Consider the following 230686-nt stretch of genomic DNA (forward strand, 5'->3'; position numbering starts at 1 on the left):
CAGCCGACCCGGGATTTCACACCAGGGAAGAAAAACCTGGAAAAACCCTGTGAGCCCCAGGTGGGCAAACCCCACCCATCAGCAACCCACCACCAGCACCCACCGCCTACTAGACTTGCCCCTTATGAGTGAGTACGTCCTACACGGCCTATGGACCCGCGAACAACAACTAGCGCTATGGGTCGAACAAATCGACGGCCACCGCGTGCTCAAACTCCACGACCTTCCCCCCGGCGCCCTGCCCCCAGCCATCGACACCCTGCTTTCGCCGATCACTGCCAAAGGGCGCGAAAAAGTGGTCCTCCGCAGCCCCAAAGGCCGCCTACCGGTGCTCACCGTGCCCACCACACCACTGCTGCCGGATATGGCCATCAAACTCCTCGCCGCTATCGCCGAAGGCGCACCCCACGCCCAACCCGAGGACACCCCCACCATCACCGCGCTGGGAACCAGCACCCAATGGGACACCATCGGCCCCGAACTGCGCTACCTCGCCCACCTGTCCACCGCGCTTGAAACCTTCGCCCGCACCGGGCGCATCACCATCGGCATGCACGCCGTCGGCAACGAGTGGTACCCCATCTTCCAACTCGCCGCCGGCCCGGAAACCACCCAGTTTTTCGCCGCCATGGAAGCCGCCGCCCCCGAAGTACTCACCCGCAACTTCGGTGCTCAACTCGCAGACTCCTTCGCCGCCACCCTGTTCCACCACGTGGTGCTGAACCTGATTGCCCCCAACCAGGCCATCTACGCCGCCCACAGCCTGCACCCCTTCACCAAAGCACTACTTACCACCACCCCGCTAGCCAAAGGCGGGCCCCAAATGGTCAGCAAACTCAACGCCTGGCGCAGCTCCGTATCCACCGTGCCACTATCCATCGTCATCCTCGTCGACGATGACGAAGGCGACGAGTTCGGCAAACCCGGGCGCACCCGCCTGGAAAGCTACCTGGCCACCGCCGGCGCCCATGCCGACGAGCCCCTTTTCGACATCAAACTCCGGCTCCGCGTCGGCGCCGGGGCGCCCACCACCCGCACCGACATCACCATCCCCGGCATCACCGACGCGGAACTGAACAAACTCCACACCAGCGTGCTGGCCACCGCGCCCACCTTGAACGCCGGACGCCCCGCCCACACCGTCTTCGAGCCCCTCACAGACGACTTCGGCGAACCCATCGACGACAGCTGGGACGTAGTCCTCACCGTCGAAGAACTCGAACAATTCCTCGCCCACGATGTCCCCGCACTCCACAAAGCCGGCATCCACGTCATGCTGCCCAAAAACTGGTCCGCCGCCATGGCCTCACTAAGCATCGACACCCGCAGCCACGACGCCGCAGCCACCGCCACCGCCCCCCAGCTTGGACTCGACCACATGGTCGAATACGCCCTCAACATCGACCTCGACGGCATGGGACTCAGCCCCCAAGAAGTCGAACAACTGCTCACCAGCCACAGCAACCTCGTCAAAGTCCGCAACAACTGGGTCATCGCAGACTCCGCCGCCATGCGACGCGTCCGCGACTTCGTCGCACAACTCAAAGACACCTCCCAACGCACCATCACCACCCGCATCGAGGAAATCAACGCCCGCCTCGCACTGCTCGACACCCTCGAACCCAGCCCAGAAAACACCCAAGAACACGCCAACCTCACCCGCGAACTCGCCGAACTGACCAAGGCTCAAAACGCCCCCACGGCCGACACCATCGCCGCCGCCGACCTACACCGCATGCTGCTCGAAGCCGACAAAGACATCCCTGTCGCCTTCGCCGGCGACGGCTACCACGACTCCCTGATCGCCAGCATCCACGGCACACCCCCCGACGGCATCGACCTACCTGAGACCATCCACGCCGAACTCCGCCACTACCAACAGCGCGGCGTCGCCTGGCTGTCCTGGATGTCCAGCCACAACATCGGCGCCATCCTCGCCGACGACATGGGGCTAGGAAAAACACTACAAATACTGAGCCTGCTCGCCTACGAACGCCACCACAACCCCACCGCCCCCGCCACCCTGATCATCGTGCCCACCAGCGTGGTCGGAAACTGGGAAAAAGAAATCGCCCGCTTCACCCCCAGCCTGCGCACCTACACCCACTACGGCCCCCAGTGCGCCCAACAACACGAGCTAGACGAAGCACTAACCAACCACCACATCGTCCTCACCACCTACGGGCTCGCCACCCGCGACATCACCCAACTGGCCGCCCACACCTTCGACCACGTCATCCTCGACGAAGCCCAAGCCATTAAAAACCCCACCACCCGCACCGCCAAAGCCGTGCGCGCCATCCCCGCCCGCCAACGCATCGCCCTGACCGGCACCCCGGTCGAAAACAAACTCTCCGAACTGCGCGCCCTACTCGACTGGGCCAACCCCGGCATGCTCGGCAGCCCCAACTTCTTCCGCAACCACTTCGCCACCGCCATCGAGAAATACCAAGACCCCACCCAAACCCAAAAACTCGCCTCCCTCACCCGGCCCTTCATCCTCCGCCGCGTCAAAACCGACCCTGCCATCATCGACGACCTCCCCGAAAAAAACGAAGAAAACATCCTCGTCGACCTCACCCCGGAACAAGCCTCCCTCTACAAAACCGTCACCGAAGACCTCCTGGCCAAAATCGCCGACGCCAAAAAACACCACACCGGGCCCGTCCGCGGCGCAGTGTTCTACCTCATCACCGCCATCAAACAAATCTGCAACCACCCCGCCCACTACGCCGGCGACAACAGCCCCATCATGGACAACGGCCGCCACCGCTCCGGCAAACTCAAAGCCCTCGACCACATCGTCGAAAAAGCACTAGCCAAAGACGAAAAAATCATCGTCTTCACCCAATACGCAAAATTCGGCGCCATGCTCGCCCGCCACCTCAACGACACCACCGGCGGCGACATCCCCTTCCTCCACGGCGCCGTCAGCCGCACCCAACGCGACACCATGGTCAACGCCTTCCAACAACCCGACGGCCCCAAAATCATGGTGCTCTCCCTCAAAGCCGGCGGCACCGGACTCAACCTCACAGCCGCCAACCACGTCATCCACATGGACCGCTGGTGGAACCCCGCCGTCGAAAACCAAGCCACCGACCGCGCCTTCCGCATCGGCCAAAACAAAAACGTCCACGTCCACAAAATGATCACCCGCGGCACCCTCGAAGAACGCATCAACGACATCATCACCGGCAAAATCCACCTCGCCAACTCCATCATCGGCCACGGCGAAGGCTGGATCACCCAACTCGCCCCCGAACAACTCGCCAAACTCGTCGCCTTCCGCGAAGAAGCCGACGACCACTACATCGCCCTCGCCCACGCCCCACGCCCCGGCGAAAACCCCCAGTGGGACAGCCCAGAAGCCCTCGACACCGACGCGGCAGGCAAATGGAAACCCAGCCGCGTGCAACTCCCCGACACCGATGAACCAACCAACCGACTCGACCCACTAGGCGACGCCGCCTTAAGGCCCGACAGCGCCGTCGACGACGCCGAACGCGGCCACATCATCGACATCAACACCAGAAAAAACCACTAGATGACCCCCGGCACCCACCACCTTCGGCAAGGACCCACCCATGGCTAAAAAAGACAACGTCATCTACGTCAACTTCGGCGCCCCCACCCCAGGAACCCCCGAACCAACCCCCGCCAGCCCCCACTACACCAGCGACAACGCCACCAGCCTCGCCGGGGCCATGATCTACGACGCCGTCGTCGCCAACGCTGATGCCGGAAGAATCAGCCGCGGCAAAGCCTACGCCGCCAACGGCGCAGTCGTCCGGCTGTCCCTAACCCCCGGACTCATCCGCGGTGTCATCGCCGGCAGCCAACCCGAACCCTTCCACGCCAGCATCGAACTATCCCACCCCACCGCCGCCCACATGCAAGAAATCGTCGACGCCCTCGCCACCACCCCCGGCGGAAAAATCGGCCTCATGCGGGCAGTACACAGCCCCACCGGCCTCAACATGCTGCTGCTCGGGCAACGCCCCACCCAACAAGACTCCACCCCACCGTATAGTCGCGTCCCCGTCACCCTCAATTGCAGCTGCCCCGACTACGCCCGCGGCAACACCTGCAAACACCTCGTCGCCCTGGCACTAGCCACCAACGACAGACTCAACACCAACCCCGAAACCATCTTCGACCTATTCCACCTCACCGCCGACACCCTCATCAACGCCCAACTCGCCCACCACAACACCCCCAAAACCACCGGCCACACCACCGGCGAAACCACCACAGACTCCCAGCCCGACACCCCCACCGCCGAACACTTCTGGCAAGGCCACCCACTCCCAGACATCCCAGAACTTGGCGTGCGAGACTCACTCGAACACGGCGACATCAGACACCTTCGCGCCGCCCTGCGCGTCATCACCTACAGCCGCTTCGAAGAAATGCGCATCATCGACGAACTCCGCGACATCTTCGACGACATCATCGACACCGGAAGCTTCGACGACCACGACATCGACCTCACCCAAGCCCCCACCGGAGACGGCTGGGACAACTACCGCACCCTCGGCGACCACAACCAACCCCTGCCCCGACTCAAAGACCACACCCCACACTTCGACGACGACACCCCACCAACCCCCTAAACCCAACCACCGGCACAACACCACCACCGCAATTGCGGGCCACATGGTAGAGAAGAACACATGAACGTGCGTTTTCTTCACACCTCCGACTGGCAAATCGGAGCCACCTACTGGATGCTCGACGCCGACGGCCAAGCCCGACTCGACCAAGCCCGACTCGACGCCATCCGCACCATGGGAACCATCGCCCACGACACCAACTGCGCCTTCATGCTCGTCGCAGGCGACATCTTCGACAAAAACAGCCTGAAGAAAACCACCCTCAACCGGGCCCTAGAAACCATCAAATCCATCCCCGTGCCCGTCTACCTCCTCCCCGGCAACCACGACCCCCTCACCGCCGACAGCGTCTTCTACCAAGCCACCCAACTCGACAACGTCACCGTCCTCGACCACACCGGGCCCTTCACCGTCACCGACCACGTCGAACTCGTCGCCGCACCACTGCTCACCCGCCACACCTACGAAGACCCCGTCGCACGCATGCTCAGCACCCTCGACACCCCCGCCCCCGGCACCATCCGCATCGCCTGCGGCCACGGCGCAGTCGACAGCCACACCAGCATCGCACAACCCAACACCATCGACCTGGCCACCGTCACCGAAGCACTCGACAACCACCTCATCGACTACCTCGCACTCGGCGACACCCACTCCACCCGCCAACTCGACGAACACAACCGCATCTACTACTCCGGCGCCCCAGAAGTCACCGACTTCCACGACTTCGACGGCCACCCCATCGGAGCCACCACCGGCAGCAACGAAACCAACTCCGGCAACTGCCTCGTCGTCGACATCACCAAAGACACCACCGGCCCCGCGGCCATCACCGTCACCCCCCACACCACCGGCACCTGGACCTTCCAAGCCCACACCCGCGACTGCAACAGCCAACACGACGCCGAAGAATTCATCACCTTCCTAAAAAGCTTCACCGACAAACCACGCACCGTCATCAAATACGCCCTCATCGGCACCGTCGACGTCGCCACCAAACAATTCCTCGAACACCAACTCAACGAACTCGAACCCACCTTCGCCGCCCTCTACCCCCGCACCAGACTCCACCACCTCACCCTCAACCCCAGCGACGACGACCTCGACAACCTCAACCTCAACGGCTACGCCAACCAAGCCCTCAAAGAACTCATCGACAACGACGAAACAGACGCCCTCAGCCTGATGTTCCGACTCACCCAGGACCAGCAATGATCATCCACAGCATCGAACTCCACCACGTCAAAGGCATCGAACACCTCCACCTCGACAACCTCAACCCCACCGGCGTCACCGTCATCCACGGGCCCAACGAAAAAGGAAAATCCACCATCCTTTACGCCCTCCAACAGGCCCTCACCCTCAAACACGGATCCACCGCAGCCCCCGCCAAAAACATGACCCCCAAAGGCACCTCCGAAGGATCCACCATCATCCTCGACGCCACCATCGGCACCGAAAAAATCCACCTCGAAAAAACCTACAACTACAAGAAAAAATGCCTGCTGAAAACCTCCCGCGGCACCCTCACCGGAAACCAAGCAGAAGACGCCCTGGCACAACTACTCAACAACAGCGTTGACAACGACCTCAAAGACATCCTCTTCGTCGAACAAGGAAACCTCGACAACGCCCTCCAAGCCCTCGGCCTGCCCTCCCTCCAACGCAGCCTCGACACCTTCACCAACGACCACCACCACACCCACCACACCGACGACCACCTCATCGAAGCCGCCGCCGCAGAATACAAGCGCTACTACACCGAAAAAACCGCCAAAACCGCCGGCGAACTCAAAGACGCCACCACCACCCTCACCGCCGCAGAAGACACCTGCAAACAACTACGCGAAAAAGCCCAAGCACTCCGCGAACACGTAGAAAACGTCGCCCGACTCACCGAACAACGCGACACCGCCACCGCAGACATCGACACCCGCAAACAACACGTCGCCGAAGCACAACTCGCCGCCGAACAAGCCCAACAAGTGCAACAACACTACGACGCCACCATCGCCACCCGCGCACAAGCCATCGCCGACTACACCCACACCGAACAACTCCACCAACGCCGCGAAGAACTCGCCAAAGACCTCACCCGAGCACAACAAGCCGCAACAGACGCCGCACAAACCCACCAAGAACTCGCCGACAAAGTCGCACAACACCGCGACAAACTCGACGCCGCCGAAAAAGACATCAAAGACCACGAACAACACGCCCAACAAGCGCGCACCCAACGCCGACGCGTCACCGCACAACGCGACCTCGTCCAAGTATTCTCCGACGCCACCGCAGCCAAAAACCTCTACGACAAAGCCCAACGCGCCAGCAACGAACTCGATCACGCACACAAACAACGCGACACCCGCCCCATTAGCGCCGCAGACGTTGAACGCATCGCCACCATCGACGTCGACCTGCGCACCGCCCGCAGCGTCCTACAAGCAACCAGCACCCAAGTAGAACTCGTCGCCGAAAATACCCAAGAAATCACCTACGGCGACGACACCATCCAACTCACAGCACACACCCCACTAACCCGCGCCCTCACCGAACCCATCGCCATCACCATCGGCGAAGTGCGCGCCACCATCACCCCCGGGCGCAGCGAAAACCAAGCCCGAGACGACGTCGAAAAACTCCAGGAAAAACTACACACCGCACTCGTTGACCTCGGGGTAGAGAACCTTGACGAAGCCCGCGACAAAGCCGAAGCCGCAGCAGTCGCCCAACACAACTACGAACGCGCCCACCAAGCCCTCGACGCCCTCCTCGGCGAAGAAACCCTCGACGAACTCAAACGACGCGCCGAAGAACTCGACACCCGAATGCTTCGACTCAGCCAAGACATCGAAGACGGACAAACCTTCCTGAGCACCCTCACCCCAGACACAACCGAACACACCCTGGCAGAACTGTCCGCACAAGTCCACCAATCCACCACAGCAGAAGACACCGCCGACCAACACCTCGCCGACGCCCGCACCAACCGCGACCTCCTGCTCAACTCACCCCTGCTGCAACAATTCGCCCAAGCCGAAACCCTCCACCAAGCCACCAAAGAAGCCCAAAACCGCGCAGAAGACAAACTGCGCACCTTCGACGAAGAACACGACCCAGAAGAACTCGCAGCCCTGGCCCACACCCAGCAAGCCGCAGTCGCCGAAGCCGGACGCGCAGTCGAACAAGCCCGAGCCCAGCTCGAACAAGCACAACCCGAAATGGCAGCCAGCATCGCCGAAGGCGCAGTCGCAGCCCTCGAACGCACCCTGGAAACCGTCCGCCAAGCCGACATGGACATCAACAAACACCTCAGCTACATCGACGCAGCCCAAGGCATAGAAGAACAACTAGCCCACGCAGAAGCACACCTCACAGACGCCCGCCGGCGCTTCGAGGCAGTGTCGCGCCGGGCGCATGCGGCGAAGGTGTTGTTCGAGACACTGGTGCGTTGTCGTGATGCAGCCCGTGCCGCCTACGCGCAGCCCTATACGGATTTGCTGGATCAGTTGATGACGAGCGTGTTTGGTCATCCTTCGGCTACCGACCTCAACGACAAGTTGGAGGTATCTGGCCGCCGGCAGGATGGGGAGATTGTGGAGCTGACGCAGTTGTCGGGTGGTGCGCAAGAACAATTGTCGATCTTGCAGCGTTTGGCGATTGTCCAGTTGGTGGGGGAGGACGAGGGAGTGCCGCTGATCATTGATGACCCTTTGGGCAATACTGATTCTTTGCGGTTGCGGGCGATGTCTGCGTTGATTGCGCAGGCCGCGAAGAAGCATCAGGTGATCATTTTGACGTGCGCGCCGGAGCGTTTCGATTATGTGGCGGGCGCGGATGTGCGGTCGATGTCGCAGCTTTTGGGGGCTGCCGCTTAGCCGGGCTGCTATTAGGCAGAAGAAAAGTCCTGCACAAGCGGGTGCTTGTGCAGGACTTGGTGGTGCCCCCGACACGATTCGAACGTGCGACCTTTGGTACCGGAAACCAGTGCTCTATCCCCTGAGCTACGGAGGCGTGGTTGCTGTGATGGCAACTCTGCATATGTTAGCACCCCGCCCAATCCTGGCAGAAATACCCAGGGGAGGCGGGGTGTTCGCGTCTTATCCGCGGGGTGTGGTTGTCGGGTTAGTCGACGATGACCACGATGAGGGTGCGGGGGCCGTGGACGCCTTCGACGCGGTTGAGTTCGATGTCGGAGGTGGCCGACGGGCCGGACACCATGGTGATGGGGCGAACTCGGTCGAGGCGTTCAACCATTTCCGGCACGCCGTAGACCACGGAGTCCATGCGGACGATGCAGACGTGGCAGTCGGGGACCAGGGTCAGTGCGCGACGGCCACACAGCGGCCCGGATTCCAGGCAGATGGTGCCGGTTTGGGCGCTGGTGACGTGACTGTCGGTGACGACGGCGTCGACGGAGTTGAGGTCGCGCGGGTCGTTGTCGGCGGAGTCGGGTAGGGCGTTTCCGCTGAAGGAGGCGAACAGTGCCTTGTCTAGGCCCGGTGCGTAGACCACATCTTTGGCGTTGCGGTCGGCCAGGATGCCCGCGATGACGTCCGGCAGGGAGGCTGCGTCGGTCTGCTTGACGATGGCTTTGTAGTCCACGAGGCGGTCGACGAGAACGTCTTTGAGTTCTTCTCGGGAGAAGGAATAGGTGACGTTGTAGTCGCGCGGGACTTCGTGGCGGCCGGCGGGGGTGTTGGCGAGCTTGTGGGCGTTGCGAATGCGGCTGAGGATTTCCTTTTTAGCTGCTTCGTTGCGCACGCTGTCGAAGTCGTTCACGTTAGCTCTCCTTCTTAATGGAGTCTTCGCCGTTGGCGCGGCTGGGGAGGCCTTCTTCGCGCATCTTCGACAGAAGTTGCTGGCCTTCGTCGGAGGCGAACCACTGGCGGAAGGACTTCTTTGGCGGCACGGCGGTGTCGCGCACGTCGGTCCAGCCGGCCAGGAAGCTCGGCAGGTGGGTGATTTTGCCGTTGAAGCCGCCCAGGATGCGGCCGGCGGCGACCATGTGGGTGGCGGTGTTCCACAGCTTTTGGTTGCCGAAGACCAGGCCCATGGCGCCCATGATGGTGCCTTCGATCTTGGGCTTGTGGTGTTCGATCTTTTGGTGGCGCAGCTCCAGCAGTGCGCTGGGGATGTCGATCATCACCGGGCAGGCCTCGAAGCAGGCGCCACACAGGGAGGAAGCGTAGGGCAGGGAGGCGTTGGGGTCATGGGAGGAGTCCATGCCGGTGAGCTGCGGGGTGAGGATCGCTCCGATGGGGCCGGGGTAGGTGGAGCCGTAGGCGTGGCCACCGGCGCGTTCGTAGACGGGGCACACGTTCAGGCAGGCGGAGCAGCGGATGCACTTGAGTGCTTCGCGGCCGATTTCGTCGGCGAGGGCTGCGGTGCGGCCGTTGTCGACCAGCACGATGTGGAAGTTCTTCGGGCCGTCGCCTTCGGTGACACCAGACCACAGGGAGGTGTAGGGGTTCATGCGCTCACCGGTGGAGGAGCGGGGGAGAAGCTGCAGGAACACTTCGAAGTCTTTGAAGGTCGGCAGGAGTTTCTCGATGCCCATCACGGAGATGAGGGTTTCCGGGAGGGTGAGGCACATGCGGCCGTTGCCTTCGGATTCCACGATGGCGACGGTGCCGGTTTCGGCGACGCCGAAGTTGGCGCCGGAGATCGCCACTTTGGCTTCCATGAACTGTTGGCGCAGGAACGTGCGGCTGGCTTCGGCGAGTTCTGCGGGTTCGGTGGATAGGGAGTCGTCGGTGTGCGGCATTTCGCGGACGAAGATGTCGCGAATTTCGGCGCGGTTGCGGTGGATGGCCGGCACCAGGATGTGGGAGGGGGTGTCGTGGCCGAGCTGGACGATGAGCTCTGCGAGGTCGGTCTCACGGGCGGAGATGCCGGCTTCTTTGAGCTGGTCGTTTAGGCCGATTTCCATGGTGGCCATGGACTTGATCTTTACGACGTGGTCTTCGCCGGTTTCTTTGACCAGGCGGGTGACGATTTCGCCGGCCTCTTTGGCGTCGCGGGCCCAGTGCACGTGTCCGCCACGGGCGGTGACGGAGGCTTCGAACTGTTCGAGCAGTTCGGGCATGCGGGCCATGACGTCGCGTTTGATGTTGGAGCCGGCTTCGCGCAGTGCTTGCCAGTCGTCGATTTCGTTGATCACGGCGGCGCGCTTGTCGCGGATCGTGTGGGTGGCCTTGTGGAGGTTGCGACGCTGGGTGGCGTTGTAGAGCTCGTGGTGGGCGGCCTTTTGGAAGGTTTCGGTGCCGCGGAGGTGACCCACGCCTTCGGGGGCGCGGGGCGGCATGGTCGGGTTGCCGAGGAACGTGGTCACAGCATGACCTCCTTGGAGTACACAGCAGAGGTGGGCGACCAGGGGTGTTCCTTGGTCGAGGCGAGGATTTCCGCCATGTGCAGGGCGCGAGTGCCTGCGTGCTGGCGGGAGAGGGCGCCACCGATGTTCATCAGGCAGGAGGCGTCGCCGGCGGTGACGTATTCCGCTTCGGTGGTCTTGATGTTGCGCACCTTGTCTCCGACCATGGAGGCGGAGGTTTCGGCGTTTTTCACGGAGAAGGTGCCGCCGAAGCCGCAGCATTCGTCAGCGTGGGGCAGCTCGACCAGGTCGATGCCTTCGACGTTGCGTAGCAGGCGCAGCGGGCGGTCGCCGACTTTCAAAAAGCGCAGGCTGTGGCAGGTGGAGTGGTAGGTGACGCGGTGGGGGAAGAAGGCCCCGACGTTGTCGACGCCTGCGACATCGATGAGGAATTCGGACAGGTCGTAGGTTTTTGCGGCGGTGGTACGTGCCGCGTCGACCAGGGCTTTGTTGCCGTAGCGGGATGCGACGTGCTCGTGTTGTTCGCGGACGGCGCCGGTGCAGGAGCCGGAGGGGGCGACGACGCAGTCGATGGAGGGATCGGAGAAGGCGTCCACGTAGTTTTTGATCTGCGGGATGGCTTCGCGCTGGTATCCGGTGTTGACGTGCATCTGCCCGCAGCAGGACTGCTCGGGCGGGAAGACTACTTCATGACCCAGTCGGCTGAGAATGACCGCGGTGGCTTTGACCACGTCGGGAAACATTGCATCGCCGATGCAGGTGGAGAAGAGAGCTACGCGCATGGGGTGCTCCTTAGGAAATTTTATGAGGGTATTGGTTCACAAAAGCCGTCCGAAAGAAAGAATTTTCTTCCCACAAAGGAAAGGGAGTTTATTCTCATTTTTCCTGTTCAACATTTATTTCTCCCGGGGGTATCCGGCCCTTTTCGCAAAGCGGCGACTGGAGGTCGGGATGTGTTGGTGCTAACTGTCGAACGGGCAGTGTGGCGTGCCGTTAATATTACCCTCTTTTGGGGGCGAGGGCGAAACGATTAGGGCTACCTACCTGCGGTTATTCCGCAACATGGATGTGTTAAAAAATGGGTGGCGCATTCCTGGCGGCAGTGTTGTGGTGGTTGAGAAGTTGGTGTTGGCAGGGGCTTGGTGGGGGAGGGGGAAAGCCGATGCGGGTTAAGGGGTGATAAGTCGAGGGCCCTTTTGAGGTGGGGAAAAGAAATCATTTTGTGAACCTTTTTGCATCAAGATTTGCCTGTGTTTTCTTGGTGGGTTTTGGGCGTTAAAAAACGCCCCGCACGGTGATGCGGGGCGTTGACATGCCGGGCGCTGTGTAAGCGCCGAAGCGATGGGGGATTAGACGGTGTGAACCAGGAAGCTCAAGACGTTGGTCTGGAGGAAGACCAGGGTGCACACGACGAAGAGCATACCCAGCGACCAGGGCAGCACAGCCTTGAAGATGGAGGATTCCTTGCCTTCGAGGTTGACGGCAGTTGCCGCAATTGCCAGGGACTGCGGGGAGACCATCTTGCCGACCACGCCACCGGTGGTGTTGGCGGCCAGCATGAGGTCGGGGTTGATGCCGGCGTGCTTGGCGGCGGTGACCTGCATGTTGCCGAACAGGGCGTTGGCGGAGGTGTCGGAACCGGTCACGGCGGTGCCGATCCAGCCCAGGGTGGGGGCGAGGAAGGCGTAGAGGGCGCCGAGGGAGGCGACGTATTCGCCGATGGCCACGGTCTGGCCGGAGTAGTTCATCACGTAGGCCAGTGCCAGCACGGAAGCGATGGTCAGGGCGGCTAGGCGCATGCGGACCATGCAGTGCCCGATCTCGGCGATCGACTGGCCCATGGTGATCTTGTAGCGGCCGCCGTCGTTGAAGATGGAGTACACCACGGTGACGATGAGGCCAGAGATCAGCAGCAGGGTGCCGGGGTTGGACAGCCAGGACAGGGAGTAGGCGGAGTTGACGGGGGAGCCGTCACCCTTGACGAGGTATTCGCTCAGCAGCGGCCAGTCGAACTTGATCTTCAGCCCGTCGAGGGCCTTCTTCCAGGGCTCGATGAGGTTGGCCAGGCCGAAGACCACGGTGACTACGGCGTAGGGCATGAGTGCCATCCACACGCGATGTGCGGGCAGTTCTTCCTGGATGGAGGCTTCTCCAATGCCCATGCGCTCACGCATTTCCGGCACGCCACGTGGCGTCCAGAAGCGCAGGAAGACCACGGCGGTGCCCAGGGAGACGATGCAGGCCACGACGTCGGTCAGTTCGTAGGCGAAGTAGTTCGAGGTGGCCCACTGGGCAACGCCGAAGGAGAAGCCGATGATGACGGCGGGAACCCAGCCGTCGCGCACGCCACGCATACCGTCGAGGATCCACAGCAGGATCAAGGGAACGAAGAACGCCAGGAAGGGGGCCTGGTGGCCGACGATGGCGGCGATGTTTTCGGTCTGCTCGGTGGTGCGGCCAGCAACGCTACCGGCGGTGGTGATCGGGATGGCGACCGCGCCGAAGGCGACGGGTGCGGTGTTGGCCAGCAGCACCACCACGGCGGCGCGCAGCGGCTTGATGCCCAGCGCCAGGATCATGGTGGCGGTGATGGCGACCGGGGCGCCGAAGCCGGCGAGGGCTTCGAGGAGGCCACCGAAGCAGAAGGCGATCAGGATGGCCTGGATGCGCACGTCGCCGCCGCCGAGGCGGTCGAAGGTGCGGCGCAAGTCCTCGAAGCGTCCGGAGACCACGGTGACCTGGTAGAACCAGATGGCCATCACGATCACCCAGACGATGGGCAGCAGGCCAAACAGGCCGCCGCGTCCGGCGGCGGCGATGGCGAGCAGCCAGGGCATCTTAAAGCCGATGATGGCCACCACGATGGAGACCGCCAGGGCCACCAGGGCGGAAATGTGGGCGCGGGCTTTGAAACCCACGAGCATGACGAAGAAGGTCAGAAGTGGGATCGTCGCGACGAGGGCGGAAAGCCCGAGGCTGCCGCCAACTGCCGTAGTGACGGCGGTATAGGTCTGCACAATCAACTCCTTTGGGTGAAGAGGGGTTGGACTTGGGTCACACAGTGCTGTGCGGTGAACATAAAGACGTTTTTTCAGGAATCGATTCTGGGGTGCTCTCAACGCGTGAAGAAGGGGGGACTTTCCAAACACCTAACGGCAATTGTGTGACCTAAATCATCACACGCAATTACGCAATCGAGATGTTTCGAAAATGGGCCTTAAATTCCAAAAAGTATCGCCATGAAAAATACCTGGGATATATCCGGAAAAGGGGCCCACGCCTCTAGGTAATGGACTTGCTAGCGGGGAGCGAGAAAGGGTTCCGAAAAAGCCTGTATGAGATTATGAAAGGGGTGAACACTAACGTTTATGCGCAAAAACACCTTGGCCACGCGGTAGGAGGGTGATGAAACCCTGGGGGGTATACCTGTACTGACCGGCGGGGATTGGTGGGGGTGTCCACTGGCCACCTGTTGCGGTGTGGAGAAGAAGAGAAGGGGGGTAATGCTTTTAGGGTCCCTAATTGCATCTGCGAAGGGTATTTATTTCATTCGCAAATTAATTAGGTGCATAAAGTCATGTGGGTCACTTTGCGCAATTATGTGAGCAGTCAGTCACTATGCTAATCCATGTGAGAGTAGCCACAAAAACGTAGTGCATACGCATAAAAAATCAGCAGTGATTCTGGGGCTTTTAAATAGCCTTTTCTCCCGCCCTTAATGAGCGTTTTCCTCGCGCATCCCACCCCTGCTGAGGCGCCAAAAATTTTAGGAAGCCGGCAGCGAAGCGTTTACGCCAGGCTCCGCATGGTGCAGCTGGGCCGGTGCGGGGAAGAAAACTCACCGCGCCACTTCCAGCGCAGCGCGCATGGGGTGGGGTAGGAGCACACTAAAGTGCCTGATAAACTACCCCACCATGACTCCCGCAGATCTCGCAGCAAAGGTGTACGACACGGCCACCCGTGTTTTGAATGACAAAGGCCTTGACGTGGCCGCTCTCCCGGCCCCGGACAAGGTCGTCGTTGAACGTCCCCGCAACCCCGAACATGGTGATTACGCCACCAACCTCGCTTTGCAGACCGCCAAGAAGGTTGGCATGAATCCCCGTGAGTTGGCAGAGCTGCTCGCCGACGCATTGGCCGAGGATCCCGGTATCGAGGTCTGTGAGATTGCTGGCCCGGGCTTTATTAACATCCGGCTGGCTGCTGCCGCGCAGGGCGAACTCGTCAACACCATTTTGGCTGCGGGCTCGTCTTACGGCACCTCTGACTTCTATGCCGACCAACGTGTGAACCTGGAGTTCGTCTCCGCCAACCCCACCGGCCCCATCCACCTTGGCGGTACCCGCTGGGCTGCTGTTGGCGACGTGCTGGGCCGCGTGCTGCAGGCATCCGGCGCCGAGGTGACCCGCGAATACTACTTCAACGACCACGGCACCCAGATCGACCGTTTTGCCCGCTCCCTGGTCGCCGCAGCCAAGTCTGAGCCCACCCCGGAAGATGGCTACGGCGGCGACTACATCCGCGAGATCGCAGAACAGGTCAAGGCCGCCCACCCCGAGGTCATGGAGCAGTCCCCGGAGCAGATGCAGGAAACCTTCCGCGCCGAGGGCGTGGAGCTGATGTTTGCCCACATCAAGCGAACCCTGCACGAGTTCGGCACCGACTTCGATGTGTTCTTCCACGAGAACTCCCTGTTTGAATCCGGCGCCGTTGACAAGGCCATCCAAACCCTCAAAGACAATGGCAACCTGTACCAGGCCGATGGGGCCTGGTGGCTGAAATCCACCGACTTCGGCGATGACAAGGACCGCGTGGTCATTAAGTCTGACGGCAATGCCGCCTACATCGCCGGCGATATCGCATATGTGGCCGACAAGATGGATCGCGGGCACAACCTGTGCATCTACATGCTGGGCGCCGACCACCACGGCTACATCGCCCGCCTGAAGGCTGCTGCGGCCGCCCTCGGCTACGACGCCAACCAAGTGGAGGTCATGATTGGCCAGATGGTGAACCTGGTCGCCGGTGGCGAGGTCAAGAAAATGTCCAAGCGCGCCGGCACCGTCATCACCCTTGATGACCTCGTGGAGGCCATTGGCGTCGATGCCGCCCGCTACGCGCTGGTGCGCTCCTCGGTGGACTCCAGCCTGGATATCGACATGGACCTGTGGACCTCCCAGTCCTCCGATAACCCGGTGTTCTATGTCCAGTACGGTCACGCCCGCCTGTGCTCTATTCAGCGCAAGGCCGACGAGTTGGGCGTGTCCGCGGCCAACCCGGACGTATCCCTGTTGACCCATGAGCGCGAAGGTGACTTGATCCGCACCCTCGGCGAATACCCCGCCGTTATCAAGGCCGCCGCGGAGCTGCGTGAGCCGCACCGCATCGCCCGCTACGCGGAAGAACTCGCCGGCACCTTCCACCGCTTCTACGACTCCTGCCAGATTTTGCCGAAGCAGGACGAGGCCGCCGCCCCGATTCACACCGCACGCCTCGCCCTGGCGCAGGCCACCCGACAGGTTCTCGCAAACGCACTGGGCCTGTTGGGCGTGACCGCACCGGAGAAGATGTAAATGACTGCAGTTGTACACCAGCCCGCCGACTTCAACGAGCTGCCCGCCCACGTGTGGCCGCGAACCGCTCGTCGCGAAGAAGATGGCATGGTCACCATCGGGTGCGTCTCACTGTCGAGCCTGGCCACCGAATACGGCACGCCGCTGTTCGTCGTCGACGAGGAGGACTTCCGCTCCCGCTGCCGCGACATGGCCCAAGCCTTTGGCGGCGGGGAGTTCGTGCACTACGCCTCCAAAGCCTTCCTCACGACCACCATCGCCCGCTGGGTCGACGAAGAAGGGCTGAACCTTGATGTCGCCAGCCTCGGCGAATTACAGGTCGCCCTGGCTGCCGGCTTCCCGGCCGAACGCATCACCTGCCACGGCAACAACAAAAGCCCAGAGTTTTTGCGAACCATCCTCACCGAAGGGGTGGGCCATGTTGTCATCGACTGCCACCAAGAACTCGAACTGCTCGACCTGATGGCAGCACGCGAAAACGTCGTGCAAGAAGTCATGGTGCGAGTCACCCCCGGTATTGAGGCCCACACCCACGAATTCATCGCCACCAGCCACGAGGACCAAAAATTCGGGTTCTCCCTGGCCACCGGCAGCGCCCACCAGGCGGCCCTCGCCGCCGTGCGCGCCGAAAACCTCAAACTGGTGGGACTGCACTGCCACGTCGGCTCCCAGGTCTTCGACGCCGACGGCTTCTCCCTCGCCGCCGAACGCGTGCTGGGGCTGTGGGGAAAGCTGCGCGAAGAGATCCTGGACATCAACCCCGCGGCCGTCGAGGATCTGCAGATTCTCGACCTCGGTGGCGGGTTTGGAATCGCCTACACCGAAGACGAAAAACCCCTCGACGTCGCATCGGTCGCCACCGACATGATCAGTCGCGTCCAGGCCTACGCCTCCTCGCTGGGGTTGCACCCGCCGAAGGTCATGGTGGAACCAGGGCGCGCCATCGCCGGTCCCTCCACCGTCACCGTCTACGAGGTCGGCAACACCAAGGACGTGACCATCAGCGACAAAGCTGCGCGCCGCTACATTTCCGTCGACGGCGGTATCAGCGACAATATTCGCCCCAGCTTGTACCAGGCGGAATACGATGTACGACTGGTCAACCGCACCAGCGAGCAGCCCCTGCTGCAATCCCGCGTGGTCGGCAGCCACTGCGAATCCGGCGACATCCTCATCCACGACCGGCTCATGCCCGGCGATATCGGGGCCGGCGACCTGGTGGCCCTGCCCGCCACCGGCGCCTACTGCTACGGCATGTCCAGCCGCTACAACCACATGATGCGCCCCGCCATCGTTTCCGTGCGCGGAGGCCAATCCCGGCTGATGGTGCGCCGCGAAACTATCGCGGACGTGCTTGCCCTCGAAGTCGGTAACGACTGACGAAGTATCGACAGCACAAACAAGGCGCCGCCCCACTAGAACAGTGGGGCGGCGCCTTGCTTATAGTGCTTATCTTGCTTACATGGTGCGACGTTTTTTAGCTATCGCACTCGAGGAAGACGTAGCAATCTGGGCGCTTTAGCGCGGCAGCGGCAGCGGCTGGATCAGGTGCTGGTCAACAGCCCAGTTGTAGGCGCCGACGATGACGGCAACCAGAACGCCGTAGTAGACGACGGAGTATGCGGCGGAGCCGACGGTAGCGGAGCCGACGGTGGCGGAAGCCAGGGCGCCCTGGCCGAGCTCGTCGGCGTTAGCGACGGTGGCGGAGCCGGTAGCCAGGGAAACGGCAGCGGCGGTAGCGATCAGGCCCTTGGTGAAACGGGTCATGTGAAAACTCCTTGAAGTGAAGTGGGGGAGGGGGATGGGAAAAATTTAGGCGGTGCGCAGCGGCTGAATCAGGCCCTGCTGAACCAGGAAGTTGTATAGGCCAACCAGGATGGCGGCGGAGATGCCCAGGCCGATAACGCGGCTCAGGGCGGAGGAGCCGGCATCCGCGGTGGACTTGACGGCGGTGCTGCCGAGCTGTGCAGACACGGCAGCTTCATTCAGGCCGGTGTCGGCTGCAGTGGCGGTGCCCATGCCCAGGGACAGGGCGGTGGCGGCTGCAACGATGCTGGTGGCGATACGACGGGTGCTCACTATTGAAGCTCCTCACATGTGTTGGGTGTAGGTTGCTGCGCCTGACAGCGGTGCCCGTCGACGCTGTGGGAAAAATTCCATGCGCCGGTGGCTGCTGCGGGTTACGGTCCGGATCCCAACCAAACTAAAACTGTGTGATAGCTCATGTTGGTTTCTCGGTGTGACCTAGGCGTTGCTCCGGAGTTTAGCGTTTAGCTGTGAGCTGCCTGGCAGCGTACAGCCCTAGGGGCTGGGGCTAATGTTGCGCTCGCATGGGTTTCCTGCCGTATGGCCTGGGCAAATGGCGGCCTGCGCAAAGATTTTCAAGCACCCCCGGATGGGGGCAAGGTGGGGGTGAGGTATCACCGTCGGACGAATGAGAGGTTTTGTTTCACTTCCATAGTTTTTGTTGGATTGGCGTGCTGGGGGTGGATGTGAGGGGGTGTAGTCTGCCGAACTGAACTGCTCGGTCTATGATGCATGGAGAAACTTTCACAGCCCCGAAAACCTTCTTGTTTGGAGCAACATGTCCACTGCAGTCCCGACCAGTCCCAAGGCCGGCAAAGGAGCAGGTGCCGAAGTCGGCATCGCGCTGCTCGGCTACGGCACCGTTGGCCAGGCGGTCTACCGCCTGCTGACCGAAAACACCGAGGACTTCACCCACCGCATTGGGGGCCCCGTTGCAGTGCGCGGCGTAGCCGTCAGCGACGCCTCCAAGCCGCGTGAAGGCGTTGATCCCTCTCTGCTGACCGAGGACGCGCACGCGCTGATCGCCCGCGACGATGTCGACGTCGTCGTCGAGGTCATCGGTGGGATTGACTACCCGCGCGAATTGGTGCTCGCCGCGCTGAATAATGGCAAGTCCGTGGTGACCGCCAACAAGGCTTTGGTGGCCGCGCACTCCGCCGAGCTGGCTGAGGCCGCCGACGCCGCCGGCGTCGACCTGTACTTCGAAGCGGCGGTCGCCGCCGCTATCCCCGTGGTCGGCCCGCTGCGCCGCTCCCTGGCTGGCGACAAGGTGAAGTCCGTGATGGGCATCGTCAACGGCACCACCAACTTCATCCTGGACGCCATGGACTCCACCGGCGCCTCCTACGACGACATGCTGGCTGAGGCAACCCGCCTGGGATACGCCGAGGCTGATCCCACCGCCGACGTTGAGGGGCATGACGCCGCCAGCAAGGCCGCCATCCTGGCATCCCTGGCCTTCCACACCCGCGTGTCCTACGACGACGTCTACTGCGAGGGCATTTCCTCGATCACCGCCGAAGACATCGAGGCCGCCCGCACCGCCGGCTACGTCATCAAGCTGCTGGCCGTGTGCGAACGCTTCACCGACGACGCCGGAGTCGAGAAGGTCTCCGCCCGCGTGCACCCCACCCTCGTTCCGCGCGATCACCCCCTGGCCAGCGTGTCGAAGTCCTTCAACGCGGTCTTCGTCGAAGCAGAAGCCGCCGGCCGGCTCATGTTCTACGGCAACGGCGCCGGTGGTAACCCCACCGCCTCCGCTGTCCTCGGCGACCTGGTGGGCGCCGCCCGCAATAAGGTCCACGGCGGCCGCGCCCCCGGCGAGTCCACCTACGCAAACCTGCCGATCGCCGAATTCGGCGATGTGCGCACCCGCTACCACGTCGATCTGCACGTGGAAGACCGCGTCGGAGTGCTTTCCGAAATTGCCTCCAAGTTCGCCCTGAACCAAATCTCCCTGTCCGCCGTGCGGCAGGAAGAATTCAACGAAGGTGCCCGCCTGGTCGTCGTCACCCACGAAGCCAGCGAAAACGACCTCGCTGCCACCGTAGATGCAGTCAAACAACTGCCCGCAGTAAAGTCCGTAAACAGTGTCATCCGACTGGAAGGTGAATAAACCAACATGACCACCCCCATCTACCGCCGCTGGCCGGGCCTTATTGCCGCCTACCGCGACCGCATGCCCTTCGCCCAGGACTGGGAACCCGTCACCCTGCACGAAGGCAACACCCCGCTGGTGCGCGCCAATTACCTGTCTGAGCTCACCGGCTGCGACGTGTACCTGAAGGTGGAAGGCGCAAACCCCACCGGCTCCTTCAAAGACCGCGGCATGACCGTCGCCGTCACCGACGCCGTGCACAACGGCAAAAAGGTGCTGATGTGCGCCTCGACCGGTAACACCTCCGCCTCCGCCGCAGCCTATGCAGCACGCGCCGGCATCAAGTCCTGCGTTCTGATCCCCGAAGGCAAAATCGCCCAGGGCAAGCTCGCCCAGGCCGTCATGCACGGCGCAGAAATCATCCAGGTGCGCGGCAACTTTGACGACTGCCTCGAACTGGTGCAGAAAACCACCACCGAGTACCCCGAGATCGCCCTGGTGAACTCCGTCAACCCGATGCGCATCGAAGGCCAAAAAACCGCTGCCTTCGAAATCGCCGACGGCCTCGGCGACGCCCCCGACATTCACGCCCTGCCCGTCGGTAACGCTGGCAATATCACCGCCTACTGGAAGGGCTACAGCGAGTACTTCGCCGATGGTGTCACCACCAAGCGCCCCATGATGCTCGGCGTGCAGGCCGCCGGCGCGGCCCCCCTGGTCAACGGTGCCCCCGTCACCGACCCGGAAACCATCGCCACCGCAATTCGCATCGGTAACCCCGCCTCCTGGCACGGCGCCGTTGCTGCCCAGGAGGAATCCGGCGGCAAGTTCGTTGCCGCCACGGACGAGAAAATCCTCGAGGCCTACCGGATGATCGCCTCCAAGGAAGGCGTGTTCGTCGAACCTGCATCCGCCTCCTCCTACGCCGGCGTGCTGGCCGCCCACCGCGAAGGCTCCCTCGAGCCGGGCAAAACCATCGTGTGCACGGTCACCGGCCACGGTCTCAAGGACCCGACCACCGCGCTGCTGTCCATGCCGGAACCGACCCCGATCGACGTCGACCCGGCGGCCGTGGTCGATGCTCTCGGCCTGAAATAGCCACACCTTAAGCACCAGCCGCACCCGCGGCTGGTACACCCAACGGCACCCGCGGGACAGCTCCCGACGGGTGCCGTTTGCTACCCGTCACCAACCCCACCTCCGGCGGTGGGGGCAGTCGGGGGAGCCAAAACACTCCCACGCCCGCCGGGTGGAATAAGCTACACACAGAAACCCGCACACCCCACCCGTGGTGGGGGACGTGTCACACCACTCGAGAGGACATCATCCATGGCGCTTGAGCTGCCCGTAGGAACCACCGCCACCGTCAAGGTTCCCGCCTCCTCAGCCAACCTCGGCCCCGGCTTCGACACGCTGGGACTGGCGCTGAGCCTGTACGACACCGTCGAGGTCACCGTCATCGATTCCGGCCTCGACGTCGAAGTACACGGCGAAGGTGAAGGCAGCCTGCCCCTCGACGCCCGCCACCTGGTGGTGCGCGCACTCAACGCCACCCTGCAGGAAATCGGGGTCACCGCACCGGGACTAAAAGTGGTGTGCCACAACAACATCCCGCAATCCCGCGGGCTGGGATCTTCCGCGGCTGCTGCCGTCGCCGGTGTCGCCGCCGCCAACGGACTGGCCGGCCTGCCCCTGAACGACGAGCAGATGGTGCAGCTGTCCAGCGCCTTCGAAGGCCACCCCGACAACGCCGCCGCCAGTGTGCTTGGCAACGCAGTAGTGTCCTGGACGGATATTCCCGTCGATGGGGAAACCCGACCCCAGTACAAGGCGGTCACCGTTCCGGTGCACCCCACCATCAAGGCCACCGCCCTGATCCCGGACTTCAAGGCCTCCACCGAAGCTGTCCGCCGCGTCCTGCCCAGCGACGTTACCCACCTGGACGCCCGCTTCAACGTGTCCCGCTGCGCGGTGATGACCGTTGCGCTCCAGCACCACCCCGAACTGTTGTGGGAAGGCACCCGCGACCGCCTGCACCAGCCCTACCGCGCCGACGTTTTGCCGGTCACCGCGGAATGGGTCAACCGCCTGCGCAACCGCGGCTTTGCCGCCTACCTGTCTGGTGCCGGCCCCACCGCCATGGTGCTATCCACCGAAAAACTGCCCGACACCATCGCCAAGGAAGCCAGCGAGGCAGGCCTGCGAGTGCTGGAACTTGAGGTCGCCGGCGCCGTCGAAATCACCACCTCCTAGTCTCTAGGGTTTCTCAGCCACCAACCAGCCGCCATGAACGCCACCGCAGAATCTCCCCGCACGCTATCTTCGCTGCTTGCCTCCATCAAGCAGGATCTCTTCTCGCGGGCAAACCTGACACTCGCATCGGGTGCGGCTGCTGTTGCCGCCTTGGGGCTTGCTGGTGGCTTCGATGCCGCGCCCCCCGAAATTACCGAGATGGTGGTCGACTCCCAGCAGACCTACCAGGTCGCGCCCTTTGAGTTCGAAGTCGAAAAGGTCTCACCCACCAAGCAGGGAGTAGAGATCAACGTTGTGGCGACAAATTCGACGAAATCGCCAATCGATTCCTTGACCATCTCCCGGATGTTCACCCCACCAACTGACGGCGACAGCAGCGCTGACAGCGCAGACGGTCAAGTCAGCACCTTAGACACCATGGCCTTGGATCCCGATGATGCCCATCCGATGGCCCTGGTGACCCGCGACGGGGGCTTTTTCGGAGGCTACCTCAATCCCGGTGTTCCCAGCCGGCTGACCATCACCCTGCCCTGGTCTGTGGTCAAGCCTGCTGGGAAAGACCACGACGGCAGTCTCCCCGGCGTTGGCGTGTATTCGCTGACCCAGCGGAAAAGCTCCCTAGACTCATCCACCGGATATTTTGATCCGCAGCTCAAGGGTTTTATCCCGGTGGATGCCGAAAAATCGCCGGCGGATCCGGCCCCGCTTGCCGCCACTGAGCAGCCAGGGCCAGCAGGAGAGCAGTCATGAGCGAGAATCCACACAACAGCCCACAGATGGGTGATGATCGCCCCGCTGGTCGCTTCCGGGGCCGCGCGGGTCGCAAGGATTCGGCGCGTCGCGTTGTCTCCGCAGCTACCCACCAGGCCCGCCAACGCGCCCACAATTTGGGCAACGAAGTGCGCGAGGTCGTGGATGCCCAGCCGGAGACCACCGGCCGCGGTGGGGTGCTGGCTTTGGTGTACGTGCTCGCGGCCATGGCCGTAGGTTCCATTGCTCTGGGGGCGTTGCCGAGCCCTGCCGAGATCGCCACCCGCCCATTCGTGTCCCAGGACAGCTCAGCGCAGCTTGGAAGCTTTTCCATCGACAAAGCCAGCTTGACTCCGACCAGCGACGAACGCGTCGCAGTGCTGCTGGTTCAGGCCACCATGACCAGCGCGCGGGAACCGTTTGGGCCCCAGCTGCTTTTGCATAGTGGCGATTCCACCTTTGCGCCCGAACAATACGGTTGCCCGCTGGCGCAGCCGGGTATCCCCACCCCGTGCGAATCACGGTTCCTGGTGCCTGCCGATGTGGAGTTGCCCGCAACGCTGGAGATCTATCGGGGTACCCGCCAGGGTTCATCGGTCATTGAAGTGACGCTTGAATCGGTGGAAAAAACCACCCCCGTAACCCAGTCACCGACACCGCAGCCACCTGTACCGGCACTGCAGCCCCCTGCACCGCCGCTTGAGCTTGGCGATGATCTGGAACCCACCCAGGATGATCTTCTGGCACCACCAGATCCCGCACCCCCAATTGACGGGGAGCAGCCAAACGAACAGCACCAGGTGAGCGTGGAAGGAGATGACCGTGGGTAAACATAGCGCCGACGAGGCGGCTGTGCCCGTCGAGACTCCGGTGGTTGTTGAGCAGCCTTCACGACGTCCCCGCGCTAGCGCCCGCTGGTGGCTTGCTAGTTTGCCTGCGGTGGCACTTGCTGTTGTGGCATCGAGTTACACCTATTTTGAGATCGCCCGCCCGCAGACTTTTTCTTCACCAATTTCTGTGGCCGTCGGCCAGTCGGGTCACTTACACGAGACGACAACTATCGATGACCCGTCGATGCGGGGCAGCAGCACGCGCGATGTTGTTGCCCGGGTTGATGCCTCGGGCCCCATTGACAGGGAAGCTGTGCCGTTTTTCCATCCGCCGGAAGCGAGCAGGTTGTGGGGGGTGCGATTCACCGTGGATGCCGACCCCGACGATGATCTGTTGAACTGCACGGCGCAGCTCGTAGACGATAAGGGGAATGTCTATGGGTATTCGGAGCAGCTGCTCAACATGGATGCTGGCACGGACCTTCCCATCAGTCAGGTTTATGCCTGTGTGCCCGGCAAAACGCCGGGGAATGTGGCGGGCCTACCGCCGCGGCCGGCGCATTACAGCGCGATGTTGATTTTCGTGCTTCCGGAGGGGGTGACTCCGCAGGTGTTCCGGATGGGGTTTCAGCCGCCGAAGATTTTGGAATTTCAGTTGCCGGAGTCCTCGGATGTGCTTTCTAGCAGCAGCTGATCGACGCCTGCGACGACGAGCGGAATGACCACCAGGAAGTAGGCCATCCGGCCCGCGAGAACCGTCCAGGATGCTTGGGCGTCCACCATGAGACCAAACTGGGGGCCGAGCATTTCGTGGACACCCCACGCGATGGCGGATTCCGCGACGCGTGCGCACATGATGGCCAGGCAGAGCGTGGTCATGGGGATGATGCCGGCGGCGGCGATCTTTTTCAGTCCCGTCCAGGTTGATGTGATTGGCCCGGTAATCGGTTTGGTGGCGTTGGCGAGGTATCGCTGTGCTTCGCCGGTGGCACGCGCGCGCACGCTGCGGGCCCACTGCGTGCGGGCATCGGTTTGTGATGCTGCTTCAGTGGTGCTGTCCGCGGGTTGTGCGGTGGCCTGGCTGGTCTTCTTGGCAGCCAGGGTGGAACCGAAGACTACGGCGCCGAGGGCGAGCCAGGCGACGGGAACGACGATGACATCGTCCAGTTTGCCCAAGAGCGCTCCAGCCGCATTGATGCCACCGGTGGCTTTGCTTTCTGCGTTACTTAACCCGGAAAAGGTTTCCGCGATGCTGTTGAGCACCGGCGCAATCACCGCGCGGGTAGACGTCCATTCTTTAATGGCCGAGGTGTTGGCAGCGACGATGACGCTGATGGCGGAAATCCACAGCACCTCGACGTAGGCTGCCACCCCACTGATGCCCAGCTTGGAGGTTCCAAGTGCGAAAAAGCCAATGATTTTGCGGGCGATGATGGTGATCACAACCAGGGCCGCGACCTGGAAGGTGCTGCCCAGGGCCACGCGGGAAAAATCGGTGGAGGCGAAGGTGGTGACCTGTTCGTGGAGTACCGCCTGGCCGATGAAGGTGTGGACGTCTTCTTTGAGGAAGCCGTTGGAGGCGTAGACGGCAAGAAACGGGATCAGCAAGCCACCAATTGTTAACAGGTGGGTGCGGGCGATCGTGGCGCGGGGGGATTTCGGGGAGTGGGGGTCAAGCTCCGCAACGGGCTTGGACTTCAGGAAGCGGGTTCCCGGCTTGAGAACCCACATTGCGATGACCAAGGCGGTCAATAGGGACATGGGGGCAAGGGGGACCAGCAGCCCGCCGAATAGCGGCGAATAGTCGGAGACCGCCGAGGCAGTCCAGAGCACTGCGCCACGGGCTGCTAGGCCGAGGGCGATGCAGGTGAGCAGGGCGGGGAAAAAGCGCACAAACAGGCTGCCGCCTTCGCGCACCACTGAGGTGGCGGTGGACAGTGGGCGGTAAGTGTTTTGATGCGCAGTCACGCCCAAAAGTATAGTGGGCGCACCCTGGGCCTACCCCCGCTATCGGGGCTGGAGTGTGCGGAGGGTGGGATGAGAAAAACCGCCGCGAACAAAACGCTGGCCACTGAGGGGCTTGCTTGTCGCGGCGGTGAGGTTGTGGGGCCGGGGGAGTGGTTGGCTTCGCTATTGGCTCAGTGCCGCGTCGATGTCGACGTCCGGGCCCGGGTAAGACGACTGGGCGCCATGGCGGGTGACGCTGAGGGCTGCGACTTTGACGGCGTGTTTGGCTGCCGCAACGAGATGATCCCCGGCGGCCAGGCGCGCGGCCAAGGCGCCGGCGAATGCGTCGCCCGCGCCGGTGGTATCCACGGCGCTGACACCCGGGGAGGAGACGTGGGTCATGCCGTGCCTATCGGCGACAATGGCGCCCTTTTTGCCGATGGTGATGACCACGGACTCAAAGCCCGCCTCGACAAGGGCTTGGGCCAGGTCTTCCTGGGACACCGTATTGTCCTGGCCACCGAGCTGGGCCAGGGTGGCCGCGCCTTCGTGCTCGTTGACGATCAACGGATTGGCTTTGAGCAGCACGTCCTTTTCGAGGGCGATCACCGGGCCCATGTTGATGACGAAACGGCCGGTGCAGTTCTTCTGGGCGGCCGTGACGGCTTCTGCGGGCAGCTCGCCTTGGACCAGGATGATGCCGCATTGGCGCAGCCGTTGCGCGTGCTTGGTGACCATGTCGGCATCCACCAGGGCATTGGCGCCGGGTACGACGACAATCGAATTTTCTCCGGATTGGTCAACGGTGATGACCGCAAGGCCGGTGGGGGAGTCCACCTCGGCGACCCCGGCGAGATCCACCCCGCTGGCGGTCATGATGGACAGCGCTTCGCTGGCGTTCGCATCGTTTCCGACCGCGCCGACGAAGAACACCTCGGCGCCCTGCAGGCGGGCAGCGACCGCCTGGTTTGCTCCCTTGCCGCCGGGGAGGACGCGGCCGCCGGAGCCGAGCAGGGTTTCGCCGGGCTTGGGGTGGCGATCGACGGTGACGGACAGGTCAGCGTTGATGGAGCCGACGACGGCAATGGAGTTCGAGGGGGTGCTCAACGGAGAAAACCAGCCTTTCAGGCGCTAATGATCGGTAGGGCGCCGCGGCTATTCCTACAGCTCACCGCAGCGTTCATCAGTTCTTGACGCCAGCATACCCCCGATAGGGGGTAAGTGCTTCGCAAGGAAATTTTCGCCACACGCGGATGCGTGGTCGGTGCACGCCGTTGCGGTTTACTGCCCCTGCAAAGCGGGCGTTCGCAGCCGTTCACACCGCAGTTTTCGTGAGGCAAGTCATATAGCGTGATGGCAATCAGTGACGGTCGCCACATTGACCCGTGGGGTGGCCGCAATCCGCAACATATCCCTCCGCAAAGGTGGTGCCCATGACTTCCGCACAGGACCTCAACGGCCAAGTCCTCGACTTCTTCAGCGCGCTTCAACAAGCACTCGATGCCGACGATGCCGCAGCCGCGGCGGAACTGTTCGAACAAGACGGCTACTGGCGTGACCTGACCTCCTTTACTTGGAACCTCACCACGGCAGAAGGACAAGACGCCATCAAAGACATGCTGGAAAACACCCTTCCTGCCTGCCGCATCTCTCACGTCGAACTAGCCGACGGTGCCGGCGCCCCCGTGGAAGAATCCCCCGGGGTCATTCGCGCCTTCGTCACCCTGGACACCCAACACTTCCACTGCCGCGCCGTGGTCCGGCTCCGCAACGGCAAAGCCTGGACACTGCTGACCAGCGCCCGCGAATTGATTGCACACCCCGAACCGGCCGGGCGACGCCGGCCCATGGGGGCAGAACACGGCCGCCGCGAAGACAAACGCAACTGGGCCGATAGGAAAGCCCAGCGCCAAGCCGAACTCGGTGTGAGCACCCAGCCCTACGTGCTCATCATCGGCGGTGGCCAAGGCGGCATCGCCCTAGGCGCCCGACTAAAGCGCCTCGGCGTGCCCGCCATCATCGTCGACAAACACGACCGCTCCGGCGACCAATGGCGCGGCCGCTACCACTCCCTGTGCCTCCACGACCCCGTCTGGTACGACCACCTGCCCTACCTACCATTCCCCGACGACTGGCCAGTATTTACCCCCAAAGACAAAATGGGTGATTGGCTCGAACACTACGTCGGCATCATGGACCTCGACTACTGGTCGCAAACCGAAGCACTGTCCGCCACCTTCGACGATGAGCGCGGACTGTGGGATGTCGTCGTATCCAGAAACGGTGCCGAACACACCCTACACCCCACCCAGCTGGTCTTCGCCACCGGCATGTCCGGGGTGCCCAACATGCCCACCCTGGCCGGGCAAGAACACTTCGCCGGCGAAATCCGCCACTCCAGCCAGCACCCCGGCGGGGCCGCCGACCGCGGCAAACACGTCATCGTCGTCGGCTCCAACAACTCCGCCCACGACATCTGCGCCGACCTCGTCGACAACGGTGCCCACCCCGTCATGCTGCAACGCTCATCCACCCACATCGTCCGCAGCGACACCCTCATGCGCGAAGTCTTCGGCCCGCTGTACTCAGAAGACGCCCTCGAGCAGGGCATCGACACCGACACCGCAGACCTCCTGTTCGCCTCCTGGCCCTACGCACTTCTGGCCGACGTCCACAAACCTGTCTACGACACCATCGCCCAAGACGACGCCGAATTCTATGACGCCCTCGAACGCGCCGGCTTCATGCACGACTTCGGCGACGACGGATCGGGTCTATTCCTGAAATACCTGCGCCGCGGCTCCGGATACTACATCGACGTCGGCGCCTGCGAACTCATCATCGACGGCAGCATCGAACTGCACTCAGGCGTCGAAATCGACCACCTCACCGAAAACACCGCAGTACTGACCGACGGCACACAACTGCCCGCAGACGTCATCGTGCTCGCCACCGGATTCGGATCCATGAACGGCTGGGTCGCCCAACTCATCTCCCCCGAAGCCGCCGACACCGTCGGCAAATGCTGGGGACTCGGATCCGACACGACCAAAGACCCCGGCCCATGGGAAGGGGAGTTGCGCAACATGTGGAAACCCACCCGCCTGAAAAACTTCTGGTTCCACGGCGGAAACCTCCACCAATCCCGCCACTACTCCCGCTACCTCTCCCTGCAACTCAAAGCCCGCTACGAAGGCATGAACACCCCGGTCTACAACCTCCCCGAGGTACACCACACCAGCTAAGACCGCCCCACACCCACATCCCACACCCCACCCACAGCACCACCGGGGGTGTGGGATTCTGTGTACTTGCCACACATCAGCAACACCGCAAACCTGTTTTTGCACGCCAAAGACTTTTCGCACCGAAGAAAACCCACAGAAACAAACACGCACGCCCCAGAGCAAAAGCCACAACCCCAAAAAACCACGGCCTAAGCCCCGATATCCAGCACAGCTAGCGCACACAGTCACAATGATGGTGAGATGTGGTGTATGACAAGCACAAACACATCCGAGGCCCACGTGCTGCCCACCAGCAAAGCCGCCCCCTTGCTGCTGGCACTCCTCGTCGCCGTCTTCGCATTCCAGCTCAACGCCTCCATGCTCAGCCCCGCGCTCGCCACCATGCAGCGCGAACTGAACACCACCGACGCCCAGATCGGCATGAGCCAAACCGCGTTCTTCACCGCCGCAGCCCTGTTCTCCCTCTTCCTGCCCCGCTGGGGAGACCTGGCAGGACGCAAAAAAATCCTCATGGGCATGCTCGCCATCACCGCACTCGGCTGCATCATCAGCGCACTAGCCCAAGGCGTCGGCATGCTCTTCGCCGGCCGCATCATCCAAGGCGTCGCCGGCCCCGTCGTGCCCCTATGCCTGATCATGCTGCGCGCCCACGTCCCCAACGACAAGCAATACGCCTTCCTCATGGGCATCCTGACCTCCATCAACGGCGGCATCGCCGGCGTCGACGCCCTGGCCGGCGGCTGGCTAGCCGACCACCTCGGCTTCCGCTCCATCTTCTGGACCATGGCCATCATCTGCGGACTCGCCGTCATCGCCATCGGCACCCAAGTCCACGAAACCTACGCCGAAGTCCGCCAACCCATGGACTGGGCCGGCACCGTACCACTGGTCATCGGCCTCGGCGGCATCCTGCTCGCCTTCAACGAAGCCGGCAAACTCGCCGACGCCAACTGGATCGCCGTCACCATCATGATCCTCATCGGCCTGGCAGCCCTCGTCGCCTTCTGGAAGATCGAAACCACCTCCACCCACCCCCTCGTCAGCACCCACTACCTCAAACAACGCCGCACCTGGGCACTGCTGCTGACCACCACCCTCACCATGACCGGCGTCTTCGCAGTCATGAACGGCCTCGTACCCAACCTCGCCCAAGCAGATAACGGCGCCGCCATGAGCGCCGACATCGTCTCCTGGTACACCCTCACCCCCTACGCCCTCGCCGGACTCGTCATGGGCCCCATCGCCGGCAAAATGGCCGGCGGCATCGGCTACCTCCGCGTCCTCCAAATCGGCCTGGCCGGAACCATCGCCGGACTCATCGCCCTCGCCTTCGTCGTCGACCACATCAACGGCCCCCTCCTGCTCGCCCTGTCCATCTTCATCGGCATCACCTACGCCGGCATCACCAACATCATGCTCAACGGCCTCGGCATCGTGCTCTCCCCAGCCGACAACCAGGGCTACCTACCCGGCATGAACGCAGGAGCCTTCAACATGGGCGCAGGCCTAAGCTTCGCCATCCTCTTCGCGGTACTCACCGCCAGCGACTACCGCATCGCCACCTTCACCGGCGTCGGCATCCTCATTGCCGCCTTCGCCACCAGCCTCATGATCCCCCGCCCCGAACGACTCACCGACTAACCCAAAAACCGGGAAAGGACACCCCATGACCCACAACATCATCCTCGACTGCGACCCCGGCCACGACGACGCCGTCGCCATCATCCTCGCCGCCGGCAACCCCGCCATCAACCTGCTAGGCATCACCACCGTCGGCGGCAACCAAACCCTGCCCAAAGTCACCCACAACGCCCTCAGCGTCTGCCGCGTCGCCCGCATCGACACCGAGGTCTACCCCGGCTGCGGCCGCCCACTAGTCCGCGCCGTCGAAGTCGCCGAAGACATCCACGGCGACAGCGGACTCGACGGCGTCGAACTGCCCGAACCCCTCAAACCCGCACACACCACCCACGCCGTCGACTTCATCATCGACACCGTCATGAACAGCGAACCCGGCACCATCACCCTCGTACCCACCGGGCCACTGACCAACATCGCGCTGGCCGCCCGCAAAGAACCCCGCATCGTCGAACGCGTCAAAGAAGTCGTCCTCATGGGCGGCGGCTACCACGAAGGAAACTGGTCCGCCGTCGCAGAATTCAACATCAAAGTCGACCCCGAAGCCGCCCACATCGTCTTCAACGAACCATGGCCCGTCACCATGGTCGGCCTCGACCTCACCCACCAAGCCCTGTGCACCCCCGACGTAGAAAAAACCATCCACGAACTCGGCACCGAATGCTCCGACTTCGTCGTCGGACTCATGGGCTTTTTCCGCAAGGCCTACCAAGCCAACCAAGACTTCATCGACCCGCCCGTCCACGACCCCTGCACCATCGCCTACCTCATCGACCCCACCGTCGTCACCACCAAAAAAGTCCCCATCGACGTCGAACTACGCGGCGACATCACCTGCGGAATGACCGTCGCAGACTTCCGCGGACCCGCACCCGAAAACTGCCACACCCAAGCCGCAGTCACCCTCGACCACGCGCGCTTCTGGCAACTCGTCACCGACGCCATCGCCAGCGTCGAGACCCGCCCCAAACTCTAAACACCCCACCACAGCAACAGGCGCCCCGTTTTCACCAACAAAAACGGGGCGCCTTCGCCGTCCCACCACTACTTCTCGCCAGGACCCTTCAGCTTAATCACCGTGTACTCACCATCACGCAAATGCTGACGCAAATCCTTCTTATCGAACTTATCCACACTCGTCTTATCGATGTGATCCACAAACGTCCAATACTCCGGCAACATCCACGACGGCAACGACGCCCGCAAATGATCACGCAACCGCTCAGCAGTCTGACGATCCTCCCGCTCACCACGAGGAACAAAACTCTGCAACACCGTCACCGCCAACGGACGCTCACCCCACTTCTCATCCGGATTACCAATCACAGCAGCCTCAACCACCTCCTCAGCCTCCATCACCAAATTCTCCAACTGCACCGAATAAATCCACTCACCACCAGAACGAATCACATCGCGGGCACGATCCTCAATCGTCAAATACCCATCCTTGGACACACTGCCCACATCCCCCGTACGCAACCACCCATCAGCAGTAAACTTCTCCCGCGCATCAGACACCGCCTCACCACGGAAAACACTCGCCGAACCGCCCTCATCAGTCGCCGAAGAGTGATAGTACGAACCAGTCACCCAATTACCCCGCACCTGAATCTCACCCTGGTTACGATCCGTACCCGTCACATTCTCGCCATCACTAACCACCCGATACTCCAACGACGCCGGAAAACGCCCCTGCGAAATCCGATAACCCCACCGAGCCTCACCATTAGCACCACTCGGAGGACGCGCAACAGTACCAATCGGCGACGTCTCCGTCATACCCCACACGTGCACCACATCCACGCCATACTGCTCCTCCCACATCTTGATCAAAATCGGCGGAGCAGGAGAACCACCCACAAAAATCTCCGTCAAACTCATCCGCTCCGGAGGATTCTTCATGTAATGCACCATCAAAGAAATCCACAACGTCGGAACACCATGAGCCATACGCGGATGCGTCGCCGCAATAATCCGCGCCAACGCCGGCGCCGACACATCCTTACCCGGAAACACCAAAGGAGCCCCACACGCAAACGCCGCCACCGGCACACCCCACGACAACACGTGATAAATCGGCACACAACACAAAAACGGATTACCATGCGACACCGCAAAAGAATCCGTCGTTCGCAAACTCATCGAATGCAAATAAATCGACCGATGAGAATACACAACCCCCTTCGGAGCACCCGTCGTACCCGTCGAATAACAAATCGCCGCCGCAGTACGCTCATCCAACACTGGCCAATCAAAAGACGCCGAACGACCATCCAACAACGCCTCATAGGAATAACACGCCACCGAATCCCCAAACAGCGCCGCCAACTCACCCAACGGCTCCACCCCAATAAACACCACCGCCCGCACCCGCGGACACTCAAACTCCTCCATAATCGCAGCCAACTGACCAGCCAAACGAGGATCACACACAATTACCTCATCACCAGCGTGATTAATAATGTGCGCAATCTGATCATTCATCAGCTGCTTATTCAACGGATTAAACACCGCCCCCATGCATGCCACCGCAAAAAACGTCTCCACATGCTCGGCACAGTTATACATAAACGTCCCCACCCGCTGATCCCCACAAACCCCCAACTCATCCTGCAAAGCATGCGCCAACGCCGCAGCACGCGCCCCCACCGACGCAAACGTCGCCACATCATGGCCATCACCATCCAACGTCGAAATCGTCGTCGAACCGTGAATCTTCGACCCATAATCCAAAATACGAGAAATGTTCAAAGGAACATCCATCATGGTGCTCAGCATGCCCACCACTCTAGCGGGACACCCCCACACACAAAGGCCACACCACCGAAACAGCAGCACCCCCAGGCGGCGCGCCGGGCACTAATTGGGAAAAACCTAGCGGCGGTGCGGTACACTAAGACGCGATAATCCAGGAGCATGTCGCGCGCCCGACGGAAGCAACCGCCGAGCAGTGGCCCGTGGCGCAGGATTACTGAGGGGTAAACGTCAATCGACACGACATCGATAACACCCCACACCAATCATTCCCGTCGCGGTGTTGGCCCACAGCCAACAATGCGTAACTCTCATGGCATGTTCATCACGGCTCCGGCACACCCAAAGGTGAAAGCTCGAAGCCGCATCGCCGAGACTCCGGCCGTTAGCACCGGCACGATCCGACAGAGATGAACAGCGCCGTTTCTCTCAGAAGAAGCACCCACTTAGTGGTGTCACTCAGCATCGAGCCGTGAGAGGGATTTCTGCGGTTATTGCACACCACTCGCCTCTTATGTCTTCAGAGTCGGGTTCACGCTTAAGAAAACACCTAGCCAGCCCCTGCGCGCTTCATGTCGTCACAGGATGATGCCACAGGCAGTGCACCCAGTGTTTTCCTTGGAGCCCCATGGCGCCAACGCAGCGGAAAAAATTTTTACGAGCCTCAACACAAATCATCGTGTCGCGAGCTTGTAGCAAAAAACTCACGTTTTTATGACGAACCAGGGCGCCACAGGGGCGCTAAACGTCACACAACACAGAATGCAGTACACCGGGCGCCACCAGCTCAACGCGAGCTAGGGCAGCGTGCCACACCAGGCTTACTGCAATGAAAGGAACTCTGTGACCGAGCACGACACTCAGAGCGGTGCAGGCAAAGACCTTGCATCACTGCGTCTCCCGGAGCTGAAGAAAATGGCTCAGGAGATGGGGATTCGGGGGATCTCCGGAAAGCGCAAGTCGGATCTGATTGCCATGATCCAGTCTGGCGGCGCTGCTGCTGCAACGGAGGCCGCAGCGCCGGCCCGCCGTCGCCGCCGCGCGGAAAATACCGAAGACACCCAGGCCACGGTGGCTGAGAACACCCAGGACCAGCCTGCTGAGGAACAAGCCCAGCAGCCCAAGCCGCGCACCCGCACCCGTCGCCGCGCCCAGAATGAGGCGAACGACGACGCTCCCGCACAAGAGTCGCCCAAGTCGTCCGAAGATTCCGACGACGATCGTGATCGCGACCGCGATCGTGGCCGACGCAACAACCGTCGTCGCAACGACGACCGCGACAACGAGCAACGCCACCAAACCGAGGACTCCTCCGGAAAAGAAGATTCCGAAGAGACCGATGAAAACGGTCAGCCCGTCCGTTACGAATCGCGCTCCGCTGCTCGCCGCGCACGACGCAACCGCGCACGCCAAAACCAAAAAGACCGCCGTCGTGGACGTGACCGCGACGACCGCGATCAAGAACGCGACGATCACTCCGATCGCGACAACCGCGACCGTGATCGTGATAACCGGGATAACCGTGACCGCGATCGTCGTGGAGACCGCAACGATCGCGACGACGATCGTCGCCGGGGCCGCAACCGCCGCGACCGTGGTCGTGGACGTGACCGCGATAACCGCGATCGTGATAACCGGGATCGGGACAACCGCCAGGATGACCACGATGACTCCAACCTGCAGTATGTTGGCGGCATTTTGGACATCGTCGACAACAACGTCGCATTCCTGCGCACCACCGGCTACAACTCATCGCCGGCCGATGTCTTCGTTAATCCCCAGATGATTCGCCGCTTCGGTTTGCGCCGCGGCGACGCCATCACCGGAGCTATCAAGCCGGGCCGCGAAACCACCCATGGTTCCGGTCGCAACCGCGCCAAGTACAACCCGTTGGCACGCGTCGACACGGTCAACGGAATGAGCGTCGAGGAAGCCCGTCAGCGTCCCGACTTTGCCAAGCTGACCCCGCTGTACCCCAACAAGCGTTTGCGTCTGGAAACCGACCCGAAGGTCTTGACCACCCGTGTCATCGACCTCATCATGCCGATCGGTAAGGGACAGCGCGCGCTGATCGTGTCGCCTCCGAAGGCCGGTAAGACCACCATTTTGCAAAACATTGCAAACGCGATCGCGACCAACAACCCCGAGTGCTACTTGATGGTCGTTCTGGTCGACGAGCGCCCCGAAGAGGTCACCGACATGCAGCGCAGCGTGAAGGGCGAAGTGATTGCTTCGACCTTCGACCGCCCGCCGAGCGAGCACACCACCGTCGCTGAGCTGGCCATCGAGCGCGCAAAGCGTTTGGTGGAGCAAGGCCAGGACGTCGTTGTCCTGTTGGACTCCATCACGCGACTGGGCCGTGCCTACAACAACAGCTCGCCCGCCTCCGGCCGAATCCTGTCCGGTGGTGTCGACTCCAACGCCCTGTACCCGCCTAAGCGCTTCCTGGGTGCTGCCCGCAACATCGAAAATGGTGGCTCCCTCACCATCATCGCTACGGCAATGGTGGAGACCGGTTCCGCCGGCGACACCGTGATCTTCGAGGAATTCAAGGGCACCGGTAACGCTGAGCTCAAGCTGGATCGCAAGATTTCCGAACGCCGCGTTTTCCCCGCGGTCGACGTCAATCCTTCCGGCACCCGTAAGGACGAGCTGCTGCTCGGCCCGGAGGAAGCTCGCGTCATGCACAAGCTCCGCCGAATCCTGTCCGCGCTCGATAACCAGCAGGCTATCGACCTGCTGATCAAGCAGCTGAAGAAGACGAAGAACAACGGCGAGTTCTTGATGCAGGTCATGAGCTCCGAGCACATGGCGATCGACGACGGCGAGGAGGATTACTCCTAATGGCGAACCAAGTTTCCGCTGTTGACGACATCCTGGCCGAATACCAGGGTCTGGAGGCGCAGCTTGCGGATCCGGAGCTGCACAACGATCCCGCAGCCGCCCGCAAGGTCGGTAAGCGCTACTCCCAGCTGCAGCCCATCATCAAAGTGCACAACGAGCTCAGCCAGGTTCGAGAAGATCTCGAAGCTGCAAAAGAGATGGCCTACGAGGACTCCGAGTTTGCGGCTGAAGCTGAGCGTTTGGCCGGCGAGGAAGTCGAGCTGGAAGAAAAACTGGCCGACCTTCTTGCGCCCCGTGACCCGCACGATCCGGACGATATCGTCATGGAAATCAAGTCGGGTGCCGGCGGAGAAGAAGCTGCCTTGTTTGCTGGCGAGCTTGCCCGTATGTACCAGCGTTACGCTGAAAAGCACGGCTTTACCACTGAAGTTCTGGGCGTGAACGAATCCGATCTTGGTGGTGTCAAAGACATGACCATGACGATTCGCTCCAAGCAACCCAGCGCTGACGGCGCATGGTCTGTGTTCAAATTTGAGGGCGGCGTGCACCGTGTGCAGCGCGTTCCGGTGACCGAATCCCAGGGTCGCATCCAGACTTCGGCTGCTGGTGTGTTGGTCTACCCCGAACCCGACGAGGTTGGCGAAGTCGAAATCGACGACAAGGATTTGCGCATCGACGTCTACCGCTCATCCGGTAAGGGTGGCCAGGGCGTGAACACCACCGACTCCGCTGTGCGAATCACGCACTTGCCGACCGGCATCGTGGTGACCTGCCAGAAGGAACGTTCCCAGATCCAGAACAAGGCGCGAGCCATGCAGGTTTTGGCAGCACGATTGCAGCAGCTGGCGGAAGAAGCCGCCGATGCTGAAGCTGCGGAAGGCCGCGCCGCGCAGATTCGTACGATGGACCGTTCGGAACGTATCCGCACCTATAACTGGCCGGAAAACCGCATCAGCGATCACCGCATCGGCTACAAAGCCAACAACCTCGACACCGTCCTCAATGGCGGTATGGAGGATCTGTTTGAAGCTTTGCAGGCCGCCGACCGTGCTGCCCGCCTAGAAGCGGAACAATAAGCACACTCGTGGTGATGGCGCTGTGAGAAATATCGTGGCGAAAGCTGCAGCCACCCTCGCTGAGGCGGGGGTGGCATCGCCATCGGTTGATGCTGGAATTCTTGCTGAGCAGGCTTTTGGGATCGACCGTTTAGCGCTGTCTTTTGCTGATGCTCCCCAAGAGCCTGCCCAGCTTCGGCGTTTTGAGCAGATGGTCGCTCGTCGCGCGCAGCGCGAGCCTTTGCAGCATATTTTGGGTTATGCCCCGTTTTATGGCCTGGAGTTTTCCGTCGGTCCTGGGGTTTTTATTCCTCGTCCGGAAACCGAGTCTTTAGTTGAGATGGCGGTGCAGGCAGCACGACGGGCGATTGCTGCTGGGGTTGCGCATCCCGTCATTGTTGATGCGTGTGCCGGGAGTGGGGCAGTAGGGGTCACTCTTGCTCACCAGGTGCCGGAGGCTCGGGTGGTGTGCATTGAACTCCACGATGAGGCGTTGGTTTTCTTAGAACGCAATGCCAGTCGCCTAGCGCCGGTAGAGATTGTGCAGGCTGATGCCACCGATGTTGGGGTGCTTGATGCTGTGCTGCCGCAACGGGAGTGCGTGGATGTTTTTGTGTCTAATCCTCCCTATGTGCCAGTAGGCCAGGCTACGGACGTGGAGACTGCTACGGATCCTGCCACGGCGGTGTTTGCCAGTGATGGTGGCATGGCGATCATTGATCCGTTGGTGCAGGTTGCCGCTACGTGGTTGAAGCCTGGTGGGTTTTTTGCGGTGGAGCATGATGATTCCACGCAGTCGCGTGTTGTTGAAGCCGTGCGCTCCGGTGGTTGTTTTGTTGATGTGCGTGGGTGTAGCGATTTGGCGGGCAGGCCCCGTTTTGTGGCTGCGAGTAAAATCGTTTAACACCGTTGCACATTGAGTTGTTGGTTGCGCCGGTCAAGGTTTAGACCACACAACTTAATCGTCTAGTGACGTTTTACTGGTGGGCTGTTGGCTCATCGGTGCTTTATTTTTATTGCTGATTTTTTATACCTAGAAGAGGTCTTCATCCATGAGCCGTATCTATGATTGCTCCGACGCGGAGTCTCGCGAGCTGGGTTTGCGTGCTGCACACAATGCTGTGGAGGCGGGCCGTTTGGTGGTTTTGCCGACGGATACCTTGTATGGCATTGGGTGTAATGCTTTTGATAATGACGCGGTGGCAAAGCTCTTGGAGACCAAGCATCGTGGTCCGGATATGCCGGTTCCGGTATTGGTGGGTTCTTGGGATACGGCTAAGGGGTTGGTGCGTGAGTTCACGCACCATGCTGATGTGCTGATTAAGGCTTTTTGGCCGGGTGGTTTGTCGTTGGTGGTTCCGCAGGCTCCGAGTTTGCCCTGGAACTTGGGTGATACGCGGGGCACGGTGATGTTGCGTATGCCTTTGCATCCGGTGGCTATTGAGTTGTTGCGCAAGACGGGGCCGATGGCGGTGTCTTCTGCCAATATTTCTGGCCAGCCGCCGGCGACGACGGCGCAGGATGCGAAGGCCCAGTTGGGTGCTGCGGTGAGCTGCTATTTGGATGGTGGTTCGTGTCCGCAGGCGGTGCCGTCGACGATTGTGGATCTTACGGCGCGGACGCCTCGTATTTTGCGTCAGGGCGCGATTAGCGTTGAGGCGATTGCGGCGGCGTTGGACCTGGATCCGTCTGTTTTGGTGTAGCTGATGGGTGCTGGTGGAGCGGGTGTCCCGCTGCGTGAACTTGGCCTGGTTTTTTTGGTCGCTTGCGTTGTCACGTATTTGGCGACGGGGTTGATTCGCTATGTGATGGTTCGTTCGGGTCGGATGATGGAGATCCGGGATCGCGATGTGCATGATATGCCGAAGCCCCGTTTGGGTGGTGTGGCCATGTTTAGCGGTTTTGTTGCGGCGGTGTTGCTTGCTGACCAGTTGCCGGCCTTGACTCGTGGCTTTAAGCCGGTGACGCCTGAGATGGATGCGGTGATTTGGGGGGCGTTCATCATTGTGGCGGTGGGGGTGTTTGACGATCTTTTTGATCTGGATGCGTGGACGAAGTTGGTGGGGCAGATCGCTGGGGGCTTGACGATGAGTTTGATGGGCTTGTCGTGGTCGTTTATTTATTTGCCGTTTGGGGATACCACGGTGGTGTTGGATCAGTACCAGTCGGTATTTTTGACGACGTTTTTTGCTGTGGTGGTGATGAATGCGATCAATTTTGTTGACGGTTTGGATGGTTTGGCTGCTGGGCTTGGGGGCATTTCGGGGATGGCGTTGTTGGCGTTCTCGTTGATCATTTTGTATGACCAGGGTGGGACGGTTGCTGCGTATCCGCCGGCGATTATTGGGGCTGCGTTGTTGGGGATTTGTGCGGGATTTTTGCCGCACAATTTTGAGCCTTCTCGTATTTTTATGGGGGATTCGGGTGCGATGTTGTTGGGGTTGTTGTTAGCGGCTGCGTCGACGAGTGCTAGTGGCAAGATCAATATGTCGTTGTATGGGGGCGCGGATACTGTGGGTTTGATGGTGCCGTTGATGGTGGTTTTTGGTGCTTTTAGTATTCCGGTGATCGATTTGGTGATGGCTGTGGTGCGTAGGACCCGTGATGGTCGTAGTCCGTTTGCTGCGGACAAGATGCATTTGCATCACCGGTTGTTGGATTTGGGTCATACGCATCGTCGGGTGGTGTTGGTGTTGTATGCGTGGATGTTTGCGTTGGCGTTGGGGACGGTGTCTTTTGCGGCGTTTCCAGCGGTGGTTGCTGCGGTGGTGATGTTGGCGGGGATTGTGTTTGCAGCGGTGTTTACTGCGGTGCCGGTGTTGCAGGAGCGAAAGACTGCGGATGTGCCTGGGGAGGCTGTGCATCCGGTAGGATAAGCGCTCATGACTTCTTCGGCTACGAGCACTGTTGAGTATTCTGACGACCAAACTGCGCCGATTCGTGCGGGTATCAAGGTTGGCGCCTTGTCCGTTGCGGTGATTACTGTGGTTGCTTTGGTGTTGTTTGGGGTGTTGTTTGGTTTGCCGGGGGTGTGGGGTGCGTTGATTGGTGCTGCTATCGGGGGTGGGTTTGTGGCGTTGACGGCGGTGAGTGTGTTGGTTACGGCGCGGACGTCGCCGTCGACGACGGGTGCTGTGGTGTTGGGTGGGTGGTTGTTGAAGATCGTGATTTTGTTGATTGTGTTGTTCGCGATTCGGGATTTGTATTTTTATAACCACGTGGCGTTGTTTGTGACTGCTGTGGCGGCGTTGTTGGCGATGCTGGGTAGTGAGGTTTTTGGTGTGATGAAGTCTCGGACGACGTATATCGGTGGTTAGTTTTTAGCCTGTGTGGCTCGTGGCTGGCCTGGCCACGAGCTTTTTGTGTGTGTGGGTTGTGGTTGGGGGTGGGGGATAACGTTGGGTGGGGGTGTTTGTGGGGGTGAGTTGGGGCGGTGTGGTTGGTGTGTGGTTACCCACGGAAACAACATTTTTGGTATTGAAAATGAGCGTTTATAGGGTGCGTTGATGTCCGTTCCTTTGGGGGTGGCTGGCGTCTGGGGTGTGTAGTGCTTAGGGGTGGGGTTGGCGCTGGAGGTGTCGTGGTAGTCGGTTGTGGGGTTGTTGTGTTGGGACGTGGTGTGATGGCTGAGAAAATGGGCCGGCTGGGGCGGGTGTGACTCTAGAGGTGGGTGTGTTTTATTGGTGGTCTTGCGGGGTCTTGATATGTGCAGGCAGGGGGCATTGTGTGGTGTTTTTGAGCAGGGGAGAAGGGCTGCTTGTTGGGGCGGTGGAAACGTGAGGAAAAACGCAAAATTCGCGGGGGTAGATTAAGACTGTTACGGGGGTATGTGACAGACCTTACAGAGGGGTAGAAATGGTGTACTACCTGCACGCATTCCTGCGGAACTTTTCTGTGTTCAGCTACCCCCGACCATACTTACCTAAAACCCCAAGGGTGCTGCTAGTGTTTTGTGCGGGTCTTGAACTGGCCACTTCTACGCCTGCGTAAAAAACTTGTTTGTTTCCCGGTGCATCGCACTGGGGGATGAGGGGTGCGGGCGCACACGTCACCAACCACCACGGTTGGGATGGGAACTGGTTATAGGCGAGACACCCAGTGATCGCCGCGCTGATGTGCGACGGAATCCGTGGCGATCCAGACTCACTTTCAGACGTCCATCGCACCGCTTTCACCGCCACGCTTTCGGTGGAATGCGGCCCGAACACGGGAGAGAACCCTGAGCGTTTCAGTCTTGTCCATGAAGGGGTCGTTCCACGCCCCCACTTTGGACCATGAATTTTTCCCGGGGCACGTCGAGGGCACGAGCAACAAAGGTGAGACCGGTCACGTCGTCAATATGTGGCTGACCGATTTCGCTGGTGGCGCCTTTGCCCTTGACCGTCTGATGCTCGTCCGTCTGCTGATGACGGCAATTGTCGCGATTTTCTTCCTGATCGCTATGCGAAACCCCAAGCTGGTTCCGTCTGGCCTTCAGAACGTCGCTGAGGTGTTCCTGGACTTCGTCCGGATCCACATCGCTGAGGAGATTCTGGGCAAGAAGGAGGGACGTCGCTTCCTTCCTCTGCTGGCAACGATGTTCTTCGTCGTCTTCGCCACGAACCTGCCCTCCGTGATCCCTGGTTTGAACGTCTCTCCGAACGCCCGTATCGGTATGCCCCTGGTGTTGGCCATCTTTGGTTACATCGCCTTCGTGTGGGCCGGTGCGAAGCGTTACGGCTTCTTCAAGTACGTCAAGAGCTCGGTGGTTATTCCTAACCTGCCGTTCCTTCTGCACTTCCTTGTGGTGCCGATTGAGGCCTTCTCCACCTTCATCATGCGACCGGCCACTTTGACTCTGCGTCTTATGGCCAACATGCTCGCCGGCCACATCATCCTGGTCCTGCTGTTTTCTGCTACGAACTTCTTCCTCTGGCAGGCAAACGCATGGTCCGTTGTTTCCGGCGTCACCATCCTCGCGTCTATTGCATTCACGATGTTCGAGCTGCTGGTTATCTTCCTGCAGGCTTACATCTTTGCTCTGTTGTCCGCTGTGTACATCGAGCTGTCGTTGCACGCCGACGAACACTGACCCTAAAAACTGCCCCGACATGACAATCACTTCCTCGCCATCACACGCCGCGAAAACCGGTGTGGCGGGGACGGGACATCAAGGTCATCTGAAAACCTCACACACTTGTTCAGCCCAGCGCCGAAACTATGGCCTGGGCACCTAGAAAGGGAACGGAAACCCACATGAACGACATCCTCCTCCTCGCTGCTGACGAAGCCACCAAGTTCAACGGTCTCGGCACCATCGGCTACGGCCTGGCCACCATCGGCCCGGGCCTCGGCATCGGCATCCTCGTGGGCAAGGCCCTCGAGGGTATGGCACGTCAGCCCGAGATGGCTGGCCAGCTTCGTACCACCATGTTCCTGGGTATCGCCTTCGTTGAGGCCCTCGCCCTGATCGGCCTCGTTGCCGGCTTCCTGTTCTAAGACGCTTTTTTCTAAAAAGTCCTAGACCAAGAAAGACACTGCACTATGACCGACGTCATTACATACTTGGCTGAAGAAGCCGAGGGTGGAGTCGTACTCCCGCTGGAGCACGGCAACAACCCTCTGCTTCCGATGCCGTACGACATGGTCTGGTCCGTAATCCCGCTTATCGTCGTCCTCCTGTTGTTCGCGAAGTTTGTGCTTCCGAAGTTCCAGGAAGTGCTCGCTGAGCGTGAGGACAAGATCCAGGGCGGCATCCAGCGCGCCGAGGCCGCACAGGCCGAAGCCAAGGCAGCCCTTGAGAAGTACAACGCACAGCTCGCCGAAGCCCGCGCCGAGGCCGCACAGATCCGCGAAGAAGCCCGCGATAAGGGCAAGCAGATCGTTGCGGACATGAAGGCACAGGCAACGGAAGAGAGCAACCGCATCATCGAGTCCGGTGAAAAGCAGCTCCTGGCCCAGCGTGAGCAGGTCGTCAGCGAACTGCGTCGCGAGATGGGTCAGACCTCTATCGACCTGGCCGAGCGTCTGCTCGGGGAGCAGCTTTCCGATTCCGTGAAGCGCTCCGGCACCATCGATAGCTTCCTGTCCACCCTCGACACCGTGGCACCGGCAGGAAAGTAGGCGACTATGCACGCAGCAAGCCGCGAAGCACTGGCAGCACTCGACAAGCACCTCGACACCGCACTGTTCGGTATCGACAACGGTGTTGCCGTGGCCGCACAAGCCGGCGCGGAAATCTTCGACGTGGTGGAAGTCCTCGACGCTGATCGCGCACTGCGCGTCGCCGTCGCTGATTCCTCCGCGGAAGCTTCCCAGCGTTCCGGCCTGATGTCGGCAGTCTTTGGTGGCAAGGTGTCGGACTTTACTGCCGGCATCCTCACCTTTGCTGCGGCCCAGACCTGGTCCACCCCGCGCGAAATGCGCGCCGGTCTCGTGGCCTGTGGGCGACGTGCGATGCTCCGCTCTGCTGAGCACCAGGGACAACTCGGACAGGTGGAGAGCGAACTCTTCCAGCTGAGCCGAATCCTGGACAAGCAACCGCAGCTGACTCAGCTGCTGAGCGACCGCACCGCAACCCCGGCCGCCAAGCGCGACCTGCTCGCCAAGGTCCTCTACGGCAAAGTAACCGCCGTCACCGAGGCTCTGGCACTGCAGGCAATTGGGCGCCCCGAGCGAAACCCCATCGACGACATGGCCTCCCTGGCCGACACTGTGGCAGCGCTGCAGGGTCGACAGGTCGCCTCCGTTGTTGCGGCATCCGCTCTTAACGCCGGGCAGGTACAGGCACTGGAAGAAAAACTGGGCCGAATTTACGGTCGTGCGATGTCCATCCACACTGAGGTTGATCCCAGCCTCCTCGGTGGAATGGTCATCCGCGTTGGCGATGAAGTTATCGACGGCTCTACCTCGGGCAAGCTCGAGCGTATGCGCACCGTTATGGCGTAACTCATCCAACCGACACACGACACAAACACATTTCACATGCTGGAAGAAACAACCGAGAGCAGGAAGAACATGGCGGAGCTGACGATCTCCTCCGACGAGATCCGTAGCGCGATTGCGAACTACACCTCGAGCTACTCCCCGGAGGCCTCCCGTGAGGAGGTCGGCGTGGTCATTTCGGCAGCTGACGGTATCGCCCAGGTTTCGGGCCTCCCGTCAGTTATGGCGAATGAGCTGCTCGAGTTCCCGGGCGGCGTCATTGGCGTCGCACAGAACCTCGACACCGACAAGATCGGTGTGGTGGTCCTGGGTAACTACGAGACTCTTAAAGAGGGCGACGAAGTAAAGCGGACCGGTGAGGTCCTCTCCATCCCGGTCGGGGACGCGTTCCTTGGCCGCGTTATCAACCCCCTGGGCCAGCCCATCGACGGCCTGGGCGAAATCCAGGCTGAAGAAGACCGCGTCCTGGAGCTGCAGGCACCCTCCGTGCTGCAGCGCCAGCCCGTCGAAGAGCCGCTTCAGACCGGTATCAAGGCTATTGACGCCATGACCCCGATCGGTCGCGGCCAGCGTCAGCTGATCATCGGCGACCGCAAGACCGGTAAGACCGCAGTCTGCCTGGACACCATCCTTAACCAGAAGGCTAACTGGGAATCCGGCGACAAGAACAAGCAGGTTCGCTGCATCTACGTCGCAATCGGTCAGAAGGGCTCCACCATCGCAGCGGTCCGCAAGACCCTCGAAGAGCACGGCGCCCTCGAATACACCACCATCGTTGCCGCCCCGGCATCCGACTCCGCCGGCTTCAAGTGGCTGGCACCCTTCGCAGGTGCCGCACTGGGCCAGCACTGGATGTACAACGGCAACCACGTCCTGGTGATCTACGATGATCTGACCAAGCAGGCCGAGGCCTACCGTGCGATCTCCCTTCTGCTGCGCCGCCCGCCGGGCCGCGAAGCATACCCGGGCGACGTCTTCTACCTGCACTCCCGCCTCCTGGAGCGTGCCGCGAAGCTGTCCGACGACATGGGCGCAGGTTCCATGACCGCACTGCCGATCATCGAAACCAAGGCCAATGACGTCTCCGCCTTCATCCCGACCAACGTGATCTCTATCACCGACGGTCAGGTGTTCCTGGAGTCCGACCTGTTCAACCAGGGTGTGCGCCCGGCTATCAACGTCGGTGTGTCCGTCTCCCGTGTCGGTGGCGCCGCACAGACCAAGGGCATGAAGAAGGTCTCCGGTTCCTTGCGTCTGGACCTGGCCGCATACCGCGACCTGGAAGCCTTCGCCGCCTTCGCATCTGACCTGGATCCCGCTTCCAAGGCCCAGCTGCAGCGCGGTCAGCGCCTGGTCGAGCTGCTCAAGCAGCCCGAAAACTCCCCGATGTCCGTCGAAGACCAGATGGTCTCCATCTACCTCGCCGGCGAAGGCGAAATGGACACCGTCCCGGTCGAGGATGTTCGCCGCTTCGAAGCTGAACTGCACGAGTACCTGCACGCCAACGCTGCAGGCATCTACGAGCAGATCAACGGTGGCGCCGCATTCTCCGACGACTCCAAGGCGGAGCTCATCGCAGCGACGAACGCTTTCAAGCGCACCTTCGTCACCACCGATGGCACCCCGGTCATCAACGACCCCGAGGTCGAGGCTCTCAGCGAAGAAGAGCTGAAGAAGAACCAGATCACGGTGTCCCGCAAAGCTGCCAAGAAGTAAAGGCAGCGTTGCACACATGACCAACCAAGGAAAAGAAGGGAGGCGATGAGCCATGGCTAATCTTCGCGAACTACGTAACCGCATCAAGTCGGTGAACTCCACGAAGAAAATCACCAAGGCCCAGGAACTCATCGCAACCTCGCGAATCACCAAGGCCCAGGCACGGGTTGAGGCATCGCTGCCTTACGCGCAGGAGATCCGACACGTGATCGATCGCCTCGCCAGCGCCAGCTCCCTGGACCACCCCATGCTCCGCGAGCGTGAGGGCGGCAACCGTGCCGCCATCCTGGTGGTTTCGAGTGACCGCGGTATGGCAGGTGGCTACAACTACAACGTCTTCAAGAAGACCGCAGAACTGCGGTCCATGCTTGAAGCCAAAGGCTACGAGGTTGTCCTCTACGTCTCCGGCAACAAAGGCCTCGGCTACTACAAGTTCCGTGGCGAAGCGATTGCCGGTGCGTGGACCGGGTTCTCCCAAGACCCCGGCTACAAGGAAACCCACGACATGCGTCGCCACCTCATCGACGCCTTCGAAGCAGGATCCGCCGGAACCGCCAAATGGCGCGACGGCCTGTTCGGCCCCGAAGGCGAGCCCGTCCAGGGCTTCGATCAGCTGCACGTGGTGTACACCGAGTTTGAGTCCATGCTGACCCAAACCGCCCGTGCACACCAGCTGCTCCCGATCGAACCGGTGGTCGAGGTCGACGAAATCGACTTGGACGAAGACATCCTGCACCGCTCCGAAGGCGAAGTCGCACCCGACTACGAATTCGAACCGGACGCAGACACCCTCTTCGCAGCCCTGCTGCCGAAGTACGTCTCTCGTGGCCTGTTCGCCATGCTGCTCGAAGCAGCAGCATCCGAGTCCGCCTCGCGCCGAAACGCCATGAAGTCCGCAACCGACAACGCAACCGCGCTTGTCAAGGACTTGAGCCGCGTTGCCAACCAGGCCCGCCAGGCACAAATTACCCAGGAAATCACAGAGATCGTCGGTGGCGCGGGAGCGCTCGCCGAAAGCGGAGAAAGTGACTAGCAAATGACTACAGCTCTCAGCGAGCACAACGCACAGCAGGCAGCAACTGCCGGCCGTGTCGTGCGCGTCATCGGCCCAGTCGTCGACGTGGAATTCCCGCGCGGCGAACTGCCGACCCTGTTCAACGCACTGACTGTCGAGGTCACCCTCGAAGCCGTTGCGAAAACCATCACCCTCGAGGTTGCACAGCACCTCGGCGACAACCTGGTTCGTGCCGTCTCCATGGCACCGACCGACGGCCTCGTCCGTGGCGCAGAGGTGACCGATACCGGCAAGCCGATTTCCGTTCCCGTCGGCGACGTCGTTAAGGGTCACGTCTTCAACGCACTCGGCGACTGCCTCGATGAGCCCGGCCTCGGCCGCGACGGCGAGCAGTGGGGCATCCACCGCGACCCGCCGCCGTTCGACCAGCTCGAAGGCAAGACCGAAATCCTCGAAACCGGCATCAAGGTCATCGACCTGCTGACCCCCTACGTTAAGGGCGGCAAGATCGGCCTGTTCGGTGGCGCCGGTGTGGGCAAGACCGTGCTCATCCAGGAGATGATCACCCGTATCGCCCGCGAGTTCTCCGGTACCTCCGTGTTCGCCGGCGTCGGCGAGCGTACCCGTGAGGGCACCGACCTCTTCCTCGAAATGGAAGAGATGGGCGTGCTCCAGGACACCGCCCTCGTGTTCGGCCAGATGGACGAGCCGCCGGGAGTCCGTATGCGCGTGGCCCTGTCCGGCCTGACCATGGCGGAGTACTTCCGCGATGTGCAGCACCAGGACGTGCTTCTGTTCATCGACAACATCTTCCGTTTCACCCAGGCCGGTTCTGAGGTGTCCACGCTGCTGGGCCGTATGCCCTCCGCCGTGGGTTACCAGCCGACCCTGGCCGACGAGATGGGTGTCCTCCAGGAGCGCATTACCTCCACCAAGGGCAAGTCGATTACGTCTCTGCAGGCCGTCTACGTGCCCGCCGACGACTACACCGACCCGGCTCCGGCCACCACCTTCGCCCACCTGGACGCCACCACCGAGCTCGACCGTGGTATTGCCTCCAAGGGTATTTACCCCGCAGTGAACCCGCTGACCTCTACCTCTCGAATCCTCGAGCCGGGTATCGTCGGCGAGCGCCACTACAACGTTGCTCAGCGCGTGATCAACATCCTTCAGAAGAACAAGGAACTCCAGGACATCATCGCCATCCTCGGTATGGACGAGCTGTCTGAAGAGGACAAGATCACCGTTCAGCGCGCCCGTCGCCTCGAGCGCTTCCTGGGTCAGAACTTCTTCGTCGCAGAGAAGTTCACCGGTATCCCCGGTTCCTACGTCCCGCTCGAGCACACCATCGACGCCTTCGAGCGCATCTGCAACGGCGACTTCGACCACTACCCGGAGCAGGCCTTCAACGGCCTGGGTGGCCTGGACGACGTCGAAGCTGCGTACAAGAAGATGACCGGAAAGTAAAGGGGCAAAACACATGGCTGAGATTGCCGCTGAACTGGTCTCCGTCGAGCGCATGCTCTGGTCGGGAAAGGCCAGCATCGTTACGGCCCAGACCACCGAAGGTGAGATCGGCGTGTTGCCCGGCCACGAGCCGATGCTTGGTCAGCTCGTGGAAAACGGTGTGGTCACCATCCGACCCGTGGAAGGTGGCAAACTCACCGCCGCCGTCCAGGGTGGATTCCTGTCCATCTCCTCCGACAAAGTCACCGTCCTCGCTGATTATGCAGTGTGGGCCGACGAAGTCGACGAGTCTGCTGCCCAAGCTGATCTGAACTCTGACGACGAAGATCACAAGGCTCGCGCCGAAGCTGAACTGCGTGCCGTGCGCCGCAGCAAAGAGGACTAGTCCTCGAAGCTTCGAGCAAGACCGCCCCCACCGCCTTTCGCGGTAGGGGCGGGCAGGGTGCACAAACCGCACCGTGGCCCCGCGCCACAACATCACACAACGCGCCTACCGCAGGTTCCCCCGGGAGCCAGCGGTAGGCGCGTTGCTGTTGCATCGGGGCCCTAAAAAAGCTGTGATCTCCCTCCAGCGAGGTCACCCATTAGTTGCAGGCCATGCACCATATTCCTTTCCCCGTCGTTGCCGGGTATTATGTCCCATAAGGTGCATGACGGCTAAACGTCAGACAACTTCCAGGCTTCGGGCGTAGGCAGCCAGAATCCCTGGTCGTGGACGAAAAGCTCCCTTTTTCACCGGACCGCCACAGCGCGGCCCGGGCCCTCACACCCACCACACAACCTCACTACAGGTGCAGCCGGCAGCCCCCGGATGGCACCACAGCAATACCGGATGAGGCGTGGTTCGATGTGAAGGGGCACAAAAGGGAAGAAGCGTTTCGTACTCGGAGAACCTTAGAGATCTGCAACGAACAGGAAGGCTCTCGTGGTTTATTTCTGGCTTATTTGGGGCTTTGTGGCGCTCATCCTGTGCGCCCAGGCGGCCTATCGATACTTTTATCTTCGCCCCCACGGCACCTCAATCGTTATGCGCGCACTGCCCGCCGACGGCGGACATGGCTGGCGGCACGGAGTGATCCGCTACAACGATGGGGTGCTTGAGTTTTTTCAGCTGCGCTCGCTGAGCCGCCGCCCCGACATCACCCTGCAGCGCATGGACACCCACCTTATGTCCCGCAGAAAACCCCGCGAGGACGAAACCCACACCCTGGAATCCTTCCTCAAGGTGCTTGTCGTCGAATCCGGTGGCAAAGAATACGAACTCGCCCTGGATTTGCGCGGGGAAACCGCCTTCACCGCGTGGCTTGAATCGGCCCCGACCCAACGACTAGAACGCTCCAACGCCGCCAAAGCGCTGCGTCAGGTCGAGCGCTACCACAAAAAGCACAAAGCCTAACCAGCCCTCTTTTGCCCGACGGGCTGGCTGCACCCCACCACCTTCTTGCTTATTGGCGATCTTGCCTCAGCAAAGAACGTGGTGGTTTTTTCATGCCTTAAAGGGCAACGCGGCTTCGTGGATGCCGGTTCGCTATTGTGTATCACTATGCGTCTCGTGATTGCCCGCTGCTCTGTCGACTACATCGGTCGCCTGGAAGCCCACCTGCCCATGGCCGATCGTCTACTCATGGTCAAAGCCGATGGGTCGGTGTCCATCCACGCCGACGATAGGGCGTATAAGCCCTTGAACTGGATGACTCCACCAGTAACCCTCACCGAGCAGGAAATCACCGACGAAGACGGCGAAGGCATCGGAGTGCAGCTGTGGATTGTGGAGAACTCCAAAAAGGAACAACTCCGCATCACCATCGAAGCAATCCACTCGGAAATGTCTTATGACCTCGGGGTGGATCCGGGATTGGTCAAAGACGGCGTGGAGGCACACCTACAGCAGCTGCTCGCCGAACACATCGACACTCTCGGGGAAGGCTACAGCCTGGTACGCCGCGAATACCCCACCGCTATCGGACCGGTGGATATCTTGTGCCGCAACGCCGACGGGGAGCATGTTGCCGTCGAAATTAAGCGTCGCGGCGGCATTGATGGCGTCGAACAGCTCACCCGCTACTTAGATTTGCTCAACCGCGACGAACTGCTCGCACCGGTGCATGGAGTGTTCGCCGCCCAGGAAATCAAGCCGCAGGCCCGCACCCTCGCGGAAGACCGCGGCATACGCTGCGTCGTCCTCGACTACGACGACTTGCGTGGAATCGAATCCAATGAACTGCGCCTGTTCTAACGCGCAGCTGACATCTCGCGGCACAAGGGCGGGGGAGAAGTAGTGGCGCGACGCAACAACAAGTGGGCCCGAGGCGCCTCCAGGCCCTTGCCCACCCACGGTGCCGCCTTCTTCGGCGCCCAAGTCCAAGAAGGTCCTAGTTGGGACTTCGGGCAGGAATACCTGGTGCGCCGCATTAGCAGCGATAGGGCCCAAAAGTTTTATGTGTGCCCGGGATGCAACCAAGACATTCCGCCAGGCATTGCCCACATCGTTGCCTGGCCCCGCGATGGGTTGCGTGGCGCCGAAGATCGCCGTCACTGGCACAACGCCTGCTGGCAGCGCCGCTAAACAAACGCCGAGAAAAAGAACAAGGCCTCAGCCGCCCCCGGTGGGGACTGCTGAGGCCTTGCTAGGTGAGATTGAAGCTGGCGCTTAGGAAGCAGGCTCGGTGATCTCGAGGAGAACACCACCGGCATCCTTCGGGTGCACGAAGTTGATGCGCGCGCCGCCGGTGCCGATCTTCGGGGTGTCGTACAGCAGGCGAGTGCCCTGGGCACGCAGGTGCTCGCACAGGGCATCCATGTTGTTGGTGCGGACACACATCTGCTGCAGGCCGGGGCCCTTCTTATCGATGAACTTCGCGATGGTGGAGTTCTCGTTCAGCGGGGCCAGCAGCTGGACCATGCCACCGCGCTCGGTGAGGTCCTTCGGGCCGATCATGGCTTCGACAACGCCCTGCTCTTCATTGGTCTCCTGGTGGTGGTTAACCCAACCCATATTGGAGCGGTACCACTCGACGGCGGCGTCCAAATCAGGAACTGCGATGCCGACGTGGTCGAGGCAGGTGACGTACTCGTGGGGAATCTCGATGGCGAGGAAATCGTTACTCATGTAGTCCACGATACGCCCAAAGCAGCGTTTCTGTTCGGGCACAGTCGGGCAAAAAATGTGGTTTTCCTAACGTTGGGGTGCACTCACATTCACGAGGATTCACTTACACCAGCTCCCCGCTATCGGCGGGGTGCACCACCCGGACCGCCAAGGCAGGAAGGTACCCTGGAACGCATGCTTGTAGCGTTTTCTGTAGCCCCCACCGAAACCCCTGGCGCCAAGGCCGACATGGCCGATGCCGTTGCCGAAGCGATACGCGTTGTCCGCGCCAGCGGCCTGCCCTACGAGACCAATGCGATGTTTACCAACATCGAGGGCGAGTGGGATGAGGTCATGGACGTCGTCAAAAGGGCCACCGAGGCAGTTGTTGCGGTAAGCCCGCGAGTGTCTCTGGTGCTCAAAGCCGATATCCGACCGGGCGTCACTGGGGCAATCACCGCCAAGGTTGACGCCATCAACAAGCGGCTTGGTAGCCCAGATAACAGCTAGCTGAAGTGCTGGCAAAAAAATTTTTCCACACCTTAAAGACAAGGAAAGGGGCTGTGTAGCCTTATGTCTACCCCGTTTACTGGCGGCGCCATCGATTTGGGAGAAGTAAAGGCCCGGGCGGAGGCCCGCGCCCAGGCTGCGAAAACCCCGGCCGGTGCGATCCCGCCGGTGGTGATGGCCACGGCTGACAACATTGAAGCTGAAGTGTTGCGTCGCAGCCAGCAGGTACCGGTCATTGTTCAGGTCGGTACTGCCCGCAGCCCCCAAAGCGAGCAACTCAAAGAGGATTTGAGCACGCTGGCGCAGCAGGCCAATCTGGCCTGGATTTTCGCCTACATTGATGCCGATGCTTCCCCGGATTTGGCAGGCATGCTGGGAGTACAGGCGTTGCCGACGGTGGTGGCTTTGGCTGATGCCCGCCCGCTGGCGGATTTCCAGGGCGCGCAACCGATGGAGGCCTTGCAGCAGTGGACCGCGGCGGTAGTGCAGGCCTGCGCGGGCAAGCTACCGGGCTTGGGCGCACCGGAAGATCAGCAGCCGGTGGAAGACCCCCGTTTTGCTCCCGCTACTGAGGCGCTAAACAACGGTGATTTCGATGCCGCCATCGCCGTCTACGACGATATTTTGGCGCATGAGCCCCAAAACAAGGAAGCCGCTGCGGCGCGAGATTCCGCGAAATTGTTGTCTCGCCTGTCGCAGAACAAGGGTCGGGATGTCCTCGCAGAAGCTGCAGCCCACCCGGAGGATATCGACGCTCAGTTGGCGGCGGCTGATAAGGAGATCGTCAACGGCCAGACCGAAGCCGGCTACCAGCGTCTGCTGGATGTGATGGCGCGAACCAGTGGCAAGGATAAAGACACCGTGAAGCAGCGTTTGCTGGAGCTGCTTGCGTTGGCGGAGCCGGATGATCCAGTGGTGCTGGCGGCGCGGGCGCGTCTGGCCAGTGTGCTGTTCTAGCGGGGTGGGTCTGCTTGTGGGCGGGCATGGTGGCGCTGTGTCGCTGTTGTGCCCGCCCCGCGTATTTTTGCGGATATTGCTCAGGTGAGCCAGTGCTCACCCCATTGGGGGTAAAGAATTGACTAAGGCTGTGGTGAGGGGAAGTCTTTAGTCGACAACTAACCGCGCTGTGATCGGTGCGGTGGTGATTTTTCTGTCTTTATTTGCAGCGGGTTTTGTGTCTCAAAGGAGCATGAAATCCCAGGGGAAAGGCCTTTTATGACGCAGCCACCTACGAGTCCACACGTTGAGAACACCACGGACTTCCAGCTCGCCCCCGGCGAGGTCGGTGTCTATGGCGATCGCTTCATGATCAGCCCGGTTTTGCCGTATATCAAGGGCCAGATGATGTGCTCGTCGACCCGTTTCGTCTACAAGATTCCGGCGACCGTGCTGGCGTTGATTCCTGTCGGCGGTGACGAGATGACGATCCCGATCAGCGCAATTTCCGGGGTGTCCACGACCTCTCGTTTGCGGGTGGGACGCATGATTGCCGGCATCCTTGCCCTGATGATTGCGATCAGCGTGATTTCCAATTCTGTGCTGGCGGGCTTGGTGCTGTTCCTTTTGGGCGCGCTGTGGCTGGTGACCTGCTACCCGGTGGCGCTGGTGGTGCAAAACCACGCTGGCATGTCCACCAACCTGGTGGTTTCCCTGTTTGACAAGGCTCGCCTGGAGCGCTTCAAAGCGGAATTGCAGGCGCGAGTCTTTACCGACCAGAGCGCAATCCAGCACAGCGAGGCTCAGGATCTGCGTCAGCAGGCCTTAACGATGCAGCAGATGCAGCTGCACCAGATGCAGATGCAGCAGATGCAGCAGGAAAATCACTTCCGGCAGCAGCAGACCCAGGGCCAGCCGGGCTTCCCGCAGGCGCAGCAGCAGGTCCCGCCCCGGGAGCAACAAAGCATCGGCCAGCAGCCGGGCTACCAGCAGGCCCCGCAGGGTTATCCGCAGGGTGGTTACCAGCAGGGCTTCCCGCAGCAGGGTTACCCCCAGCAGGGCTTCCAGCAGGCCCCGCAGGGTTATCCGCAGGGTGGCTATCAGCAGGGCTTCCCGCAGCAGGGTTACCCCCAGCAGGGCGGCTACCAGCAGGCCCCGCAGGGTTATCCGCAAGGTGGTTACCAGCAGGGCTACCCGCAGCAAATGCCGCCGACCCAGTACCCGACTGGTTTCGCGCCGCAGGATCCTTCCCAGCACGGCGGTCCCGCCTGGGGTGCTGCAGCAGCCGGTGCGGCCGGTGCCGCTATGGGCGCAGCCGCTGCCGCTGAGCAGCACACCGCGCCCCACGACACCGCGGATGCCCCTGCCTCCACCCACGATGCCTCCCAGGATCTCCCGGAGGTCAGCGAGGATCAGGCCACCGCAACGTTTGAAAACATCGCAGAGCACACCAACGACTCTGAGGCTGAGGTGCCCGGCACCGTCGCTGCCGCTGAGCACGTGGAAACCCTGACGATGCCCGCCGAAACCAATGACACTTTCGGCTTCCCCGCGCCCGTTGCGGACACCGCAACCGAGCCGAGCGCACAGGCTTTCCCGGCGACCACCGAGATCCCGACCACGGAGTCGGATCAGGTGCAGGCCCAAGCCTCAGCAGAAATCGAGCAGGCCCCGGCCACTGGGGCTGAGGCGGCAGCGGATGTTTTCCGTGCCGCCGAGACCGCTGAGGACGAGCCAGCAGAAAACAACCCCGAGGACACCGACTCCAAGTAGGAGCTTCCCCTCACAGGCAGCAGGCCCCGCATTCCACCGTGCAGTGGAAGTCGGGGCCTGTCGTGTTTTTCTGGGTGTGCTCGCCTAGTGGGCCGGCCAAGTAGACGTTGCTCCAGCGATCATCAGCTGCACGCCGATCGCCAGAATCAAAAAGCCCATGATCCGGGATAGCGCGCCCAGGCCGGTGGGGCCCATCTTGTCCACCAACGGGGTAGCAAAACGCAGCAAGACACCGATCAGCGCTGCCATGGCCACAATTCCTGCCACGATGCCCAGCGTGGATTCCATACCGGTGTGTTTTGCACCCAACGCGATGACCACACCGATGGCGCCGGGCCCGGCGATCATGGGCAACGCCATGGGGGAGAAGGCGATATCAAGGCCAGCTGTCGCCCGCTGGCTGGCGTGGTCGTGCTCCGCATCGGAAAGCTTCGGGGCGGTGTTCAGCATCTTGTAGCCGGCGTGGGCGACCACCAATCCGCCCGCGAGCTGCAGCGCCGGGATCGTCAGACCTAGACCCTTGAGCAAAACCGGTCCCGCCACGGCAAACACCGCCAGGATGGCGCACACGTAGATCGCCGTCATCACTGCCTGCTTTTTGCGCTGCGATTCGCTCAATGGGGTGCTCATGCTGGCGTAGACTGCGACGGCGCCAATCGGGTTGGTGATGGGAAACAACGCGGCGAGCGTTGTGATGAACATACTGATCACGGAAGGCTCCTTCACGGGTGCTGGCCAAAAGGTCCAAGAATGCACGCCGATTCGGCGCCCATCCCGGCATGACCACCATACTGGTGATCCCTGCCAACTGCGGGCTCTGCCCCCACCCAAGCTTCGCATTCACCCCCGAGTGCAAAGCCTTGAAATGATTGGGCCTTGTGAAAGCTACACAAAAAAGGGGCGCGCACAGATCACGAGGATCTCTGCGCGCCCACCTGCAGGTGGTTGGCCAACTAATCGAAACGCGTCACGCCGAAGTTCGTTTCGGAGACCCGATTAAGCAGGTAAGACACCGGGCCGAAAACCTCTGAGAGGTAGGAGCTGATCCGGGCTGCGACGGTGCGATCATCGTCGATGAGGCGGCAGTCCATCATTTTGTCCTCGACGGCGTGCATCAGTTTCACTTCCTGATTCACCGTCAGGTTCAGCCCCTGGGAAGGAAAGCCCTCGCGGTGCATAAAATCCCTAAAGGATCGCAGATTACGCGGCGCGCCAGCATAGGTTTTTGCTACGTCCTGGCAGGTGGACGCCTGGGTGGAGTTGACTAACTCCTCCAGCTGGGATGCGCTCACCGAGGCGCGCACCACCACCGGGGTCGCCGGCGGCTCATCGGCCCTAGTGGCGGGGTTGATGGTTACGGGGATCGTCGCCAGGCAGACGACGAGAAGCGCAGACATGCGACGCATGGCGACCTCCTAGAAAATAATCGACGTGCCACCGACACGACCCTTTTTGCACACGCCGCGCAACGGTTGTGCGCTTTAGGCAGCATCAAGGTCAGATGTGGTGGGCGAAAATGGGGCAATCGCGGTTAGGGAAAATGAAAAGTTCCCCAAAGCTACGGCTTGATAGTACCCCAGTGGTGTGGTGTTTGAGCCAAAAAGTAACCGGGGGCATAAACAAAGATCCCTGCAGGCCAGGACACACATCGGTCGACTATGTGGGGTCAGTGCGAACTGCTGTGGCTGGTGGGGCACATGGGGCGGCGGCTGTGTGGGAAACCTCCATTTTTGGGCTTCCCACACAGCCGCCGCGACGTGGTGAAAGGAACTATCGTCCCTCAAACACGTACCACTGCGCGCTCATCGCGGGGATGTGCAGGGTCAACGAGTTGTCGTAACCATCGTGCGGGAAGGAAATAGCTTCCACCGTCTCCGGTAGCGCATTGTTGGCGCCCGCGAATTCGCCGGAATCGGAGTTGAGCACCAGACGCCACTGGCCCGGTTCTGCCACGCCCAGGGTGTATTCCGGCTGGCTGGTGCCACCGAAGTTAAAGACACACAGCACTTTTTCGCCCTGGGTGCCGTAGCGGGTGAACGCCAAGATGTTGTTGTTGGCATCGTCGGCCTTATTCCACCCGAAGCCGTGTCCGCTGAAGTCCTGGGTGTACAACGCCGGCAGGGCCTTGTACTGGCCGTTGAGGCTGCGCACCAGCTCCATCACGCCGCGGTGGTATTCGCCTTCCCACCCGTCCTGATCGTGCCAGTCCAGGCTGCGGGCTTCGCTCCACTCGGCGCGCTGCGCGAAGTCCTGGCCCTGGAACAGCAGTTGTTTGCCGGGGTGGGCCCACATGTAGGCCAGCAGCATGCGCACACCGGCGGCCTTGTTCCACACATCACCCGGCATGCGGGTAAACAGGGTGCCTTTGCCGTGCACCACCTCGTCGTGAGAAATCGGCAGCACAAACTTCTCGCTGAAGGCGTAGACCAGGGAGAAGGTGATTTCGTTGTGGTGGTAGCGGCGGTTGACCGGGTCCTCGGAGAAGTATTCGAGGGTGTCGTTCATCCAGCCCATGTTCCACTTCATGGAAAAACCCAGCCCGCCGTGCTCAGTAGAGGCGGTCACGCCCGGCCAGGAGGTGGATTCCTCCGCGATGGTCAGCACACCCGGGTGGGCGCGGTGCACGGTGGCGTTGACTTCCTGCAGGAACTGCACGGCCTCCAAGTGCTCGCGGCCACCGTACTGGTTGGGAGCCCACTGGCCGTCTTCGCGGGAGTAATCCAGGTACAGCATGGATGCGACCGCGTCGACGCGCAGACCATCGATGTGGAACTCCTCCGCCCAGTACAGGGCGTTGGCGACGAGGAAGTTACGCACCTCCGGGCGGCCAAAGTCGAACACGTAGGTGCCCCAGTCCTGTTGCTCACCGCGGCGCGGGTCCGGGTGCTCGTAGAGGGGGCGGCCATCGTAGCGGCCCAGTGCGAAATCATCCTTGGGGAAGTGGGCGGGCACCCAGTCGACGATGACGCCGATGCCGCGCTGGTGGAAGCTATCGATGAGGAAGCGCAAATCATCCGGGGAACCCCACCGGGAGGTCGGGGCGTAATAGCCGGAGACCTGGTAGCCCCAGGAGCCACCGAAGGGGTGCTCGGCGACGGGCAGGAACTCCACGTGGGTGTAGCCCATATCGGCCACATAGTCGACCAGGGTGGACGCCAACTGGCGATAGTCCTGGCCCTGGTTCCAGGAACCCAGGTGCACCTCGTAGACGCTCATCGGTTCCACATCATGGTTTGTGGTGCGGCGCTTTTCCAGCCACTGCTCATCGCCCCAGCTGTAGTCGGAGGCGGCCACCACGCTGCCGGTGGCCGGCGCCGTTTCGGCGAGCTTAGCCAACGGGTCAGCCTTGTCGCGGCGGTAGCCTTCCTGGGTGTAAATGGCGAACTTGTAGACCGCGCCGGGCTGCACGCCGGGTAGGAACACCTCCCACACGCCACAGCTGCCAAGCGAGCGCATGGGGAACTGGGCGCCATTCCACCCGTTGAAGTCGCCGACCACGGCGACACCGACCGCGTTGGGGGCCCACACCGCAAACGCGGTGCCGGAGACCTCACCGATGGCGGTGGTGTAGGTTTTCACGTTCGCGCCCAGCACCTCCCACAGGCGTTCGTGCCGGCCCTCGGAGATGAGATAAATGTCAGTCTCGCCGACGGTGGGCAGGAAGTAGTAGGGGTCGGCCTGGGTGGCGGTGAAACCGCCCGGCCAGGTCACCTCCAGCCGGTAGTCGCAGGCCTCGGTGCGATCCAGGTGCGCGCCGAAGAAGTCATCACCCAACGCATTAAGCTCCACGCGGCTGCCGTCCTGCAAGACCGCGGCCACGGACTCGGCCCCCATCTGGCGGGTGCGCAGCACACTGCCACCATCGACGGCGTGCCAGCCGAGAACCGCGTGCGGATCGTGGTGGGTGCAGGCCCGCAGTCGCTGCCGATCGTGGTCGGGGAGCTGTGCGTAGTTGGGCTGGGTCATAACGTGTCCTTTTGTCAGGGCCATTCAAGTCATTCGCGTTGCGACAACGCGGACTACATGCCTGGTCACAACAACACCGCGCAAAGCGGCATTTTCTCTCCGGGGACGCCACGTACAAGCGCCAGGGTGGGCATGCAGTTGTACCCTTACGACGCTACCCCCATGAGGCCCTTTAGGTGTGGGAAGTTCAGCGGAAAACCGCTGTCATTTCCCCGCCCCAGTTCACAGGCTTGTAGGACATGCGCTGTGACCAATGCCATGCATTCCCCCGCTACTACCCCCACCACCAACCGAGGTGTTGTGCACCGCGCAACACTCGAACCTGGGGTGGGTGCAGAACGCGAGAACCCGCGCCATCCATGTCGCGGAAGGCGCGGGTCGAAAAAACGGGGGAGGAGACAAGCAGGAGTGATGCGGCTTTAGGCGCGGTACTCGCTGACTTCACGCCACGCCAACTGCTCCCGGCGCGAGGCGTCCACATCGGGCAGCTTGAAGATGTGGGCGACGTTGTTCCAGGGCTCTAGGCGAATGTAGTTCGCCCCGGTGAAGGTGTAGCCGGCGCCGGTAATCAGATCGGTGACCTCGAAGTGGTCGTATCCGCCCAATCCCACGGCGTGCAGGTCAAGGTGGAGGGTGCCTTCCTGGGCGTTGTAGGGATCGAGGTTGACGACGACGAGAACGCTGTTGCCGGTTAGGGCATCCACCTTGGAGTAGGCGATCAGGTTGTCGTTGTCGATGTGGTGGAAGTGCAGCTGGCGGAGCTGCTGCAGGGCGGGTTGGCTGCGGCGAATCTCGTTGAGCGTGGTGATAAACGGCTCTAGTGAGTTGCCTTCGGCCAGGGCGCGTTCGAAGTCGCGGGGTTTGAGTTCGTACTTCTCCGAATCCAGGTATTCTTCGCTGCCGGGGGCGACGGCTTCGTGTTCGAATAGTTCGTAGCCGGAGTACACGCCCCATAGCGGTGACATGGTGGCGGCCAGGGCTGCGCGCAGCGCGAACATGCCGCGGCCGCCGTGCTGCAGGGTGGCGTGCAAAATGTCGGGGGTGTTGACGAAGAGGTTGGGGCGGGATACGTCCGCCATGGCAGAGATTTCGCGGGCGAATTGCTCCAGCTCCCACTTGGAGACCTGCCAGGTGAAGTAGGTGTAGTTCTGGGAGAACCCGGCCTTAGCCAAACCGTAGAGGCGTGGGCGGCGCGTGAATGCTTCCGCCAGGAAGATCACTTCTGGGTGGTCGCGGTGCACCTTGGCGATTAGCCACTGCCAGAAATCGGCCGGCTTGGTGTGCGGGTTATCTACTCGGAAGGTGGTTACACCGCGGGTGACCCAGAACAGTACGACGCGCAGGATCTCGTTGTAGATGCCTTTTGGATCGTTGTCGAAGTTCAGCGGGTAGATGTCCTGGTACTTCTTTGGCGGGTTTTCCGCGTAGGCGATGGTGCCGTCGGGCAGCACGGTGAACCATTCGGGGTGGGCTTTTGCCCAGGGGTGATCGGGGGCGCATTGCAGTGCCAGGTCGAGGGCGATTTCTACCCCCAACTCCTGGGCGCGTGCGAGCATCGCGTCAAAATCTTCCAGGGTGCCCAGCTCGGGGTGCACCGCATCGTGGCCGCCGGCGACCGAACCGATCGCCCAGGGGGAGCCCACGTCCGTTGGCTCCGGGGTCAGGGTGTTGTTGCGGCCCTTGCGGTTGATCTCACCGATGGGGTGAATCGGCGGGAAGTACACCGTGTCAAAGCCCATCCGGGCAGCACGCTCAATTTCCGTCACGGCGGTAGCAAAGGTGCCGTGCACCGGGTTGCCCTCCGCATCCCATCCGCCGGTGGAGCGCGGGAAGAACTCGTACCACGAGTTCACCAGCGCCTCCCGGCGCTCCACCTGCACCTCATAGGTGTCGGAGGCGGTCACCAGCTCGCGCAGCGGGTGCAGCGTCAACAACGCCAGCACCTCCCGCGACAAGCCCGGGGCCACCCGGGCCCGCAAATCGCCCTTGCCGCGCAGCGATGCGGCAACATCCAACAACAACTTGCGGTTTTCCCGCGCCACCTGGGCCGCGGCCTTTTCAAACAGGCGGGCACCGTGCTCCAAATCGTTGGCCAGCTCCGCCTCGCCCTGACCGGCCTCAATCTTCGCGGTCACCGCGTGACGCCAGGTTGCCATCGGATCCGACCAGGCTTCGATGGTGACTTCCCAGGTGCCGGGAACGTCAGCCACCATGATGGCGTTGACGTGATCCGGGTCGTGCGGGCTGCGCTGCATCGGAATATGCAGCGCGTCCTTGCCAGCCACCTCAGAGCCATCGGGCCCCTTGACCACCGCGGTGGCGTTCATCGCGTCATGGCCCTCACGCCAAATAACAGCAAAAAGGGGAATCACCTCACCAACGACTGCCTTAGCGGGAACCGCCCCGCCGGAGACCTGGGGGCGAACATCATCAATTCCGAGGCGACCAACCATGGTTATCTTTTCGTCTTCTCTGTGAGTCGTAGGGGGCGGAAACAACACCGCCGGGCACCAAGTGCGCGGCCACAACACTTCCGCACGTTGTCCTCCTACAACCCTAGCTGGCAACCCACCCCCGCGACCACGAATCCGCACACCCACACCCCAACCCCACATACCCCCGCCACCCACCAGCACCACCCCGGCAAGTGTCACTGCCCACACGGCGAAACAAAATAAGACAAGATAGTCACCGTGAGCGAAAACTTGAGCCAGCGAAACGTACTACAATCCACCCCCGCAACCGCCCCCGTTGACGAGGCGGACCTGGTGGTCAACTTCCGCGACGTCACCTTCGTCCGCGACGGAAAAACCCTGCTTGGGCCCGTCACCTGGCAGGTCGAACTCGACGAACGATGGGTCATCATGGGCCCCAACGGGGCCGGCAAAACCACGCTCATCCGACTCGCCGGCGCCGAAGAATTCCCCTCCGGTGGCGTCGCAAAAATCATGGACGAAACCGTCGGCAAAACCGACATGCGCGACCTGCGCACCATGATCGGCATGAGCTCCGCCGCGCTGGCACACCGCATCCCCGACCACGAAGTCGTCGCCGACCTGGTCATCTCCGCCGGCTACGCCATCCTCGGTCGCTGGCGCGAAGAATACGACGGCATCGACTTCGACCAAGCGCTAGACACCCTCGAAAAAGTCGGCGCACTCCACCTCCGCGACCGCACCTGGGGCACCCTAAGCGAAGGCGAACGCAAACGCGTCCTCGTCGCCCGGGCACTGATGACCAACCCCGAACTACTCCTGCTCGACGAACCCGCCGCCGGCCTCGACCTTGGCGGACGCGAAGACCTCGTCGGCCACCTCGGAGAACTCGCCATGGACCCCGACGCGCCCGCCACCGTCATGATCACCCACCACGTCGAAGAAATCCCCGCAGGCTTCACCCACGCCATGCTCCTCGACGAAGGCACCGTCGTCGCCCAAGGCCTCATCGACGACGTCCTGACCAGCGACAACCTCACCCGCGCCTTCCACCAGCCCATCGAACTGACAGAAATCGACGGCCGCTACTTCGCCCGCCGCGGCACCGGCGGCACCAAACACCGCCGCTAACCCACCCAGAAGCCCCACCCAGTAGCCCCACCCAGACCCCAGCCGGCCCCTACACAAACCCCACCTAAAACCACACCTAAAACCACACCTAGCCCCTAGCTAGACCCCCAAAACCACCCCAGACCCCCAAGCACACGTAGTAGAAAAGAAGAAACACCACCCCGCACCGCACCCACCCCGCACGTGCGACCACACCAGCCACAAGGAGGTGACGAAAGCACATGGAAGGCCACCAAGGACGAAAACTCTCCGCCACCGTCCTCCTCGTCCGCGACAGCGACAACGGCATCGAAGTCTACGCCCAAGAACGCACCCACACCATGCCCTCTTTCCCCTCCACCACCGTCTTCCCCGGCGGGGGAGTAGACGCCCGCGACTTCGACATCTCCCGCCCCCACCTGTGGGCCGGACCCGACTCCCGCCACTTCTCCCAACTCCTCGGCGTCGACCGCGCCAAAGCCCGCGCACTCACCTTCGCCGCCGTCCGCGAAGTCTTCGAAGAAGCCGGCCTCCTCCTCGCCGTCGACACCACCGGCACCGTCCTCAAAGACGCCACCAGCTACCACCACCAACGACTGGCCATGGAAGCCCACATGCTGCCCCTGCACCAGTTCCTCGACAACGAACACCTCCGCATCGACTCCTCCCTCCTCACCCCCTTCGCCCACTGGATCGGCCCACCCAACCTCCCCATCGAAAGACAATTCGACACCTTCAGCTTCCTGGCACACTGCCCCGAAGGACAAGAACCCGACGACATCCACACCCGCGAAACCACCTCCGCCGGCTGGTTCCAACCCCACCTCCTGCTCGAAGGCTTCAAAGCCGGACTCCTCCACCTCGTCCTCCCCACCTGGTCCCAACTCCAACGCCTCGCCGCCGCCAGCACCGTCGCCGACCTGTTCGCCAACCCACCCGCATACCCCCTCGTCGTCGAAACCGAAGCCCAACCCGACGACCCCCGCTACCGCGAATACTTTGCCATCCGCGCCACCAGACCCCCACGCCGCTTCTAACAAAGCACCAACAGGCCCACCAGACCCCCACGCCGCTTCTAACTAAGCACCAACAGGCCCACCGGAACCCCACCGGCACACCCCCACACCGCATGAGCTACACCACCGCCGAAGTCAGCTTCCTCGTCGACAACGCCAACACCATCGACGCCATCGCCCCCACCATCTCCCTGGCCAAAAAAGACGCCATCCACACCGCCAGCACCCTCAAACAGCACTTCGGTGACCACGCCCGCGCCGTCCACGAACTCCTCACCGCCCGCGCCAGCGCCCACCACCACAACAAACTGCCCTCACACTGGCTCATGTGCACCGACAGCTCCCAACAAGCCACCCCCATGGCCGTCGCTGCACTCCGCGCCCACCGCATCCACACCACCATGGGCACAGGCACCACAGCCCACGACGTCACCTGCTCCATCGGCACCGAAATCGCCGCCCTCACCCACGCCGGAATCCCCACCATCGGCAGCGACCTCGACCCGGCACGCATCGCCATGGCGCACTACAACCTCAACCACACCCCCCAGCAAACACCCCACCAGGCACCCCACCAACTCGCCATCGCCGACGCCCTCACCACCACCAGCACCGCCGACATCATCATCGCCGACCCCGCCCGCCGCAACGGCGGACGCCGCATCACCAGCCCCACCGACCTCATCCCACCCCTCCCCGAACTCATCAACCGCCACCACAACCGGGCACTCGCCATCAAATGCGCCCCCGGACTCGACTTCAACGACTGGGAAGGCCTCGTCAGCATCACCAGCGTCGACGGTGGCGTCAAAGAAGCCTGCCTCTACACCCCACACCTCAGCGACAACCTCACCCGCGAAGCCAACATCATCAAACCCTGGGGACAAGACACCTTCACCGACCGTGACCCAGACGACTGCGGCGTGAGCGCGCCGGGACGCTACCTCATCGACCCCGATGGGGCAGTAGTGCGCGCCGGACTGGTGCGCGCCTTCGCCCACCGCTACGGCCTGAGCCAACTCGACGAACGCATCGCCTACCTGACCGGGCAAGAAATCCCCGCCGGCTACTCGGGCTTTGAAATCCTCGACGTGGCCAATCCCAAAAAGGTCAAAGCAGCACTTGCAGCTCACAACATCGGCTCGGTGGAAATTCTGCTGCGCGGCATCGACGGTGATCCCGATGAGCTGCGCAAAAAATACAAGCCCAAGGGTAAAAACCCAGGTGCGGTGGTGCTCACCCGCATCGGCTCCCAGGGAGTTGCGTTGATTTGTGGCCCCAGACAGCATCGTGAACGCACCTCGGCGTAGTCGCGGACAAGATCCCGACCGAGGATCTGCGGCTTGTATACAGGCCCTCGGCAGCCACCATCGGGCAAAATAGGCTAGGCTAACTCCGGAAAACGCATGGTCTTCTACAAGCGCTGATTGCTAGCATGGAAGACTTGAGCCTCGCCTGCGCGCCAACAGCCGTCAAAGCTTGATCCGCGCAGGCAGACAAATAAAAGACAAAACTTGTAGGAAGTGAGAGACGAATGCCCACCATCGTGGTGTGCGTCAAGCACGTCCCCGACACCTGGTCGGAACGCACCCTGAACCCCGATTTCACCCTCCACCGCGAGGGCGTAGACGAGGTCATCGACGAGATCAACGAGTACGCCGTCGAGCAGGCACTGCAGCTCAAGGAAGCCAACCCCGACTACCGGGTCGTGGCCCTCACCATGGGCACCCCGCGTGCTGAAGAAGCACTCCGCAAGGCACTGGCAATGGGCTGCGATGACGCAGCCATCCTCACCGACGACGCGCTCGCCGGCTCCGACGTGCTCGGCACCTCCTGGGCGCTCAACAGCGCGATTAACGCCCTCGGCGAAGACGTCGCACTGGTGGTCACCGGCAACGCCTCCTCCGACGGATCCATGGGGGCTGTGCCCGGCATCCTGGCCGAATACCGTGCTGTGCCCGCGCTGACCAACCTCACCAAGGTCGCCATCGAGGGCACCACCATCACCGGCACCCGCGAAGACACCCACGGCGAATACGAGCTGTCCGCCCAGCTGCCCGCCGTGGTCTCCGTGACTGAAAAGTCCGGCAAGCCGCGCTTCCCCAACTTCAAAGGCATCATGGCCGCCAAGAAGAAGGAGATCCGCACCTTGAGCCTCGCCGAGACCGGCGCCACCGCCGAGCAGGTCGGGCTCGCGCACGCCGCAACTGCCGTGCGCAGCGCCGACACCCGACCCGAGCGCACCCAAGGCACCATCACCCGTGGCGCCAGCGCCCCCACCGAACTCGTCGACTTCCTCGCCGAGCGCGGCCTGATCTAACCCGCCGGATCGCTACCTTTTCACGGCAGCGACCACAGCAGTACACACGATCTCCACGCCCACCCCTCTAGTGGGCTGCACAGACATAAGGAAACCCACCACCATGGTTTACGTTCTCGTGGAACACGCCGGCGGCTCGCTCGACGCAGTCACCGGTGAACTGATCACCGCGGCCCGCCCCCTGGGCGCCGTCACCGCCGTGGTCGTCGGAACCCCCGGCACCGCCAACCAGCTGGCTGAACAGCTGCGCACCCTCGGCGCCGACACCATCGTCGCCGCCGAAGCCGACCACGTCGCCCAGCGCCTGATCATCCCCGCCACGGACGCCTTGAGCATCCTGGCGGCCGCCAACCCCGCCCCGATCCTCATCGCGCACGGCCCCAGCGGTAACGAAATTGCCGGCAGGCTCGCCGCCCGCCTGGCCAGTGGCGTGCTGTGCGACGTCGTCGCCATCAACCCGGATCTCACCGCCACCCAATCCATCTTCGGCGACACCATCACCATCGGCGCAGCCGTCGGCGGGGCAAGCCCCATCTTCACCCTGCGCCCCGGCGCGGTCGACGCTGAGCCGCAGGCCGCCCCCGGCACCCTGGTTGAGCAGCCCCTGCCGGAAGCGACCACCAAGGACGTCACCGTTACCGGTTTCACCCCGGCAGTCAAGGGCGATCGCCCCGAACTGACCCAGGCCAAGGTGGTTGTTGCTGGTGGTCGCGGTGTCGGCGATGAGGGCTTCGCCACCTATGTGGAGCCCCTGGCGGATGCGCTGGGCGGTGCTGTGGGCGCTACCCGCGATGCGGTGGATGCCGGCGCCTATGACGGTGCTGCACAGATCGGCCAGACCGGTGTGACTGTGTCCCCGGATCTTTACATTGGCCTGGGTATTTCCGGCGCTATCCAGCACAAGTCCGGTATGCAGACCTCCGGCACCATTGTGGCGATCAATAACGATGAGGACGCGCACCTGTTTGAGATCGCTGATTTCGGTATCGTTGGCGATGTTGAAAAGGTCGTTCCTGAAGTCATTGAGCTGATTAAGGCGCGACGCGGCTAAGCCAGGTCTTCTAGCGCGCACTGTTCTCCTGTCGTGGTTTAGCGATGCGAGAATGGTGCGCGTTTGTGTGTACTCCCACCCAATGAGCATTGGGTGTTTTTCGAATTTTTTACCTTTAAGGTTTTCATGCCATCTGCGGACAATCGCATTTATCTCGACCATGCCGCCACCACCCCGATGCGGCAGGTCGCCATCGACGCTTTTGTTGAGCATGCGCACCTGTTGAACCCGGGCGGGCAATACGCCTCTGGTCGGGCTGCCCGGCGGGTGTTGGAGACTGCTCGCGAAACCGTGGCGCAGCTGTTGGGGTGCGAACCCATCGAGGTGATTTTTTGCGCCTCTGGTACGGAAGCTGACAATTTGGCCATGACCGGTCTGGCCCGGGCAGGGCTGGCCGCCGGACGTGACACCATCGTGAGTTCCGGGTTGGAGCATCCGGCGGTTGCGAAAACCGTTGAGGATCTCACCGGCCGGGGCATGCGTTCCCATGCGCTTGATGTAGTCGGCGCTGTCGCCGATGTCGCCGGCTTTGCTTCCAGTGAGCGCGACCGGGATTTTGCGACACTGCGGCATACCGCGGTGGCCACCTTGCAGTGGGCAAACAACGAAACCGGGGCGAAACAACCCGTCGGTGAGCTCATCCAGCTGGCCGCCGACTGCGGGCAAGCTACCGGGATCACCGTGCCCGTCCACGTCGACGCGGTGCAGGCGGTTGGCCACGAGCACGTCAATTTCCACCAGCTTGGCTGCACCACCCTGGCTGCCAGTGGCCACAAGTTTGGCGGTCCGCGCGCCATGGGGTTGCTGCTGGCTCGCCGCAGCCCGGCACCCCAACCGGTGCTGTTGGGCGGGGGACAGGAGCGCGGGATCCGTCCCGGCACCGTCAACGTTGCAGGCGCTGCGGCGCTGGCGGCGGCGCTGACCGAAGCTCGCCAGGATATTGATGCCGAAAACCAGCGACTGAGTGCCCTGCGTGGCCGGCTGATTGCCGCCATCCAAGCAGATATTCCGGACGTTGTCGTGCACACCCCAGAAAATGCGCTTGCCGGCCACGTTCATGTCAGCATTCCCGGCGCGGAAGGCGATAGCCTGATCATGCTGCTTGATATGGCTGGCTTTGAGGCTTCTACTGGATCTGCTTGTGCAAGTGGTGTTAATCGGGCCTCCGAGGTTTTGCTCTCGATGGGGGTGCCCACCGACATTGCCCGAGGTGCCATCCGTTTCACCCTTGGGCGTACCACCTGTGCAGACGACGTCGAGGCTCTCATCCGGGCGTTGCCCGGTATTGCTGCGCAAGCCCGCAGCGCCGGAATGGCTTAAAGTCCACCGTGGCTTCCAAGCGAGACCTAGGTGGCACCAGTGGGCATGCGCGCGGTAGTCTGGCCGCTGCCCAGTAACCACCAGGCAACACACAATCAGGGAAAGAGATGGTGAATTCGTGCGCGTCATCGCCGCAATGAGCGGGGGAGTGGATTCCTCAGTCGCCGCAGCTCGACTGGTCGAGCAAGGCCACGATGTGGTTGGCGTCCACCTGGCGTTGTCCCGGGATCCGCAATCCGTGCGTGAATCCGCCCGGGGCTGCTGTTCCCTGGAGGATTCTGCTGACGCGCGTCGCGTCTGCGATCACCTCGGGATCCCGTTTTATGTGTGGGATTTTTCTGATCGCTTTGCCGAAGAAGTTATCGACGACTTCGTCACCTCTTATGAGCGCGGTGAAACCCCCAACCCCTGCCTGCGCTGTAACGAAAAAATCAAGTTCCGCGCCTTGCTTCAGCGGGCTCGTTCTCTCGGGTTCGATGCTGTCGCCACGGGTCACTACGCTCGTATTTCCCACGATGACAATGGGACGGCCACCCTCAAGCGCGCCATTGACCCCAATAAGGATCAGTCTTATGTGCTTGGGGTGCTCACCCAAGACGAACTTGATCATTGTCTTTTCCCCGTGGGGGATACCCACAAGCCGCAGATCCGCAAGGAGGCCGCAGCCCACGGCTTTTCCGTGGCCAGCAAGCCGGACTCCTACGACATCTGTTTCATTCCCGACGGCAATACCCAAGCTTTTCTCGGCAAGCGGATCGGCATGCGTCCTGGCATGATCGTCGACCAAGACGGCAAGGATCTTCGCCCCCACGACGGTGTTTACGGCTATACCATTGGCCAGCGCAAAGGCCTTGACATCAAGCAGCCTGCCGAAGATGGCAAGCCCCGCTATGTCACCGGCATTGACGCGCAGACCGCCACCGTCACAGTCGGCAGTCGTGAAGATCTTAAAATCGGCACGATCTACGCTGACCGGTTGAAAAAACTTCACCCCGATTTCGACGGCACGGTGGAGGCGATCATCCAAGTCCGCGCCCACGGGGGCATTGTCGATGCCACCGTGCACATTGACCTGGACGCCGACAGCCTGCGCTGCGAGTTGAAAACCCCTCTCGAGGGAGTAGCCCCCGGGCAGGCCGTCGTGGTGTATCTGCCCGATGAGGACGGCGACATCGTCATGGGATCCGGCACCATCACCGCAACTGCCCCCATGGCCCACAATGGCTGAAGGCCCAAGCACCACCGCTAGCGCTGCGGTTCGGCGCTCCCGCGCGGCAAACTTCGGCCCGCTTCCCGGGCACGATTTTGCGATCGCCACGGACATCATTGCCGGAGAACTCACTCACCGCACTCTGCCGTATCTTCCGGAGGCAGAAAACGGTCGCGGCGCGCGTCATGCCGACAGTGCCACTGCTGGCGCGCACAGCCTGGTCGCGCGCACCGCGGCCATGCTCGAGGGATTTGGGGTGCAACCAGGTCCCCGCGGACTCGTCCTGACCGCCGGCACCACCCGTTTTAGCGAGCGCATCCAACGGGCACTTGCGCGCCAGCTCGACGAGGTTTTTGCTAGCTGGGGCGCCACGAGCGAGCACATCCTGGTGCCGCTGCTCGGGCCAGCGACCCTGTCTTATCAACTGGAAATGCCCAACGGTTATCCCGCCATCACCGATGCTGGGGCGCGAAGGGATATCGGTGCTGCGTTGGTGGAATTGTCGGGGCGTATCGTCGGAGAGATTCAGCGACGCTGCGCTGCCTCGACTAGCGTGCTCATTGTTGATCCGGCTGCGGTGGCCGCAGTGCAGGGAACGCTGCCGGGGGTTACTGATTTTGACACCATAGCTGCGTTGGGGGCTGATGGGATGGCCAGTGCTTGGCAGAGAATGCACCAGGCTGCGGCCGCTGCGAGCTGCTCGGATGCACAGGGGCTAAGTGGGGCGATTGTGACTGGGGTGGCAGACCCTGTGGGGTGGGAGTTGGCGTTGCGCAGCGGGGTGCGTGGCCTGTGGGTTTCCCGGGACGCGATCAACGATTCACGCAGCCTTGACACCATCGCTGCGGTCGCCGATGCGGGGCTGCGGGTCGGCGTGGGAATCATCGAGGACGGCGATTATATCGATGAAGACCAAGCTATTCCTCGGCAGCGGGCCATTGAGGTGGCGAAGCTGGTCGACGACATGCAGTTGGGCCGCGAGTGGTTATCGACGTCGGTGGACGTCTTACCTAACAAACCTTTGTCTTCAGGCCAGGCGGTTGCGGCTTCGAAGCAGTTGGCATGTGCCCGGCGAACAGCGGAGATGCTGGTGCGGGACGCCGGCGATTTGTGACCTGATTTCAAGCCCCAGCGCCCACCTGGTGTGGTGTTCGCTGGGGCTGGTTTTTTTAGCGCGGGGCGAATTGTTGGGCGAAGGAGGCGATCGCGCCGAGCAGGCTGAGGATGGTGGCGATGGCCCCCAAGATGGTGATGAGGTTGCCGCTTGAACCAGGGATGGTCGTGCCGCCGGTGATGGGGGCGGGGCGCACGATTTTCGGGGTGCCTTCGCGCAGTCCGGTCACGCTTTCACCCTGGCCGCCGATGGTTTTGGGCGCCCGGTACATCCAAACCACCTGTTTGCCGGTGTCGGGTGTTTCCGGCAGGACGATGTCTTGTTGCCGCGATGCGAGGCCGGCGAAGCGTTTACCTTTGTAGGTTTTGCCGTCGCGTCCGAACACTTCGACGGCGCCGAAGCCGTAGTAGGTGTTTCTGGGGTCGATCATTTGGATGAGGTGCCCGGTGTTGTGGGCCCATCGTCCACCGTTGGCGTTGAGTGCTTTGAGTTCACCTTTGCCCCACCCGATGGTGATGGCGCTGTGGAGGTCGTTGTGCCCTGCGGCTAGGGATTCTCCGTAGTGGATGGGGGTGCCGAAGTGGGCGGTGGTGTAGCTCGAGCCATCTGGTCGGACGTGGTCGTAATGTGCGGAGGCTTCGAAGGCGCGTTGGATGGCGATGCGGTTGAGTGCTTCGCTGGTGTGCACGTCGAGGTATTGCTCCAGGGTGGTGATGCCGGCTGCGGCGGCGGCATCTCGCAGGCGGGTGCCGGCGGGGTAATGATCGTAGGCGTTGCCCTGGAATTTGGGGTTGGCTTGCCACATGGTGCGCCGCAGTTCTTTCAGGGAAGCCAGTCCGATGGTGTTGGCTTCGGCGGGGTTGTATTCGACGGCTTCGCCGACCATGTTGTGGGTGCCGACGTTGAGTTCGATGCCCGTGGTGGGGGAGGGATCTGCGGCGGCGATGTGGGTGGGCAGGAGCAGGGAGGTGGTGAGCAGGGCGGCAATAAGGCCTGTGCGCTTCATGGAGGTGTCCTTGGGGCGTGGGGGACTGTGAGTGGGGAGGTGGTGTGAAAAAGTCGGTTCCGAGCGGAGATTCTAGCCAGTAGCACCTGGGCTATAGGCGTGATTGGTGAAGAACTTATATGCCCCGGCACCCACGGAATGCATAGGAGCTGCATGGCACAGGTGTTTGTGCTCATGCAGCGCCTTTTAAGTGCGGGGTGAAATAGCCGCGGTGTTGTTTAGGTGTTGGCGGAGCGCATCGGCCAGGAGGTGGAGACGTCGGAGGCGTCGCGGTCGCGGCTTTCCAAATACTTTTTCAGGCTGGTTTGGGAGTCGTGATGCCACACCGCTTGTTTTTCCATCAATTCTTCGCCGCTGAGTCCTTGGAGTTTGTCGGCGAATTTTTTGTTCAGCACCCATGCAACCCGGGCTGCGGCAAGCGCGTCGGCGGTGGCTTCGTGGGCGTTGTCGAGGGTGATGTTGTAGTTTTCGCACACGGCCCCCAGGGTGCGTTTGCCTTTGCGGTAGGGGTCCATGGCTTTGTCGACGACGTAGGGGTCAAAGACGGTGCCGTCGACGGTGAAGTCCTCAAAAAGCTGCCCGAGCACGGTCAGGTCGTAGGCGGCGTTGTACACCACCAGGCTGACGCCTTCGGACCAGGCTTGGCGGATTGCGTCCACCGTTTTTTGCAGGACTTCCTCGTGGGGCCGGCCGTGTTCGCGCGCGTATTCGGTGGTGATGCCGTGAACCTCGGATGCTTCCTGGGGGATCTCGACGCCGGGATCCGCGAGCAGTTCCTCTTTTTTCACCTCGCGTCCCTTAATGCGCACCAAAGCGGAGGTCACGATGCGGGCCTCAAGGGGATTCGCGGAGGTGGTTTCCAGGTCGAAGGAGAGCATATTGGTGGGGTCGAAAGGCAACATGTGTTTAACACTAGGCGAGTAGGTTGGGGCGCGGGAAGCCTTTGGTGTCGATGGGGGAGAACGAGCCACGCACCTTATAGCTCGCGGCGAGGTTGTGGCGCGGTCGCATCCACGGCAGGCAACCGGCACCCGGCGCCTGCTGACAACGCGTGCTGCTGGGGGGATGTGCGGCCGTGCGGCTACACTTAGCGGCTGTGTCGAATCAAAGCGTGACCCCCGAAAACCCCCAGCCGGCCGACAACGAAGTGCGCCGCCGGTGGGAGCAGCTGGCCGCCGAAGTCTCAGAACACCGCGAGCGGTACTACAACTCCACTCCGACGATTCCAGATGCGGACTTTGACGCGCTGTTCCAGCAATTGCTGCGCTTGGAGGCCGAATATCCGGAACTGGCGGTACCTGATTCACCGACGATGCGGGTCGGTGCGGCCCCGACGGAGTCAAGCTTTGAAAACGTCGAACACTTGGAACGCATGCTGTCGCTGGACAACGTCTTCGACGAAGCAGAACTGCGGGACTGGTTGGCACGGACGCCGGCGGAAGCCTACCTCACCGAGCTGAAAATCGATGGCCTGTCACTGGACATCATCTATCGAAACGGTCGCCTTGAGCGCGCAGCCACCCGCGGCGACGGCCGCGTCGGCGAAGACGTCACCGTCAACGCGCTCCGCATCGGCGGTATCCCCAAGAGCTTGGACGACTCCGAAGTCGAAGTGCCGGCGGTCCTCGAAATCCGCGGCGAAGTATTTATCGCCCTGGAGGATTTCGCCGCGGTCAATGAAGACCGCATCGCCCAAACCCGCACCAGTCGCAACCCTCAAGGGCGCCCCTTCGCCAATCCCCGCAACGCGGCCGCCGGCTCCCTGCGCCAAAAAGACGCCGACGCGGTCGAACGCCGCAAACTCCAATTCATCGCCCACGGGGTGGGCTACGCGGAAGGCTTCGACCCGAAAACCCTCCACGAAGCCTACGAAGCTTTGGCGAAATGGGGACTACCCGTCAGCCCCCACACCAAACGCGTCACCACCGCGGATGCGGTGGTCAAACAAATGAAGCACTGGGCCAAGCACCGCCACGACCCCACCCACGAAATGGACGGCCTGGTCGTCAAAGTCGACGACCGCAGCGCACAGCGCGCCCTGGGCGCGACCAGCCGCGCCCCCCGGTGGGCAATCGCCTACAAATACCCGCCGGAAGAAGTCACCACCGAACTCAAAGACATCGAATGCGGAGTCGGCCGCACCGGTCGCGTCACCCCCTTCGCCATATTGGAACCCGTCTTCGTCGCAGGATCCACCGTATCCATGGCAACCCTGCACAACCAATACGAAGTCACACGCAAAGGCGTACTCATCGGCGACCACGTGGTGGTCCGCAAAGCCGGAGACGTGATCCCCGAAATCCTCGGCCCAGTCGTCGAACGCCGCACCGGGCAGGAACGCGCCTTCGAGTTCCCCGAAAAATGCCCCTCCTGCGGCACCACCCTGGTGCAACAAAAAGATGACGACAAAGACTGGCGCTGCCCCAACCATAAATCCTGCCCCGAACAACTCATCTCCCGACTGACCTACCTGGCAAGCCGCGCCGTCTTCGACATCGAAGCCCTCGGTGAAGACTCCATCCGCCTGCTGGTCGACCGCGGCATCATCACCAACGAAGCACACATCTTCGCCCTCACAGAAGACGACCTGCTAGCCACCGCACCCACCGGCCCCTACCCGGAACAAACCCGCTTTGAAGCAGGACAGCTGCCGCCCTACCGCGAACTCGATGCAGTAGCCACCAGCCCCTTCGTCAAAGAGACCAAAACCTCCTCCTCCCGACGAAACCGCAAAAACTACGCCGGCCAGCCCCGCGAATACGAACTCGGCGCCAACGGCACAAAACTGCTGAAAAACCTGCAGGCCCTCACCGATGGTTCGCGCGAGGTTGAACTGTGGCGCGTGCTCGTCGCACTATCCATCCGCCACGTCGGCCCCACCGCCGCCCGCGCACTCGCCGCCCGCTTCCACAGCCTGGACGCGCTCACACAAGCACCCCAAGCTGAACTCGCCGCCACCGACGGCGTCGGCGACATCATCGCAGAAAGCTTCCTCGACTGGTTCACCGTCGACTGGCACCGCACAATCGTCGACACCTGGCGCGCCGCCGGACTACCCATGGAAGACGAAGTCAGCGACCTACCACCACAAACCCTCGAAGGGCTCACCATCGTCGTCACCGGCTCCCTCGACAACTTCACCCGCGACGGCGCCAAAGAAGCCATCCTCAGCCGCGGCGGCAAAGCCAGCGGCTCAGTATCCAAAAAAACCCACTTCGTCGTCGTCGGCGAAAACGCCGGCTCCAAAGAAACCAAAGCCCGCGACCTCGGACTGACCATCCTCGACGAAAACGGCTTCATCACCCTCCTCGAACACGGCCCCAGCGCACTGACCACAGAGGCCGAATAAACAACACAACGCGGCCAAGTGCTGCCAGGGGCGCGCCGGGCGTGTGTGAGGACACATGCCCGGCTTTTGTCATGCTGGTGAGCGAACAAACACCCCTTTTTCAACAAATTTCAACAAAAAGGTGCGTTTTCAATAAGTTTTCAGTAAGGTGAGGGGTGACAGCGAAACATCGCCACCGGCGCACGTTTTTCGCACCAGGAAAACCACCAGTTTTCCACCAGGACACAAACCACCACCAGGAGACGTACCGACATGTGCAACATCCACGACAACCACGACCACACCCACGGCGAGGGCTGCGGCCACGTTGCCATCCCCCACGGTGACCACGTCGACTACCTGCACGACGGCCACCTCCACCACGCCCACGACGGCCACTGGGACGACTGCGGCCACACCGATTGCGCCACCACCGAGCACGCAATCCACGAGGCACACGAGCACACCCACGGTGAAGGCTGCGGCCACGTCGCCATCCCCCACGGCGACCACGTCGACTACCTGCACGACGGCCACCTCCACCACGCCCACGAGGGCCACTGGGACGAGTGCCGCGACGCCTGCGCCTAACCCACACGCATAAAAAACCTCCTTGCCAGACCACAATCACTGTGGCGGCAAGGAGGTTTTTTCAAACCGGGGAGAGCCTAGCCCAAAATCGCGCCCACAATATCACCCAAATTGCCCAGGTGCTCCACCTCGGAGGCCAAAAAGTCCGGGCCACCCGGGCGGCCAACCACCAGGACAATGCCCGTGGAACCGATCGGGGTAGCGGCCAACGCAGCATCCAACAGCGCCCACGACTCCGGAATCCACGTCTCAGTCTCCGGATCCAGCACGCGAGCAGACTCCACGCCACGAATCTGCGGATTGGAACTATCGTCCTCCGGGGCAGCACCGCTAGCGGCGACGCGGGTCGCAGCCTTGGAGACATCCAAAGCAATCGCCCAACCGGCCGTCATTGACTGCGGCAAGGCGTTGACGAGTTCTTCCATCGCCCGGGCAGTGTTGCGACGATTCGCGGCCACCAGCGCCAGCACATTAATCTGCCCCCGGCGATCCACCGTCCCGCTAAAGGGGCGAATAGAATCAACCTGCACACCCTCGATCGACTCCGCCGCCGAAATCAAAGAATCCGGCAAACAATGGGGCGGCAAGGTGACCACGATGTCATCCATAGCGGTGCCAGCGTCCGGCCCAGACTCAAACACGTGAACCACGTCCACAGACTGGATATTGCCCTCAACAGAACCCAATGCGTCGGCCAACTTGCCGAGGCTTCCGGGAGTGTCAGGCAACACGACGCGGAGCAAATATGACATAGGAAAACTACAACCTTTCCGCTACCTCTTCGACGAAATAATGCACAAGAAAACGATGTGGCCTGCGAAAATCGCACCCAATAAATAAGCCGATTCTTGTGTATGAAGTGGTAGCGGAGCCATTGTACGTGGAAAAGCGCGCTCCCGGGACAAAACCCACAGCACCCTCAAGCTGCACACCCACTACGGGGCGCCAACAACAGACTCGCCAAAATCAGGCGCCACGTACCCGCGCAGCACAGGAAAGCACACCAGCCCCACCACAACCCTTCGGCACGACCAACCCTGGAGGCGAGCCTCGGCAGGGGACAGGCCGGTTTCGGCGCGGAGATCACCTAATGCGACCTCGCCGGGTGAAGGTGCGATAAACTTTGGAAAACCACAAGGCTCCCGGGCACCAAACTCCACCAGCGGTGGCACAGCACGGTGCCCAAAAGCCCCTGAATACATTCGACAGGTTAGGAAGTCCACTTACAGTGTCTGAGATTTCGCGCGACGAGGTCGCACACCTCGCTACTCTCGCCCGCCTCGCCCTGAGCGAGGAAGAGCTGGAGACTTTCGCCAGCCAGATCGACGGGATTATCGACAACGTGTCGGCGGTTCGCAGCGTGGATGCCGACGGCGTCGAGCCCATGAGCCACCCCCACTCCATCCGCACCACCATGCGCGCCGATGAAGTAGAGGAAACGCTGACCGCCGAGCAAGCCCTCGACCAGGCCCCCGCAGCCCAAGATGGCCGCTTCGAAGTACCGCAGATCCTGGGAGAGAGCTAAACCACCATGTCGAACAACAACTTCCTGGTAGACAACTCCAGCAACGAGCTCACCCGCAAAACCGCGGCGGAACTCGCAGCAGCCATCCACTCCGGCGAGGTCTCCTCCCGCGAAGTCACCCAGGCCCACCTGGACCGCATCGCAGAGGTTGACGACACCATCCACGCCTTCCTGCACGTCGGCGCCGACGAGGCACTGGCTACAGCGGACGCCGTCGACAAGTCCATCGCCGCCGGCGACAAGCCCGCCTCCGCGCTGGCTGGCGTCCCGTTGGCGCTCAAGGACGTGTTCACCACCACCGACGCGCCGACCACCTGTGCATCCAAGATGCTCGAGGGCTACATGTCGCCCTACGACGCCACCGTGACCGCCAAGATTCGCGCCGCTGGTATCCCGATTCTGGGCAAGACCAACATGGACGAGTTCGCCATGGGCTCCTCCACCGAAAACTCCGCCTACGGCCCCACCCACAACCCCTGGGACATCGAGCGCACCGCCGGCGGTTCCGGTGGCGGTTCTTCCGCAGCCCTGGCCTCCGGCGAAGCCCCGCTGGCCATCGGCACCGACACCGGTGGATCCATCCGCCAGCCCGCCGCACTAACCAACACCGTCGGCGTCAAGCCCACCTACGGCACCGTCTCCCGCTACGGCCTGGTCGCCTGTGCATCCTCCCTGGACCAGGGTGGCCCGACCGCACGCACCGTGCTGGACACCGCGCTGCTGCACGAGGTCATCGCCGGTCACGACCGCTTCGACGCCACCAGCGTTGATCGTCCTGTTGCTCCCGTCGTCGCAGCTGCCCGCGAAGGCGCAAACGGCGACCTGAAGGGCGTCAAAGTTGGTGTCGTTAAGCAGTTCGACCGTGAGGGCTACCAGCCCGGCGTGCTCGAGCAGTTCCACGCCGCCGTCGAACAGCTCACCGCCCAAGGTGCCGAGGTCGTTGAGGTCGATTGCCCCCACTTCGACGACGCACTTGCCGCGTATTACCTGATTCTCCCCTGCGAAGTGTCCTCCAACCTCGCTCGCTTCGACGGCATGCGCTACGGCATGCGCGTCGGCGACGACGGCACCCGCTCCGCCGAAGAAGTCATGGCATTGACCCGTGCCGAAGGCTTCGGCCCTGAGGTCAAGCGCCGCATCATCCTGGGCACCTACGCGCTGTCCGTCGGCTACTACGACGCCTACTACCTTCAGGCACAGCGCGTCCGAACCTTGATCGCCCAGGACTTCGCCAAGGCCTACGAAAAGTGCGATGTGCTCGTCTCCCCGACGACGCCCACCACCGCCTTCAAGCTGGGCGAAAAGGTCTCCGATCCGCTGGCAATGTACAACTTCGACTTGTGCACCCTGCCGCTGAACCTCGCCGGCCTGTGCGGCATGTCCGTGCCCGCAGGACTAGCCAGCGACACCGGCCTCCCGGTCGGCCTGCAAATCATGGCCCCCGCCTTCGCCGATGATCGCCTCTACCGCGTCGGCGCAGCCTTCGAAGCCGGTCGCCGCTAAACGCGAACGCAAACCCACATGAAGCCTCCTCGGATCACCGGGGAGGCTTCACTCATGTACGCAAAGTATAAACCAAACCCTAAAAGCACCACTGCAGCACAGCAGCGACGCTACACTGCGCACAACTCCACCGAACAAGGAAAGGGTTGACACATGCGCAACACCACCATCCACAAACGTGCAGGACTAGCCATTGCCTGTGCCCTAGGCATGAGCATCACCGGAAGTGCAGCAGCCACCGCACAACAAGCCCACGACCTTGTCACGCCAGATTTCATGCGTGGATCCACCATCGCCCAGGTCGCCGCGACCGGCAGCTGTGAGCAACTCCGGCAAGCCGCCGATCAAGCCAACGTCCACACAGAAGCAGAACTGCGAACCGTGGTGCGGGAATTCAACTACCGCAATGCCTTCCACAACCCCTTCGGCCCCCGCATCCCCAACCCCCTCGAAAGGCTCGGCTTCGTCTGGGTCGAAAACAGCTGGGCACAACGCAACGTCGCCTGCGGGGCCGTCACCCCGGATCCCCTCTCTATCGGGATCACCCTCGGCGGAATCTTCACCTCATCCTAACCGGACACAAAACCCCTGTGGCACCCACAACGGGGACGCCACAGGGGTCTTCATGCAGCAAAAATGCTTGCCAAAAATTAGTCGTTGATGTCGTTGAGCACGCAGGCCGCACCAGAAGCAACAGTGGTCACAGCCAACACGGCCGGCCACGCACCAATCTTCTTAGCCAACGGGTGCGACAAGCCAAAGGCACCAATGTAGGTGCCCAACAAACCAATAGCGGGAACCGGGCCAGACTTCTTCCACCACGAACGGGTTGCATAGCCGCCAGCCAACGCCAACACCACACCACCCAAGGGGCGAATACCGGTCTCACGGGCAGTCAGCCAACCACCGATCAACCCGGTGACAACCAAGGAGGCAGTGCTGACATCTTCAGCTTTCTTCAACTTCATATCCATAGCCACCAGCCTACCGCCGAACGCAGTTTTACTCCCCGGAAAAAGACAGCCCTCCTAACCGCCCCGGGGATCCGCCCACGACATCGGCACTAACCATGACAACAATCACGCCCAGCGCACATCTTTATCGGCTGTGTACTGCACAGACAGGTGCGCCAAACCCGCCATCGCCGCGCTAATGAAACCAACTGGGTATGGTGGGGCAACATGACAGCCGTAACAGTCCTGCAGAAAACCTCCGTCGACGCGCCCTTCACCCAAGCGGTCATCAACCGCCGCGAACTGCGCGACGACGACATCTTTATCGACATCCAAGCCGCCGGAATCTGCCACAGCGACATTCACACCATCCGCAACGAATGGGGCGAGGCCCACTTCCCGCTGACCGTCGGCCACGAAATCGCCGGCATCGTCACCCAGGTCGGAGACAAGGTCACCAAATACCGCGTCGGCGACCGAGTAGGGGTTGGCTGCCTGGTGAATTCCTGCCGTGAATGTCAACCCTGCCGCGAGGACGAGGAACAAAACTGTGAACGCCACAAAGTTGGCACCTACAACTCCCGCGACATCGACGACACCATCACCCAAGGTGGCTACGCCACCGGCATCGTCGTGCCTGAGCACTTCGCCTGCCGCATCCCCGACTCCTTGAGCTTCGAACACGCCGCACCACTGCTGTGCGCCGGCATTACCACCTATCAGCCACTGAAACGCTGGGTGAAAGCAGGGGACAAGGTAGCTGTCCTGGGCTTGGGCGGACTCGGCCACATGGGCGTGCAAATCGCAGCCGCCCTCGGCGCGGATGTCACCGTGTTGTCCCGCACCACCGCCAAAGCAGACCTGGCACAAGAACTCGGCGCGCGCCAACTTCTAGCCACCAGCGAAGAAGACTTCTTTGACCGCCACCGTGGCGAATTCGACGTCATCCTCAACACAATCTCCGCCGATATCGACGTCGACCGCTACCTTTCCCTGCTGACCCGTCACGGTGTCATGGCCGTTGTGGGCCTGCCCCCAGAAGCACAACCTTTGCACTTCGGCGCATTGATCGGTGGGGCCAAGGTGCTCACCGGATCCAACATCGGCGGCATCAAACAAACCCAAGAAATGCTCGACTTCTGCGCCGAGCACGGCATCTACGCGCGCACCGAACTGATCAACCCCGACCAAGTCGACGAGACCTACGACCGGGTTGTTGCCGGTGACGTCCACTTCCGCGCCGTCATTGACACCACCAAGCTGCCCCGACCGGAATAACCACACCCGCGACCTGACCTTTCAGGCTGCAAACAGACAATGGCGAAAACGCCCAGGGCGTCGCTATCCGGCTCGGCGTTAAGAAAGCAAAGGGTCTAGTATGGCGCGGTGACGAAAAATCCTGCACCGGAAACTCCAGACCTTAAAGATGCATGGCGCGCACTGATCGCGCTGTGCATCGGCTTTTTCATGATCCTGCTGGATCAAACCATCGTGGCCGTGGCAACCCCAGATTTCCAGCGGGAACTGGGGGCGGACTTATCTCAGGTGGTGTGGGTGACCAGTATCTACCTGCTGACCTTCGCAGTGCCGCTGTTGGTGACGGGGCGCCTGGGCGATCGCTTCGGGCAGCGCCGCGTTTATATGGCCGGCATGGCTTTGTTCACGCTGAGTTCGCTCGCGTGCGGCATCGCCCCAAACATTGAAACCCTCATCATTGCCCGCGCGGTACAAGGGTTTGGTGCCTCGCTGCTCACCCCCCAAACCATGGCCGTGATCAACCGCATCTTTCCCCGTAACAAGCGCGGCGCGGCGATGGGTGTGTGGGGCGCAGTTGCCGGCCTTGCGACTCTAGCCGGCCCGCTTTTGGGTGGCGTCATTGTCGCCCATATCGGCTGGCAATGGATCTTTTTCATCAACGTCCCCATCGGAGTACTGTCCCTGATCCTGGTCTACAAGTGGGTTCCGCACCTCGACACCATGGCCCGAAAACTGGACTTCTTCAGCGTGGTGTTGTCCATCCTGGGCGTGTTTGCGATTGTGTTTTCCGTGCAGGAAGGCCCGAACTTGGGATGGCCGTTGTGGCTGTTCGGGGTGCTCGCAGTGGGAATCGTGCTCATCGCCGTGTTCCTGCGCTTGCAAGCGCGTGCCACCGCGCGTGGAACCGAAGCCCTGCTTCCTCTTGAGGTCTTCCACAACCATAATTTCTCCATGGGTGCTTTCAGTATCGCGATGATGGGCTTCGCGGTCGCCGGAACCATGCTGCCCATCATGCTGTTCTTGCAGGACTCCGCCGGGCTGGGTGCTGAAAAAGCCGGGCTGATGCTCGCGCCAATGGCACTGATCTCTGGCGGTCTGGCCCCCATGGTGGGCAGGCTCTCGGACGTCAAACACCCGCGTACTTTGTCGATGATTGGTTTCGGCATGATGACCGGCGCCATGGTCGCGTTGGTCATCGTCATGCGTGACGGGGTGCCCTACCTGTTCATGCTGATCCCGATCATCATGATGGGTTTCGGCAACGCCTTTGTGTGGTCGCCGAATTCTGCAACCAGCATGCGAGACGTGCCCATGCACATTGTGGGTGCGGCTTCCGGCGTGTACAACACCTCCCGACAGGTCGGTTCCGTGGTCGGCTCGGCAGCAATCGGTGCAGCAATGCAAGTTGGTGTTCGCCACACTTCCTACGGCACCGCCATGGGTTTGTCCATGATTTTGCCTGCTCTGGCTCTCCTCCTCGGCTTGATTGCAGTGAGTCGCTTTACCGAACGGGCATAAACGGAAGCAAGGTGGCTAGGATAGAAGGCATGCGTATTGCCACACTCACCTCGGGCGGCGACTGCCCGGGACTTAACGCCGTCATCCGCGGCATCGTCCGTACCGCGACTTCTTATGGTTCGACGGTGGTGGGCTACCAGGACGGCTGGGTCGGCCTCATGGAAGACCGCCGCGTCCAGCTCTATGACGATGAAAATATCGACCGCATCCTCTTGCGTGGCGGCACCATCCTCGGCACCGGCCGACTCCACCCCGACGCCTTCAAGCAAGGCCTTAACCAAATCAAGGAAAACCTCGCGGACGCGGGCGTTGACGCCTTGATCCCCATCGGCGGTGAAGGCACCCTCAAGGGTGCGAAGTGGTTGTCTGATAACGGTATTCCCGTCGTCGGCGTCCCGAAGACCATCGACAACGACGTCAACGGCACTGACTACACCTTCGGTTTCGACACCGCGGTCTCCGTAGCCACTGACGCGATTGACCGCCTGCACACCACCGCAGAATCCCACAACCGAGTCATGATCGTGGAGGTCATGGGGCGTCACGTGGGCTGGATTGCACTGCACGCCGGTATGGCCGGCGGTGCCCACTACATCGTGGTCCCCGAGGAGCCCTTCGACATCGAAGAGATCTGCAAGGCCATGGAGCGTCGCTTCCAGATGGGCGAGAAGTACGGCATCATCGTCGTCGCCGAGGGCGCCCTGCCCAAGCCCGGCACCATGGACTTCAACGAGGGCGGTGTCGACCAGTTCGGCCACCAGACCTTCAACGGCATCGGCCAGGTCATCGGTGATGAGATCAAACGCCGCCTGGGCCACGACGTGCGCACCACGGTGCTCGGCCACATTCAGCGTGGTGGTACCCCCACCTCCTACGACCGTGTGCTGGCAACCCGCTACGGCGTGCACGCTGCCCGGGCCTGCCACACCGGAGATTTCGGTACCTGCGTTGCCCTGCACGGTGAACACATCGACCTGATTCCGTTGGAAGAGGCGGTTGGCACCCTCAAGCGTGTTCCCGCTGGACGTATCGCAACCGCCCGCGCTTTGTTCGGCTAAAGCTTTTCCCGGATCTACCGGTGTGAACCACAAACCCCGTCGCTGTTTTCCCACAACAGTGATGGGGTTTGCTGCGTTGTGGCAGCAGCGGGTGGCGGTGGGGGAGAAAAGGGCGGGCTGAGGCACAAACGGTACGGGCCCCTCGGGTAGAATGTCCGCCATGACTGATCTGATGGATTTTGACGACGTCGTCGCCCAGTTCGACCCGGTGATGGGTCTTGAGGTGCACGTCGAGCTCGCAACCGAGACCAAGATGTTCTCCGCCAGCTCCGCGCACTTTGGCGCAGCCCCGAACTCCCACATTGACCCGGTGTCCCTGGGCCTGCCCGGCGCACTGCCCGTGGTCAACGCCAAGGGCGTGGAGTGGGCAATCAAGATTGGTTTGGCGCTGAACTGCTCCATCGCAGAATCCTCCCGTTTCGCGCGGAAGAACTACTTCTACCCGGATCAGCCGAAGAACTACCAGATCTCCCAGTACGACGAGCCGATCGCATATGACGGCTACCTCGATGTGGTGCTCGACGACGGTACCGAGTGGCGCGTTGAGATCGAGCGCGCCCACATGGAGGAAGACACCGGCAAGCTGACCCACCTCGGTGGCGCGGACGGCCGTATTCACGGTGCTACCAGCTCCCTGGTGGACTGCAACCGTGCCGGCGTTCCGCTGATTGAGATCGTGACCAAGCCCATCGAGGGCGCCGGCGAGCGTGCACCCGAGGTCGCTCGCGCTTATGTGTCCGCGCTGCGTGAGCTGGTTGCGGCTCTTGGCGTGTCCGATGCCCGCATGGATCAGGGCTCCATGCGTGTGGACTCCAACGTGTCTCTGAAGCCCAAGGGCCAGGACGAGTTCGGTACCCGCACCGAGACCAAGAACATTAACTCCTTGAAGTCTGTTGAGCAGGCCGTGCGCTTCGAGATGATGCGCCAGGCTCAGGTCATCGTCGATGGTGGCGAAATTATTCAGGAGACCCGCCACTACCAGGAGTCCGACGGCTCGACGACCTCTGGTCGTGTCAAGGAAACCGCTGAGGATTACCGCTACTTCAATGACCCGGATCTTCCTCCGGTGATTGCTCCGCGTGAGTGGGTTGAGGAGATCCGCGCCACCCTGCCGGAGCTTCCGTGGGTGCGCAAGGCCCGCATCCAGAAGGAGTGGGGCCTGAAGGACGCTGAAATGCGTGACTTGGTCAACGCTGGCGCACTTGATCTCATTATCGAGACCGTGGAGGCTGGTACCACCCCGGATGAGGCTCGTTCCTGGTGGGTGTCCTACCTGACCCAGAAGGCTAATGCTGCAGGCGTTGAACTGAGCGAGTTGGCAATTACCCCCGCCCAGGTGGCTGAGGTCGTTGGTCTGATTAAGGAAGGCAAGCTCACCAACAAGCTTGCCCGTCAGGCTGTTGACGGCGTGCTCGAGGGCGAAGGCTCTGTCTCTGAGGTCGTGGCTGCCCGTGGTCTGGAAGTTGTCCGTGACGATGGGGCCATCGAGAAGGCCGTGGATGAGGCTTTGGCTGCCAACCCCGACATCGTTGAGAAGATCCGTGGCGGTAATGCCAAGGCTGGCGGCGCCATCGTGGGCGCTGTCATGAAGGCCACCCGTGGCAAGGCTGACCCGGCTTTGGTTAACAAGCTGATTGCCGAGAAGTGCAAGTAGGCCACTGACCTCGTATCACGAAGAGACGTCCGCCCCACCAGCGTGTGAGTTGCTGGTGGGGCGGAGGTGTGTCTAAGGGACGCTTGGGGATAGGTTATCGGTTGACAACCTTGGCGACGGCGTTGGGGGCTTCGAGCGGGTCGATGGGTTCGGTGTGCTCGTGGATTTCGGGCACCGAGTTGTCGTCGGCCATCCTGCGGTAGCCTTCGATTTCTCGACGCAGCGGCCCGGCCAGGAGGTAGAGGCCGAGCAGGTTGGGGATGGCGACCAGGAAGAACATGGCGTCGGAGAAACGCACCACCATGTCCAGGGAAACGGCCGCACCAACGACGATCATGATGAGGTAGACGATGTCGTAGACGGTTTCTGCGATCTTGTTGCCCTTGAACAGGTAGCCTGCTGCTTTCTTGCCATAGAAGGAGTAACTCAGGATGGTGGAGAAGGCGAACAAGACGATACAGATAGACAGAATGACGGGGAAGAAGGAGTGCACGGTGGCGAAGGCGTTGGTGGCCATGACCACTCCGTCGCCGTCTGCGTTTTGGTACTGATCGGTGACGATGATGGCGAGAGCGGTCATGGTGCACAGGATGACGGAGTCGAGGAAGGGCTCCCATGCTGCGACAAGGCCTTCTTCGGTGGCATTGCGGTTCTTGGTGACCGAGTGTGCCAAGCCTGCGGTGCCGACGCCGGCGACGTTGGAGAACAGTGCTCGTTGGATGCCGATGATGGCGACACCGATGGCTCCGCCGGCGACTCCGGTCGGGTTGAAAGCACCTTCAATGATGAGCTGTACTGCGTGGGGAATATCGCCGATGTGTAGTGCCAGCACGATGACGATGGAGACTGCGTAGAGCAGGGACATCAGCGGGACCAGTTTGGAGGTCCAGCGGGCGATGGCGGTAATGCCGCCGAGGATCACGAGTGCTGCGGCGATCGCGAGTGCGAGTCCCAGGATCCATGCGCGTCCGTAGAAGAAGGAGGACTCGCCGCCTGTTGCGTCGATAACGTGTGCGGCCAGCTGGTTGGACTGGAAGATGTTACCGGCACCCATGGCGGCGAACATGAATCCGAATGCGTAGATGAAGGCCATGATGGAGCCGAGGATGGGTTTCCCGTTCGCGGTGAGGCCGTCTTTGAGGTAGTACATGGGGCCACCGCTGATGCTGCCGTCGGGGTGGACGCGACGGTACATCTGGGACAGTGTTGCCTCGGCGAGTTTGAGGGCCATGCCGAACAGTCCGGCGATGATGATCCATAGGGTGGCGCCGGGACCACCGATGGAGATGGCGACGGCCACGCCGGCGATGTTTCCTAGCCCGGTGGTGCCGGAGAGCTCAATGGCCATTGCTTGAGCGGAGGTGATGTCACCGGGGTCGTTTTTGTGGGCGAGTCGGCCTTTGACGACTTTCCAGGTTTGTTGGGCGTCCTTGATGGGGCGGACGCGGAGGAAAAATGTGCAGAAGATGCCGGCGGCTGCGAGCCAGACGACAACGAGGGGGACGTCTGCTCCGCCGATGCTGACGGAGTAGAAGACGATTTTTTCGAGCCAGTCAACGATGCCGCCGAAAACGCCGGCGATGGATTCGTCGATTGATCCCGCGGCGAGAAGCGTCGCGGACATAAGCAACCTCCTTAGGTGAGACGTAGGTCTCATAATATGTTATATATAACCGAGAACGGGGGTGTTTTTCGAAAATATTTTTTGAATATGGGTCTTTAGCTGGAAAAATAAAGGAATGCGAGGGGTTTGTTAAGGAAAGGTTCGCAGGATAGGCAATCTTTTTCCCCGCAAATTTTCGAGGAAGTGAGTGGTGATATGGCCGACTGGATGAGTGCTCTCGACACGTTTGAGCGGCCGACGTTAAAGGGGTCTGCCGAGGCCCTCATTAGAAAAGCGCTGCTAGACGGCTCAATGAGGCCCGGTGAAATCTACAGTGCCAACGCGCTATCTAGCTCGCTGAAAATCTCGAACTCGCCGGTGCGTGAGGCGATGATGTCGCTGGCCGATCGGGGTCTACTGGAGCCGGTGCGAAACCGGGGTTTTCGCGTGGTGGAGATGAGCCCTAAGGATCGGCAAGAGGTCTACGACCTGCGGCGATTGATTGAAGTTGAAGCTGTGCAGCGAGTGGCCATGGCGGGGGTGTCCGAGGCTGTGGGGGATAGGCTGCAGCAGCTCGCCCAGCGCACGGTGGATATCCTTGAACAGGTGAGTGAGGGGGATATCTTCGACTATTTGGAAGCGGACCATGACTTCCATATGTATCTCATCTCCCAGGTGGGAAACGCTCGCTGGACGCGCCTGGTGGGGCAGTTGCGCGATCAGTCGCGCATCAACGGCGCCTATATTCACCTGCGGGAAAAGGGCTTGTTGATGCAAAGTGCGCGAGAGCATCTGGAGCTGGTTGATGCCATTATTGGCCGCGATGGGCAGCGTGCGGCGGACGTTATGGTGCGCCATCTGGAGTATGCGCGCCCTTAAAAAATCTGCGCTGAGCAGGTGATCTAGAAAAAGTTTTCACTTTTTAGTGCGCTCCCTCACATCTAGTGTTAGGTTATCGATAACCGCTAAGCACAGTGAGAGGAGGCAAGGTGAAAGACCTCGCAGTACCCCTAGAACTCAGTTACACCGACCGCCAGCCCAAAGCCGCCGACGTCGTTATCATCGGCGGAGGCGTCATGGGCATGTCCGCCGCTTGGCACCTGGCAGAGCGCGGCGTTCGACGCATTGTGGTCGTCGAACAATCCGAGCTCGGCAGCGGTTCATCCGCCAAACCCCTCGGCGGCGTTCGGGCCAATTTCTCCGACGAAGCAAACATCATCCTGGGCAAACGTTCCCTCGACTTCTACGGCACGTTCCAAGAAAACTTCGGTGTCGACATTTCGCTCAACCGCGTGGGATATCTCTTCCTGGCACACAGCGATTGCGAAGCCGAATGCTTAGCCCAATCCACCCAGACCCAAAACGCCCTCGGCGTGAACTCCGTTCTCGTCACCCCCGACGAAGCCGCGCTCATCAACCCCTACCTGGATCCCGCATCGCTGACCGCGGCATCTTTTTCGCCCCAGGACGGACACGCATCACCTGCCGCAGTCGTCGCCGGTCTCACCCGCGCCTGCCTCGCCAAAGGGGTCACCATCGTCAACCGCACCCAGGTGCTCGACATTGATCGCCAAGGCGACCGCATCACCGGGGTCGTCACCAACCGCGGACACATCGCCACCGACCGCATCGTCTGTGCAGCCGGCGCCTGGTCCGGCGCCATCGGCGACATGGCCGGGGTGTGGATGCCCGTCGAACCCGTCCGCCGCATGATTGGGCTGACCCGACAGCTGGAAAACCCGCACCCGACAATTCCCTTCACCCTGGACCTATCGACCACCTTCTACTTCCACAACTACGGAAACGGATTGCTGCTTGGCATCTCCCACATGCAGGAGCCCGGTTTCTGTCGGGAATTCAGCTACGACTGGCTGGCAGAATTTAACGACGCGGCCTCCGTCTATGCGCCCCGGTTGGAAAACCCCGACCTGGTCGGCGGGTGGGCCGGCTACTACGAAAACACCCCAGATCACAACGCACTGATCGGTGCCGCGGACCTAGACGGCTTCTACTACATCACCGGCTTTTCCGGACACGGATTCCTCCAAGCGCCAGCCGCCGGCGAACTACTCGCCGACATCATGCTCGACAGGGAATCCTTCATCGACAAAGAAGTCTTCTCCGCGAAACGCTTTGGCGCAAAAGACCGCATGTTCAACGAAGTCAACATCATCTAGCGCTCAGAAGTCGCACCACCCACACCGCACCCACGAACCAACCACACTCTAAGGAGCGAGATCAGATATGACAGTGGCCACCTGGGAACTGCGCGCACGCTTCGCCGCCGCCCTTTCTGAACTCTACGGCCGGGAAGTCCCCGCATACACCACGCTCGTCGAAGTCTCCGAAGCCGTCAACCGCGACTACATCCGGGCCCACGGCGAGGAAGCCACCCGACTCGGTTCCGTCGAACGCGTCACCGCCGAACGCCACGGCGCCATCCGCGTCGGATCCCCAAAAGAACTCTCCCAAGCAGCCCGCGTCTTCGCCGCATTCGGAATGTACCCGGTCGGCTTCTACGACCTGCGCGATGCCGCCAAGGCCAGCGTGCCGGTGGTCTCCACCGCCTTTCGCCCCATCGACGAAGACGAGCTCGCGAAAAACCCCTTCCGAGTGTTCACCTCGATGCTCGCCACCGACGACCCGCGCTTTTTCAGCCCAGAAATCCAGCAGCGACTCGACGAATTCATCGGCGCGAGAACCCTGTTTCCCGAAGACCTACTGGAACTGGCCGACCGGGCGGCCGCCGCCGGAGGACTGGAAGAAAACGAAGCCGACCAGCTCGTCGAGAAAGCCACCAAGGCCTTCCAACTCTCCGACGATCCAGTCGACCACGAGTGGTACCGCACACTGGAAAACATCTCCGCCGTCGCCGCCGACATCGGAGGGGTCACCACCACACACATCAACCACCTCACCCCGCGAGTACTCGACATCGACGACCTCTACAACCGCATGGAAGCCCGCGGCATCACCATGATCGACGAAGTCCAAGGCCCACCCAAATGGAAAGGCCCCGACGTCCTGCTCCGCCAAACCTCCTTTAGGGCACTCGACGAAGAACGCATCTTCTCCTTCGAAGACGGCACCATCGGCCCCGGCACCCTGCGCGTGCGCTTCGGCGAAGTCGAACAACGCGGCATCGCGCTCACCCCAAAGGGGCGAGACCTCTACGACCAGCTCATCCACGAGGCCTACCGCGAACCCGACCGCTGGGCAGAAGTCATGCCCACCACCGAAGAAGGACTCAGGCAGCAACAACTGGCGTACTTCACCTACGAAAAAGTCGGCGAAGTGCCTGCAGGGACCAGCCTGGACGACGCCATCGCTCAAGGGCTTGTCGTCGCCACCCCCATCGTCTACGAAGACTTCCTCCCGCGCTCCGCGGCAGGAATCTTCCAATCCAACCTCAAAGACGAAGGCACCCGCGACGACGGACAGCACGGCACCGACTACGACATCGACGTGCTGTCGAAGATCATCGGCAAACCCATCCACGACCCCTTCGACCTGTACGCCGCGCAACAACAGCGCTCCCTGGACGCCCTCGGCATCTAGCTAAACCACAACCAACTGTTCCCACCATCCGAAAGGACAAACCACCATGGCAAACCTCAACGACTCCGTCCGCGCAGCCCTCGACGCCTGCGGAGCCAGCGGATACGAAGGCCCCCACGCCACCCGCACCCCGCTGACCGGTGAAGAACTCATCGGCACCGTCGAACACACCGCGAACGACGTCGACCAGGCCATCGCCAAGGCGCAGGCAGCCTTCCGCGAGTGGCGAAACATCCCCGCACCAGTGCGCGGCAACGTCGTCAAGCGCTGGGGTGAACTGCTCACCGAGCACAAGCGCGACCTTGCAGTCCTCGTCCAGGCCGAGGCCGGAAAATCCATGAGCGAAGCCATGGGTGAGGTGCAGGAAATGATCGACATCTGCGACTTCGCACTCGGCCAATCCCGCATGCTGTGGGGTAAAACCATGCCCTCCGAGCGTCCCGGACACCGCCTCATGGAAACCTGGCACCCGCTCGGCGTCGTCGGCATCATCTCCGCCTTCAACTTCCCGGTTGCCGTGTACTCCTGGAACACCGCACTCGCACTGGTCTGCGGCGACACCGTCGTGTGGAAGCCCTCGGAAATCTGCAAGCTCAGCGCCATCGGCGCCGACGCACTGCTAGCCCGCGCGGTGAAAGACTGCGACGCGCCAGCCGACATCCACCAGCTCATCCTCGCCGACCGCGCAGCCGGCGAACAGCTCGTCAACGATCCCCGCGTCGCCCTGGTCTCCGCTACCGGCTCCACCCGCATGGGACGCGAAGTCGGCCCCAAAGTCGCCGCCCGCTTCGGACGCTTCCTGCTGGAACTCGGCGGCAACAACGCCGCCATCGTCGCCCCCAGCGCCGACCTCGACCTCGCGCTTCGCGGTGTCGTCTTCGCTGCCGCCGGCACCGCCGGCCAGCGCTGCACCACCATGCGACGCCTGCTGGTACACGAGTCCATCGCCGATCAATTCGTTGACAAGCTCGTCGCCGCCTACAAGACCCTGACCATCGGTGATCCCCGCGACGAATCTGTTCTCGTCGGCCCCCTGGTCAACAAGGCCTCCTTCGATAAGATGCAAAACTCCATCGCCGCCGCACAGGAACAAGGCGGCACCCTGCTGGTCGGCGGCAAACGCGTCCTCGAAGACCAGTTCGCTGACGCCTACTACGTCGAACCGGCCATCGTGAAGATGCCCTCCCAGACCGACATCGTGCGCGAAGAAACCTTCGCCCCAATCCTGTACGTGATGACCTACACGGATCTGGACGACGCGATCGAGGTTCACAACGAAGTGCCCCAAGGCCTGTCCTCGGCCATCTTCACCTCCGACCAGGCGGAATCCGAAAAGTTCCTGTCCGCCTCCGGCTCAGACTGCGGAATCGCCAACGTCAACATCGGCACCTCCGGCGCTGAGATCGGTGGTGCCTTTGGTGGCGAGAAGGAAACTGGTGGTGGACGCGAGTCCGGCAGCGACTCTTGGCAGGCCTACATGCGCCGCGCCACCAACACCATCAACTACTCCGGCGAATTGCCGCTGGCGCAGGGCGTGAAGTTCCTGTAACCCCTCCAGGCCAACCGGTCTTAAAACCCCTGAAGCGTCATCGCTTCCACATCACAACCACCCACCAGCCGGTGGGGTGCAGCCCACGCATCCCACCGGCTGTTTGCGACCAGCACCAATCCCTTGACTACGCAAAGGACTTCCATGTTTGACCTCATCGACGACTGGGGACCCGAAAAAATCGTTGTCGTGGCCGACGAAAAGACACAGATGAAAGGTGTTCTCGTCATCGATAACACCGCGCGCGGAATGGGTAAAGGCGGAACCCGCATGCAACCCACCGTCAGTGTGGAAGAAATCGCGCGCCTAGCACGAGTAATGACCTGGAAGTGGGCAGCAGTAGACCTGTTCTACGGCGGAGCAAAAGCAGGTATCCAAGCCGATCCCAACAGCCCATACAAGGAGGAAATCCTGCGCTCCTTCGTGCGGAAGCTCTCCAATGAGGTGCCGGAGGAATACGTCTTTGGGCTTGACATGGGGCTGACGGAAAACGACGCTGCCATCATCATCGATGAGCTGGGGCGCGGAACCGCGGTCGGCACCCCTGCCAGCCTCGGCGGGGTGCCCTATGACGCGCTCGGGGTCACAGGTTTTGGCGTTGCCGAAGTGACGGACGAAATCGCAAAGAGCAAGGGACTCGCTGGAGCACGGGTCGCCATTCAAGGTTTTGGGGCTGTTGGCCGGGCGACCGCCCGGCGCATGCACGAGTTGGGCTACACGGTCTGCGCCATCTCCACCGCCAAAGGGGCGCTCGCCGATTCCCAAGGACTTGATATCCCTACGCTGGACAACCTCTACGCCAGCCATGGTGATGCCGTCGTCGAGGAATTCCCATCGCAGCGCATCGAACTTGGGCAGGAACTGTTCACCGACGCCGAGATCCTCATCCCTGCAGCACTTCAAGACGTCATCGGTGTCGAAGACGTGTCGAACCTGAAGTCTCGCCTCATCGTCGAAGGTGCGAACCTGCCGACCAGCCCCGAAGCCCAAGCTGAACTGCACGCTCGAGGCGTAACAGTCGTACCTGACTTCATCGCCAACGCAGGTGGAGTGGTGAGTGCGGCTTTCGCGATGGAGGCACGGCAGTCTGCCTTCCGCGTCGAACCGGACAACATTTTTGCCACCATTTCCTCAAAATTGCGAGGAAATGCTGCGAGCATCATTGGTGTCGCCGATGACACAAACCGGCTTCCCCACGTCGTCGCACGCGATATCGCCCAACAACGCGTCAGAGATGCCATGGACCTGCGTGGCCGCCGCCTGCCCCGCTGATACTGGGCGCGCATCGGCACTACCCCGTTTCTGATGTGCGCCACGCGTGACAAAGAGTTGATTCGGTTTTGAGCAATTGGAGGAGCCCCTGTGAACACCACCACGGAGCAGCGTTTCGACCTGTCGAACAAGCTTGGTGTACGCCAAGACATGGCCACGCGCGCAGCCTACGTGTCCGACGCGTCGATTTATCGGCGCGTCCCGCAAGCAGTGGTGGAGCCTCGCACGCGTGAAGACATCCAAGATTGTCTGCAGCTGGCCCAGGCACGCGGTTGGGACATCATCGCCCGTGGCGGTGGAACCTCCGTGGCCGGAAACTCCATAGGTCAAGGCCTGATCATTGATACGTCACGCCATTTCTGCAAAGTGCTAGAGATCGACTCCAACAACCGCATTGCACGGGTGGAACCCGGCATCATCTGCGATCGGCTGCGGGAAGCTGCCGCTGAGCATGGGCTGACCTATGGACCCGATCCCTCCACCCACTCCCGGTGCAGTGTAGGGGGCATGGTCGCCAACAATGCCTGCGGATCTCATTCGGTCGCCTACGGCACGGCTGCCGATAACTTGCATGCAGTATCGATGCTGCTGGCCGACGGCCGAGAGGTCAGGTTCTTCCGGGGCGGATGCACCGACGTGGAGCTCACCGAAAAACTGCGAGACTTCGTAGCACGCCACGAGGATCTCATCCGCTCAGAGCTTGGCCGGTTTCCACGCCAAGTCTCCGGATATGGATTGCACTATCTGCTTCCGGAACGCGGTTTCGACGTCGCCAAGGCACTTGCCGGGTCGGAAGGAACCTTGGGAATCTTCACTGAGCTGGAAGTGAACCTGGTGAAGGTGCCGCGCTTTAAAGCGTTGGTGGTCTGCGCCTATACGACCGTGTTCGACGCCGCCGCCGATGCACCGCGCCTCATCCTCGATGGGGTGGGAACCGTCGAAGGTATGGGTGGTGATCTCCTGGCCGCCCTGCGGAGCAAGAATGGACAATCCAGGGCAGGTGCGAATCTTCCCGGCGAACGCAAAAACATGGAATGCGGAGGGTGGTTGTACTGCGAGGTCGGCGCGGATTCGGAGGAAGAACTTCACGACCGTGTGAGCATGGTCGTATCCACAGCCGACTGTATTGATCACGTTGTGGTCACTGACCCCGTGGAGGCGAAGTCGTTGTGGCATATTCGCGAGGCATCGGCCGGAACCGTCACGCGTCTACCCGATGGGGGAGAAGCCTGGCCCAGCTGGGAAGACTCAGCGGTTCCGGCGACAGAACTCGCCGACTATCTGCGCGGACTCTATACGCTGATGGACAAATATCAGCTGCAAGGCATTCCTTTCGGTCACTTCGGCGAAGGTTGCGTGCATGTCCGCATCTCCTTTGACTTTGATTCGGAGCATGGCCGAACCACCTTCCATCAGTTCATGACTGAAGCCGCAGACTTGGTGGCGTCGCATGGGGGAAGCCTGAGCGGCGAGCATGGCGATGGTCGAGCGCGTTCTGCACTGCTGGGGCACATGTACTCCGACGAGATGCTGGCAGCATTCGCTGAGTTCAAGTCCATCTTCGATCCGGATCGCCGCTTTAATCCGGGAGTGCTCGTCAACCCGGATTCCCACATGGAGGGAATCCGGCCTGGGGGAGTACAGCGACAGTTGGAACTGACCCCCACCCACAGTCTGCCGAAAGACGGCGGATCGTTAGTCAACGCCGTGAACCGTTGCGTAGGCGTGGGCGCTTGCCGGTCGATGGAGGGAGCGATGTGCCCGTCCTTCCAGATCACTGGTGATGAAGTGCACTCGACGCGTGGTCGCGCACGTGTACTCAACGAAATGATGCGTGGTGAGCTGCTTGAAGATGGCTATCACTCTGATGCAGTCAACGACGCGTTGGATCTCTGTCTGTCCTGCAAAGCCTGCGCGAGCGAATGCCCGGTCAACGTGGACATGGCAACGTACAAATCGGAAGTGCTGAACGAGCGCTACCGGGGTACGCTCCTTCGTCCCCGGGCGCACTACACCATGGGGTGGCTGCCGTTGGCCGCTCGGTTCGCCCACAGTGTTCCGGGAATGCCCCGGTTGGTCGGTGCCCTCATGCGCACGAAGATTACTGCCGGTGTGCTCGCACGGGTTGGTGGATTGGATCCAACCCGTGAACTCATCGATTTCGCTCCACAATCCGCGGCATCGATCTACCGCGACCGTGTGCGACCATCCTCTGACATAGCTGCGGATATCGCGTCTGGTCGGCTATCCGCTGCCGAATGCGTCATTTTGTGGCCGGATTCGTTCAATAACTATCTAGATGTGAACGCCTTTGTCGCTGCGGTCGAGGTGCTCGACACTCTGGGGTACACGGTGATGCTGCCCAAAGGATCCGTGTGTTGCGGACTGACCTGGCATTCGACAGGCCAGCTGTCGATGGCACAACGAATTATCGCTTCCACAGCACGCACCATACGGGGATATCTCGAGCTGGGTTTGCCGGTATTGTTTCTTGAACCGAGTTGCTTAAGCATGATTCAGCACGAGGCACCACAACTTGTTGACGATCCCGTCGTACAGGAACTATCGCGACGAGCCACTTCATGGGCACAGTTCGTGAGCGAAGCGTTGACCCACGATACCCATCCTTCGCATGTGCTTCTCACGGTCGACAATGCGGCGCCGGTACGAGAAGTGTTGACTCAGGTGCATTGTCACGAGAGGTCGATGGGAGATCACAGTGGAAGCACCGATCTGCTGCGCCGCGCAGGATTTGAGGAATCCACGATCCAGACCGGCTGCTGTGGCATGGCTGGCAACTGGGGATTTGAACCGGGGCACGCGAAGATGTCGATGGAGTTGGGGGAGCGTGAACTATTTCCCCGCGCTCGTGCAGCAGAGACTGTGTGTGCTGACGGATTCTCGTGTAGGACACAGGTGCGTCAAGGCACTTCTCGGCGGGCGTTGCACACGGCGGAACTGGTGCGTGATGCTTTGCGCGCCCGGGGGTGATTGGCTTTTCGTGAGACTACTGGTGCCCGTTAGGGTGAGTCGAGCGTGAAAAAACTTTGAGCGCTGTGACCTGGCGGAATATCAACTATTGAAGTATTTCTGCAGGTCACGAATGAGTCATCTGGGTCACAGTTTGGTACTATCCTCCACGGGAAACGGTCATCGCCTAGATTTTTTAGCCCAGGCATGCGCCCATGTGCGCCCCCTGCCCGACCTACCCGCCGGGCTCGTTTGTCGCTGAATCTTCCTGCCCCCACACAGTTGGTTTGGGCGGGTGCGATGGCCGCCAGTGTCGTCATCCGGCTGGAACAACGGATGATCGTCAAACGACGTCTTTTAAATCTCTTTAAGGACCTTTGTCGTGCTAAAACGCGCATTAACCATCGCCATGGCCTTTGTGGGCCTGAGTATTGGCGCAGGCTTCGCCTCTGGACAGGAGCTGTTGCAGTTCTTCGTCGCTTTCGGCGTTCCTGGTCTCATCGGTGCTGTGGTCACCGCTTTGCTCATGTGCCTCGTGGGCATTGTCATTTTGCAGTTGGGAAGCTACTTCCAAGCCACTGAGCACTCGGCTGTTCTGGCTGAGTACACCCACCCGGTGTTCGCCAAGATATTCGACGCCGCGGTGATGTTGACGGTGTTCTCCATCGCCATGGTGATGTTTGCTGGTGCGGGCGCCAACCTGAATCAGCAGTTCGATCTCCCCACGTGGGTTGGCTCTGTTGGCCTGTTGCTGCTGGTGTTGGCTCTGGGCTCTTTGGATGTTGACAAGGTGTCCAAAGTTATTGGTGCCGCTACGCCGTTCATCGTGCTGTTCATTGTGATTGCCGCGGTGTACTCGATTACTCACGCCGATGCGGACTTCGCCACCCTGGAGGCCGCCACGAAGGAAATCGATACCGAGCTGCCAAATATTTTCATCGGTGTTGCTTCCTATGTGGGCTTCTCCCTGATGGTGGTGGTCTCCATGTCGATCGTTATCGGTGGTGAGTACCTGGTGCCCCGCACTGCGGGCCTAGGTGGTTTGATGGGTGGCTTCATCTTCGGTTCGCTGCTGGTGCTCTCCGTGGTGAGCTTGTTCTTGAAGATTGAGCAGGTCGGCCACTTGGACATGCCGATGTTGGGCCTGGTCGGCTTGATTAGTCCCGCCATGGGTGTGGCCATGTCTGTGGTGATTTTCGCGATGATCTTTAACTCTGCGCTGGGTATGTCCTACGCGATGGGTCGTCGTTTGTCGGCTGGCCACCCGGAGCGTTTCAAGAAGATGTTCTACCTGACGGTGATCGTGGCCTTCTTTGCTGGCTTCCTGGGCTTCAAGCGTCTGGTTAGCTACCTGTTCCCGGTGCTGGGCTACATTGGCGCGGTGTTGACTGTGGTGCTGATCATCGCCTGGATCAAGGACCACCACCTGATTCGCAAGGAAATCAAGCGCCGTGTCCGTATTCGTGACTTGGTGACTTTGCAGTTGCACCCGGAGATGAACTTCACCAAGGCGCATCAGCGGGAGTTGGATCGTCGTGTGGCTGCCTCCAACATTGAGGACGATGATCTTGCCCGCACGGTGCAGGAAGAGGTCGTGGATAAGTTGGTGCGTGACAGCAATGTTGATTTCACCGAGGAAGACGGCTTAAAGGCTTTGGGCGACGATGGGCAGGCACGGAGCTAGCTTGTGTGCTTGGCCTGGGCTTGGTGGAGCTTGATAGCTGACCAACCTGCTGCCGAGGTTGAGTAATGCTTTGACTTCGTCTAAGGCAAGCAGCCTGACATGCCACTGGTGTGGTGTGTCAGGCTGTTTTTGTATTTGTATTTGTAGCTGGGGCGGGGAGTACTGGTGGGGTGGTGTTTTGCTTGACGTGGGGTGTGTGGCTGCGCGGTTGTGTGAATGTGTGGCTGTGTGCGTTTGCCTGGGTTGAGGTGGCCATAAAAAGAGGCCTGCCACGGTGGTGCTGTGGCAGGCCTGGGGTGCGTCGCGGGTGGGGATTAGTGCATGAGCAGGCGGGCGGTGATGGCGATCATGATGAAGCCGATGATGATGTTGAGCCCGCGCCACACAGCCGGTTTGGACAGTGGGGTGGATAGTTTTTGGGCGCCGAAGCCGAGGGTGGGGAACCACATCATGGAGGCGGCGATAGCGCCGGCGGCGAAATACCAGCGTCCGATTGCGCCTTCTTGGTTGGCGAGTCCGCCGAGCATGACGATGGTGTCAATGTAGGCGCCCGGGTTGAGCCAGGTCAGGACGAAGGCTGCGATGACTGGTGCTTTCCAGCTGGGGGCCTGGGTGGTGCGTCGGCGGGTGCGGGTCAGCACAGACGAGCCGCTGTGGGGCAGTCCATCGTCGGGGTGGACGTCGGATAGTGGGGCGTGGGGGAGAGGTGAGTCGTCAACGTCGAGGGCGGGGGTCACCGTGGTGGGGGCGTCGGTGGTGTCGAGGCCTTTGGGGTGGATGGCGTCGCGGAAGCAGGTGTAGGCGAAGAAGAGCAGGTAGGCGGCGCCACCGTAGGTGAGTGCGGTTAAGAGCCAGGGAACGTTGTCGATGATGATTCCCACGCCTGCGGTGCCGGCGGAGATCATGAAGATGTCGCTGATGGCGCAGACAGCGATGACTTTTCCGACGTGTTGTCGTTTGAGTCCCTGTTTGAGGATCAGGGCGTTTTGGGGCCCGATTGCGATGATGAGGGACAGTCCTACCAGGAATCCGTGTAATGCGACGCTCATGGGTGTAAGCGTGCCAGCCCAAGAACTTAAAAGAAAATAACGAAAACTTGAGTTTCGTTAGAATTGCTTCATGAACCCTTCCCACATGGCAACGTTGCTCGCAGTGTTGGATGAAGGCAGCTTTGAAGCCGCCGCCCTATCCCTAGCAATCACCCCTTCCGCAGTAAGCCAGCGGATCAAAGCGCTGGAGAACCAGACCGGGCGCGTACTCATCCACCGCACCCAGCCGGCAACCCCGACTGAGGCGGGCGAGATCCTGGCGCAAGCCGCGCGACGGATGGCGCTGCTGCAGGCAGAAACCGACGCCCAGCTGCGGGGTCGGCTGGCGCACATCCCATTGAGTGTGGCCGTCAATGCCGATTCCTTGGCCACGTGGTTTCCCCATGTGCTTGCCGCGGCTGCCCAATGGGATAACGCCTCCTTGCGCCTGCACGTCGAAGACGAGGCGCACTCGCTGAAGCTGCTGCGACGCGGTGATGTGTTGGGAGTAGTGACCCGCGAATCCACGCCAGTGTCAGGCTGCGACGTCAAATCCCTGGGGGTGATGCGCTATCGAGCGGTCGCCAGCCCACGGTTGGCGGCGCAATACACCGCCGCAGACGGCAGCATCGACTGGGCCAACATGCCAGCTTTACGCTACGGACCCCGGGACGCGCTACAAGACGCAGACCTCATCGGCCGCGTCACACACATGCCCCGGCGCAGGCGCATTAGCCAAATCCCATCCTCCCAAGGATTTTTGTATGCGGCGCGAGTGGGCCTGGGATGGGCACTACTGCCGGACCTGCAAGCCCAGGATCTGCTGGATTCGGGGGAGCTTATCCTGCTGGACGAACAGGTAGAAGATGTGGCTTTGTACTGGCAGCACTGGCGGCTGGAATCGCCGTTGCTCAACAAGCTGTCCTCTGCAGTGGTCGACGCCGCCTCCGATTTGCGGGCTCCCCGGCACGTCACCGGCCTGTAGAGGTTGTGCGGAACATCGTTTTTGTGCACCACTTGTCGGCCTGGCACCACCACCTGCGCCTGCGCAAAGAATACTGTGTGCCAGTATGAAGTCACAGCACCCCAACCAACCCGATCGCGCCCGCGCCGAAGATTTCGACGACGTCGACATCCCCACGGTCAGCGGTAACGACATCTACGCCCGCGTCGGGCGCGCAGCGCCCCAAACCATCTCCCCGCAACAGCAGCCACCGGTGGAAGACACCACCCCAGTGGCAGCTAGCGACACCGTAGAGCTGGATTCCGCCGCGCCGACCACCACCTTCGAATCCGTCACCCCGGCCAGCCCCACCCGCAAAGAGCCGGCGCTGGCCTCCGACGCACCGACCACCGCCTTCGACGCGCCCGCCGGGCCGACTCCCGGCCAGCAACGCGCCGCCGATGTCGCCAAACTGCTGCCACCCCTGGACGAGGATCCGGCGCGACCCAGCGCCGGCACCAAGCCCGTCGACGAAGCCCCCACCGCAGTGGTCGCATCCCCGGCCACGCCCAAGAACCAAACCAGCTTCGATCCCGCGCCGCCCACGGACGTATTCGAGCCCGTCGCTCAACCGCTGATCGACCCAGTCGATACCGAATCCGCCGAATACGCCGCACTCAACGACGACGCCGTCGTACAAATGGCAGCAGACCCCCGCCGCGGCACCATGGACTTCGGTTTGCTGCTGCTGCGCCTCGTGCTTGGCGCCATCCTCGGATTCCACGCCCTGGCGGTGTTCTTCTCCCTCGCCGGCAATGCAGGCATGGTCGGGCTGCAAAACGAATACGCCCAATACACCTACCCCAGCATGCTGGCCATCGCGATCCCCGCCCTGGAACTGACCGCCGCAGTGTTCCTCATCCTCGGCCTGATGGCTCCCATCGCCTCCGCGGTCGCCATCGCAGCCACCGGATTTACCCTGATCCACCAGATCTGGGCAGGCGGCACCGAAGACGGCATCATTCTCGCCGGGGTGCTCCTCGGCATCGCCATGGTGCTCCAATTCACCGGCCCCGGCCGCTACGGGCTGGACTTCTCCCGCGGCTGGGCGCGTCGACCCCTCGCCAGCTCCTATGTGCTGGGCCTGCTCGGCGTGGCAGGCGCAGTAGCCCTGTGGTGGTTCGGCACCGGAATTAACCCGCTGGCCTAAGGCCGCTAGACTATGTGGGTGGTGGCCCAAAACCCACGCCGGGTGAGGCCACGTGGTGGCGTTGCACGCCCACCAACACCACCATCGCCCCTCATCGTCACAGGAGACACGCGCCATGAAACCAGACCTGCAAGCCATCATCGCCGGCCTCGTCGTCGGCATCGGCGGGTGGTTCGCTCTGTTCTCCTGGTCAATCGGCAACCCCGAACCGGCGTCCACCTACTTTCCCTGGGCAATCTGGCAAATGGTGGTCTTCGCAGTGATCGCCGCGGCCGGTGCTGTGTACTTCACCCTCGCACACCGCTTCGCGATCTCGACGACCTACGCCTTTGCGACCACCATTTCCTTCGTCGCACTGTTCATCCTGGCGGTGCGCTCCACCGACGTGACCGGGCTGTTCATGGTGGGTGCCTTCATGATCGTCGTCGGACTCATGACACTACTGATCACAGTCGCCGGCATCACCGCCCTGGTGTCCTGGGCGGCGCACCGCAACCACGCAAGCAACGCCGGATAATCCCAGCACCTAAGCACCACTAAGGCCACCTCATTTCCCGAAAAGTAGGGGGAAGGAGGTGGCCTTGGTCGTGTCGTCTTGTGTGGTGCTATGCAGCCCGGGGGACAGCCCCGGGCTGCATAAGAACCTAGTCGATGGAGCGCACCGCGCCCTTGTCTGCACTGGTGGCCATCTTCGCGTAAGCGCGCAGCGCCTTGGTGACGGTGCGCTGACGGTTCAGCGGGGCCCACGGGGTGGGGCGCTGCTCCATCGCCTCGCGGCGCGCTGCCAGCTCCTCATCGCTAACATTGACCGTCAGTTCACGGGTGTGCACGTCGATGGTGATCTCATCACCATTTTCGATTAGACCGATGGTGCCACCGTGAGCGGCCTCGGGGGAGATGTGGCCCACCGACAAACCGGAGGAACCACCCGAGAAACGACCATCAGTGATCAACGCACACTTCTTGCCCAGGCCGGCGCCCTTCAAAAAGGCGGTCGGGTGCAGCATCTCCTGCATGCCGGGCCCGCCGGAGGGGCCCTCATAGCGAACCACTAGCACCTCACCGGGCTGGATGGTGCCATTGAGGATGACCGAGACGGCTTCCTCCTGGGATTCCACCACGCGGGCCGGGCCGGTGAAACGCCACAGCGATTCGTCGACACCCGCAGCCTTAATGATGGCGCCATCGACCGCGAGATTGCCGCGCAGCACCGCCAAGCCACCATCCTTGGTGTAGGCGTGCTCCACATCGCGGATGCACCCGCCGGCAGCATCCACATCGAGCTCATCCCACCGGTTATTCGTCGAAAACGGCTCGGTGGTACGAACCCCGCCTGGCGCGGCGTGGAAGAGTTCCACGGCCTCAGCGCTGGGGTTTTCTGCACGAATATCCCATTGCGAAAGCCAGGATGCGAGATCGGGGGAGTGCACCGAGTGGACGTCCTCGTGCAGCAGTCCGCCACGGTACAGCTCGCCGAGGATGGCGGGAATACCGCCGGCGCGGTGCACATCCTCCATGTGGTAGTCGGAGTTCGGAGACACCTTCGACAGGCAGCCCACCTTCCTAGACAGCTCGTCGATGTCATCGAGGTCGAAATCGACCTCGCCTTCCTGGGCTGCTGCCAGGATGTGCAGCACGGTGTTGGTGGAGCCACCCATCGCCATATCCAAGGCCATAGCGTTGTCGAAAGCGTGGCGGGTGGCGATGCTGCGGGGCAGCACCGAGGTGTCGCCCTCGCCGTAGTAGCGCTTGCACAGTTCCACCACCAGGCTGCCGGCCCGTTCAAACAGGGCACGGCGGGCGGCGTGGGTTGCCAGGGTGGAACCGTTACCCGGCAGGGAAAGGCCCAGTGCCTCGGTGAGGCAGTTCATGGAGTTCGCGGTGAACATGCCCGAGCAAGAACCACAGGTCGGGCAGGCGGACTGCTCCACCCGGCTCAGTCCCTCTTCGCCCACCTCGGGGGAAGCGGATGCGGAAATCGCGGTCACCAAGTCGGTGGGGGCGTGGGCGACACCATCGACGACGACAGCTTTACCGGCTTCCATGGGGCCACCGGAGACGAAAACAACCGGAATGTTCAGGCGCAGCGCCGCATTGAGCATGCCCGGGGTGATCTTGTCGCAGTTGGAAATACACACCAGGGCGTCGGCGGTGTGTGCGTTGCACATGTATTCCACCGAGTCCGCGATGATTTCGCGGGAGGGGAGGGAATACAGCATGCCGCCGTGGCCCATGGCAATACCATCATCGACGGCGATGGTATTGAATTCTTTGGCGACACCACCGGCTGCTTCTACCGCTTCGGCGACGATTTTGCCGACGTCGCGCAGGTGGACGTGGCCAGGAACGAACTGGGTGAAGGAGTTCGCGATGGCCACGATGGGTTTGCCGAAGTCGGAGTCGGTCATGCCGGTGGCGCGCCACAAACTGCGGGCACCGGCCGCGTTTCGACCGACGGTGGTGACTTTTGAACGAAGAGGTATAGACATCTGGGCTGGACCTTAAATGAAGAAAAACGAAAACGTGTTGTGGTCACGTGTGGTGCCGCCTGCGGGTAAGGCAACAACACAACACGAACCGCGGAAGATCATGGGTGAGTTTTATAGTGAAAAAACTTCCGCCACAGATAACAAAGCTGCGTCACGGGATCGCCGCGAACGGGGGTCTGTTTCTTAGGCGAGGTGGGGTGGGGACGCCAAGAACACTACTTGGAACACTACTTGTCGGACTCGGAAGTTTCAGCCACTTCCTGCTGGGCTCGCAGGTGAGCTTGGGCTGCCGGATCGTCGCGATCGACCAGTACCTGGCGGCCATCACGGTGAATGATGACGACTTTTTCGTCGGCGGCTTCCAGGCCTGCAGTCAGGGCGTCGGGGATACGGCCCCGGGAGGCGGCGGCCAGGCGGGGCAGGGAGTTAAACGACACTCCGGGCAGGGGAATTTCTGACCCATCTGTGCGGGTGGCGAAAGCAGTGGCGCCACCGAAGCGGATGCCAGCGAAGTCTTCCCAAGGCACCTGTTGCGGGGCGGAAAAACCGCGACGTGCCTCGATGCCGGCTTCGTTCACGGTGGTGCGCGAGCGCCACACGTATGCGGCAAACAGGAGCGGCCAGGGCACAAACCACACAAAGACGAGGGGTTTTGCGGGCAGCATGAGCAGCACCATGACCAGTACTGCCGCAGCGCCTAGCAGGTGCAAACGGTCGGAGAGGAATACGCCGGACTCGTCTGCTGAGGTGTCTTTGGGGGTGGGCTTTTCCGAGGAACCGGGAGTAGTCATGGCAGCTATGTTACCCAGAACGATCAGGCGCCCCATCCTTTGCGGTGCATAGATGGGGCGCGTGGTCGGTGGCCAGAGGTGTTAGGGCTGGGCGGGGGTGTTCTCGGCGGAGGGGTCGGGCGCTGGTGCTGCGGGGGCGGGCGCGTTGTCGGGCTGGGGATTTTCCGCCGGCCCGGGGGCGTCATTCGGGGCTACTGGTGGGGCGGCGGGGGCGGTGCTTGTTGGCTGATCTTCGGGTGCGGCGCCGTTGGGTTCCGCCGTGTCGGCGGGTGTTTGCTCAGCGTCGGCGGTGTCCGGCTGCTGGATGGGGGTTGGGACTGTTGACGCGTTGGTTGGTGGGGTGGATTGGGTTGGGGTGGGTTGAGCGGGTTCCTCCGTGGGGGTGGGGGCGGGTTCTTCGCTTGGTTGCGGGGTGGTTGTGAGGGTGGCTTTCTTAGGTGCCCATGCCCCGTTGGGGTTGCCTTCGCCGGTGTCCATCGTGAGTCCTTGGAGCACCATGAGGGCTAGCAGTCCGACGAGCAGCAGGGTGGTTGATGGGCGGATGCGGTAGCCGAAGGAGAGGTATTTCGCTCCCGGAATTTTGGAGGTGCGGGGATCCTTGATGAGCCGTTTGGGGCCGTTGCTGTGCCCATCGGTGTCAGGGCCGATGGGATCGGAGACCGACACGTCCGAGCGGCTAGGTTCCTCGCCGCTGGTAGTAGGCCGCGCCGTGGTGGCGGCTGTGGTGGGCCCCTGCGAGGTGGGCGCTGGTGGTGGGGTGTCCATCAGGACGGTGTCGAGGGTGTCATCGCCGGTCAGTGGCACATCGATGCGGGGCTGGCGGTCGTAAGTGCGGGTGGTGACTTGGGTTTTTTCTGCGTCGACCATGCCGCGACGTACGGCGCCGGACACGGTGGTTGCGGAACCGTAGTCGGCCCAGAATTCGTCGAGCATTTCGGTGCGGATGGCGCGTTCCACGGCCCATTGGCGGGCGGGATTGACCTGCACCACGAAACGCATTTGCACCAGCCAGGGCATGCCGACGACGGTGGGTTTGTCGATGGACACTGCGGGGTGCACGTCGAGTTCCCCACGGATGTCGGGGGCGATGTCTTCCCGGGAGATTGCCCGCAAGGCGGCGTTGGTGCTGCGCTCAATCGCTTCGTCGATGGAGCCACTGGACAGCAGGGGAATGGGGACGACGGCGACGGCCCGAGACCAGTAGTTGGAGTGGTTGACCAGCACGCGGGCCGCGGAGTTGGGCACCAGAACGGTTTCGCCGTTGAGGGTGCGCACCCGGGTTGCGCGCATCGTCATTTGGATCACGTCACCTTCGACGTCCACGCCGTTGCCTTTAAATTGCACCCAGTCGCCCACACCGAACTGTTTTTCTTGCAGCACGAAGAATCCGGCCAGGAAGTCCGCGATCACGGATTGGGCGCCCAGGCCGACGGCGGCGGAAATCACGGTGGCGGGAATCGCCGCCCCGACGAGGGAGAAGCCTAGGGTTTTCAAAAACGCCACGATCAGCAGGAAGTAGGCCACCATCTGGGTGATGTAGACCAGGGTGCCGAAGATGGCGAGTTTTGATTTGGACTCTTGGATGTTGTCGTCGAGTCGGGATTGGAAGATGGTGATTGCGATGCGCCCGAGTCGTGGCACCAAAAGCGCGCACACGGTGATCATGGCGAGCGGAATACCGGGGTAGATCAGCCAGTTGCGGAGCTGATCGAGAAGATATCCGAGCGGGATGGCGCCAGATAGGGAGTGGATGAGGTATCTCGCAGTCATGAAGTTCAATGTAGCGAGACTGTGCGGATGCTGCTGAAAATGGTTGGCTGCGCAGGCGTGGTGGTTTCTTTTTCTGCGGGTGTTGTGGCGGGCGTGGGCTGTTTAAGGTCGTTGGCTGTGTAGGTGCTGGCGCAGTTTAGGGGTGCCCGGGGGTAGGGGTTGGTGTGTCGGCTGGCACGTTTGTGGCCCGTTGTGTAATCTACGTAACCATGATGATTCGACTTAGCGTAGTAATTAGCCAGCGGCGCCTGCCGTAGCGGCTCGTCACTGCACAGTCGATTCTCACGTCAGCGCCCCCAGGCTGGTGCCACACCCGGCACCTGAACAGCTTGAGGGCTTTTCTTATGACTACACCCTGCGCGTCGCGGTGAACCTCTCGTCGTGTCCTGGTGGGTCTTGCATAGTTACACGGGTGCGTGTGGCGTTGTTGCGTGTGAGTTTTTCCACGCGGCGAGTGCGGGATTCTTTGGGGCTATAGCGGGTAAGTTCACACAGCGAATGCCGTTGGATCGAACACAACTTCAGACATCAATCACATGCTGTTGACGTTGCCGCGTTGTGATGGGCCAGGTGATCTCTGGTTCGCGGTTGCACACCACCACCTGCATGGTGTGTTGTTTTGCGCTCAGGTTGCACCACGCCCAGCTGGGGCTGGTGGTGGGATCGGGCGTGAAACCGGTGACTGTTTTTTAGGTGTTGGTCATAGGTTTTTCCACCTTGCTCGCGGGGTGGGATTTGAGTACGCATTCTCATCACGAAGCTTAAAGGAGCAAAACGTCGTGAACGTGCCAGCTTCCGCACAGGCGGGCAAGGGTAAATCGCCTAAGCCCGCGAAGACTTCCAAGGGGCCAGAACGGATGACCGGCGCTCAGGCCATCGTTCGTTCGCTTGAAGAGCTGGGCGCCGACGTCGTATTCGGCCTCCCGGGTGGCGCTGTCTTGCCGCTCTATGACCCCATTTATTCCTCGGAGAAGGTCCGCCACGTGCTAGTCCGCCACGAGCAGGGCGCAGGTCACGCCGCTACGGGCTATGCGCAGGCGACGGGCAAGGTGGGCGTGTGCATCGCGACCTCTGGTCCGGGTGCGACCAACCTGGTGACCCCTATCGCTGATGCGAACCTGGATTCGGTTCCGATGGTGGCTATTACTGGCCAGGTCGGTCACACGCTGCTGGGAACCGACGCTTTCCAGGAGGCGGATATTCGTGGCATCACGATGCCGGTGACCAAGCACAACTTCATGATCACCGACCCGAACATGATTCCGGCGGCGCTGGCTGAGGCGTTCCACCTGGCTTCCACGGGCCGTCCGGGCCCGGTGCTGGTGGATGTGCCGAAGGACATCCAAAACGCCGAGATGGATTTCGTGTGGCCGCCGAAGATGAACCTTCCCGGCTATAAGCCGGTGACCACGGGGCACCCCCGCCAGATCAATGAGGCCATCAAACTGATTGCCAAGGCCGAAAAGCCCTGCCTGTACATCGGTGGTGGCGTCATCAAGGCGGAGGCGCACCAGGAGCTGCTCGACTTTGTGGAGTACACCGGCATTCCGGTGGTGACCACCCTGATGGGTTTGGGTTCCTTCCCGGATTCCCACCCGCTGCACATGGGTATGCCGGGCATGCACGGCTCGGTGTCTGCGGTGGGCACCATGCAGCGCTCCGACCTTTTGATCACCATCGGCGCTCGTTTCGATGACCGCGTCACTGGTGATGTGGATTCCTTCGCACCGCATGCGAAAGTCATTCACGCCGATATCGATCCTGCTGAGATCTCCAAGATCCGTACTGCCGATGTTCCGATCGTCGGTGACGCCAAGGAAGTGTTGGCCGACATGCTGGCCGCCTTCAAGGGCTCCAAGCACAACCCGCCGGATATCTCCGAGTGGGTGTCCTATGTCAGTGGTCTGAAAGAGAAGTTCCCCCGCGGCTGGGATGAGACCACCGATGGCAGCATTGCCCCGCAGTACGTCATCAACACTTTGAGCAAGGAGGTCGGCCCCGACGCGATCTATTGTGCGGGTGTCGGTCAGCACCAGATGTGGTCGGCGCAGTTCATCGACTTCGAAAAGCCCCGCACCTGGCTCAATTCCGGTGGCGCCGGCACCATGGGCTACTCCGTGCCCGCTGCGATGGGCGCCAAGGCCGGTTGCCCCGATAAGGAAGTGTGGGCCGTCGACGGCGATGGCTGCTTCCAGATGACTAACCAGGAGCTGGTGACCTGTGCGGTCGAAGGCTTCCCCATCAAGGTGGCTTTGATCAACAACGGCAACCTGGGCATGGTCCGCCAGTGGCAGACCCTGTTCTATGAGGGCCGCTACTCCAACACCAAGCTGCGCGAGCAAGGCGAATACATGCCGGACTTCGTGGGCCTGGCGGAAGCTATGGGCTGCGTGGCCATCCGGGTGACCAAGGAAGAAGACGTGCTTCCCGCCATCCGTAAAGCCCGCGAGATCAACGATCGCCCCGTGGTGATCGACTTCATCGTCGGACAAGACGCCCAGGTGTGGCCGATGGTCGCTGCCGGACACTCCAACACCGACATTGAGTACGCCCTCGGATTGCGTCCGCTGTTCGATGAGGACTCCGCCGGTGAGTCTCCCGCCGCGATTGATGTCGCGATCGACGACAACGCCAACGATGCGGCGAAACGAAAGGACAACAAGTAATGGCCAAGGAGATCAATCGCCACATCCTGTGTGTGCTGACCCAGGACACCGACGGCATCATCTCACGGCTTGCGGGCATGTTCACCCGGCGTGGCTACTCGATCGCCTCGATCGCCTCGGCGGCCACCCACACCCCGGGGATTAACCGCATTACCCTCGTCGTCGATGCTGACGAACTGCACATTGAGCAGATCACCAAGCAGCTCAACAAGCTGATTCCGGTGCTCAAGGTCATTCGCCTGGACGACGATCAGGCGGTGTCCCGCTCGATCATGCTGGTCAAGGTCGACGCCGATAACTCCAACCGCCCCCAGGTGGTGGATGCGGCCAAGATTTTCCGCGCCCGGGTCATCGATGTGGCGCCCGAATCCGTCGTGATTGAGGCCACCGGCCAGCCGGCGAAGCTGCAGGCGTTGATTGACGTGCTGGAGCCTTTCGGGATTCGCGAAATGATTCGCTCTGGTGAAGTTGCCCTGGGCCGTGGCCCGAAGGTGATGGCTCCCCGCAAGATGTAATCCAACCCAGCCCAGACTGTCTCACAATCTGGGATGGCGCCGTTGGGTGGTGTGTCCAGCGGTAATGGGGGACAAGCCCCCACAAAAATCCCCCGCGCGGGGGTAAAACACACCGCAATTCCCATTCTGTGATACGCTACATTTCACAGAATGGGATTTATGGAAGGCGTGAGGGTCTCCGCTTTCCATCCCACTGACAATGAACGTCCACACCGGAGATTTAAAAAATGCCGGTGCGGAACTCAACGAAAGGTTGCACGCCTCATGGCTATTGAAGTTCTCTACGACAAGGACGCTGATCTGTCGCTGATCCAGGGCCGCAAGGTTGCTGTCATCGGTTATGGCTCCCAGGGCCACGCTCACGCGCAGTGCCTCCGCGACAGCGGTGTCGAGGTCGTTATCGGCCTGCGTGATGGCTCCAAGTCCGCCGCCAAGGCCACCGAAGCTGGCTTTAATGTCATGCCGAACGCCGAGGCTGCCGCCTGGGCCGACGTGGTGATGCTGCTGGCTCCCGATACCTCCCAGGCAAAGATCTACAACGAGGACATCGCCCCCAACCTCAAAGACGGCGACGCTGTGTTCTTCGGCCACGGCCTCAACGTTCACTTCGACCTGATCGAGCCGGCCGATAACATCACCGTCGGCATGGTCGCCCCGAAGGGTCCCGGCCACCTGGTGCGCCGCCAGTTCGTCGACGGCAAGGGCGTGCCCTGCCTGATCGCTGTTGCGCAGGATCCCAAGGGTGAGGGCCGCGAGCTGACCCTGTCCTACGCTGCCGCCATCGGTGGCGCCCGCGCCGGCGTTATCCCCACCACCTTCAAAGAAGAGGTCGAGACCGACCTGTTCGGCGAGCAGGTCGTGCTGTGTGGTGGCCTGGAATACCTGATGATGGCTGGATTCGAGGTCCTCACCGAGGCTGGCTACGCCCCCGAGATGGCTTACTTCGAGGTGCTGCACGAGATGAAGCTCATCGTCGACCTCATCTGGGAGGGCGGCCTGGAGAACATGAACTACTCCATCTCGGACACCGCCGAGTACGGCGGCTACCTCGCCGGCCCCCGCATCATCGATGCCGACACCAAGCAGCGTATGAAGGACGTGCTTGCCGACATTCAGGACGGCACCTTCGTCAAGCAGCTCATCGCCAACGTTGAGGGCGGTAACAAGGATCTCGAGGACAAGCGTGCTGCCGTGAAGGCGCACCCGATCGAGGACACCGGCAAGAAGCTGCGCGACCTGATGAGCTGGGTGAAAAACCCGCTCGACGCCACCGCCTAAGGTGCCCTAGCGCCGCCTAAGGGCGTGTACATCAAAGCCTGACACTTTTCTCCCTTTTGGGGGTGGGAAGTGTCGGGCTTTTTCGCGTTTGGGCCAAATTATGGGCTGTCTAACCAGGGCGTTTTCAATAAGTTTTCATTAAGGGTGGTTTTGGGCATATACTACGAGCATGAATTCCGCTTCTCGCCACGACGCCACCGCCGACAAGTCTTGCGCGCATCAGAAGGCAGCCCACGGCGCGGCTGAAGCTGCCCAGGATTCCCAGCAGGCGGTAGAGGTAAAAAACGCCACAGAAACAGTGGACACTGGTGTGGGCACGCACCCACACCACGATCACGGGGATCGCGAGAAGCACCCAGGGCACGAGCATCACGAGCAGCACAGTCATGGCCACGGCCGCGAACATCACTCTCATGACCACGACCACGGCCACGGCCATGACCACGGCCACGGCCATGACCACGGCCACGGGGGACTGGTGCACAGTCACGCCCCCTCATCCACCGGCGCACTGCTCGCAGTCATCGCCCTGACGACCGTGATCTTCCTCGCGGAAATCATCGCCGGTGTCCTCTCCGGATCGCTTGCGCTGCTCGCGGACTCCGCGCACATGCTCTCCGATTCGGCTGGGCTTGTGATGGCCCTAGTGGCCATCCTTATTGGTCGCAAAACCGCCACCAGCACAGCCACCTTCGGCTACCGGCGCGTAGAAGTCCTTGCCGCCGCCATCAATGCGGTCACCGTGGGGTTGATCTCCGTGTGGATCGTGGTCGAAGCGATCATGCGCCTCGGGCACCCGGAAACCATCGACACCGGGCTCATGCTCGTCGTCGCCATCATTGGTCTCGTCGCCAACGTCGGCTCGGCACTGATCTTGGCGCGCCGCCAACACGACAGCCTCAACATGAAAGGCGCCTACCTGCACGTCCTATCGGACATGCTGGGCTCGGTGGCGGTCATCGTGGCGGGCCTAGTCATCCGCTACACCGGCTTCGTCTTCGCCGACACTATCGCCTCCCTAGCTATCGCCACGCTCATCCTGCCGCGAACCTGGGCACTGCTTCGCGACGCTGGGCGTGTGCTGCTCGAACACGTCCCTCAGGGCGTTGACGCCGAAGACATTCAACGTGCCATCGAAGCGGTTGTAGGCGTTCACCGCGTCCACGACCTGCACGTGTGGTCAGTCGACGGCAGCCAGGTGTTGGTCACCTGCCACGTCGTCACCACCGACACTGGATGCGTAGCCGGCCACTGCGCCTTGCTCGACAGCATCCACCAAGCCCTTCGCGAGGTCGGCGTCAGCCACAGCACCATCCAAATCGAAGGCGCTGCGCACCAGCAGCACGAAGACATCTGCCACTAAAACACCGCCGCTTTCAGCTACCGTTTGCGAATTCTGGGGAAGACCCCATTTTTCCCACTAAACCAATAAAATGCGAGCATTTCGCCTGCTCGTAGAGGCGTATGGGGCGGCGCTGACCTAAGAAGCTTCGTATTTTTTGCACCAGGGCTAAGGTTGATGGCATGGGTTTTTCAACGCCAAGCTATGACCTCATCGATCTGTTCAACCGCATCGATCGAGGGGACCTGCAACTTCCAGACTTCCAGCGCCAATACCTCTGGGACGTCGACCACATTCGCGCACTCCTTGTCACCGTCCTGCGTGGCTACCCCATGGGCGCACTGCTCGCCCTAGACACCCGCAACGAACCGATGCGATTTAGGCCCCGCCCCTTACAGGGCGCTCCGGATCATGGCGTCAACCCCGGCCTGCTGTTGCTCGACGGGCAACAGCGCATGACCACCCTCTACCACTGCCTGCGTGGCGACGGGGTAGTGGACACCCTGGACCACCGCGACAAGAAAATCCGCCGCCAGTTCTACGTCGACATCAACACCGCCGTGTCCCAGGAGATCATGCCCGACGAAGCGGTGATCTCAGTGTCCGCCGACGGGCAGGTGCGCTCCCATTTCGCGCTGCGCCGCTTTAGCACCATTGACAGCGATGAACATGCATTGTCCCTCGGGCTGATGCCCGTCAGCGCCCTGCTGTCCGACCGGGGCAGCGACATGCTCTTCGACCTGGCAGGCGATGAAAACCCGCAGGTGCGGGAAGCCGCCAAGCAATTCAACAACGCGATTGCCAAACCGCTCGTGCGCTACAGCGTGCCCATGATCCGCCTCGATCGTGAAACCGCCCAGGGGGGCGTGGGTTCCATCTTTGCCCGGGTGAACTCCGCCGGCCTGCAAATGGGCATCTTCGACCTGCTCACCGCGGTGTTCGCCAGCGAGGACCCCGACTTCCACCTGGCAACAGACTACGAAGCCACCGCCAAGCTCTTTTCCACCCACCCGAATCTTTCCCGCTTGAAGCGCACAGACTGGCTCACCGCCGTCAGCCTGTATCTCACCGCCAAACAAGGCTACGCCCGCGGGCAGCGGGAAGACATCTTGCGGTTGTCGCTAGAGGAATACCAAGCCGGCGCGCAACGCATGCGGGAAGCCTTCGCGGAAGCGTCGACCTTCCTAAAGCAACGCTGCATCCTTGACTCCAGCTTGGTTCCCTATACCTTCCAGATCGTTCCGCTCGCAGTCATTCTCGCCTTGCTTGACGAACGCCCCGGCGCCTTGGCCAACACCCGCGCCTGGGATCGCCTGAACCGGTGGTTCTGGTGCGGCGTTTTCGGCGAGCTTTATGGCGGACCCAGCGTGGTCAACCGTGCCGCCCGCGACGTCATCGAGGTCACCGAGTGGGTTGCGGCCGGCGATGATCAGGACGTGCGCGTGCCCGGAACCGTCGAGCAAGCCAGCTTCGTGGAATCCCGCCTGCTGTCCGCAACCCGCAAAGATGGCCTGTACAAGGGAATCTATGCGCTGATCATGGGTCGTGGGGCGCGGGATTGGCGCACCGCCCAAGCCTTCGACGCCTACAGCTACGACGAGATGGACACAGACTTCCACCCGATTTTCCCGCTGTCCTACTGTGCCGATCACGGCATTGACCCGGTGCTCGCTGGTAGCGTCATCAACCGTACCCCGATGGGACGACGTACTGAGGTGGTGTTGGGTGGCGCATCTCCCGCCCGCTACCTTAAGCGCGTCCAAAGCAAGTCCCTAATGGAAGATGAAGAATTCGACGCGGTGCTAGCAACTCACCTGGTCAACCCGGAGCTGCTGCACCGCGGCGACGCAGAAGAATTCTTCGCCGACAGGCGCAGCCAGCTGCTCGAGATGATTGAGCACGCCATGGGTGCGACAGCAGACCGCGATGTCAACGACAATGACCTGTCCGGCGGAGTGGAAGGACCCAATGCATTTGCCTAAACTCGCACGCCGTGCCCGCTTAACGCGCGCGCCCTTAGCGCTCGTTACCGCTGCATCCCTCACGCTGGGCTTGGCAGCCTGCGGGAGCGACAACCGCGAGGAGGCCGCCGCGCCAGCGGCCACAGCACCGGCAGCCACCTCGGCTCCGCACCAACCAGCAGCACAACCGACCCTGCCCGACGGCTCGCGCACTTTGCTGCCCAATCACCGCATCGTCGCCCTCTACGGGCACCCCAGTGGCCCGGCATTGGGTGCACTGGGGGAGCAAAACCCCCAAGAAGCGGTGGAAAGAATCCAGCGCATCGCCAGCTACTACCAGCCGCTGTCGGATGTCCCGGTCATGCCGGCATTTGAAATCATCGCCACGGTCGCCTCCTCCGAGCCCGGCCCGGACGGCAACTACGTCAACGAAACCGACCCCGCTGAATTGGTGCCCTCCATCGATGCGATCACCCAGGCCGGCGGCTACGCGCTGCTAGATATCCAGCCGGGGCGTTCGAGTCTGAAGGAACTGGCCGAACAATACGAGGACCTGCTCAAACGTCCCGATGTTGGGCTGGCTATTGACCCGGAGTGGGCGCTCGGCCCGGACGAGCTGCCCGCCCAACAAGTCGGCCACGTCGACGCCGCCGACATCAACGAGGTTTCCGACTGGTTGGCCCAGCTGACTCGCGATAATGATCTGCCGCAAAAGGCCTTGGTGATTCACCAGTTCCAACTGCAAATGGTGCGCAACCGAGAAAACCTCAACCTGGATCACCCTGAGCTGGCCACCATCATCCACGTCGACGGGCACGGCCCCCGGGAAGACAAGATGTTCACCTGGGACACCATGCGCCAAGACCTCGACCCCCGGGTTTTCGTGGCGTGGAAAAACTTCTACGACGAAGACACCCCCATGTTCACCCCGGAGGAAACCATGGCGGTCACCCCCCAGCCGTCGTTCATTTCCTACCAATAATCCCAGTGGCAAAGGTGCGCGGCCGATGGCTTGGGGTGCATCGGGCGGAAAGTATGCGATATCCGCTCGTGTGCGCCACAAGACTCGGCTTGCTAAGCACCGCGGCGCTGCCTTTTCGGATGCCCTCCACCCCCTAAGACCACCCTAAAACTGGTCGTGGGTCACATATGGGGGCTAAAAATATACCCCCGTCGACCATGAAGTTTTGCTGGTGGGCTAGGATTTTTGCTTAGTCAGTTGCCAACTTTTCCGGCCCTGACCCCTCTTTCTCGCCGACGCGGTCGTGCCGACGGGGAAGAAGTGGCGAACAAAAAATCCTCATAGGAGACCAAGCACGTGAGTAACCGTCCGGTTGTCCTCATCGCAGATAAGCTCGCACAATCCACCGTCGACGCCCTTGGCGACGCCGTCGAGGTTCGTTGGGTTGACGGTCCGAACCGCCCCGAACTTCTCGCCGCCGTTGGCGAGGCGGACGCACTGCTGGTGCGATCTGCCACCACCGTCGACCGCGAGGTCCTCGAAGCTGCAGGCAAGCTGAAGATCGTCGGCCGCGCCGGTGTCGGCCTGGACAACGTCGACATCCCCGCCGCCACGGAACGTGGCGTGATGGTTGTCAACGCCCCGACGTCCAACATTCACTCTGCATGTGAGCACGCAATCTCCCTGCTGCTGTCCACCGCACGTCAGATTCCCGCCGCCGATGCCACCCTGCGCAACGGCGAATGGAAGCGTTCCTCCTTCAATGGTGTCGAAATCTTCGGCAAGACCGTCGGCATCGTGGGCTTTGGCCACATCGGCCAGCTGTTCGCTCAGCGCTTGGCTGCCTTCGAGACCAAGATTATCGCCTTCGACCCCTACGCCAACCCGGCCCGCGCCGCCCAGCTGGGTGTCGAGCTCGTCGAGCTCGAAGAGCTGATGAGCCGCTCCGACTTCGTCACCATCCACCTGCCCAAGACCAAGGAAACCGCCGGCATGTTCAATGCCGAGCTGCTGGCGAAGTCTAAGCCGGGCCAGATCATCGTCAACGCCGCCCGTGGCGGCCTGGTCGATGAGCAGGCGCTGGCTGACGCCATCACCGAGGGCCGCATTCGTGGCGCCGGTTTCGACGTCTACGCCTCCGAACCCTGCACCGACTCTCCGCTGTTCAAGCTGGATCAGGTCGTCGTCACCCCGCACCTGGGTGCTTCCACCGTGGAAGCACAGGATCGTGCCGGCACCGACGTCGCCGATTCCGTGCTCAAGGCTCTGGCTGGCGAGTTCGTTCCGGACGCGGTCAACGTGTCCGGTGGTCGCGTGGGCGAAGAGGTTGCCCTGTGGCTGGATCTGGCCCGCAAGCTCGGTGTGGTTGCCGGTGAGATCCTGGCCGGTGCGCCGGTGTCCCTGGAGCTGACCGCCCGTGGCGAGCTGTCCACCGAGGACGTCTCCACCCTGGGTCTGTCCGCCATGCGTGGCCTGTTCAGCGCCATCATCGATGAGCCGGTCACCTTCGTCAACGCCCCGCGTATCGCGGAAGAGCGTGGCGTGGAGCTGCTCGTGACCACCGAGCCGGAATCCGTCTCCCACCGCTCCGTGATCGAGGTCAAGGCCATTGCCGCCGACGGCACCGTCGCCAGCGTGGTGGGTGCCCTGACCGGCCTGGAGCGCGTCGAGAAGATCGTGCGCATCAACGGCCGTGGCCTGGATATGCGCGCCCAGGGCCGCAACCTGTTCCTGCACTACTCGGATGCCCCGGGTCTGCTGGGCAAGGTCGGCACCAAGCTCGGCAACGCTGGCGTGAACATCGTTGCCGCCGCCCTGAGCCAGGACTCCGACGGCGAAGCCGCCACCCTGGTGCTGCGCGTTGACAGCGAAGTGCCGCAGGCCATCATCGATGAGATCACCGGCGAGCTGGTTGCTCGCGCGATCCAGATCGACTTCGACGCTTAAAAAATCTGCCATCCTCGGCCAGCGAAAATGTTCTCGCTGGCTGGGGGCATAGCATTAAGGCCCTTCCGGGGCTTTCCACACATACACAGGTGGTGGAAAGCCCCGGAAGGGCCTTTGTCATGTGGCCTATGGCCGGTTATGTGGTGGCCTAGCGGCCGCGGAGATAGTCGTCGATGCTGCGGCAAGCATCGTCGAGGATGCCGGGCAGCTGCTGCTGTTCCTGCTTACTAAACGGCTTGAGGACAAAGCTGCGGGGTTCTTGCCGCCCGGGTGGGCGTCCGATGCCGCACTTGAGGCGGGCAAACTCCGGCGTGCCCAAAGCCTTCGAAATAGATTTCAGGCCATTGTGCCCATTGTTGCCGCCACCGATCTTGAGCGACACCGTGCCGAAATCTTGATCAAGTTCGTCGTGCACGACCAGGATGTCGGCGGGGGAGAGCTTAAAGAACTGGGCCACGGCCTTGACGGGTCCGCCACTTTCGTTCATGAAACAGCGCGCCCGCATCAGCGCCACCGTGGTCTCGCCTGCCTTAAAAGCCCCCAGCATGGTGTTGGTCTTTTTATGCTGGCTCAAGTTGACGTAGTTGCTGCGGGCCAGTTCGTCGACCACCATGTATCCGACGTTGTGCCGGGTCTTTTCGTATTCGGGGCCGGGGTTTCCCAGGCCGACGACGAGCAGATTCTTCATGTGTTCATCAAAGCACATCCCGGGCGAAAACCCTGCCATGTGGCCACCGCCTAGCTGCTGCTTACTCGTCGTCGAAACTTGGCGGGGTCATGATGAGCACTTCGAAAGGATCCGTGTCGTCTTTGTTCCAATCAGGGTCCGTGTGGGGGCAGTCAGTCATCCAGTCCTCATTGTTCAAGGCAGTGATCGCGGTCGGGGTGTGCCCGAAGCGTTGGGCATATGCGACGGGATCCCCCTGGTGAGCAAGGCCCAGTAGGGGTTGATTCGCCCGGCCGACTTCGGAGGCGATCGCAGCATCGAGTTCCACGGTGGCAGGGTGGTCTGCGGGGGAGTCGACATAGGAGATCATCTCATCGCAGGATTGGGAAATGATGTCGGGTATCCCAAGCAGTTCCACCACGGGAAGGAAGTACGCGGAGGGGTTGATCAAGGGATTGTCCGGGTCGGTGCATTCCGGTGACGGTGGTATCTGGAGGCCGAAGGCGAGCGCTTTGAACAGGTCGCTGATATCCAGGCAGGCATGTGTAAGAGGGCTGCGGGGGCGGGCCCCTGTCGGGCTATTGGGCTGCGCCCAATGGGGATCGGGACCTGTGGCGGCATCAAATTCAGAGAGTGAATGGGCGAGGCTCTCGAAGCTTTTGGGCTGCCACCCGAGGATGGTCTGTAGGTGGCCTGCGCAGGAGTTGGCGATGTCTGCCCACCGTGATTCTTTGATGCTGATTGCTGGCCATAGTGGTACTACGTATCTGGGCGTGTCGACCCAGCGGATGTTGTCTGAAATGTCTTGTGCGATCTCAGCGGTGGTGTCGGTCAGTGCGGTGTTGGTGTCATGGGTGCGCAGGAGTTGTTCGCGGATCTGTTCAACATAGCCTCGTGCGATCGCAGCCACAGTGAACATGATGTGGCCATAGGGGTGGTGACGGTTGTGGCGCATGAGTGCGGTGGCGATCGCATCAAGCTGGTCTTTGTCGACGGGGTAGGCGCCTGCGGCGTGTAGCGCGTGATGCAGGTGGGTGCGTAGGTCAGCTACGAAGAGCTGTTCGATGAGGGTTTTGACTTCGTCGAGGTCGAGGTCGAGGTCGAGGTCGTGGGCTTGTGGGCTGTTGGCGGTTGCGCTGGGCGGGGTGGTTTCGGGTGCGGGGTCTTTGTCCCACACGGTTTTTGACCAGTGTGTGGCGAGGTCTTGGGCGAGCTGTGAGCCGTAGTTTTGGACTGTTTTGGTTGGGTGTTGTGGGCTGTAGCGGTTGCGGGTGAGCCGGAAGCGGGCGGCGATGTGCAGGGCACGGGTGATGATGGCTTCTGTGTGGCCGGTGGTGGCTGCGCTGGGGAGGAAGGCGTCTAGGGTGCTGCCGCGCAGCACCCATTGGTAGGGGCTGGGGTGTCCCTGGTGGATTGCTTCGGCGGGGGTGGATAGTTGTGCATAGCTGATGCTGGGGGTTGAGATTGGGTAGATCCACCCTGTGTGGATGAGTTCGGTGAGGGCTTGGCCAGTGAATTCGATGTGGTTGTCGAGTCCGAATATTGCTGCTGGGGGCCGCATTCCGAGGCGTTGTTCTTGGAGATAGCCCAGGGCGAGAAGTTGCGTGCGGGTGCTGCTTGCGCCGATAAAGGCGAACATGTCGAAGGTGTGGTTGGTGGCGGCGGAGGCCGCTAGGTGGGTTGCGATGTGGGCGGCTTGCCCGTCGAGCGGCTGTGCGGTGTGTGTTTGCGTCAGGTCGCGGGCGCGGTTGGTCAGGGCTTGGTGTGCTTCGGCGAATAGTGGGTGGGTGGGGTTGGCGTGGGTGTTGTAGGCGTTGCTGACAATTGCGCTGAAGTGGGGGTCGCAGTAGCGGCAGATGACCTGTTTGCCCCTGATTGCTTCGGACAGGCGGGTGCGGTTTGTCAGGACTAGGGGGCGGAGGCATTCGGCGCACACGCCGGGGTTAAGTTGTGCGCGCGCCCCGACGGCGGCCAGGTGTGCCGGTTGGAGTCCGCCGTATGGGGAGGATGTGGGGCGGGTGATGTCGTTGACGAGGTAGGTGAAGTCGAGGGAGCCGTATTGGTTGGCCCCGGTGTTTGCCCAGTATTGCTGGGCGTAGAGCTGGATGTCGGGTGAGACGAGACGGTTGGGTTCGAGGTGGAGTGTGTAGGTGCTGTTGAGTCGGATGGTGGTGCTCATGGTGAGGGTATAGAAACTGTGGTGGGGGTGGTCATCGGTTGAGGGCTGCGCTTGTGAGGGCGGTGAGTTGTTCTTTGCTGACCGGCCCGAAAGCGCCGAGTGATGTGGGGTAGGTGATCTGTGGTTGGTGGTGGATGTCGATGGGGTGGGCGAACAGGACGGTGGGGCGGTAGGCGCAGTATGTGCCTTCGATGTCGAGTGTCCAGTCGAAGGGGGTGTGGGCGACGAGCCAGTCGAACAATAAGCGCAGTTTGGTGGCGTCTGCGCCGGAGGCGTAGTCGGCTTCGAGGCAGTGGTAGGGCATGTCGTTGTCGGCTGTTGTGGGGCTGAAGTCGATGATGGCGCCGTCGTCGAGGGTGATGAGATAGTTGGATGCTTCGGCCGGGTCAGGGGTGAGGGTGATGAGGGGACAGCCGTGGAGGATTTCTTCGACTGGGACAGTGCTGAGGAGCCATTCGCGGGAATAGATGTAGGCGTCGGCCATGGTGGGTTTCCTTAAGCGGGGTTGTAGGTGATGGTGTTGTGGTCGAAAAAGCGGGTGCTGTTGGTGGTGTTGGGGTTGGTGGCCGGTGGTGGGGTGGGGGTGCTGCCGGTGGGGGTTGGGGGGAGGTGGTCGCCGAAGCCGTAGCGGGTGGGGTGGTGTGTGGGGAGGGGGAGGAGGTGCCCGCGGAGGTGGTTGAGGATCGTTGCTGCGATGTAGGTGCCATCGTTTTCGCTGCTGAGGGCGAGTCCGTGGGCGAGGATGCGGATGATGGTGTCGGGGTCGTCGCGCAGGTGTGGTTGCTGGTGGTTGCGGGTGGCGTTGAGGATGAAGCGGTAGAGGTGGGCTGCGCGACGTGTTGTGCGGGTGGTGAGGCTGTGTGTTTCGGGTGTGATGGGGTTGTTGGTGGGTGGGGCTGGGGTGTTTGTGTTGCTGCCGTAGATGTCTTCGGCGGCGTTTTTCCATTCGGTGGGGGTGTGGTTGCTGGCGATGCTGCTGAGGGCGCTGAGGATGGTTTTGGCGGTGCGGCTGTCTTTTTTGTGGTTGGTGGCGCGGGCGTCGGAAAGTTGTGTGGCGCGGGTGGTGCGTGCGTGGTGGCAGTGCGCGATGACGTCCACGTGGGGGTCTGTGGGGTCGTGGGGTTGGGTGTCGTCGACGGGGAAGATGGTGGGGGCTGGGTCGATGTGGTCGACTGCTGTGTAGAGTGCGGCGAAGGCGGCGGCGATGTCGGTGGTGGCTGTGGTGGGGTTGGGTGGTGGCTGGGGCTGGGGGTGCTCGGGCAACACAGTGGCGGTGATGCGTCCGAAGGGGGTGTCGTCGGCGGTGCTGCCGGTGATGAGTCGGAAGAATTCTTGGGTGAGGGGGCTGGCGAGGGGGCCGGTGTCGGCGATGTAGTTGTCGTACCAGCTGTCGAGGTTGCTGGCCCAGATTTTCTCGGCGGTGAAGGGGATGATGTTTGGGTGGTCGACGGTGGCCAGGGTGTGTTCGAGGCAGGTGAGCACGTGGTCGATGCTGCCGGGTGAGGGGGCCAAAAGCGCGTTTTCTGGTGGGGGTGTGGCTTGGGCGGTCTGCGATTGGGTGGGGATGAGGTCGAGGTGGCTGTGGGTGCGGGTGTGGGTGTGGGTGGTCGGTGGTGTGGTGGTTTGTGTCCAGCTGTCGCGGGTGTGGTCCATGGCTTGGCAGATGTGTTCGGCGATGGCGCGGGGCAGGTGTTGGTGGTGTTGGGCCAGGGACCACACGATTGCGAGGTGGATGGCTTTGTGGATGTGGGTGAGGCTGAGTTGGTTGATGCGGCTGTGGATGAGCAGCCGGGCGCGGTGGAGGTGCTGTTCGCTGGGCGGCAGGAGGCCGCCGTAGTGGCAGATGGTGTGGGTGATGATTGTCAGGGCGTCCTCGGTGAATGCGCGGTGGGCATGGTCGTAGAGTTCTGGGCCGTGTGCACGCAGGTCGATCAGTTCCTGGTAGGCGCCGCAGCTGGTGGCGAGGGTTTCGATGTCTGTGGTGCGGATCTTGGCATATGGCTGCGGTGGGGCCCACAGCCAGCCGGGTTGGCGGAAGGCGCTGATAAGGGGCAGGGTTGCGTGCATGGTGTCGGCGATGTTGTCGTCGGCGTCTTGCCAGAGGATTTCCCACCGGCCGGGGCTGTTGATGGGGCGGGTGAGTGGGCAGTGGGGTAGTAGCTGTTGGGCGTAGCGTTGGGGGTGGACCACGGAGTCGAGTACTTGGGTGTACATGGCGAGGGTGGCGCGCAGTTCGGTGGGGTTGCCGTGGTCGGCTTGGTGGTTGGCGTAGTCGGCGATGTGGCGTAGTTGTTGGTCCAGGTCGCGGAGGAAGGGCGCGAAGATCCCCGCGGCGCTCATCAGGGGTTCGATGGCGGTGGGGTGTGCGTAGCGGAAGTGTTCGGGGTTGGTGCTGGGTCCGTAGTGGATGAAGCCGCGCCATTGGGCGATGTCGAGCGCGCGGCGAAGCCAAGCGGGGGTTGTGGCGGCTGTGGTGATGGTTGCGGTGATGAAGTCGTGGGGGTTGTCGCGGAATTGGTCGATGTGTAGTAGTGCTGCGATGTAGGGGCGTTCGACAAGGGGGAGGCGTTGGAAGTAGTTCAGGATGTCGTTGTGGTCAGGTGGTTCGGCGCCACTGGCGTGGGGGTCGTAGGCGGTGCGGGTGCCGGTGCTGTGGGTGCGGGGGCGTTGGTGGAGGTGGCGGGCGCGTTGTTGGGCGAGGGTGCCGAGTTGTTGTGGGTTGTGGGGGACGCCGAGTGGGCTGGTCGGTGGCGTGTTGGCGGTGGTGTGCATGGTGTGTCCTGGCGGTGGTGTGGTGTTTTCTTGATTCGGAGTTTAGGAGCCGGTGGGTGTGTGCTTTGGGGGTTTGTCGAATGGGTGTGCGGTTGTGGTGGTTGGGAGGTTTGGTGGGCTCAGCCAGTGGGAAGACGAAAGTGCTAGACCAATTGGTCTGGTTAGGGGTTGTGGTGCGGGTGTGCGGGCGCTGTTTTTGGGGTGGTGGTGGGATGGCGCGTGGGGTGATTGTTGTTTTTTTGGGGTGGGATTTTCTTGGATGCTCGAGGGGGTCATAAGTGCAGCTAGTGAGGATTTCTGCGTGGCTATCGGGGTGGGGATTGCGCCCCTTCTAGACAGCTAGGTCTAGAAAATTTTGAAATTAACTAGACAGTTTGGTCTAGGTGTGTGTAGGGTGAGTGTCACGCGGAAGCGAGACGCCCCAGCACACGCTGCCCCGTCTTGCGTCATCCCTAAACACGATCATCTGCTTGCCCGCCCCCTCATGGGGTGCGCGGGCAAGGTTGCACAACAGCGAAAAGGAAAAAATCATGTCTCAGCTCACCCCCAACCACGAAGCCGGCCAGCCGCTGGAGCCCATCGACGCCGACAAGCTCAACGCACTGGCAGCCAAGAACGTCGAAAACCCCGAAGGTGGCCGCAAGGTTATCCGCACACACACCGAGGCCGACGGCAAGTTCCGTAACTACACCCAGATTCGCGACCTGGAGCCGGTGCTCGTCGCAGAGCCCCCGGCACTGTTGGGTGACGACACCGCCGGTAACCCCACCGAGATCGCCCAGGCCGCCCTGGCTTCCTGCATCTCCGTCGGCATCCAGGCCATCGCCACCAAGCGCGGCGTCACCCTGACCAGGATCGCCATCGACATCGAATCCGACATCGATGTCTCCCCGACCTGGGGCGTGGGCGATCTGGGTGAGCACAAGCGCCCGGGTGTGTCCGACGTGCGCGTCTCCATCGAGCTGGAGGGCGACGCCGATCGCGAAACCCTGCAAAAGATCCACGACGACGCCATCACCTGGTCCCCGGTGGTCAACACCTACACCCGCCCGGCGAACCTGACCTCCACCCTGAAGTAGTCAGGACCCAGTATTAGCTGTTGCCGCACCTTCTTCTAACGCCTGCGGCAACACCCAGGGGCTTTCCCCTTGTACACATCTGTGGGAAGGCCCCTTTGGCATACCTGCCACCTCACAACTTTTCTCACGCACACGCACCGAAAAAAATCGAAAAGGCCAACTCGAAAATGACTGCCGTTGCCACCCACCCCACCACAGAGCTTGTCTTGTCGCCGCAGCTTTCCGAAGAAATTAGCTCCCGCGCCCACAGCGTTGATAGTGGAGAAACCTCGGGCCGATACATTCTGCCGCTGCTGGCACAGGCGGGATATTTCTCCCACGAGCACACCCTGCTAGATACCGCGCGCCTTGTTCGGGAGATCGCCCACAAGGATCTCTCGGTCGCTTTTAGCACCTGGGCCCACGTGATGGCCCTGACTTATATCCGCAAGGGGGCAACGCCTGCCCTGGCGGCCCTGGCCGACGAGCTGGTGCGCGGGGTGCGTCCCGGGGTGACCGGCATGGCCGCCGCCTTCAAATATGCCGCGGGCTGCGGCGATATCGAACTTCAAGCAACGGCTACCGCCGATGGGTTTGTGATCAACGGTCGGCTCTCCTGGGCATCCAACCTGTATGAAGACGCCATCATCGTCACCGCTGCCAAAGACCAGGACGGCAACCCGTTGGTATTTGCCCTGGATGCGGACACCTGTGGGGTGACAGTGGGCAAGCCCTTCGCGCTGCTCGGCATGAACAACACCGCCTCGACCTCGGTGGAATTTGCCGACGTGGCAATCAGCAACGAGCAGGTCATCTCCCGCGACTTTGCAGCTTTCGTTGCCGCCGTCAAACGCACCTTCGTGGTGCTGCAAACCAGCGAATGCCTGGGCCTTGCCCGGGCCTGCGCCGAAAACGCCCGTCCCCGCCTGGTCGGCGTCAACGCCACCTTCGAAGCGCAGCTCGACGAGATCGATCAGCGCCTTGCGGAACTGATTCAGCGCCAGGAAAACCTTGCCAGCGCAGCGCAGGCGACGAAAAAACAGCTCCTGAACCTGCGTCTGGATGCCGCACAGCTGGCCGTCGAAGCCGCCAACATTGAAATCCGTGTCGCCGGTGGCGCCGGATACGCCAAGTCCACCCCGGCCTCCCGCCGCTTCCGCGAAGCGGCCTTCATCCCCGTGCAATCCCCCTCCGAAGCGCAACTGCGCTGGGAGCTCGCCCAACTGGAAAAGGAGGACGTGTAATGTCGACTCCCGTGACGATGCGAGAAGAAGTGACTTCAGCCCAGCTGCGCAGCGCAGCCGGAATGTTCCCCAGCGGCGTCACCGTCGTGACCACCCGCGCCAACGGGGTCGACTACGGCATGACCATCAGCGCCTTTGCGTCGCTGTCGCTTGAGCCGGCCATGGTGATGGTCTCCATCGAATCCACCTCCCACACCTTGCCGCATCTGGCACCCGGCAAACCCATCGCCGTGAGCGTGCTATCCGATGTGCAACTCGAACACGCGGTGCAATTTGCCCGCCACGTCGACGACCGCTTCGCAGGGGTGCCCATCCGTCGGGAAGGGCCGGCCGATGTGCCGGTGCTTGAACAAGCAGCCGCCTACTTCGTCGGCACCGTCGCCGACTGGGCCCAAGGCGGGGATCACACCATCGTGACCATCCTGGTCGAAGACTGCGGCGTCGATGTCACCCGCGAACCCCTGCACTATCACCAGGGCCGCCTGAGCTAACCCACAGCTTTCTGCGCTTTATTGCCAGCTAATGTGAGCAACCGTGAGCAACCGTGTGTCACGGTAAGCCACGGTAAGCCTCGGTAAGACTCGGTAGGCCTCGGTAAGCCACTGCCTCTTATTGTCCGTTGCCCCCTTGAAACAAGGTCAATGACATTAAGGGGCGGTGGCATCTTTGCTTATTTGGGGGTGAAAGGGGCAGGTTGGGTGGACAAGAGGGGGTGTGCCGGCTGAGGAGTTCTCCCAGCATAGAAGCAAGATGGTGACGGGGTGTTTGCCAGTAGTGGGGGTGTGGGTGGCACCGTGGGCCCCACATATTGCTAGACTGCAAACTGTCTTATCCAATGGGAAAAGGAGTCCACTGAATGAAACTCGCTGTGATTGGTGGCGACGGCATCGGCCCCGAGGTCACCGCCGAAGCCCTCAAAGTTCTCCACGCGGTTCGCGACGACATCGAAACCACCGAATACGATCTCGGCGCCCGCCGCTACCTCAAAAACGGCGAACTGCTCACCGACGAGGATCTGGCCTCCCTGCGCGAACACGACGCCATCCTGCTCGGCGCCATCGGTGCACCCGGCAGCGTGCCCCCCGGCATCCTGGAACGTGGCCTGCTGCTGAAAATGCGCTTCGCCCTGGATCACCACGTCAACCTGCGCCCCTCCAAGCTGTACCCGACCTCCACCAGCCCCCTGGCACACCCCGGCGACATCGACTTCGTCGTCGTGCGTGAGGGTACTGAGGGCCTTTACTGCGGCAATGGCGGCACCCTGCGCGAAGGCACCCCCCACGAGGTCGCCTCCGAGGTCTCCCAAAACACCCGCTACGGCGTCGAACGCGTCGTCCGCGACGCCTTCGAACGCGCCAACAACCGCCGCAAAAAGCTCACCCTGGTCCACAAAACAAACGTGCTCGTCAACGCCGGCTCCCTCTGGCAGCGCACCGTCGACGAGGTCGCGAAGGAATACCCAGAGGTCGCCGTCGACTACAACCACATCGACGCCGCCACCATCTACATGGTCACCGACCCGGCGCGCTACGACGTGATCGTCACCGACAATCTCTTCGGCGACATCCTCACCGACCTGGCCGGTGCGGTCACCGGTGGCATTGGTTTGGCTGCCAGCGGCAACATCGACGCCACGGGCGCGAATCCCTCCATGTTTGAGCCGGTGCACGGCTCCGCCCCGGATATCGCGGGCCAAGGCATTGCGGATCCCACCGCCGCCATCCTGTCCGCCGCCATGATGCTGCGCCACCTGGGCGATGAGGACAATGCCGTGGCCATTGAGAAGGCAGTCGCAGACGATGTTTCTGAGCGCGGCGACGCTCCGATCAAGACCACTGAAGTAGGCGACCGTATCGTCGCTAAGCTCCGTGGCTAGATAGACAAGACCTGGAGCTGAGCAGCGGGCGCCCTGTCGTTGGGCGCCCGCTGTGTCGTGGGCCCAAGCGCTTTATAGTTGTTGCGCGGCTGCCTGCTTGTTCGCGACTTTGGCGGCGAGTTGTTCAAGCGCCTTAGGCAATGGCACGTCTGCTCCTACAATCGCGGCGGCGATCAGCACTTCGCGCCACCACGCCACGTCGTGTCCGCCGGGAAAAGACTCATCCCTGGTGGTGATCCCGCGCAGTGCACACCTGCCTAAAGCCGCCGTCTGTGCGGCGGCGGGAAACAGCCATTCCAACTCGCCGCGGACAGCCCGCAGCCAGGGCATCCGTTCCGGCGGGGGAGTACCCGCAGCATCAGGCAGCAGTAGGCGACCCCACGGGGTGGACGCGCAGACCGCGCCTTGGAAAAGATCGGGGTGCCGGGCGATGAGGCGGGCAGCCGCCACCCCGCCAAACGAGGATCCCGCAGCAACCCATGAGATGGCGGGGTTTAGCGCGCGCAGCGCCTCCGCGATCTCGTCTAGCAGCCCAACATCGCCTAACAGCTCCGTTGCTCGCCCCTGAAAATCGGCGGCGTGATTCACCATCGCGACATACGAGATCCCCGCAGCGCACGCCAACCGGTTGATATCAGCGGCGCGCAGCGCGGCCCCATCAAACAGCACCAAGCCCACCCCAGCGACAGCGCCAGCGCCATCGCCAGCCTGGCAGCGCACGACGTCAATCACGCCAGGGGAGGACACCGAGTTGGTTCGAGCATCACCACACCAAGGTGCGGCAATGTGTGCACCCATGACCGTCACCGTGCCCTTGGTGGAACAGATCGACGGCCCTTTCGGGCGCAACCCCAACTGTTCACCCTGGCGGCACACCTTAAGCCACCACTGCCGCTGCGCGGCACCTTCCGGAACCACCGCAGGCTCCGGGATCGGCAGCAAGCGAACCCCACCGACCCAGCCACACGGCACACGAACCGCACAGCCATAACAATCCGTCGACGGCACCCGCTCCAAACACCCGGCCGCCAGACGCGAACGATCCGTCACCCCACCGGCCTCCAGAAAAAGACGACACCCCCGCGGCACCTCCACACCCCGCACCGCAGCCACCAACACCCACTCATCGCCACGTCTCACCACACGAGCACACAGACCCCGGGACGCGACCTCCTGGGCGACGGCGAGCACATCGGCGCGCCACGGCACCCGATAATCCGGAATCGGCACCGGGCGAGTTCCCGGCTCCACTGGGCTGAGCGAAGAAGACATGACGCCAGTGTAGCCAACCCTCACCTGACTGCTTAATGCCGCAAAACGATGGGGGATATGTGAAAGGCATAACTCTAAAACCCAAATATGTTCCAGGCCACACGATAAAGTGTGGGGCATGAACGTAGAGATCGAAGAAGTACGCGACTTTCTCGCCGGCATCGAACCCTTCTCCCACCTGCCCAACGAACACCTCGACGACATCGCCACCAGCGTCGAACTCACCTACGCGCGCCGGGGCACCACCATCATCGCCCGCGAGTCTTCCGGCAATGATCTCTACGTCATCCGCTCCGGGGCCGTCGACATCGTCGACGACGAAGGTGTGTTGCTTGACCGACGCGACGCCGGGCGCTGCTTCGGGTATTCCACCATCAAGGGCGAAAACCTCTCGCGCTACGACATGATCGCCGTCGAAGACAGCCTGCTCATGGCGGTGCCCCGGGAAAAGATTCAGGACTTGTCCGAACAATTCGACGACTTCGTGCGTTTCTTTTCCTCCCAATCGGCCCGCATCCGCGCCGCCGCCGATCACCTGCGCCAAGAATCCTCCAACGATGTTTTGCGCACCAGGCTGGGGGAGTTCATGATCTCCGAACCGGCCACCTGCACCCCGGAGATGACCATCCAGCACGCAGCGCAAGTCATGCGGGAGAAAACCGTGTCCTCCCTGCTGGTTGTCGACGGGGAGAAATTTCTTGGCATCCTCACCGACCGCGACATGCGCAACCGAGTAGTCGCCGACAACATGGACGTCACCCAGCCGGTCACCGCGATCATGACCCCCGACCCGCGCACCGCGACCAGTGACACCCTCGCCTTTGAAGCCATGCTGATTATGGCCGAACTAGGCATCCACCACCTGCCCGTCGTCGACAACGGCGCACTGGCCGGCATCATCGCCAGCGCCGACATCATGCGGCTGCTCCGCCACGACCCGATCTACGTCACCGCCGACCTATCGCGGCGCAGCACCCCGGAAGAACTCAAAGACGTCTACTCATCCGCCGGCGACGTCGCCGTCCGCTTCATCGACCGCGGCGCCAGCGCCGAAGACATCACCGGGCTGCTCACCGTCTCCGCCGACGCGCTCGCCCGCCGCCTGCTCACCCTCGGCGAACAGCGCCTCGGCCCACCACCGGTGCCCTACGCCTTCGTCGTGCTCGGCTCCCAAGGCCGCCGCGGCATGGGGCTTGCCAGCGACCAAGACAACGCCCTCATCCTCGACAACTCCTACGACGAAGCCGCCCACGGCGACTACTTCGAGAAACTATCCACCTTCGTCTGCGATGGCTTACACGACGCCGGCCAAGTGCTCTGCCCCGGCGACATGATGGCCAAAAACCCCCAATGGCGCATGACAGAACACACCTGGCAGACCACCTTCAACCACTGGATCACCGCCCCCGAACCAGAAGCACTACTGGCCGCCCAGGTCTTTTTCGACATGCGGGCCATCGCCGGCGAACTCGACCTGGGCGCCAACGTGCACGCCCACGCCGTTTCTCAAGCGAAAAACGCCCCCCGCTTCCACGCCCACCTCGCAGCGCTGGCGGCGCGCCGCGAACCCCCGCTGGGCTTCTTCCGCGGCCTGGTCGTCGAACGCTCCGGCGACTACGCCCACACCCTCAACGTCAAAAAGGGCGGTACTGCCGCCATCGTGCAAATGGCCCGCCTGTTCAGCCTCGCCGTCGGCGCAGAAGTGCTGCCCACCCGCGACCGACTGCTCGCAGCCGCCGGCAACGGGCCGGTGTCCGAACGCGGCGGCCAAGACCTCGTCGACGCCTTCGACTTCCTCACCACCATCTCCCTGCGCCACCAAGCCCAACAGCTCCGCACCGGCCACGACCCCGACTACAACATCGACCCCAAAGCGCTAAACAAGATGGACCGCGAACACTTGCGCGACGCCTTCCAAATCATCAAATCCATGCAAAACGCACTGGCCACCAAATTCCCCATCCGCACCATCTAGGAACCAGGGGAGTACCACACCATGTTTGGCTTTGGAAAAGCACGAAAAACAGCGACAGCCACCGGGGCGCTCAAAGACTTCTACGCGGTCGCCGCACCAGACAAAAACACGCCCCTAACCCAAGCGCCGCTACTCGCCGTCGACGTCGAAACCACCGGACTCGAACCCGGCAAAGACCACCTCCTGTCCATCGGATGGGTGGCTCTCAACGGGCTCAGCATTGACGCCGGCAGCGCCGGACACGTCATCATCGACAACCCCGACACCCGCGACACCAGCGTCGGACACTCCGCCACCATCCACGGACTCACCGACGACGCACTCGCCGCCGGACACAGCCCCCAGCAAGCGCTCGACGCCTTCCTCGCTGCCCTGCGCGGCCGCGCCATGCTCGTGCACTACGCAGCCATGGAAAAAGGTTTTCTCTCCCACGCACTCAAACAGCACTACGGGGCCGGACTCGACGTGCCCATCGTCGACACCTTCGCCCTCGAACGCCGCCACATGGAACGCATGTTCACCTACCCGCGGGGTGAAGACCTACGGCTACCCCGAGTGCGGTCCCGCTACGGGCTGCCGCACTACCGCAGCCACAACGCGCTCACCGACGCGCTCGCCTGCGCCGAGCTCTACCTCGCGCTGGTGGCCCACGGGAAAGCCACCACCCTCAAACCCCTTCTCATCTAGTTACCCCCAGCAAGAAGCGCCAGGTACAAAGTGGGGCTAGTTTTGTGGGGGCAAAAATCCCACATCTAGAGCAAAATTTTTGTAGGCTATGCCACATGCGTTTTGGACGAATTGCAACCCCCGAAGGAATGACCTTCTGCGTCATCGAGGGCGACGGCGAACAAGCCATCGCCAAGGCCATCAACGGCCACCCCTTTGCCGACCCCGAATACACCGGCAAAGAATACCCCTTGAGTGACGTCAAACTCCTGGCCCCGATGCTTCCCTCGAAGATCGTCGCCATCGGCCGCAACTACGCCGACCACGTTGCAGAGGTCTTTAAAAAGAGCGCAGAATCCCTGCCCCCGACCCTGTTCCTCAAGCCCCCGACGGCAGTCGTCGGCCCCGGTGCAGCCATCAAGATCCCCGAATTCGCCACCAAAGTCGAATTCGAAGGCGAACTCGCACTCGTTATCGGCCGCCCCTGCAAAAACGTCAAGGCCGACGACTGGCGCAGCGTGGTGCGCGGATACACCATCATCAACGACGTCTCCTCCCGCGACCTGCAGTTCGCCGACGGCCAGTGGGCACGCGCCAAAGGCATCGACACCTTCGCCCCGCTCGGCCCCTGGATCGAAACCGACCTTGACGCCATCGACGTCACCAACCTGCCCATCAAGGCACACCTCACCCACGACGGTGTCACCGAAACCAAGCAGGACTCCAACTCCAACCAGATGATCATGAACCTCGGCGAAATCATCGAGTTCATCACCGCCTCCATGACCCTGCTGCCCGGCGACATCATCTGCACCGGCTCCCCCGCAGGCACCGCCCCGATGAGCCCCGGTGACTACATCGAAATCGAAATCCCCGGCATCGGCCGCCTCGGAAACCCCGTGGAAGCCGCCTAACACCCCACCCAACCGGCCCCCAGCATCACCACCGATGCTGGGGGTCTCCTCTATCCCCACACACCGCCAAGCCAGCCAAACAACCGCGGGTACACCCGCACCATCAGAAAACCGTGGGGGTCGCCAACTATAGTGTGCCCTTGAGACCCCACAACGGAAAGGGCCCCGCGGTGTTCCTGCAAGACCCAGAGCTACAACCCATCTACCGATCACTCGCCATCACCCAGGCAGCGATCTTCTCCGCCCTCTGCCTGGTCTGGGGACTCGACCACAACTTCGACCTGAGCATCCACATCCCACTATCGGTGGCCACAGCATTTTCCGCACTCGGCTGCGTTGCCATCTTCTCCTACCGCAGCGGCGGCGCCGGACGATCCTGGCTGCTCGGCCAACAATTCGAAGCCGTAGTTCTCGTATTCCTCGCCGCAACCCTCGGCGTGATCGCAGCTATCAGCCCCATCGCCTACATGCTGCTCGACAACGGCGGAGGAAACCATCCCATCGCCCACTGCGTAGAACTCATCGCCTACGGCATCGTCTACGTCTGCCTCGCCTTCGTCATCGTGGTGACCGCCGCGAAAACCGAAAAACGCTACCGGCTCATCGGGCTGCCACTATGCGTCGTGCTTCTCATCATCACCGTCGCCCGCGGCCAACTCGACAACATCCTCATCGAATCCGGCAAAGCCAGCCCCCACTGGCTGCGCCTCATCCCGCCCTTCGAACTCACACCCGAATGGACAACCGCCTTCGCACAACTGGGGATCCTAGCCCTCATCAGCCTGGCAGCTCTCGTCGTGGTCTACATCAAGCGCTCCGCACTGCCGCGCGCCTAAAAATCAGCCGACAACGGAGAAAACACGTGCAGCTCGTGTGCGAAGTAATTCCCTGCACGCGGTGACATACTCCGGGCCGACAACCGCGAAGACATCTGCTTGGAAGATGCACACCGCACAAAAACCGTGGCATCACTTTCACCAGCAAGCGCCCGCAGGTTCGCCTCCAGCACGCATCGAAACCCCTCATGGCTGCTCGACAAAGGCAACACCGAGCCATAGGCACACAGCACGGTGCCGATCGACCCTCCCAGACACTCACGCACCATTTCGCACAATCCCGCAGATAGTGCGATATCCGACTGCTCAACATGGGCCAGCAACGCCCGCACACCGAAAGAACTCGCCCTGCCGTCCACAAAAACATAGTTGTTGAGCAACACAACGGCGCGAAAGTCCTCCAACACGTCGCGGAAAGACTCATTCAACGACTCGCTGTGCACCAAAGAAGCCACACGCTTTTGAGTGCCATCAAACCGATCCGTCATGCCACCCGAACCCGGATTCAAGCCGAGATACACCAGCACCTGCTCCACCGACATGCACTCGTCCACATCGTCCGTGCGGAAAATCACCGCCACCAAACGCACCGCCGGCTCGCCATAGAACAACGCCCACAACTCAAAAGTGACACCGCTTTCAGCATCGGTATAAAACACCCGCCTGTTCTCCAACTGATCCTCGCAGGCACCCAACAAGACAGCCGAACGAGAAACCACGCAACCCCACCACGATGCGATCGAAAACTTCTGCTCAGACATTTAGAAAAACTCCTTGACTCAAAAAAGGGGAGCAACAGCAAGTGCTGCCACTGCCACCATCAAAGAAGCCTTCCCAGCCTGGCGCAAGGACTACCAGGGCAAACAAACCACCACAGTGCCGCCCCCATTTTCCCTACGGATCCGACCACGGTTCCCTCCGCATCTTCCCCACGCCCCTCCGGATCCGATCACCTTTCCCTCCGACTCCCCTCCCCAGCCAACAGGCCAGGAAAACTCCCTGACCAGCAATAAAGAAGCGCTGTGTTTCTCATCACAACCAGTGGTGGGGGCTTAAAAAACCCACCCCACACGTCGACAACACCGCAGAAAAGAACTACCCAGCCGAAGCAGAAATCCCCAAAGCACGCAACAACGTACCCAACTTCGCCGTCGTCTCATCAAACTCATCCACCGGCACAGAATCAGCCACAATTCCACCACCCGCCCACGCACGCGCCGACAAACAATCCGCAGCAACCTCAGCGCACCGAATCGCAACCATGAACTCACCATCACCGCTAGCATCCGACCACCCCACCGCGCCCGCATAAAACCCCCGCGGATCCTCCGCAGTCTCAATCAACGCAGCAGCCGCCTCCGTCGGCGTACCACAAATCGCCGGCGTCGGATGCACCACCAACGCCAACTCCAACGCCGAAACCCCAGAATCCTTCAACTGGCCAGTAATCGGCGTCGCCAAATGCCACATCTCACGCGTCCGCATCAACTCAGGACGCGAAGGAATCGACAACTGAGAACACAACGGCTCCAAATGCCCACGCAACGCATCAACCACAAACTGATGCTCCAACGCATCCTTCGACGACTCCAACAACGAACGCCCACGCAACTCGTCCTCAACCTTGTCCCCACCACGCGGAACACTGCCAGCCAACGGATACGCCGAAATCGTCGACCCCTGCTTCTTGATCAACACCTCCGGCGACGAACCCACCAACGTGCCACCACCAGCAGGGGAAAGATCCGCAATAAACCCATTGTTCGTCGGCGACCCATCAATCAAACGAGCAGCCACCAACAAAGGATCAGTCGGCTCATCGAAACCAATATCGACGCGCCGGGCAAGAACGACCTTTTCCAAGCAGGTGCGCTCAATGGTGTTGATTGCTGCCTGCACCCTGGCGATGTGTTCTTCACGGCTGGGCTCCACCCCGGTGAGGCGGGCATGGAGCTGAGCTCCTGGGCCGAGTCGGTAATAGGCATGCGGTTCTAGGGGGCCGTCTTCGCGGATGATTTTCTCCGGCACAGTCAGCGCGACATCGCCACCGATAGCAAAGGGAAGTGCACCCACCACCATCTCGACCCTGTTGTCCCGCAGTGCCGTGATTGCATCTTCGGGGTCCGTGAAAGTCTCCATGCTGCCCTGGGTTCGCACGGAGCCGTGCGGGCGGGAGAGGAGGAAATCCGGGGCGGAAGCCGGGCGAGAGGCAAACATGGTGGGGCAGTTTATCAGGTCTAGGGCTGCTGGCCGGGTGCGAAAAGTGCACTGGCGACTGGCAACGAAGTTTGCCTGGGTATGCTTGGGGACTATGTCTGATGTTCGCGTACGTTTTTGTCCCTCACCCACCGGCACCCCTCACGTCGGTATGGTTCGCACCGCCCTTTTTAACTGGGCATACGCCCGCCACACTGGCGGCAAGCTGATTTTCCGCATCGAAGATACCGATGCTGCCCGTGACTCGGAAGAGTCCTACCAGGCCATCATCGAGTCTTTGAAGTGGCTCGGTATGGAATGGGACGAAGGTATCGATGTGGGTGGCCCGGACGCCCCGTACCGCCAGTCGCAGCGTGCCGACATCTACCAGGACGTTCTTGCCAAGCTCAAGGAGTCCGGCGATATCTACCCGGCGTACTCCACCGCAGAAGAAGTCGAGGCTCGCCACAAGGCTGCTGGCCGCGACCCGAAGCTCGGCTACGACAACTTCGATCGTGACCTCACCGACGGGCAGATCGCAGCTTTTGAGGCCGAAGGCCGCAAGCCGGTGTGGCGTCTGCGTATGCCGAACAAGACCTGGAGCTGGCACGACCTGGTGCGCGGCGACATCGAATTCAAGGCTGAAACCCAGCCGGACTTCGTGGTTGCGCGCTCCAACGGGGATCCGCTGTACACCTTGGTCAACCCGGTTGATGACGCCCTGATGGGAGTCACTCACGTCCTGCGTGGCGAGGATCTTCTCCCGTCTACCCCGCGCCAGCTGGCTCTCTACGAAGCGCTGGAGCGCATCGGTATCGCCAAGCAGACCCCGCAGTTCGGCCACCTGCCGTTCGTGATGGGCGAGGGCAACAAGAAGCTGTCCAAGCGTGACCCGGAATCCAACCTGTTCAACCACCGCGATGCCGGCATCATCCCCGAGGGCATGCTGAACTACCTGGCACTCCTGGGCTGGTCACTGTCGAAGGATCAGGACATCTTCAGCGTGGAAGATCTCGTGAAGAACTTCGATGTCGAAGATGTGTTGAAGAACCCGGCTCGCTTTGACCAGAAGAAGCTTGAGGCCATCAACGCCGACCACATCCGTCTGCTGGAGCTTGAAGACTTCACCAAGCGCCTGCGCACCTACCTGGAGGAGTACAAGAACTTCCCGGCTGACTACCCCGCAGACAAGTTTGCTTTCGCCGCAGAGCTGGTGCAGACCCGCATCAAGAAGCTGGAAGACGCTGACGACTTGCTGCGTTTCCTTGTCACCGCTGATGCGGATCTGGAGCTTGATGAGAAGTCTGCCCGCAAGAATCTCAAGGAAGATGCGGTCCAGCCCCTGACCGAGGCCATCGCAGTGCTGGAAGGTGTTGAGGACTTCACCACCGCAAACATCGAGGCAGCCCTGTCTAGCAAGCTGATTGAGGAACTCGAGCTCAAGCCCCGCAAGGCTTATGGAGCGCTGCGCGTTGCGATCTCCGGCATGCAGGTCTCCCCGCCGCTGTTCGAGTCCATGGAACTGCTGGGTAAGGAATCCACCTTGTTCCGCCTGCGCGCAGCCTTGGAAAAGACTCCCTTCGAGGCTGCCTAGAAGCAGCTTTGTTGGTGGCGGCTGAATAAGTGAACGCCTCCAGTACCGGCAGCTTGGCTGTGCTTGAACACGGTCGGGCTGCCGGTTTTGCTGTGCCTAGACAAAGAGATGCTGTCGTGGGGGAGGGCCAATTTTCTAAATCCCACCGTTGTTATCTTTGGGCTTAGGGTTTGTGCCCGATGACCAGCAGAGTTGCAACGCCTCGGAGCTTATGGTTATATTGTTCCTCGTCGCACAGAGCGCCCCGCCAAGCGGAAAGCGTACTGTACCGATAATGCCCTATGGTGTAATTGGCAACACGAAGGTTTCTGGTTCCTTTATTCTTGGTTCGAGTCCAGGTAGGGCAGCTGCAAAGCTGAAAAGTTTATACTTCGAAGTTTTGTGTCCTAAAGCCCCGTTCGTCTAGCGGCCTAGGACGCCGGCCTCTCACGCCGGTAACACGGGTTCAAATCCCGTACGGGGTACTCAAATTTCCTCATCACGATCGTCTCGCCGCGAACGTGATGAGGATTTTTGCTATGTATGAGTCTATGGATGAAGCTGGCTTTCTCAACAACCTAGAGAAAATATATAGCGATACCCAGATGGTCGGGTGGGACTTCTCGGTGCTTGACCGGTCTTTGGAAGTGGAGGGGCTTCCTTGGGACTTTGAGGTTGACTGCCTGTCGAAGATGCAGCAGGCATCATCCGTCCTCGATGTTGGCACCGGTGGGGGAGAACGACTGATATCGCTCATCAAGTCCCTTTCCCGGGCTGCTGGAAAGCCATATATTGCCGCCACGGAAGGATGGGAGCCAAATGTCAAGGTTGCGCGCGCAAACTTGAAACCCTTTGGGGTTGAATGTGCAGCCTACGATCCAGACTCGCGTCAACCCAGCACTTTTAGGGATTCAACGTTCGATGTGATCATGAACAGGCACGAAAGCCTGGATGCCGTAGAAATTGCACGCTTGCTGGCCCCTGGTGGCGAATTTATGACTCAGCAGGTGGATGGGCATGACGTTCCCGAGCTGCATCAGTGGTTTGGTGCTGACTATGAATATCCAGAAGTGGGCCTTGAGAACTTTTGCCAGCAGCTTGAGCAGGCGGGGTTGACCATTACGTGCCAAGAATCTTGGGAGGGGTACATGCGCTTTTCGTCAGTTGAAGCTCTGGTCACCTATCTAGCGCTCGTTCCGTGGGATGTGCCGGGATTTAATGTGTCGGACCACGCCAGCACGCTTCTGGAGCTGCAGCGGGCGCCGAAGCCCATTGAGGTGACGCAGCGGCGGTTCCGGGTTTACGCGATGGCGAAGTGATGGGTAAAGACTGCATAAAATTTTGTGAAAACAACTGCGATTAACGTTTCCCCGTGCTTCAATGAGGGTGACTTGCATCATAAGTTAGGAGTTTTCATGGCTGACAAAGTCTTGATCATCACTGGAGATGGCGGCGAAACGCTGGAGGTTCTGTACCCCTACGAGCGTATGCGTGAGGCCGGGTATGAGCCTGTCGTCGCGGCACTTCACACCGACCGCAAGATCCAGCTTGTCGTTCACGATTTTTCTGATGATTTCGATACCTACACGGAAAAGCTGGGGCACACCTGGCCTGCAGATATCGCCATTAAGGACGTCAACGTTGGCGACTATGCCGGACTGATCATCCCCGGCGGTCGCGCGCCGGAGTATCTTCGCCTGGATAAGGACGTTCTGCGCGTCGTGCGTGAGTTCAACGAGGCCGGAAAACCGATCGCCGCGACTTGCCACGGTCCGATGATTCTGGCTCAAGCGGGCATTCTTGAGGGGCGCAGCTGTGCGGGGTTCGGAATGATTTCCCCGGATGTTACTGGTGCTGGCGCCACGTATGAGGATGGCGACAGCGTCGTCAGCGATAATCTTGTCACCGCGCGCGCCTGGAATGACAACGGGCCTTGGATGGGGGCTTTCCTCAAACTGCTCGGTTAACCAGGCAATTTGTGTTTCTATAAGCGTCACATATAAAGTATCCCGAGTCCGCAAGGAACGCGCCCCGTTCGTCTAGCGGCCTAGGACGCCGGCCTCTCACGCCGGTAACACGGGTTCAAATCCCGTACGGGGTACAAATTCTAAACTCCCGAAGTGTTTCACTTCGGGAGTTTTTTTTGATGCTTAGCGCCGTTCGATGTAGAACCCGGGCTATAGGACAAAATGTGTGTCTGCACGGCGTGTCGTGGATATAGGACAAAAAGTGTGTCCGGTTTTAGCGGGGTTGGCCTTTTCGGATTCCTATAGAGTGGGTCTAGCCGGTGTCGATACCGGTGTCGTATTCGGCAGGAGCTCCAGTGGGGTTGCTGTCGGTTAGTGCTTCGGTGACTGTTTTAACTTTGGCGAGTTCGTGAGTCCCGAAGTCGTGTTGCCTGGCGATTTCTATGAGGTCGCCAGGCTTTTTCGTTCTGCTTAGCAGCCACCATTCGCAGAGTTTTCTTTGGCGTTCTGCGGGTAGTCCTCTGTGTGCGTGCAGCAGTGCTTTCAAGGGGCTGTTGATGCCGCCTTCTAGGCTGTTGGTGCTGGATTGGTAGATCGCCTCGTAGATGGTGTCGGGGCTGTCGGTGTCTGTGCCGATGACCGCGATGGATTGTTCGATGAAGGCGAACAGGTGGTTTCGCCGGGTTTGTTCCATCAGGATGCGGTGGGCGCTGCGTGCACGGTCGTGGGTGTACCAGTAGTGCTTGTTTTTCCTTTTGTTGTTGGGGATAAGCACTTTGGGGCAGCTGTCGATGTAGGTTTTTTCATCCAGCCAGTCGCGGTATTGGTTGCTGACCTGGTGAAAGAGAGTGACCCATTGTGCTGCTTGTTGGTTGTTGGTGACTTTCAGCAGTTTTAGCGATAGGGCGCGTAGGGCTTTGCCGCAGTTGGATTGGGGGCGTGTTGTGACGTATCGCTGGACGTTGCGTTTGATGTGGATCAGGCAGCGTTGGATGTGGGTGTGGGCTTGTGGGGTGGCTGGATCGTTTGGGAAGACGTCGTTGATTGCTGATAGTGCGGCATTGCACCCATCTGTGGTGATCAGTCGGGGGCGTTGGATTCGGTGGAGGAGGTGTTGGTATGCCCGGGTGTTTTCGCTGTGCGACCAGTGCCAGGTCAGTACTTTGTTGGTGGTTGATGCGATGAGCAGGCATTGCTGTTTGTTGAAGTAGGTGGCGTCGATAAAGACTTGTTCGTCGTAGTTGTTGTCGCCTGTGGGGGTGGGGATGGGGATGAGCCAGAAAGGTTCGAACCAGCGTTGTAGTGTGCGTCGGCTGAGTTGGTGGTGGCGGGCGAAGTCTGCCAGTGATTGGGTGGATTGGACCCAGGACAAAAACAGTGTGAAGCGAACGAGTTGTGTGTGGGCTGTATTTGTTTGTGTGAAGGAGTGTCCGCAGTGTTTGCAGCGCCATCGTTGGCGGTTTTTGCTGGTTGAGCCGTTTTTCTTTGTGGGTGATTGGCAGATGGGGCAAGTAGGTGATGTTGGCATTTACCCCGCATACCACATGTTGTTTGAAAAACGGGGATATTTGACCTGAGGCTGGTTTAGCTCCTTGTCAGGAGATGAAAAACGCCTTTATCGCAGGTCAGCACCTAAAAAAACGTACTTACAGACACACTTTTTGTCCTATAGCCCTAGAACCCCGCTTTGTAGCCACCTTTTCCTGCTTGTTGTGAACGAAAAGCTCCTATTGTGTGGGCATGGCAACCTAGGAGAGTGTCAGATGGTTTGTGTGTGACGTGTTAAATCACCAGCCATCGAGGAGGATGCTCCACAATGACCACCATGACCACCCGCGACCCGCAAGACAAAGCCCGGCTTAAACAACTAGAGAAGCGACTGATGTCCAGCCCTGAACTCGCCGAGATCCTCAAAGAGTTCGCCACATCATCAACCGACATCAACGACATGGTGCGTTCGATGATCCAGACCGGGATCAACACCGCACTGCAAGCCGAAATGGACGCCCACCTCGGTTACCAAGCAGGAGACCGCACAGGCAAAGCCCGCCACGGCACGGCCGACAATCACCGCAACGGCTCCTACAACAAAACCGTCCAGTCCCAGTACGGGCCTATCGACATCACCGTGCCCAGGGATCGCAGCGGCAGCTTCACCCCACGGATGGTGCCCAAAGGAGCCCGCAGGATCACCGATGTCGACGACCTGATCATCTCTCTGTATGCCGCAGGCACCAGCCTTCGTGACATCCAGCACCACCTGGCCACCACGTTGGGTGTGGATTTGTCGCATGAGACGATCTCCCAGATCACCGACCAGGTCCTAGATGAGGTACTTGCCTGGCAGCACCGGGACTTAGAGGAGTTCTACCCGGTGATCTACCTGGATGCTTTGCGCATCAAAATCCGTGATGGTGCCCGGGTCGTCAACAAGGCCTGCTATATGGCGGTCGGCATCACCATGGAGGGTACCCGGCAGATCTTGGGGCTGTGGATCGCAAACAATGAGGGCGCGGCGTTTTGGGCCCAGGTCTGTGCGGAGTTGGCTAACCGTGGGGTCAAAGATGTGTTCATCGTCTGCTGTGATGGGCTGAAAGGTTTCGAACAGGCGGTGCAGGCCACCTGGCCTGATGCGATGGTGCAGACCTGTGTGGTGCACCTGATCCGCACCGCACTGCGGTGGGTGGCGGCAAAGGACCGTAGCGCGGTCGCGGCTGCTTTGAAGAAGATCTACACCGCTGCAACGGCAGAGCAGGCGCTTGCGTTTTTGGACGAGTTTGATGCCAGCGACATGGGGCTGAAGTATCCGCAGGCGGTGAAGGCTTGGCGGGATGCGTGGGAGCGTTTCATACCGTTTTTGCAGTTCCCGCCGCAGGCGAGGAAGGTTGTCTACACCACGAATGCGATCGAGTCGATGAATGCGCAGTTGCGTAAAGCGACAAGGAATCGGGGGCAGTTTCCTAATGATGCTGCCGCGGTCAAGGCGTTGTGGTTGATGATCTGCCACATCGAGGACCGGCAGGCGGAGAAAACGAAAAAGAAGGCCGGGCGTGCCCGTGCGGGAACGAGCCGGTTTGTTGAGGGGGTGCGTGTGACTGGGTGGGTTGCGGCCATCAATCAGCTGTCAGCACATTACCCGGATCGGTTCGAGCCTTACCTGTAAGCCGAAGTTCACACACAAAAAACTTGACACACTCCAACCTAGAATCAACATCATGACCAACAACGATGCAGACAAAGTGGCTAAGAGGAAACCGAAGCGCTACGAGCAACACGTGGCAGTTTTTGGCTTAAGCGGAAGTGGCAAAACCGTGTTGCTTTCGTCGCTATATGGGCGGAATAAAGACTTTTCGGATGGCACCGATTACAAGCTCAACGCCATGGACAATCAAGTGGGGGGAAAGCTTTTTCAGAATTACTTGGGAATGCGGGACCTAAATTCTGCCCCCTTGGCGACGAAATTCAAGAAAACCTCTTATTCCTTTGCACTTAAGCCACGGCTGGATGATGCGGAGCTAGCGGGCAGGTTCAAGCCCGTCACGTTGGTGTGGCATGACTACCCGGGGGAATGGTTTACCGAAAGTCCATCGGGTCCTGAGGAAGAATCGCGTCGTAAACAAGCTTTTGTCGATTTGTTGCAATCTGATGTTGCACTGTTAACCATCGACGCTCAGAAGCTGCTTGAGCATCAGGGAGATGAAGGTAAATATTTGACCTTCCTTTTCGGACAGATTTCTGAAGTTTTGGAGGGACTGAAAGATCAGCACCTTCCTGATCACGGTCGGCTGAAGCACTTTCCTCGAGTCTGGGTTATTACCTTGACTAAAGCTGATTTGCTTCCCGAGATGACGGCAACAAATTTGCGTGACATGGTGACTCTTCATGCGCATGAGAGTTTGGGGTCTTTGAAGACCACTTTGAAGAGTTTGGTGAGCGAGCCTGACTTTTTGTCGATTGGGGAGCAATTTTTGATCACGTCTTCGGCGAAATTTACTCCCGAGACGATTGATGTCGAGCAGCATAAGGGCCTTGAGGTTTTGATTCCTTTGGCGTGTATGGGAGTTCTCGAGGCCCAGCGCAGGTGGGAGGACATCAGGGGACAAGCTTTTGAGTTCGTGCACCTCCTTGAGGATAAAACTCTGATGAAGGCGTTTGCGGAACTCGCGGGGGTGCTGTTTGTTGCGAAGGGACGCGGCGCGAAGCTTTTGGCTACCGGACAAGCGTTCAATGCGGTGCAGGTGGTGGCGGCCAAAGTGGTGGATAAGTTCAAGGCACCACGTGCCAACGATGAGGAGGATGCGAAGACTGTGTTGAGCTTGTTGTTGAGGTCTTTTTCTCGTTCGTTGAAAGAAGCCGAAAACGAGGGAATTTATCTTAATGAGGGCGCATGAGGTTTTTGTGGGCGACAAGAGGCTTGAACTGGGGTTTTAAGTTTCTCAGTGATGGCGGATTTGCTGATCCGCTGATTGAATACGAACGAGTTTTCAATCAGTTTTCGACGGCTCAAGACTTCTTGAGTGGCAAAGATTTTGTTGCTGTTCGATTCGATGATCCGCTTGGACGCTGTGATTCTGCTGGCCGGATTATTCCTCACGAGTGCGTGATTTATGGGAAACAGGCTTTGGAGTTTTCATCTGCTACGCAGGCAATTGATGCCTTATGGCCTAAGATTGCCGATTCCTACGCCGAGCTGTGGGATAAGTGAGTCCGATAAGCCCGGGGCTGGTGGAGCTGTTGTCTGTGGACCCGGTTCGTCGTCGCGGTGTGGGCTAGTTTTCGCTGGGCAGGATCCATCACGCTAGAAGGCGGATCGGTGGTTCGATGATGTTGGCGAGGCTGAGCAAAACTGCGGCGATGACGCAGGCCCAGGCGGCGGGATTGTTGGTGTTGCTGGCGGTTGGTGGTGGGGCACTGGGGAATTTTTCGTCCTAGTGTGGAAGCTATGAGTTTCACGTTTGATCCCTTTGGTGCCCATATCACTGCTGCCGGCGAGCTGTTGTATGTCTCGCCTTCGACTGGGCGGATGCTGGATGCGCCGATTCGTGGTGGGGTGCCCTTGATTGGTCCGCAGTTTGGTCAGCGTTTGGCTGATGTGTATCCCGATGAACCGAATCATGGGATGCTGCGCCGTGAGAAGTGGACGGTCGTTGAGGAGTCGGATTCGCGCCTTGTGGCTACGTTGTCTCACCTTGGTGTCGACTACCGTGTTGTGGCTTTGTTCTCCGAGGATCGGCTCGATATGGAGTTGACGGCGCACAATCAAACCTCTGCGGCTGCGGTGCTGCAGTTGGGTTTCCATCCGTATTTTGCGGTGCCCGATGTGCGCGATGTGGAAGTTGGTAATCTCAGCGCCGCGCAGGTGGCGGATTTCCGTGGGGATCAGGTGTATCGCGATGCTTCTCGTCCGGTGTTGACCTTTGATGAATCCGGCTGCGATGTGGGTGTGCGGGGAGTGTCGCGTTTGGTGGCTCGGGATGCTCAGCGTGGGGTTGAGGTGTCGGTTTCTAGCCGGGCTGCGGATACGTTTGTGGTGTGGAATCCGGGGGTGGAGCAGGCGGCTGGAATGGGGGATCTGCCGGATGAGGGGTGGGTTGATTTTGTGTGCGTGGAGCCGATGATCCACGGCCCGAAAACTCACGGTGTTGTCGTTGATGCTGGTGGGTCGTTGATGATTGATATGCAGGTGCAGCGGACTGTTTTGTAGCAGTTCGCCAGCTGATTGGGCTAGGAAAAAATCCCGTTCACGGTGGGTGTGAACGGGATTTTTGCTGGGAAAGTTTTTTTAAGGCGTGGGCGTGGTTTAGGCGAGCGCTTCGGATAGTGCCCGGGCGGCGTGGGTGAGTGCTTCGGCGAAGCGGTCTTCGGGGGAGGGGAGGAAGCGTTCGGTGGGCCCGGATACTGACAGTGCGGCGACGACTTGGCCGTGGTCGAAGATTGGCATGGTGATGGAGGCTAGTCCTTGTTCGCGCTCTGAGATGGTGGAGGCGTAGCCGTCGGTGCGGACTTGTGCGAGGTCGTTTTCGTCGAAGGCGGCGACGGGGAGGATGGCGGCTTTGAGTTGTTCGGAGGCGTATGCCATGAAGACGCGGGCGGCGCTGCCGTGGGTCAGTGGCATGCGGGAGCCGACGGGGACGGTGTTTTGGAGTCCGCTGGAGGGTTCGACGGCGGCGATGCAGGTGCGGCTGGTGCCGGTGAGTCGGTAGAGCTGGACGGATTCGTTGGTGGATTCCATCAGGGTGGCCATGATGGGGGTGGCGGCGTCGATGATGCGGTCGGGGGTGGATGCGCACAGGGAGGTGAAGGTGGAGCCGATGGACCAGCGGCCGTCGCTGGTGCGGGCGAGCATGCGGTGGGTTTCTAGGGCGGTGGCTAGCCGGTGTGCGGTGGCGCGGGGCAGGCCGGTGGCTTCGCACAACTCCGCGAGGGAGTGGGGTCGGCTGGCGACGGCGGTGAGGATGGCGACGGCGCGGTCGAGAACTTTGATGCCGCTTTCGGCGTGTGTGTCAGTCATGCTAATCTTTCCCATAGCGTGATACTAGCGTCCCATTGCATGGGACTGCAATCCCGTATACAGTAAGACTTATCCCTCATAGTGAGATGTGTTTCATTCTTTGGAACGCTGGACAGTTTAACTGCTCACACTATGGGAAAGCTACGTACGACATGTGCAGCCGTCTCATATTCTGTTGTGGGGCACCAGCCACCGCTCACCCACGGTGGCGCCGCTGCACCGTCGCAGCATCAAGGCAGTGACTCGCCTGATCAATTCTTTTCCTTATTCTCTCATCGACTTCTTGGAGGAGCACATGGACGCTTCCGCGGCCTCCCAGCCCAGCACTCTGGCGGAAAAAGTCTGGCGCGACCACATCGTTGCTCAGGGCAACGGTGACGAGCCGGACCTGATTTACATCGACCTCCACCTCCTCCACGAGGTCACCAGCCCCCAGGCCTTCGACGGGCTGCGCCTGGCAGGGCGCCGCCTGCGCCGCCCGGATCTGACAATCGCCACCGAGGACCACAACGTTCCCACCGAGGGCATTAGTACCGGCGCGATTACCGAAATTAAGGACGCGATTTCCCGCACCCAGGTCGCCACTTTGCGCAAAAACTGCGAGGAATTCGGCGTGCGCATTCACCCCATGGGCGATGTGGAGCAGGGCATCGTGCACGTGGTCGGCCCCCAGCTGGGTCTGACCCAGCCGGGCATGACGGTGGTGTGCGGCGACTCCCACACCGCCACCCACGGCGCCTTTGGTGCGATTGCCTTCGGCATCGGCACTTCCGAGGTGGAGCACGTCATGGCCACCCAAACGTTGCCCTTAAAGCCTTTTAAGACCATGGCCATCAACGTCCACGGCGAGCTCGGCCCGGACGTGACCGCCAAGGATTTGATCCTGGCCATTATCGCCAAGATCGGCACCGGCGGCGGCCAGGGCCACATCATCGAATACCGCGGATCCGCCATCGAAAAGCTGTCGATGGAAGCCCGCATGACTATTTGCAACATGTCGATCGAGGCGGGCGCCCGCGCCGGCATGATCGCCCCCGACGAGATCACCTTCGAATACTTAAAGGGGCGCCCCCACGCCCCCCAAGGCGAGGACTGGGATGCCGCCGTGGAGTACTGGAAGTCCCTGCGCAGCGACGATGATGCGCAGTTCGACACCGTCGTCGACATCGACGGCTCCGCGCTGACCCCGTTCGTCACCTGGGGAACCAACCCCGGCCAGGGCCTGCCCCTGGACCAGGCGGTGCCCAGCCCCGAAGACTTCAGCGACGAAGAAGAACGCAAGGCCGCTACCAAAGCCATCGACTACATGGGATTGGTTCCCGGCACCCCGCTGCGCGAGCTCGCCGTCGACGCCGTGTTCGTCGGCTCTTGCACCAACGGCCGCATTGAGGACATGCGCGCGGTGGCCAACATCCTGGCGGGCAACACCGTCGCCGACGGAGTACGCATGCTCATCGTTCCCGGCTCCGCCCGGGTGAAAGAACTGGCCGAAGCCGAAGGGCTGCACACCATCTTTGAGGCCGCCGGCGCCGAATGGCGCCAGCCCGGCTGCTCCATGTGCTTGGGCATGAACCCCGACCAGCTCACCGCCGGCCAGCGCTGCGCATCCACCTCCAACCGCAACTTCGAAGGCCGCCAAGGCAAAGGCGGGCGCACCCACCTGGTGTCCCCGCAAGTCGCCGCCGCCACCGCCATCGCCGGACACCTGGCCGCCCCCTCCGACCTGGTCAACGCCTAAGACAACGCCGCACCACAGACACAAGGACAAGTTGAAACCATGGAAAAATTCTCCACCCACACCGGTGTTGGCGTGCCCCTGAACCGCTCCAACGTCGACACCGACCAGATCATCCCCGCCGTCTACCTCAAGCGCGTCACCCGCACCGGCTTTGAGGACGGACTGTTCAGCTCCTGGCGCAACGACCCCAGCTTCGTGCTCAACCAGGAAGCATTCGCCAACGGCTCCGTGTTGGTCGCCGGCCCCGACTTCGGTACCGGCTCCTCCCGCGAACACGCCGTCTGGGCGCTGATGGACTACGGCTTCAAGGTCGTCTTCTCCTCCCGCTTCGCCGACATCTTCCGCGGCAACGCCGGCAAAGCAGGACTGCTGGCTGCCACCCTGCCCCAGCAAGACATCGAACTGCTGTGGAAAATCATGGCCGAAACCCCCGGCATCGAACTCACCGTCGACCTGGAGAACAAAACCGTTAGCGCCGGCAGCCACGTGTTCAGCTTCGACGTCGACGACTACACCCGCTGGCGCCTGATGGAAGGCCTTGACGACATCGGGCTGACCCTGCGCCAAGAAGACGCCATCAACGCATACGAAGCTGCACGGCCCGCCTACAAACCCCGCGCCCTCACAGCATAAATACAGTCATTTTCGCCAGCGTAAAGGTGCTTTCACATGAATTTGACAGCGACCCGGCAGCAATTGTTATAGTGCAAGGCGAAGAAGAGAAAGCGATCGGCCCCCAGGATGAACATCCCGGGGGCCGTTTGTTATCCCACCCCACCTCAGGGGCAGGAGCCTAGGCAGCTACTTAATCGGCAGGGGAGAAGCCAAGTAGTCCGCACCAATGAGCTCACCCTGGTGGAAACTCAACACCCACACCCCAGCTTTCTTGGTATCGAACTCCTCCAACGGCAAACGGCCCTTGGCACTCAACCAGGCCACCACATCCGGAATGGTCAACCCTTGGGACACCACAATCGGGCACTCGCCTTGAGCAATCAGCGCCTCAAAACGCTTTTTCACCGCCGCCATCCGGCTCACCCACGCATCGTCACCAAAATCCTCATCAATGGTGAGCTCAAACCCGAAGTGCTGCGCAATCGGCTGCGCGGTCTGCTGGCAACGATCCGGCAAAGCCGACACGATTGAGGTCGGGCGGTAGCCCTGAAGCATGGCGGGCAAAAACTCCACCTGCCGCAAACCCTTCTTATCCAAAGGGCGCAAATGATCATTGCCTGCCCAGGTGCGACGCGAAAAAGCGTGCGCATGGCGCACCAGAATCAAGCGGGCATCCACCGGTACACCCAGGCGCTTGACTGCCTTATCAAGCACGTTGCGGTCCAACTCGTAGGACAGCATCTCGCGGGCGGTCGCAGCATCCACCCAGGCGATCGTATCCACCTCGTTATTGGAGGAAAACTCACCACCGGTGACCTCAGCCAGCCAATAAAACACCACCTTGGTGCGCTTGGCGACCGGGTAGGTCACATGCCCGAGCAGCTGGCCCAGACGAACCTCGAAACCGGTTTCCTCCGCGATTTCTCGCACCGCCGTCATCGGTAGGTTCTCGCCCGGATCTACCTTGCCTTTAGCCAGCGAGTAGTCGTCATAGTGGGGGCGGTGGATCACCGCGAACTCAAACTCTTCCGGGTTGTCGCTCGAGCGACGCCACAACACCGCACCCGCAGCAAAGGTGGGGCGGGTAAAATCTTGGGCGACCTTCGCTGGGATCGTCTGGTAACGGCCGGTGACCGCAACCTTTCCCGCCGTGTCTTTTTGTTCTTCGCGCTGAGCTGAACCCATCAGAGTCTTTCCTTCCACGCACCGTCGCGTCTATGTCGCAAAGGCCGGCAAGCCTTCGCGCGGTGCCACACAATGCTTTTCTGCTTTTTCTTCCCCACTGAATCTAATCCCAAAACCCCAATCCTGCAGGAATAGCACCCAACATGGCGTGGTTCGCTGCTGTGTGGGGCCGCCACAACTCCACGCTGGTGTCTGCGCCACACCGGAAGAGACTGCGATCGAGCCTGTGTGTCACCCGCTGGCGATATATGCTGGGGGTCTCACACGAGACAAGCGAGCGTGCCGATAAAAAGGGCAGTGGCGCTACAACAACGTCAAGGAGTACACCAGCCGTGAGTTCTGTAGCAGTAATGGGCGCAGGTTCCTGGGGAACCACCCTGGCTAAGGTTTTTGCCGACGCCGGAAGTGATGTCACCTTGTGGGCGCGCCGCGAACAGGTCGCCAAGACTATCCAAATCACCCGCGAAAACGCCGACTATCTGCCCGGCCTGACTCTGCCGCGCAGCATCACCGCCACCCACGATGCCCACAAGGCGCTTGCCGGTGCCGATATCGTGGTGCTGGGTGTTCCTTCACAAACGCTGCGCGACAACCTCGCCGCCTGGCGCGATGATATTCCCGCAGATGCCACCCTGCTCAGCCTGGCCAAAGGCATCGAACGCGACACCCACCTGCGCATGAGTGAGGTCATCGCCGAGGTCACCGGCGCCGAATCCAGTCGCATTGCCGTACTTTCCGGGCCGAACCTCGCCCGGGAGGTCGCTCTCGAACAGCCCGCCGCCACCGTGATTGCCTGCGAGGATGAAGCCCGCGCCACCCTCATCCAGCACGCCGTGGCCGCCCCCTACTTCCGCCCCTACACCAACACCGACGTGGTCGGCTGCGAAATCGGCGGCGCCTGCAAAAACGTCATCGCCTTGGCGTGCGGCATGGCCACCGGCCGCGGACTGGGGGAGAACACCCTGGCCACCGTCATGACCCGCGGCCTGGCAGAAATCACCCGCCTGGGAGAAGCACTCGGCGCGGACGCCCGCACCCTGGCGGGTCTGGCCGGTCTGGGCGACCTGGTCGCCACCTGCTCCTCCCCGCTGTCCCGTAACCGTTCCTTCGGCGTGCGGCTGGGGCGCGGGGACTCCCTCGAGCAGGCCGCACACGCCACCCACGGCCAAGTCGCCGAAGGCGTGATTAGCTCGCGTTCGGTCTTCGACCTTGCCCAAGCGCACGGGGTTGAAATGCCCATCACCCAAGCCGTTTACGGGGTATGCCACGCGGGGGCGGACGTTGCCGACATGGTCAAAAACCTGATGGGGCGCAGCAAGAAAGCCGAATAGTCAGAAGCGTGGACCGCCGTCGCCAAAAACATCCTGGCGACGGCGGTTTTTCATTGCCGGGCCACGTACGCCCGCAAACGATCGCCTCCAGCGGCAAAGGTGTGGCACACACGGAGCAAGCTTGTCTCACGGGTAAGATGTGCGGACGTGAACAACCCCGATCGCATCAATGTCGCCGTCGTCTATGGCGGCCGTAGCTCCGAACACAGCGTGTCGTGTGTCTCCGCTGGCGCCGTCATGAGCCACCTCGACCCCGCACGCTACAACGTCATCCCCGTGGGCATCACCCAAGACGGCACCTGGGTGGTAGGCGAAACCGACTACGACAAACTCGCCATCAACGGCCGCACCATGCCCGTCGTTGCCGGCGGACAAGCGGTGACACTGTCGATCGACCCGGCGCACGCCGGCGAACTGCGCTACACCGACGGGGACAACGTCGGCGAGCTCTACGCCCGCGCCGATGTAATCTTCCCCGTGCTGCACGGACGCTTCGGCGAAGACGGCACCATCCAAGGCCTGTTCGAACTATCCGGCGTTCCCTACGTCGGTACCGGCGTCTTGTCGTCCGCGTGCGGACAAGACAAAGAAGCCACCAAAAAGCTGTTCAACGCCGAAGGCCTGCCCATCGGCCAAGACGTCGTCCTGCGCGGCCGCACCGAACTGACCGAGGCCGAAAAAGACCTGCTAGGCCTGCCCGTGTTCGTCAAACCCGCGCGCGGCGGTTCCTCCATCGGTATCTCCAAGGTGGAAAGCTGGGACGATTTCCCCGCCGCCGTCAACCTTGCCCGCGAACACGACCACAAAGTCATCGTCGAATCCGAAATCGTCGGCCCCGAAGTCGAAGTCGGTGTGGTGCAATACGCCGACGGCCGCGTGGTGGCCTCCGTTCCGGCACAACTCGTCGGCACCGACGCCTCCGAAGAAGGCTTCTACGGCTTCGACACCAAATACCTCGACAACGTCGTCGCCGCCCACATCCCCGCGCCCCTGAGCCAGCAGCACACCGCACTGATCCAAAGCCTCGCCGTCGAAGCATTCCACGCGCTGAGCTGTGAAGGCATAGCCCGCGTCGACTTCTTCGTCACCGAGGCAGGCCCCGTCCTCAACGAAATCAACACCATGCCGGGCTTCACCCCGATCAGCATGTACCCGCAGGTGTTTGCCGCCAGCGGTGTCTCATACGAACAACTGTTGAGCATCCTCATCGAACGTGCCCTGGCCACCCACCGGCCCAAAGAATAAACCCTCCCTTTAAGCCACAGGACACGTAAGAAACACTCGGGGCGGTTCGCATCAACCAAGATACGAACCGCCCCGAGTTGTTGCATTATTCGGCGGCCAAGCGCAGCTTTTCACCACGCACAAAAAGACCCGGCCCCTACTGCGGCTGCACCTGACTACGCTGCAGGTTTTTCACCATCGCATCAGAAACACTCGTCACCGCAGTGCCACCGACCGATCGCGGAGTACTCACCGCCACCGTTGCATCAAAGCCCAGGCCATAAAACACGCCCGCAGTCGAACCATTTTTCAGCTCCGCCGAAGTCAACCACGGCACCGAATTCACATCATCAAGACGCGCACCCGGCTGATACTCCACCGGGAAGCCAACACCACAACGAACCACCACAGGCTCCACCCCCTCGGCCGTGTACACCACAGCGCCCTCCGGGGCACCCGCAGCACGAACCGCAGCCTCATCCAAGCGCTTATAGCCATCACCCACAGACGCCGGCAACGCCTTAGCAAAAGCAGAACACTGCGCGGCAACAGCCGCATAATCGGCCGCTTGCGGCAGATCACCCAGCGGAACACCAGCCGGCTGAGGATGCGCCTCAGCAATCCCAGCGACCGCCTCCGACAGGTCAACCACCGGATCATCCGCCACATCAGTAGTCACAGCAACAGTCGGGGCACGATTGACCGAATACCACGACACCAAAGAACTACCCGGAGTGTCATCAGTGACCTTCAACCACTCCACCCCATCCACATCCCGAGTATGAGACAGCACAGAAAACTGCGCCGGCACACTCACCCCACACCGCACCGACACCTGACGCTGCGAATCAGCCGCAAACACCGCCGCCCCCTCAGGTGCAGGATCCGCCAACTCAGCACGCTCAAAACCCATCACCTTCTTCGGCAACCGATCAAGAAACTCCGCACACTGCACAGAAGACGCATCCGGGGCCGCCACCGGCGACAAACTCACCGGCTGATGAGCCGCCCGCTCATACACCACCTTCGCCCCCACCAACACGCCCACAGTCAACGCAATCGCCAACCCCAAAGCAATCAACATCGGAGTCCTACTGACAGCAGAAAAACTCTCCAACTCCGCAGAAGATTCCACAACCGGGGACGCACTCACATCACGATCACTCATAAAGAAACAGCATAAACCCAACCACCCACGAGCCACCCCCAACATCCACTACAGTGACGCTTGTGACATCTTGCCCCACCACCTTCACCGCGGACACCTACCCCGGGCCCACCATCAAAGACGCCGGCGAACACGAAACCATCGCCGCCATCGGACGCAACGCCCCCAGCAGCCGCAACGGAGACGACGCCGCAGTGCTCGCCAGCCCAGCACCCAACTCCCGCACCGTCGTCTCCACCGACGCCCTCGTCAGCGGACGCCACTTCAACCCCAACTGGACCAGCGCCTACCACCTGGGACGCAAGGCAATCACCCAAAACTTCGCCGACATCGAAGCCATGGGCGCCCGCCCCATCGCAGCCGTCGCAGCCCTCGCAGCACCCGCCCACACCCCACTAGCCGCCATCGAAGACCTCGCCCGCGGCATGAACGCCCGACTCACCGACTACAGCGCAGAACTCGTCGGCGGCGACATCACCCAAGCCCCAACACTCACCATCGCCGTCACCGCCATCGGCCTCATCGGCGGCGACAAACCACCACTGACCCTCAACGCCGCCCGACCCGGCCAAAAACTCGTCGCCGCCGGCAACATCGGCCACGCCGCAGCAGGACTCGCACTACTAAGCAAACTCGGCCCCGACAACATCCCCACCCACCTCACCCACCTCGTACGCGCACAACTCGACCCCCAACTCGTCCCCAACCGCGGACTCGTCGCCCGCGCCACCGGCGCCACCGCCATGACCGACAACTCCGACGGCCTCATCACCGACCTCACCGCCATCGCCACCGCCAGCAACGTCCGCATCGACATCCACACCAACGCCATCCAACCCACCCCAGAACTCGCACACGCAGCCCAAATCTGCCACACCGACCCCTGGGAATGGATCCTCAGCGGCGGCGAAGACCACACCCTGCTCGCCACCACCGTCCACGAACCCCCCAGCGGCTTCCGCATCATCGGACACGTCAGCAAACAACGCGGCCACCTCCCCGTCAGCATCGACGGAGAAAACCCGCCCTACAACCGCGGCTGGCAAGCCTTCGACAAACCAGCCACCACCTAAACACCACACCCCAACACACCCCAACACACCCCATGGAACACCACTTCGGCCCCTACGGCCCCCTCTACAACGAACACGGCGAACTACCCATCCACAACAGCTGGAAAGACACCTTCGCCCCACTCAAAGACACCATCAACCACCTCAACGACTTCCTCGCCGACCAAGCCACAAACGGCCCCGGATTCCTACCACACCACACCAACATCTGGCGCGCCTACACCACCGACAAAAACACCATCAAAGTCCTCATCCTCGGCCAAGACCCCTATCCCACCCCCGGCCACGGCATCGGACTCGCCTTCGCAACCACCAAAGACACCCAACCACTACCCAAAAGCCTCAAAAACATCTACACCGAACTCGTCAACGACCAACACATACCCATGCCCCAACACGGCGACCTCACCGCATGGACCCACCAAGGCGTCGCACTCATCAACACCGTCCTCACCGTCGCACCCAAAACCCCCAACAGCCACAAAAACCAAGGCTGGGAAACCATCACACAACACGCACTCAGCGCACTAGACAACAGAGGAACACCACTAGTCGCCATCCTCTGGGGAGCACACGCCCAAAAACTCCGCAAATACCTCCCCAACACCCACACCATCACCAGCCCCCACCCCTCACCACTATCAGCACACCGCGGCTTCTTCGGATCACAACCCTTCAGCGCCACCAACCAAGCCCTCATCCACCAAGGAGCCCAACCCATCAACTGGACAATCCCACCCACCCACTAAAATGACCACCATGCCACACGCACGGGAACTCAACGGCCACCAAACCCTGGCCTGGGCACACCGCGCCGTCAACGCACTCGAAGCACGACGCGCCGAAATCAACGCCCTCAACGTCTTCCCCGTGCCCGACTCCGACACCGGCTCCAACATGGCCTACACCATGCGCAGCGCCATCGACATCGCCGAAAAACTCCCCACCACCCAACGCCACAGCGCCAGCAACATCACCCACGCCCTCGCCGCCGGCTCCGTCCGCGGCGCCCGCGGCAACTCCGGCGTCGTCCTCTCCCAAGTCCTCCGCGGACTCGCCCAAGAAACCGGATCCGGAAACGTCACCGCCACCGCAGTCGCCCAAGCACTCACCAGCGCCTGCCAAATGGTCGACAAAGCCATCTCCCAACCCGTCGAAGGCACCGTCATCACCGTCCTGCGCGCCGGGGCGATCGCCGCCCAGCACGCGGTCGAACAGCACCCAGCCACCAGCGACACCCAGCTCCGTGACGTCGTCGCAGCAGCCTGCGACGCCGCCCGCACCGCACTGGCGCTAACCCCCAGCCAACTGCCCGCCCTTAGAGAAGCAGGCGTAGTGGATGCCGGCGGACAAGGCTTCGTTTTCCTCCTCGAGGCCCTCCTCGACGAAATCGAAGGGCGCGACGAATCCGTCCTCCACGCCATGGTGCGCCCCGCCGACGATGCAACCCTTGATGCGGCAGCCACCTCCGGAACACAAACAGCTACCAACCACCCGCCCCGCCAACAACCAGACTCGTGCGAAAACCACCAGACGACGCACACCGACACCGACGAGCGGCGACTAGAAGTGATGTGCTTTGCGCAAGGCGTCGACATCGAACACGTGCGGGCACAGCTCAACGCCTACGGTGACAGCATCATCGTCGCCCCCGCAGCAGACGATGCCTGCACCGTTCACATCCACGTTGACGCCCAACAAGCAGGCCCACTGATCGAAGCACTCTACACATGCGCCACCATCAGCGACCTGCGGCTAGAAATCCTGCCCCCAGTGCCCGTGGTGCACGGTCCAAAACGAATCATCGTCGCCGTCGTGCCCGAAGGCCCACTTGCTGACCTATTCCGCGCCGCACAAGCAACCACCATCAGTCCAGGCGATAGCCTTGTCAACGACATTGCTTCCGCCGTGAAAAGGCAAGGGTCCCAGGAAGTCATTCTCCTACCCAACGGCCTAGCCACCCGCCAGCAACTCATCTCAACCGAACTGGCCGCCCACGCATCCAACCGGCCCCTGGCCATCGTCAACACCGATCACCTAGTAGCCGGACTGGCAGCCCTGGCAGTCCACGACGCCAACCAACCCCTGGCCGTCGACAACCTCGCGATGACTGAAGCCGCAACCAGCGTACGCACCGCACTGATCAACCAGGTTGAGCATGGACACCTCACCCCGGCAGGTGCCGTCGCAGCAGGCGATTGGGTAGCAACCGCCGGCAATGAAACCTTTGCCGTGGGGGAAAGCGTGCTGGACTGCACCGCAGCAGCTGCACGAACCTTACTGCGTAAAGACGGCGAGATGCTCACAGTGTTGGTGCAAAGCACGGTCTCCGACGTCATCACCGTCGACAACCTGGAAGCCATCCTCGGCGAAGACATCGACATCGCGATCTACCTGGCCGACGGCATCGACGCAACCGTGGAACTCGGAGTTGAATAGTGCTCGGCTACACCGACGACACCCCGTTGAAAGACCTGATTCCCGCAACAGTGCGATCCAGCCTGACCAAAGCGCTGGGAGTCAAAACAGTAGGGGAGTTGCTCCTGCACTATCCCCGCGACTACTCCCACCACGGACAGGGCGTCAACATCGACAACGCCCAAGACGGCGACACCGTCACCTGTATTGGCACAGTGACCTGGGCGAAATCCTCCTACACCTCCACCGGCAAACGGATGCACAAAATCGTCATCAGTGACGGCACAAACCAGATTCCCGCCACCTTCTTCCAGGCCAAACTTCCCAGCATCCAGCTGCAAGTAGGCGTGCGAGCCATGTTTTCCGGCAAAGCCAAAACCTTCCAAGACACCGTCCAAATCTCCCACCCCTCCTACGTGGTCATCCCGGACCCCAACGAGCAGTCCCCGCGCAGAAAAAAGAGCTTTGCCACGGGCAACCTCCGCCACCTCACCGCCTTCGGCACCGCAGAAGAACTCCAAGAACTACTCTCCGCACTGGAATACATCCCCGTATACCCCGCAAAAAAGGGCATAACCTCCTGGGCCATGCTGGGTGCGGTCAACGCCGTCCTAGACCACATGCCCGCAATCCCCGAACCCCTCGATGAGCCGCCGGCCGACATGGTCAGCTTCGACGAGGCACTACGAGGAATCCACCAACCCGATGAACGCGGACCCGAACCCTTCCGCACCCGCATCAAATACAACGAGGCGCTCTCCCTCGCCCTGGTCATGGCACTGCGTCGCGCCGACGCCTCCGCAGCACGAGCACCACAATGCCCCCGCAAACGCCAAGGAGCCCGAGCCACCCTCCTCAACGGCCTCCCCTTCGACCTGACCGGGGGACAAAAATCCGTGGCAGCAACCATCGCCAAAGACATGGCGGGTGTGACCCCCATGAACCGGCTCCTGCAAGGCGAAGTCGGCTCCGGAAAAACCATCCTGGCCGTTGCCGCCATGTGCCAAGCCGCCGACGCCGGATGTCAATCCGCACTCCTGGCCCCCACTGAGGTGCTCGCCACCCAACACGCCCGCAGCATTAAACACACCCTCGAGCAAGCAGGCGTCGACCTCAACGTCACCCTGCTACTAGGCGGGCAAACAGCCGCCGAACGCCAACAAGCACTCCTCGACATCGTCACCGGCACCGCCGACATCGTCGTTGGTACGCACGCACTGATCCAAGACAGCGTCGAATTTTTCAACCTGGGACTTGCCATCGTTGACGAACAACACCGCTTCGGCGTAGAACAACGCGACTACCTGCGCGGATCCGGATCTGGCGGCAAAACACCCCACCTGCTCGTCATGACGGCAACCCCCATCCCACGCACCATCGCCATGACCACCTTCGGCGATCTCGCTATCAGCACACTCAAAGAACTCCCCGGCGGCCGCCGCCCGATTTCCACAGCGGTTGTGCCGGAAGCCAAACCAGCCTGGGTGCAACGGGCGCTCGCCCGGATCGCAGAAGAAATCGACGCCGGACACCAGGCATACATCGTCTGCCCCCGCATCGACGGGGAAGGCGGAGTCCTCGACTTCTACGAACAACTCCACAACGGCCCGCTCGGCCGCTACAACATAGACATCCTGCATGGGCGCATGAAGGCCGACCACAAGGAACAAGCCATGCACGCCTTCGCCACCGGTGCCACAGACATCTTGGTCTCCACCACCGTCATCGAAGTCGGCATCGATGTCGCCAACGCCACCGTCATGTACATCCGGGAAGCCGACAACTTCGGTGTATCCCAACTCCACCAGCTTCGTGGTCGCGTCGGCCGCGGAGGCCATCCCGGCCTGTGCCTGCTACACACGACAGCCGAACCCGAAAGCCCCTCCTACAAACGTCTCGAAGCAGTCGCAGCCACTACTGACGGCTTCCAACTCGCCGAAGTTGACCTTCGCACCCGCCAAGAAGGCGATGTGCTCGGCACCGCCCAATCCGGAACCCACAAACGAGTACGCCTGCTCAGCCTCGTCGATGACACCGCACTGATCGCCCGCGCCGCAGCAGACGCCGACGCCCTGGTCGCACGCAACCGCGAGCTTGCCGTCGCACTCGTCAGCGACGTCGAACTTGAAGCCCAAGAGTTCATCGAAAAATCCTGATCCAACAAAACTCGGCTACCCCACCACCCCAAAAACTCATGAGCAAAACACAGGTCGAGTGGCATTGCCGCTAAAGTTAGCCCCATGAGAATCTGCGCGCCATTCGCCGGCATCGTTCACTACGTGGCAGCCGAAGGACAACGAGTCGACACCGGAGACGTCGTCGCCATGGTGGAAACCATCAAACTCGAAGCCTCCCTCCAAGCCCCGGGCCCCGGCATCGTTGCCTCACTCAATCACGAAGACTTCAGCGACGTCGAAGGCGGCGACATTCTGCTGGAAATTACCAGCGAGTAGCCACCCCAGGTGCCGACACCTACCTGCGGCCATTCACACATCACCACTGAGGAATCAACATGGGACAGACTCGAATCATCTCCGGCGAAGCACGCGGCCGAAAGATCAGCGTGCCACCATCCGGCACTCGCCCCACCAGCGATCGCGCCCGAGAAGGCCTGTTTAGCTCCCTCCAAGTCCGCTTCGGCTTCATCGGGAAAAATGTCCTCGACATCTTCGCCGGATCAGGCGCGCTCGGACTCGAAGCAGCCTCCCGTGGTGCTGAACATGTCGTCCTCGTCGATGACAACCCCAAAGCCTGCGCCATCATCCGCGCCAACACCACCGTCGTCGGACACCCCAACGTAGATGTGGTCGAGATGAAAGCCTCCAGCTACGTTGCCACGGCCCCCCACAACTACTTCGACATGGTGCTCGCTGACCCGCCCTACGAACTATCCGACGAAGCAGTCGCCGAAATGGTTCGCGCCATGATCCCTCTACTGGCAGACGGTGCAGCCGTCGTCGTCGAACGCCACCGTGACAGTCCCGAAACCGACTGGCCTGACTGCCTGGTGCCCACCACCCAAAAACTTAAAAAGCGCACCTACGGCATCGCCCGCATGGACATGGCCGTCTTCGACGCCTCGCTCGCCGAGAAATAAAAGCCAAACAACATCGCCGATCAACCCCAATAGTGGGGCAAGACCTGCTAAGACTAACCACGGCTGTTACCCTAAAACCGTTCAATCGCACCCAGCGCACACCGCCGGCACACAACCCGCAGGAAACACCGCGCTGAGGCACCTTTCCACAGAAAGCACATGGTGAAACTATGCGCGTCGTTTGCCCAGGATCCTTCGACCCAGTCACCATGGGCCACCTTGACGTCTTCGAACGAGCCGCCCGCCAATTCGAACACGTCATCGTGCTGGTCACCCACAACCCCAACAAACAAGGCATGTTCACCATCGAACAACGCCTAGAACTCATCACCCAGGCAACTTCCCACCTGAACAACGTCTCCTGCGACTCCTGGTCGGGTCTCCTCGTCGATTACACCACCAAACACGACATCACCGCCCTAGTTAAGGGACTACGGAGCGGACTCGACTACGAGTACGAACTGCCCATGGCCCAAATGAACCATCGCATGACCGGCCTGGACACCTTCTTCCTGCTTACCGATCCCAAATACGGCTACATCTCATCCACCCTGTGCAAAGAAGTCGCCCGCTACGGGGGAGACGTCTCCGGAATCCTGCCACCCGTCGTCGTTGACGCAATCCACCAAAAACTCGCCGATAACCCTAACGCTTAAACAGCAACCCCTGGAAGCTAGGTTTCCAGTAAGTACAGCGCACACCCGAACCACTGTTTTTGCATCAGGAATGCCTCAACTATGACTTCACTATTGCCACTGATTGTTTTCGCCGTTGTGGCGTTAGGTGCGGGCTTGCAGCGAGTGGCCGGGATGGGGCTAGGGCTGATTGCCGCAACGATTCTCTCGATCGTCATCGGCCCTGTCGAAGGCGTCCTCATCGTCAACGTCCTCGCCATCTTCACTGCCATTGGCACGAGCTGGGCGGCCCGCCACGACATCGAGTGGCGTCACTTCTGGCTCATCGCACCAGTGATGGTTTTCGGCTCGGTGCCCGCCGCCATCTTGATCACCCGGATCGACAAATCAGGGCTTCAAGTACTTGTGGGCGCTACGCTTCTTATCGCCCTGACCACCGTCACGTGGGGTAAACAAAAAATTCCCACCGTCACCCACCCAGCTTGGGCGATGATCGCCGGTGTCATCGGAGGTTTTACCAACACCCTCGCAGCCATCGCCGGCCCAGTCATCACAGTTTATGCCCAAGCATCACGGTGGCCCCATCACCAATTTGCAGCAACACTCCAACCCCTTTTCATCGTGACCGGTCTGCTGAGTGTGAGCACAAAACTTATTTTCGGCGCAGGAACACTCAGCGACACCCACTGGACCATCTGGGCAGGTGGGTTCGCCGGACTTGTCGTCGGCGTGTTTCTCGGCAGCAAATTGGCGCGTCGAGTTCCGCGCGACAAGGCTCGCATTCTGGCGATCACGGTCGCGATCGCCGGCGCTATCAGCGCGCTCGTCCATGGTTTGGAAGGTTTACTGCTGCACGGATAGGTATCCGTGCAGCAAAAGCAAAGGCTCCTTGGGTTAAACCCAAGGAGCCTTTGAACAACCGCGTGGCCTACAACAGGCTGGAGAGGAACTCTCGGGTGCGGTTGTGTTGCGGATTGTCGATGACCTGTTCGGGGGTTCCGGCTTCGACCACAACACCGCCGTCCATGAACGCCACCTGATCGGCGACCTCGCGGGCAAAACCAATTTCGTGGGTTACAACCAGCATCGTCATGCCATCGTCAGCTAGACCGCGCATAACGCCCAGGACCTCGCCGACTAGTTCCGGGTCGAGAGCGGAGGTGGGCTCGTCGAAGAGCATGAGTTTCGGTTCCATTGCCACGGCACGGGCAATGGCAACACGCTGCTGCTGTCCACCAGACAGCTGCACCGGGTAGGCGTCAGCCTTGTGGGCGAGGCCGACCTGTTCGAGCAGTTCCATCGCGCGGGCCTTGGCCTTGTCGGCGGGAACCTTTTTGACGTGAATGGGAGCCTCGATGATGTTTTCGAGGACCGTGCGGTGGGGGAAGAGGTTGAAGCTCTGGAAGACCATTCCGATGTCGGCGCGCTGGAGAGCTGCGTCCTTTTCGGAGATTTCGTAGAGCACCCCGTCCTTTTCGCGGTAGCCGATGAGCTCACCATCGACGTAGAGGCGGCCGGCATTGAACTTCTCGAGGTGGTTCACGCAGCGTAGGAGGGTGGATTTGCCGGAGCCGGACGGCCCGATTAGGCAGGTAACGGTGCCTCGTGGCACCTGGAGGTCAATGCCTTTGAGCACCTCGAGGTGTCCGAAGCTCTTGCAGACCTTTTGGCAGTCGATCATCAAATCAGCCATGGTAACGCTTTCTCCAAAGTGGAATTGGGCAGTGGTGGGGCACGCAAAAAGACAGGGGTCTTAGTCGGTGACGGTGACGTTGGCCGGGGGTTTGCCTTCGGCGTCTGCCAGCGCAGCCAGTTGGCGGGCGGTCAGCTGGCGGGATGCGCCCTTGGAGAAGTAGCGCTCGAGGTAGTACTGGCCCACCATGAGGATGGAGGTGATAGCCAGGTACCAGGTGGCGGCGACCAGCAGCATGGGAACCGGGAGGAACAGGTTGTTGGCGATGTCCATGCTGCGGCCGAATAGTTCGGCGGTGTAGGGAATGGCCACCACCAAAGAGGTGGTCTTGAGCATGCTGATCAACTCGTTGCCGGTCGGCGGGATGATGATGCGCATGGCCTGCGGCAGGATGGTGCGGCGGATAGTCAACCACCAGGACATGCCGAGAGCCTTGGAGGCTTCAGTTTGGCCCTCGGGAACTGCTTGGATGCCGGCACGTACGATCTCAGCCATGTAGGCGGACTCATTCAACCCCAAGCCGAGGGCGGCGAGGACGAAGGTGTTCTGCAGCAGGGTTTCTACGTTGATTTCGGTGATGCCCAGATTGATGGTCTGGTAGATGGCGGAGAGCAAACCCCAGAACACGAGCTGGACGTACACGGGGGTTCCACGGAAGATCCATAGGTAGAGCCAGGCGACGGCACGCAGTACCGGGTTGGGGGACATGCGCAACACTGCGAGGATCGCGCCGAGGACGACACCGAGCAGCATGGCCAGCACGGTCAGTGCCAGGGTGTGCAGTGCGGCGTTGGCGACGCGGGTGTCGAACAGGTATTGGCGGTAGACGTCCCAGTGGTAGGCCTCGTTGGTGGCGGCGCTGATGACGAACAGAGCTGCGAGCAGGGCCAGGATGGCGGCGGCAATCCAGCGGCCCGGGTGGTGCAGTTGCTTAGCCTCGATGGGCTTAGGGGCGGGGGTTTGGCCGGGGGAGTGAGTCACGGTCAACTCTCCTTGGAGTGTGTCTTTGAGGGATGTGGGGCTGTGGTCGATCGGTTAGGCGGGGTTGCCGTTGATCATGGCTTCCGAAAGGTGGCCCTCGGTGATGCCCCATGTATCGAGGATTTTGTTGTAGTCGCCGTTTTTCATGATGGAGTCGAGTCCGGCGGCGATGGCGGGTCCAAGGTCGGAGCCTTTTTGTACGGGCCAGCCGTAGGGGGCGGCGTCGAACATTTCGCCGCTGAGTTGGATTTTTCCGTCGGATCGGGCAACAGCGTATGCGGTGACGGGGGAGTCCGCACTGAAAGCGTCGGCTTTGCCGAGGACGAGGGCGGTTGCGGCTGCATCGGAGGAGTCGTAGGCCAACTTCTTAATTGGCTCTTTGCCGGCTGCGACGCAGGCGTCGGAGCGACCTTGGACGTCGTCGGTGTCGGAGACGGTTCCGCGCTGGACGGCAACAGTGAGTCCGCAGGCATTGTCGGGGTCGACGGGCTTGCCGGTTTGGCTGGCCCATTGGATGCCGGCGACGAAGAAGTCGACGAAGTCGAAGGACTTGCGGCGTTCTTCGTTGTCGGTAAAACCAGAGGCGCCAAAATCGACGGTTCCGGCTTGGACTGCGGGCAGGATCATGGAGAAGTCTTGATCCTGGATCGTCATTTCCAGACCCATGGTTGCTGCCACCGCGCGTGCTAGGTCGATTTCGAAGCCGATGATATTGCCGTCGGAATCTTTGAATTCGGCGGGAGCAAACGGCGGGTTGGTGGCAATGCTGATGGTTCCACGTTCGGCGATTTCTGCCGGAACGAGGGCTGCTACCTCGGGGTTTGTTTCGGGAATGATCGGTTCCCAGCCTGGAGGTTCACCAATTTCGCTGTTGGTGACGCAGCCTGTCAGCGTTGCGAGGACAGCGCTGAGGGAAACCAACGCCGCCACGGTGCGTCGTTGAGAAGAATTCATGGGGGTTAACAATAGCTTATGTGCGGCTGTGAAGCTTAAAGCAACCTGCACGTTTCGTGTGATGCAGGGTTATTGAGGTGCTGAGAGCGCCTCTGTCGCGATGGTTGTCGATTGCGTGCCAAGGCCAAGGCGGTTCAGCAACATGACATCAAGGCTTGACATTCCTGGCAACGAAACCGACAGTCCCGGGTGTCATGGCGGGAGTGGTTGCATAAATACCCACTTAAATCACCCCAAAACGCCAGGTCGACTCCCAATCCTCTGTGTCACACCAGATAATCCCCTGCGACAAAAGCCTGGCTAGGGCACTCGCGTGATTCCCCCGAACATACCTCCGCCATGACTCTCCAAATCATACGGCTGGACGTGCAGCGAGAGAGCGGCCACCGACGGATAATGAGTACATGGCTGCCACAGCACTTAACGATAGACAACAGATCGTCCTCGCATGGATTGCCGCGGGCTGCCCGGAGGACACAACACCGCCCGGCAACTACAAAATCTCCGCCCGCACCCTCGAATCGCACGAGCTGGTGAAAATCAAGGGACATGGCGATGCCTGGAGGGCAACGGTCACCGCCAGGGGCAAGCGCGTCCTCGCTGGTACCGAACCGCTGAAAAAGTCGCGGAAGAAGGGCGCTTCTACTACCACCATCACACCATCGTGGCGAGCGACCCCGTACCGACCTCGGGTGCTACCTACCGACGCAGAAACAGACGCGCTGCTCGGTGCCATCACCAACGCACCGCGAGGGTACTTTCGCATCAAGTGCGACAAAGACACCTACAAAGCCGAGTGGGAGCCCCGCCTGAAAGCCGCTGAACGAGCACTTTCGCAGTCGAACCCTGCCAACCGGCTGGTCTACACCTGGTCTGAGAAGTGCTATTGGTCGAAGTGGCCGTCGCACCTCATGGCGGGCATTGTCGAGGAGGTTCGTTTTGCCGACGCGTCGCGGGCCATCCTGGCCGGTACCCGCAAGATTGGCAAATACCACCCCATGCTGAAGCACTTTGAGGAATGCAAGAATTTCCGGGTGTCTAAGGAGGCTAAACCGCGAGCAAAGCGCCTGCTGCATGTGCTGTTTGTCGAAGCCGAGCGCGAAGGCTGGACGGTTGAATACAAGGCGGAGGAAGCGATGAGCTGGCAGCCCCGACCCAAAGGCACTGTGTTCGTTGGTCGCAGCGAGATCAAGGTCATCGAGCAGCACGATAAGTTTGAGCGTGAGCCCACCAAGCAGGAAGTCGCCGATTATAACCGCTACTCGTGGAACAAAGACAGGCCAATGAAAAAGCTCTTCAATCACGTTCCCAACGGGCGACTCAGCTTGGAATTTGGCTACAGCAGGAAGCTCAACGACACCAAACGTTCACCCACGCGCCTCGATGACGCGTTGGAGGGATACTTCACGCAGGAGCGAATCAGTGGCTTTTTCTCCCGCGCCCGTGCTGATCTGGAGGAACTGTACCGGAAGTCGTATCAGCGACGGGTTGATCGGGCGTCTGAAATTGTGGGCAAGCGCGTGGCAGAGCTCTTTGAGCTGGATGTGCTGAGCCGTCACGCTGAGCAGTTTGCGCACTATCGGCAGCTAGAGGTGTTCGTCGATGCTTTGGAGGGCGCTGGCGAGGTTGACCCGGATTACGTTGACTGGTGCCGGGCAGTACTTAAGCGTGAAAACCCGGTGCCGAACCTTGCGATCCCGACTCCGCCGGAGCTGGATCGGCAGGAGCACAAGAAAGAGATTGAGGCGGTGGCCAAGACGCTAGTAGACACGGAATTTTCGGCCTGGTCATCGATCACGTTTGAGCCACTGGTGCAGCAGGATAGCGACGAGCAGACTGGGACGGGTACGAGTATCACTATATGACGAGTGTTAGTGGACTAGTGGGCACGAAAAAGCCCCGTCGGGTGGGGCGGAGCTACGTGAGGCCGGCTAGACGGGCACGGGTTAAGGCACGTTGCACAAGAGACTGAGAGGAGCAGTGATACCTCCCAAAAACCGAAGTATTTTATGGCTAGAGGATCGAACTAATCTCCTCGAATTCTTTATTGAGGAGGCGCTGTTCAATTCTTGACCAATCTTCTTGATTGTCAGGCGAACCCGAAATGTAATCTTCGACCCGATTCAGGTGCAGGTAATAAATCGGGAGTAATTTAAAGCACTCCCGCTCGGTATTCTCCATTTTGCTGAGGAGATAATCAACCCCATCATGCTTGCCGAGCAGGATGCTTGTACCAACTTCAATAGTCAAGGACTCGTCTCCATAGACTTGACTACAAGCGTTGGCCCACATAGCATCGGTCGTTTTTCGATCTTCGTCGGTTAAGCCCCCTAGCCTCTTTTTTATCTGTAACCTGTTGATTAGAAATGAATGGTTTTCCTTCTCTTTTTCGATAGTCCATTTGTTTAAGTCTGACGCCATTTTCAACAATTCGACCCGGCGGTGGGGGGTCTCGTCGGCACTGGTAATGAGGCTCAGGACAGTGCGATTAGCGCGGGATGCAACTGAATCCCCAACCAAGTTTTCGTACGCGGGAACCAGTAAGTCGGGTTGTAGGTTGATTATGTCCCCAAGCTCTCCGTGAGGAATGAAGTCATACGGTGTAACGGGTTCTATATGGTTTTGTTTGGTCGTTGGATCTTGCTTCGTGACCGCAAACATGTGCTTGGTTGTGTCGAAGAAACTTGTAGGCTTCCATTTGCCCGTCTCCTCGTCTGGCACCCATAGCAGCAGAATCTTGACTTTGTCCAAGTGAAGGTCGTGCCGGAGTGGAATATTTTGCTTGTGCTTAAAAGAGGCCAGTCCGACGTGGCAAAGGTAGACATCTCGCAAGTTTTTGGAGGCGGTGTCTGAAAGGTCGGTCACCTTGCACAGTTTTGGGTCGATGCTCAGATCCCCACACATGTTACTTAACGCTACAAAGTAGTCCAGTGGTTCAAGAAATTCCTTCAAAAACTTACTTCGTGATTTCTGGAAATTAAATGCTGACTCACCGTTAAATTTTATCGGCATTCCCTCGCGCAGCGCATCCATAAAAAGCAAGTCTTTAAGCACGTGGTGAAGACTCGATTCATATTGCAATTCAAAGGTCTGTTTGTTACTTTTTGGGTCGAATGTTAAGCAGATTCCTGGAGAAAAGTAAAGTTCGACTTTGCCGCTCTCTAACCTACGTTTACGGATGTCGGAAAAGGTAACATCGCCACAAGAAACTTCTAGGTCCTCAACTTTGTGGAGTTGGTAATCTTCCGGAGTGACCTTGATTAGCACATTCATTACATGCTTCTGCTCGTTTGGACCGATCAATTCGATAATGGCACTATCTTTAAGGCCGCCAAAGACTTGGGGGCGCGTGAGGTCGATTTGCTGGGGAAGTGTTACCGAAAATCCTTTGGCGTTGTTTAGTAACGCACCATCGGGTGTAATGAGATTTTTTGTACCCTGGCGTTTTGCAAGGTGGCGAACATACCGGTAAATCTCGGCAGGTTCTGTCGGGAAGCTTTGGAGTTGAATGCTTAATTTACTTCGAAGCCGCCCGCGACTAAGCAGTAGGTCAACTGTCTGAACGGATAAGTCGGCGTAGTAGGCAATTTCAGCCTCCTCCGTTTTCCGAGAGACTCCCGCAACAAGCAACACGACCCCGCCAACCTTTTTTATATTTTCTAGATCGTTGCGGTATAGCGGGAACGATTTTAGATAGTCTTTGTTTTTGGGTAGAAGTCGCCCCTTAACCTGGACATCTAATCGATGGAGGAAATTTCCATCTTTCAATGTTTGGTCAGTTTGCTTATTGTGAACATTCTCGAACACATCAATGAAGCCATCGGTTATCTTGCCTTTTTCGCCATCAGGAATATTCGCCTGGAGGCGTTTAGTTGAACGGCAGAGCCTTCTGAAATGATCGACTGCAGTTTGTTCGATATTAGACATTTGTTCTGTCCCTTCTGTGGGTTGTTGAAATGGGTAGCATCCTTAGATGAACTGAACCCCGTTTTGAGTGTGTCAAGTTTTTTGTGTGTGAACTTCGGCTTACAGGTAAGGCTCGAACCGATCCGGGTAATGTGCTGACAGCTGATTGATGGCCGCAACCCACCCAGTCACACGCACCCCCTCAACAAACCGGCTCGTTCCCGCACGGGCACGCCCGGCCTTCTTTTTCGTTTTCTCCGCCTGCCGGTCCTCGATGTGGCAGATCATCAACCACAACGCCTTGACCGCGGCAGCATCATGAGGAAACTGCCCCCGATTCCTTGTCGCTTTACGCAACTGCGCATTCATCGACTCGATCGCATTCGTGGTGTAGACAACCTTCCTCGCCTGCGGCGGGAACTGCAAAAACGGTATGAAACGCTCCCACGCATCCCGCCAAGCCTTCACCGCCTGCGGATACTTCAGCCCCATGTCGCTGGCATCAAACTCGTCCAAAAACGCAAGCGCCTGCTCTGCCGTTGCAGCGGTGTAGATCTTCTTCAAAGCAGCCGCGACCGCGCTACGGTCCTTTGCCGCCACCCACCGCAGTGCGGTGCGGATCAGGTGCACCACACAGGTCTGCACCATCGCATCAGGCCAGGTGGCCTGCACCGCCTGTTCGAAACCTTTCAGCCCATCACAGCAGACGATGAACACATCTTTGACCCCACGGTTAGCCAACTCCGCACAGACCTGGGCCCAAAACGCCGCGCCCTCATTGTTTGCGATCCACAGCCCCAAGATCTGCCGGGTACCCTCCATGGTGATGCCGACCGCCATATAGCAGGCCTTGTTGACGACCCGGGCACCATCACGGATTTTGATGCGCAAAGCATCCAGGTAGATCACCGGGTAGAACTCCTCTAAGTCCCGGTGCTGCCAGGCAAGTACCTCATCTAGGACCTGGTCGGTGATCTGGGAGATCGTCTCATGCGACAAATCCACACCCAACGTGGTGGCCAGGTGGTGCTGGATGTCACGAAGGCTGGTGCCTGCGGCATACAGAGAGATGATCAGGTCGTCGACATCGGTGATCCTGCGGGCTCCTTTGGGCACCATCCGTGGGGTGAAGCTGCCGCTGCGATCCCTGGGCACGGTGATGTCGATAGGCCCGTACTGGGACTGGACGGTTTTGTTGTAGGAGCCGTTGCGGTGATTGTCGGCCGTGCCGTGGCGGGCTTTGCCTGTGCGGTCTCCTGCTTGGTAACCGAGGTGGGCGTCCATTTCGGCTTGCAGTGCGGTGTTGATCCCGGTCTGGATCATCGAACGCACCATGTCGTTGATGTCGGTTGATGATGTGGCGAACTCTTTGAGGATCTCGGCGAGTTCAGGGCTGGACATCAGTCGCTTCTCTAGTTGTTTAAGCCGGGCTTTGTCTTGCGGGTCGCGGGTGGTCATGGTGGTCATTGTGGAGCATCCTCCTCGATGGCTGGTGATTTAACACGTCACACACAAACCATCTGACACTCTCCCCGTTTTTCGGACTTGGTTGATTCTAAACGGCTAGGGTTTTGCAAGGGTCTGGTTCCGATATTGCATCGGGGCCAGGCCCTTGAATCGTTCTTGAAGTCGGGTCGTGTTGTACCACAGGATGTAATCATCAACGGCTCGGCAGAACTCATCGACACTGTTGAACCGAACACCGTGGTACATCTCTGCTTTCAGATGCCCGAAGAAATTCTCCATCACCGCATTGTCGTATCAATTACCCTTTCGCGACATTGACTGCACACCACCAACGCTTTTAATCAGATTGCGCCAGCTTGAGTGCTGGTACTGAAAGCCTTGATCAGTGTGCACAATAAGTCCTTGACCCGGGCTGAACATGGCGATGGCATCAGCCAATGATTGTGAGGTGAACTTCGTTGACGGCGACGTCGACAGGGTATGCGCCAAGATGGTTCGGTCGAATAGATCCATGATCGGTGACAGGTACACTTTGTGGCCGGCCACCCGGAACTGAAGTGACGTCACTGACCCACACCTTGTTCGGTGCGTCTGGGGTAAAGCGGCGTTTAAGCACGTTGTCCGCAATGTGGCTGACAGTACCTCGGTAGGAGTTGTACTTTTTACGCCTGACCTTTGATACCAGACCTAGTTGCCGCATGAGCTTGCGAACCAACTTCTTATTAACGATGGTGTTGTCGTTGCGCAACGCGCGCCACACACGTCGATAGCCAAACGTGGCGTTGGAGTCGTGAAAAATCTTTCTCATCTGCGCTTTAAGATCAGCGTGTTTGTCCGGCTCGCCACGACGGCGCTGATGCTCAAAAAACGTTGATCTAGCCAGGCCAGATGCGGCAATTAAGTCATCAAGGCGATGCTCGGACTTGAGAGTGATGATGGCCTCGACTTTCAGCCTCGTCGCTGATCCCTCAAGTCCCGCAATTTTTTTAGATAGGCTACTTCCGCTTTCAGCCGCTCATTTTCGCGTCGTAGCTTGTCCTCTTCAGTCAGCGGCGCAGGGCGAGTGGAACCTTTAGGCCTGCCTTTGGGCTTCGGTCGCAGTGCATCAATGCCGCCTTTGTTGACCTGCCACACCCAGTGGCCAATCAAGCTGGGCGATGACAGACCAAACTCCTTAGCGAGATCGGCCTTCGTCTCGCCGGCTTTATGGCGAGCAAGGATCTCCATCTTCGTGTCGAAGGAATACTGCTTGCTTGTTGGTTTGCTCACAAGACATAGTCTGCCATGTAGCCGGAACCGGCTTTCGAGATTACGTATTGGGCCACGCCCGACCCCGAATTGGGTAGCTACTGCCCGTGAGCCATAGCCTTGCTCGAATAACTCGACTGCTTGCTCGCGCTGAGTTTGGCTGAGCTTGCTGCGTGGATGCATAGAAAAACTCCCCACAATCTGGTTTCTGATTTCTCAGTCCGGATTATGGGGAGCAGTTCAGGAAATGCAGGATGTTTCCTAGAAGTGCCCCAGGTGAGACTCGAACTCACACTGGACGGGTTTTGAATCCGTTGCCTCTGCCAATTGGGCTACTGGGGCCTATGTTTTTTTCAATTGGAGGTGAAACGACGTCTCAACCGAAGTTGTGGGTCGGTGTGTCTCCAACGCTTGGATAGCATAGCGCATGCGGGAGAAGTTCTGAAAAACATGGCCGGCACTAGGCTTTTTGCTCACTGTAGAGGGGACTGACTGGTGGCTAAGCGCCGGGCGGGGCTGTGCCCTAGAATGGGCGAGCGTGACCGACTCCAAACCCCGCCTCATGCTCATCGACGGCCATTCCATGGCTTTTCGCGCCTACTACGCTCTTCCGCCGGAGAAGTTCAATACTTCCGGCGGTCAGGCAACAAACGCGGTGTATGGCTTTTTGACGATGCTGAACACTCTCATCGCGCAGGAAAAGCCCACCCACGTGGCTACTGCTTTCGATGTGGGGCGTCACACGTTCCGCACGGAGATTTTTTCGGAGTACAAGGCGCAGCGTGATGCGACTCCGGAGCCTTTTCGTGGTCAGGTCGACCTGATTAAGAAGGTGTTGAATCCGCTGGGTATCACGTGGATTGAGAAGACCAACTACGAGGCCGATGACATTATCGCCACGTTGGCTACTGCCGCGAAGGATAAGGGTTTTGAAACGCTGATTGTGACCGGCGATCGGGATTCTTTCCAGCTGATTAACGACACGACGACCGTGTTGTATCCGATGAAGGGGGTTAGTGTTTTGCACCGCTTTACCCCTGAGGCGGTGGAGGAAAAGTATGGAGTCACCCCGGCGCAGTATCCGGATTTGGCCGCACTCCGTGGCGACAACTCTGACAACCTTCCGGGTGTGCCTGGGGTGGGGGAGAAGACTGCCACTAAATGGATCACTAAGTACGGCAACCTTGACGGCGTGATTGAGCATGCCGATGAGATTGGTGGCAAGGTGGGCGGAAACTTCCGTGAACGCATTGATCAGGTGAAGTTGAATCGGCAGATCACGGAGATGGTGCGCGATTTGGCGCTGCCGGTTGGGGTTGAGGACGTCGAGCTCAAACCCGTTGATAAGAATGCTGTCAACGCTGAGTTTGATGCTTTGGAGTTCGGTAGTCATTTGCGGGAGAGGGTGTTTACCGCTTTCGCTGCGACCACTGAGGATGATGGGCAGCCGAGCGAGGACTTCACCGTGGAGGTTGTCGATGGGGCTGTGCGACCGTGGTTGGATGCGCACGCTGCCGAGGGGATTTCTGTTGTGGTTCAGGGAAATCCTGATCCTGCTGGCGGTGACGCTGAGGTGATTGCCTTGGTGGGTGTTGATGGCACCGGCATGGTGTGCGATTTGGGGCAGCTGTCGGAGGCCGATGAACAGGCTGTTGCCGAGTGGTTGGACAGTGAAAGTCCGAAGTTCTGCCATGACATTAAGAAGAATTGGCACATGTTGACTGGCCGTGGCTTCGTGCCCCGGGGGTTTGTGCAAGACACTGCGCTGGCGGCGTACTTGTTGCAGCCCGGTCAGCGTTCCTTCGATTTTGATGATGTGTTGCTTCGTCATCTGCAGGCGGAGTTGCCTTCCGCTGATGATGGTGGGCAGTTGACTTTGCTGGATGCGCCGGATCATCAGCATCTGCTGCGCAAGGCGCGGGCTGTTGCTGTGCTGGCGGAGCATTTGGTGTCTCAGCTGCATGCCATTGGCGCCTACGAGCTTTATCGGGATGTGGAAATTCCGTTGGCGACGGTGTTGGCGCGCATGGAGCACACGGGTATTGCGGTCGATGTGGACATTCTCGAGCGGGAGCGCGATATTTTCGTCGGTGAGGTGGAGGACGCTCAGGCGCAGGCACGTCAGCTTGCCGATGATGATTCGTTGAATTTGTCTTCGCCGAAGCAGCTGCAGGCGGTGCTGTTTGAGACTTTAGGTATGCCGAAGACGAAGAAGACGAAGACGGGCTATTCGACGGCAGCGAAAGAGATTGAGCAGCTCGCGAAGAATCATCCGCATCCTTTCCTGGATCAGCTGCTGCGGCATCGTGAGAATCAGAAGCTGAAGACCACGATTGATGGTTTGATCAAGGCGGTCGCTGATGATGGCCGTATTCACACCACTTTCCAGCAGACGTCGACGGCGACGGGCCGGTTGTCTTCGACTGATCCGAACTTGCAGAACATTCCGGTGCGTACGCCTGCTGGCCGCCGGATTCGTTCGGCATTTGTGGTGGGTAAGGATTTCGATTCCTTGTTGACTGCGGACTATTCCCAGATTGAGATGCGTGTGATGGCGCACCTGTCGAAGGATGCGGGGCTGATTGAGGCGTATCGCAAGGGCGAGGACCTTCACAACTACGTTGGGTCGAAGGTTTTCGATGTTCCGGTTGATCAGGTCACTCCGGAGATTCGTCGGCGAGTGAAGGCTATGAGTTATGGCTTGGTGTACGGGCTGTCGGCGTTTGGTCTAGCCGGGCAGCTTGATATTGCGCCGGGCGAGGCGAAGCGGATTATGGAGAATTATTTCTTGCGCTTCGGTGGGGTGAAGAGGTACTTGGAGACTGTGGTCGATGAGGCGCGCGATACCGGGTACACGGCAACGTTGTTTGGCCGGCGTCGTTATTTGCCGGAGTTGTCGTCCACGAATCGGGTGGCGCGAGAAAACGCTGAGCGTTCTGCGTTGAATGCGCCGATTCAGGGCACTGCGGCGGACATTATTAAGGTCGCGATGTTGCGGGTGGATCGACAGTTGTTGGACAGGCAGTTGAAGTCGCGGGTGTTGCTGCAGGTGCACGATGAGTTGGTGGTTGAGGTTGCTGCTGGGGAGCAGCAGCTGGTTGGCGACATTGTGCGTGAGCAGATGAGTGCTGCGATTAGTTTGGCGGTGCCGATGGATGTTTCCAGCGGGGTGGGCGAAAACTGGGATGCGGCTGCCCACTAGTTCTGGCTAGTTCGCTGTGTGTGCAAGCCCCGGATGCGTTGGTGTGGTTGGCGCATCCGGGGCATGTGTGTGCTGGGGTTTTATGTGGGCTGGGGGAGGTGGGCGACGAAGATGGCGGTGCCGGGGAAGAGTTCGCCGCGGAGTTTTGACCATTGTCCCCAGGTTTCTTCGAGGTGGCTTGGCCATTCGGGTTCGATGATGTCGTCTAGGACGAATCCTGCTGCGACGAGTTCGCGTACTCGGTCGCCGATGGTGCGGTGGTGTTCGACGTAGGTTGCCACCCCGGTGTCTGGGTCGCGTTCGACGTAGCCGCCGCGGTCGAAGTAGGAGGTGTAGACGGTGAGTCCGGGTTGGCCGGGGTTGTCGGGGAAGATCCAGCGCATGGGGTGGGTGACCGAGAAGACGAATCGTCCGCCGGGGATAAGGACGCGGGCGATTTCTTTCATCAGGTTGGCGGTGTCGGAGATGAAAGGGATGGCGCCGAAGGCGGAGAAGACGACGTCAAAGCTTGCGTCGGCAAAGGGGAGGTGGGTGGCGTCGGCTTGAATTAAGTTGGTGCCACATAGTTGGTTGTTGCCACTGGTGGCGTGGCGCAGCATGTTCAGCGAGATGTCGCAGGCGACGATGTGTCCGACGCCGTCGTGGGCGAGCCAGCGGCTGCAGGGGGCGGAGCCGCATCCGATTTCGAGGACGGTGGCTTTTGTGACATCACCGAGGAGGCGGGCGTCTTTTTCGTGGAGTTGTTCTGGGCACCAGAAGAATTCCCCGTGGGGGTTGTTGGCGCCGAGGTAGCTGGGGTGTTCTTCGTGGTAGTTGTCGGCGTCCAGGTCCCACCAGTACCGGTTTGCTGCGGCGGATTCCGCATCGGAAATGGGGGGTTGGTTGGTGTTGCGCATGGAAGCTAAGTGTAGGCGTTGCGGTGGTGTGGTGGTGTGGCGCGGCGGTGTGGTGGGGTGCTGGGGCTGATGGGTGGAGTGCTGGGGTTGTTGTGTGTGGTGCGTGTGGCGCTAGTAAATGTTTGTGATGGGGGAGAAATACTGGGCGTGTCCAGGGGATTTGGGTGGATGTTGCTGGTTGCTTTGTGTGGTGTGGGCAGGTATTGTTATCGGAGCGTATCTGTCACTGCGTCCATGTTCGGTAAAAATAGGAAGGCCGGGCTGGGGGCAGGGCACACGGCTTAACACTCGCACATACTGGGCTTGAGCAGCGTCAATGCTGGTTGGTTGTGGTTTGTGCCGATGCGTCTAGCGGTGGATGCGCACGAAATGTAAACCCCCTGTCTTCCTATTTTCTCGGAGCACTATTTATGCCCACCAACAACGTCCCTCAGGTTGCCATCAACGACATCGGTGGCCCTGAGGAGTTCCTCGCCGCGGTTGAACAGTCCATCAAGTACTTCAACGATGGTGACCTGGTCTCCGGCACCGTCGTCAAGGTTGATCGCGATGAGGTTCTGCTTGACATCGGGTACAAGACCGAAGGTGTCATCCCCTCCCGCGAGCTGTCCATCAAGCACGACGTCGACCCGGATGAGGTCGTCGAGGTTGGCGACGAGATCGAAGCTCTCGTCCTGACCAAGGAGGACAAAGAAGGCCGCCTGATTCTGTCCAAGAAGCGTGCTCAGTACGAGCGTGCTTGGGGCACCATCGAGCAGCTCAAGGAGAACGACGAGCCGGTTACCGGTACCGTCATCGAGGTCGTCAAGGGCGGCCTCATCCTCGACATCGGCCTGCGCGGCTTCCTGCCCGCATCCCTGGTTGAGATGCGTCGCGTCCGTGACCTGGATCCGTACATCGGCCAGGAGATCGAGGCCAAGATCATCGAGCTGGACAAGAACCGCAACAACGTTGTGCTGTCCCGCCGTGCATGGCTCGAGCAGACCCAGTCTGAGGTTCGCTCCGAGTTCCTGCACCAGCTGCAGAAGGGCCAGGTCCGCAAGGGCACTGTGTCCTCCATCGTCAACTTCGGCGCTTTCGTCGATCTCGGCGGTGTCGACGGCCTGGTTCACGTTTCCGAGCTGTCTTGGAAGCACATTGACCACCCGTCTGAGGTTGTCGCCGTTGGCGACGAGGTCACCGTTGAGGTTCTCGACGTCGATCTCGACCGCGAGCGCGTCTCCCTGTCCCTGAAGGCCACCATGGAAGATCCGTGGCGCGTCTTCGCCCGCACCCACGCTGTGGGCCAGATCGTTCCGGGCAAGGTCACCAAGCTGGTTCCCTTCGGTGCGTTCGTGCGCGTCGAAGAGGGCATCGAGGGCCTGGTTCACATCTCCGAGCTGGCCGAGCGCCACGTCGAGGTTCCGGATCAGGTTGTCAACGTTGGCGAAGAAGCAATGGTCAAGGTCATCGACATCGACCTCGAGCGTCGTCGCATCTCCCTGTCCCTGAAGCAGGCCGACGAGGACTACACCGAAGAGTTCGATCCGTCCAAGTACGGCATGGCTGACTCCTACGACGAGCAGGGCAACTACATCTTCCCCGAGGGCTTCGACCCCGAGACCAACGAATGGCTCGAGGGCTTCGAGACCCAGCGCGCCGAGTGGGAAGCTCGCTACGCAGAGTCCGAGCGTCGCCACCAGCTGCACACCGCTCAGATCGAGAAGCACCGCGCTGCTGCCGCTGAGGCTGCAGACGCCGGCGCCACCAACTACTCCTCTGAGTCCGCTGGTGAAGCCGCTGCCGAGGAGACCGCTGAGGCCGGCTCCCTGGCTTCCGACGAGCAGCTCGCTGCACTGCGCGAAAAGCTCGCTGGCTTCTAAGCTTGCGCCCGCCGTTACGGCGTGGCACAACCTGTGAGCAGTAGCCTGTTCACAAGCCCCCATCGCACCTATTCCCGTTAAGGGGAAAGGTGAGGTGGGGGCTTGTTTCATGCAGGGGCCACAGTGGCCCGGGCGAAGGGAAAAAACGGGTGATTGTTGTCCCTTTTGCTGTGGGTGGCGTGGGGGAGAAAACCGGCCTACAACGCCTGTCAATAGTGTGATTTTTCCCATTGTCTTGATGGAATTTGCACCCAAATGACCGTTACATCATGGGGCCAAATGAGCGAAACGTCAAAACGGTGCGCGTGATGTCTAGTGCTGTGCGCTGGGGGTTTGGGGGAAAACGTGCAAAAACCACCCCATTTTTTGGGTGTGTGGGATTTCTTTGGCTATTGCAGATAATTCTGTGGGCAAACCGTGGTGTGACTGTCCGAATGCTTGGGATTTTGGTTTTCCGGTTTATGATTGTGATGACTCTCAGACAGCCGAGCATGAATGTGTTGGGTCACATAAAAGTGACAACGGAAACCGTGGTCGGATGCGTCGAGACCCCTCCCACCCCACACCCCAATCCCCACCCCCACCCGGGCTCACAGATGTGACCTGTGGCCGGGCGGCTAAGGGACAAAGGGACGTGAGAAGAAAGGTTCGCACACATGGCGACAAACGTTGCGACAACGTCGCAATTCATTCTCGACAAGGTCGGCGGCGCCGACAACGTCGTAAGCCTCACCCACTGCGCCACCCGCCTGCGCTTCCAGCTGGCGGATCAGTCCAAGGCTGACATTGAGGCGCTGGACGCCAACGAAGACGTCCTCGGCGTCGTCCCGCAGGGCTCCACCGGCCTGCAGGTCATCATGGGCGGCGGCGTGGCCGAATACTACAAGGGCATCCAGTCCCAGCCCGGCATGGGCGACGGCGCCTCCAAGGCCTCCGCCGGCAAGAAGGAATACGGCGGCGTCCGTGGCAAGTACTCCTGGATCGATTACTCCTTCGAGGTGCTCTCCGACACCTTCCGCCCCATCCTGTGGGCCCTGCTCGGCGCATCCCTGATCATCACCATGCTGGTGTTGGCCGACACCTTCAAACTGCAGGACTTCCGGGCCCCCGACATCGATCAGCCCCCGCTGTACATGCTCGGCCACGCCATGTGGAAGTCCGTCTTCTACTTCCTGCCGATCATGGTCGGCGCTACCGCCGCCCGCAAACTCGGCGCTAACGAATGGGTCGGCGCATCCATCCCCGCCGCCCTGCTCACCCCGGCCTTCCTCGCCTTCTCCTCCCCGGAGTACGCCGAGAAGTACGGCGAGGTCACCGAGGCCGCCGGCCGCACCGTGTACACCTACCACATCGCCGGCCTGCCCATGGTCATCAACGACTACGGCGGACAGGTCTTCCCCCCGCTGATCGCAGCCATCGCCCTGCTGTGGGTTGAGCGCCTGTTCAAGAAGATCATCCCCGAAGCCGTCCACATGGTCTTCGTGCCCTTCCTGTCCATGCTCGTCATGATCCCCGCCACCGCCTTCGTCTTCGGCCCCATCGGCATCGGCGTCGGCAACGGCATCTCCAACTTCCTCTACGCAGTCAACGACTTCTCGCCGTTCATCCTCGCCATCATCATCCCCTGCCTGTACCCCTTCCTGGTGCCGCTGGGCCTGCACTGGCCGCTGAACGCCATCATGATCCAGAACATCAACTCCCTGGGCTACGACTTCATCCAAGGCCCCATGGGTGCCTGGAACTTCGCCTGCTTCGGCGTGGTCACCGGCGTGCTGGTGCTGTCCATCAAGGAAAAGAACACCACCATGCGCCAGGTCTCCATGGGTGGCATGCTGGCCGGCCTGCTCGGCGGTATCTCCGAGCCCTCCCTCTACGGTGTGCTGCTGCGCTTCCGTAAGACCTACTTCCGCCTCCTGCCCGGCTGTGTCGCCGGCGGTGTCGTCATGGGCATCTTCAACGTCAAGGCCAACGCCTTCGTGTTCACCTCGCTGCTGACCATCCCCGCCATGGACCCCTGGGGCGGCTACGCCATCGGCATCGCCGTCGCCTTCTTGACCTCCTTCCTCCTGGTGGTCTTCCTGGACTACCGCTCCAAGGAAGAACGCGAAGAAGTCCGCGCCAAGATCGCTGCAGACAACGCCGCCGCTGCTGAATCCGCAGCAGTAGACGCCGCTCCCGCCGCCCCCGCTGCGGCCGCAGCCCCGGCCGGCGCTGCAGGTGCCGCCACCGCAACCGCCGTGGCCGAAAAGCCCAAGACCGTCAAACCGGCCATGGTCCCCGGCGCAGAAACCATGATCTCCTCCCCGCTCGAAGGTGAAGTCGTGCCCCTGGCCGACATCCCCGACGCAGCCTTCGCCTCCGGCGCCGTCGGACACGGCGTCGGCATCTGGCCCACCGGCGATACCGTCTACGCCCCCGAAGACGGCACCGTCATGACCATCCAGAAGACCGGCCACGCCGTCGGACTCAACCTGGACTCCGGTGTACAGCTGCTCATCCACGTCGGCGTCGACACCGTCCAAATGGACGGCAAGGGCTTCACCACCCACGTCGAACGCAAACAGCGCGTGAAGAAGGGCGACAAGCTCATCACCTTCGATCAGGCCGAAATCGAAAAGGCCGGCTACCCGGCCATCACCCCGGTCCTCGTCACCAACTACAAGAAGTTCGCTGACGTCCAAAGCCGCACCGGCACCGTCGGCACCGGCACCGAAATCCTCAAGGTGATCGCAAAACCGGCCGAATAACCCCGGCCCCAGTACCCCGCATCACCTCAGACAACGCCCGCTCCTGCACCAGCAGCAGCGGGCGTTGTCGTACCCAAAAACTCCACTAGGATGGGCGCCTATGAAACTCATCGGGCTCACCGGAGGCATCGGAAGCGGAAAAACCACCGTCGCCACCCACCTCAAACACCACGGGCTACCCATCGTCGACGCCGACAAAATCGCCCGCGACATCGTGCAACCCCAAAGCCCCCTATTGCCCAAGCTCGCAGCAGAATTCGGGGCCGACATCATCGACGACCACGGGGCACTCAACCGCAAACTCCTCGCACAACGCGCCTTTTCCAGCGACGAACGCACCGCAGCACTCAACGCCATCATGCACCCCGCCATCCGGGAAGAAACCCAACGCCGCTTCGACGAAGCCAAAGCCCAAGGACATGCAGCCGTCGTCTACGACATGCCCCTGCTCGTCGACCTCGGCCTGCACACAGACATGGACCTCGTCATCGTCGTCGACGTCGAACCCGAAAAACGCGTCACCCGACTCGTCGAACACAGAGGACTCGACGAAACCGACGCCTGGGCACGCATCAAACAACAAATCCCCGACGACAAACGCCGCGCAGCAGCCGACATCATCATCGACAACAACGGCACCCGCGAACAACTGTCCACCCAACTCGACACCCTCATCACCACCCTGCGCACAAAAGGCATCCCCCTGGCCTAAACACCCCACACACAACCGCACCCGCCACCCAAAAAGATTGGGCAACGGGTGCGGTCAAATGCGTCAACAAACTCGCGGCAGAATCACTCCTCGAAACGGACCCAATCCACCACAGTCAAGCCATCATCAACGCGCGGATCATAATCCGGCTGGCCCGACTGACGCATCGGAACCGCAGAACGCAAACCACGAGCACCATGGCTCGTGAGCTGTTCCAAATCAGTGCGCATCAGCATGACGTTGTAATTATCCCAGGTGGTAGCCACAAAATAGAGATACTTACTATCCGCCCGCGGCAACAAAAAACCACCATACAAACCCGGAATAGTGCCCGTATCCACCACTACGCGCTGTTCCGACCACGGGCCATACGGCGTCGTCGAGGTCCGCAACACCAAACCCCCATTGGTGTAATACATGGCGGTATAACGGCGCAAGAAATCGTTGTAGGACACCGACATCTCACTCACCGGCGCATCAAACACCGGCGTCGCCAAATTCGGCGCGCCCTTCACCCACTGATCACCCACCAAAAACTCAAACGCGCTCTCGTCCGGAAAATCCGCCTGCTTCACACGCGACACAATCGCACTACCACCACGGCCAGACGGCGTGGAATAGCGGTACACATAGCCATCGGCCTTCACAAAAGCAGACATCTGGGTTTTTTCATCGCCCACCCGGACCCGGCGACTACTCGTGCCATACGCACCGCGCACCTGAGGATTAATACGCTCAGAATCAACCATCTTGCGCCAGGTACGGCCACCATCGGTCGACCGCATCGTCGCCGCATAATTCGTCGTCCATTCCCCCGGAGCACCCCACGACCGCACCGACATGTAATCCACATACAACACCCCATTGACCTCAACACCGGCCGTCGGAATCGTGGTGTGCTCCACCCCGGGCTCCTTCAACGAAGGAATAAACTCGCGCGCATACCCCTGCGAACTCCACCCAGAAGGCGTCAGCGCCTGCAAACCAGTCAGCTGATCGGCATAGTTGTGATCCTTGGTCCGCAACAACGCATTCGAGCGCCAATCAAGCGAAGAACCACAGCCCATCGTGTCGCCAAAAACCAAATACGTATTCCCCGCAGAATCATCAAAGGCGATACCCAAATCCGTGCCACCAATCCGGAAAGAACGGTGGGTCCGCTGCGGGGAACCAGGGCCAGTCAACAAATGCAGCGCCTCCGTGTGGCCCTTAATCACCGGCAACTGGCCCGGATTACCCCGAATCCACGGCGGCAGCTTCTTACCAGTGCCTTCAAACGCCGCCGGATCATCGACGTGCGGATCAAACTGCTCCGGCTCCGAAGAAGACAAACCCGAAGAAGAAAAAGAACCCGGCTTAATCTCACCCAACGCCCGCAAACGCGCAATTTCCGCATTCACCGCAGCGTTGTACGTCGAACACGGATCCGCCAGCGCAGGAACCGCAGTCGACACCGCAATCACCGGAACCAAAGCGGTCGACACCACCAACGACGTCACACGCCGCGAGAACACAGACGACGAACCAGAAGTAGTTTTCTGAGGATCAAGAGAACGCATGGGCTTCACCCTACCTGCATACACAGCACAAACACAGCAGAAAAAACCACCCCCAATTGCCCGGGTTGCTTAGCCGAAGAACTCGTCTAGATTGAACACCATGGCATTCGCAGCAGAACACCCCGTCGTATCCCACTCCGAACACCGCCCAGTAGGCGACGTCGAACGCAGCGACGGGCGTTTCGAAGTCATCAGCGAGTACCAGCCAGCCGGCGACCAGCCCGCCGCAATTAAAGAACTCACCGAACGCATCAACAGGGGAGAACGAGACATCGTCCTGCTTGGCGCCACCGGTACCGGCAAATCCGCCACCGCAGCCTGGCTCATCGAACAAGTACAGCGCCCCACCCTTGTCATGGCGCCCAACAAGACACTGGCCGCGCAGCTAGCCAACGAATTGAAAAACCTGCTCCCCAACAACGCGGTGGAATACTTCGTCAGCTACTACGACTACTACCAACCCGAAGCCTACATCGCGCAAACAGACACCTATATCGAAAAAGACTCCTCCATCAACGAAGACGTCGAAAGGCTGCGCCACTCCGCCACCTCGGCGCTGTTATCCCGCCGGGATGTTGTGGTGGTGTCCTCCGTGTCATGCATCTACGGCCTCGGCACGCCCCAGTCCTACCTGGATCGATCCCTCGTCGTTAGCGTGGGCGACGAACTGGAACGCGACCGCCTGCTGCGACTACTCGTCGACATCCAATACGGCCGCAACGATGTTGCCCTCACCCGCGGCACCTTCCGTGCCAAAGGCGACACTGTCGACATCATCCCCGCCTACGAAGAACTCGCCGTCCGCGTCGAATTCTTCGGCGACGAAATCGACGCCCTGTACTACATCCACCCCCTCACCGGCGACGTCATCCGCCAAGTCGATGAGTTGCGCATCTTCCCGGCTACCCACTACGTGGCCGGGCCCGAGCGCATGGAAAAAGCCGTCGCCGCCATCAAAGAAGAACTCGCCGACCGGCTCGACGACCTCGAAAACCGCGGAAAACTACTCGAAGCCCAGCGCCTACGCATGCGCACCGAATACGACCTGGAAATGATCGAACAAGTCGGTTTTTGCTCCGGCATCGAAAACTACTCGCGCCACATCGATGGCCGCGCCCCCGGCTCCGCGCCCGCAACACTCATCGACTACTTCCCGGAAGACTTCCTCACCATCATCGACGAGTCCCACGTGACCGTGCCGCAAATCGGTGGCATGTTTGAAGGTGACGCCTCCCGTAAACGCAACCTCGTCGACTTCGGCTTCCGACTGCCCAGCGCACTAGACAACCGGCCGTTAACCTGGGAGGAATTCGACGACCGCAAGGGCCAGTGCGTATACCTCTCCGCAACCCCCGGCACTTACGAGCTCGCCGCGGCCGGGGGAGAATTCGTTGAACAGGTCATTCGCCCCACCGGTCTTGTCGACCCGAAGATCGTCGTCAAGCCTACCAAGGGACAAATCGACGACCTGATTGAACAAATCCGCCTGCGCGTCGCCAAAGACGAACGCGTGCTGGTGACCACGCTGACGAAAAAGATGGCGGAAGACCTCACGGACTATCTGCTCGAACACAATGTGCGTGTCCGCTACCTGCACTCCGATATCGACACCCTCCAGCGCGTCGAACTGCTGCGCCAGCTGCGGCTTGGCGAATGCGACGTCCTCGTCGGTATTAACCTCCTGCGAGAAGGCCTCGACCTTCCGGAAGTGTCCCTGGTGAGTATTTTGGACGCCGACAAGGAAGGCTTCTTGCGTTCCACCCGCTCCCTCATCCAGACCATTGGTCGCGCCGCCCGAAACGTGTCCGGCGAAGTCCACATGTACGCCGACAAGATCACCGACTCTATGCAGGAAGCGATCGACGAAACCGAACGGCGCCGCGAAAAGCAGATTGCGTACAACCTGGAACACGGCATCGACCCCCAGCCCTTGCGTAAAAAGATCGCCGACATCCTCGACGAGGTCTACGACAATGCCGAGGAAGAACATTCAAGCGCCCGCGGTGATGCCGCAGTCGTGGAAGGCGAAGCCATCCGCGAACGAGCCAAAGACATGCCGACCGATGAACTGCAAGCATTGATCGACGATCTCACCGCCCAAATGAAAGACGCCGCGCGTGAGCTTAAATTCGAACTCGCAGGACGACTTCGCGACGAAATTCAAGACCTGAAGAAGGAATTGCGCGGAATGAAGGAAGCCGGACTCTAAAAACGTTCCCCCAGAAAATATCGTTTGTCCTGCAACAACGCTTCATCGCTTCGCTGCTGTGCGGCAAGGTTTTCCGGGGTGCGGTTTCATGGCCCACCCTTTGGTAGTGTTAAACCGATATAAGGAGCGCACGACAGTGCGCCGCTTAACCCCTTACGCAGCTTTGGAAGAAAAAGGTTTGTTCATGAGCGATTACAGCAAGATCGTTGTCGGCACCGACGGTTCTAAGTCCTCGATGCTCGCCGTAGAGCGCGCCGCAAAGATCGCCGCAGCCTTCGACGCCACCCTCATCATCGGTTGCGCCTACTACGAGTCCAAGGAAGACGCCTCCAAGACTCTCCGCCAGGACTCCGTCACCGTCCTCGGCGACGACCCCGCCCAGAAGAACCTGGACACCGCTGCTGAGGCCGCCCGCGCAGTCGGATGCGAAAAGATCGATACCCAGATCAAGCCCGGCACCCCCGTCGAGGCTCTCATGGCGATCGTTAACGAAAACAACGCCGACCTGCTCGTCGTCGGTAACCGTGGTATCAACTCCCTGACCGGCCGCCTGCTGGGCTCTGTCCCCGCCGACGTTGCCCGTCAGTCCCAGTGCGACGTGATGATCGTCCACACCGTCTCCTAAAACCTGAGGCAGTCTTCAGCCCCGGCGCACCAAGTGGTGCACCGGGGCTGAACGCGTTTTACAGCACCTCAGGCATCTCGCCGACCAGGGTCAGCGTTTGGGTCGCCCTGGTCAATGCGACATACAGATCCTGCCAGCCCTGGGGGGAGCCCTCGACGATGCCTGCAGGGTCCACGAGGATGACGTGGTCGAACTCGAGCCCCTTGAGCGCAGAAACCTCGGACACAGTCACTGCGCCCGTTTGCTGCTCCCCAGCGAAGTCCCGGTCAAGTGTCGCCAAGGCCGCCTTATCGTCCGCGGACAAAGCCTGCGTGGTGGGGTGAATGACCGCGATCCGGCGCTGCTCATCGGCGGCACGCAATTCGGCCACACGGGAACCAATTTCCTTAAATGAGATGGTGGACACCGTGGATGGCCCGCCCTCGCGGATCGGCCGTGCGGGTGTTTGCTCCGGCGCAACGATGCTTAGCAGGGGAGAAGCAACCTCCATGATCTCAGCGGGGGTGCGGTAATTGACGGTCAGCTCGTGGTGCACAAAGCGGGAGGAAATAAAAGGCTCGAGTGCTTCCTGCCAGGAATCCACCCCAGCCGGAGCGCCGGTTTGTGCGGTATCTCCGACGAGGGTCATCCAGCGTGAGGGGCAGCGGCGCATCACCATGCGCCACTCCATGGGAGTTAATTCCTGCGCCTCGTCCACAATGACGTGCCCATAGGCCCAGCGCTGGTCGGCTGCGGCGCGTTGGGCGGTCGTGCGGTGATCGCGCACCTGTTGACGCTGCGCCAGTGTTTCGGCGTCAATGACGTCGCTAGCTTGCAGGATTTCCGCATCGAAACCGTCGTCCAGATCCTGGGAGGCGGAGGAGGACAAAATATCCAAGGCTTCCTGCGCATCGTCGAGTTCCGCGTGCCACCGGCCGCGGTCTTCTGAGTCCTGCTCGTCGGGCACGCCGATGAGTTCTGCGAGTTCGTCGAGGAGGGCGGCGTCGCTGGTCGACCAGTCATCACCGCGAGGTCGCACAAGCGCGGCCCGGGTGTCCTCGTCGTATTCATGGGCGATAGCGTCGATCATCTCGGCATCGCCCAAGAAAGATGACAGCAGGTCAGTCGGGTTTAAAAGCGGCCAGCACTCGTCGATAAATTCGGAAACGGCGGGAACCTCGGCGAGGTCGTCGTGCAATTGTGCCACTTCAGCCTCCGCAACAGTGGTGGGGCCGAGGGGATCTTCGAACAGGATCTTGCCGTAATGGCGGGCGAGCTGATCCAGCAGCTCGTTGGCGAACACTCCCCGGGCTTTGTTGTGGGGCAGCCGGCTGCGCCGAGCGCGGGTGCGGGCCTTTTTGACCATGGATTCTGTGATGGTCAGTTCGGTGCGGTCGACGAGGACGGTACGGTGGGCGAGGGTTTGCTGCGCGTTGACGAGCTGTTTGAGGATGTAGACCATTTCGAGGCTGCCTTTAATTTCGGCGGCGCTCATGGTGTCGGGGTGGGTGGGTCGAATCCCTGGGTACATGGAGCCGATGGTGGTGAGCACGACACCGGTTTCACCTAGTTCGGGGAGCACGCGGGAAATGTATTCCAGGAAGTGCTCGTTGGGGCCGATGATGAGCACACCGGTTTTTTCCAGCTGTTCGCGCCAGGTGTAGAGCAGGTAGGCCACTCGGTGGAGTGCCACCGCGGTTTTGCCGGTTCCGGGACCGCCCTCGACGACCATGACCTTGCGGGTGGCGTCCCGGATGATGGCGTCTTGTTCCTGTTGGATAGTTTCCACGATGGTGGGCATGTGCGCGGTGCGTGCTTTGACCAATGCCCGGTAGAGGGCACGTTCGCTGACCACGTTGGCGTGGGTGGTGTCATCGCCGTCGCGGTCGAAGGTGCCTTGCAAGATTTCGTCATCAACCCCGGTGACTTTGCGTCCGGTGGTGCGGATGTGGCGGCGCATGTGCACGCCTTCCGGCTGTGCGGTGGTGGCGAGGTAGAAGGGGCGGGCGGCTGGGGCGCGCCAGTCGAGCAGCAGGGTGCGGTAGTTGTCGGCGCGATCGTCGATGCCCATGCGTCCGATGTAGCGCCTTTCGAGACCGTCGAAACCTGCGACAGGAAGGCCGAGGCCGCGCTGCTGATCGGTGGCGTCGACGGTGATTTGTCCGAAGACGAGCCCCAGTTGTGCGATGGTGAGGCGGTCGAGTTTTTCGTTCAGGCCGTGGTACTCGGTTTCGCGGGTGATGAGGGCTTCCGCGTCGGGGGTTGCGGTATCAACCGCTGCTTGCACGTCGGCGAGGCGCTGGCGGGCGGTGCGGATTTCGTTGTCGAGGCGGCCGAAAAGCTCATCGACGTATGCCTGCTCTTCAGCGATGCTTTGCGCGCGCAGGCACTGCCGTGCGGGCTGAGTCGTGGGGGACTGCAAAGGGGACGAATCGTCCACAGAAAAACTCCTCGGGGATGTGCGCTTGCACTGTCCGTGTTGTGCGGGGGTGAGTTGGGCTGGGGAGGCGCCCAAAAAAGGCCACGCTGCCACTGCTGAGGTGACCGCGCGACCTTTGGGATACGGCGCAGAATGCGGAAGTTAGATGTCGAACTTCTTCTTCAGCTTCTTCTGTGCCTTGGCGACGGCCTTATCGGCGCGCTTCTGGTACTTCTTGGCGTTCTTGGAGTAGCTGGACTGTGCCTCGTCAGCGCGCTGCTGTGCTGCAGCGGCGATCTTGACGGCCTTGGTCTTTGCCGCATCGGCGTTGTCTTGGGCGCGCGCCAACCAGTCGTCCTTGTTGTCGTCGATGTAATCGGAGGCGATGTCGACGTATTCTGCCACCTTGTCGGTGGCGTCCTTGAAGAATCCCTTGGTGGATTCAGCCAGAGCGGTTGCCTGCTCGCCGGCGGCGTCGGTGAACTTTTCGGTTTCCGACTTGGTGGGCAGGGCGCGCTGAATGGCCTTGTTGGCGTCCTTGGCTGCGCGGTTGGCGCGCCACGCCACACCGGGCTTGCCGGCGGTGTCGGCGCTGGTGATGAACAGTCCGCCGAGCAGGCCGACGGAGGTGAGGAACCCGGTCTGGCGCTGCTTTTTCACGTGCGGCTCCTGGGTCTCCCAGAAGGCGTTGCGGGCGATGATGGTGGGAACTTCCAGCAGTGCGAGGGTGGCAGCTGCGGTACGGGGTGCCTTGCCAAGGGCAAGCAGGGATGCTGCGGAGGCCTTGGTGGCGCCGATGCCGCGGGCGATCAGCTCGTTGTCGTTGGGCAGTGCGCGACGGTACTGGGGAGGAAGGACGGTCTTGAGGCGGTTGACGACAGCCTCGACGCCTTCAGCGTGTGCTTCCGGCTTGGTCACCATGCCTACGCCGTCGGCAATGTAGACGCTGGCGAGCATGGGACGAGCGAGTTTACGCAGAATCACTTTTGAGTCACGCTTCCTTCATAAAGGTCGGGTTGTTGTATGTGCACCTGCTGTGCAACGGCGGTGTGTTGTACAACGCGCCGGTGGTTCAGAACATTCCAGACATTCCAGCGCGCAGGCGCTGGAGGCTCCGGGGTGCTTTAACGATGAATTCGTACCCACCAATCTATATAAGGAACGGTGCTGTGTGCAGAGGTTCCAGATTGGGTGGGTGGGATTGCTGGCTATTTTTTAGGGGTTGGGGTTGGATTTACCAGCCACGTTGGCGCCACTGTTCAAGATTGGGGCGTTCTGTGCCAACGGTGGTTGATGCGCCGTGCCCGGGGTGCACTACGGCGTCGTCGCTGAAGGAGTTGAATACGGCGTCGATCACCCCGTTGAGCAGGCTGGTGAAGTCGTCGGGGTTGTCGGTTTTTCCGACGCCGCCGGGGAAGATGTTGTCGCCGACGAAAATGTGGGCGGCGGAGTCTCCGGCGAGGTGGGTGGATACGATGGCGCCACCGGGGGTGTGCCCGCTGACGATACGGACACCAAGGCTGTGGTGGCCGAAGGTGATGGTGTCGCCGTCGGAGAGGATCTCATCGTGTTGTCCGGGGATTCCCGCAGCATCCGGGCCGGGGACGTAGTGGGTGGCGCCGGTTTTGTGCAGGATTTCTTCGGTGGCTCGGATGTGATCGAAGTGTTGGTGGGTGGTGAGCAGGTCCGTGATGGTGGCGTGGTTGTCGGCGGCCAGCTGTAGCAAGGCTGGGGCGTCGTCTGCTGCGTCGATGAGTAGGGCCGGGTGAGTGCCGTTGGGCAGGGTGCGGTCGTGATCGACGAGGAGGTAGCAGTTGTTGTCGTAGTCCGACACGCTGATCTGGTCCAGGTGGAGGCCACCGGCCGTGGGCTGGGTGTCGGGGGTGTGGTTGTGCTCTGCTGGAGTAGAACTCATAGGTCATATCTTAAAGGGCGCTGTGCCTGGTATGTTCGATAAAGTTCGAAAAATTTTTCGCCAATGGAAAGGCAGCTGACAAGCTTCATGGCTGAGCGTCTCATCGTCCGCGGTGCGCGGGAGCACAACCTCAAGGGTGTGGATATTGATCTGCCTCGCGACAAAATGATCGTGTTCACCGGTTTGTCCGGTTCGGGAAAGTCTTCATTGGCTTTTGACACGATTTTCGCTGAGGGGCAACGCCGTTATGTGGAATCCTTGTCCTCCTATGCGCGTCAGTTCTTGGGCCAGATGGATAAGCCCGATGTGGACTTCATTGAGGGGCTGTCGCCCGCGGTGTCGATTGATCAGAAGTCGACGAACCGTAATCCGCGTTCCACGGTGGGCACCATCACCGAGGTGTATGACTATTTGCGTTTGTTGTACGCGCGGGCGGGTACGGCGCACTGCCCGAAGTGTGATGCGGCGATTTCTCGGCAAACCCCGCAGCAGATTGTCGATCAGGTGCTGGAGATGGAACAGGGCCTGAAGTTTCAGGTGCTGGCTCCAGTGGTGCGTACCCGCAAGGGTGAGTTTGTGGAGCTGTTTTCCGATCTGGCGGCGCAGGGCTATTCCCGCGTGCGGGTCGATGGGGAGGTGCATCAGCTGTCGAACCCCCCGAAGCTGGAAAAGCAGATTAAGCACGACATTGAGGTGGTCATCGATCGCCTGCAGGTGAAGGATTCTGCCCGGCAGCGTTTGACTGACAGTGTGGAGACGGCGCTGGAGTTGGCCGATGGGGTGGTGGTGCTCGATTTTGTGACCTTGGATGAGGGGGATCCGAATCGGTTTAGGCGTTTCAGTGAGAAGATGGCGTGCCCCAATGGGCATGCGTTGGGCGTGGATGAGTTGGAGCCGCGGTCGTTTTCTTTCAACTCGCCCTATGGTGCGTGCCCGACGTGTGATGGTTTGGGCACGGCGCTGGAGATCGATTTGGATTTGGTCATCCCTGATGAGGACGCGCCGGTTCTCAGCGCGATCCAGCCGTGGTCGACGGGTTTTAACATCAAGTATTTCCAGAAGATGCTGACGGCGTTGGCGGAAGTGCTGGGCTTTGATGAGACGGCCCCGCTGAGTTCGTTGAGTGCTGAGCACCGTAAAGCTGTGTTGTATGGCAGCCCGGAGAAGGTGACGGTTCGTTATAAGAATCGTTATGGCCGGGTCCGGACGTGGACTGCTCCTTATGAGGGCGTGGTGCCCTATTTGCGCCGCAAGCTTGATCAGTCGGAGTCGGATTCTCAAAAAGAGCGACTGCTGGGTTACATGCGTGAGGTGCCGTGTCCGGCCTGTGAGGGCACGCGTTTGAAGCCGGAGATTTTGTCGGTGCGCATGGGGTCGACGACGCATGGTGAGTTGTCGATTGCTGGTGTGACGGCGTTGTCGGTGGCGGACGCGAGTGATTTTCTGGGCTCGTTGACTTTGGGCCCGCGGGAGGAGATCATCGCGGGCGCGGTGCTGAAGGAGATTCAGGCGCGGCTGAAGTTTTTGCTGGATGTCGGTTTGGATTATTTGTCGTTGAATCGTGCTGCGGGCACGTTGTCTGGTGGTGAGGCGCAGCGTATTCGCTTGGCAACCCAGATTGGTTCGGGTTTGGCTGGCGTGTTGTACGTGCTGGATGAGCCGTCGATTGGTTTGCACCAGCGGGATAATCAGCGACTGATCACCACGCTGGAGCACTTGCGCGATATCGGTAATACGTTGATCGTGGTGGAACACGATGAGGACACGATTACGACTGCCGACTGGTTGGTTGATATTGGCCCGAAGGCGGGTGAGTTTGGTGGCGAGGTCGTTTACCAGGGTGCCCCGGAGGGGATTAGGGATTGTGAGGAGTCGCTGACTGGGGCGTATTTGTCGGGGCGTAAGTCTTTGGCGGTTCCGGCGACGCGGCGCGCGATCGACCCTGATCGTCAGTTGACGATTGTGGGTGCCCGGGAGAATAACTTGCGGGATGTCACCGTGGATATTCCTTTGGGTGTGTTGGCGTGCATTACCGGTGTTTCTGGTTCCGGTAAGTCCACGTTGATTAACCACATTTTGGCGAAGGTGTTGGCTAACACCTTGAATAAGGCCCGCCAGGTTCCGGGTAAGGCGACTCGTGTCGATGGCATGGAGCACCTGGATAAGTTGGTGCAGGTTGACCAGTCCCCGATTGGACGTACTCCGCGTTCGAACCCGGCGACGTATACGGGTGTGTTCGACAAGATTCGCAACTTGTTTGCGGAGACGACGGAGGCGAAGGTTCGGGGCTATAAGCCGGGTCGTTTCTCCTTCAATGTCAAGGGTGGTCGTTGCGAGGCATGTTCTGGTGACGGCACGTTGAAGATTGAGATGAACTTCTTGCCGGATGTGTACGTGCCGTGTGAGGTGTGTCAGGGCGCGCGTTATAACCGGGAGACGCTGGAGGTCAAGTACAAGGGCAAGTCCATCGCTGAGGTGTTGGACATGCCGATTTCTGAGGCTGCAGAGTTTTTTGCCCCGATTACCTCGATTCACCGCTACTTGGACACCCTGGTCGATGTTGGTTTGGGCTATGTCCGTTTGGGGCAGTCCGCAACGACGTTGTCTGGTGGTGAGGCGCAGCGTGTGAAGCTGGCTGCGGAGTTGCAGAAGCGCTCGAATGGCCGAACCGTGTACATCCTTGATGAGCCGACCACGGGTCTGCATTTTGAGGATATTCGGAAGTTGATGTTGGTCATTCAGGGGCTGGTTGATAAGGGCAATTCGGTGATCATCATCGAACACAACCTCGACGTCATCAAGGCTGCCGACTGGATTATTGACATGGGCCCGGAGGGTGGCGCCGGCGGCGGCACGGTGGTGGCGACCGGCACCCCGGAGCAGGTGGCTGGGGTTTCCCAGTCGCATACGGGCCGGTTCTTGGCGGAGATGGTCGATGTGGCGCATCCGCCGCAGCAGGTGCCGAATCCGGCTGCTGCGCTAGCGCAGCCCGCGAGCAAGTCGGCGAAGAAGGCCACTAAAAAGACCGCCAAGAAGGCCGTGAAGAAGGCCACTGCGAAGAAAGCCACTGTGAAAAAGGCTGCGAAGTCGGCGCGGTAGCCCAGGGTGATCGCTTGCCTCTGGCTTCTGCTGTGTGCTTTCGCCTGCTGTGAGGCGCCCGTGGTTGCGGGCGTCTGGCAGGGGGTTGGTGGTGGGGTCCGGTGGGGTGTGCTTAGCGGCGGGCGAGGGGGTGGTGGGACGCCGAACCTTTCCCCGGTGCTTGGCGGGTTGTGGTGCTAGGGTGAGTGCGGTAAAAATTAGGCGCCGGGCGCGACAGTTTTCTTCCTAGTTGCTGCGCGTCGGGGTCGTTGATGTGTGAAAGGGAGGGCGGTTGCCCCATGGCTAAAGCGCTCTATGCGGTCCCGGATCGAGGCAATCGGGTTCGTAATACGCTTTTTGTTGTGGTGACCTGCCTGATTGTGCTGTCGGCGGCGTTTTATGGGGCGGGGTTAGTGTTGAACGACACCAGCCGCATTGACCCCGCAGCAGAGCCTTCGGCGGCATTGTTGCCGCCGGATGATCTGACGAATCATGTCGACATTAAGGCCTACCCGCCGCGTGATGGGCACAAGTGTGACCCGGTGTTTTCTGGCGATGTTCCGGAAATGTTTGTGGTGGGTTCCGGCAGCTGCGGTTTTGCGGAAGATGTTGCCGGGCAGCTTTTGCCGCAGCTGCGGGAGGCGCTGACCTTGGGTGTCAAGGAGCAGCCTGCCGGGGGATTGAGCGAGCAGGCGACGACGACCAGTGTGGATCCCGATCCCGCAGCGCCGGATCCGGTGTCGACGGGCACGGGCAGTAAAGCAGCTCGGGTGGCGTATGTGCATCGTGGGATCCAGGTCAAGCAGCGCATCTACGATCACGATCGGGCGCGTTTGTTGACGGTGACGTGCAGTTTGCTGAAGCCGACTGAAGGCAAGGATTCGCCGGCAGTGTGTACTGCGGCGGTTGGTTTTGGAATGGTGTATCAGCACGTAGGCGCCTAAAATACAGGTGCTGCTTTTGATGGGGGAGTGCGGGGTGCACCTCGTGGCGGCTGCCGCGTGTGGAGCTAGGTGGCCGTGTCGGTTTGTGTATCTGCTCGGCATCGTGTTATGGTTTCAGGCACTACCGCCCGCCGAGGCGTCATCAGCTATGTGTGGTTGATGTTCTTTCTCGCGGGCCGCAAGTGGAGGTCCCTCCCACCAGAAGCCACCCAAAGTTATTTGGGTCGGATCATGGTTTTTCGCGGTAGAACTTCACAGCTTTGGCTGTGGCCAAGGTGAAGTTCTCCGAGTTTTAAACAAGGATCTCCCGTTCGCAACCATTGTGGACGGGTTTTTCTCGTGAGTTGGGCCCATATCCGGTGTGAAACCGGTGAGGGTCTTTCCTTATGTTTTCGGGACATTTCCTCCCACGCGGTAAAAGGGTATGTACGTTATCCACTGCTACTTGAGGAGTACACATCAGCGCTGAAGCTCGCATTAATGAGCGCATCCGAGTCCCCGAGGTCCGCCTAGTCGGCCCCGGTGGTGAACAGGTTGGCATCGTCCGTATTGAGGATGCCCGAAAGCTTGCCTACGATGCCGATCTCGACCTGGTTGAGGTTGCACCGAACGCTAAGCCGCCGGTTTGCAAGATCATGGACTACGGCAAGTTCAAGTACGAGGCCGCGCAGAAGGCGCGTGAGTCTCGGAAGAACCAGCAGCAGACTGTGGTCAAGGAGCAGAAGCTTCGTCCGAAGATCGATGATCACGATTACGAGACGAAGAAGGGTAACGTGATCCGGTTCCTGGAGAAGGGCTCCAAGGTCAAGGTCACCATCATGTTCCGTGGTCGCGAGCAGTCTCGCCCCGAACTTGGTTACCGCCTCCTGGACCGCCTTGCTGAAGACGTTGCTGAGTACGGCACCGTTGAGACCAAGGCAAAGCAGGACGGCCGCAACATGACCATGGTCATCGGCCCGCTGCGCAAGGCCAAGAAGTAAAACTCTTACACGTTTGAACCCAAAGGACGACGAAGAAAAATGAAGCAGAAGACCCACAAGGGCACCGCTAAGCGCGTGAAGGTCACCGGCTCCGGCAAGCTGCGTCGCGAGATGGCGAACCGCCGCCACCTCCTCGAGGGCAAGCCCTCCACCCGCACCCGCCGCCTGAAGGGCACCACTGACGTCGACAAGGCTGACACCAAGCGCGTCAAGCGTCTCCTGGGCAAGGCGTAATTCACGCTTTCCCCCCATCACCCTTCAAACCCCGAAAACAACTTTTAAGGAAGTATCACCGTGGCACGTGTCAAGCGGTCCGTCAACGCCAAGAAGAAGCGTCGCGAAATCCTGAAGTCCGCCAAGGGCTACCGTGGCCAGCGCTCTCGCCTTTACCGTAAGGCCAAGGAGCAGTGGCTGCACTCCATGACCTACTCTTACCGGGACCGTCGCGCCCGTAAGGGTGAGTTCCGTAAGCTGTGGATCCAGCGCATCAACGCTGCTGCTCGTATGAACGGCATCACCTACAACCGCCTGATCCAGGGTCTGCGTCTGGCTGAGATCGAGGTCGACCGCAAGGTTCTCGCCGATCTCGCCGTGAACGACTTCGCTGCTTTCACCGCAATCTGCGAAGCTGCCAAGGCTGCTCTGCCTGAGGACGTTAACGCTCCCAAGGCTGCCTAATACAGCTCACCTCGGCTCAAAGACTCTTGTCTTTTAAGCTTTCCCACCGCCCCCGTGGCTGCCATGTTGCAGCACGGGGGCGGTGGTTTTTTCTCCTGTGGCAGGGCGGTTTCAAACCGTCGTTGAAACGGCAGGCTGTGGTGAGCATCCTGTGTTTTTGCACAGCAATACCACCAGTTTTTTCGCGGTGTGCGGCAATGCTGTAGGTGGCAGACACTGTGGGGCAGGGGTGGGGGTTGTAGACTGTGCAAAAGCACGGTCACCTTTGTGCGCTGTGAGTGCCTCACCCTGGCCGTGAGGCTGTGGTTGCATAAGCGCGCTTGTGGCCGCTACCCAACAGCACCGGCTGCCGGCAGGCACAGTGCGTGTTTGGTATGTGTGCTGTGAATGTCTTTTGGTTTTGTTCGGAGGAAAGCTGTTATGACGACACCACACGATCCCCACAACGGTTCGGGCGGTGCGGGGTACGAGCCCTACCGCCCCACATTTGGTGGGCAGCAGCCCTGGCGCCCCGAGCATCTTATAGGGGATGACTCCACCCCGGCGGGGCAGGACAAGGCCCCAGAACCAGGCTTTGCGCCGCCCCCACCACCGGTTGCGGGTATGCCTGATTTTAGCCAGCAGCCCCCACAAGGCTTCGCGGGTCAGCCCCTCAATAGCCAACAGACCGGCCCCGCAGCAGGTTTTGCTGGTCCTGGTATCCCGAATCCGGTGCCTGCCACCGTCAACCCTTATCAGGTTGGGGTTAACCAGAGCGGGTTCGCCGGCCGGATGCCGCAGGAACGTAAATCGAAACTCATTGCTGTGTTGTTGGCGTTTTTCCTGGGTAGTTTTGGTGTGCACGATTTCTACGCCGGATACACCATGCGCGGGCTGATCAAGCTGGGCCTGACGACGCTGAGCATTTTGACCTTCGGCGTCTTGGGCATCTTATTTGGGCCGGTGCTGACGGTGTGGATCATCGTTGACATCATCATGATCCTCATCGGCGGTGGCTGGTACTCCACCGACTCCAAGGGCAACCCCTTCCAATAAACCTCTCAGGCCCGGTGGGGTACAGCTGCATCCAGCTGTGGCCTGGTTGGCTGAGGCTGTGGGGTCGGGGTGGCGGTGTAGATTGGGTAGCTATGGATCTGGATTTCGAGTTCGCCTTCACGGAACGCACCCCCCGCATCGTTAACGCCGCCAAGCTGCTGCGCAGCCAGGGGCGCAAGAAGGCCGACCTATTTTTGGCCGAAGGCCCCAACAGCGTCGACGCTGCCATTGCCACCGGTGCCGCCCGGGAGGTTTTCGTCACCCAGGCCGGTGCGCAACGCTTCGCGGATCTCATCACAGCCGCGCAACACCTATCGGTGCGGGTCGATCCCATCACCGACCGGGCAGCAAAATCCATGTCGGATACGGTCACCCCGCCCGGAATTTTTGCCCTGTGCACGCCGGTGATGTGGCCGGCTAAGGAAGTTCTGGGCCGCCGTCCCCGCCTGGTCGCAGTGCCGGTGGAGACCGCGGAACCCGGTAACGCCGGCACCCTAATTCGAGTCGCCGACGCGGTGGGTGCCGATGCGGTGCTGTTCGCCGGCACCACCGTCGATCCGCAAAGCCCCAAAGCCGTGCGCTCTAGTGCGGGCAGCCTTTTTCACGTGCCGGTCGCGCGTGAAACCAACCTGCAGGCCGCCATGGACCGCCTCCAGGCTAAAGGGCTCAACATCCTTGCGACCTGTGCCGATGGGGAAGTATCCCTTGATGAGGCCGACGAAATTTTGGCGCAACCCACCGCATGGCTGTTCGGTAACGAGGCTCACGGCCTGCCGGATGAGCTGCTAGCCAAGGCCACCCACCGGGTGCGCATCCCCATTCGGGGTCGCGCAGAATCCCTCAACCTGGCCACCGCAGCCAGCATCTGCCTGTATGAGTCGGCCAAACAGTTGGCGCGGGCAGCAGAACGCTAAAAATTTTCTTTCGCTCAGGCGGTGTGTGAAGTTTTCACGCACCGCCTCCTTTGTATGCCAGGGGAGAAGGGGCAGCAGTGCCCACATTCGGGGGTAAAAAGTGAAAGGTAAGAAAACGTTAAGAATTTGAGCGTTGTTCACTTGTCTGACAAGTGGGGTTGTCCCGATCGTGCTTTGTCCACATCGTGAGACGGTGAGCTTTGGAGTGTATGCGCTGCGGTGATGGGCATTTTTGTTCCGAAAAGTGCCCCCCAACTGCCGTAATGCGCCACACTTATGTGTTTTTAAGGTCGTGTGGACAAGGGCCTGCGTTTCGTCGGGATGTGAGAAATAGTGAGATTCCTCCTACATGAAACTCATTGCGGGCACCCAGTGGGCGGTTTATTTTTGGAAATCGAAAGGAGACCGCATGCGAATCCCACTGGAACACGGCGACTACGCCGCCACCATTAACACCTTTGGAGCAGCCCTCCAGGCGCTGACCTATCGGGGGCACGCACTCGTCGAAACCTTCGAGCACACACCCCCACCGCTGAGCGCAGGAATGGTGCTCGCGCCGTGGCCCAACCGACTCGCGGACGGAACCTTCACCTACGGTGACGCCGAATACCACGTGCCCATCACCGAACCGGAACGCAACAATGCCCTCCACGGCATGGTCGACCGGGACTGGGACATCGTCAACACCAGTGCGAACACCGTGGAACTCACCCTCACCCTGGACGAGCGGTGGCCTTTTGACACCACCATCACCGCCCACTACAGCCTCGACGAGCGGGGGCTGAAAGCCACCTACACCACCGACAGCACCGGCCCCAGCGCGCTGGGAGTACACACCTACCTGCGCGCCCCGGCAGCCGCCGTCGACGACTGCACCCTGCATTTAAGCGCCGACAGCCACCTCGAGCTGTCCCATGACCGACTCCTACCCACCGGCGCCAGCACCCCCGCACCACCCGCACCCTGGGTGCTGCGCGGAATGCAACTCGACGACTGCTTCCACATCACCGAACCCGTCGTCACCCTCAACGGCCCACACGGCGCAGTACAACTGACCACCACCATGGGCTGGCTACAGATCTACACCGCCGCCGACTACCCCCACACCGGGCGCGCCCTCGCCGTAGAACCCATGAGCGCGCCACCCAACGCCCTCAACACTGGCGTTGACCTCGCAGGCCCCGGCCGGCACACCTACACGCTCACCCTGAGCGCCCACAACCTCTCACTTCCAACCCACACAGAAAACCGCTAATCCCATGACACACTTAAGGCTCGACGCCAGCTGGGTGGACTACGCCCTGGTCGCCATCTACTTCATCTTCGTACTCGGAATCGGCTGGGCCGCAAAATCCCGTGTTTCCAGCTCCATCGACTTCTTCCTCTCCGGCAGGGGACTGCCCGCCTGGGTCACCGGCCTGGCCTTTATCTCCGCCAACCTCGGAGCCGTCGAAATCATCGGCATGTCCGCCAATGGCGTGCAATACGGCTTCCAAACCATGCACTACTTCTGGATCGGCGCCATCCCCGCCATGGTGTTCCTCGGCATCGTCATGATGCCCTTCTACTACGGCTCCAAAGTGCGCAGTGTTCCCGAATTCATGCGCCGCCGCTACGGCAAAGGCGCCCACCTCGTCAACGCCATCTCCTTCGCCCTAGCCCAGCTGCTCATTGCCGGCGTCAACCTGCTCCTGCTCGCCAAAATCGTCAACGCACTGCTCGGCTGGCCACTATGGGTCACCCTGGTCATCGCCGCCGCCATCGTGCTGTCCTACATCACCCTCGGCGGCCTGTCCGCCGCCATCTACAACGAAGTCCTCCAATTCTTCGTCATCGTCGCAGCCCTGCTCCCGCTGACCCTGATCGGCATGCACCGGGTCGGCTGGTGGTCCGGACTCAAAGACGCCGTCGCCACCGAATCCCACTTCCACACCTGGCCCGGCACCGACATCTCCGGCTTCTCCAACCCCGTCTGGTCCGTCGTTGGCATCGTCTTCGGCCTCGGCTTCGTCCTCTCCTTCGGCTACTGGACCACCAACTTCGTCGAAGTCCAGCGCGCCATGGCCTCCGAATCGCTCTCGGCAGCCCGCCGCACCCCCATCATCGGCGCCTTCCCCAAGATGTTCATCCCCTTCCTGGTGGTGCTCCCCGGCATGGTCGCCAGCGTCCTCGTCGCCGAGTTGATGGGGGAGAACCCCACCAGCCAACCCAACGACGCCGTACTGCTGCTCATGCGCGACCTGCTACCCAACGGCCTGCTCGGCGTCGCCATCGCCGGCCTGCTGGCCTCCTTCATGGCCGGCATGGCCGCCAACATCTCGGCCTTCAACACCGTGATGAGCTACGACATCTGGCAAACCTACGTCGTCAAAGACCGCGACGACGACTACTACCTCAAATTCGGCCGCCTCATGACCGCCGCCGCCACCATCATCGCCATGTTCACCGCGCTGATCGCCCAGAACTTCGGCAACGTGATGGACTACCTCCAAACCCTGTTCGGCTTCTTCAACGCGCCCCTGTTCGCCACCTTCATCCTCGGCATGTTCGTCAAGCGCATCACCCCCACCGCAGGCTGGACCGGCCTGGTCGCCGGCACCCTCTCCGCCGTGGCCTACTGGTACGTCTCCAACTTCACCGACGCCACCGCCAGCATCTTCAACCTGCCCGGCCAAGGCACCGCCTTCGTCGCCGCCTCCATCGCCTTTGCCGCCGACATCATCGTCTCCCTGATCGTCTCCGCGATGACCACCCCCAAACCCGACGAAGAACTCGTCGGCTTCGTCAAGTCCGTCACCCCCAAGGCGCAACTCGTCGACGCCACCGAGGCCACCATGCCGTGGTACATGCGCACCGTGCCGCTCGGCACCCTCGCCATGATCCTCGTCATCGCCCTCAACGTCATCTTCGCCTAACCCCGCCCCAGCAGCACATCTCGCAAAGGACCACACCCCATGGCAACCCCACACACCCAACCCCAGGCATCCCGCCACAAGGCCGGCGCCTTCGACATCCGCAACGTCATCGGCGCACTCCTCGGCATCTACGGAATCGTCCTCATCATCTGCTCCTTCGTCATGGACTCCGGCTCCCCCATGAAAAACGACGCCGACAACCTCTACGCCGGAGCCGGCATGCTCGCCGTCGCCGTCATCTTCATGCTGTGGGCCAAACTGCGCCCCATCATCGTTGAAGAATAAGTCCCACCGCAGCACCCAACGCCCCCGCGTGTGCCCGCCCCAAAAACCACGCGGCACACCCGGGGGCGTCATCGCTTTCAAGCACCCAAGGACCACCCCACCATGACAAACCGCATCACCGTCCACCCAACCCACCTCGCTGACGGCCGCGAAATCATCTACTTCGACGACACCGACGGCCACGATCGGGCCTCCTACCCCGACACCCGGAAACTGCCCGAAGCCACCACCGTGTCGACCATGCGCCGCGACCCCCTCACCGGAGCATGGGTCGCCTACGCCGCCCACCGCATGAACCGCACCTTCATGCCCGCAGCAGCAGACAACCCACTGGCACCCACCACCGACCCCGAACACCCCTCCGAAATCCCCGCCCCCGACTACGACGTCGTCGTCTTCGAAAACCGCTTCCCCTCCTTCAGCACCCACCTCGACGGCGACCCGCACGCCACCTGGCACGTCGGCGAGCAACCGCTCTACGTTGAAAAACCCGCATACGCCCGCTGCGAAGTCGTCTGCTTCACCAGCGACGTCAACCAATCCTTCCGGGACCTCAGCGTCACTCGCATCCGCACCGTCATCGAAGCCTGGACCCACCGCACCGCAGCTTTATCTGCCATCGAGGGAGTCAAACAAGTCACCCCCTTCGAAAACCGCGGCGAAGAAATCGGTGTCACCCTGCAACACCCCCACGGGCAGATCTACTCCTACCCCTTCCTGCCGCCCCGCACCGAGCAACTTCTCGCACAAGCCCGGGCGCACCGCCAAAAAACCGGTGGGCACCTCTTCGACGACATCATCGCCGCCGAAAAAGCCGACGGCCGCCGCGTCATCGCCGAAACCGACGACTTCATCATCTTCGTCCCCGGCGGGGCGCGCTGGCCGATGGAAGTCATCCTCGCCCCCAAACGCAACGTCGCAGACTTCACCGAACTCAGCGACGCCGAAAAAGACGCACTAGCGCCCCTGCTGAAAAAGCTGTACACGGCCGTCGACCGCTTCTTCGACGGTGTGGACAAAACCCCTTACATCGCCGGCTGGAATCAGGCGCCCATCGGCGAGCCCGACCGTGATCTGTGCCGCCTACACCTACAACTGTTTTCCCTCATGCGTTCACCCGGCCGAATGAAATTCCTCGCCGGCAGTGAATCCGCCATGGGGGTGTGGATCAGTGATACCACCCCAGAACGCATCGCCACCCGCTTTAAGGAGATCTGGCAATGACCATCGCAACCCACCGCGACGACACCCAACTCGCCGCCGACGCGACCGCCCTGTTCACCCACACCTTCGGCACCACCCCCACCGGGGTGTGGGCCGCCCCAGGGCGGGTGAACCTCATCGGCGAACACGTCGACTACGCCGACGGCGTCTCCATCCCCTTCGCCCTCGGACAATCCACCGCCGCCGCCTGCGCGCCCCGCACGGACGGGCTGCTACGCATTGTCTCCCAGGCCGATGACACTCTCCGGCTCGACATCCCACTCGCCGAAGTCGGCCCCAACAACCCCGCCAACTGGGCCGGCTATATCGCCGGATCCATCTGGGCGGGACTCGACAGCGGGGCCATCCCCACCTGCGAAGGCATGGATATCGCCCTGGTCAGTGACGTGCCGGTCGGCTCCGGACTTTCCTCCTCAGCCGCCCTGGAATGCAGCGTCGCTGTCGCCGCCTACGAGCTTGCCACCGGCACCAGCCCCGATGACACTGCCCGCGCAGCCCTCGTCGACGCCTGCATCCGCGCAGAAAACGAAGTAGTGGGCGCCTCAACCGGGGGGCTCGACCAACGGGCCAGCCTGTTTGGGCAACCCGGACACGCCCTCGCCATCGACTTCGCTGCCAACACCTTCACCCTCGTGCCCTGCGACATGGACGCCGCAGGCCTGGTGCTGCTCATCGCCGACACCAATGCGCCCCACAGCCTCGCCGACGGCCAATACGCCTCCCGCCGAGGCGTCATCGACGCCGTCGCCCACGACCTCGGCAGCCTGCGCACCCTCCCCAACGGTGCTGAGGCCGCCCGCACCTGGGCCCAAGGCGAACACAACACCGCCGGCATCGAACCGGAGGTGGCCGCCCGTCGCGTGAAGCACGTGCAAGAAGAAACCACCCGCACAATCGAAGCCGCACATGCTCTGGAACGCGCCGACTTCGACACCTTCCGGCGCCTGATGGCCGATAGCCACATCTCGCTGCGCGACCATTTCGAAGTCGTCACCGAGGAACTCGAATCGGCATTCCAAGCCGCCGGGGCCCACGGCGCCCGCATGACCGGCGGTGGATTCGGCGGCAGCGTCATCGCACTGGTGCCCAAAGACCAGGTCGAATCCACCATGGCTGCTATTGCCGCGGCAGCTAAAAAAGGCGGGTACCCCGAACCGACCTTCATGCTCGCCACCCCCAGCGCCGGCGCCCGCCGGATCGCCTAGGCACCGTCGACGCCGACAAAAACACCCGCCCCGCACCTCAAGGGCGCAGCCACCAGTTCATCCAGTGCTTAAAGGCTGCGCCCTTCAAAGAGGTACTCCCCGTGATGAAAAACATGGGGGTAAAAGGGGTAGGTGTGACTGGCACCATTAAAGCGGGGTATCATTGCCAGGTTAGACCACCAAAAGCCAACCGAAGGACTTCACACCCGTGTCAGAAGAACTCCTTACCCAAGAGCAGCTCGACGCCGCCGCACACGCGGCAGAGCACGCTTTTGCCTCCGCCGATAACCTGGACGAACTGACATTTGCGCGGCGTGAGCACCTCGGTGACGACGCCCCCATCCCGATGGCCCGCCGCAGCCTCGGCAGCCTGCCGAAAGAGCAGCGCAAGGATGCCGGACGTCTGGTCAACATGGCTCGCGGACGGGTCGAGAAGGCCTTCGCGGAGGCCAAGACCCGCCTGGAAGAAAAGCGCAACGCGGAAGTGCTCGTCGCCGAAGCTGTTGACGTGACCGTGCCGACCACCCGCCACCAGCTCGGCGCGCTACACCCCATCACTCAGCTGTCTGAGTCGATCGCCGACATCTTCGTCGGCATGGGTTGGGAAATCGCAGACGGCCCCGAGGTGGAAGCCGAGTACTTCAACTTCGACTCTTTGAACTTCCTGCCGGATCACCCGGCCCGCACCCTGCAGGACACCTTCCACATCGCTCCGGAAGGCTCCAAGCAGGTGCTGCGCACCCACACCTCCCCGGTGCAGATGCGCACCATGCTCTCCCGTGATGTTCCGATCTACATCGCCTGCCCCGGCCGCGTGTTCCGCACCGATGAACTCGATGCGACCCACACCCCGGTGTTCCACCAGATTGAGGGGCTGGCCGTCGACAAGGGCCTGACCATGGCGCACCTGCGTGGCACCCTCGACCACCTGGCGAAAACCCTGTTCGGCCCCGACACCCACACCCGCATGCGCGCCAACTATTTCCCCTTCACTGAGCCCTCCGCCGAGGTCGATGTGTGGTTCCCCAACAAAAAGGGTGGCGCCGGTTGGATCGAATGGGGCGGATGCGGCATGGTCAACCCGAATGTGTTGACCGCCGCCGGCATCGACCCCGAGGAATACACCGGTTTTGCTTTCGGCATGGGCCTGGAACGCACGCTGCAGTTCCGCAATGGCCTGTCCGACATGCGTGACATGGTCGAAGGCGATGTGCGCTTCACCTTGCCTTTCGGCGTGCACTCCTAGAACTACCCAGCATTTCGCTTCACTACACACCCCATAACAGGAGAGTTAATCCATTATGTTGATCGCAAAGAGCTGGGTCGAACGTCTCGTTGGCCAGGCCCAGGACGGTTTCACCGCCACAGATGAGGACATGGACAAGGGTTTTGTCCGCGTCGGTTTCGAAACCGAAGGCTATGAGCCTATTGCGCAAACCACCGGCCCGTTGGTTATTGGTCGCGTCGAAAAAATCGAGGAGCTGACGGGTTTTAAAAAGCCGATCCGTCACTGCCAGGTCAATGTTGGTGATGCCAATGGCACCGGGGAGTTGCAGTCCATCGTGTGTGGCGCCCGCAATTTCCGCGAGGGTTCTACCGTGGTGGTGTCCCTCCCGGGCGCGGTTCTTCCCGGCGATTTCGCCATTTCTGCCCGCGAAACCTATGGCCGAATGAGTGCCGGCATGATCTGTTCCGCAGCTGAGCTGGGTTTGGCTAGCGCCCAAAACAAGGGGATCATCACCCTGGATCCCGCGGTGGGCGCCCCCGGCGACGATGCCCGCCCGGTGTTGGGTTTGGAAGACACCGTCTTCGATGTCAATGTCACCCCGGATCGCGGCTACGCATTGTCAGCTCGTGGTTTGTCCCGCGAGATTGCCTCGGCTTTCGAAACCGGTTTCGTTGACATCGCGGAAGATCCTTTCACCACCGTCCCGGAAATCAAGGCTTTGGGCCTGACTCGTCCGGATGTTTCCGGCGCGGAGGTGCTGAGCGTCACCGTTGAGCAGGACACCAAGTGTGATCGTTTCGGTGTGTGCCTGGTCGAAGGGATTGATCCCTCGGCCGAGTCTCCGTTCTGGTTGCAGCGGGAGCTGATGCTGTGTGGCCAGCGACCGGTCAATGCGGCCACCGACGTCACGAATTATGTGATGATGCTGTTGGGGCAGCCGATGCACGCTTTCGATGCGGACAAGCTGACCGGTGGTCTGACGGTGCGTCGTGCGGCAGAAGGGGAGAAGCTGCTGACCTTGGATGAGGTCGAGCGCGCTTTGCACGCCGAGGACGTGGTGATCTGCGATGAGGCTGGGGTGCAGTCGCTGGCTGGCGTGATGGGTGGCACCACTAGCGAGATCTCCGATGAGACGGTCAACGTCTTCTTCGAGGCCGCACACTGGGATCCGATTACGGTGGCCCGCACCTCGCGCCGGCACAAGCTGTCTTCCGAGGCGTCTCGGCGTTTCGAGCGCGGCGTGGATCCGGCTTTGGTGGAGGTGGCTCTCGACTTGGCTGCCGCTTTGCTGGTCGCTATCGCCGGTGGCTCCGTCAACCCGGGCCGCACCCTGGTTGGTGAGGTACGGGATATGCCGGTCGTGGAGATGAAGATTTCCCGCCCGAGCGACATTGCCGGTGTGCAGTATTCCGAGCAGACGGTGCTGGATCGCCTGGCTGAGGTAGGCTGCGCGGTCGAGCGTGATGGGGAGACCTTGCGTGTGGTGCCGCCGACCTGGCGTCCGGATATCACCATGTCTGCGGACTTGGTGGAGGAGGTTCTCCGTTTGGAGGGCCTGGAGGATATTCCCTCGATCGTGCCGACGGCTCCTGCCGGCCGAGGCTTGACTGCGGCGCAATTGCGTCGCCGTGCGATCGGCCACGCGTTGGCGTACACCGGTTTCGCGGAGATTTTGCCGACCCCGTTCACCTCCAATGACGTGTTTGACGTGTGGGGCCTGGATGCTGATGATGAGCGCCGCCGAACCGTGAAGGTGCTCAACCCGCTGGATGCGGACTACGCCCAGCTGGGTTCGACCCTGTTGCCGTCGATGCTGGAGGCATTGAAGCGCAATGTGGCCCGCGGTACGACGTCGGTGGCGTTGTTCGGTCTGGAGCAGGTCAGCATTGCTCAAGGTGAGGGCCGTTCGCCGATGCTGAATGTGGCACAGCGTCCAGATGCTGCTGAGCTGGAAGACTTGCTGAACTCCCTGCCGCAGCAGCCGTTGCACGTTGCAACCGTGGCGTGTGGTCTGGACGAGTTCGATGGCCCGTGGGGTAAGGGCCGTCCCTTTACCTACGCCGATGCTATCGAGTCTGCTCGGGTGGTGGCGCGCGCTGCCGATGTGGAGCTGGATGTGGTGGCTGGTGCCCAGCTGCCCTGGCACCCGGGTCGCTGCGCCGAGTTGCGTGTTGGTGATGTCGTGGTCGGCTATGCCGGCGAGTTGCACCCGCAGGTGCTTGAGCGTGCTGGCCTGCCGGAGCGGACCTGTGCGATGGAGCTGAATGTGTCGGCGTTGCCCTTTGCGCCGTCGGCGCCTGCTCCGGTGTTGTCGGCGTTCCCGGCGTTGTTGCAGGATGTTGCCCTGATCGTTGACAAGTCTGTCAGCGCTGAAGAGGTTCGTCGTGTGGTGGAAGAGGCTGCCGGTGAGCTGGTGGAAAACGTCGCGCTGTTCGACGTGTACACCTCGGAGGCACTGGGTGAGGATAAGAAGTCCTTGGCCTATGCGTTGACGTTCCGTGCTCCGGATCGGACGCTGACCGACGATGAGTGCTCGGCGGCACGTTTGGCGGCCGTCGAGGCAGCGGAGAAGGCCTTTGGCGCGCAGTTGCGTGGCTAGTTTCCGCTGATGGGGGTGCGCCCTGCGTGGTTTTTGCGAAACTGCGCAGGGCGCTATCTTCTTTGTAGGGGCTGGGGGATTGTGAGTGTGGGGTGCGGGGGTAAAAAACCTGGTGCATAATTTGCAATGGCTTGTATAAATGCTAGGATGGCTGCATGACTACAATCGCCGTTGCAGGTGCCACCGGATACGCTGGCACGGAAATTCTGCGCCTCATCCTCGGGCACCCCGCCTACCAGTCCGGGCAGCTCAGCATCCACGCGCTAACCGGATCCTCCAGCGTCGGCGACCGTCTCGGGCAGCACGCACCCCACCTGGTGCCACTGGCGGACCGGGAAATCCTGGCCACCACCGCCGAAAATCTGCAGGGCGCAGATGTGGTGTTCCTAGCTTTGCCCCACGGACACTCGGGTCCCCTTGCCGAAGCGCTCGGCCCAGACACTCTCGTCATCGACTGTGCCGCGGATTTCCGTTTGCGCAGCGCCAGCGAGTGGGAGCACTACTACGGTTCCAAGCACGCCGGCACCTGGCCCTACGGGCTGCCGGAAATCCCCGGGGCACGTCAGCAATTAGCCACCACGCGGCGTGTCGCAGTGCCCGGCTGTTTTCCCACCGGCGCCACCCTGGCGCTGCTGCCCGCAGCTCATAGCGGGCTGATTAGCGGCCGCGTCACGGTCACCTCCTTTACCGGCGTATCCGGCGCCGGTAAAAAAGCCGCGGTGCAATTTCTCGGGGCTGAGACCATGGGTGACGCTGTCGCCTACAACGTCGCCGGGCGACACCGGCACACCCCGGAGATTACCCAGAACCTGCAAGGGGTCCACCCCGATGGGCAAGAGTTCGCCATCACCTTCACCCCGGTGCTGGCACCAATGGCGCGAGGCATTCTCACCACAGCCCAAGCCGCACTGCCCGCTGGCACCACGGCCGAGATGGTGCAGGCCACCTACGAGCAGTTCTACGCCGACGAGCCCTTCGTGCACGTCCTGCCCGCCGGCATTCAACCCCACGTAAAAAATGTGGTGGGCACCAACATGTGCCACCTGGCAGTCGCGGTCGATGAGCGCACCAGCACCCTGGTGGTTACCTCCGCCATCGACAACCTCACCAAGGGAACAGCCGGTGGCGCGGTGCAATCAATGAACATCGCGCTGGGATGGGAGGAAACCGCAGGTCTTCCCACCATCGCCGCCGCCCCCTAACACACTCGCTTTCACACCTTCACCTTCTTTAGGAGTCATCCCCATGGCAGTCACCGGCCCCACCGCAGTACCAGGCTTTTCAGCCGCAGCCACCACCGCAGGGATTAAACCCTCCGGCAAGCCGGATATGGCGCTGGTCGTCAACAACGGCCCCGAATTCGCTGCCGCAGCAGTGTTCACCCGCAACCGGGTGTTCGCAGCGCCCGTTGCAGTCTCTCGCACCGCTGTGGCCGACGGTCAACTTAAAGCGGTGCTGTACAACTCCGGCAACGCCAACGCCTGCAACGGCGTGCCCGGGGTAGAAGACGCGACCGCCAGCGTGGAGCACGCAGCGCGAAACCTAGGAATGGACGTTTCGGATGTGGCGGTGTGCTCCACTGGTCTGATTGGTGAGCGCCTGCCCATGGACAAGGTGCACGCCGGCATTGATGCGCTCAGCGGCGCGGTAAGCGACGATGTCGATGCGGGAATCGCCGCCGCGGAGGCCATCTTGACGACGGACACCTACAAAAAGACCACCCTGGTCCAAGCAGACGGCTTTGCCGTCGGCGGAATGGGTAAGGGCGTGGGCATGATGGCTCCGTCGTTGGCGACGATGTTGGTGTGCCTGACCACCGATGCCAAGGCCACCCCGGAAGCCCTCCACGCGGCGCTCAATGCCGCCAGCGATGTCACCTTCAACACTCTCGATATTGATGGCTCAACCTCGACGAACGACACCGTCATCATCATGGCTAATGGCGCCAGCGGAGTTACTCCCAGCCAGGAGGAGCTCAACGCGGCGGTGCTGCAGGCCTGCGCGGAGCTCGCGGATCTCATGCAGGCCGACGCCGAAGGCGTCACCAAGCGCGTTACGGTGACCGTGACCGGTACTTCCACCAACGAACAAGCCGTAGCCGCCGCGCGGACCGTGGCCCGCGACAACCTGTTTAAGTGCGCGATGTTCGGGTCCGATCCGAACTGGGGGCGCGTGCTAGCGGCCGTCGGCATGGCTGATGCTGACATGGACGCCGACAACATTTCCGTGGCCTTTAATGGGCACACCGTGTGCGAGCGCACCACTGGCACCCCACACGCCCGCGAAGTCGACCTGTCGGGCCCCGACATCGACGTCACCATCGACCTGGGCACCGGGGGAGAAGGTACCGGTTTCGTGCGCACCACCGACCTGTCCCACTCTTACGTGGAAATCAACTCGGCGTACTCCACCTAAAGCACCACCCAGAGCGCCGCTGCATTCCATCACAACAAACCAAGAGACACCATGGACGATCTGCTGAAAAAACTCTCTCCCGAAACCAAGGCCAATGTCTTGGCTGAGGCGCTGCCCTGGCTGCAGCACTTCCGCGACAAAATCGTGGTCGTCAAATACGGCGGTAACGCCATGGTCGACGACGAACTAAAAGCCGCCTTCGCTGCCGACATGGTGTTTTTGCGCACCGTCGGGGCGAAACCCGTGGTGGTGCACGGTGGTGGCCCCCAAATTTCCTCCATGCTGTCTCGGGTGGGTCTGGAAGGCGAATTCCTCGGTGGCTTCCGCGTCACCACCCCCGAGGTGATGGAAATCGTGCGCATGGTCCTGTTCGGCCAGGTCAACCGCGAACTGGTGGGATTGATCAACAGCCACGGCCCCTACGCCATCGGAACCAGCGGCGAGGACGCCGGCCTGTTCACCGCCACCAAACGCCTGGTAGAGGTCGAAGGGGAACTCACCGATATCGGGTTGGTGGGCGATATCGCCCACGTCGATGCCACGGCACTGATGGACCTGATCGATGCGGGCCGAATCCCGGTGGTCTCCACCATCGCGCCCGATGAGGACGGCCAGGTGTACAACATCAACGCCGACACCGCCGCCGGGGCCTTGGCCGCCGCAATCGGTGCGGAACGACTACTGATTTTGACCAACGTCGAAGGCCTCTACACGGACTGGCCGAACACCGACTCTCTGGTCTCAAAGATCAGCCCCAAGGACCTCGCCACAATCCTGCCCAGTTTGGATGCCGGCATGATCCCCAAGATGGAATCCTGCCTGTCCGCCGTCAATCAGGGGGTGCGCGCAGCGCACGTCATCGATGGGCGCACTGCCCACTGCGTGCTGCTCGAGCTGCTCACCGAAGGCGGTATCGGAACCATGGTGGTCGAACCGGGTGGCGATCAAGTCATGGCCGCCCCGGAATTCCGCTCCCACCACTAAGCCCGCAATCCCCACCCGCGGAGTTTTTCAACGCAAGGACACCCAACACACGATGCACACCACTACCGAAAACCCCACCCTGTTGACCCGGTGGGATGCCGTCATGATGAACAACTACGGCACCCCGGCTTTGGGCATTGTTCACGGACACGGCTGCTACCTCACCGACGAGCAGGGGAAAAACTACCTCGACATGTTGTCGGGTATCGCCGTCAGCAGCCTGGGATACGGACACCCGGCCCTGGTGAAAGCGGTGAGCGATCAGGCGGAAAGCTTTGCCCACGTATCCAACCTCTTTGCCCACGAGCCGGGTATTGCGGTCGCCGAGAAACTCGCCCAACGATTCGCGCCCGGCCGCGACGATGTGCGGGTTATGTTCTGCAATTCCGGGGCCGAAGCTAACGAGGCGGCTTTCAAACTGGCCCGTCTGACCGGACGGGGACGGATCCTCGCGGCGGAAAACGGATTCCATGGTCGCACGATGGGTTCTCTGGCGATGACCGGGCAACCCGGCAAACGCGAACCTTTCGCGCCGCTTCCCGGCGGGGTGGAGTTTTACCCCTACGGCGATACAAAAGCCTTAACCGAACTGGTGGAGCAGGATCCCGACAACGTTGCCGCCATCATTCTGGAACCCATTCAAGGAGAAACGGGCGTGATTCCGGCGCCGGAGGGCTTCTTGTCGGAAGTTCGCTCCCTGTGCGATCGGGTGGGCGCCCTGATGATCGTCGATGAGGTGCAAACCGGGGTGGGTCGTACGGGCGACTTTTATGCCCACGCGCACGGTGACGGGGTGCTGCCCGACGTGGTGACCATGGCCAAAGGACTCGGCGCGGGCCTACCGATTGGGGCCGTTGTGGCCTGCGGTCGCGCCGCCAGCCTGTTCACCCCGGGCAGCCACGGCACTACCTTTGGTGGAAATCCGATCGCTACCGCAGCGGCCGCGGTGGTGCTCGACATCGTCGACGATGACTTCATTGCCGCCGTCGCCGATAAAGGCGCGCATTTAACAAAATTGATCACCGATATTGAGGGCGTGGATCATGTGCGCGGCCGGGGCTTGATGCTCGGCGTGGTGCTCAAGGAGCCGATCGCGAAAGATGTGGTCGCTCGTGGGCTGCGCAACGGCATTATTCTCAACGCTCCCGCCGAGAACGTGATCCGCTTGACGCCGCCCCTGGTGATCAGCGCAGCCGAGCTTGAGCTGGCTGCCGAAAAATTGGCCACCGCAATCGCAGAAGCCCACTCCGAAAGCCCTGCCACCTAGGCAGTACCAACAAGCACCCAACGATTTTCTCTTTTTCCCACACCACGAAGGATCACGCAATGAGTATCAGGCATTTTTTGGCCGACGACGATCTGACCCCCCAAGAGCAGGCCGACGTGCTCGCGTTGGCTGCTGCACTCAAGCAGCAGCCTTTGGCCCGCCGGCCTTTGGAAGGCGGCAAATCTGTCGCCGTCCTGTTCGATAAGACCTCCACCCGCACCCGTTTTAGCTTCGATGCTGCTATCGCCCAGATGGGCGGTAATGCCATCGTTGCTGATACCGGAAAAACCCAGATGGGCAAGGGAGAAACCTATCAAGATACCGGCGCGGTTTTGTCCCGTTTCGTGGAAATGATTGTGTGGCGCACCTACGCCCACGACAATCTCGTTCAGATGGCGCAGACCGCCACGGTGCCGATCGTGAACTCCTTGAGCGATGATTTGCACCCCTGCCAGATTTTGGCGGACCTGCAGACCTGCATTGAAAACCTCTGCCCCGAGCAAGGGCCTGTCGGTTTGAAGGGGAAGAAGGCGGTTTACCTCGGCGACGGCGACAATAATATGGCGAATTCCTACATGATTGGTTTCGCCACCGCCGGCATGGATATCACGATCTGTGCTCCCGAGGGATTCCAGCCGAAGCAGAAGTTTGTGGATCGCGCGCGGGCTCGCGCTCAGGAAACCGGCGCCACGGTCACTGTGACAGACGATGTTGCTGCGGTGGCGGGGGCCGACGTTGTCATCACTGATACGTGGGTGTCGATGGGAATGGAAAACGACGGCGTGGATCGCCGCACCCCCTTCCTGCCGTATCAGGTCACCGCAGAGATCATGCGCAGCGCCGGACCGGATGCGATTTTCTTGCACTGCCTGCCCGCCTATCGGGGCAGTGAGGTCACCGCAGAGGTTATCGACGGGCCGCAATCTCGCGTCTTTGACGAGGCGGAAAATCGCCTGCACGCACAAAAGGCTTTGATGGTTTGGCTTTTGGAGCAGCAACAGTGAACGCGCCGCATACCCGTGCCGCCCGGCACGCCATGATTTTGCAGGTTCTCGACCACCATGACGTCACCAGTCAGGGCCAGCTGGCCCAGCTGTTGGCGACGATGGGGTGTGCCACTACCCAGGCCACCTTGTCGCGTGATTTGGACGAGCTGGGTGTCGTGAAGGTGCGCAACCCCCACGGCAAGTCGACCTATACCGCCCCCGGCAGTGATGGCCCCCTTACGGAAAATCTCGATGGCCCTCGCGACAAGCTGGTGCGGGTGTTGGAAGATATTTTGGTGAGCGTGGATTATTCCGGCAACATGGCGGTTTTGCGCACACCCGCCGGTGCCGCGCAATACCTAGCGAGCTTTATTGATCGGGCTCAACTTGATGAAGTGGTGGGGTGTATCGCCGGCGATGACACCATTTTTGTTCTGGCGCGTGAGCCGATGAGTGGGCAGCAGCTAGCTGATCGCTTTATGGCGCGTTTCCAATAAGTCGCGCAGCCAAAAGGGGTTGGTTCATTCTCAGTGAGGATGAACCAACCCCTGTGCTCTAGTGATGCCCGGTGTGGGCGGTTGGGCTGAGTGGGAAGCTGTTAAGAGGACAGTCCTGAGGAAGAACCGGCCCCTTGGAAGTTTCCGAGTCCGGCGGGGATGTCTTTACAGATGCGGGCGGAATTGTCCCAATCCAGGTAGTACTTGTAGTACACGTTCGACAGCTCATTGATGTACCAGGTCGAGTGGTAGGGCTTCCCGGCTGCCTTGTCCTTGTTTCGGCGCTGAGTTTCCTTGGCGATGATGTTCTTTTTTCGATCCTGCGCTGCGCGCTTGGATTCTGCCGGATTGGTGTAGCCGCGCTGTAGAAGCACCGGGCAGGAGGCGTTTCCTAGTTCCTTGTAGAGGCGCGCCTCAATGCCATAGAGCTTGTCTTGTTCTGCGACTTTAGACAGCTGTGCGGCGTGTGCGTCGCCGGCGAAGCCCACGGACACACACGCTGCGGCGAGTGCGGCTGCGATGGTTTTCTTGCTCCATGCGGTCATGGGTTTTGCTCCGATCTGCACCTTTTATGTAGGCGCTGAGATTGTTTTTGGTGGTGCACCGGTGGAGAAAGCAGGGATCTTTTGCGACCTGCGCTGCGGGTAGCTGCGGGGGTGCTTTCTCGACTGCTTTTCACGTTAGGTGGTGGGGGCGGTGTTGGGCAGGGGCTTCGGCAAGAAAAGCGCCTTTCGGGTGTATCTTTAAGCGCGGAAATGCTCTGAACAGTGTTTTTGCCTCTAACGGCAGGGTCATCCGAATGGGGGAGGGGTAGCTTCCGAACTAGCCTGCATATTTTGCGTGCGAGGGAATATTACGCTAAGGTGTTGGGTGAAAGGCGCCCCCGGGGAAGCTGCATTCGCAGCTTGACATCCGGAAACCGCGCGAAGCGCCCGCCGCTGGTGCGGGGGTAAAACCCAGCGTCAGACCAATCGGCTCGTTTTGCTACTATCAAACAGCCTAAAAACTCACTGCTGGCTAACGCTAGCCAGCACATTTGAGAAAAAAACTCTTCACCGCACAGGCGGTGAAGTGACCTTCCATTGCACAGGAGAAACCACACACCATGACCGCACGCGTCGTTCTCGCATACTCCGGTGGTCTCGACACCTCTGTCGCGATCCCTTACCTCGCCAAGATGACCGGTGGCGAAGTGATCGCCGTCTCCCTCGACCTGGGCCAAGGCGGCGAAGACATGGAGAGCGTGCGTCAGCGCGCACTGGACTGCGGTGCGGTGGAGTCCATCGTCATCGACGCCAAGGACGAATTCGCCAACGAGTACTGCCTGCCGACCATCAAGGCCAACGGCATGTACATGAAGCAGTACCCGCTGGTCTCCGCCATCTCCCGCCCGCTGATCGTGAAGCACCTCGTGGAGGCAGCCAAGGAATTCGGCGGCACCCACGTCTCCCACGGCTGCACCGGCAAGGGTAACGACCAGGTCCGCTTCGAAGTGGGCTTCATGGACACCCACCCCGACCTGGAGATCATCGCTCCGGCCCGCGACTACGCCTGGACCCGTGACAAGGCCATCGCCTTCGCCGAAGAAATCAACCTCCCGATCGAGCAGTCCAAGAAGTCCCCGTTCTCCATCGACCAGAACGTGTGGGGCCGCGCCGTGGAAACCGGATTCCTCGAAGATCTGTGGAACCCGCCGACCAAGGACCTCTACGCCTACACCGAGGATCCGGCACTGGGCAACGCCCCCGATGAGCTGATCATCTCCTTCGAATCCGGCAAGCCGGTCGCTATCGACGGTCGCCCCGTCACCGTGCTCGAAGCCATCGAAGAACTCAACCGCCGTGGCGGCGCCCAGGGCGTCGGCCGACTCGACATGGTCGAAGACCGCCTGGTTGGCATCAAGTCCCGCGAAGTTTACGAAGCCCCCGGCGCGATGGTGCTCATCGCCGCCCACCAGGCCCTCGAAGACGTCACCATGGAGCGCGAACTCGCCCGCTACAAGCGCCTGATCGACGCCCGCTGGTCCGAGGAAGTCTACGACGGCCTGTGGTTTGCCCCGCTGAAGCGCTCCCTGGACGCCTTCATCGAGTCCACCCAGGAAAACGTCACCGGCGACATTCGCCTGGTGCTGCACGCCGGCCGCATCACCGTCAACGGTCGCCGCAGCGACAAGTCCCTCTACGACTTCAACCTGGCGACCTACGACACCGGCGACACCTTCGACCAGACCCTGGCCAAGGGCTTCGTCCAGCTGCACGGCCTATCCTCCAAGATCGCCTGCAAACGCGACCGCGAAGCCTAAAAACTTTCCGCCTCACGCGAGCAGCACTGTGCCCCATCGCCGCCACAACACCTGCCGGACGATGGGGCACACCCCTATCTGTGGCGCAAAGCCCGCCCACTGACCAACTAGAGTGGCAGTAGCACATTGCCCAAAATACGTCGACGATCAAGGAACACCACACACCCCATGACTGAGCACAACCAACACCACGGAACCAACGAAGGCGCACTGTGGGGCGGACGCTTCTCCGGAGGCCCCAGCGAGGCAATGTTCGCGCTGAGCGTATCCACCCACTTCGACTGGGTGCTAGCCCCCTACGACGTGCTGGCATCCCAGGCACACGCCAAGGTGCTCAACAAGGCGGGGCTGCTCAGCGACGAGGATCTAGCCACCATGATCGACGGGCTGAAGCAGCTGGGGGAGCAGGTTCGCACCGGACAATTCCAGCCGCTGCCCAGCGACGAGGACGTGCACGGTGCCATGGAGCGCGGCCTGATCGACATCGTCGGCCCCACCGTCGGCGGACGCCTGCGGGCGGGACGCTCCCGCAACGATCAGGTGGCAACCCTATTCCGCATGTGGGTACGTGACGCTATCCGCGCGCTTGCCGTCGATACCACCGACCTGGTCGACGCGCTCGTGGCACAGGCAGCGGCCCACCCGGATGCCATCATGCCGGGCAAAACCCACTCCCAAGCCGCCCAGCCGGTGCTGCTTGCACACCAGCTCCTGGCCCACGCCCAGCCGCTGCTGCGCGACATCCAGCGCCTCCAAGACCTCGATAAGCGACTCGCGGTCAGCCCCTACGGTTCTGGCGCGTTGGCGGGCTCATCTTTGGCGCTCGACCCGGAGGCCATCGCCGCTGAACTCGGGTTCGATTCCGCCGCCGACAACTCCATCGACGGCACCTCTAGCCGCGATTTCGCCTCCGAGACCGCCTTCGTGCTCGCACAGATCGCCGTCGACATGTCCCGACTGGCCGAAGAAATCATCTACTGGTGCACCCCCGAATACGGCTACGTCACCCTTGATGATCGCTGGTCCACCGGCTCCTCGATCATGCCGCAGAAGAAAAACCCCGACGTCGCCGAACTCACCCGCGGCAAGACCGGCCGCCTCATCGGCAACCTCGCCGGCTTGCTGGCCACCTTGAAAGCACAGCCCCTGGCCTACAACCGCGACCTGCAGGAAGACAAGGAACCGATCGTGGATTCCGTCAACCAGCTCACCTTGCTGTTGCCCGCCATGACTGGGCTGGTATCCACCCTCGTCTTCCACGAGGAGCGCATGCGGGAACTCGCACCGGCTGGATTCACCCTGGCCACCGACCTTGCAGAATGGATGGTGCGAGAAGGCGTGCCCTTCCGCGAGGCACACGAAGCCTCGGGCGCATGCGTGCGCCTGGCAGAAGCCCAAGGCAAAACCCTCAACGATCTCACGGACGAGGAACTGGCCGGCGTGGACCCGCGCCTCACCCCCGCAGTGCGCGAGGTACTCACCATCGAAGGTGCAGTCGCATCCCGCGCTACCCGCGGCGGCACTGCCGGCGTGCGGGTGGCAGAACAACGCCAACGTGTCGCTGAAGCCAGCGCCCTAGCACGCGCCTGGGCCACCACCCCGGTGCGGGGCTAACGATGAAAGAAACCCGGCTCCCCACGTGGGGAGCCGGGTTTTTCACTGCGCAGAGCGGAAATTAGCCAGCAAAAGCCGCCTGCAAGCGGCGAATACCCTCTTGCATCACATCCTGGTCTTTACAAAACGCGAAACGCACCAAAGAGCGGAAACGATCAGCGTGCGCGCTTTTCGCGAACGCAGACACCGGGATGCCCACCACGCCCGCATCAAGCAAGGGGCCTAGACAAAACTCTCGGGCGTCCTCGAACCCCAACGGTGCGGTATCCGCCACCACGTAATATCCGCCCTCCGACGCGCATACCCCAAAGCCGCATTCCCGCAACGCCTGCGAAAGCGCATCACGATTCTTTTGCAGCTGCACCGCCAATTCGGCGGTCCACTCAGCTTCCTCATTCAAGGCCTTGGCCACCGCCGGCTGCAGGGGAGAAACCCCCACAAACGACAGATACTGCTTCGCGACCACAATGGCATCGATGAGTTCAGGCTGTGCGAGCGCCCAACCCGTCTTCCAGCCGGTCGCATTGAAACACTTTGCTGCCGACGACACCGTGATGGTGCGCTGACGCATACCCGGCAACATCGCAATCGGAGTATGAGTGCGCCCATCAAAAGGCAATTTCTCATACACCTCATCGGACAACACGAGCAGATCATGATCCACCGCGAGTCGCGAGATGATTGACAGATCACGATCATCGAACATGGTGCCGGTGGGATTGTGGGGAGTATTCATCACAATCATGCGCGTCTTGGAGCTTATAGCGTCACGCAACAAATCTTCATCGACCCGGAAGCGGCCCTCGTGAGGCTCTAAGGCCACCGGAACCATCACCGCATCAGCCAAGGCCACAGCCGCCTCATAGGAATCGAAGTACGGCTCCAGGACAATGACTTCTTGCCCCGGCTCCACCAGCGCCAAAATAGCCGCCGTGAGAGCCTCCGTGGCGCCCACCGTCACCAAAACCTCGGACTGCGGATCAAATTCTTGACCATAGGTGCGCTTCCGATCAGCCGCGATAGCCTCCCGCAACACCGGGAAACCGCGACCAGGGGCGTACTGATTGTTGCCCCCAGCGATTTGGCGCTGAGCCTCCTCCAACATGGACGCAGGGCCATCGGAATCAGGAAAACCCTGCCCCAAATTGATCGCCCCGCGCTCATTGGCGAGCGCAGTCATCGTCGCAAAAATCGTTTCATCAAAACCGGCCAGGCGGCGCACAAGCTGTGTCATGGATGAACAGTGTAGGAGGTTGCAAAAACCGCTCACACGTTGGGTAGGGACCAGCTAAGCCAGCAAGGACCCACCATCGACAGGAAGCACCACGCCAGTAACAAAAGACGCATCCGCCGAGAGCAACCACGACACGGCCGCTGCAACATCCTCCGGTTCGCCCAGACGTTTCATCGGAACCTTGTCCTGCTCAGCCTGGATCCGGTGTGCAGGCAAAGAAGCAAAAGCCGCCGTACGAATGGGGCCCGGGGCAACCGCATTGATACGAATGCCCGCGTGGGCATAGTCCAACGCAGCTGTTTGGGTCAGCCCCACCACGCCATGCTTGGCGGACACATACGGACTCAAATGAGGCGACGCCCGCAAACCCGCGATCGAGGCAATGTTCACAATGGCCCCTTCGCCGACGCTTGCAAAGTGCGCCAGCTGCGCCCGCATCCCATAAAAGGTTCCCCGCACCGTCACATCGATAGCGCGGTTAAAAGCCTCATCGGACATCTCATGCAAAACCGCAGGGGGAGTACCCAAGCCGGCATTGTTGACCGCCGCATCCAACCGTCCATACTCACTCAAAGCCTTCGCAACCAGCGCATCATTATCAGCAACACAACCAGCATCCACCCGAATAAAACACGCCATGCCACCAGCGGCCTGGATCTGCGAAACCGTCATCTCGCCAGCTTCCTCGCTGATATCGCTCACCACGACTGCATACCCCGCCGCAGCGAGAGTGTGCGCGGTGGCGCGTCCAATCCCGGAGCCAGCTCCGGTGATAACGGCGACCCGTTCCACACGAGCATCAACACCAGTACGGGTGCGTCCTTCTGCAGTGTGCTCCAGCAGGGGAGCAGTGCCTTGTGAGCGGTCTTCGGTTTTCACAGACATGAGTTCTCCAAAAGATCAATCAGGAGGCACAATGTTGCGTGCCTCACCATCGTGTATAGCCGAAAACGTCCCCAAGGCTCGCAGTTTTGAGGCAAGCTGTGGAAAACCCTGCCGCCCACCGATACGGCGCGATGGGCGCAGTAACAAAGAATCGGCCGAGCCCAGCGGGGTCGATCCCGGCACAGTATGACCACGCACCAAAACAGGCAGCGAAAACCATGCATATCCCCACCGTCACCACCTCATATGTCATCTACGACGACTCGCATGTCGAAAAACTCGCCAGGCTGCTCACCTATGGTTCGGTCATCATCTTTCTGCTCGGACTGGGGATCTTCATCTACCTCAGCAGGCGGGGCGTGCGCGGCATCCTCCGCGCACCAGTTCTCATCCTTGCGTTTCTCATCGGAATTGGGGGAATCACCGTCGCTGAGCTCTATCGCGTCGACGTAGCGCACATCGCGCAGTTGCGAGCCAAGGATGAACACCTGCACGACACGTTCAACCAGAGCGCAGGAGACAACGTCGCTGTCATCACCTTGCTCACTGGAAAACGTGAAGAAAAGCAGCAAGCAATTGACGACGCGATCGCAGAAACTGTCCGGCATGCCATCATCACGACGGCCCGCGAACAGGGCAAAATTGCCCAGATGTCAGAAGACCAAACCCCGGGAAAAGTCAACTATCGGCTGGAAAACACGACAGGTGACGCGCAAGAGTGTGAAACGAAGTATGTGTCCAACGACGAGCCCCCAACCCAGCTGGCGGTCGGACGCGAGGATGTAGGGCCAGAAGTGATCTACCAGATAAAAACCAAAACAGAGACCACCTGCCAAGAAAACTCACCCGCTCGATAGCCCGAAAACCCAAAGCGCTAAACTAAGCAGTTATGAGCATTGACCCGCGTCTCCTGGACGTTCTCGCGTGCCCCAAAGACAAGGGGCCCTTGAAGTACGACGAAGCACATCAGGTTCTCGTCAACGAGCGACTCGGCCTCGCCTATCGCATTGATGATGGCATCCCGGTTCTGCTCATCGATGAAGCTACCGACTGGCCAGCGAATTCTTAACGGGTAGCCCCACCACCACGACAACCCGACCCGCCACCCCGTGAGGTGGTTCGTGCGTCGGTTTACGACTAAGACCTTTGGGAAACAACATGAACATCATTGACGAACTGTCCTGGCGCGGACTTATTAACCAATCCACCGACCTTGACGCTTTGAAGGAAGCCACCGAAAAGCCGATCACCGTGTACTGCGGCTTCGACCCGACGGGTCCCTCCTTGCATGCTGGTCACCTAGTTCCCTTGCTGATGCTCCGACGCTTCCAGCAGGCTGGCCACCGCCCAATCACCGTCGCCGGCGGCGCGACTGGCATGATTGGTGATCCTCGCGACGTCGGCGAGCGATCGATGCTGTCGGAAGAAACCATCGCGGACAACGTCGCCCGCATCGAAAAGCAACTAGCCCGCTTTGTCGACTACAACACGGGCGACTCCAATGCTGCGATCCTTGAGAACAACGCCAAGTGGATTAGCGGGATGAATGTCGTCGAATTCCTCCGCGACATCGGCAAGCATTTCTCGTTGAACACCATGCTCAATCGCGAAACAGTAAAGCGACGCCTGGACAACGACGGTATTAGCTACACCGAGTTCTCTTACATGCTGTTGCAGTCCGCAGATTACGTGCACCTGAACAAGACATACGACTGTGTGCTGCAGATCGGCGGCGGCGATCAGTGGGGCAATATCGTCTCTGGTGTTGATCTGGTTCGCCGAATCAACTCGGCGTCGGTTCACGCGCTGACCGTGCCGCTGGTGACAGACAGTGAAGGCAACAAGTTCGGCAAATCCACCGGTGGTGGCAAGCTGTGGCTTGACCCTGAGATGACGAGCCCCTACGCCTGGTACCAGTACTTCGTTAACGCAGCAGACGCCGACGTCATCAAGTACTTGCGCTGGTTCACCTTCCTCACGCAGGAAGAACTCGCGGAGCTCGAGACTGAAGTTGCCGAGCGTCCTTTCGCTCGCGTGGCGCAAAAGCGTCTCGCGGAAGAGATGACCACCTTGGTGCACGGTGCTGAAGCCACCGCTGCTGTTCAACTTGCCTCCCAAGCCCTGTTCGGTAAAGCCGACTTGGCTGACTTGGACGAAGTCACCCTGCGCGGAGCGCTCCAAGAAGCGGGTATTACCGAAATCGCGGCTGGAGAACCCCGCACCGCGGTCGATCTCCTGGTTGCGTCTGGGCTGGTTGATTCCAAGGGTGCTGCACGTCGTGCCATCAAGGAAGGTGGCGCCTACGTCAACAACGAACGCATCAGCGATGAGAACTGGGAGCCGCAGGCTGAAGATCTCCTCCACGGCATGCTCGTGTTGCGTAAAGGCAAGAAGAACTTCGCTGGCATTCATGTCAACAACTAGGGCAGTGGGCTACTAGCCCAGACCGAGAAAACCCGATTGGTGAGTGGGCCTTCCTTAAGGAGGGACTCCCAATCGGGTTTTGCTTTTAGTGGGCGGCTCAAAGTCCAGAATGCAGTCACCAAAGCGAGGGTTAAAGCAAAAACCTGTGTTGTGCTGGTGTTTTGTGTTCTGGTGTGGGGGTGTGTAACTTTATCCGGGTCAGCGCGACAGGTTCTGTTGCTTCTGGGGTCATGAAAAGTGGCTTTGGGGGTTGGGATTGTGGTTGTGTTGGTGGCCGGATTTGCAAGCTGTTTGTGGTTTGTGTAGTCTCGGTGGGACCGCCATGGTGCGGCAACGAGTTGGTGAACGTTTGTTTACGTTTTTTGCTTGTTGTTGTGTGTGGTGGGCACGATGTTTGAGAACTCAATAGTGTACCAATGTACTTGTTTTTTACAGTTGGTCTTTTCATGTGTGTGCTGTCGGGGGCTGCTTGCCCCTTTAACACCACTGTTTTTGTGGTGACAGTTTTTTCATGTGAACGGATTGACAGGTTTTGTAGAAAATTTGTTGCCGGGCCCCGCTTATCCCCGTCGGGATGGGGTCTGGTTTTTGTTCATGTAATTTTTGGATTCAACAACATTAGAACATGATGCGCAGTTTTTGTGTGTTGTGTGCTGGTTGTTTGTTTTGTTCAGGTTTTGGACTCTTGCACTTTTAATAGTGGATTTTATGTCTGATTTTTTGTGGAGAGTTTGATCCTGGCTCAGGACGAACGCTGGCGGCGTGCTTAACACATGCAAGTCGAACGGAAAGGCCCAAGCTTGCTTGGGTACTCGAGTGGCGAACGGGTGAGTAACACGTGGGTGATCTACCCTGAACTCTGGGATAAGCCTGGGAAACTGGGTCTAATACCGGATAGGACCGCACTTTAGTGTGTGTGGTGGAAAGTTTTTTCGGTTCAGGATGAGCCCGCGGCCTATCAGCTTGTTGGTGGGGTAATGGCCTACCAAGGCGTCGACGGGTAGCCGGCCTGAGAGGGTGTACGGCCACATTGGGACTGAGACACGGCCCAGACTCCTACGGGAGGCAGCAGTGGGGAATATTGCACAATGGGCGCAAGCCTGATGCAGCGACGCCGCGTGAGGGATGACGGCCTTCGGGTTGTAAACCTCTTTCGCGAGGGACGAAGCTAGCTTGCTAGTGACTGTACCTTGATAAGAAGCACCGGCTAACTACGTGCCAGCAGCCGCGGTAATACGTAGGGTGCGAGCGTTGTCCGGAATTACTGGGCGTAAAGAGCTCGTAGGTGGTTTGTCGCGTCGTCTGTGAAATTCCGGGGCTTAACTCCGGGCGTGCAGGCGATACGGGCATAACTTGAGTGCTGTAGGGGAGACTGGAACTCCTGGTGTAGCGGTGAAATGCGCAGATATCAGGAAGAACACCGATGGCGAAGGCAGGTCTCTGGGCAGTAACTGACGCTGAGGAGCGAAAGCATGGGTAGCGAACAGGATTAGATACCCTGGTAGTCCATGCCGTAAACGGTGGGCGCTAGGTGTAGGGACCTTCCACGGTTTCTGTGCCGTAGCTAACGCATTAAGCGCCCCGCCTGGGGAGTACGGCCGCAAGGCTAAAACTCAAAGGAATTGACGGGGGCCCGCACAAGCGGCGGAGCATGTGGATTAATTCGATGCAACGCGAAGAACCTTACCTGGGCTTGACATATACAGGATCGCTGCAGAGATGTAGTTTCCCTTGTGGCTTGTATACAGGTGGTGCATGGTTGTCGTCAGCTCGTGTCGTGAGATGTTGGGTTAAGTCCCGCAACGAGCGCAACCCTTGTCTTATGTTGCCAGCACGTGATGGTGGGGACTCATGAGAGACTGCCGGGGTCAACTCGGAGGAAGGTGGGGATGACGTCAAATCATCATGCCCCTTATGTCCAGGGCTTCACACATGCTACAATGGTCGGTACAACGCGTCGCGAGCCTGTGAGGGTGAGCTAATCGCTGAAAGCCGGCCTCAGTTCGGATTGGGGTCTGCAACTCGACCCCATGAAGTCGGAGTCGCTAGTAATCGCAGATCAGCAACGCTGCGGTGAATACGTTCCCGGGCCTTGTACACACCGCCCGTCACGTCATGAAAGTTGGTAACACCCGAAGCCAGTGGCCCAACCCTTGTGGGGGGAGCTGTCGAAGGTGGGATCGGCGATTGGGACGAAGTCGTAACAAGGTAGCCGTACCGGAAGGTGCGGCTGGATCACCTCCTTTCTAAGGAGCATATTTTTTGCTGGTTGCACACCGGTTGCCATGCGTTTTTTGTGTGGTGGCTTGTTTGTTGTGTGTGACTGTTTGATTATTTTTTGACGTGGAAGCGCACGTTTATTCATGATAAAGACGCTGTAGAAAACCTTTGTTTGTATGTTGGTGCACTGTTGGGTGTCTCGGGCATTTGTGCTCGTGTGTGACGCCTTGCTGGTGGCTGTTGTGGTGCAACGAATGTGTTGTGCTGTGGTGGTTGTTGGTGGGGTGTGTGTTGTTTGTGAACTGTATAGTGGACGCGAGCATCAAACGATTGATGCGCATGGCCTAATGGTTGTGTGTGTTGGTTGTTTTGTATGTAATTTCTTATATTCTTTTTGTTTGCTACCAGCACGCACTGATTTTTTGTTGGTGTGTGTTGGTGATTGTCAAGTATCTAGTGACCATTTTTTGTGTTGTGTGTTGTAAGGGCACACGGTGGATGCCTTGGCACACTAAGCCGATGAAGGACGTGGAAGGCTGCGTTAAGCCTCGGGGAGTTGTCAATCAAGCGTTGATCCGAGGATGTCCGAATGGGGAAACCCGGCCGTCGTTATGGGCGGTCACCTGCATCTGAATACATAGGGTGTGTGGAGGTTACGCGGGGAAGTGAAACATCTCAGTACCCGTAGGAAGAGAAAACAATAGTGATTCCGTTAGTAGTGGCGAGCGAACGCGGATGTTGGCTAAACCATGTGCGTGTGATACCCGGCAGGGGTTGCGTGCGTGGGGTTGTGGGAGCAATGTTTCTAAGGTCTGCCGGTCTTAGCTTCTGTGTGCGCGTGTTAGTGGAAGTGGTGTGGAGACGCCTACCGGAGAGGGTGAGAGTCCCGTACATGAAAGCATGTCGCGATAGTTGTTGTTGTTTCCCGAGTAGCAGCGGGCCCGTGAAATCTGCTGTGAATCTGCCGGGACCACCCGGTAAGCCTGAATACTTAGTGTGACCGATAGCGGATTAGTACCGTGAGGGAATGGTGAAAAGTACCCCGGGAGGGGAGTGAAATAGTACCTGAAACCGTGTGCTTACAATCCGTCAGAGCCCTTTTGTGGGGTGATGGCGTGCCTTTTGAAGAATGAGCCTGCGAGTCAGCGGCATGTGGCGAGGTTAACACGTTGTGTGGTAGCCGTAGCGAAAGCGAATCCTAACGAGGGTGATTTTTTAGTTGCATGTCCTGGACCCGAAGCGGGGTGATCTACCCATGGCCAGTGTGAAGCAGAGGTAAGACTCTGTGGAGGCGCGAACCCACTTAGGTTGAAAACTGAGGGGATGAGTTGTGGGTAGGGGTGAAAGGCCAATCAAACTCCGTGATAGCTGGTTCTCCCCGAAATGCATTTAGGTGCAGCGTCGTGTGTTTCTTGCCGGAGGTAGAGCTACTGGATGGTTTAGCGGGACCAACATCTTAGCGACATCAGCCAAACTCCGAATGCCGGTAAGTGAGAGCACGGCAGTGAGACTGCGGGGGATAAGCTTCGTAGTCGAGAGGGAAACAGCCCAGATCGCCGGCTAAGGCCCCTAAGCGTGTACTAAGTGGAAAAGGATGTGGGATCGCGAAGACAACCAGGAGGTTGGCTTAGAAGCAGCCACCCTTGAAAGAGTGCGTAATAGCTCACTGGTCGAGTGGTTCTGCGCCGACAATGTAGTGGGGCTCAAGTACACCGCCGAAGCCGCGGCACTCCAACACTTGTTGGGGTGGGTAGGGGAGCGTCGTGCAGCGTGTGAAGTCGCCGGGTGACCGAGTGGTGGACGCTGTGCGAGTGAGAATGCAGGCATGAGTAGCGAATGATGAGTGAAAAACTCATCCGCCGGATGACCAAGGGTTCCTGGGTTAAGCTAATCTTCCCAGGGTGAGTCGGGACCTAAGGCGAGGCCGACAGGCGTAGTCGATGGACAACGGGTTGATATTCCCGTACCCGTGCACATGCGCCCATGGTGAATCATTGATACTAACCGCCCATAATCATGATGATGCTTTCTTTGATTGTGTTGTTGTGTGCGTGCGTGGGACCTGATGTGGTAGTAGCCAAGCGATGGTGTGACGCAGAAAGGTAGTTGAGCCACTTATTGGATTGTGGTGTAAGCGTGTAGCCCGCAGACTAGGTAAATCCGGTCCTGCATTGTGGGTGAGGCGTGATGCGTAGCCCTTTTGGGTGAAGTTGATGATCCTCTGCTGCCGAGAAAAGCATCTAGCGATGTGTGTGTATGGCCCGTACCCCAAACCGACACAGGTGGTCAGGTAGAGAATACTAAGGCGATCGGGTGAACTGTGGTTAAGGAACTCGGCAAAATGCCCCCGTAACTTCGGGAGAAGGGGGGCCACGGCGGGTGCCATCCTTTTTGCGGGATGGTTGCGTGTTGTGGCCGCAGAGAATAGAGGGAAGCGACTGTTTACTAAAAACACAGGTCCGTGCGAAGACGATAAGTCGATGTATACGGACTGACGCCTGCCCGGTGCTGGAAGGTTAAGAGGACCTGTTAGACCCTTTGGGGTCGAAGCGGAGAATTTAAGCCCCAGTAAACGGCGGTGGTAACTATAACCATCCTAAGGTAGCGAAATTCCTTGTCGGGTAAGTTCCGACCTGCACGAATGGCGTAACGACTTCCCTGCTGTCTCAACCACAGGCCCGGCGAAATTGCAGTACGAGTAAAGATGCTCGTTACGCGCGGCAGGACGAAAAGACCCCGGGACCTTCACTATAGCTTGGTATTGGTGTCTGCTACGGTTTGTGTAGGATAGGTGGGAGACTGTGATCGCATCACGCCAGTGGTGTGGGAGTCGTTGTTGAAATACCACTCTGATCGTAGTGGGCATCTAACCTCGGCCCATGATCTGGGTTAGGGACAGTGCCTGGTGGGTAGTTTAACTGGGGCGGTTGCCTCCCAAAGAGTAACGGAGGCGCCCAAAGGTTTCCTCAGCCTGGTTGGCAATCAGGTGTTGAGTGTAAGTGCACAAGGGAGCTTGACTGTGAGACTGACAGGTCGAGCAGGTACGAAAGTAGGGACTAGTGATCCGGCACCGGCTTGTGGAAGCGGTGTCGCTCAACGGATAAAAGGTACCCCGGGGATAACAGGCTGATCTTCCCCAAGAGTCCATATCGACGGGATGGTTTGGCACCTCGATGTCGGCTCGTCGCATCCTGGGGCTGGAGTAGGTCCCAAGGGTTGGGCTGTTCGCCCATTAAAGCGGCACGCGAGCTGGGTTTAGAACGTCGTGAGACAGTTCGGTCTCTATCCGCCGTGCGCGTTGAAACTTGAGAAAGGCTGTCCCTAGTACGAGAGGACCGGGACGGACGTACCTCTAGTGTGCCAGTTGTCACGCCAGTGGCATGGCTGGTTGGCTACGTACGGAAGGGATAACCGCTGAAAGCATCTAAGCGGGAAGCCCGTTTCAAGATAAGGTTTCGTTATTAGGTGCCCTAGAGACTATGGGGTTGATAGGCCAGATCTGGAAGCACAGTAATGTGTGGAGGTGACTGGTACTAATTCACCGAACACACCACACAAAACACCCTGATTGTTGGGTGTGTGGTGGTTGTCTAGAACTGCTTGATAATCAGCTTAAAAAGCGTAACAACAAAGAGAACATATAGGTTCGCGTCCACTATGCAGTGTTAGAAACAGCACACGTGTCACACAGTGTTGATTGTGTCGGTGGTTTTAGCGGTGGGGGAACGCCCGGTCCCATTCCGAACCCGGAAGCTAAGCTCACCTGCGCCGATGGTACTGCACACGGGAGTGTGTGGGAGAGTAGGACACTGCCGACCTAAACTTAAATAATGATTAAAGGTAGGGAGTTTTGTTGGTGCACTTAGGTGCACGAGCAGGACTCCCTACTTTTGTCATGTCTTTATCTTTTCAAGGTTTCCGCACTAGCGATGTTCAATAAAGTGTTCCGCTAGCGGGCGCCTGCGGAATATGGCGTTTGCTTTTGCGTGTAGGATTGTTGACCTGACGTTTAGTTCACTTCTGTGCCTCTTTGTTTCTTGGCGCAGAGGGGAGCGTTGCGCATCACCATAAGTGAATAGCGTGTAGTTTTTCCAAGCCCTTAAGGAGCTTCTTTTATGCCCAACGATTATCGGGATAGCCGCGACGACAACCGTTCGCAGGACAAGAGCGAACGTTCGTACGACCGAAAGTCCGGGTCTTTTGACTCCCGTGACGATCGGCGCGGTGGGTACCGTGGTGGCGACCGAGATGATCGCCGCAGTGGCGGCTACCGCGGGGGAGATCGCGATGACCGCCGCGGTGGCGGCTACCGTGGGCAGCGCGACGATCGCGACTCTCATCGTGGTGGCTACCGCGGTCGTGGAGATCGTGACGATAATCGTGGGGGTTATCGCGGTGGCGATCGTGATGACCGTCGTGGTGGTTACCGGGGTCGCGACGACGATAATCGGGGTGGTTACCGCGGTGGTGACCGTGATGACCGTCGTGGTGGTTACCGGGGTCGCGACGACGAAAACCGCGGTGGCTACCGTGGTCGTGGTGATCGTGACGATAATCGTGGGGGTTATCGCGGTGGTGACCGTGATGACCGTCGTGGAGGCTACCGGGGTCGCGACGACGATAACCGTGGTGGCTACCGGGGTCGCGGTGATCGCGACGATAACCGGGGCGGCTACCGCGGTGGCGATCGCGATGACCGGCGTGGCGGCTACAAGGGTCGTGGTGATCGCGACGACAATCGCGGCGGTCAGCGTGGGCACGCCCAACGCGGTGGTAAAGACCGCGCTTACAAGGGCCCCATGCGTCCCGGCTTTCGCGAAGAACGCATCAACAACCGCCATAACGACCCGGACATCCCGTCCGACGTCAACGCAAACCTGCTCGACCCCAGCGTTTTGCAGGACTTAAAGAGCTTGTCAAAGGACAATGCTGACAAGGTGGCCCGCCACATGATCATGGCTGCCACCCTGCTGCAGGATGATCCCGAGTTGGCGCTGCGTCACGCCCGTTCCGCAAAAGACCGCGCAGGGCGTGTCTCCGTTGTGCGTGAAACCTGCGGCATCGCCGCCTACCACGCAGGCGAATGGAAAGAAGCCCTGGCAGAACTGCGCGCCGCCCGCCGCATGTCCGGCGGCCCCGGCCTCATCGCTGTGATGGCCGACTGCGAACGCGCCCTCGGAAGGCCCGAAAAGGCCATTGAGCTCGCCCGCGAAGAAGGCATCAACCTGGATCCGGAAACCCGCTCCGAGCTCGCAATCGTCGTTGCCGGCGCCCGCCGTGACATGGGGCAGCTCGATGCTGCCGTGATCGAGCTGCAAAACGAAAACCTCGACACAACCCGCACCGACTTCTCCGCCGCCCGGCTGTTCTACGCCTACGCAGACGCCCTGAACGACGCCGGCCGACCCGAAGAAGCCATCGAGTGGTTCGCCCGCGTCGCCGAAATCGACCACGACGAATTCCTCAACGCCAGCGAGCGCCTCAACGAACTGCGTTCTGGTAGCAGTAGCCCGGTAGAAAAACCCTTAACTACCGACACCGTCGCCATTAAAGAAAACACCGAAACTGATCACGGCGACTCTGAGAGCAACGAAGCCTAAACAGCTTTCCACCCCAACTAACGCCTGCCCCGGATTTTCCAGGGCAGGCGTTAGTTTTCTCCACACTCACCGCTGTGAAAACAGCTAGGGTGCCACCGCCCGGCTAGTGCTTTGGCCCCATCAGTTTTAAGCTGGTGGACATGACTGCCGTGAACCGTGCTTATGACGCACTCCTGCTAGACCTCGACGGAACCGTGTGGGAAGGTGGCGACGCACTCGAGCACGCCGTTACCGCCATCAACGACTTCCCCGGCGCGGCCATCTACGTCACCAACAACGCCTCACGCGCCCCAGAAGACGTCGCCACCATGCTGCGCGCCATCGGCCTCAACTGCACCGCCGACGACGTTTTGACCTCCGCGCAAGCCGGCGTCATCCTCATCAGCGACTCCGGCATCGCCCCCGGCAGCAACGTGCTCGTCCTCGGCAGCCAATCCCTGCGCACACTCGTCGCCGACGCCGGCTACACCCCCGTCAACAGCGCCGACGACCACCCCGCAGCCGTCCTCCAAGGACACAACCCAGAAACCGGCTGGGCACAACTATCAGAAGCTGCCCTCGCCATCCGCGCCGGCGCCCGCTTCTACGCCACCAACCTCGACACCTCACTGCCCCAACAACGCGGCCTCATGATCGGCAACGGCGCGATGGTGCACGCCGTCGCCATCTCCACCGGAACCACCCCCACCAGCGCCGGCAAACCCGAACCCGCCATGTTCCACGTCGCCGCCAAACGCGTCCGCGCCACCAAACCCCTCGCAGTCGGCGACCGCCTCGACACCGACATCGCCGGCGGCAACGCCGCCGGAATGGACACCCTGCACGTCATGACAGGCGTGAGCAAAGCCGCCCAACTTCTTGCCGCACCAGCCCACCACCGGCCCACCCTGCTCGCCGCCGACCTGCGCGCCCTCAACAGCGACATCGACACACTACGCCCCGGAAACCAAGGCGGCTTCAGCGCCACCCGCACCGCAGAAACCGTCACCGCCAGTGGCACCCCCACCGCCGACGCGGACCCCATGGCCATCGTCCGCACCGTCCTCGGCGCCGCCTGGAGCGACAACACCGCCCCCGAACACCTCACCTTCACCACCGCAGAAGCAGAAAAGGCCTGGAAGCAATGGACATAAAACCCCAAGACTTCCGCGCCCAAGCCCACGGCCCGAACCCCCAAGAACTCAAAGAACAAGTACTGGCCCTGCTGGAGAAAAACACCACCAGCCTCGAAGAAGAAACCGTGGTGCTCAACCAAGCCCACGAACTACTCAAACAGGCCCTTTAAGCAGCCACCCGGGCACCCAAACCCAAAACTATTCGCCCCCAGTGCGCTGTGTAGCCTAGAACCAACCCCGCAGGCCCAGCCCGCGTCAGCGGTGCGCCCCACAAACAAGCACACCCCACAACGACGAACAAAAGGTAAACACATCTCATCATGGTTGCACGCCGCCGACTAGACGCAGAACTCGTGCGCCGCAAAATTGCGCGCTCCCGCGAACACGCAGTCAACCTCATCCGCGGGAACAAAGTCCACGTCAACGGGATCCTGGCCACCAAACCCGCCACCGTCGTCGACGACGCCGTCAGTATCCGCGTCGACAGCAGCGAAGACGACAACTACGCCTCCCGCGGCGCCCACAAACTCATCGGCGCCCTCGACGCCTTCAACATCGACGTCACCGGACTTACCATCCTCGACGCCGGCGCCTCCACCGGAGGCTTCACCGACGTCCTGCTGCGGCGCGGCGCCCAACAAGTACTCGCCGTCGACGTCGGCTACGGGCAACTGATCTGGCGACTCCAAAACGACCCCCGCGTCACAGTCATGGACCGCACCAACATCCGCCACCTCACCCCCGAGATGTGCGGAGGCGAACTCGACGCCATGGTCGGCGACCTGTCATTTATTTCCCTCACACTCGTCCTGCCCGCCATCGCCGAATGCCTTAAACCCGGGGCACTCCTGCTGCCCATGGTCAAGCCCCAATTCGAAGTCGGAAAAGACCGCCTCGGCTCCGGCGGCGTGGTCACCTCACCACAACTCCGCCACGAAGTCACCCTCGACGTCGCCCGCTACGCCGCCACCCTCGGGCTATCCACCCGCGGTGTCACCGCATCCCCACTGCCCGGGCCCAGCGGCAACGTCGAATACTTCCTCTGGCTAGTCAAAGACAACCTCGCCACCCACCCCGACGACACGCAGCTCGACGACATGGTCGCCACTGCCATCAAGGAAGGCCCCCAGTGAGCGCACACCAGCCCCAACCTACCGACCACGACGCACCGCACCGCGAAGTCCTCCTCGTACCCCACACCGGGCGCCACTCCAACCTCGAAGCAGCCGCCAGCGCCGCCGTGCTACTCAGCGACGCAGGCATCCGCGTGCGCGTCCTCGCCCCAGAAGACCCCACCCCACTCAACGAACACCCCATCCTCAAAGACTTCGCCCAATACCCCCACTCCATCCAAGCCGCCGCCGGATGTGAACTCGTCCTCGTCCTCGGCGGTGACGGCACCTTCCTCCGCGCCGCTGACCTCGCCTACCAACAAGACCTCCCCGTACTCGGCATCAACCTCGGGCACGTCGGCTTCCTCGCAGAATGGGAATCAGACTCCCTCGAAGAAGCCATCCGCCGTGTCGTCGCCTGCGACTACCGCGTCACCGACCGCATGACCCTCGACGTGCGCGTCATCAACGAAGCTGGAGAAACCACCGGCAGCGCCTGGGCACTCAACGAAGTCAGCGTCGAAAACCTCAACCGCCGCGGCGTGCTCGACGCCACCCTCGAAATCGACGGCCGACCCGTCAGCTCCTTCGGCTGCGACGGCGTCCTCGTCAGCACCCCCACCGGATCCACCGCCTACGCCTTCTCCGCCGGCGGGCCCGTCCTCTGGCCCTCCCTCGACGCCATCCTCGTCGTACCCAACAACGCCCACGCACTTTTCGCCAAACCACTCGTCGTCAGCCCCAAATCCCAAGTCGCCATCGAATCCAACTCCGACACCTCACCGGCTATCGCCATCATGGACGGCTTCCGGGATCTCCACATGCCACCCGGAAGCCGCGTCGAAGTCGTCCGCGGCCGCCAACCCGTGCGCTGGGTACGCCTCGACGACTCCACCTTCACAGACCGCCTCGTCCGCAAATTCCGCCTCCCCGTCGTCGGATGGCGTGGCCCCACAACCACCCCAAAGGAGGCTCCGTGCTCACCGAACTGACCATCGACCACCTGGGTGTCATCTCCCACTCCACCGTTGAGCTCGCAGACGGCCTCACCGTCCTCACCGGCGAAACCGGCGCCGGCAAAACCATGGTCGTCTCCGGCCTACGCCTGCTCTGCGGCGGACGCGCCGACGCCCAACGCGTGCGCACCGGAGCCCCCCAAGCCGTGGTCGAAGGCCGCTTCACAGCACCAGAATTCCTCGCAGACACCACCGCCACGCTCGTCGACAACGCAGGCGGCACAGTAGACGAAAACGGCGAATACATCGCCACCCGCACCGTCAACGCCTCCGGCCGCTCCCGCGCACACCTCGGCGGACGCTCAGTTCCCGCAGCAACCCTTGCCGAATTCACCGCCGACCTGCTCACCATCCACGGACAAAACGACCAACTCCGACTGCTGTCCGACGACAAACAACGAGAAGCCCTCGACCGCTTCGGCGCAGACTGCCAAACCCTCCACGACACCTACCGGCAGGCCTACACAACCTGGCGGGAACTCACCAAAGAATTAGCCGAAAAGACCGCGCAACGCCGCGAGCTCGCCCAAGAAGCCGACCGACTCCAATTCGCCATCGACGAAATCTCCGCCGTCGACCCCCAACCCGGCGAAGATATCGAGCTGCAACACACCATCCGCAGACTCCAAGACGTCGACGCGCTCCGCGAAGCCGCCCTGCGCAGCCTCGCCATGATCGACGGCGCAGCAGACTTCGAAGGCGCCGCCGACACCGGAGAA

At 60.8% G+C, this 230686-nt stretch carries 181 protein-coding genes, 5 tRNA genes, 3 rRNA genes and 1 pseudogene (1 of these 190 only partly in view); 140 read left to right on the forward strand and 50 right to left on the reverse strand.

Features of this window, described 5'->3' with window-relative positions; genetic code table 11:
- Positions 1-124 precede the first annotated feature (124 nt).
- Genes CAQU_RS04890 through CAQU_RS04905 form a run of 4 tightly spaced genes read left to right on the forward strand, consistent with a single transcriptional unit; the run spans position 125 to position 8494 of the window.
- Complete coding sequence (locus CAQU_RS04890) at positions 125-3547, forward strand: DEAD/DEAH box helicase (protein WP_157108914.1); 3423 nt, start codon at positions 125-127, stop codon at positions 3545-3547.
- Between the two features lie 40 nt (positions 3548-3587).
- Positions 3588-4616, forward strand: coding sequence for an SWIM zinc finger family protein (locus CAQU_RS04895; protein WP_075725734.1), 1029 nt, complete (start codon positions 3588-3590; stop codon positions 4614-4616).
- A gap of 60 nt (positions 4617-4676) precedes the next feature.
- A complete protein-coding gene (locus CAQU_RS04900) occupies positions 4677-5831 on the forward strand; it encodes a metallophosphoesterase family protein (RefSeq protein ID WP_075725736.1) in 1155 nt (384 codons plus the stop codon).
- Positions 5828-8494, forward strand: coding sequence for an AAA family ATPase (locus CAQU_RS04905; protein WP_075725738.1), 2667 nt, complete (start codon positions 5828-5830; stop codon positions 8492-8494). The genes CAQU_RS04900 and CAQU_RS04905 overlap by 4 nt, the downstream gene beginning before the upstream one ends.
- 60 nt (positions 8495-8554) lie before the next feature.
- On the opposite strand, the gene CAQU_RS04910 is transcribed toward CAQU_RS04905, so the two are convergent.
- The 5 genes from CAQU_RS04910 to CAQU_RS04930 form a co-directional block, all read right to left on the reverse strand.
- A tRNA-Arg gene (locus CAQU_RS04910) sits at positions 8555-8630 on the reverse strand.
- Between the two features lie 111 nt (positions 8631-8741).
- The gene (locus tag CAQU_RS04915; RefSeq protein ID WP_075725740.1) at positions 8742-9398 is read right to left on the reverse strand and encodes a LutC/YkgG family protein; all 657 of its coding nucleotides are present in this window, start codon (positions 9396-9398) and stop codon (positions 8742-8744) included.
- 1 nt (position 9399) lies between these two features.
- On the reverse strand, positions 9400-10923 hold the full coding sequence (locus tag CAQU_RS04920; protein WP_425429704.1) for a lactate utilization protein B: 1524 nt from the start codon (positions 10921-10923) through the stop codon (positions 9400-9402).
- 23 nt (positions 10924-10946) lie between these two features.
- Complete coding sequence (locus tag CAQU_RS04925) at positions 10947-11732, reverse strand: (Fe-S)-binding protein (protein WP_075725744.1); 786 nt, start codon at positions 11730-11732, stop codon at positions 10947-10949.
- A 567-nt stretch (positions 11733-12299) separates the two neighbouring features.
- Entirely contained in the window at positions 12300-13967 is a 1668-nt protein-coding gene (locus CAQU_RS04930) for an L-lactate permease (protein ID WP_075725746.1), read from the reverse strand.
- Positions 13968-14864: 897 nt separating this feature from the next.
- Here CAQU_RS04930 and argS point away from each other — a divergent pair.
- Both argS and lysA read left to right on the forward strand, forming a co-directional pair.
- Positions 14865-16523: an arginine--tRNA ligase gene (gene argS, locus CAQU_RS04935; protein ID WP_075725748.1), complete on the forward strand. Its 1659-nt coding sequence runs from the start codon at positions 14865-14867 to the stop codon at positions 16521-16523.
- Entirely contained in the window at positions 16524-17903 is a 1380-nt protein-coding gene (gene lysA, locus CAQU_RS04940) for a diaminopimelate decarboxylase (RefSeq protein WP_075725750.1), read from the forward strand. It abuts the gene before it with no gap.
- Positions 17904-18041: 138 nt separating this feature from the next.
- On the opposite strand, the gene CAQU_RS04945 is transcribed toward lysA, so the two are convergent.
- The gene (locus tag CAQU_RS04945) at positions 18042-18290 is read right to left on the reverse strand and encodes a hypothetical protein (RefSeq protein WP_075725752.1); all 249 of its coding nucleotides are present in this window, start codon (positions 18288-18290) and stop codon (positions 18042-18044) included.
- Positions 18291-18335: 45 nt separating this feature from the next.
- Positions 18336-18602: a hypothetical protein gene (locus CAQU_RS04950; protein ID WP_075725754.1), complete on the reverse strand. Its 267-nt coding sequence runs from the start codon at positions 18600-18602 to the stop codon at positions 18336-18338.
- 505 nt (positions 18603-19107) lie between these two features.
- Between CAQU_RS04950 and CAQU_RS04955 the strand changes: the two genes are divergently transcribed.
- From CAQU_RS04955 to CAQU_RS04980, 6 genes are all read left to right on the forward strand, one after another.
- Positions 19108-20445: a homoserine dehydrogenase gene (locus CAQU_RS04955; RefSeq protein ID WP_075725756.1), complete on the forward strand. Its 1338-nt coding sequence runs from the start codon at positions 19108-19110 to the stop codon at positions 20443-20445.
- A 6-nt stretch (positions 20446-20451) separates the two neighbouring features.
- Positions 20452-21525, forward strand: a complete 1074-nt coding sequence (gene thrC / locus CAQU_RS04960; protein WP_075725758.1) for a threonine synthase — start codon at positions 20452-20454, stop codon at positions 21523-21525.
- A 231-nt stretch (positions 21526-21756) separates the two neighbouring features.
- Positions 21757-22680, forward strand: a complete 924-nt coding sequence (thrB, locus tag CAQU_RS04965; protein WP_075725760.1) for a homoserine kinase — start codon at positions 21757-21759, stop codon at positions 22678-22680.
- A 33-nt stretch (positions 22681-22713) separates the two neighbouring features.
- Positions 22714-23430, forward strand: coding sequence for a hypothetical protein (locus tag CAQU_RS04970; protein WP_075725762.1), 717 nt, complete (start codon positions 22714-22716; stop codon positions 23428-23430).
- Positions 23427-24260: a hypothetical protein gene (locus CAQU_RS04975; RefSeq protein WP_075725765.1), complete on the forward strand. Its 834-nt coding sequence runs from the start codon at positions 23427-23429 to the stop codon at positions 24258-24260. Before CAQU_RS04970 ends, CAQU_RS04975 begins: the two co-directional genes overlap by 4 nt.
- Entirely contained in the window at positions 24253-24954 is a 702-nt protein-coding gene (locus CAQU_RS04980) for a hypothetical protein (RefSeq protein WP_075725767.1), read from the forward strand. The genes CAQU_RS04975 and CAQU_RS04980 overlap by 8 nt, the downstream gene beginning before the upstream one ends.
- Here CAQU_RS04980 and CAQU_RS04985 read toward each other — a convergent pair.
- Both CAQU_RS04985 and CAQU_RS04990 read right to left on the reverse strand, forming a co-directional pair.
- Positions 24912-26228: a hypothetical protein gene (locus tag CAQU_RS04985; RefSeq protein ID WP_075725769.1), complete on the reverse strand. Its 1317-nt coding sequence runs from the start codon at positions 26226-26228 to the stop codon at positions 24912-24914. The genes CAQU_RS04980 and CAQU_RS04985 overlap by 43 nt on opposite strands.
- 162 nt (positions 26229-26390) lie before the next feature.
- Complete coding sequence (locus CAQU_RS04990; RefSeq protein WP_075725771.1) at positions 26391-27314, reverse strand: ribokinase; 924 nt, start codon at positions 27312-27314, stop codon at positions 26391-26393.
- A 326-nt stretch (positions 27315-27640) separates the two neighbouring features.
- On the opposite strand from CAQU_RS04990, the gene CAQU_RS04995 reads away from it, so the two are divergent.
- From CAQU_RS04995 to uriH, 3 genes are all read left to right on the forward strand, one after another.
- Positions 27641-29452: a flavin-containing monooxygenase gene (locus tag CAQU_RS04995; RefSeq protein ID WP_075725773.1), complete on the forward strand. Its 1812-nt coding sequence runs from the start codon at positions 27641-27643 to the stop codon at positions 29450-29452.
- A gap of 252 nt (positions 29453-29704) precedes the next feature.
- Entirely contained in the window at positions 29705-31096 is a 1392-nt protein-coding gene (gene uriT / locus CAQU_RS05000) for a uridine transporter UriT (protein WP_075725775.1), read from the forward strand.
- A gap of 25 nt (positions 31097-31121) precedes the next feature.
- Positions 31122-32069 (forward strand): uridine-preferring nucleoside hydrolase UriH, encoded by a 948-nt coding sequence (uriH, locus tag CAQU_RS05005; protein WP_075725777.1) that lies wholly within the window; start codon positions 31122-31124, stop codon positions 32067-32069.
- Positions 32070-32137: 68 nt separating this feature from the next.
- On the opposite strand, the gene CAQU_RS05010 is transcribed toward uriH, so the two are convergent.
- Entirely contained in the window at positions 32138-33871 is a 1734-nt protein-coding gene (locus CAQU_RS05010) for a long-chain fatty-acid--CoA ligase (protein ID WP_075725779.1), read from the reverse strand.
- Positions 33872-34690: 819 nt separating this feature from the next.
- Here CAQU_RS05010 and rho point away from each other — a divergent pair.
- From rho to CAQU_RS05095, 17 genes are all read left to right on the forward strand, one after another.
- Entirely contained in the window at positions 34691-36691 is a 2001-nt protein-coding gene (rho, locus tag CAQU_RS05015) for a transcription termination factor Rho (RefSeq protein ID WP_211276134.1), read from the forward strand.
- On the forward strand, positions 36691-37767 hold the full coding sequence (gene prfA, locus CAQU_RS05020; RefSeq protein WP_075725783.1) for a peptide chain release factor 1: 1077 nt from the start codon (positions 36691-36693) through the stop codon (positions 37765-37767). Before rho ends, prfA begins: the two co-directional genes overlap by 1 nt.
- Positions 37768-37801: 34 nt before the next feature.
- Positions 37802-38650, forward strand: coding sequence for a peptide chain release factor N(5)-glutamine methyltransferase (prmC, locus tag CAQU_RS05025; protein ID WP_245797299.1), 849 nt, complete (start codon positions 37802-37804; stop codon positions 38648-38650).
- 148 nt (positions 38651-38798) lie between these two features.
- The gene (locus CAQU_RS05030) at positions 38799-39449 is read left to right on the forward strand and encodes an L-threonylcarbamoyladenylate synthase (RefSeq protein ID WP_075725787.1); all 651 of its coding nucleotides are present in this window, start codon (positions 38799-38801) and stop codon (positions 39447-39449) included.
- Positions 39450-39452: 3 nt separating this feature from the next.
- Positions 39453-40622 carry an MraY family glycosyltransferase gene (locus CAQU_RS05035; RefSeq protein ID WP_075725789.1) on the forward strand — a complete coding sequence of 390 codons (1170 nt, stop codon included), beginning with the start codon at positions 39453-39455 and terminating at the stop codon, positions 40620-40622.
- 6 nt (positions 40623-40628) lie between these two features.
- Entirely contained in the window at positions 40629-41063 is a 435-nt protein-coding gene (locus tag CAQU_RS05040; protein WP_075725791.1) for a Cg1360 family ATP-synthase-associated protein, read from the forward strand.
- A 923-nt stretch (positions 41064-41986) separates the two neighbouring features.
- The gene (atpB, locus tag CAQU_RS05045; protein WP_075725793.1) at positions 41987-42817 is read left to right on the forward strand and encodes a F0F1 ATP synthase subunit A; all 831 of its coding nucleotides are present in this window, start codon (positions 41987-41989) and stop codon (positions 42815-42817) included.
- A 164-nt stretch (positions 42818-42981) separates the two neighbouring features.
- Positions 42982-43224, forward strand: a complete 243-nt coding sequence (locus CAQU_RS05050) for an ATP synthase F0 subunit C (RefSeq protein ID WP_075725795.1) — start codon at positions 42982-42984, stop codon at positions 43222-43224.
- 45 nt (positions 43225-43269) lie between these two features.
- Complete coding sequence (locus CAQU_RS05055; RefSeq protein WP_075725797.1) at positions 43270-43848, forward strand: F0F1 ATP synthase subunit B; 579 nt, start codon at positions 43270-43272, stop codon at positions 43846-43848.
- A 6-nt stretch (positions 43849-43854) separates the two neighbouring features.
- A complete protein-coding gene (locus CAQU_RS05060) occupies positions 43855-44673 on the forward strand; it encodes a F0F1 ATP synthase subunit delta (RefSeq protein ID WP_075725799.1) in 819 nt (272 codons plus the stop codon).
- Positions 44674-44742: 69 nt separating this feature from the next.
- Entirely contained in the window at positions 44743-46386 is a 1644-nt protein-coding gene (gene atpA, locus CAQU_RS05065) for a F0F1 ATP synthase subunit alpha (RefSeq protein WP_075725801.1), read from the forward strand.
- A 52-nt stretch (positions 46387-46438) separates the two neighbouring features.
- Complete coding sequence (locus CAQU_RS05070) at positions 46439-47419, forward strand: F0F1 ATP synthase subunit gamma (RefSeq protein WP_075725803.1); 981 nt, start codon at positions 46439-46441, stop codon at positions 47417-47419.
- Positions 47420-47422: 3 nt separating this feature from the next.
- Entirely contained in the window at positions 47423-48868 is a 1446-nt protein-coding gene (atpD, locus tag CAQU_RS05075; RefSeq protein WP_075725805.1) for a F0F1 ATP synthase subunit beta, read from the forward strand.
- 13 nt (positions 48869-48881) lie between these two features.
- Positions 48882-49253 (forward strand): F0F1 ATP synthase subunit epsilon, encoded by a 372-nt coding sequence (locus tag CAQU_RS05080; protein ID WP_075725807.1) that lies wholly within the window; start codon positions 48882-48884, stop codon positions 49251-49253.
- Between the two features lie 540 nt (positions 49254-49793).
- The gene (locus tag CAQU_RS05085; RefSeq protein WP_075725809.1) at positions 49794-50264 is read left to right on the forward strand and encodes a DUF2550 domain-containing protein; all 471 of its coding nucleotides are present in this window, start codon (positions 49794-49796) and stop codon (positions 50262-50264) included.
- A gap of 147 nt (positions 50265-50411) precedes the next feature.
- Positions 50412-51104, forward strand: a complete 693-nt coding sequence (gene nucS, locus CAQU_RS05090) for an endonuclease NucS (RefSeq protein WP_075725811.1) — start codon at positions 50412-50414, stop codon at positions 51102-51104.
- A 42-nt stretch (positions 51105-51146) separates the two neighbouring features.
- A complete protein-coding gene (locus CAQU_RS05095; RefSeq protein WP_075725813.1) occupies positions 51147-51434 on the forward strand; it encodes a hypothetical protein in 288 nt (95 codons plus the stop codon).
- Between the two features lie 84 nt (positions 51435-51518).
- Here the strand turns inward: CAQU_RS05095 and mce are convergent, their stop codons facing one another.
- Complete coding sequence (gene mce / locus CAQU_RS05100) at positions 51519-51977, reverse strand: methylmalonyl-CoA epimerase (RefSeq protein WP_075728400.1); 459 nt, start codon at positions 51975-51977, stop codon at positions 51519-51521.
- Between the two features lie 174 nt (positions 51978-52151).
- Here mce and CAQU_RS05105 point away from each other — a divergent pair, with 174 nt between their 5' ends.
- From CAQU_RS05105 to CAQU_RS12935, 3 genes are all read left to right on the forward strand, one after another.
- Positions 52152-52466: a thiamine-binding protein gene (locus tag CAQU_RS05105; RefSeq protein WP_075725815.1), complete on the forward strand. Its 315-nt coding sequence runs from the start codon at positions 52152-52154 to the stop codon at positions 52464-52466.
- A 63-nt stretch (positions 52467-52529) separates the two neighbouring features.
- Entirely contained in the window at positions 52530-53423 is an 894-nt protein-coding gene (locus CAQU_RS05110; RefSeq protein ID WP_075725816.1) for a tetratricopeptide repeat protein, read from the forward strand.
- Positions 53424-53681: 258 nt separating this feature from the next.
- Positions 53682-55175 (forward strand): MFS transporter, encoded by a 1494-nt coding sequence (locus tag CAQU_RS12935; protein ID WP_075725818.1) that lies wholly within the window; start codon positions 53682-53684, stop codon positions 55173-55175.
- Between the two features lie 84 nt (positions 55176-55259).
- Here the strand turns inward: CAQU_RS12935 and CAQU_RS05120 are convergent, their stop codons facing one another.
- The 4 genes from CAQU_RS05120 to CAQU_RS05135 form a co-directional block, all read right to left on the reverse strand.
- On the reverse strand, positions 55260-55877 hold the full coding sequence (locus CAQU_RS05120) for a MarC family protein (RefSeq protein WP_075728402.1): 618 nt from the start codon (positions 55875-55877) through the stop codon (positions 55260-55262).
- A 251-nt stretch (positions 55878-56128) separates the two neighbouring features.
- Positions 56129-56581, reverse strand: a complete 453-nt coding sequence (locus CAQU_RS05125; protein ID WP_075725820.1) for a hypothetical protein — start codon at positions 56579-56581, stop codon at positions 56129-56131.
- 364 nt (positions 56582-56945) lie between these two features.
- A complete protein-coding gene (glgB, locus tag CAQU_RS05130) occupies positions 56946-59141 on the reverse strand; it encodes a 1,4-alpha-glucan branching protein GlgB (RefSeq protein ID WP_075725822.1) in 2196 nt (731 codons plus the stop codon).
- Positions 59142-59560: 419 nt separating this feature from the next.
- Entirely contained in the window at positions 59561-61594 is a 2034-nt protein-coding gene (locus CAQU_RS05135; RefSeq protein WP_075725824.1) for an alpha-1,4-glucan--maltose-1-phosphate maltosyltransferase, read from the reverse strand.
- A 252-nt stretch (positions 61595-61846) separates the two neighbouring features.
- Here CAQU_RS05135 and CAQU_RS05140 point away from each other — a divergent pair, with 252 nt between their 5' ends.
- The 8 genes from CAQU_RS05140 (at position 61847) to CAQU_RS05175 (ending at position 70717) form a co-directional block, all read left to right on the forward strand.
- A complete protein-coding gene (locus CAQU_RS05140; RefSeq protein WP_075728404.1) occupies positions 61847-62707 on the forward strand; it encodes an ABC transporter ATP-binding protein in 861 nt (286 codons plus the stop codon).
- Between the two features lie 221 nt (positions 62708-62928).
- The gene (locus CAQU_RS05145) at positions 62929-63723 is read left to right on the forward strand and encodes an NUDIX hydrolase (RefSeq protein WP_075725826.1); all 795 of its coding nucleotides are present in this window, start codon (positions 62929-62931) and stop codon (positions 63721-63723) included.
- A gap of 92 nt (positions 63724-63815) precedes the next feature.
- Positions 63816-65012 carry a class I SAM-dependent methyltransferase gene (locus tag CAQU_RS05150; protein ID WP_075725828.1) on the forward strand — a complete coding sequence of 399 codons (1197 nt, stop codon included), beginning with the start codon at positions 63816-63818 and terminating at the stop codon, positions 65010-65012.
- A gap of 224 nt (positions 65013-65236) precedes the next feature.
- Positions 65237-66022 carry an electron transfer flavoprotein subunit beta/FixA family protein gene (locus tag CAQU_RS05155; protein ID WP_075725830.1) on the forward strand — a complete coding sequence of 262 codons (786 nt, stop codon included), beginning with the start codon at positions 65237-65239 and terminating at the stop codon, positions 66020-66022.
- A gap of 103 nt (positions 66023-66125) precedes the next feature.
- Positions 66126-67073 (forward strand): electron transfer flavoprotein subunit alpha/FixB family protein, encoded by a 948-nt coding sequence (locus CAQU_RS05160; RefSeq protein WP_075725832.1) that lies wholly within the window; start codon positions 66126-66128, stop codon positions 67071-67073.
- A 126-nt stretch (positions 67074-67199) separates the two neighbouring features.
- Positions 67200-68393 carry a cysteine desulfurase family protein gene (locus CAQU_RS05165; RefSeq protein ID WP_075728406.1) on the forward strand — a complete coding sequence of 398 codons (1194 nt, stop codon included), beginning with the start codon at positions 67200-67202 and terminating at the stop codon, positions 68391-68393.
- A gap of 94 nt (positions 68394-68487) precedes the next feature.
- Complete coding sequence (mnmA, locus tag CAQU_RS05170) at positions 68488-69621, forward strand: tRNA 2-thiouridine(34) synthase MnmA (RefSeq protein ID WP_281248019.1); 1134 nt, start codon at positions 68488-68490, stop codon at positions 69619-69621.
- Positions 69614-70717 carry a hypothetical protein gene (locus tag CAQU_RS05175; protein WP_075725836.1) on the forward strand — a complete coding sequence of 368 codons (1104 nt, stop codon included), beginning with the start codon at positions 69614-69616 and terminating at the stop codon, positions 70715-70717. The genes mnmA and CAQU_RS05175 overlap by 8 nt, the downstream gene beginning before the upstream one ends.
- Before the next feature lie 55 nt (positions 70718-70772).
- Here the strand turns inward: CAQU_RS05175 and CAQU_RS05180 are convergent, their stop codons facing one another.
- Positions 70773-71723 (reverse strand): CAP domain-containing protein, encoded by a 951-nt coding sequence (locus CAQU_RS05180; protein ID WP_075725838.1) that lies wholly within the window; start codon positions 71721-71723, stop codon positions 70773-70775.
- 218 nt (positions 71724-71941) lie between these two features.
- Positions 71942-72625, reverse strand: a complete 684-nt coding sequence (locus CAQU_RS05185; RefSeq protein WP_211276135.1) for a 3'-5' exonuclease — start codon at positions 72623-72625, stop codon at positions 71942-71944.
- 194 nt (positions 72626-72819) lie between these two features.
- On the opposite strand from CAQU_RS05185, the gene ligA reads away from it, so the two are divergent.
- Positions 72820-75072, forward strand: coding sequence for an NAD-dependent DNA ligase LigA (ligA, locus tag CAQU_RS05190; protein ID WP_169836027.1), 2253 nt, complete (start codon positions 72820-72822; stop codon positions 75070-75072).
- A gap of 252 nt (positions 75073-75324) precedes the next feature.
- On the forward strand, positions 75325-75642 hold the full coding sequence (locus CAQU_RS05195) for a hypothetical protein (protein ID WP_075725843.1): 318 nt from the start codon (positions 75325-75327) through the stop codon (positions 75640-75642).
- A gap of 77 nt (positions 75643-75719) precedes the next feature.
- Here CAQU_RS05195 and CAQU_RS05200 read toward each other — a convergent pair whose 3' ends face one another.
- Positions 75720-76394 (reverse strand): ACT domain-containing protein, encoded by a 675-nt coding sequence (locus tag CAQU_RS05200; protein WP_075725845.1) that lies wholly within the window; start codon positions 76392-76394, stop codon positions 75720-75722.
- 476 nt (positions 76395-76870) lie between these two features.
- Here CAQU_RS05200 and gatC point away from each other — a divergent pair, with 476 nt between their 5' ends.
- The 3 genes from gatC to CAQU_RS05215 all read left to right on the forward strand — a co-directional run bounded on the left by gatC (position 76871) and on the right by CAQU_RS05215 (position 79243).
- Complete coding sequence (gene gatC / locus CAQU_RS05205) at positions 76871-77167, forward strand: Asp-tRNA(Asn)/Glu-tRNA(Gln) amidotransferase subunit GatC (RefSeq protein WP_075725847.1); 297 nt, start codon at positions 76871-76873, stop codon at positions 77165-77167.
- Positions 77168-77173: 6 nt separating this feature from the next.
- Positions 77174-78670, forward strand: coding sequence for an Asp-tRNA(Asn)/Glu-tRNA(Gln) amidotransferase subunit GatA (gatA, locus tag CAQU_RS05210; RefSeq protein ID WP_075725848.1), 1497 nt, complete (start codon positions 77174-77176; stop codon positions 78668-78670).
- 153 nt (positions 78671-78823) lie between these two features.
- Positions 78824-79243, forward strand: coding sequence for a hypothetical protein (locus CAQU_RS05215; RefSeq protein ID WP_075725850.1), 420 nt, complete (start codon positions 78824-78826; stop codon positions 79241-79243).
- A gap of 77 nt (positions 79244-79320) precedes the next feature.
- On the opposite strand, the gene CAQU_RS05220 is transcribed toward CAQU_RS05215, so the two are convergent.
- Positions 79321-79644, reverse strand: a complete 324-nt coding sequence (locus CAQU_RS05220; protein ID WP_075725852.1) for a hypothetical protein — start codon at positions 79642-79644, stop codon at positions 79321-79323.
- Between the two features lie 207 nt (positions 79645-79851).
- Here CAQU_RS05220 and CAQU_RS05225 point away from each other — a divergent pair, with 207 nt between their 5' ends.
- The 4 genes from CAQU_RS05225 to gatB all read left to right on the forward strand — a co-directional run bounded on the left by CAQU_RS05225 (position 79852) and on the right by gatB (position 85110).
- Complete coding sequence (locus tag CAQU_RS05225) at positions 79852-80901, forward strand: NAD(P)-dependent alcohol dehydrogenase (protein ID WP_075725854.1); 1050 nt, start codon at positions 79852-79854, stop codon at positions 80899-80901.
- Positions 80902-81009: 108 nt separating this feature from the next.
- On the forward strand, positions 81010-82398 hold the full coding sequence (locus CAQU_RS05230; RefSeq protein ID WP_075725856.1) for a DHA2 family efflux MFS transporter permease subunit: 1389 nt from the start codon (positions 81010-81012) through the stop codon (positions 82396-82398).
- 29 nt (positions 82399-82427) lie between these two features.
- The gene (locus CAQU_RS05235; RefSeq protein WP_075725858.1) at positions 82428-83456 is read left to right on the forward strand and encodes an ATP-dependent 6-phosphofructokinase; all 1029 of its coding nucleotides are present in this window, start codon (positions 82428-82430) and stop codon (positions 83454-83456) included.
- Between the two features lie 151 nt (positions 83457-83607).
- The gene (gene gatB, locus CAQU_RS05240) at positions 83608-85110 is read left to right on the forward strand and encodes an Asp-tRNA(Asn)/Glu-tRNA(Gln) amidotransferase subunit GatB (protein WP_075725860.1); all 1503 of its coding nucleotides are present in this window, start codon (positions 83608-83610) and stop codon (positions 85108-85110) included.
- Between the two features lie 94 nt (positions 85111-85204).
- On the opposite strand, the gene CAQU_RS05245 is transcribed toward gatB, so the two are convergent.
- The gene (locus CAQU_RS05245) at positions 85205-86734 is read right to left on the reverse strand and encodes an alanine/glycine:cation symporter family protein (protein ID WP_084562810.1); all 1530 of its coding nucleotides are present in this window, start codon (positions 86732-86734) and stop codon (positions 85205-85207) included.
- Positions 86735-86929: 195 nt separating this feature from the next.
- Between CAQU_RS05245 and CAQU_RS05250 the strand changes: the two genes are divergently transcribed.
- From CAQU_RS05250 to CAQU_RS05280, 7 genes are all read left to right on the forward strand, one after another.
- A complete protein-coding gene (locus CAQU_RS05250; RefSeq protein WP_157108917.1) occupies positions 86930-87592 on the forward strand; it encodes a GntR family transcriptional regulator in 663 nt (220 codons plus the stop codon).
- A gap of 110 nt (positions 87593-87702) precedes the next feature.
- Complete coding sequence (locus CAQU_RS05255) at positions 87703-88890, forward strand: NAD(P)/FAD-dependent oxidoreductase (RefSeq protein WP_075725864.1); 1188 nt, start codon at positions 87703-87705, stop codon at positions 88888-88890.
- 67 nt (positions 88891-88957) lie between these two features.
- Positions 88958-90271 (forward strand): 2-oxoadipate dioxygenase/decarboxylase, encoded by a 1314-nt coding sequence (hglS, locus tag CAQU_RS05260; RefSeq protein ID WP_075725866.1) that lies wholly within the window; start codon positions 88958-88960, stop codon positions 90269-90271.
- A gap of 46 nt (positions 90272-90317) precedes the next feature.
- Positions 90318-91820 (forward strand): L-piperidine-6-carboxylate dehydrogenase, encoded by a 1503-nt coding sequence (amaB, locus tag CAQU_RS05265; RefSeq protein WP_075725868.1) that lies wholly within the window; start codon positions 90318-90320, stop codon positions 91818-91820.
- A gap of 144 nt (positions 91821-91964) precedes the next feature.
- Positions 91965-93092, forward strand: a complete 1128-nt coding sequence (locus CAQU_RS05270) for a Glu/Leu/Phe/Val family dehydrogenase (RefSeq protein WP_075725870.1) — start codon at positions 91965-91967, stop codon at positions 93090-93092.
- 150 nt (positions 93093-93242) lie between these two features.
- Entirely contained in the window at positions 93243-96083 is a 2841-nt protein-coding gene (locus tag CAQU_RS05275; RefSeq protein WP_084563170.1) for an FAD-binding and (Fe-S)-binding domain-containing protein, read from the forward strand.
- Between the two features lie 361 nt (positions 96084-96444).
- Entirely contained in the window at positions 96445-97746 is a 1302-nt protein-coding gene (locus tag CAQU_RS05280) for a YkvI family membrane protein (RefSeq protein ID WP_157108918.1), read from the forward strand.
- Positions 97747-98060: 314 nt separating this feature from the next.
- Here the strand turns inward: CAQU_RS05280 and CAQU_RS05285 are convergent, their stop codons facing one another.
- Positions 98061-98795, reverse strand: a complete 735-nt coding sequence (locus tag CAQU_RS05285; protein ID WP_075725874.1) for a LysE/ArgO family amino acid transporter — start codon at positions 98793-98795, stop codon at positions 98061-98063.
- 70 nt (positions 98796-98865) lie between these two features.
- Here CAQU_RS05285 and CAQU_RS05290 point away from each other — a divergent pair, with 70 nt between their 5' ends.
- The 3 genes from CAQU_RS05290 (at position 98866) to CAQU_RS05300 (ending at position 101444) form a co-directional block, all read left to right on the forward strand.
- Complete coding sequence (locus tag CAQU_RS05290; protein WP_075725876.1) at positions 98866-99759, forward strand: LysR family transcriptional regulator ArgP; 894 nt, start codon at positions 98866-98868, stop codon at positions 99757-99759.
- 85 nt (positions 99760-99844) lie between these two features.
- Positions 99845-100927, forward strand: coding sequence for a DoxX family protein (locus CAQU_RS05295; protein WP_084562812.1), 1083 nt, complete (start codon positions 99845-99847; stop codon positions 100925-100927).
- A 115-nt stretch (positions 100928-101042) separates the two neighbouring features.
- Positions 101043-101444 carry a hypothetical protein gene (locus tag CAQU_RS05300; protein ID WP_075725878.1) on the forward strand — a complete coding sequence of 134 codons (402 nt, stop codon included), beginning with the start codon at positions 101043-101045 and terminating at the stop codon, positions 101442-101444.
- A 127-nt stretch (positions 101445-101571) separates the two neighbouring features.
- Here CAQU_RS05300 and ilvD read toward each other — a convergent pair whose 3' ends face one another.
- The 3 genes from ilvD to CAQU_RS13195 form a co-directional block, all read right to left on the reverse strand.
- Positions 101572-103416: a dihydroxy-acid dehydratase gene (gene ilvD, locus CAQU_RS05305; RefSeq protein WP_075725880.1), complete on the reverse strand. Its 1845-nt coding sequence runs from the start codon at positions 103414-103416 to the stop codon at positions 101572-101574.
- A gap of 227 nt (positions 103417-103643) precedes the next feature.
- Positions 103644-104207, reverse strand: coding sequence for a PH domain-containing protein (locus CAQU_RS05310; protein ID WP_075725882.1), 564 nt, complete (start codon positions 104205-104207; stop codon positions 103644-103646).
- Between the two features lie 81 nt (positions 104208-104288).
- Positions 104289-105977 (reverse strand): mechanosensitive ion channel family protein, encoded by a 1689-nt coding sequence (locus tag CAQU_RS13195; protein WP_075725884.1) that lies wholly within the window; start codon positions 105975-105977, stop codon positions 104289-104291.
- A 785-nt stretch (positions 105978-106762) separates the two neighbouring features.
- Between CAQU_RS13195 and CAQU_RS05320 the strand changes: the two genes are divergently transcribed.
- From CAQU_RS05320 to serA, 7 genes are all read left to right on the forward strand, one after another.
- On the forward strand, positions 106763-108643 hold the full coding sequence (locus CAQU_RS05320; RefSeq protein ID WP_084563172.1) for an acetolactate synthase large subunit: 1881 nt from the start codon (positions 106763-106765) through the stop codon (positions 108641-108643).
- Positions 108643-109158 (forward strand): acetolactate synthase small subunit, encoded by a 516-nt coding sequence (gene ilvN / locus CAQU_RS05325; protein WP_075725887.1) that lies wholly within the window; start codon positions 108643-108645, stop codon positions 109156-109158. Before CAQU_RS05320 ends, ilvN begins: the two co-directional genes overlap by 1 nt.
- Before the next feature lie 264 nt (positions 109159-109422).
- Positions 109423-110436, forward strand: a complete 1014-nt coding sequence (gene ilvC / locus CAQU_RS05330) for a ketol-acid reductoisomerase (RefSeq protein WP_075725889.1) — start codon at positions 109423-109425, stop codon at positions 110434-110436.
- A 475-nt stretch (positions 110437-110911) separates the two neighbouring features.
- Positions 110912-111799, forward strand: a complete 888-nt coding sequence (locus tag CAQU_RS05335) for a cation diffusion facilitator family transporter (protein WP_075728416.1) — start codon at positions 110912-110914, stop codon at positions 111797-111799.
- A 161-nt stretch (positions 111800-111960) separates the two neighbouring features.
- Entirely contained in the window at positions 111961-113760 is a 1800-nt protein-coding gene (locus tag CAQU_RS05340; protein WP_075725891.1) for a GmrSD restriction endonuclease domain-containing protein, read from the forward strand.
- Entirely contained in the window at positions 113747-114721 is a 975-nt protein-coding gene (locus CAQU_RS05345) for a hypothetical protein (protein WP_075725893.1), read from the forward strand. Before CAQU_RS05340 ends, CAQU_RS05345 begins: the two co-directional genes overlap by 14 nt.
- Positions 114722-115057: 336 nt before the next feature.
- A complete protein-coding gene (gene serA, locus CAQU_RS05350) occupies positions 115058-116647 on the forward strand; it encodes a phosphoglycerate dehydrogenase (protein WP_075725895.1) in 1590 nt (529 codons plus the stop codon).
- Positions 116648-116795: 148 nt separating this feature from the next.
- Here the strand turns inward: serA and pth are convergent, their stop codons facing one another.
- The 4 genes from pth to CAQU_RS05370 all read right to left on the reverse strand — a co-directional run bounded on the left by pth (position 116796) and on the right by CAQU_RS05370 (position 122265).
- On the reverse strand, positions 116796-117335 hold the full coding sequence (gene pth / locus CAQU_RS05355) for an aminoacyl-tRNA hydrolase (protein WP_075728418.1): 540 nt from the start codon (positions 117333-117335) through the stop codon (positions 116796-116798).
- A 61-nt stretch (positions 117336-117396) separates the two neighbouring features.
- On the reverse strand, positions 117397-119493 hold the full coding sequence (locus CAQU_RS05360; protein WP_075725897.1) for a hypothetical protein: 2097 nt from the start codon (positions 119491-119493) through the stop codon (positions 117397-117399).
- 31 nt (positions 119494-119524) lie between these two features.
- The gene (locus CAQU_RS05365; RefSeq protein WP_075725899.1) at positions 119525-119977 is read right to left on the reverse strand and encodes a hypothetical protein; all 453 of its coding nucleotides are present in this window, start codon (positions 119975-119977) and stop codon (positions 119525-119527) included.
- An 11-nt stretch (positions 119978-119988) separates the two neighbouring features.
- Complete coding sequence (locus tag CAQU_RS05370) at positions 119989-122265, reverse strand: hypothetical protein (RefSeq protein ID WP_075725901.1); 2277 nt, start codon at positions 122263-122265, stop codon at positions 119989-119991.
- 530 nt (positions 122266-122795) lie between these two features.
- Here CAQU_RS05370 and CAQU_RS05375 point away from each other — a divergent pair.
- The 4 genes from CAQU_RS05375 (at position 122796) to CAQU_RS05390 (ending at position 126443) form a co-directional block, all read left to right on the forward strand.
- Entirely contained in the window at positions 122796-123344 is a 549-nt protein-coding gene (locus CAQU_RS05375) for an OsmC family protein (RefSeq protein ID WP_075725903.1), read from the forward strand.
- 167 nt (positions 123345-123511) lie between these two features.
- The gene (locus CAQU_RS05380) at positions 123512-124567 is read left to right on the forward strand and encodes an acyl-CoA dehydrogenase family protein (RefSeq protein ID WP_075728422.1); all 1056 of its coding nucleotides are present in this window, start codon (positions 123512-123514) and stop codon (positions 124565-124567) included.
- A complete protein-coding gene (locus CAQU_RS05385) occupies positions 124567-125058 on the forward strand; it encodes a flavin reductase family protein (protein WP_084562816.1) in 492 nt (163 codons plus the stop codon). Before CAQU_RS05380 ends, CAQU_RS05385 begins: the two co-directional genes overlap by 1 nt.
- 365 nt (positions 125059-125423) lie before the next feature.
- Complete coding sequence (locus tag CAQU_RS05390; RefSeq protein WP_075725905.1) at positions 125424-126443, forward strand: 3-isopropylmalate dehydrogenase; 1020 nt, start codon at positions 125424-125426, stop codon at positions 126441-126443.
- A gap of 72 nt (positions 126444-126515) precedes the next feature.
- Here CAQU_RS05390 and CAQU_RS12620 read toward each other — a convergent pair whose 3' ends face one another.
- Positions 126516-127715, reverse strand: coding sequence for an alpha/beta hydrolase-fold protein (locus CAQU_RS12620; protein WP_169836028.1), 1200 nt, complete (start codon positions 127713-127715; stop codon positions 126516-126518).
- A 118-nt stretch (positions 127716-127833) separates the two neighbouring features.
- On the opposite strand from CAQU_RS12620, the gene CAQU_RS05400 reads away from it, so the two are divergent.
- The 4 genes from CAQU_RS05400 (at position 127834) to CAQU_RS05415 (ending at position 132106) form a co-directional block, all read left to right on the forward strand.
- Entirely contained in the window at positions 127834-129690 is a 1857-nt protein-coding gene (locus CAQU_RS05400; protein ID WP_075725909.1) for a DUF294 nucleotidyltransferase-like domain-containing protein, read from the forward strand.
- Between the two features lie 21 nt (positions 129691-129711).
- Positions 129712-130377, forward strand: coding sequence for an exonuclease domain-containing protein (locus tag CAQU_RS05405; RefSeq protein ID WP_075725911.1), 666 nt, complete (start codon positions 129712-129714; stop codon positions 130375-130377).
- Positions 130378-130472: 95 nt separating this feature from the next.
- Positions 130473-131270: a fumarylacetoacetate hydrolase family protein gene (locus CAQU_RS05410; RefSeq protein WP_075725913.1), complete on the forward strand. Its 798-nt coding sequence runs from the start codon at positions 130473-130475 to the stop codon at positions 131268-131270.
- Between the two features lie 170 nt (positions 131271-131440).
- Complete coding sequence (locus tag CAQU_RS05415; RefSeq protein ID WP_075725916.1) at positions 131441-132106, forward strand: hypothetical protein; 666 nt, start codon at positions 131441-131443, stop codon at positions 132104-132106.
- On the opposite strand, the gene CAQU_RS05420 is transcribed toward CAQU_RS05415, so the two are convergent.
- A complete protein-coding gene (locus CAQU_RS05420) occupies positions 132103-132867 on the reverse strand; it encodes a hypothetical protein (RefSeq protein WP_075725918.1) in 765 nt (254 codons plus the stop codon). The two genes, CAQU_RS05415 and CAQU_RS05420, sit on opposite strands and share 4 nt — an antisense overlap.
- Positions 132868-133201: 334 nt before the next feature.
- On the reverse strand, positions 133202-134323 hold the full coding sequence (locus CAQU_RS05425; RefSeq protein ID WP_075725920.1) for an isochorismate synthase: 1122 nt from the start codon (positions 134321-134323) through the stop codon (positions 133202-133204).
- A gap of 94 nt (positions 134324-134417) precedes the next feature.
- Here CAQU_RS05425 and gltX point away from each other — a divergent pair, with 94 nt between their 5' ends.
- The 6 genes from gltX to CAQU_RS05455 all read left to right on the forward strand — a co-directional run bounded on the left by gltX (position 134418) and on the right by CAQU_RS05455 (position 137976).
- Positions 134418-135896 (forward strand): glutamate--tRNA ligase, encoded by a 1479-nt coding sequence (gene gltX, locus CAQU_RS05430; protein ID WP_075725922.1) that lies wholly within the window; start codon positions 134418-134420, stop codon positions 135894-135896.
- A 275-nt stretch (positions 135897-136171) separates the two neighbouring features.
- Positions 136172-136243 (forward strand) — tRNA-Gln (locus tag CAQU_RS05435).
- Positions 136244-136287: 44 nt separating this feature from the next.
- Positions 136288-136360: transfer RNA gene (locus CAQU_RS05440), tRNA-Glu, on the forward strand.
- Positions 136361-136414: 54 nt separating this feature from the next.
- On the forward strand, positions 136415-137194 hold the full coding sequence (locus tag CAQU_RS05445) for a class I SAM-dependent methyltransferase (RefSeq protein WP_211276136.1): 780 nt from the start codon (positions 136415-136417) through the stop codon (positions 137192-137194).
- Between the two features lie 96 nt (positions 137195-137290).
- Positions 137291-137842: a DJ-1/PfpI family protein gene (locus CAQU_RS05450; RefSeq protein WP_075725924.1), complete on the forward strand. Its 552-nt coding sequence runs from the start codon at positions 137291-137293 to the stop codon at positions 137840-137842.
- A 61-nt stretch (positions 137843-137903) separates the two neighbouring features.
- Positions 137904-137976, forward strand: a tRNA-Glu gene (locus CAQU_RS05455).
- Between the two features lie 179 nt (positions 137977-138155).
- Here CAQU_RS05455 and CAQU_RS05460 read toward each other — a convergent pair.
- Positions 138156-139370: an IS1249 family transposase gene (locus tag CAQU_RS05460; RefSeq protein ID WP_075724299.1), complete on the reverse strand. Its 1215-nt coding sequence runs from the start codon at positions 139368-139370 to the stop codon at positions 138156-138158.
- Positions 139371-139658: 288 nt separating this feature from the next.
- On the opposite strand from CAQU_RS05460, the gene CAQU_RS05465 reads away from it, so the two are divergent.
- The 4 genes from CAQU_RS05465 to CAQU_RS05480 all read left to right on the forward strand — a co-directional run bounded on the left by CAQU_RS05465 (position 139659) and on the right by CAQU_RS05480 (position 143546).
- Complete coding sequence (locus tag CAQU_RS05465) at positions 139659-141005, forward strand: IS256 family transposase (protein WP_075724155.1); 1347 nt, start codon at positions 139659-139661, stop codon at positions 141003-141005.
- Positions 141006-141057: 52 nt separating this feature from the next.
- Complete coding sequence (locus CAQU_RS05470; protein WP_075725926.1) at positions 141058-142233, forward strand: TRAFAC clade GTPase domain-containing protein; 1176 nt, start codon at positions 141058-141060, stop codon at positions 142231-142233.
- Positions 142230-142547: a hypothetical protein gene (locus tag CAQU_RS05475; RefSeq protein WP_075725927.1), complete on the forward strand. Its 318-nt coding sequence runs from the start codon at positions 142230-142232 to the stop codon at positions 142545-142547. The genes CAQU_RS05470 and CAQU_RS05475 overlap by 4 nt, the downstream gene beginning before the upstream one ends.
- Before the next feature lie 237 nt (positions 142548-142784).
- Positions 142785-143546, forward strand: a complete 762-nt coding sequence (locus CAQU_RS05480) for an aldose epimerase family protein (RefSeq protein ID WP_075725929.1) — start codon at positions 142785-142787, stop codon at positions 143544-143546.
- A 96-nt stretch (positions 143547-143642) separates the two neighbouring features.
- Here CAQU_RS05480 and CAQU_RS05485 read toward each other — a convergent pair whose 3' ends face one another.
- Positions 143643-144368: an IclR family transcriptional regulator gene (locus tag CAQU_RS05485; protein WP_075725931.1), complete on the reverse strand. Its 726-nt coding sequence runs from the start codon at positions 144366-144368 to the stop codon at positions 143643-143645.
- A gap of 280 nt (positions 144369-144648) precedes the next feature.
- On the opposite strand from CAQU_RS05485, the gene leuC reads away from it, so the two are divergent.
- Together leuC and leuD are read left to right on the forward strand one after the other, a co-directional pair.
- Positions 144649-146091, forward strand: coding sequence for a 3-isopropylmalate dehydratase large subunit (gene leuC / locus CAQU_RS05490; protein ID WP_075728426.1), 1443 nt, complete (start codon positions 144649-144651; stop codon positions 146089-146091).
- 39 nt (positions 146092-146130) lie between these two features.
- Entirely contained in the window at positions 146131-146724 is a 594-nt protein-coding gene (gene leuD, locus CAQU_RS05495) for a 3-isopropylmalate dehydratase small subunit (RefSeq protein ID WP_075725933.1), read from the forward strand.
- Between the two features lie 168 nt (positions 146725-146892).
- Here leuD and CAQU_RS05500 read toward each other — a convergent pair whose 3' ends face one another.
- Complete coding sequence (locus tag CAQU_RS05500) at positions 146893-147891, reverse strand: NUDIX hydrolase (RefSeq protein WP_075725935.1); 999 nt, start codon at positions 147889-147891, stop codon at positions 146893-146895.
- Positions 147892-148223: 332 nt separating this feature from the next.
- On the opposite strand from CAQU_RS05500, the gene CAQU_RS05505 reads away from it, so the two are divergent.
- Positions 148224-149222, forward strand: a complete 999-nt coding sequence (locus CAQU_RS05505; protein WP_075725937.1) for an NAD(P)H-dependent glycerol-3-phosphate dehydrogenase — start codon at positions 148224-148226, stop codon at positions 149220-149222.
- Between the two features lie 147 nt (positions 149223-149369).
- A complete protein-coding gene (locus CAQU_RS05510) occupies positions 149370-150467 on the forward strand; it encodes a D-alanine--D-alanine ligase family protein (protein ID WP_075725939.1) in 1098 nt (365 codons plus the stop codon).
- Positions 150468-150603: 136 nt separating this feature from the next.
- Here CAQU_RS05510 and CAQU_RS05515 read toward each other — a convergent pair whose 3' ends face one another.
- Positions 150604-151614 carry a DUF3515 domain-containing protein gene (locus tag CAQU_RS05515; protein WP_169836029.1) on the reverse strand — a complete coding sequence of 337 codons (1011 nt, stop codon included), beginning with the start codon at positions 151612-151614 and terminating at the stop codon, positions 150604-150606.
- A gap of 62 nt (positions 151615-151676) precedes the next feature.
- Here CAQU_RS05515 and CAQU_RS05520 point away from each other — a divergent pair, with 62 nt between their 5' ends.
- The 8 genes from CAQU_RS05520 to CAQU_RS05555 all read left to right on the forward strand — a co-directional run bounded on the left by CAQU_RS05520 (position 151677) and on the right by CAQU_RS05555 (position 159698).
- Complete coding sequence (locus CAQU_RS05520) at positions 151677-152687, forward strand: thiamine-phosphate kinase (RefSeq protein WP_075725941.1); 1011 nt, start codon at positions 151677-151679, stop codon at positions 152685-152687.
- 32 nt (positions 152688-152719) lie between these two features.
- Positions 152720-153436: a uracil-DNA glycosylase gene (locus CAQU_RS05525; protein WP_075725943.1), complete on the forward strand. Its 717-nt coding sequence runs from the start codon at positions 152720-152722 to the stop codon at positions 153434-153436.
- Positions 153437-153446: 10 nt separating this feature from the next.
- Positions 153447-155126 (forward strand): DAK2 domain-containing protein, encoded by a 1680-nt coding sequence (locus CAQU_RS05530; RefSeq protein ID WP_075728430.1) that lies wholly within the window; start codon positions 153447-153449, stop codon positions 155124-155126.
- Positions 155126-157261, forward strand: coding sequence for an ATP-dependent DNA helicase RecG (locus CAQU_RS05535; protein ID WP_075725946.1), 2136 nt, complete (start codon positions 155126-155128; stop codon positions 157259-157261). The genes CAQU_RS05530 and CAQU_RS05535 overlap by 1 nt, the downstream gene beginning before the upstream one ends.
- An 84-nt stretch (positions 157262-157345) precedes the next feature.
- On the forward strand, positions 157346-157558 hold the full coding sequence (locus CAQU_RS05540) for an acyl-CoA carboxylase biotin carboxyl carrier protein subunit (protein ID WP_075725948.1): 213 nt from the start codon (positions 157346-157348) through the stop codon (positions 157556-157558).
- Positions 157559-157617: 59 nt separating this feature from the next.
- The gene (gene rsmD, locus CAQU_RS05545) at positions 157618-158202 is read left to right on the forward strand and encodes a 16S rRNA (guanine(966)-N(2))-methyltransferase RsmD (RefSeq protein WP_075725950.1); all 585 of its coding nucleotides are present in this window, start codon (positions 157618-157620) and stop codon (positions 158200-158202) included.
- A 170-nt stretch (positions 158203-158372) separates the two neighbouring features.
- A complete protein-coding gene (coaD, locus tag CAQU_RS05550) occupies positions 158373-158858 on the forward strand; it encodes a pantetheine-phosphate adenylyltransferase (RefSeq protein WP_075725952.1) in 486 nt (161 codons plus the stop codon).
- A gap of 81 nt (positions 158859-158939) precedes the next feature.
- On the forward strand, positions 158940-159698 hold the full coding sequence (locus CAQU_RS05555) for a sulfite exporter TauE/SafE family protein (protein ID WP_075725954.1): 759 nt from the start codon (positions 158940-158942) through the stop codon (positions 159696-159698).
- A gap of 67 nt (positions 159699-159765) precedes the next feature.
- Here CAQU_RS05555 and CAQU_RS05560 read toward each other — a convergent pair whose 3' ends face one another.
- The 3 genes from CAQU_RS05560 to CAQU_RS05570 are packed head-to-tail and all read right to left on the reverse strand — an operon-like array spanning position 159766 to position 162465.
- Positions 159766-160530 (reverse strand): amino acid ABC transporter ATP-binding protein, encoded by a 765-nt coding sequence (locus CAQU_RS05560; protein WP_075725956.1) that lies wholly within the window; start codon positions 160528-160530, stop codon positions 159766-159768.
- A 60-nt stretch (positions 160531-160590) separates the two neighbouring features.
- Positions 160591-161511, reverse strand: coding sequence for an amino acid ABC transporter permease (locus tag CAQU_RS05565; RefSeq protein WP_211276137.1), 921 nt, complete (start codon positions 161509-161511; stop codon positions 160591-160593).
- Positions 161512-161565: 54 nt separating this feature from the next.
- Positions 161566-162465, reverse strand: a complete 900-nt coding sequence (locus CAQU_RS05570) for an ABC transporter substrate-binding protein (RefSeq protein ID WP_075725960.1) — start codon at positions 162463-162465, stop codon at positions 161566-161568.
- Between the two features lie 404 nt (positions 162466-162869).
- Between CAQU_RS05570 and CAQU_RS05575 the strand changes: the two genes are divergently transcribed.
- A complete protein-coding gene (locus CAQU_RS05575) occupies positions 162870-164330 on the forward strand; it encodes a hypothetical protein (protein WP_075725962.1) in 1461 nt (486 codons plus the stop codon).
- A 148-nt stretch (positions 164331-164478) separates the two neighbouring features.
- Here CAQU_RS05575 and CAQU_RS05580 read toward each other — a convergent pair whose 3' ends face one another.
- The 4 genes and pseudogenes from CAQU_RS05580 to CAQU_RS05605 all read right to left on the reverse strand — a co-directional run bounded on the left by CAQU_RS05580 (position 164479) and on the right by CAQU_RS05605 (position 169428).
- The gene (locus CAQU_RS05580; protein ID WP_075725964.1) at positions 164479-166392 is read right to left on the reverse strand and encodes a hypothetical protein; all 1914 of its coding nucleotides are present in this window, start codon (positions 166390-166392) and stop codon (positions 164479-164481) included.
- Positions 166393-166491: 99 nt separating this feature from the next.
- Positions 166492-167838: an IS256 family transposase gene (locus tag CAQU_RS05585; RefSeq protein ID WP_075725966.1), complete on the reverse strand. Its 1347-nt coding sequence runs from the start codon at positions 167836-167838 to the stop codon at positions 166492-166494.
- Positions 167839-167934: 96 nt separating this feature from the next.
- Positions 167935-169269 (reverse strand): annotated as a pseudogene (locus CAQU_RS12625) (IS3 family transposase).
- Between the two features lie 85 nt (positions 169270-169354).
- A tRNA-Leu gene (locus tag CAQU_RS05605) sits at positions 169355-169428 on the reverse strand.
- Between the two features lie 220 nt (positions 169429-169648).
- Between CAQU_RS05605 and polA the strand changes: the two genes are divergently transcribed.
- Positions 169649-172288 (forward strand): DNA polymerase I, encoded by a 2640-nt coding sequence (polA, locus tag CAQU_RS05610; RefSeq protein ID WP_075728432.1) that lies wholly within the window; start codon positions 169649-169651, stop codon positions 172286-172288.
- Positions 172289-172368: 80 nt separating this feature from the next.
- On the opposite strand, the gene CAQU_RS05615 is transcribed toward polA, so the two are convergent.
- Entirely contained in the window at positions 172369-173184 is an 816-nt protein-coding gene (locus CAQU_RS05615; protein ID WP_075725972.1) for a class I SAM-dependent methyltransferase, read from the reverse strand.
- A 410-nt stretch (positions 173185-173594) separates the two neighbouring features.
- Here CAQU_RS05615 and rpsA point away from each other — a divergent pair, with 410 nt between their 5' ends.
- From rpsA to coaE, 3 genes are all read left to right on the forward strand, one after another.
- A complete protein-coding gene (gene rpsA / locus CAQU_RS05620; RefSeq protein ID WP_075725974.1) occupies positions 173595-175046 on the forward strand; it encodes a 30S ribosomal protein S1 in 1452 nt (483 codons plus the stop codon).
- A gap of 656 nt (positions 175047-175702) precedes the next feature.
- A complete protein-coding gene (locus tag CAQU_RS05625) occupies positions 175703-177793 on the forward strand; it encodes a glucose PTS transporter subunit IIA (RefSeq protein ID WP_075725976.1) in 2091 nt (696 codons plus the stop codon).
- A 100-nt stretch (positions 177794-177893) separates the two neighbouring features.
- Positions 177894-178505 (forward strand): dephospho-CoA kinase, encoded by a 612-nt coding sequence (coaE, locus tag CAQU_RS05630; protein WP_075725978.1) that lies wholly within the window; start codon positions 177894-177896, stop codon positions 178503-178505.
- 83 nt (positions 178506-178588) lie between these two features.
- On the opposite strand, the gene CAQU_RS05635 is transcribed toward coaE, so the two are convergent.
- The gene (locus CAQU_RS05635) at positions 178589-180064 is read right to left on the reverse strand and encodes a glycoside hydrolase family 183 protein (RefSeq protein WP_245797301.1); all 1476 of its coding nucleotides are present in this window, start codon (positions 180062-180064) and stop codon (positions 178589-178591) included.
- Between the two features lie 100 nt (positions 180065-180164).
- Here CAQU_RS05635 and uvrB point away from each other — a divergent pair, with 100 nt between their 5' ends.
- Positions 180165-182273 (forward strand): excinuclease ABC subunit UvrB, encoded by a 2109-nt coding sequence (gene uvrB / locus CAQU_RS05645; protein ID WP_075728434.1) that lies wholly within the window; start codon positions 180165-180167, stop codon positions 182271-182273.
- A gap of 184 nt (positions 182274-182457) precedes the next feature.
- Positions 182458-182898: a universal stress protein gene (locus tag CAQU_RS05650; RefSeq protein ID WP_075728436.1), complete on the forward strand. Its 441-nt coding sequence runs from the start codon at positions 182458-182460 to the stop codon at positions 182896-182898.
- A 58-nt stretch (positions 182899-182956) separates the two neighbouring features.
- Here CAQU_RS05650 and CAQU_RS05655 read toward each other — a convergent pair whose 3' ends face one another.
- From CAQU_RS05655 to CAQU_RS05665, 3 genes are all read right to left on the reverse strand, one after another.
- Complete coding sequence (locus CAQU_RS05655; protein ID WP_075728438.1) at positions 182957-185299, reverse strand: HelD family protein; 2343 nt, start codon at positions 185297-185299, stop codon at positions 182957-182959.
- A 159-nt stretch (positions 185300-185458) separates the two neighbouring features.
- Positions 185459-186277, reverse strand: coding sequence for a DoxX family protein (locus CAQU_RS05660; protein WP_075728440.1), 819 nt, complete (start codon positions 186275-186277; stop codon positions 185459-185461).
- Between the two features lie 253 nt (positions 186278-186530).
- Positions 186531-187211, reverse strand: coding sequence for an MBL fold metallo-hydrolase (locus tag CAQU_RS05665; protein WP_075725984.1), 681 nt, complete (start codon positions 187209-187211; stop codon positions 186531-186533).
- An 87-nt stretch (positions 187212-187298) separates the two neighbouring features.
- Here CAQU_RS05665 and uvrA point away from each other — a divergent pair, with 87 nt between their 5' ends.
- From uvrA to CAQU_RS05765, 20 genes are all read left to right on the forward strand, one after another.
- Positions 187299-190310: an excinuclease ABC subunit UvrA gene (gene uvrA / locus CAQU_RS05670; protein ID WP_084563178.1), complete on the forward strand. Its 3012-nt coding sequence runs from the start codon at positions 187299-187301 to the stop codon at positions 190308-190310.
- A 278-nt stretch (positions 190311-190588) separates the two neighbouring features.
- Complete coding sequence (locus tag CAQU_RS05675) at positions 190589-191233, forward strand: hypothetical protein (RefSeq protein WP_075725986.1); 645 nt, start codon at positions 190589-190591, stop codon at positions 191231-191233.
- 458 nt (positions 191234-191691) lie between these two features.
- Complete coding sequence (gene infC, locus CAQU_RS05680; RefSeq protein WP_157108924.1) at positions 191692-192213, forward strand: translation initiation factor IF-3; 522 nt, start codon at positions 191692-191694, stop codon at positions 192211-192213.
- Between the two features lie 39 nt (positions 192214-192252).
- Complete coding sequence (gene rpmI, locus CAQU_RS05685) at positions 192253-192447, forward strand: 50S ribosomal protein L35 (RefSeq protein ID WP_075725990.1); 195 nt, start codon at positions 192253-192255, stop codon at positions 192445-192447.
- 60 nt (positions 192448-192507) lie between these two features.
- Positions 192508-192891, forward strand: a complete 384-nt coding sequence (rplT, locus tag CAQU_RS05690) for a 50S ribosomal protein L20 (RefSeq protein ID WP_075725992.1) — start codon at positions 192508-192510, stop codon at positions 192889-192891.
- Between the two features lie 420 nt (positions 192892-193311).
- Entirely contained in the window at positions 193312-193926 is a 615-nt protein-coding gene (locus CAQU_RS12415) for a TM2 domain-containing protein (RefSeq protein WP_211276138.1), read from the forward strand.
- Between the two features lie 92 nt (positions 193927-194018).
- Positions 194019-194840 (forward strand): TrmH family RNA methyltransferase, encoded by an 822-nt coding sequence (locus CAQU_RS05700; RefSeq protein WP_075725994.1) that lies wholly within the window; start codon positions 194019-194021, stop codon positions 194838-194840.
- 409 nt (positions 194841-195249) lie between these two features.
- The gene (locus tag CAQU_RS05705; protein WP_075725996.1) at positions 195250-196095 is read left to right on the forward strand and encodes an aldose epimerase family protein; all 846 of its coding nucleotides are present in this window, start codon (positions 195250-195252) and stop codon (positions 196093-196095) included.
- A 4-nt stretch (positions 196096-196099) separates the two neighbouring features.
- The gene (locus CAQU_RS05710; RefSeq protein WP_075725998.1) at positions 196100-197755 is read left to right on the forward strand and encodes a sodium:solute symporter family protein; all 1656 of its coding nucleotides are present in this window, start codon (positions 196100-196102) and stop codon (positions 197753-197755) included.
- Positions 197756-197794: 39 nt separating this feature from the next.
- Positions 197795-198040 carry a hypothetical protein gene (locus CAQU_RS05715; RefSeq protein WP_075726000.1) on the forward strand — a complete coding sequence of 82 codons (246 nt, stop codon included), beginning with the start codon at positions 197795-197797 and terminating at the stop codon, positions 198038-198040.
- A 114-nt stretch (positions 198041-198154) separates the two neighbouring features.
- Positions 198155-199264 (forward strand): galactose-1-phosphate uridylyltransferase, encoded by a 1110-nt coding sequence (gene galT, locus CAQU_RS05720; protein WP_211276153.1) that lies wholly within the window; start codon positions 198155-198157, stop codon positions 199262-199264.
- Complete coding sequence (gene galK, locus CAQU_RS05725; RefSeq protein ID WP_075726004.1) at positions 199261-200469, forward strand: galactokinase; 1209 nt, start codon at positions 199261-199263, stop codon at positions 200467-200469. The genes galT and galK overlap by 4 nt, the downstream gene beginning before the upstream one ends.
- A 208-nt stretch (positions 200470-200677) precedes the next feature.
- Positions 200678-201715 carry a phenylalanine--tRNA ligase subunit alpha gene (pheS, locus tag CAQU_RS05730; protein WP_075726006.1) on the forward strand — a complete coding sequence of 346 codons (1038 nt, stop codon included), beginning with the start codon at positions 200678-200680 and terminating at the stop codon, positions 201713-201715.
- 55 nt (positions 201716-201770) lie between these two features.
- Positions 201771-204296, forward strand: a complete 2526-nt coding sequence (gene pheT / locus CAQU_RS05735; RefSeq protein ID WP_075726008.1) for a phenylalanine--tRNA ligase subunit beta — start codon at positions 201771-201773, stop codon at positions 204294-204296.
- A 155-nt stretch (positions 204297-204451) separates the two neighbouring features.
- On the forward strand, positions 204452-205498 hold the full coding sequence (gene argC / locus CAQU_RS05740; RefSeq protein ID WP_075726010.1) for an N-acetyl-gamma-glutamyl-phosphate reductase: 1047 nt from the start codon (positions 204452-204454) through the stop codon (positions 205496-205498).
- A gap of 43 nt (positions 205499-205541) precedes the next feature.
- The gene (gene argJ, locus CAQU_RS05745; RefSeq protein ID WP_075726012.1) at positions 205542-206711 is read left to right on the forward strand and encodes a bifunctional glutamate N-acetyltransferase/amino-acid acetyltransferase ArgJ; all 1170 of its coding nucleotides are present in this window, start codon (positions 205542-205544) and stop codon (positions 206709-206711) included.
- A 51-nt stretch (positions 206712-206762) separates the two neighbouring features.
- The gene (argB, locus tag CAQU_RS05750; RefSeq protein WP_075726014.1) at positions 206763-207695 is read left to right on the forward strand and encodes an acetylglutamate kinase; all 933 of its coding nucleotides are present in this window, start codon (positions 206763-206765) and stop codon (positions 207693-207695) included.
- A gap of 52 nt (positions 207696-207747) precedes the next feature.
- Positions 207748-208962 carry an acetylornithine transaminase gene (locus CAQU_RS05755; RefSeq protein ID WP_075726016.1) on the forward strand — a complete coding sequence of 405 codons (1215 nt, stop codon included), beginning with the start codon at positions 207748-207750 and terminating at the stop codon, positions 208960-208962.
- A gap of 59 nt (positions 208963-209021) precedes the next feature.
- Positions 209022-209966 carry an ornithine carbamoyltransferase gene (gene argF / locus CAQU_RS05760; protein WP_075726018.1) on the forward strand — a complete coding sequence of 315 codons (945 nt, stop codon included), beginning with the start codon at positions 209022-209024 and terminating at the stop codon, positions 209964-209966.
- On the forward strand, positions 209963-210445 hold the full coding sequence (locus CAQU_RS05765) for an arginine repressor (protein WP_075726020.1): 483 nt from the start codon (positions 209963-209965) through the stop codon (positions 210443-210445). The genes argF and CAQU_RS05765 overlap by 4 nt, the downstream gene beginning before the upstream one ends.
- Before the next feature lie 101 nt (positions 210446-210546).
- Here the strand turns inward: CAQU_RS05765 and CAQU_RS05770 are convergent, their stop codons facing one another.
- Positions 210547-210990: a hypothetical protein gene (locus CAQU_RS05770; RefSeq protein ID WP_075726022.1), complete on the reverse strand. Its 444-nt coding sequence runs from the start codon at positions 210988-210990 to the stop codon at positions 210547-210549.
- 560 nt (positions 210991-211550) lie between these two features.
- Here CAQU_RS05770 and CAQU_RS05775 point away from each other — a divergent pair.
- Positions 211551-212747: an argininosuccinate synthase gene (locus CAQU_RS05775; RefSeq protein ID WP_075726024.1), complete on the forward strand. Its 1197-nt coding sequence runs from the start codon at positions 211551-211553 to the stop codon at positions 212745-212747.
- Between the two features lie 168 nt (positions 212748-212915).
- Positions 212916-214361 carry an argininosuccinate lyase gene (argH, locus tag CAQU_RS05780; RefSeq protein ID WP_075726026.1) on the forward strand — a complete coding sequence of 482 codons (1446 nt, stop codon included), beginning with the start codon at positions 212916-212918 and terminating at the stop codon, positions 214359-214361.
- A gap of 61 nt (positions 214362-214422) precedes the next feature.
- On the opposite strand, the gene CAQU_RS05785 is transcribed toward argH, so the two are convergent.
- Both CAQU_RS05785 and CAQU_RS05790 read right to left on the reverse strand, forming a co-directional pair.
- Positions 214423-215595 (reverse strand): pyridoxal phosphate-dependent aminotransferase, encoded by a 1173-nt coding sequence (locus tag CAQU_RS05785; RefSeq protein WP_075726028.1) that lies wholly within the window; start codon positions 215593-215595, stop codon positions 214423-214425.
- A gap of 54 nt (positions 215596-215649) precedes the next feature.
- Complete coding sequence (locus tag CAQU_RS05790) at positions 215650-216480, reverse strand: SDR family NAD(P)-dependent oxidoreductase (RefSeq protein ID WP_084562830.1); 831 nt, start codon at positions 216478-216480, stop codon at positions 215650-215652.
- 98 nt (positions 216481-216578) lie between these two features.
- On the opposite strand from CAQU_RS05790, the gene CAQU_RS05795 reads away from it, so the two are divergent.
- From CAQU_RS05795 to recN, 12 genes are all read left to right on the forward strand, one after another.
- Positions 216579-217337 (forward strand): hypothetical protein, encoded by a 759-nt coding sequence (locus CAQU_RS05795; RefSeq protein ID WP_157108925.1) that lies wholly within the window; start codon positions 216579-216581, stop codon positions 217335-217337.
- 32 nt (positions 217338-217369) lie between these two features.
- Positions 217370-217549, forward strand: coding sequence for a Trm112 family protein (locus tag CAQU_RS05800; protein ID WP_075726034.1), 180 nt, complete (start codon positions 217370-217372; stop codon positions 217547-217549).
- Between the two features lie 89 nt (positions 217550-217638).
- A complete protein-coding gene (tyrS, locus tag CAQU_RS05805) occupies positions 217639-218904 on the forward strand; it encodes a tyrosine--tRNA ligase (RefSeq protein WP_075726036.1) in 1266 nt (421 codons plus the stop codon).
- A 719-nt stretch (positions 218905-219623) separates the two neighbouring features.
- Positions 219624-221150 (forward strand): 16S ribosomal RNA (locus CAQU_RS05810).
- Positions 221151-221594: 444 nt separating this feature from the next.
- Positions 221595-224681 (forward strand): 23S ribosomal RNA (locus CAQU_RS05815).
- A gap of 144 nt (positions 224682-224825) precedes the next feature.
- Positions 224826-224942 (forward strand): 5S ribosomal RNA (gene rrf, locus CAQU_RS05820).
- Together the 16S, 23S and 5S rRNA genes form the textbook arrangement of a ribosomal RNA operon.
- Positions 224943-225239: 297 nt before the next feature.
- Positions 225240-226724 (forward strand): tetratricopeptide repeat protein, encoded by a 1485-nt coding sequence (locus CAQU_RS12420; RefSeq protein ID WP_245797302.1) that lies wholly within the window; start codon positions 225240-225242, stop codon positions 226722-226724.
- A 140-nt stretch (positions 226725-226864) separates the two neighbouring features.
- Positions 226865-227857 carry an HAD-IIA family hydrolase gene (locus CAQU_RS05835; protein WP_075726042.1) on the forward strand — a complete coding sequence of 331 codons (993 nt, stop codon included), beginning with the start codon at positions 226865-226867 and terminating at the stop codon, positions 227855-227857.
- Entirely contained in the window at positions 227848-228009 is a 162-nt protein-coding gene (locus CAQU_RS12630; protein ID WP_157108926.1) for a hypothetical protein, read from the forward strand. Before CAQU_RS05835 ends, CAQU_RS12630 begins: the two co-directional genes overlap by 10 nt.
- Positions 228010-228159: 150 nt before the next feature.
- Complete coding sequence (locus tag CAQU_RS05840) at positions 228160-228972, forward strand: TlyA family RNA methyltransferase (protein WP_075726044.1); 813 nt, start codon at positions 228160-228162, stop codon at positions 228970-228972.
- Positions 228969-229943: an NAD kinase gene (locus CAQU_RS05845; protein WP_075726046.1), complete on the forward strand. Its 975-nt coding sequence runs from the start codon at positions 228969-228971 to the stop codon at positions 229941-229943. The genes CAQU_RS05840 and CAQU_RS05845 overlap by 4 nt, the downstream gene beginning before the upstream one ends.
- Positions 229928-230686, forward strand: the 5' portion of a protein-coding gene (gene recN, locus CAQU_RS05850) for a DNA repair protein RecN (protein WP_075726048.1). The gene runs 969 nt beyond the window's last position; 759 of the gene's 1728 nt are visible here — the first part of the coding sequence; it begins with the start codon at positions 229928-229930; its stop codon lies beyond the right edge, outside the window. Before CAQU_RS05845 ends, recN begins: the two co-directional genes overlap by 16 nt.

The organism is Corynebacterium aquilae DSM 44791, from assembly GCF_001941445.1.
GTDB lineage: Bacteria > Actinomycetota > Actinomycetes > Mycobacteriales > Mycobacteriaceae > Corynebacterium > Corynebacterium aquilae.

Coding starts and splice junctions, on each gene's coding strand:
- CAQU_RS05650 (WP_075728436.1), top strand. CDS start 182,458: ATGAGCGATTACAGCAAGATCGTTGTCGGCACCGACGGTTCTAAGTCC.
- CAQU_RS05465 (WP_075724155.1), top strand. CDS start 139,659: ATGACCACCATGACCACCCGCGACCCGCAAGACAAAGCCCGGCTTAAA.
- CAQU_RS05195 (WP_075725843.1), top strand. CDS start 75,325: ATGTGCAACATCCACGACAACCACGACCACACCCACGGCGAGGGCTGC.
- CAQU_RS05705 (WP_075725996.1), top strand. CDS start 195,250: ATGCGAATCCCACTGGAACACGGCGACTACGCCGCCACCATTAACACC.
- CAQU_RS05105 (WP_075725815.1), top strand. CDS start 52,152: ATGCTTGTAGCGTTTTCTGTAGCCCCCACCGAAACCCCTGGCGCCAAG.
- CAQU_RS05790 (WP_084562830.1), bottom strand. CDS start 216,480: ATGTCTGTGAAAACCGAAGACCGCTCACAAGGCACTGCTCCCCTGCTG.
- argF (WP_075726018.1), top strand. CDS start 209,022: ATGAGTATCAGGCATTTTTTGGCCGACGACGATCTGACCCCCCAAGAG.
- CAQU_RS05300 (WP_075725878.1), top strand. CDS start 101,043: ATGAAACCAGACCTGCAAGCCATCATCGCCGGCCTCGTCGTCGGCATC.
- CAQU_RS05110 (WP_075725816.1), top strand. CDS start 52,530: ATGTCTACCCCGTTTACTGGCGGCGCCATCGATTTGGGAGAAGTAAAG.
- gltX (WP_075725922.1), top strand. CDS start 134,418: ATGTCTGATGTTCGCGTACGTTTTTGTCCCTCACCCACCGGCACCCCT.
- CAQU_RS05675 (WP_075725986.1), top strand. CDS start 190,589: ATGGCTAAAGCGCTCTATGCGGTCCCGGATCGAGGCAATCGGGTTCGT.
- CAQU_RS05580 (WP_075725964.1), bottom strand. CDS start 166,392: ATGTCTAATATCGAACAAACTGCAGTCGATCATTTCAGAAGGCTCTGC.
- CAQU_RS05245 (WP_084562810.1), bottom strand. CDS start 86,734: ATGTCCGCGACGCTTCTCGCCGCGGGATCAATCGACGAATCCATCGCC.
- CAQU_RS05035 (WP_075725789.1), top strand. CDS start 39,453: ATGGGTGCTGGTGGAGCGGGTGTCCCGCTGCGTGAACTTGGCCTGGTT.
- CAQU_RS05460 (WP_075724299.1), bottom strand. CDS start 139,370: ATGCCAACATCACCTACTTGCCCCATCTGCCAATCACCCACAAAGAAA.
- CAQU_RS05275 (WP_084563170.1), top strand. CDS start 93,243: ATGGCCACGCGCGCAGCCTACGTGTCCGACGCGTCGATTTATCGGCGC.
- polA (WP_075728432.1), top strand. CDS start 169,649: ATGCTCATCGACGGCCATTCCATGGCTTTTCGCGCCTACTACGCTCTT.
- CAQU_RS05340 (WP_075725891.1), top strand. CDS start 111,961: ATGGGTTTTTCAACGCCAAGCTATGACCTCATCGATCTGTTCAACCGC.
- CAQU_RS05755 (WP_075726016.1), top strand. CDS start 207,748: ATGCACACCACTACCGAAAACCCCACCCTGTTGACCCGGTGGGATGCC.
- CAQU_RS05175 (WP_075725836.1), top strand. CDS start 69,614: ATGGCTGAAGGCCCAAGCACCACCGCTAGCGCTGCGGTTCGGCGCTCC.
- mce (WP_075728400.1), bottom strand. CDS start 51,977: ATGAGTAACGATTTCCTCGCCATCGAGATTCCCCACGAGTACGTCACC.
- atpD (WP_075725805.1), top strand. CDS start 47,423: ATGACTACAGCTCTCAGCGAGCACAACGCACAGCAGGCAGCAACTGCC.
- argJ (WP_075726012.1), top strand. CDS start 205,542: ATGGCAGTCACCGGCCCCACCGCAGTACCAGGCTTTTCAGCCGCAGCC.
- CAQU_RS05540 (WP_075725948.1), top strand. CDS start 157,346: ATGAGAATCTGCGCGCCATTCGCCGGCATCGTTCACTACGTGGCAGCC.
- pth (WP_075728418.1), bottom strand. CDS start 117,335: ATGAAGAATCTGCTCGTCGTCGGCCTGGGAAACCCCGGCCCCGAATAC.
- uvrA (WP_084563178.1), top strand. CDS start 187,299: ATGGCTGAGCGTCTCATCGTCCGCGGTGCGCGGGAGCACAACCTCAAG.
- CAQU_RS04955 (WP_075725756.1), top strand. CDS start 19,108: ATGTCCACTGCAGTCCCGACCAGTCCCAAGGCCGGCAAAGGAGCAGGT.
- CAQU_RS05145 (WP_075725826.1), top strand. CDS start 62,929: ATGGAAGGCCACCAAGGACGAAAACTCTCCGCCACCGTCCTCCTCGTC.
- CAQU_RS05375 (WP_075725903.1), top strand. CDS start 122,796: ATGTCTCAGCTCACCCCCAACCACGAAGCCGGCCAGCCGCTGGAGCCC.
- CAQU_RS05400 (WP_075725909.1), top strand. CDS start 127,834: ATGAACGTAGAGATCGAAGAAGTACGCGACTTTCTCGCCGGCATCGAA.
- CAQU_RS05380 (WP_075728422.1), top strand. CDS start 123,512: ATGACTGCCGTTGCCACCCACCCCACCACAGAGCTTGTCTTGTCGCCG.
- CAQU_RS04975 (WP_075725765.1), top strand. CDS start 23,427: ATGAGCGAGAATCCACACAACAGCCCACAGATGGGTGATGATCGCCCC.
- CAQU_RS05500 (WP_075725935.1), bottom strand. CDS start 147,891: ATGGGTTCAGCTCAGCGCGAAGAACAAAAAGACACGGCGGGAAAGGTT.
- argC (WP_075726010.1), top strand. CDS start 204,452: ATGACTACAATCGCCGTTGCAGGTGCCACCGGATACGCTGGCACGGAA.
- coaD (WP_075725952.1), top strand. CDS start 158,373: ATGCGCGTCGTTTGCCCAGGATCCTTCGACCCAGTCACCATGGGCCAC.
- CAQU_RS05285 (WP_075725874.1), bottom strand. CDS start 98,795: ATGAGCGTCGCATTACACGGATTCCTGGTAGGACTGTCCCTCATCATC.
- CAQU_RS05185 (WP_211276135.1), bottom strand. CDS start 72,625: ATGTTGCCTTTCGACCCCACCAATATGCTCTCCTTCGACCTGGAAACC.
- CAQU_RS05450 (WP_075725924.1), top strand. CDS start 137,291: ATGGCTGACAAAGTCTTGATCATCACTGGAGATGGCGGCGAAACGCTG.
- CAQU_RS05480 (WP_075725929.1), top strand. CDS start 142,785: ATGAGTTTCACGTTTGATCCCTTTGGTGCCCATATCACTGCTGCCGGC.
- CAQU_RS05050 (WP_075725795.1), top strand. CDS start 42,982: ATGAACGACATCCTCCTCCTCGCTGCTGACGAAGCCACCAAGTTCAAC.
- CAQU_RS05585 (WP_075725966.1), bottom strand. CDS start 167,838: ATGACCACCATGACCACCCGCGACCCGCAAGACAAAGCCCGGCTTAAA.
- CAQU_RS05345 (WP_075725893.1), top strand. CDS start 113,747: ATGCATTTGCCTAAACTCGCACGCCGTGCCCGCTTAACGCGCGCGCCC.
- lysA (WP_075725750.1), top strand. CDS start 16,524: ATGACTGCAGTTGTACACCAGCCCGCCGACTTCAACGAGCTGCCCGCC.
- CAQU_RS05060 (WP_075725799.1), top strand. CDS start 43,855: ATGCACGCAGCAAGCCGCGAAGCACTGGCAGCACTCGACAAGCACCTC.
- tyrS (WP_075726036.1), top strand. CDS start 217,639: ATGAACATCATTGACGAACTGTCCTGGCGCGGACTTATTAACCAATCC.
- CAQU_RS05625 (WP_075725976.1), top strand. CDS start 175,703: ATGGCGACAAACGTTGCGACAACGTCGCAATTCATTCTCGACAAGGTC.
- leuD (WP_075725933.1), top strand. CDS start 146,131: ATGGAAAAATTCTCCACCCACACCGGTGTTGGCGTGCCCCTGAACCGC.
- rsmD (WP_075725950.1), top strand. CDS start 157,618: ATGGGACAGACTCGAATCATCTCCGGCGAAGCACGCGGCCGAAAGATC.
- atpB (WP_075725793.1), top strand. CDS start 41,987: ATGAAGGGGTCGTTCCACGCCCCCACTTTGGACCATGAATTTTTCCCG.
- CAQU_RS04905 (WP_075725738.1), top strand. CDS start 5,828: ATGATCATCCACAGCATCGAACTCCACCACGTCAAAGGCATCGAACAC.
- CAQU_RS05485 (WP_075725931.1), bottom strand. CDS start 144,368: ATGGGAAAGATTAGCATGACTGACACACACGCCGAAAGCGGCATCAAA.
- CAQU_RS05165 (WP_075728406.1), top strand. CDS start 67,200: ATGCCATCTGCGGACAATCGCATTTATCTCGACCATGCCGCCACCACC.
- argH (WP_075726026.1), top strand. CDS start 212,916: ATGACTGAGCACAACCAACACCACGGAACCAACGAAGGCGCACTGTGG.
- CAQU_RS05555 (WP_075725954.1), top strand. CDS start 158,940: ATGACTTCACTATTGCCACTGATTGTTTTCGCCGTTGTGGCGTTAGGT.
- hglS (WP_075725866.1), top strand. CDS start 88,958: ATGACAGTGGCCACCTGGGAACTGCGCGCACGCTTCGCCGCCGCCCTT.
- CAQU_RS05155 (WP_075725830.1), top strand. CDS start 65,237: ATGCCCACCATCGTGGTGTGCGTCAAGCACGTCCCCGACACCTGGTCG.
- CAQU_RS05290 (WP_075725876.1), top strand. CDS start 98,866: ATGAACCCTTCCCACATGGCAACGTTGCTCGCAGTGTTGGATGAAGGC.
- CAQU_RS04945 (WP_075725752.1), bottom strand. CDS start 18,290: ATGACCCGTTTCACCAAGGGCCTGATCGCTACCGCCGCTGCCGTTTCC.
- CAQU_RS05150 (WP_075725828.1), top strand. CDS start 63,816: ATGAGCTACACCACCGCCGAAGTCAGCTTCCTCGTCGACAACGCCAAC.
- gatA (WP_075725848.1), top strand. CDS start 77,174: ATGTCGAACAACAACTTCCTGGTAGACAACTCCAGCAACGAGCTCACC.
- CAQU_RS05470 (WP_075725926.1), top strand. CDS start 141,058: ATGACCAACAACGATGCAGACAAAGTGGCTAAGAGGAAACCGAAGCGC.
- CAQU_RS05800 (WP_075726034.1), top strand. CDS start 217,370: ATGAGCATTGACCCGCGTCTCCTGGACGTTCTCGCGTGCCCCAAAGAC.
- CAQU_RS05180 (WP_075725838.1), bottom strand. CDS start 71,723: ATGAAGCGCACAGGCCTTATTGCCGCCCTGCTCACCACCTCCCTGCTC.
- CAQU_RS05390 (WP_075725905.1), top strand. CDS start 125,424: ATGAAACTCGCTGTGATTGGTGGCGACGGCATCGGCCCCGAGGTCACC.
- coaE (WP_075725978.1), top strand. CDS start 177,894: ATGAAACTCATCGGGCTCACCGGAGGCATCGGAAGCGGAAAAACCACC.
- CAQU_RS05310 (WP_075725882.1), bottom strand. CDS start 104,207: ATGACTACTCCCGGTTCCTCGGAAAAGCCCACCCCCAAAGACACCTCA.
- CAQU_RS05405 (WP_075725911.1), top strand. CDS start 129,712: ATGTTTGGCTTTGGAAAAGCACGAAAAACAGCGACAGCCACCGGGGCG.
- CAQU_RS05575 (WP_075725962.1), top strand. CDS start 162,870: ATGGCTGCCACAGCACTTAACGATAGACAACAGATCGTCCTCGCATGG.
- CAQU_RS05515 (WP_169836029.1), bottom strand. CDS start 151,614: ATGAGTGATCGTGATGTGAGTGCGTCCCCGGTTGTGGAATCTTCTGCG.
- CAQU_RS05160 (WP_075725832.1), top strand. CDS start 66,126: ATGGTTTACGTTCTCGTGGAACACGCCGGCGGCTCGCTCGACGCAGTC.
- atpA (WP_075725801.1), top strand. CDS start 44,743: ATGGCGGAGCTGACGATCTCCTCCGACGAGATCCGTAGCGCGATTGCG.
- CAQU_RS04920 (WP_425429704.1), bottom strand. CDS start 10,923: ATGCCGCCCCGCGCCCCCGAAGGCGTGGGTCACCTCCGCGGCACCGAA.
- CAQU_RS05785 (WP_075726028.1), bottom strand. CDS start 215,595: ATGACACAGCTTGTGCGCCGCCTGGCCGGTTTTGATGAAACGATTTTT.
- CAQU_RS05200 (WP_075725845.1), bottom strand. CDS start 76,394: ATGTCATATTTGCTCCGCGTCGTGTTGCCTGACACTCCCGGAAGCCTC.
- CAQU_RS12620 (WP_169836028.1), bottom strand. CDS start 127,715: ATGTCTTCTTCGCTCAGCCCAGTGGAGCCGGGAACTCGCCCGGTGCCG.
- ilvC (WP_075725889.1), top strand. CDS start 109,423: ATGGCTATTGAAGTTCTCTACGACAAGGACGCTGATCTGTCGCTGATC.
- galK (WP_075726004.1), top strand. CDS start 199,261: ATGACCATCGCAACCCACCGCGACGACACCCAACTCGCCGCCGACGCG.
- CAQU_RS05445 (WP_211276136.1), top strand. CDS start 136,415: ATGTATGAGTCTATGGATGAAGCTGGCTTTCTCAACAACCTAGAGAAA.
- CAQU_RS05410 (WP_075725913.1), top strand. CDS start 130,473: ATGCGTTTTGGACGAATTGCAACCCCCGAAGGAATGACCTTCTGCGTC.
- CAQU_RS05615 (WP_075725972.1), bottom strand. CDS start 173,184: ATGCGCAACACCAACCAACCCCCCATTTCCGATGCGGAATCCGCCGCA.
- CAQU_RS05770 (WP_075726022.1), bottom strand. CDS start 210,990: ATGACCGCATGGAGCAAGAAAACCATCGCAGCCGCACTCGCCGCAGCG.
- CAQU_RS05570 (WP_075725960.1), bottom strand. CDS start 162,465: ATGAATTCTTCTCAACGACGCACCGTGGCGGCGTTGGTTTCCCTCAGC.
- CAQU_RS05835 (WP_075726042.1), top strand. CDS start 226,865: ATGACTGCCGTGAACCGTGCTTATGACGCACTCCTGCTAGACCTCGAC.
- CAQU_RS05360 (WP_075725897.1), bottom strand. CDS start 119,493: ATGAGCACCACCATCCGACTCAACAGCACCTACACACTCCACCTCGAA.
- leuC (WP_075728426.1), top strand. CDS start 144,649: ATGGACGCTTCCGCGGCCTCCCAGCCCAGCACTCTGGCGGAAAAAGTC.
- pheT (WP_075726008.1), top strand. CDS start 201,771: ATGTTGATCGCAAAGAGCTGGGTCGAACGTCTCGTTGGCCAGGCCCAG.
- prfA (WP_075725783.1), top strand. CDS start 36,691: ATGGCGAACCAAGTTTCCGCTGTTGACGACATCCTGGCCGAATACCAG.
- ilvD (WP_075725880.1), bottom strand. CDS start 103,416: ATGTCTATACCTCTTCGTTCAAAAGTCACCACCGTCGGTCGAAACGCG.
- CAQU_RS05055 (WP_075725797.1), top strand. CDS start 43,270: ATGACCGACGTCATTACATACTTGGCTGAAGAAGCCGAGGGTGGAGTC.
- CAQU_RS13195 (WP_075725884.1), bottom strand. CDS start 105,977: ATGACTGCGAGATACCTCATCCACTCCCTATCTGGCGCCATCCCGCTC.
- thrB (WP_075725760.1), top strand. CDS start 21,757: ATGGCGCTTGAGCTGCCCGTAGGAACCACCGCCACCGTCAAGGTTCCC.
- CAQU_RS05530 (WP_075728430.1), top strand. CDS start 153,447: ATGCCACACGCACGGGAACTCAACGGCCACCAAACCCTGGCCTGGGCA.
- CAQU_RS05030 (WP_075725787.1), top strand. CDS start 38,799: ATGAGCCGTATCTATGATTGCTCCGACGCGGAGTCTCGCGAGCTGGGT.
- argS (WP_075725748.1), top strand. CDS start 14,865: ATGACTCCCGCAGATCTCGCAGCAAAGGTGTACGACACGGCCACCCGT.
- CAQU_RS05635 (WP_245797301.1), bottom strand. CDS start 180,064: ATGCGTTCTCTTGATCCTCAGAAAACTACTTCTGGTTCGTCGTCTGTG.
- glgB (WP_075725822.1), bottom strand. CDS start 59,141: ATGACCCAGCCCAACTACGCACAGCTCCCCGACCACGATCGGCAGCGA.
- uvrB (WP_075728434.1), top strand. CDS start 180,165: ATGGCATTCGCAGCAGAACACCCCGTCGTATCCCACTCCGAACACCGC.
- uriH (WP_075725777.1), top strand. CDS start 31,122: ATGACCCACAACATCATCCTCGACTGCGACCCCGGCCACGACGACGCC.
- CAQU_RS05235 (WP_075725858.1), top strand. CDS start 82,428: ATGCGTATTGCCACACTCACCTCGGGCGGCGACTGCCCGGGACTTAAC.
- CAQU_RS04890 (WP_157108914.1), top strand. CDS start 125: ATGAGTGAGTACGTCCTACACGGCCTATGGACCCGCGAACAACAACTA.
- gatB (WP_075725860.1), top strand. CDS start 83,608: ATGTCCGCCATGACTGATCTGATGGATTTTGACGACGTCGTCGCCCAG.
- CAQU_RS04895 (WP_075725734.1), top strand. CDS start 3,588: ATGGCTAAAAAAGACAACGTCATCTACGTCAACTTCGGCGCCCCCACC.
- CAQU_RS05250 (WP_157108917.1), top strand. CDS start 86,930: ATGGCCGACTGGATGAGTGCTCTCGACACGTTTGAGCGGCCGACGTTA.
- CAQU_RS05070 (WP_075725803.1), top strand. CDS start 46,439: ATGGCTAATCTTCGCGAACTACGTAACCGCATCAAGTCGGTGAACTCC.
- CAQU_RS05125 (WP_075725820.1), bottom strand. CDS start 56,581: ATGCGTCGCATGTCTGCGCTTCTCGTCGTCTGCCTGGCGACGATCCCC.
- CAQU_RS12420 (WP_245797302.1), top strand. CDS start 225,240: ATGCCCAACGATTATCGGGATAGCCGCGACGACAACCGTTCGCAGGAC.
- CAQU_RS04995 (WP_075725773.1), top strand. CDS start 27,641: ATGACTTCCGCACAGGACCTCAACGGCCAAGTCCTCGACTTCTTCAGC.
- CAQU_RS05215 (WP_075725850.1), top strand. CDS start 78,824: ATGCGCAACACCACCATCCACAAACGTGCAGGACTAGCCATTGCCTGT.
- CAQU_RS05840 (WP_075726044.1), top strand. CDS start 228,160: ATGGTTGCACGCCGCCGACTAGACGCAGAACTCGTGCGCCGCAAAATT.
- CAQU_RS04970 (WP_075725762.1), top strand. CDS start 22,714: ATGAACGCCACCGCAGAATCTCCCCGCACGCTATCTTCGCTGCTTGCC.
- CAQU_RS05665 (WP_075725984.1), bottom strand. CDS start 187,211: ATGAGTTCTACTCCAGCAGAGCACAACCACACCCCCGACACCCAGCCC.
- CAQU_RS05370 (WP_075725901.1), bottom strand. CDS start 122,265: ATGCACACCACCGCCAACACGCCACCGACCAGCCCACTCGGCGTCCCC.
- CAQU_RS12630 (WP_157108926.1), top strand. CDS start 227,848: ATGGACATAAAACCCCAAGACTTCCGCGCCCAAGCCCACGGCCCGAAC.
- CAQU_RS05295 (WP_084562812.1), top strand. CDS start 99,845: ATGAAGTCACAGCACCCCAACCAACCCGATCGCGCCCGCGCCGAAGAT.
- CAQU_RS12935 (WP_075725818.1), top strand. CDS start 53,682: ATGACGCAGCCACCTACGAGTCCACACGTTGAGAACACCACGGACTTC.
- CAQU_RS05385 (WP_084562816.1), top strand. CDS start 124,567: ATGTCGACTCCCGTGACGATGCGAGAAGAAGTGACTTCAGCCCAGCTG.
- nucS (WP_075725811.1), top strand. CDS start 50,412: ATGCGTCTCGTGATTGCCCGCTGCTCTGTCGACTACATCGGTCGCCTG.
- rpmI (WP_075725990.1), top strand. CDS start 192,253: ATGAAGCAGAAGACCCACAAGGGCACCGCTAAGCGCGTGAAGGTCACC.
- argB (WP_075726014.1), top strand. CDS start 206,763: ATGGACGATCTGCTGAAAAAACTCTCTCCCGAAACCAAGGCCAATGTC.
- CAQU_RS05010 (WP_075725779.1), bottom strand. CDS start 33,871: ATGCTGAGCACCATGATGGATGTTCCTTTGAACATTTCTCGTATTTTG.
- CAQU_RS05775 (WP_075726024.1), top strand. CDS start 211,551: ATGACCGCACGCGTCGTTCTCGCATACTCCGGTGGTCTCGACACCTCT.
- CAQU_RS05270 (WP_075725870.1), top strand. CDS start 91,965: ATGTTTGACCTCATCGACGACTGGGGACCCGAAAAAATCGTTGTCGTG.
- thrC (WP_075725758.1), top strand. CDS start 20,452: ATGACCACCCCCATCTACCGCCGCTGGCCGGGCCTTATTGCCGCCTAC.
- amaB (WP_075725868.1), top strand. CDS start 90,318: ATGGCAAACCTCAACGACTCCGTCCGCGCAGCCCTCGACGCCTGCGGA.
- CAQU_RS05425 (WP_075725920.1), bottom strand. CDS start 134,323: ATGTTTGCCTCTCGCCCGGCTTCCGCCCCGGATTTCCTCCTCTCCCGC.
- CAQU_RS05135 (WP_075725824.1), bottom strand. CDS start 61,594: ATGGTTGGTCGCCTCGGAATTGATGATGTTCGCCCCCAGGTCTCCGGC.
- uriT (WP_075725775.1), top strand. CDS start 29,705: ATGACAAGCACAAACACATCCGAGGCCCACGTGCTGCCCACCAGCAAA.
- CAQU_RS05120 (WP_075728402.1), bottom strand. CDS start 55,877: ATGTTCATCACAACGCTCGCCGCGTTGTTTCCCATCACCAACCCGATT.
- CAQU_RS04925 (WP_075725744.1), bottom strand. CDS start 11,732: ATGCGCGTAGCTCTCTTCTCCACCTGCATCGGCGATGCAATGTTTCCC.
- CAQU_RS05525 (WP_075725943.1), top strand. CDS start 152,720: ATGGAACACCACTTCGGCCCCTACGGCCCCCTCTACAACGAACACGGC.
- ilvN (WP_075725887.1), top strand. CDS start 108,643: ATGGCCAAGGAGATCAATCGCCACATCCTGTGTGTGCTGACCCAGGAC.
- CAQU_RS05080 (WP_075725807.1), top strand. CDS start 48,882: ATGGCTGAGATTGCCGCTGAACTGGTCTCCGTCGAGCGCATGCTCTGG.
- CAQU_RS05560 (WP_075725956.1), bottom strand. CDS start 160,530: ATGGCTGATTTGATGATCGACTGCCAAAAGGTCTGCAAGAGCTTCGGA.
- CAQU_RS05710 (WP_075725998.1), top strand. CDS start 196,100: ATGACACACTTAAGGCTCGACGCCAGCTGGGTGGACTACGCCCTGGTC.
- rpsA (WP_075725974.1), top strand. CDS start 173,595: ATGCCCACCAACAACGTCCCTCAGGTTGCCATCAACGACATCGGTGGC.
- CAQU_RS05715 (WP_075726000.1), top strand. CDS start 197,795: ATGGCAACCCCACACACCCAACCCCAGGCATCCCGCCACAAGGCCGGC.
- CAQU_RS05365 (WP_075725899.1), bottom strand. CDS start 119,977: ATGGCCGACGCCTACATCTATTCCCGCGAATGGCTCCTCAGCACTGTC.
- CAQU_RS12415 (WP_211276138.1), top strand. CDS start 193,312: ATGACGACACCACACGATCCCCACAACGGTTCGGGCGGTGCGGGGTAC.
- CAQU_RS05700 (WP_075725994.1), top strand. CDS start 194,019: ATGGATCTGGATTTCGAGTTCGCCTTCACGGAACGCACCCCCCGCATC.
- CAQU_RS05040 (WP_075725791.1), top strand. CDS start 40,629: ATGACTTCTTCGGCTACGAGCACTGTTGAGTATTCTGACGACCAAACT.
- CAQU_RS05420 (WP_075725918.1), bottom strand. CDS start 132,867: ATGTCTGAGCAGAAGTTTTCGATCGCATCGTGGTGGGGTTGCGTGGTT.
- CAQU_RS04900 (WP_075725736.1), top strand. CDS start 4,677: ATGAACGTGCGTTTTCTTCACACCTCCGACTGGCAAATCGGAGCCACC.
- CAQU_RS05220 (WP_075725852.1), bottom strand. CDS start 79,644: ATGGATATGAAGTTGAAGAAAGCTGAAGATGTCAGCACTGCCTCCTTG.
- CAQU_RS05225 (WP_075725854.1), top strand. CDS start 79,852: ATGACAGCCGTAACAGTCCTGCAGAAAACCTCCGTCGACGCGCCCTTC.
- CAQU_RS05475 (WP_075725927.1), top strand. CDS start 142,230: ATGAGGTTTTTGTGGGCGACAAGAGGCTTGAACTGGGGTTTTAAGTTT.